The sequence below is a fragment of the Streptomyces griseus subsp. griseus genome (assembly GCF_000720255.1).
Lineage (GTDB): Bacteria > Actinomycetota > Actinomycetes > Streptomycetales > Streptomycetaceae > Streptomyces > Streptomyces griseus_I.
Map to the genome: position 1 here is coordinate 511,860 of NZ_JOJE01000001.1, position 223,890 is coordinate 735,749.

A 223,890-nucleotide genomic window follows, 5' to 3' on the forward strand; every position below is an offset into this window, starting at 1 on the left:
ACGTACTCGCCGGCCAGGAGGAACTCCCCCGGCAGGACGCCCTCCACCACGAAGCCCTCGGCCGCGTAGAGCCTGCGGGCCGGGGTGTTGTGGCCGAGGACGCGCAGCGTGAGGCGGCGGGCGCCGCGCCGACGGGACTCCTCGACGGCCGCGCGGATGAGCGCCCGTCCGACGCCGCGGCCGCGGGCCTCCTCGGCGACGACGAGGCCCTGGATCTGGCGGACGTGCGCGTTGACGGCGAGCCCCGTGGGGAACGCCAGCCGTACGTAGCCGACGAGACGGTCGTCGACCTCGGCGACCAGGTAGTCGTCGGGGGCGTGGCGGTCGTCGAAGAAGGGCGGGTACGGCGGCTGGGGCTCGGGCATGACCGCGTGCAGCGGGGACCAGGCGGCGCGGTCCAGCGAGGCGAGCGGTTCTTCGTCGGCGGGGCGCGCGACGCGTATGCGAGGTTCGGCGGGCTCGGGCATGGGGGTCACTGTAGGCCGCGCGGCCGGAGCGACCCACGGAGTTTCGGGCGGGCCGCGGGGGGTGGGGTGTGCGGGCAGGATAGGGGCATGGAACTCAGGCGAATCGCGGTGGCCGGCGCGTCCGGTCTCATCGGCAGCGCACTGGTGCGGTCCCTGACCGCGGACGGGCACGAGGTGGTGCGGCTGGTCCGCGGTGCGCCCCGGGGGCCCGACGAGGTGCGGTGGGACCCGGAGGGCGGGTCGGTGGACTCGGCCGGGCTCGTCGGGTGCGACGCCGTCGTCAATCTGGCGGGCGCCGGGGTGGGCGACCGGCGCTGGACGGAGGCGTACAAGAAACGGGTCCGGGACAGCCGGGTGCTGGGCACGGCGGCGCTCGCCGGTGCGGTCGCCTCGCTGGACGAGCCGCCGCGGGTGTTCATCAACGGCAGTGCGATGGGCTTCTACGGGGAGACCGGGCAGCGGGAGGTCGACGAGAGCGCGCCCCCCGGGGACGGCTTCCTGCCCTCGCTGTGCGTGGAGTGGGAGGGTGCCGCGGCGCCCGCGCGTGAGGCGGGCGTCCGTACGGTGTTCACGCGGACCGGTCTGGTGGTGTCGCGTGACGGCGGGGCGTGGGGGAAGCTGTTCCCGCTCTTCCAGGCGGGGCTCGGCGGGCGGCTGGGCGACGGGCGGCAGTACTGGTCGTACATCTCGTTGCACGACGAGGTCGCGGCGATCCGTCATCTCCTGGACCGGGACGACCTGTCGGGGCCGTTCAACCTGACCGCTCCGCGGCCGCTGACCAACCGTGAGATCACGGAGGCGATGGGGCGGGTACTGCGCCGGCCGACGCTGTTCACGGTGCCGGCGCCGGTGCTGCGGGGTGTGCTCGGGGAGATGGCCGGGGATGTGCTGGGCAGTCAGCGGGTGCTGCCCACGCGGCTGCTGGGGTCCGGGTTCACTTTCGCGTTCCCGGGGATCGAGGACGCGATCCGGGCGGCGTGACAACGTCTGCGACCGAATGCGACCGCCGTGCGACCGTGCCCTGTCGATGCGCGACTGTACTTGACCGATCGCGGCCCTAACCTCGATCCGAACTCGGGTATCCCGGACGGCTGTGGGGGCATCACGTCCCCACCTGCCGCGCAACCTCGAGGAGGGGCACGTGCTTGAGCCCGCGTACCAGGCAGACGTCGTCATTGTGGGAGCCGGGGTGGCCGGACTCTCGGCGGCGCATCGGCTGAACAGCGCAGGTGTGACAACCGCCGTCCTGGAGGCCGCCCCTTACGTGGGCGGCCGGATGGCGACCGAGAAGGTGGACGGTTTCCGCCTCGACCGCGTGGGCCAGTTGCTGTCCACGGCGTATCCCGAACTACGCCTGGCCGCGGGGCTCGACGCGCTGGTGCTGCGTCCCTTCGCGCCGGGGGTTCTCCTGCACAGTGACGGTCGCCGGCACCGGGTGGCCGCCCAGGTGCCCGGCCGGGGCGCCCGGGGCGCACTGCATGCGGTGCGCGCCCTGGCAAGCGCCCCCCGCGCGCCGCAGCGGCCCGGTCCCGCCGCCCCGGCGCGTCCGGGCACCGCTCCATGGGGCACGGCCGTCGACCAGGCCCGGCTCGGTGCCGCGCTCGGCCGGATCGCGACGGTGCCCGTGGAACGGCTGCTGACCCGCCCCGAGTCCCCCGCGAGCCAGGCGCTGGCCGCCCGCGGGCTGCCCGCCCGTACGGTCGACGGCTTCCTGCGCCCGCTGCTGGCCAGCCTGTTGTGCGACCCGGAGCTGACGACGTCGAGCCGGTGCGCCGACCTCGCCCTGCGCGCTTTCGCGTCCGGGCGGCTGTGTGTGCCGGAGGGCGGGGCGGAGGTGCTGCCGGAGCTGCTCGCGCGGGCGCTGCCGACGGGCACCGTGCATACCGGGGTGCGGGTCACCTCGGTCGCCACGACCCGGGTGGCGACCGCGGAGCACGGTGAGTTCCGGTGCCGTGCGGTGCTGGTGGCGACGGACGCGCGGACCGCCGCGACGCTGCTGCCCGGGCTGCGGGTGCCGGACTTCCACCCCGTGACGGTCGTCCACCACACGACGGACGAGCCGCCGGGGACGGGCGCGTCGCTGCTCCTGGACGCGGACCGGGGCGGACCGGTCGCGCACACGGCGGTGGTCAGCCAGGTCGACCCGAGCCGGGCGCCCGCGGGCCGGGCCCTGGTGTCCACGACCGTCCTGGGTGCGCCGCCGGCCGAGGTCGACATCGCCGTGCGACGGCACCTGTCGCGGCTGTACGGCACCTCCACCGCCCGCTGGGAGACCCTCGCCGTGCACCACACCCCCGAGGCGGTCCCGGCGATGCGCCCACCGCACGACCTGCGCCGGTCGGTACGGCTGCTGGCGGGCCTCTACGTCTGCGGCGACCACCGGGACACCAGCACCGTGCAGGGCGCCCTCCACTCCGCCCACCGGGCCGCGGCGGCACTGCTGGCGGACCTGGGCGCGGCGGGCTCGATGCATGCGGCCGAGCCGCCGCGCAGTGTCCCCAGGGCGGCCTGAGCGACCCGCTCACGGCCTGCTCGGCACCGCCGGTCTCTCCCGCCGTGGCCGGACGCCGCGGCGGCGGAGGGGGGCGAGCAGCACGGGGCGGGGGTCGCGGTGAGCGCCGGGGTCGGCCCAGCGTCGAGCCGCCCGCACCGCGGACCGGGAGCCCGGCCGGCACCGGGGACCGCCCAAGTCACGCACCACGAACCGAGAGCCCGACCGGCACCGAGGACCGCCCAAGTCACGCACCGCGAACCGAGAGCCCGACCGGCACCGAGGACCGCCCAAGTCACGCACCGCGAACCGGGAGCCCGGCCGGCGCCGGGGACCGCCCAAGTCACGCACCGCGGGCCGGGGGCCCGGTCTGCGCCGGGGTCAGCTCAGCGCCGCCACCTTGTCGCGGTACCCCCTCACCGGTGCCGCGTCCTTGTAGGGCTCCAGCCTGCGTTCGAAGTCGCGGACGTATTCGAGTGCGCGCACCGACCGCATCTCGGCGGCCTGGCCCGCGGCCTCCGCGCCGAGCTGGCAGGCCTGGTCGAGCTCGCCGAGGCCCAGACGGGCGGAGGCGAGGACGACACGGCAGAAGAGGCGACTGCGGGCATAGCCGGGCGCGCGCAGTTGGAGGGAGCGTTCGGCGTGCTGGGCGGCCGCCCGGAACTGCTGGAGGTCGCGGTGACAGTGCCCGAACTCGTCGGCGAGCTGCGCCTCGTCGAAGAAGCGCCCCCAGTGCGGCACCTCGTCCCCGGGCCGGGCCGCTTCCAGGGCGCGTTCGGCCCGTACGAGGGAGGCGGTGCAGGCCCGCACCTCGCCGAGCACCCCGTGCCCGCGCGCCTCGGCGGCGTGCAGCAGGGCCTGGACGACGGGCGGGGCGTTGTTGCCGACGCCCTGCTGGGCCACTCGGGCGAGCTGGACGGCCTCGCGCCCGTGGCCGAGGTAGACGGCCTGGCGGCTCATGGTGACCAGGACGTAGGAGCCGTACGCCCGGTCCCCGGCGGCCTGGGCGAGCCGCAGGGCCTGCACGAAATAGCGCTGGGCGAGTCCGTGCGCGGTGATGTCGAAGGACGTCCAGCCGGCCAGCCGGGTGAGGTCGGCGGCGGCACCGAAGAGGCGGCGGCCGGTCTGTTCGCCGTAGGTGCCGCGCAGCATCGGCTCGCACTCGTGTTCCAGGTAGCGCACGAGGGCCTGGCGGGCGTGACCGCCGCCGTAGGAGTTGTCGAGGGTGCGGAACAGCTCGCCGACCGAGCGCAGCGCCGCGATGTCGCCGCCGGTGACCTTCTGGCCGGGGCCGCGCTCGGCCTGGCCGCGCTGCCGGGGCAGGGCGGGCATCCCTTGCTCGGGCACCGCGGGCAGCCTGGGCGTCGGCCGGGCCTGGGCGGGCACCCTGAGGGCGCCCGCCTGGTCGGGCCGCGGGGCGGGCGCCTCGCCGCGGGCCACCCTCTCGTCGGCCCGCCCGATCAGCCAGTCACGGCTGGGGACGACCAGCCCGGCCGGGGTGAACGCGATCTTGCGGAGCTCGGCGTGGCTGCCGGAGTCCTTGCGCCACAGGCCGCTGACGATGTCCACGGCCTCCTCGGGGGTGGCGGCGAACTCCAGGCCCGCGTAGACGGGGGCGCAGGCGTCCAGGCCGAGGTCCTGGGCGGTGAGGCGGCGGCCGAGGCGGCGGGTGAAGACCTCGGCGATGAGGGCCGGGGTGGTGCCCCGGGGCTGCTGCCCGCGCAGCCAGCGGGTCACGGAGGTCTTGTCGTATCTGAGGTCGAGGCCGTGTTCGAGGCCGAGCTGGTCCACTCGACGGGCCAGACCCGCGTTGGAGAACCCCGCTTCTGCGATGAGCGCGGCGAGCTGGCGGTTGGGGGTGCGCTGCGCGGGTCGTTCCGTCATGGTGCGGTGCGGTCTCCTGCCTTCCGGGCCCTGAAGTGCCCGGATTGCCTGTGAGCAGCCCTTATGGCCTCGTGAACGGCGCGAATGTAGCTGAGCGTAAGCAGTCGATCGCACACTTCGACCTTCATTCATCCGATCGTGTGAGGATTGACCCCGACGCTGACGCGCGAGGGCCGGACGTACAGTGGCTTGGGCGCGCTACGCGCCTGTCATGCCCGTCACCGAGGGAGGCGCTTGCCGTGAGTGAGGTGCGGTTCGTCCGTATGGGGTTCGGAGCGGACGCCGTCGAGTACCAGGAGGCGTGGGACGAGCAGCGCCGGGTGCACGCGGCACGGTTCGCCGACGAGATCCCCGACACCGTTCTGCTCCTGGAGCACCCCCCGGTCTACACGGCCGGCCGGCGCACCGCCGACGACGAGCGCCCCCTGGACGGCACGCCGGTCGTCGACGTGGACCGCGGCGGCAAGATCACCTGGCACGGCCCGGGCCAGCTGGTGGGCTACCCCATCCAGAAGCTCCCGCGCCCGGTGGACGTCGTGGCCCACCTGCGCCGTCTCGAGGACGCGATGATCCGGGTCTGCGCGGAGTTCGGCGTGGAGACCAGCCGCGTGGAGGGCCGGGCCGGCGTCTGGGTCCTCGGCGACCCGGTGGAGCAGCGCCCCGCGCTGGGCGGACTCTCCCTCGACTTCGACCCCCGGCTGACCGACGACGAGTTCGACCCCCGCCTCAACGGCCCCGAGTACGCCCCCTCCAACGCCGGCCAGCGCCGCGAGGACCGCAAGATCTGCGCCATGGGCATCCGGGTCGCCAAGGGCGTCACCATGCACGGCTTCGCCCTGAACGTGAACCCGGACACGTCCAACTTCGACAAGATCATCCCTTGTGGCATCCGCGACGCGGGCGTCACCTCCCTCTCCCACGAGCTGGGCCGCGAGGTCACCATCGACGAGGTGCTGCCGGTCGTGGAGCGCCACCTGGCCGAGGTCCTGGGCCACGCGGATCTGAAGCCGAGGGTGATCGAGACGACCCCGGCGGCATAGATCCAGCTCGTCCTCATACGCCGGACGGGACCTGGGGGCGGCTGCCCCCAGCAAGGCCAGCTCCGACGCCGACCAACAAATCAACGGGCGTACCCTGAAGAACGCCGAAGAATCAATCGCTAGGGAGCCGGTCGTGTCCGCAGTCGCACCCGACGGACGCAAGATGCTGCGCCTGGAGGTCCGCAACAGCCAGACCCCCATCGAGCGCAAGCCCGAGTGGATCAAGACCCGGGCGAAAATGGGCCCCGAGTACACCGCGATGCAGAAGCTCGTGAAGAGCGAGGGCCTGCACACGGTCTGCCAGGAAGCCGGCTGCCCGAACATCTACGAATGCTGGGAGGACCGCGAAGCGACCTTCCTCATCGGTGGCGACCAGTGCACCCGGCGCTGTGACTTCTGCCAGATCGACACCGGCAAGCCCGAGGCCCTCGACCGGGACGAGCCGCGGCGCGTGGGCGAGTCCGTGGTCACCATGGACCTGAACTACGCCACGATCACCGGCGTCGCCCGCGACGACCTGGAGGACGGCGGTGCCTGGCTCTACGCCGAGACGGTCCGCCAGATCCACCAGCAGACCGCGGACCGCGAGGCCGGCCGCACCAAGGTCGAGCTGCTGGCCCCCGACTTCAACGCCGTCCCCGAGCAGCTGGCCGAGGTCTTCTCCTCCCGGCCCGAGGTCTTCGCGCACAACGTCGAGACGGTCCCCCGGATCTTCAAGCGGATCCGCCCCGGCTTCCGCTACGAGCGCTCCCTGAAGGTCATCACCGAGGCCCGCGACTACGGCCTGGTCACCAAGTCGAACCTGATCCTCGGCATGGGCGAGACCCGCGAGGAGGTCAGCGAGGCACTGAAGCAGCTGCACGACGCCGGCTGCGAGCTGGTCACCATCACGCAGTATCTGCGCCCCTCCGTGCGCCACCACCCCGTGGAGCGCTGGGTCAAGCCGCACGAGTTCGTGGAGCTGAAGGAGGAGGCCGAGCAGATCGGCTTCTCCGGTGTCATGTCCGGCCCACTGGTGCGCTCCTCGTACCGCGCCGGCCGCCTGTACCAGATGGCCGTGGAGAAGCGGGACACCTACGTCGCCGCCCAGGCCGTGTGACCTGCCCGACAAGTCATCACCCGCCCTGCCCAATCGGGCATGTGGCATGCGTGTGAATTCGCGCACAAGGTCCTACTGGCCAGTAGTGTCCGATACGACGCGGTCCCGGCCGTCCTCGCAGATGAGGACGTACGCCGGGGCCGCGTCCGGGGTTTCTCCTGGGTTTCTCCTGTCAAATCAAGGCTTCATTGGCGTTTGACCGGCCGGTCATGCCCTGGTAACACCAATCAGTGACGCTGAACTCACAGCACGTACACCCGTCCCAGGGCTGACCGAGGGGGACCACCACCATGCAGGCCGCGCCCGTCACCGCCACCGCGATCCCGTCCTTCACCACCGCACTGCGCGCCGTCGAGTCGCTGCTCATGGGCAGCGGCCAGCGCACCGCCCGCCGCAACGCGTGGACCTCCGTCCTGGAGGACCGCCGGCGCGCCAAGGACCGGGTGGAGGCGCAGCGCGTCCTCGAGCAGGTCCAGCTGCTCGACGTCCGCCCCTGAGAGCCGCCTTCCGGCCGCCCCACCCGACGGGACCGACACTGCCGTCGTCCGCACTTGTGGGGCCACGTAGACTTCGTGGCATGGCGAGGAAGGAAACCGCAGCGGACGCTGCGAACCCCGGGCGACTCAAGCAGATTGCCCTGACCTACAAGATGACCCGCAAGGTCGACACGAAGATCGGTCTTGTACTCGCGGCTATCGGAATCGTCACCTTCGGTGTCTTCCTCGCGATCGGCTTCTTGATCGGTCACCCCATCTATCTCGGCATCCTGGGCCTCCTGCTCGCCTTCCTCGCGATGGCGATCGTGTTCGGGCGACGGGCTGAGCGGGCCGCCTTCGGGCAGATGGAGGGACAGCCCGGCGCGGCCGCGGCCGTCCTGGACAACGTCGGCCGGGGCTGGACGACGACGCCCGCGGTGGCGATGAACCGCAGCCAGGACGTGGTGCACCGGGCGGTCGGCAAGGCCGGCATCGTCCTGGTCGCCGAGGGCAACCCGAACCGGGTGAAGTCCCTGCTGGCCGCCGAGAAGAAGAAGATGGCCCGCATCGTCGCGGACGTACCGGTGCACGACGTGATCGTCGGTACGGGCGACGGCCAGGTCCCGCTGAAGAAGCTGCGCACGACCCTGCTGAAGTTCCCGCGCGTGCTGAGCGGCCCGCAGGTGACGGTCACCAACGACCGCCTGCGTGCCATGGGCGACCTGATGAGCAACATGCCGCTGCCGAAGGGGCCGATGCCGAAGGGCATGCGCCTGCCGAGGGGCGGACCGAAGGCTCGCTGACCCTTCCTCGTGACAGCGTCGCGACAGAGGCCTCATGACGGAAAGAGGGCGCCCGGAGTGATCCGGGCGCCCTCTTCTTCGTACCGCGTACTAGACGCGTACCTCGACCGTCCGCGCCAGCCGGTCGTGCAGGCCCCGGCCGTCGCGGTCCCAGATCAGGGGCGGGATGGCCAGGAAGAGCAGAACCGTGCGCAGCAGGGCGCGCAGCGGGTTGACCGTGCCGGTGTCCAGGGCGACCACCCGCAGGCCGAAGAAACGCTTGCCCGGGGTGAAGCCGACCGTACCGACGGTCAGGACCATCAGGACGAAGAGGATGACCGGCCCCCAGACCTGAGCGGCGTCGTGATAGCTCTGGGTGATCAGGCCGTATGCGATCAAGAGGCACAGGCCCCAGTCCACGGCCAGGGCGCCGAGCCGCCTGCCGGGACGGGCGATCGATCCCGGTCCCTCCTCCGGCAGGCCGAGCTGCTCGCCCCGGTATCCGAAGTCGGCACCGGCTTCCTCCGCGGCCGCGCGGGGCCCGGAGAGCCACGATCCGATTGCTTGCCTGTTGTCCACCCGTCCAAGGTACTGCGCCCGTATATGCCCCTGGGACGGCGGGGTGCCCAGGGGCTACGGTGGAACGGAGCCGGTTAACTTGTGCGAAACAAATGGGTCACGCCCGAGAAATCACCCGTCCCTAGGGTCGGGGTCAGCGTGTGCCACCGCACTGGCCGCACGAACGAACTACCACCCCGGCGGACGGTCCGGGGGTAGGAGGAGCTGGATGTTCCAGAACGCCGACGAGGCCAAGAAGTTCATCGCGGACGAGGACGTCAAGTTCGTCGACGTCCGCTTCTGCGACCTGCCGGGCGTCATGCAGCACTTCACGGTGCCCGTTGAGGCGTTCGACCCGGACGACGAGCTCGCCTTCGACGGATCCTCGATCCGTGGTTTCCAGGCCATTCACGAGTCCGACATGGCGCTCCGCGCGGACCTGTCGACCGCCCGTGTCGACCCGTTCCGCCGGGACAAGACCCTCAACATCAACTTCTTCATCCACGACCCGATCACGGGCGAGCAGTACTCCCGTGACCCGCGCAACGTGGCCAAGAAGGCCGAGGCCTACCTCGCCTCCACCGGGATCGCGGACACCGCGTACTTCGGTCCCGAGGCCGAGTTCTACGTCTTCGACTCGGTCCGCTTCGCCACCACCGCGAACGAGTCCTTCTACCACATCGACTCCGAGGCGGGTGCCTGGAACACCGGCGCCCTCGAGGACAACCGTGGTTACAAGGTCCGCTACAAGGGCGGTTACTTCCCGGTCCCGCCGGTCGACCACTTCGCCGACCTGCGTGCCGAGATCTCCCTGGAGCTGGAGAAGAACGGCCTGAAGGTCGAGCGCCAGCACCACGAGGTCGGCACCGCCGGCCAGGCCGAGATCAACTACAAGTTCAACACGCTGCTCGCCGCCGCCGACGACCTGCAGCTCTTCAAGTACATCGTGAAGAACGTGGCCTGGCGCAACGGCAAGACCGCGACCTTCATGCCGAAGCCGATCTTCGGTGACAACGGCTCGGGCATGCACGTCCACCAGTCCCTGTGGAGCAACGGCGACCCGCTGTTCTACGACGAGGCCGGTTACGCGGGCCTGTCGGACACCGCCCGCTACTACATCGGCGGCATCCTCAAGCACGCCCCCTCGCTGCTGGCCTTCACCAACCCGACGGTGAACTCCTACCACCGTCTGGTCCCGGGCTTCGAGGCTCCGGTGAACCTGGTGTACTCGCAGCGCAACCGCTCCGCGGCCATGCGTATCCCGATCACCGGTTCGAACCCGAAGGCCAAGCGCGTCGAGTTCCGCGCGCCCGACTCCTCCGGCAACCCGTACCTGGCGTTCTCCGCGCTGCTGCTCGCGGGCCTGGACGGCATCAAGAACAAGATCGAGCCGGCCGAGCCGATCGACAAGGACCTCTACGAGCTCGCCCCCGAGGAGCACGCGGGCGTCCCGCAGGTCCCGACCTCCCTCCCGGCGGTCCTCGACTCGCTCGAGCGCGACCACGAGTTCCTCCTCGCGGGCGACGTCTTCACGTCCGACCTGATCGAGACCTGGATCGACTTCAAGCGCACGAACGAGATCGCCCCGCTCCAGCTGCGTCCGCACCCGCACGAGTTCGAGCTGTACTTCGACGTGTGACCGGATCACGTGTGATCGGACCACGCGTACCTCACACGTAAGCCGACCGGCGCCCCCGATTCCTGTTTTTCAGGACGGGGGCGTCGTCGTATTGTGCGTGCCACAACTGTTCGAGAGAGGTACGGGGATGTCCGAACGGGACGACGACAAGCGTGAGTTCGACCTCAGATGGGCGGACGACGCCGCGCACAAGGAGCCCTCGGCGCGGGCGCGGATGCTGGCCGCGCGGTGGAAGGAGAACCCGCCGCAGCCGCAGCCCTTCCGGGCCGACCCCGATCCGGTCAGGTCGCGCAGGTCGTCGTGGGTCTCGACCGCCGTGGTGCTCGGCTGTGTCGTCGCGGTGACCCTGCTGCTGGGGTACGCCCAGTTCCGAGCACCGTACTGACCGGCATGCGTCTCGACATCGCGTACGGGGACGCGGCGGCCGTACGGCTCGCCGAGGGCGCGCCCCTGGTTCAGGCGATCGACACCTCGGATCCGGCGGCCTGGACCGCCCTGGACGCCGGTGTGCGCATGATCGGCTGGTACATGTCCGTGGACCGCCGGCCGAACTGGGCCAGGACCGAGGGCGGGCGGCTGCTGACCGCGGCCCTGCGCCGGCCGGAGCGGCTCACCGAGGCGCGGCTGGCGATCGCCCTGTGTCACCGGGACGGGCGTATCCGGCAGGGCGCCCTGGAGCAGATCACCCGGTACCCCGCGCTGCTGCCACTCGTCGTCATCCGGTGCGCCGACTGGGCCCCGCCGGTGCGCGAGCGGGCCCGGGAGCGGCTGGCCGAGGTGCTGGACACCGGGAGCGCGATCCGGCTCGCCCCGCTGATCCTGCGCCTCGGGCAGCGGGACCGGGGTGACTTCGCCACCGGCCTGACCGCCGAGGTGCTGCGCCGGGAGCCCACCGAGCGGCTCGCACCCCTCTTCGCCCACCCCGACCGCGTCGTTCGCCGGTTCGTGTACCGGCTCGCTGTCGAGGACGGGACCCTGTCCCCCGCCGAGCTGGCCGAGGCCGCCGCCGGGGACCCGGACAGCGTCGTCCAGCGTCTGTGTGCCGAGGCGGCCTTGGTCGCCGTACGGGACAGTGGCGCGTACGGCGACGTCCTGCAGACGTTGCTCGGCGCGCGCAACCCCCAGGTGCGGTCGGCCGGGGTCACCGCGCTGCGGGCGGCCGGCCGGCCGGAGGAGGCCGTGGGGTTCCTCGCGGACCGGTCGGCGCTGGTGCGGGCCTGTGCGCGGTATGTCGTACGGCAGGGCGGAGGTGATCCGGTGTCGTGGTACCGGCACCGGTGCGCCGACCCGGGTGACCCGGGGCTGCCACCCGGTGCGGTGGCGGGGCTGGCGGAGTGCGGGGAACGGGCGGACGCCGAACTGCTGTGGCCGTTGCTCGGGCATCCCAGGGCGGGGGTGCGGGCGCGGGCGGTGGCCGGGCTGCGCATCCTGGACGTGACGGACGTGGCGCGGCTGCGGCCGCTGCTGGACGATCCGGCGCCCGGGGTGGTGCGCGAAGTGACGGTGACACTGTTGCCCTCTGCCCGCTCGCTCGACGCCGACTGGCTGACCGCGCGGTTGGGGGCCGGGCGGCCCCGGCACACGCGGGTGGCCGTGTTCCGGCTGCTGGACTCGCACGAGGGGCTGGTGCGGCTGCGGTCCGCGGTCGCCCTCGTCGACGACGAGGACGCCAGGCTGCGGCACTGGGCCCGGCAGTCCGTACAGGGCTGGCACATCACTCCGGACGTACCGAGCGGAACGCCCGAGGTGGGCGAGCTGCTGGACCGGGGGCGGGATCTGTTCAGCGAGTACGTGCTGCGACGGCGAAGGGGGTCCCCCCGGTTCGAACGAAGTTGAGAACTGGGGGAGGGAGGCGGGCCTGCGGGCCTGAGGACTGGCGTCAGCCTTTGCTGCACCTAGGGCTGATCGCGACCGCTCCATGGGCGGGACGGGTGCACACTGGCAGTGGGACGGGTGCCTTACCACGGGGTGGTGGTGCAGATGCGGAGCCGCTTCCAGACCGATCGGCGACTGACCGTGCGGATGACGGTCACGATGTTCCTGCTAGGTCTGCTGTACGTGGCCTTCGTCGCCGCGTTGATCTTCTTGTTGAAGTCGTGGTTGCTGGTCGTCGTGATCATCGCGGCGATGTTCGTCGCGCAGTTCTGGTTCTCCGACCGGATCGCGATGTTCGCCATGCGCGGGCGGGTCGTGGAGCGCGAGGAGTATCCCGAGCTGCACGCGGTCGTCGACCGGCTCTGCGCGATCGCCGACATGCCGAAGCCGGTGGTCGCCGTGTCCGAGATGGACATGCCCAACGCGTTCGCGACCGGACGCAATCCCGATCATGCCGTGATCTGTGTGACCACGGGGTTGCTGCGTCGACTGGAGCCCGCGGAGCTGGAGGGTGTGCTCGCGCACGAGCTGTCGCACGTGGCGCACAAGGACGTCGCCGTGATCACCATCGCGTCCTTCCTCGGCGTGATCGCGGGCCTGATCGTGCGGTTCGCCTTCTACTCGCAGCTCTTCGGCGGTGGACGCAGGGATCAGAACACCGCGATCGTCTTCGCCGCCATCATGGGCGTGTCGGCGGCCGTGTACGCGATCAGCTTCCTGCTGATCAGAGCGCTGTCCCGGTACCGGGAGCTGGCGGCGGACCGGGCGGCGGCGCTGCTCACCGGCCGGCCCTCGGCGCTGGCGTCCGCGCTCACCAAGGTCTCCGGCGAGATCGCCCGGATCCCGACGAAGGACCTGCGCACGGCCCAGGCCTTCAACGCCTTCTACTTCACCCCGGCGACCGGTAAGGAGCCCGGTCTCGAACAGTACTTCTCCACCCACCCGAGCCTGGAGCAGCGGCTCGACCAGCTGGGCCGCATCTCGGCCGAGCTGGGTGAGGCGGCGGCTCCGGGGAAGGCGGGCTGAGCATGGGGTTGCTCGACATCCTGCTCGGGCGTACGAAGCCGGTGGTGCCCGACCTCGACCAGCTGTTCGCGCTGCCTTCGGCGGCGGTGACGCTGGAGGCGGCGGCCGGGTTCACCCCGACCGGGCAGGGCGCGGTGTGCTTCGCCACGGTCGAGGGCGCCGCGTTCGAGCAGACGCACCGCGAGGTCCAGGCCCTCCTCGACGCGGACGCCGACCGCACGGGCCCTCCGGTGGAGCTGACACAGGACGAGTACGGCTACTCCTGGCTGGTCTCGCGCCGGGCGCCCGACGAGCTGTCGCTGCTGGTCAACGACCTGCACGCGGTGAACAGCTCCATGGAGGTCAACGGCTTCGGCCCGCAGCTGCTGTGCTCGCTGGCCGGCTTCCGGGCCGACAGGGGTCGCGCACTGGCGCTGGTGTACCTCTACAAGAGAGGCACCTTCTACCCGTTCGCGCCGCTGCCCGGCGCGGGGCAGCGGCGCGACAACGCGCTGGAACTCCAGGTGAAGGCCGCCCTCGCGAACGACCTGCGGATCGAGCAGGACCTCGGCCGGTGGTTCCCCGTATGGGGCGCCCCCGGTCTTTGAGAGTCTCAGCTGCTCTTCTCGCGCTCCTGACGGCGGGCCTCGAAGGGGCGCTCACGACGGTAGCGGCGCTCCCACTTGGCCTGTGTGTCCCGGCGCCGCCGGTACGCCTCGTACGTCGTCGGGGCGGCGCTCGGCGTGGACGTCGGGGACGTCGGCGACGAGCTGCGCCCGTAACGCACGTACAGGAAGAGCACGGCGACGGCGGCGAGCCAATAGACGGGGTTTCCGAAGCCCAGGACGACGAGGACGACGGTCCCGGACAGGATGACTGTGCCCATGACGGACCTCCCTCCGCGGGCGTGGGGTGGGTGGGTGAGTAGTGGCGGACGGTGCCGCCGGGCGGGGAGTGGCCTGCTCCGCATCGCCTCTCCAGCGTAGGGAGGCGGTCACGCGGTGTGCATCTCCTTTTCCGGTGAACTGCCGTGAACTGCTGTGAACTGCCATGGGTTAATCGGGAGATGACCACTGGCTCCGGCTTCACTCCCACCCCCTTCCGCCACGACCACGACGGTGAGCGGCTCAGCGGCGTGTACGGCGACAGGGGCGGGCCCGGGACGGCCACCGCGGTGCTGCTGCACGGCGCGGGCAACGGCAACAAGGAGCGACTGCTGCCGGTGCTGAACGAGTTCGCGGCACAAGGCTGCCGCACCCTCGCCTTCGACTTCTCCGGGCACGGCGAAAGCACCGGTCAGCTCAGGGAGTTGAGCCTGCGGCGGCGCTTCGAGCAGGCCGTGTCCGTGATCGACGCGTACGTTCCGGCGGCCGGGCCGCTGATCCCGGTCGGGTTCAGCATGAGCGGCCAGACGGTGGCGGACCTCGCCGCGCACTACGGGGAGCGAGTGGCGGCGCTCGGGCTCTGCTCCCCGGCGGTGTACGCGGCCGAGGCGTGGGACGTGCCGTTCGGCGACGGCGACGGCCGCTTCAGCGAGATCATCCGCAGGCCCGACAGCTGGCGGACGGCTCCGGCACTGGACGCGTTGCGGGCGTACCGGGGCCGGGCGGTGCTCGCCGTACCGGGCGCGGACGCGGTGATCCCGCGGGCCGTGACGGAGGCGGTGGGGTCCGCGCTGGCCGCCCGGTCACGGTTCACACGGCTCGTCCTGCCGGACGCGGAGCACAGGCTGGGACTGTGGTTCCGGGAACACGTCGAGGATCGTCGGGAGTTCGTGACGGCTCTGCTGAACTGATCTTGGCCCGTGGGGCGGTCGGAACTCCTACCGAGCGTCAAGCTGGTCGGCTGTCCCGGCTGCAGGCGAGCGTAGGCGCGCAGGTCGGCCGAGTTCACGGGGCGGCGGCCCGGCATCGCCCTCCGGTTGTCAGTGGTGTCGGGGAGGATGACCTCAGGCGGGTCGTGAGGAGCGGAGGCCGGTATGGGCGATGGGCAGCAGCGGTACGTCGGCGTGGCGGAGCGGCGGGCACGGCTCGCGCTGCGACACCGGCTGGCGGGCACGGCACGGGCGGCGGCACCGGAGGAGGTCGCCGGCTCCCTGGTCGCGCTGCACGGCACGGACCCGGCGACGGTGTACCTGGCGGTGGGCGCGCGACTGGCGGATCCGACGAGAACGGTGGCGGAGACGGAGCGGGCACTGTACGAGGACCGCTCCCTGGTCCGTATGCACGGCATGCGGCACACGGTGTTCGTGTTCCCCACCGACCTGACCGCTGTCGTGCACGCCTCCACCGGGTTGGTGGTCGCGGCGCGGGAGCGGGCCTCGCTGCTGAAGGACATGGCGAAGGCCGGGGCGCCGGACGCGGCCTGGCTGAAGGAGGTCGAGGAGTCGGCCCTGGCCGCGCTGGCCCGGCGCGGGCAGGCGACGGCCGCCGAGCTCGCCCGGGACGAGCCGCGGCTGCGCGAGCAGTTCGTGTACGCGGCCGGGAAACGCTACGAAGGCATCCACACCGTCTCCACGCGGCTGCTGAGGGTGCTGGGCGTCGAGGGCAGGGTGGTGCGGGGGCGGCCGCTCGGTTCCTGGACCTCGACGCAGTTCCGCTGGGCGGTGGCGCCCGAGCATCCCGAACTGGACGTGGCGCAGGCGCAGGCGGAGCTGCTGCGGCGCTGGCTCGCGGTGTGCGGGCCGGCGACGGAGGGCGACCTGAAGTGGTGGACGGGGTGGAAGGTCACCGACGTCCGCAGGGCGCTGGCCGCGGTGGATGCGCGGGCGGTGCGGCTGGACGAGGGCACGGGGTACGTCGTCGAGGGCGACGTCGATCCCGTGGCGGCGCCCGCCGAGCCGTGGGCAGCGCTGCTGCCCGGGCTGGATCCGACGGCGATGGGATGGCAGGAGCGGGACTGGTATCTGCCGCCGGAGTGGCGCCCGCTGCTGTTCGACGGGAGCGGCAACGTGGGGCCGACGGTGTGGCTCGACGGGCGCGTGGTGGGGGCGTGGGCGCAGCGGGCGGACGGGGAGATCGCGTGGCGTGTGCTGGAGCCGCGCGGGGTGGGCCGGGAGGCCGAGACGCTGATCGAGGCGGAGGCGGAGCGGGTGCGGGGGTGGGTGGGGGCGACGCGGGTGACACCGCGGTTCCGGACGCCGTCGGAGAAGGAGCTGGCGGCGGGCTGACGGTGCTGCGCCAGAACTCGCCGGACACTTTGAGCTACTGAGTCCCGACCAACAACTCCAGTCCCTGAATGGCCAGTTGGGGGACTTACCCTCAGAACATGGACAGGGACACGGGGGCCACCGGCCCGAGTGACACGGGGGACGAGCCGGAGATCTCCCGGCCCGAGTTGCGGCGGCGCGCCCGCGCCCTCCGCGATGCGGCCAGGGAGGCCGAGCGGTACCAGGAAGGCGATCCGGCCGTGTTCGCGGCCACGATGGACGCCGCCATGAGCGCTTTGCGAGGGCTGGTCGAACTCGTGACGGGGAAGGCCCCCGAGGAGCCCACGGTCATGCCCGCCCGCTCCGGGGCGGGACGTCGGGACCCGGCCGAGACGCTACGGCGAGTCATCGAGCTGGCCGAGGACCTGCTCGCGCGGGACTTCACCGACGAGGATCTCAAGAAGGCGTTCGCTGTGACCCGTCCGGCGCGTCCAGCCGTTGACGGCACCCCCCTGCCCGGTGAGCGGGCGGTGTCGGTCGTCATCGACGTCTCCTCGTACGTCGTACTGGACTTCACGGACCCGGAGGCCGTCGCACGCAAGACGCTGTCGGAGGCGACCCGCAACAGCGCGTCCGGGACGAAGATGGCGGTGTCCGCGCTGCAGTACGCCCTCGGCGCGTCCCCGCTGAAACTGTTCGCCGACACCACCAAGCTGCTCGGCGAAGCGGTCCGTGCGCGTAACGCCGAGGCGTTGAAGGCCAACATGGCCTGGCTGGCGGACGTGGAAGAACGAGAACAGCGACTGGCCGAGCTGTGGGACGACCTGTCCGGACCGGAGCCGGACACCGCACCCGATCGGCCCCACGACCGACTGGCCGGCGCATCCGAGGAACCGGGCGTCTCGGCGGAGCCTCCCGACGCACTTCCCACGCGGCCGAGGTCACGCCGCCGCCGGACGGTGTGCCGGCCCCGCGCCGCCGAACCCGACGTCGTGCCGGACGACGACGGCCCGACGGTCGAGCACCCCCGCGCGGAGGAACCGCCGACACCTGACATCGACCTCTCCGACGCGCCGGAGTCCCCCGCCGACCGGGGGCTGCCCGGCCTATGAGGCGACACCCCGCCCCGGCAACACGCGCCGCCCGCCCCCACCACGGGGACGGGCGGCGCCCGGTGCAACCCGGCTCAACGGCTGTAGCGCAGCAGTGCCCGCACCATGTGGCACGTCGTGTCCGACGGCGGGTGGATGCCGATCAGTTCCGCCGTGCTGCGGATCTTCTCGTTGCGGGCCTGGTTCGGGACGTAGACGCCCGAGTCGAGGAGGGCGATGGCGAGGCGCATGGCCTTGAGGCGGCGGTTGTGGGTGATGTACCACTCGCGGGGGCGCCCCGGCGGCAGCGGCCGCTTCGCCGTGGGGGCGTACGGCAGGTCGAGCTGCACGGAGCGCTTCGCGGTGGACTGGGTCGGCAACGGCTTCTGCTTCAGGGCGGCAGCGGGCACGGGATCCTCCTGTCGCGGTCAGGACCCCGCCGGAAACCCCGGCGACGCCCTCGAACACTGCTCTTATTCTACTTCCCCCCACTGACATCCAGGGAGGCTGGAAAGTCGCCAAAAGCCCAGGTGGGCATGGAAATTGGCGCCGCGTCACACCAGTTCCACGCGAGGCTCGCGAGACGGCATGAAATCGAACAGACCCTACGGTCGCCGGGCGCGCCGACGGTCCGCGTACCGTGACCTCCATGGAAATCTGGATCAACCCCGCCTGCTCCAAGTGCCGCAGCGCTCTCTCCCTGCTCGACGCCGAGGGCGCCGATTACACCGTCCGCCGCTACCTGGAGGACGTGCCGAGCGAGGACGAGATCAGGGCCGCACTCGACCGCCTGAACCTCGAACCCTGGGACATCACCCGCACCCAGGAGGCAGCGGCCAAGGAGCTCGGGCTCAAGGAGTGGGGACGGGACGCGGACTCCCGGGACCGCTGGATCAAGGCGCTCGCCGAGCACCCGAAGCTCATCCAGCGGCCCATCATCACCGCGGACGACGGCAGCGCCGTGGTGGCCCGCACGGACGAGGCGGTACGGGACGCTCTGTCCCGGTGAGCAACGGTATGACGCTCGACGGGAGTTCGGGCAGCCACGGTGTTACCCTCCGCCGCCATGACCTTCGGTGATCAAGGAATGCCGTACGGCCCGCCCGGGCCCCATGCGCCCTACGGCCCGCCCGACCCCCACGCACAGTGGGCGGCCGAGCAGGAGCGCATACGCATGGACAGACGCAGACGGACCCGGCGGGCGGTGGCCGGCGGGACGGGCGTGGTCCTCGCCGCCGCCGTCGCCGCAGGAGTGGCGCTGTACACGGGCGGGCCCGACAACGAGGACAGCGCGTCGGCCCCGGCCGTGAGCGCCTCGCCCGGGTCGGAAGCGACCACCGCCCCCGTCCCCTCCGTCGACGTCAACGTGTCCAGCACCCCGACCGCCCTGCCCTCGCTGCTGGCGCGGCCGGTGATCCGTCCGGAGCTGGCGTTCCCCGCGAAGAGCGTGCGCCTGAAGGACGGCTCCCGGTACACACGGGTCGACCTGGCCACCACCACCGACTGCGCCCGGGGCATGTCGCAGCAGCTGGCGCAGCTGATCGAACAGGGCGAGGAGTGCTCCCGGATGACGGCGGCCCTGTTCACGGACCACGACCGGCGCTCCCAGGTGACGGTCTCCGTGCTGAGCTTCCGCCGCGTCGAGGACGCCTCGCGCGTGTTCATGATGGCCTCGATGGACCCGGTGACCTACCAGGTGGTCTCGCTCGATCCGCCGCCGGAGGCCGGGCTGCCGACCGTGCCGCCCGGTTCGGCCGGGGTGTTCCGCCGGGTGATGACCGTGCGGTCCGTGGTCTTCGCCAACGGCCAGTGGGGCGACGGTTCGGAGACCGGCGAGGCCGAGCTCACCCGGCAGACGGAGGGCCTGATCCGGTATGTCGACGACACGGTCGTGGCGTACGAGGAGGGGAAGGCGTGACTCGCGTGTGGCTCAGGTCACTTCACTGACTCCTGTAAACCGCTGAGTAACCTCGTTCGATATCTCGTACATAGCGGCGTACGCTCCCCTACCTCTCAGGAGGCGCGCATGTCGCGCAGGAGAACACTCAGTACGAAGAAGAAGGTCGCGCTCTTCGCCACCGCCGCGGCGGTGGCGGGAGGAGGCGCCTTCGCCATGGCGGCCACGTCGAACGCCGCCCAGCCCCCGCAGACCGCCGCCGAGTCGTCGGTCTGCCAGGGGCTCGCCACGGCCCTCGGGAACAACCAGAAGTTCATCGAGGGCCAGCAGGCGAATCCGGACGCGCAGTCGCAGGCCCGGATCGCCAACCGCGAGGCCGTCATCGCGCAGATCAAGGTCCAGCAGGAGGCGTCGGGGTGCGTCGTTGGGGAGTCGGCTCAGGGCTCCCAGGCGACGCAGCCGACGCAGGGCGGACAACAGGGCGGACAGCAAGGCGGACAGCAGGGCGGACAGCAAGGCGGAGAACAGGCCGGAGAGCAGGCCGGTGACCCCCCGGCCTCCGCTCCCGCCGCCTCCGCGTCGGCCCCCGCGACCGGTGGTGGCGGCGCTGCCTCCGGCCGGCAGGTCTGCAACGGCTCGACCGTCACGCTCTCCGGCGAGGGCGGTGCCCCGGCGGCGTCCAGCAATCAGTTCCCGGCGGGTACGAAGCTGAAGGTCACCAACCTGGACAACGACAAGTCCACGACGGTGGAGGTCACTTCGGTCTCCGGCAGCTGTGTCCTGCTGAACAACGCGGCCTTCGAGCAGGTCCGTGAGCCCGGCAAGTTCCTGATCCGCCGGGCCGTCATCGAGAAGGTGGGGTGAGAACCGGCCGGAGCCTCAACCCGCGAGAAACTCGCTGAGGCGGCGTCCCAGTTCGGGGGGCGCGGCATGCGGCAGCGCGTGATGGGACACGTCGGGAAGGACGTGTGTCCCCACGCGCGGCAGCAGGCCGGCCGCCCGGGTCGCCACTTCGTTCGTGTCATGTGTCCTGCTGTTCCGGGCCAGGAGCAGCAGGACCGGCATGTCGAGACCCCGTAGCGCCTCCGGCGCCGGACGCGGGCCGGTCACCGGCTTCGACGACGGGAATCCCGCGGCCGCCTCCTGGAGGCGTAGCCAGTCGGGGTCCAGGTCCCCTCCCCCGGTCTCCCACTCCAGGAACGCGCGGACGCGGCGCGGCGTGGGCCGAAGCAGCATCGGCAGGGCGTGCAGCAGGTACGCCGGCCTGTATCCGGCGAACACCTGGGTCGGGTCCAGGAGGAACAGACTCCGCACCCGGGTCGGGGCGCGCAGGGCGTGGTGCAGGGCGATCCAGGCGCCGTAGGAGTGCCCGCCGAGGTCGGCGGCCGCGACGCCCAGGCCGTCGAGGACCGCGTCCAGCCAGGCGGTCAGGTCGGCGACCGTACGGGGGTGACGGCCGGCCGCGGGGACGCTCAGCCCCGGGGCGCCGAGCAGGTCGACGGCGTGGATCCGGCGCTCACGGGCGAGGTCGGCCGCCTGGGCGTACCAGGACGCGGAGGTCGCGCCCCCGCCGCCGGGCAGGAGGATCAGCGGGGGCGCGTCGCGCGGACCGCACACGTTGACATACGTCGTGCCGAACGGCGTCGGTACACGCAGCGCCTCCCGGTCGGCGGGCCACTTGGCCATGACCTTGTCGTACGCCATCCGGAATCCGTCGAGGTCGTATGCGTCGCGCATGCTCACCACCATCCCCTATTATCTCGCTGAGCGAGATACTCGCTGAACGTGACGATAGCCGAAGGAGCGCCATGCCGTCCCCGGAACCCGAGATGGAGATCGTCCACCTGCTCCGTGCGGTGACCGTCGAACTCGGTCTGCACAGCGCGCGGTTCGCGAGCCGGCACGGCATGCACCCCACCGACGTGCGCGCTCTGATCGCCCTGATGGACGCCAGGAGGGCGGACGAGGAGATGACCGCCGGGCGGCTCGGCGCGGCGCTCGGGCTGAACTCGGCCGGGACGACGGCGCTGGTCGACCGTCTGGAGCGGGCCGGTCACGTACGGCGAGTGCGCGCCGAGGAGGACCGCCGCAAGGTGCTGATCGAGGTGGACGAGCGGGCCGTGGAGCTCGGCCAGGCCTTCTTCGGACCGTTGATCGGCCGGGTCGTCGAGCTGGTGCGGGGGTACGACGAGCGGGAGGTCGCCGCGATCCGGGGGTTCCTGGGCGAGGTGCGGGAGGCGGCGGGCGAGGCGGACCGGCCGGCGCGGTAGTCCCGGACCCCGCCGGGGCGGCAGTGAGCCGCACCACAGCAACACCAGGTAACACGGGGTTCACACTCGGGCAACGACCGGGAAATCGCCTGTTGACAGGCTCGCGGACGACACCAGCGCGGCGCCCCAGTGCCGCAGCGCCGCAGCACCCGCAATCGCGCCCAGACGCACCCCCGAAGGAAGTGGCCCGTGAGCTTCAAGGCTGAGTACATCTGGATCGACGGCACCGAGCCGACGGCCAAGCTCCGTTCCAAGACGAAGATACTGAGCGACGACGCCAAGGGTGCCGAGCTTCCGATCTGGGGCTTCGACGGGTCCTCCACCAACCAGGCCGAGGGCCACGCCTCGGACTGCGTGCTCAAGCCGGTCTTCTCGTGTCCCGACCCGATCCGCGGCGGCGACGACATCCTCGTCCTGTGCGAGGTCCTGAACATCGACTTCACCCCGCACGCCACGAACACCCGTGCCGCGCTGGCCGAGGTCGCCGAGAGGTTCGCCGCGCAGGAGCCGATCTTCGGCATCGAGCAGGAGTACACGTTCTTCCAGGACGGCTACCCGCTCGGCTTCCCCAAGGGCGGCTTCCCGGCCCCGCAGGGCGGCTACTACTGCGGTGTCGGCGCCGACGAGATCTTCGGCCGTGACGTCGTCGAGGCGCACCTGGACAACTGCCTGAAGGCGGGCCTCGCCATCTCCGGCATCAACGCCGAGGTCATGCCCGGCCAGTGGGAGTTCCAGGTCGGTCCGGTCTCCCCGCTGGAGGTCTCCGACCACCTGTGGGTGGCCCGCTGGCTGCTCTACCGCACCGCCGAGGACTTCGGCGTGGCCGCCACCCTCGACCCCAAGCCGGTCAAGGGCGACTGGAACGGCGCCGGCGCGCACACCAACTTCTCCACCAAGGCGATGCGCGAGACCTACGACGCGATCATCACCGCGGCCGAGTCCCTCGGCGAGGGCTCCAAGCCGCTCGACCACGTCAAGAACTACGGCGCCGGCATCGACGACCGCCTGACCGGTCTGCACGAGACCGCCCCGTGGAACGAGTACTCCTACGGCGTCTCCAACCGCGGTGCCTCGGTCCGTATCCCGTGGCAGGTCGAGAAGGACGGCAAGGGCTACATCGAGGACCGCCGTCCGAACGCCAACGTCGACCCGTACGTGGTGACCCGCCTCCTCGTCGACACCTGCTGCTCCGCCCTGGAGAAGGCCGGCCAGGTCTGATCCACGCCCGCCGTTCCGGAAGGGGCGCCCGCCAGTACGGCGGGGGGCCCCTTTGCGTATCGTGCGCTGTCATGGGGAGCGACGGGGTGGACGGGACCGAGCTGGTGCACGCGTACGGCGAGGCGGAGGACATACCGGGGCTGCTGAGGGCGATGGAGTCCGAGGACCCGGACGTGCGCGAGGCGGCCGTGGAGTGGCTGTGCTCCGCGAGCTGGCGCGAGGACAGCTTCTTCACGGCGACCGCCCGCACGGTGCCCGAGCTGGCCCGGCTCGCCCTGGAGCTGCCCGGCCACCGGGCCGACCTGCTGGATCTGCTCGGCGACCTCGCACACCGGGCCCAGTGGTCCGAGGAGGACGCGCCCGCGCGGCAGGCCGTGGCCGAGGAGCTGCCGTCCCTGCTGCACTTCGCACACGATGCCGACACGGACGTGCGCAGCGCCGTGGTGGTGCTGATCGCCGCATGCGGTCAGGAGTACGCCCTGCCTCACGTGCCCCTGCTGTGGGCCCGGTTCGCCGAGGAGACCGACCCGCTGGTGCGCGGCCGGGTGGTGACGGCGCTGGCGCTGCTGGAGACGGGCGACGGAGGCTGGCGGCGCGACCTGCTGACCGACGCCGAGCCCCGGGTCGCGCTCGCCGCGGCCGAGGACCTGCTGCGCACCGCCGAACTTCCGCTGCCCGACGCGCTGGTGGACCACGGTGTGCGGGCGTATGCGGCGGACCCGCACGAGCCGGAGAGGGCCCTGTGGCCCGCACCCCACAAGGTGTTCACCGACCGGCTGCTGGAGGATCCCGAGGCCGCGCTGCGCGCCACCGCCGGGGGTGTGCCACTCGCCTTCGAGATCGTCGACACATGGCGGGACCGTGAGGCCGACGTGCTCCCCTGGGCCCTGCGCACCATGACGGGCGAGGACTGGGAACTGTCCCGGCTGGCGCAGCTGACCTGCTCGCTGCCGGCTGAGCGGCACGAGCCCGTGCGCGCCCACGTACGGCCGTACCTGACCGCGGACGACCCGGCGGTGCGGGCGGCGGCGATCAGCGCGCTCGCCCGCGCGCATGCGCCGGAGGCGGTCGAGGAGGCCGTACGGCTGGTCGAGGAGCTGCCCGGTCCGTACGTCACCTTCCGTGCCGCCACCGCGGTGGCCGAGGAGTTCGGGGCGGAGGCACTGCCCGTGGCGCGGGCGGTGGCCCGGCGGCTCGACCAGGGTTCGTACTACCTGCTCGAGGTGCTGAAGCTGTACCCGGAGGTGGCGTTGGAGGTCATCGAGGAGCTCACCGAGCTGCTGGCGCGCACGGGCACCGGATACCCGCCGGTCGCCGTGGCCGTGCTGCACGAGCTGGGCCCGGCCGCCGGTGACCTGGCCGAGCGGGCGCTGCTGGCCTGTGTGACCGAACGCGCCCACTCCTCGGTCTCGGCGGTCGCCGCGGTAGCTCTCCACCGGATCAGCGGCGACCCCGGCCCGGCTCTGTCCTTCTTCCGGGAGGAGCTGAGCGCCGGGTTCTCGGGGGTGACGGACTGGGCGAGCCAACTGGGCCCCGCCGCGGAGCCGTTGCTGCCGTTCATCGAGCCGCTCCTCGCCGGCGGCTCGGAGGTCGCCGCCACGGCCGTCTGGCGCATCACCGGCAGGACGGAGGACACCCTGGAACCCCTGGCCCGGGGAGCGCTCAGGTGCGAGAGGTTGTACGGGAGCCTGCCCCACCCGCTCACGACCCTCACGGAGATGGGACTCGTCCCCCGCTTCGCCGTCGACCCGCTGCGACAGGCGGCCGAGTCACCGACGCGGGTCCTGAAGGACCTCATGTGCGGCGAGGCCCTGCACCCCGACTACGTCCTGCGGAACGCCGTCCGGAAGCTGCTGGAGACGGCCCGCGTCGTGGAGTGACGCCGGATTCCGGTCAAGGAAGCGTCCACGCTGTGAGAGGAGGGTCCTCTCCCCGGCCCGGGTCTGCTTCAATGGCTTCATGGCCAGCTACCAGAAGTGCAACGCGACGGGTCGCCGTGACCTCGAGCCCTTCTGGCCGTCCCGTCAGCAGCACGACTTCGACCGGGTGTGTTGTCGCGCGATGAACGCGCCGGCCCTCTAAAGCCGCTCACCCCGGCCTTCGGCCCGCGCGCAACGACGTACGTCCCCCCGACGACCTCTCGCGCGAAAGAGCTGACCTCTCATGGCGACCACTCGTTCTCTGTCCTCCGCCACCGCTCCCTCCGTCCTCGGCGCACGCCACCGGCTGCGCGCCGTCGACCGGGACGAGGTGGTCGACGTCACGGACTTCCTGCCGCCCGGCGCCACCTGGCTGCCGGCGCCCCAGCACACCCTGCCCACGCTGCCGGGCCGGCCGCCGATGATCGGCTACCTGGTGCTCGTCCCGGCCGACCAGCAGCCGCCGTTCCTGCCGGTGGCGGTGCCGGACCAGCCGCGCTCGGACGACACCGCCGGTGGTGACCCCCTCGTGCGGATCGACTCCGTGCAGCGCACCGCCGAGGTGGCCGGGCGCCGACTCGACCTCACCTACCTGGAGTTCGAGCTGCTCGCCCACCTCGTCGCGCACCCCCACCGGGTGCACACCCGCGACCAGCTGGTCGGCACGGTGTGGGGCTACGGCCACGTGGGCGACGGCCGCACCGTCGACGTCCACGTCGCGCGGCTGCGCCGCAAGCTGGGCGCCGAGCACCGCCAGGCGATCCAGACGGTGCGCCGGGTCGGGTACAAGTACACCCCGCCCGTCGGGCGCTGACCCGCGCTCTGCCCTCAGCAGACAGTCGTTCCCTCCCGCCGCCACGCCGGGCAGAGTCACCCGCATGAGACTTCTTGTGCTGGGGGGAACGGAGTTCGCGGGACGGGCCGTCGTGGAGGCGGCGCTGGGGCGCGGTTGGGACGTGACGGTCTTCAACAGAGGCCGGCACGATCCCGTCCCGGGCGCTCGGGTGCTGACCGGCGACCGCACGGCGTCCGACGGACTCGCCGCGCTGGCCGGGCACGAGGGTGAGTGGGACGCCGTCGTCGACACCTGGTCGTCGGAGCCGGTGGCGGTCGACCGCACCGCGCGGCTGCTGCGGGGCCGCGCGCGGCGGTACGTGTACGTGTCGAGCTGCTCGGTGTACGCCTGGGCGCCGCCCGCCGGGTACACCGAGGACGCGCCCCTCGTCGAGGGCGCCGAGCCCGGCGCCGGCCATACCGACTACCTCCGGGACAAGCGGGGCGGCGAGCTGGCCGCCGTGGCGGCGTTCGGGGCGGACCGCTCCGTGCTCGTGCGGGCCGGGCTGATCCTCGGCCCGCACGAGAACGTCGGACGGCTGCCGTGGTGGCTGACCCGGACCGCCCGGGGCGGGCCGGTCCTGGCCCCCGGCCCGCGCGATCTGCCCCTGCAGTACGTCGACGTCCGCGACCTCGCCGAGTGGATCCTCGGGGCGGTCGAGCAGGAGCTGAGCGGCCCCTTCAACCTGATGAGCCCCCAAGGACACAGCACCATGGGCGAGTTGCTGGACGCGGTCGTGCGGGTCACCGGGGCCGATGCCGAGCTGCGCTGGGTGGAGCCGCAGGTGATCCTCGACGCGGGCATCGAACCGTGGACACAGCTGCCCGTGTGGGTGCCGCCGGGCACCGACATGCACGACGCGCTGCACGCGGCCGACGTCTCCCGGGCGGTGGCGACGGGGCTGGAGTGCCGTCCCGTCGCCGATACCGTGGCCGACACCTGGGCGTGGCTGCGGGAGATCGGCGGAACGGCGCCCCAGCGGCCGGACCGGACGAGAAAGGGCCTCGATGCGGAGGTGGAGGCGAAGGTCCTCGCGGTGGTGGAAGGTGCGGCCGGGGGTGTACTTGGCACCACCCCCTGACCGGGGTTCTCGGCCCCGTGACCGCCGGTGCCCGCTCGGCCAGACTGACGCCATGACCATCGAGACGAAGAACGGCAGCAGTCGGGCGAGGGTGCGGGCCATGGTGCTCGCGGCGGCGCGGGGACTCGGACTGGCCGTGGTGTCACTGCCGTTGGCCGTCCTGTGCTTCACCCTCACCGCCGTGTCCATCGCGCTGATACCGATCGGCGTCGGGATCGTCACCACGCCGTACGTGCTCACGGGGGTGCGCGCGTTCGCCGACTGGCGGCGGAGCCTGGCGGCCCGGTGGTGCGGGGTGCGGATCCCGTCGGCGTACCGGCCGGTCCCGAAGGGTGCCAACCCCTGGGCGCGCACCTTCGGGATGCTGCGGGACCCCGCGACCTGGCGGGATCTGCGCTGGCTGCCGGTGGACATGACGGCGGGTTTCCTCACCGCGCTGGTGCCCGCGGTGCTGCTGGTCTACGCGGTGGAGGGGTTCGTGCTGGCGGCGGGCCTGTGGCGGGTGTACGCGGACGCCGACGACGGGTACTGGTACGCGTTCGTGCCGGTGAGCGATCAGGCGTCGGCCTTCGGCGCGGCCGCCCTGGGCGCCGTGTTCCTGGTGCTCGGCCACTTCTACACCCCGAGCCTGCTGCACGCCCACTTCGGGCTCACCCGGGCGGTCCTCACCGCGGGCCAGGACGAACTCGCCGAGCGGGTGCGGGTGCTCACCGAGACCCGGCGGGACGCGGTCGACACCTCCGCCGCCGAACTGCGCCGCATCGAGCGGGACCTGCACGACGGGGCGCAGGCCCGGCTGGTCGCCATGGGCATGGACCTCGGGACCATCGAGACGCTCCTCGAGAAGGACCCGCAGCAGGCCAAGCAGCTGCTCGCGCACGCCCGCCAGTCCTCAGCCGACGCCCTCGCCGAACTGCGCGACCTGGTGCGCGGTATCCATCCGCCGGTGCTCGCCGAGCGCGGACTCGGGGATGCCGTACGGGCGTTGGCGCTGCGCCTGCCGGTCGCCACGGAGGTGGAGGTGGACCTCGGCGGCGGACGCGCGGACGCGCCGGTGGAGTCGGCGGCCTATTTCGCGGTGAGTGAGGTGCTCACCAATGCCGCCAAGCACTCCGGCGGTGACCGGATCTGGGTGGATCTGCACCACGACGACGGCCGACTGCGGTTGTCGGTCACCGATAACGGCCGGGGTGGCGCGGTGATCGGGGCCGGTTCGGGCCTGGCCGGGGTCGAGCGGCGGCTCGGTACATTCGACGGCGTCCTGGCCGTCAGCTCGCCCGCCGGCGGTCCCACCATGGTGACCATGGAGATCCCTTGCGCGTTGTCCTAGCCGAAGACCTGTTCCTGCTGCGCGACGGACTGGTCCGGCTGCTGCAGGCCCACGACTTCGAGATCGCGGCCGCCGTCGAGAGCGGCCCCGAGCTCGACCGGGCCCTGGCCGAGCACCGGCCCGACGTGGCGGTGGTGGACGTACGCCTTCCGCCCACGCACACCGACGAGGGCCTGCAGTGCGCGCTGCGGGCCCGTCGGGAGAGACCCGGCCTTCCGGTGCTGGTGCTGTCCCAGCACGTGGAGCAGCTGTACGCGCGTGAGCTGCTCGCCGACGGCAGCGGCGGGGTGGGGTATCTGCTGAAGGACCGGGTGTTCGACGCCGAGCAGTTCGTGGACGCCGTCCGGCGGGTGGCGGCGGGCGGCACGGCGATGGACCCGCAGGTGATCCAGCAGCTGCTGGCCCGGCGGTCGGGCCGGGCTCAGCCGCTGGACCGGCTGACGCCCCGGGAGCTGGAGGTGCTGGAGCTGATGGCGCAGGGCCGGTCCAACGCGGCGATCGCGGGCCGGCTCGTCGTCACGGAACGGGCCATCGCCAAACACACCGCCAACATCTTCAACAAACTGGGACTCGAGATCTCGGACGATGACAATCGGCGCGTGCTGGCCGTGCTCGCACACCTGAACCGCGACCGTTGACCCGAAAATCTTCACACCCCAACCACCAGCGCCGACGCAGCAGTTGGGGAGGAAATGTCGCGCCCCTCGAGTCACCGTTCTCTCATCAATTTGTGAGACGGCTGAACACCCCTGGGGCGGAGTGCGTATGAAAGAGCGCCGCTTCACTCCTGTCGGGCGCCTCGATGCTGCCCCGCAAGGAAGTCAGAGGAGTTCCATGGGACGCAACATACGTAAACGCCGTTCGTCGATGGCCACGAAGGCCGTGGCAGCATCGGCGGCCCTAGCGCTCGGTGGGGGCGGGCTGATCTGGGCGAACTTCTACGCTTCGGCTCACGAGCCCAACAACTCGGCGCAGAATCAGACCAAGGCCGCCGCCGCCCAGGTGGCGACCATCGCCTGCCCGGACGTGGGCCAGAAGCTCACGAACGTGCCGGGCGCGGCGCGCAATGGCGTGGCCAAGGAGCTGGCGCTCCTCGACAAGCAGATCACCGAGGCCTACGCCCGGCTCGCCTCGACGCGCCAGGCCCAGGCGGGCGACGCCGGCTTCGTCCAGAACGCGATCGTCGGCCCCCTCAAGGACAAGCGGGCCGCGACGATCGACCGTATCCGGATCGACATCCAGCGCGTCGGGGGCAGCTTCAACAACCAGCTGAGCCAGCTCGCCGCCTGCACCACGCAGACCGCGGCCCCGCAGACCAACGCCGGTCAGCAGAACGGCGGGCAGCAGAACGGCGGGCAGCAGCAGAACGGCGGGCAGCAGCAGGGCGGCCAGCAGCAGAACGGCGGGCAGCAGCAGAACGGTGGCCAGCAGCAGGGCGGCCAGAACAACGGCGGCCAGCAGCAGGGCGGGCAGCAGGGCAACGGCGGTCAGGGCGGCAACGGCCCGGTCGCGGCGGACTTCGTGGACATCACGAAGGTCCAGGGCAACGCCCAGCTCGGCGTCGGCCAGAACGGCCTCGCCGCGAACGGCAACAGCGGTTCGCGCGGCACGTTCACCTCGAACTGCGGCACCAACGGCAACGACAACCACAACACGGACAACGTGATCGTCGCCCCCGGTGTCACCAACGGCGCGCACCACCTGCACGACTACGTCGGTAACCAGAACAACAACGCCTTCGCGAGCGACCAGCAGCTCGCGGGTGCCGGCACCAGCTGCCAGAACCAGGGCGACAAGTCGTCGTACTTCTGGCCGGTGCTTCGCCTCCAGAACGGTCAGCAGGACTTCGACCAGAACAAGGACGGCGGCGGCAAGGAAGGCAATGTCGGCCAGATCCTCCAGCCGGCCCAGGCCCAGCTGAAGTTCGTCGGCAACAAGAAGGGCAACGTCGTCGCGATGCCGCAGGCCCTGCGCATCATCACCGGTGACGCGAAGGCCTTCGTCAACGGCAACGCCAACGCCAACGTGAACTGGAGCTGCACCGGCTTCGAGAACAAGGTGCAGCTGAAGGACAAGTACCCGATCTGCCCGCAGGGCAGCCAGGTCGTCCGCACGTCCAACTTCCAGAGCTGCTGGGACGGCAAGAACATCGACAGCGCCAACCACCGTACGCACGTGGCGTTCGTCCAGGGCGACGGCAGCTGCGCCAACGGTTTCAAGGCGATCCCCCAGCTCCAGGTCCGGCTCACCTACAACGTTCCGGCCCCGAAGCTCCAGAACGGCCAGGTCGTGAACCCGTACGCGGTGGACACCTTCCCGGAGAACCTGCACAAGCCGATCACCGACCACAACGACTTCATCAACTTCTTCAGCGCGAACACGATGAACCAGATGGTCAACTGCATCAACACCGGCAAGCAGTGCAAGTGAGCCACCCCCGGGTGAGCCACGGCAGCTGAGCCACTGAGAAAGCCGGCGGTGAGGATTCCTCACCGCCGGCTTTCTCGTGTGTCGCGCTGTGTCAGTGACTGGAGTGCGACCCCCCGTGCGCGGTGTGGTCGGCGCCCTCCTCGATGTCACCGCCGAGCGTCTTGCGCAGCGCCACCACCGTCTTGGTCTCGCCCACGGCCACCCACTTGCGGCCCACCAGGTAGTGGCCGCCGTAGTCCTTGGCACCGTTGATCCACTCGCGCTGGCCGCGGTCGGTGGCGAAGGTGGCCAGGATGAACTGGCCGTCGCCGTTCTTGCAGATGGCCTGGCGGATCTCGTCCGCGTCGGTCTGCATGTTCGGCGTGCACTTCACCTCGGCGGCCAGGTGCTCCAGGCTGCCGGTGGCCGCCGACGGGACGGCCTTCGTTTCTCCGTCGGAGCCGGAGCCGGAGCCGCAGCCCGCCAGCGCCAGCACCAGCACGGCGCCGCCCAGCGCGAGCATCGGTCGGGTCACCTTCATCTGTCCTCCCTGCGAGAGCCTCGTCCTGGATACGGCTCCCGGGTGCGGACCGCTCAAAATACCGGTCGCCACGGGCACACCCGTGCGAAAGTGACCTGGTGAACCAAGACTGGGAAGACCGAGTGACGGCCGCCTGGGCCACCTTCGACGACTACGCCGAGGAGGACGCGGCGGCCTTCCGGGCCGTGATCGACGCCCTCGTCGCCGAACTGCCCGAGGACAGCCCCCTCGGCCCGTTCGAGCAGGCGTGCGCATGGGACTCGACGGGCCACTCGGACAAGGCGGCCCCGCTCTACCGGGAGGCGCTGGCGCGCGGCCTGAGCGGATACAAGGGCCGGCGCGCCAAGATCCAGCTGTCGAGCTCGCTGCGGAACATCGGACAGGCCGAGGAGGGCGTCAAGCTGCTGACGCCCGAACTGGACGCCCCGTCCGACGAGTTGGACGACGCGGTACGCGCCACCCTCGCCCTGTGCCTGTCGAGCCTGGGCCGTGACCGCGAGGGTCTGTCCCTGGTGCTGGGCGCCCTGGCACCGCATCTGCCGCGCTACCAGCGGTCCATGGCGAACTACGCGCGGGCGCTGGTTGAACCGGACGGGTGAGTCGTCCGGAGAGCGGTGACCATCCCCCGATGCGCTCGTTCTGCTGAACGTGCAGTCACAGGATGTCGCCCAGCACCCCTCCCCCACGCTCTCCGCCTCGCTCGAACAGGCCGAGGCCGCGCTCGTCGAGCACTATCCACGGCTGGTCCGGATCGCGTACCTCGTGCTGCCGCCGAGGCTCGGCCGGAGCCGGCGCGTTCTGACCGCCCACGCCCTCGTCCAGCGTGCGCTGCCCCGCGGCAGGGCCTCCGCGCCCGTGATCCCCGCGCAGACCAAGGGCGCCGACGCCGGCTACTCCTACGTCCGCCTCCAGGTGCTGCGCACGGCACTGGAGGCCGGCCTGCCGCTGAGGTTCGGGGTCCGGCCCAGGCGCTCCCAGCTGCCGCCGCTGCTGCCCCAGGTGTGGGGCCTGCGCCTCTTCCCCCGCTCGGGCGGCGCCGACGAACTCGCCCTGGACCAGCGGCTGTCCACGCTCAGCCACCCGGCCAGGGCCGCGTACGTGCTGCGCGGGCTGGAGAAGCTGCCGGACGGCGACGTCCGCAAGGTGCTGGCCGCCGCCGGCGTCGACGATCCGGAAGCCGCACTGCGGGAGGCGGACGAGGTCGACACCCTCTACGCGCTGCTCGACTCCCCCGAGTTCGACCCCTGCTCGCTGCAGGCCCGGCCCACCGATCTGATGCGGCGCAGGCGGCACACGAAGGCAGCGCTCGCCGCCGCCGCGGCCCTCGCCGTGTGCGGCGCGCTGTTCGTCCTGCCCGGTGAGGGCTCGGGCCCCGACGGCGCCGCCGCGCCGCCGTACGCGCGGAACCCCGCGGCCGAAGCCGCCCTGGACCCGGGCAGGTTGACCCGGGTCGCCCCCACCGCCTGGCGCACCGCCACCCGCAGGGACTTCTCCGTGTGGCCGGCGCGCGGCGCCCTCGCCGGCGACACGGCGCTCCTGCGCCGCGCGCTCGCCGTCTGGGCGCGCCCCGGCAAGACCGTCAGCGTCGCGGCGACCCCGGGCACCCGGTCCGGCGGCCCCGCCGGACCGCCCCAGCTGCTGTACGCGGGCGACGTGGACAACGTGCGCGTGGTGATCCTCCACGACGGTCTGCGCATCGTCCGGTACGCCGAGGCGAAGGACGGCACGGCCAGGGCCGCCCTCGACTTCGCGCGGGCCGACGGCGCGACCGGCGCCGAGGCGAGCGCGGTGGTCCTGGGGCGGGCCGACGGCAACGTCCGCTACCTGGTGGCGCCGTGGGTGAGGAAGGCGGCCGAGCGGGACCTGGCCAAGCCGGGCGCCGGTGCGATGGCCCTGACGGTGACCAAGGGGACGACCTCGCCGCTGGCCAGCCCGGCGACCCGGACGAGCGCGTGTACGTCGTGGAACGTGCTCCAGGTGACCGACGCCTCCGGCACGCGGCTGCTGAGCGACCTGGGCGAGCTGCTGCCCGCCCGCCTTTCCACGGGGCGGCCGGGGAAGGCGCGGGAGGTGAGCGGGGCGCAGGCGCTGCGTGCCTGGGCCCCGTTCGCCTGCTCGCTGGCGGAAGCACGTGGCCTGGGCGTGCGGTCGGTGAACGCCTGGCAGTACGCGAAGCAGCCACTGCCCGACGGGACCGGCTCCGGTACGTGGGTGTGCACGCGGGCCGAGACGTGGCGGGGTGACGGGCCACGGGCGCTGGCGCAGTTCCGGACGCCCGGCGCCACGTACGGGGCGGTGGTGGCGAAGGCCGGGGACGTCCCGGCGTGCGGGCCACGTGATCCGCATGTGCTGGCCGGGGTGTTGTGGAAGTCGGCGGACGCCCACTGGTACCTGCTCGCCGCGGGCAGCAAGGGCACGGCGTCCATCAGGGCGACGGGCGGCGTGACCGCGTCCTCGCCGGGCCGCTTGCTGGTGGCGAAGGCGCGGCGGGGGGCCCAGGCCGAGCTGCAGGGCAGGTTGACGGACGGCGCGTCGGTCGACGGGCTGGGCTAGAAGTGACCGGTGGGCGCCGGGCATGTGAATACCCCTGGCCGATCCGGTCCGTTCGCGGCCGGATCCGATCGGTAGAGTGTTCGCATGACTACCGGTGTTCGCCGTCGCATGGGAGTCGAGGAGCGGCGGCAGCAGTTGATCGGCGTCGCCCTCGAACTCTTCAGCCGGCGTTCGCCCGACGAGGTCTCCATCGACGAGATAGCGTCGGCCGCGGGCATCTCGCGCCCGCTCGTCTACCACTACTTTCCCGGCAAACTCAGCCTGTACGAGGCCGCGTTGCAGCGTGCCTCGGAGGATCTGGCCGGGCGGTTCGCGGAGCCGAAGGTGGGCCCGCTGGGCGTGCGACTGCTGCGGGTGATGCACCGGTACTTCGACTTCGTCGACGAGCACGGCCCCGGTTTCGCGGCACTGATGCGCGGCGGACCGGCGGTCGGCTCCTCCACCACCAACGCCCTCGTGGACTCCGTGCGCCAGGCCGCGTATGTCCAGATCCTTTCGCATCTGGACATCGCCGATCCGCCCCCGCGGCTGGAACTGGTCGTCCGTTCCTGGATCTCGCTCGCCGAGGCGACCGCGCTGATCTGGCTCGACGGCCGACGCATCCCGCGCGCCGAACTGGAGGCGCAGCTCGTGCACGACTTCGCCGCGCTCGCCGCGGTCAGCGCCGCCTATGACGAGGAGATGAGCGCGATCCTGCGCGGCATGCTCAAGGACGAGCCGGCCGACGGTCCGTTCCGCGAACTCGTCGGCCGGCTGGTCGCCCTGGCGTCCTAGTACTCCAGTCGCCACAGCGCTTAGTTCGTGATCTTGTGAGTGGGGGCGCCGCTGATATGGCGCGGCCACCATTGACCATCTCGACGAGACCGGCCGCGCCATCGGCGGCGTCCCTCCCTCTCTGCCTACTTGAGTCCACCGCGACGAAGGGCATCCTCGATCTCGCTGAGCTTCGCGGACGGCAGGACGCCCACCTGCCCGATCAGGTCTTCCCTGGCCAGGGTGACCAGCCAAGTGCAAGGGATGAGGTCGGGACGTGGAAGTGCGACTCTCAGGACGCCTTCGAGAGGCAGTCCTTCGGGGGCACCTACTGCCACCTCAACGGCCACGCCGCTGAGATCGGTGCCCGCGGGAGCGACGACCTGCATCGCCAAGAAACCGGACGCCTCTTCTCCCGACAGCAGTACGACTGCCCGCTGCTCGTTGAAATCTGCCCACCAGACTTCGCCACGTCGCATTTGTCCTCCTGATACGGGACGGCGCGCCTGCGTCACCCCTTCGACCGCCGCCTACTCCAGGCACAGATCGTAATGTTGACTGGTCAGGGCCTGTCAGAAGACGGCTGCGGCCGCCGATGATCATCGTGAGCTGTGTGGACAAGCTCATGACCAGGCGAATCACCCGCCGAAACTCCCGCAGAAGCGGACAGCCGACCTCCCGCGAAGCCCACCGGGATTGATCGTTCTCAAGGGCACGGTCAGCCCCTCGGCCCGGAGCGCTCCAAAGCCCGTCAACTTGGACGAAATCACTAGGTGCACAGCTTTGACATCGCGGCATCGGCGGTGATCGCATCGGCTACCTGTTCGACGGTATGTCCGTCGGTGTCGATACGCATATCACCGATCCCGGCATCTTCCAGGCTGGCGGCCGATGCCACCGCCTGGTCGGCGACGTGGAGCAGGCGGGTGACGGACTGCCCCCGTAACGGGTCGCCTGGTTGGGCCCAACTACCGCCTTGTCCACGGGACATGATGCGTTCCGTCAGGTGCTGCCGTCCGGCGTGCAGTCGGCACAGCGTGAGCTCGGCCGCAGGCATCGCGTCGGAGTACGCCTTGACCGTGGCCTCGTCCTCGACCGGGCCGGACATGATCAAGCACTGGGCCCCGGCCGCACGGTAAGTCCGCCACACGGCGGCCAGGTTGCGGGCCTTGACCCGGTGGTTGGCGGGATCATCCGGAACCGGGCGGCAGAAGCCGAGCTGGTCGAGGTCGAGATACGCGGCGGTGGCACCAGCGCCCAGGACTCTTTTGTAGACCTCGAAGCCGACCGTCGACTTGCCGACGCCGGTCGCGCCGCACAGCCACAGAACCGGAAGATCAGCGGAAGGCTCCGCCTGTGCCAAGGCCGAGTTCCTGCCCGCAGCGGTGACCGCCGACGGCTCAGGCACGTCAGCTGACCGGCCAAGAGCCGAGGCCGGCCATCCACCGGTTCGCTCCCCGACACGCCGCGCCACCTCGTTCACCAGCAATCCGCTGGTGTCGACACAGGCATCCGCGAAGGTGCTCGCGTCCAGGGCGTCGGCTACCCGCAGCACCTCATCGACCAACTCAGCAGGACCTCCGCGACCGGTGAACCGCTGCCGAAGCACCTCCCGATCGGCACGCAGGCGGCAGACCGTCACCGCAGCCTGCGGAATCTGGTCGACGTGCACTCCGCAGGCGGGATCGACGACACCCGAAACGATGAGACACCGGGCGCCGGCCGCCCGGAAACCCGCCACCACCGCATCAACGTTGCGTGCCTTTGTACGGTGCCGCCCAGGATCCCCCGCAGGCTCGGGGTAGCAGATCCCCAACTGGTCAATGTCAACGAAACCGCTCTCGATCCCGGCCCGTATGAGGTGGGAGTACATCTCCCAGGCGACCGTGGTCTTACCGACTCCTGGCGGACCGCAGAGCCACAGCACGGGGAACACAGCGCCCCTCACCAGCTTGCCGCCAGATCCGGGCGACGCGCCGTGGGCTCCGCAAGCGCGGGTTCGATGACAGAGACCATGGCCCCGGATTCTCTCCATCGCGCACGTGCTTGTCGACAGATTTTGGCGCGCTCGCGGAACGCCCCACGAGGATCAACAACAGGCACTGACGGACTTCCCGTTCCGCCCCGGCCCTTCCCAGCCGGGGCGGTGCGGTGGCCAATCAGCCCACCCCTTGATCCCCACCGAGAGGACCCCATCGACCATGGCCGGGACCAAGAACGGCCCTTACTCCCACGTCGTTGGGTCGTCGAACATCTACAGCTGGAGTACCAGGGGCTACTCCGGCGGATCATGCCGCAGACGCGGGGTCTGGCCCGCCCACCTGCGTCGATGAGTCACCGCTGCCTTCCTGCGACCTGATCCGCCGGACAGCCCTTAGCCGGTACGCCCTAGATTTCGAACTTCCGGTACGACGGGTCGAGGTCGCGCACCTCGGCGGAGGCGTGCAGCGCCAGCCCCTCCGCCGGCTTCAGATGCTGCCGCAACAGCTCCAGCGCGGTCTCGGTGAGCCGGGCCTTGGTCTCCTCCGTGCGGCCGGCCAGCAGACCGATGTGGATGTGCACGACACCGTGGCCGTCGGTGTCGGGGCCGACCACGGTGTCCTCGGTCGGGCGGAACTGCGTCTTGCAGGCGGGCGGCTTGGCGGCCGCGATCTCGACCGTCGCGGCGTGCAGCGCCTGAGCGAAGCCCGGCCGGTCGAAGTCGTCCGCGAGCCGTGCCGAGTAGTCGACGGTGATCTGCGGCATGGGCACTCCTGTTCTAAGGCAATACGCCTCACCCTAGCTTCGAGGAGTCCGCGTGAACACGGCGACCGTGCGTCCCGGCACCGTGAACGTGCCGGACCCCGCCGCGTACCTCGCGGTCCTGACCACGGTGTCCGCGCCGCCCGCCTGCACCGGGTGCAGCCGGTAGCCGGTGCCGGCGAGCGAGGCGACCCGCTGCTCCTGGGCCGTCGGGGTCGCGTTGAAGACGACGACCAGGTCACCGAGGCGCATGGTGATGACGCCGGGCGTCTCGTCCTTCCCCGACAGCGGGAAGGAGAGCCGGGACTGGACCTGCGGGGCCGTGCCGAGGGAGAAGTCCTTCTCCGTCGTACGGATCCTCAGCAGGTCCCGGTAGGCCGCCGAGGCCCCCTCGATCTGTGCGCAGCCCACCGAGACCGTGCCGAGCAGGGGCCCCGCGTACGGCCACTTGGACGCGTTGTCGGCGGCCATCGGCAGCCCTCGCCCGAAGCCGTTGCCGTCCCGGCAGTCCCAGTGGATCGCGTTGAACCAGTCGCCGCTGTCGAAGGAGTTGCGGTCGAGGGACTTGGAGCGCAGCAGGTCGGTGCCCGCCTGGGAGAGGGACGGCCCCTGCGAGAGGGTCGCCGTGGCCATCGCGAGGACCTGCATCCGGGCCCGGTCGGACGCGCTCACCGAGGCGGGCAGCTTGTAGGCCAGCGCGTCGAACAGCGACTCGTTGTCGTGCGCGTCCGCGTAGGCGAGGGCGTCGCCGGGGGCCTCCGCGTACCCGGCGGGGGCGCCGTTGTAGTCGACCTCGGCGCCGGTGACCTCCTTGCCGTGGGTGTCGGTGAAGCGGTACCGGGCGAGGTTGCCGGAGAGACCGACCTTGATCAGGTCCTGGTAGTGCAGCAGGCGGGCCTTTTGCTCAGCCGAAGTCCCGTTGCCCGTGGAGGAGTTGGACTCGGTGTACAGCCCGGACGCGAAGCCCTGGACGCCGGGGTCCTCGTCGAAGGGGCCACCGCCGCGCACCGCGTCCCGGGCGCGGTCGGAGAAGGTGGCGATGCCGGTGCCGGCCATGTTCTTCTGCGTGGCCTGGACGAACCGGGCGTCGTCGGCGACCTCGCCGAAGTTCCAGCCCTCGCCGTAGAGGATGATCTTCTTGCCGTCGACGCCGTCCTTCTCGGGGGTCAGCGCGTCGAGGGCCTTGCGGACCGCGAGGATGTCGGCCTTCGGGTGGTGGCCCATGAGGTCGAAGCGGAAACCGTCGACCTTGTACTCCCTGGCCCAGGTGACGATGGAGTCGACGACGAGCTTGCCCATCATGGCGTTCTCGGTGGCGGTGTTGGCGCAGCAGGTGCTGTTCGCCACCGAGCCGTCGGGGAGGAGCCGCTGGTAGTAGCCCGGCACGATCCGGTCCAGGACACTGGTGTCCGCCTGGCCGCTCGCCGCGGTGTGGTTGTAGACGACGTCCATGACGACCCTGAGGCCGTCCTCGTTCAGCGCCTTCACCATCTTCCGGAACTCCACGGTGCGCTCCGTGCCGTCGGGGTCGGTGGCGTAGGAGCCCTCGGGGACCGTGTAGTGGTACGGGTCGTACCCCCAGTTGTAGGCGTCCTTCGCGGCGGTCTTCCCGACGCATGCCTGCTGCCGGTCGGATTCGGCCGGGTAGGAGGCCAGGTCGCAGTCCGGGGTCGCCTGGTCGGCCTTCTTCTCGGGGATCGTGACGATGTCGAACGCGGGCAGCAGGTGGACGTAGGAGGTGCCCGACTTCGCCAGCTCCCGCAGGTGCTTCGAGCCGTCGCTGTCCTTGTCGGTGAAGGCGAGGTAGGTGCCGGGGTGCCGGGCGGTCCGGTCCGCGACGGAGAAGTCCCGGATGTGCACCTCCTGGATCTGGGCGTCCCGCAGCGGTACCGCCCGGGGCTTGCGCAGGGCCGCCCAGCCGCTGGGGGCGAGGGACCTGTCGTCGAGGTCGACGACGAGGCTGCGCTCGGAGTTCGCGGTGAGCGCGAGCGAGTACGGGTCGGTGACCTTGTTGGTGACAACCTCGCGGACGCTCGGCGCCCACACCCGGACGATGTAGCGGTAGGGCTTGTTCTTCCAGGACGCGGGGCCGGTGACGGACCAGACGCCGGTGGAGTCGTCGCGCCGCATCGGCACCGTGGAGCCGTCCAGCTCCAGAGACACGCTCCGTGCCGTCGGCGCCCAGACGGCCAACGTGGGACGGCCGTGGCGGAACGTCGGCCCGAGCTCCGCCTTCGTCGCCCCCGGGTACAGATCGTCGAGTACGCCGGCCAACTGCACGCCGGTCGCCGCGAGCACCGCGCCGTTCACTCCCCGCTGGGAGGCGACGACCTGACCGCGCAGCGCCTCGCGCACCCGGTCCCGGTCACGCGGGTCGACGGACCAGGCGGTGTAGTCCCTCAGGTGCGGGAACTTCGTCTTCTGGGCGTCCGTGAGGGTGGTCCTGGACAGTCGCAGCCAGCGCTCGTCGTCGCTGGTCAGGGCACCGTCCTTCACCTCGATCGAGCCGTCGCCGGAGTACAGCAGCTGGGTGGAGACGGCCGCGTCGGAGCCGTTCCAGGCGACGGTGTTCCGGTCGATCCAGACCGCCTTGGAGGTGGCCAGGTCGAGGGCGGCCGCGCTGCCCGAGGGCTGCGGCAGCAGGTACTTCTCCTGGCCGTTCAACAGCCACACCTCGTGGCTGTTCGCCGTGAGGTCCAGCGACTGGTCGGCGGGCAGGTCCTTCTCGTCGCCCTTGTGGATGATGTAGCTGAGACTGGTGGCCCCCTCGGTGAGCGGCACCTCGAAGACCGCGCCATAGCCGTCGGTCCTCACCGGCTTCAGCGGGTTCGACCACTCGGTGGGACTGGCGGCGCCCGTCCAGACGTGCAGTCCCCAGCCGTCGTAGCCGCCGTCGGTGCGGTGGTAGTGCAGGACGGCCTTGCTCCTGTCCTGCTCGGGGTACTCGGGACGCTCGGTCCGTACGGCCTCCTTGCCCTGCTCGATCCACACCTCACCCGTCTCAGTGACGTCGATCGTGCGGTCGGCGGAGACGTCCTTGTCGCCCTGCTTGTCGATGACGAGGAAACCGACGTTCGAGGCGCCCGGCTTCAGCTTGACGTAGGCGAAGGCGCCATAGGCGTCCCGGCCGGCGAAGGGGTGGCTGTCGGGCCAGTTCGTCGACTCACCGTCGGCGAGGTCGCCCCAGGCGTACAGGCCCCAGTCGGCGTAGTCGCCGTCGGTGCGCTTGTAGTGGACGATCGCGTAGTCGCGGGAGGACGCGGTGGGCGTCTCGGGCTCGGGCGGGGTTCCGGTGACGCTCCGCGCGGTCGCGCTCGACGTGCGCCCGGCCGAATCGATCACGACCGCCTTGTAGCGCAGGGCGGTGCCGGCCGGTACGTCCTTGCCGAGGGTCTGCGTGACCTTGTAGGGGGCATGGTCGGCGGAACCCAGGGTGCGCCATGTGCCGTCGCCGACCTGGGCCGCGAAGACGACCCGGTTGAGCTGCCCGCCCTCGACGTCGGCGCTCAGCTCGACGGTGCCGGTGGCGCCGGTGGCGGGCGCCTTGAGGGCGATGGCCGGCTCGGTGGCCGGCTCGGCGAGCCCGCTCGCCGCCTTGAGGACGATCGCGGAACCAGCGGGGACCGTGACGGTGAGCTTCCTGTCGGCGTCGGACGTCAGGGTGTCCTCGCTGCCGTAGATGCCATGGAACGCCATGTCCGCCGAACCGGTCGCGAAGGTCGCCGACTTCCCGTCGTCGGCGTTGTTGAAGGCGACGACGTACTCGCGGCCGGTCTTCGCGTCGGTGCGGGAGAAGGCGTAGACGCCCGCACCGTCCGTCGCGTACCGCTCGGTCTGCACCCCGTCCGCCAGGGCCCGGTTGGCCTTGCGGAGCTTGGCCAGGGCCGCGATCTGCCGGTACAGCGGCGCGCGCGTGTCGTAGGCGTCGCTCGCGTGGGTGCGGTCGGTGCCGATCTCGTCGTCGTCGAGGTAGTCGGCGGTGCGGGAGGCGAACATGGTCTGGCGGGCGTCCTTGTCGCCGCCGGCGCCGGTGAAGCCCTGCTCGTCGCCGTAGTAGACCACCGGGTTGCCGCGGCTGAGGAACATCAGCTCGTTGGCGAGCCGGTCCTTCTTCAGCAATTCGGCGTCGGTCGCCTTCGGGTTGTCCTGGTTCAGGAAGTACCCGATGCGGCCCATGTCGTGGTTGCCGAGGAAGGTGACCTGCTCGTAGGCATTGGCCTTGTCGGTCGTGTACTTGTAGTCGTCGCCGAAGACACTGGCCAGGTTGCGCGCGCCGCCGCCCTGGGAGGCGTACTGCCGGGCCGCCTCCTGGAAGGGGAAGTCGAGGGTGGCGTCGAGGCGGCCCTGGGTGACGTACGGGGAGGTGATGTCCGTGTCGGCGGAGTAGACCTCGCCGAACATGAAGAAGTCGTCGCGCCCGTGCCGGGCCGCGTAGGCGTCCAGAGCGGTCGCCCACTGGGTCCAGAACTCCATGTTCACGTGCTTCGCGGTGTCGATCCGGAAGCCGTCGATGTCGAAGTCCCTGACCCAGCGCTGGTAGATCTTCTCCATCCCGCTGACGACCTCGGGGCGCTCGGTCCACAGGTCGTCGAGGCCGGAGAAGTCTCCGTACGTGGTCGACTCGCCCGCGTAGGTCGAGTCGCCGCGGTTGTGGTACATCGTCGGGTCGTTGAGCCAGGAGGGGACCTTGGCCTTCGACGTGACCTGCGGGGTGCGCGGGAAGGAGCCGGCGTCGACAGCGGGGAACTTCGCTCCGCCGCCCGCGTAGTCGGCGTCGTCGAAGGGCTTCCCGTCCTTCGTCAGATACGGGAAGGCACCCTTGGAGAGGTAGTCGTAGGACTTCTCCTCGTAGTCGACGACGTCCGCGGTGTGGTTGGTGATGACGTCGAAGAAGACCTTCATGCCCTTGGCGTGGGCCTTGGAGATGAGGGTCTCCAGGTCCTTGTCGGTGCCGAAGTGCGAGTCGACCTGGGTGAAGTCGGTGATCCAGTAACCGTGGTAGCCGGCGGAGACGTTGCTGCCCGTCCCCTGCACCGGCCGGTTCTTGAAGATCGGGGCCATCCAGATGGCGGTGGTGCCGAGGCCCTTGATGTAGTCGAGCCGCTTGGTGAGGCCCTTGAGGTCGCCGCCCTGGTAGAAGCCCTTGTCGGTGGGGTCGTAGCCGGTGGACAGGCGCGAACCCGTCAGGCCGCCCTCGTCGTTGGAGGTGTCACCGTTGGCGAAACGGTCCGGCAGGACGAAGTAGAACTGCTCGCGTGTGTCGTCGTGCCGGGCGGGCTCGGCGGCGAGCCGCGCGTCGGACGGCGGGGCGGGCGGGGTGTCGGCCCGGGCGGCGAGGGGCTGGACGAGCGCTGCGGCCAGCGCGGTCACGGTGACCGCGGCGACCCGTCCGGCGTGTGCGGTACGGCGCCTGGACGGCACCGGCCATCTGGGTATCACTGACGTGGACTCCTTGCATGACGGCTCTTGTGGGTCCGACCCCGCGTGACCGTATCGCCGCTGAAACAGTTACAGCAAGAGTCCTGAAAGCAAGAGAAAGAATTTTCAGCAGGCGGAGTTGACGCGGCCTCAGAAGCTGCTCTTGCTGTCCCGGGTGAAGTTGTTCAGTTCGCTGTTCGTCCGGGGCAGATTGTCCCCTCGCCGCGTACGCACCGGGGCAGGTGTCCCAAGGTGTCTTGTCGCTCGCTGTTGTCGGCGTCACCGCCCGACCTGTGACCCACTGCCGCCACCCCCGCCGGGCCCAGAGTGCGCCGCCCTTCTCTACGGCCGGTGCGGCGCAGGAACATCGCTGCGCGGTTCGCGGCGTTGGGGGAGGAGGTGCCGATGAAGCGGTAGCCGGACCGGCTGCGGGTGGAGACACGCGAGGAGTTCGAGGCGCGTCTGAAGCGGGAGACCGCGAAGGCGGCGAAGGAACTGCACAGGCGTGCCGTGGCCGCATAATTCCCCGGCAGAAAACACGAGAGCCCCCGTCATCCTGGTAGCGGAGGCGGGGGCGCTGGGGTGTGCGAGGTCTGGCAGCGTCAGGTCTGGCACTGCGAGGTCGCCGCGCTGGACCAGTTCGACCAGGTGCCCCCCGCCGGCCTCACGTGGACGCGGATCGTGATTTTGACCGGGCCACAGAGGCGAGTGTTCGTGGCGATGGCGATCGGGCCGACCGTGGAACGCCGCTCCACGATGGTCCGGCCGCTGCCCATTTTCATCCAGTCGTCGCCGTCCCCCTGCACGTGGAGGTACGCCTCGTACTCGACCCATGAGGCGTGGGAGCGGGAGTTGGTGAGGAGGGCGTGGGCGGTGATGTCGCGCCACCAGACCTGCCCGTCCTTCCAGCGTTCGGCGGAAATGCAGCCCCGGGCGCCGATGTTCTGCGTCGAGACCCCGCCGCCGCAGGCGACGGCAGCGGCGTGGGCCTGGGCGGGGAAGGCGAGCGCGGTCACGGCGGCTGCCGAGACGAGGGATCCCGTACATTTCATGATCCGGGCAGTTTTCGTCATGGGGGAACCGTATCCGCTCGTTCAGTCGCCCGCCGCGATATCCGGCACCAGGACTGCCACGGTCGCGACCGCCGAGGCGACCGCCGTGCGCGGCACGGCCTCCTCGACCGCCGCCCACAGAGCGCCGACATCCGGGTCCGTCCCTGCCTCTTCGACCAGGTCCAGCTCCTCGGTGAGGATTTTCGACGCCTTCGCCAGGGTGCGGACCCGGCCACTCGTACGCCGGCCGAGCGCGGGGCGTCCAAGGCCGCCGAGTTGTCGGCCGAGCCGGGGCGGCCGGTCAGTGCGCACACGGTGCGCCGGCGGCGGCGCCGTCATCAGGAGCGGGGCATCGCGGGCATGGTCGACGGGCGGCACGCGCCGCGCCGGCCGGTGCACGGCGGGCTCCGGCCGGAAGTCGTGGACGAGTTGCAGCAGTTGATGAGCCAGGCCACGGACGGCTCGACTCGGACGGTCAGCTGCTGCTTCGAGCGTGTCAGCAAGACCGTCAAGGACAAGTACCGTAGATCGCGAGCGCGGTGTCGGCCCCCAGGGTGGCGGTGAACCGGCCGCTGGAGTTCACGCTCACCGCGGTGTTGTTCTGCACGTTGCAGTACGTGCCCGCCGGCAGGGAGGTCTGGTAGGTGCGGGTCAGGCTGCCCGACTCGTGGTTGATGGCCACATAGCCCTTGGCGCCGCGCCCGAAGGCGATCGCGTCGCCGCCGTTGTCCCACCAGTCGGTGACGGACTCGCCGCGGGTGGCGTTGCGGAAGCCGACCATGCGGATGATCTCCGGCCAGGCGTGCTGGCACTTCCAGCCGTCCTGCCAGCAGGCGTTGACCGTTCCGCCGTTGGGCGGGCCCGCGTCCGCGTCGGACCACTCGTAGCCGGAGTTGATGTCCGGGGCGCCGTAGGGCCAGGCCAGCATGAAGACGTTGGCGAGGGTGTAGTTCGCCCCGTCCTTGTAGTCGAGGGTCGACCCGTTGCGCTCGGTGTCGTGGTTGTCGACGAAGACACCGGCGACCGAGCTGTTCAGGTAGCCCCAGCCCGCACCGTAGTTCTTCAGGTAGGCGAGCTTCTCGTTGTTGAACACGCGCTTGAGGTCGTAGGCGTAGCGGAACTCCTGGACGTCCCCGTTGCCCGTGTACTCGGTGGGCTGGACGGCCTCTCCGCTGCCTTGGATGACCTCCTGCTTCCAGTACGCGTTCGGGTTGGTCAGCCGTGACTTGATGGTGGCGAGGTCGGCGCTGTCGATGTGCTTGGCCGCGTCGATGCGGAAGCCGTCGACACCCAGGGTGAGCAGGTCGTTCATGTACCCGGCGATGGTTTCGCGGACGTACTCCTCGCCGGTGTCGAGGTCGGCGAGGCCGACGAGTTCGCAGTGCTGGACGTTCCAACGGTCCTGGTAGTCGCTGACCCGGGAGGTGCAGTCGTCGAAGTCGTAGGAGGAGTACAGGCCCGGGTAGTCGTACTTGGTGTACGACGAGCCTCCGGTGCCGGTGCCACTGCCCGCGGACATGTGGTTGATCACGGTGTCGACCACGACCTTCACACCGGCCGCGTGGCAGGTGTTCACCATGTTCCGGAAGGCCGTACGGTCACCGAGGCGGCCGGCGATCCGGTAGCTCACCGGCTGGTACGACGTCCACCACTGCGGGCCCTGGATGTGCTCGGCGGGCGGGGAGACCTGGACGTAGCCGTAGCCGGCCGGGCCGAGGGTGGTGGTGCACTCCTTGGCGACCGAGGCGAACTTCCACTCGAAGAGGACCGCGGTGACGTCCTCGGTGCCGGGCGGGGAGGCGTGCGCGGCGGTGGCGGGTGCCATGAGGGCCGCCGCGGTGGCGGCGAGCGCGGTCGCGGTGACGGACCATCTCGATATCACAGGCGCTCCTTGCGAGACGGCCAGGCGTCTTTGCCTGGCGCCGCGCGAACGTACCGCCACGAAAGGTTTGCAGCAAGAGAGTTGAAAGACTGAGCAAGTAGTTTCACCACAACTTTCACAAAGGCATGGCCCGGCCCCCTGGAGAACCAGGGGGCCGGGCCGCTCAGCGCTGTCTGCTCGTACTCGTCAGGCCGTCGTCCACCAGACCGTGGTGTCCGCCGGGATCTTCGTCTCGCCGTCCGTCTCGGCGATCTCGCCGCTGGCCAGGAGGAGGCGGCCGTGGGCGGGAGTCGTCACCGACTCGGCGCTCGTGTTGGCGACACACACGAACTCACCGCGCCGGAAGGCCAGAACACCCTCGGGAGCCTTCAGCCACTCCAGCGCGTCGCCCGCGCCGAGGTCGGGCTGCTCATGGCGGACGGTGAGGGCGGTGCGGTAGAGCTCGAGGGTGGAGCCGGCGGCACCGGTCTGGGCCTCCACGCTCAGCTCACCCCAGTTCTCCGGCTGGGGCAGCCAACTGCCGCCGCTGCCGAAGCCGTACGACGATCCGGCGCGGCTCCACGGAATCGGCACCCGGCAGCCGTCGCGGAAGCCGTCCTGGCCGGCGCCGCGGAAGTAGGCGGGGTCCTGGCGCACCTCGTCGGACAGGTCGACGACGTCGGGGAGGCCCAGCTCCTCACCCTGGTAGATGTACGCCGAGCCGGGCAGCGCCAGCATGAGCAGGGTGGCCGCCCGGGCGCGCCGAAGGCCCAGCTCGCGGTCGCCGGCGAGGCGGATCTGGGTGCCGAGCCCGGGCGGGTTGGCGAAGCGGGTGGCGTGCCGGGTGACGTCGTGGTTGGACAGCACCCAGGTGGCGGGGGCGCCGACCGGGCGCATGGCCTCCAGGGTGAGGTCGACGACCTTGCGCAGCTCCTTCGCGTCCCAGTCGGTGCTCAGGTACTGGAAGTTGAAGGCCTGGTGCAGCTCGTCGGGGCGGACGTAGTTCGCGGTGCGCTCGACGGTCGGGGTCCACGCCTCCGCGACGAAGATGCGCTCTCCCGAGTACTCGTCGAGGACGTGACGCCACTGCCGGTAGATCTCGTGGACGCCCTCCTGGTCGAAGAACGGCATGACATCGTTGCCCAGCAGCTTGAGCTGCTCGTGGGATCCAAGGTCTGGCAGGCCTTCCGCCTTCACCAGTCCGTGTGCCACGTCGATGCGGAAGCCGTCCACGCCCATGTCCAGCCAGAAGCGGAGGATCGAGCGGAACTCGTCGCCGACGGCCGGGTGTTCCCAGTTGAAGTCGGGCTGCTCGGGGGCGAAGAGGTGCAGGTACCACTCGCCGTCCTCAAGGCGTGTCCAGGCGGGCCCGCCGAAGATGGACTCCCAGTCGTTGGGCGGGAGTTCGCCGTTCTTCCCCTTGCCGGGGCGGAAGTGGTAGCGCTCCCGCAGCGGTGAGCCCGGGCCCTCGGCGACGGCACGCTTGAACCATTCGTGCTGGTCGGAGGAGTGGTTGGGCACCAGGTCGACGATGACCCTGAGGCCCAGTGCGTGGGCGTCGAGGATCAGCGCGTCGGCGTCGAGGAGGTTGCCGAACATGGGGTCGACGGCCCGGTAGTCGGCCACGTCGTAGCCGGCGTCGGCCTGCGGGGAGGCGTAGAAGGGGCTGAGCCACACGGCGTCCACGCCGAGGTCGCGCAGGTACGGGAGGCGGGATCGTACGCCTTCCAGGTCCCCCATGCCGTCGCCGTTGCTGTCGGCGAAGCTGCGCGGATAGACCTGGTAGATCACCGCGTCCCGCCACCAGTCGCGGCGCTTGGCGACGGTGGCGACGGCGGAGTTCGGTGCCGGGTCGGCGGAGTGCTGGCTCATGGTGTCCTTGGTACGTAACGGAGTCGCGGTCATGGGCAGGGGTTTCGCGGGCTCGGAGGTTCGGCGGCAGGCGGCCGCGGTGACAGCGGGGTCTGGGGGTCCCCCCGCTCGAGCGAAGCCGAGAGTGGGGGAGGGCACCGCGCCGCCACCCGCGCGGTGAGGCGCGCGGGAGTTCTCACGGGATGGGCGTCAGCCCTTCGTGCCGCCCGCGGTGAGGCCGGTCACCAGGTTCTTCTGCACGAGGTAGAAGAAGACGGAGACGGGTATCGCGATCAGCACCGCGGTGGCGGCCATGAGGTTGCGCTGGGCGTCGTGCTCGCTGACGAAGCTCTGCAGGCCGACGGCGAAGGTGTAATTCGAGTCGGACAGCATGAACGTCGAGGCGAAGGCGACCTCGCCGAAGGCGGTGAGGAAGTTGTAGAAGGCGGCGACCGCGAGGCCGGGTTTGGCCAGCGGCAGGATCAGCCGCAGGAAGGTGCCGAAGGGGCTGAGCCCGTCGACGCGTCCGGCCTCGTCGATCTCGAACGGGATGGTGTCGAAGTAGCCCTTGAGCAGCCAGGCGCTGTAGGGCACGACGGTGCTGCAGTTGACGAGGATCAGGCCGAGGTAGGTGTCGATGAGGCCGAGGTCCGACATGATCTGGTACATCGGCACGATCAGGACGGCGATCGGGAACATCTGAGTGACGAGCAGGACCCACATGAACTTCTTGTAGCCCGGAAAGCGCATGCGGGACACGGCGTAGCCGCTGGTGGCGGCGATGATCACGCCGATGGCGGTGGTTCCGAGGACGACGACGAGCGTGCTCTTGAGCCAGTCGAAGAAGCCGGTGTGCTGGAGGACGAACGTGTAGTTGTCCCACGTCATCTTGTGCCAGATCCGCCCGGGGTGCAGGTAGTCGTCCTTGTCCGGGCCGAGGGACAGGAAGATCAGCCAGCCGACCGGGAAGAAGGCGACGAGGCTCGCCACGATCAGGACGCCGTGGGTGGAGAGGGTGGCGAGGGGCCCGCGCCGGCCGCGACGGCGGGCGGTCTTGCGCGGTGCGGCCTCGGGGGGCCGGCCGGCCTTCGCGACGGAGGTCGGGGCGGTGCTGGTGCTCATGGGGACTCCTGCCTCAGATCGCGAGCTGCTGGTCGTTGCGGCTCAGCCAGCGGCGGTAGAAGGAGGTGAAGACGATCAGGACGGCCAGCAGCAGGATGCCGTAGGCGGCCGACTGGGCGAAGTCGCGCGGCTGCTGTCCGAAGCCGAGGTAGTACGCCCAGGTGACGAGGATCTGCGCGTCCGGAGCGGTGTTGCCGAACAGCAGGAAGATGATGGCGAACTGGTTGAAGGTCCAGATGATGCCGAGGAGGACGACGGTGGAGCTGACGGACCTCAGCCCGGGAAGGGTGATGTAACGGAACCGCTGCCAGGCGCCGGCGCCGTCCATCTCGGCCGCCTCGTAGAGCGAGTGGTCGATGGCCTGGAGGCCGCCGAGCAGCGAGAGCATCATGAAGGGCACACCGCACCAGGTGTTGACCATGATCGCGGCGAACCGCTGCCAGAAGGTGTCCTCCAGCCACAGCGGCGAGGGCAGGTGCAGGGCGTCCAGCGCGGTGTTGATGATGCCGCCGTCGGCGAGCATGAACCGCCAGCCGAAGACGGTGACGAAGGTGGGGACGGCCCAGGGCAGCACCAGGATCATGCGGTAGAGGGTGCGCCCGCGGAACTTCTGGTTGAGCAGCAGCGCGAGGCCGAGCCCGATGAAGTAGTGCAGGGTGACGCAGAGCGCGGTCCAGGCGATGGTCCAGACGAAATGCGACCAGAAGCGGTCGTACGCCGTGGGGCCCCACAGGATGTCGGCGTAGTTGTCGAGGCCGATGAACTTGTAGGTGGCGTCGATGTGGTTGACGCCGATGGTGCGGGCCGTGTTGAGGCTGTTGGCGTCGGTGAGGGTGAGGTAGAGGCCGTAGACCAGGGGGTACAGCACGAGGACGCCGAGGACGATCACCACCGGGGCGATCATCGCGTAGGCGTACCAGTGCTTCTGGTAGCCGTGCCTCAGGCGCCGGCCCAGCCCGGGCCGCGGGTCTCGCTCACCGCGGCGCTTGCCGGTCGCTCGGTCGATGGCGACTGTCATGGTTCGACAACCTTCTCGGGATTCCGCGGTGCAGGGATCCTGCGGTGCAGGGATCCTGCGGTGCAGGGATCCTGCGGTGCGGGGGGTGGGCTGGGCGGGCACAGGCCGGTGGCCGTCGAATCCCTCCCCCGGTCTCCCGGGGATCCGACGGCCACGCGGGGCTCACTTGCTGAAGTCGGGGACCAGCTTGGCGATCGCGACCTCGGCGTTGCTCAGGCCCTTGTCGAGTGACTCCTTGCCGCCGGCGATCTTGGGCAGCTCGGTGTCGAGCGGGCCCCACAGGGAGCTGTACTCGGGCAGTGCCGGGCGCGGCTGGGCGGCGGCGAGGACGCCCTGGTAGCCGGCGATGCCCGGGTCGGCCTTGACCTGCGCGGTGTAGGCGTCCTCGCGGGTGGGCAGCGTGTTGTTCTTCAGCGCGATGGTCTCCTGGGCCTTCGCCGAGGTCATGAAGTTGACGAACTTCAGCGCGGCGTCCTGGTGGGCCTTGTCCGAGCCGGCGTAGACGGAGAGGTTGTGGCCGCCGGTCGGGGCGCCCGCCTTGCCGGTGGAGCCGGCCGGGACGGTGGCGATGCCGAGGTTGGCCTTGTCCTTGAAGGCGGAGCCCTTGTAGAAGTTCGTGATCTCCCAGGGGCCCTGGACGATCGCGGCGACCTTGCCGTTGACGAACGCGTCCTGGATGTGGGCGTAGGCGTCGGCGGTGGTGTCGGCCTTGTGCAGGCCCTTGCCGTCGAAGAGGCCGAGCCAGGTGCCGTAGGCCTTCTTCGCGGCCGGGGAGTTCACGGTGATCTTCTTGGCGGTGACGTCGACGGTGTCGGTGCCCTCGCCGTAGAGGAAGGACTGCGCGTAGTAGGCCTGGGTGGAGCCCCAGTAGCCGTCGACGCCGGTCTTGTCCTTGACGGTGGCGGCGGCCTTCTTCAGGTCGTCCCAGGTCTTGGGGGCTTCCTTGATGCCGGCCTTCGCGAAGAGCTGCTTGTTGTAGACGAGGGCGAGGGTGTCCGTGGTGAAGGGCACGCCGTAGGTCTTGCCCTCGTACTTGGCCTGCTCGATCAGGCTGGGCTGGAACTTCGCCTGGTCCTTGAGGGCCTCGGTGCCCTCCAGCGGCACGAAGTAGCCCTTCTTGGCGAAGGCGGGGGTCCAGCCGACCTCGGAGCGCAGCACATCGGGGGCGCCCTTGGAACCGGCGGCGGTGTCGAACTTGTTCTGCGCCTGGTCGAAGGGGACGTTGACGTACTTGACCTTGACGTCCTTGTTGGCGGCCTCGAACTCCTTGACCAGGGCCTGGTACGTCGGCGCCTCATTGGTGGCGTTGGAGGTGTCCCACCAGGTGATGGTGACCGGACCGTCGGCCTTGTCGCCGCTGTCGCTGTCGCCGCCGCAGGCCGTCGCCGCGAGGGCGAGGGACGCCACCAGTGCGCTGGCCGCTATGCCACGCCGCATGAGTTCTCCTTGAGGGTGAAAGCCCGTCTGACGCACAGGGCGGCCCCGTCCGCCGCCTGTGTCGACTTGCCGACTGCGCCGTTGGCCGCCGGGCGACGTGAACGTAACAGCGTTGCAAGCACGACGAAAGACCTTGCAGAAAAAAAGTGCAAGACATCTCCGAAGTTATCCGTGCGTGACCCGGAGGCGACCGCCGTGAGACCGTTGTTGGCGCGGTTGAACTGGCGTGGAGCGGGTCAGGGGCCTGCTGTGCAAGACTCTGCAAGCTCTTGCCACCACTTTCATGAGGGAGCCCGATGACGCAGCAGCCCCGACCGGGCCGTGCAACAGCTCGCCCGCGGCGTCCCCTTGGTGCGCAAGGGGAGACCTGGCCGGTACAGTCCCACCCTGTGACCACACGGCTTGCCGACATCGCCGCTCAGGCGGGGGTGAGCGAAGCGACCGTCAGCCGCGTCCTCAACGGCAAGCCGGGCGTCGCCGCCACCACCCGCCAGTCCGTGCTGGCCGCCCTGGACGTGCTGGGCTACGAGCGCCCGGTCCGCCTTCGGCAGCGCAGCGCGGGTCTCGTCGGCCTGATAACGCCGGAGCTGGAGAACCCGATATTCCCGGCGCTCGCTCAGGTCATCGGCCAGGCGCTGACGCGCCAGGGCTACACGCCGGTCCTCGCCACCCAGACACCGGGCGGCTCCACGGAGGACGAGCTGACCGAGATGCTGGTCGACCGCGGGGTCGCCGGCATCATCTACGTCTCCGGCCTGCACGCCGACACCACGGCCGACATGCAGCGCTACGAGCAGCTCCGCGCGCAGGGAGTGCCGTACGTCCTGGTCGACGGTTTCTCCCCCAAGGTGCAGGCGCCGTTCATCTCCCCCGACGACCGTGCGGCGATGACGCTCGCCGTCACCCACCTCGTCTCCCTGGGGCACACCCGTATCGGTCTCGCGCTGGGCCCGAAGCGTTTCGTGCCCGTGCAGCGCAAGATCGAGGGCTTCATCCGCGCGGTGCAGGAGCAGCTGGGGCTGAGCGCGGAGACGATCGAGACGGAGCTGGTCCAGCACTCCCTCTACACCCTGGAGGGCGGCCAGGCCGCCGCCACGGCCCTGATCGACCGGAGTTGCACGGCGGTGGTCTGCGCCAGCGACATGATGGCCCTCGGCGCCATACGGGCGGCCCGGCAGCGGGGCCTCGGCGTCCCCCAGGACGTCTCGGTCGTGGGTTTCGACGACTCCCCGCTGATCGCCTTCACCGACCCGCCCCTGACGACGATCCGCAAGCCGGTCCCGGCCATGGGCCAGGCAGCCGTCCGCACACTCCTGGAGGAGATCGGCGGGACGCCGGCACCCCACAGCGAGTTCGTGTTCATGCCGGAACTGGTGGTCCGGGGTTCGACCGCTTCGGCCCCCGGTGACCGGAATCGCCCATAGGATGGAGGTACGGCGTGCTTCGTACAGTGCGCCGGTAGGAGTGGATACGGTCCTCCGGCAGTAGAACATGCACCGGGAACCCAACCGGGGGATGATCGGTGACGGAACTGTTTTCTGGCAAACTCTGTGCCTATGGGTGAAACGACCGTGACGTCGGTGGATGGCCCCGAAGAGGCCGTTCCGCACCCCGTCACGGCCGCGGGCCGCCCGGCTCTCCTGCGCCGTCTGCGCAGCCCGCGCCAACCCCGGCTGTGGTTCGAGATCCTGCTGATCGCGGTGAGTTACTGGACCTACTCACTGATCCGCAACGCGGTCCCGGAACAGCGGTCCGAGGCCCTGCGCAACGCCGACTGGATCTGGCGGATGGAGCACCACCTCGGCATCGCCGTGGAGGAGTCCGTCAATCACGCCGTCAACTCGGCGACTTGGCTCATCGTCGGCATGAACTACTACTACGCCACGCTGCACTTCATCATCACCCTCGGTGTCCTGGTGTGGCTCTACCGCCGCCACCCCGGCCGTTACGGCGCGACCCGCCTGGCCCTCTTCGCCACCACCGGCGTGGCCCTGGTCGGCTACTACCTGTATCCGCTGGCGCCCCCGCGTCTGATGACCGGCGGGAACTTCGTCGACACCGTGACGGTCCACCAGACGTGGGGCTCGATGGCCTCCGGCGACCTCAAGCACATGTCGAACCAGTACGCCGCGATGCCGTCGATGCACATCGGCTGGTCCCTGTGGTGCGGCCTGACGATCTTCGCGCTGGCCAGACTGCCCTGGGCGCGCGTCCTGGGCCTGCTCTACCCGGTGGTGACCCTGGTGGTCATCGTCGCCACCGCCAACCACTTCTGGCTGGACGCGGTGGGCGGCCTCCTCTGCCTGGCCTTCGGCTTCGCGGTGGCCCGCGTCTGGTACGGCGCCCTGCCGTACGCGCTGCCGAGGAGGGTGCGGGACCGGCTACCCGCGGACCGCCCGGACCGCCCCCTCCCGCGGCGCGACCTCCCCCGGCGCGATCTTGCCGAGCGCGACCTCCCCGAGCGCGACCTCTCTCAGCGCGTCGACGAACGCCTCTAGGGCGGGCTGGGGCGGGGCCGTCTCCCGTACGGCCGCGTAGATCGCCCGCGAGGGCTCGGGCTCCCGGACCTCACGCACGACCACCCCGGGGTGTCGGCTGCCGAGCCCCAGCCTCGGGATGAGCGCGACCCCGAGCCCCGCCGCCACGAACCCCTGGGCGGTCACGTAGTCCTCGCTCTCCACGACGAATCCCGGCCGGAACCCGGCGGCCTCGCACGCCGCCGTCTGGGCGTCCAGACACGGCCCCGGCCACTCGCTGCCGACCCACGGCTCCCCCGCCAGCGCGGCCAGCGGCACGCTCTCCTCCGCCGCGAGCCGGTGCCCCTCGGGCAGCACGGCGAGGTAGGGGTCATCCAGCAGCCGCACCAGCCGTACGCCGTCGTACGCGCCCTCCGCGGCCCCCACCAGCAGGGCCAGGTCGGCCCGCCCCTCGCGCACGTCGGGCAGCGGATCGGGGTCGGCCAGCCTGAGGTCGACCCGCACCCCCGGATGCGCGGCCCGCATCCGTGCCACGGCCGGGGCGACCAGCCCGGCGCCCGCCGTCGCGAAGTACCGCACCGCCAGCCGTCCCGTACGCCCCGCCAGCAGATCGGCGAGCGCGGTCTCCGCCTCCGCGACCTGCCGCCCGATGACCTCCGCGTACTCGGTCAGCAACAGCCCCGCCGCGGTGGGCCGCACCCCGCGGCCGACCCGCTCCAGCAGCGCGGCCCCCGCCTCCTTCTCCAGTACCGCGATCTGCTGACTGACCGCGGACGGTGTGTACCCGAGCCGCGCCGCGGCCCCCGAAACCGAGCCACACACCACCACGGTCCGCAGGACCTGCATCCGCCGCACATCAATCATGCAGCTCACCTTAATGGTGCCATCGAAACTTTTCACTTGTCCTCACAGATTTGAGGGGCGACCGTAGGAGCCATGCCGCTCACCTCGTCCCTTCGCATGGCCGCCCTCGCCCTCCTGTGGGGCTCCGGGTTCCTCTGGATCAAGCTGGCCCTCAACCACGGCCTGACGCCCACGCAGATCACCATCACCCGCTGCGTCCTGGGCACGGCCGTCCTGCTGTTCCTGGCCCGCTCGGCCGGCCAGCGCCTCCCCCGCTCCCGCACCACCTGGCGTCACCTGGCCGTCGCCGCGCTCTTCTGCAACGCGATCCCGTTCGCGCTGTTCAGCGTGGGCGAGCAGACGGTGGACTCCGGCATCGCGGGCGTCCTCAATGCCACGACCCCCCTCTGGTCCCTCCTGATCGGCATCGCCCTGGGCACCGACCGCGCCCTCGGCCGGGTCCGCCTGACCGGCCTTCTCCTCGGCTTCACCGGAACCCTGCTGATCTTCGCCCCGTGGCACCGTTCCGGCCTGCTGTCCTGGGGCGCCCTGGCCCTCCTGGGCGCCGCCGCGAGCTACGCCGTGGCCTTCGCCTACATGGCCCGCCACCTCACCGCCAACGACGCCCCGCTCGCCGTGTCGGCGGCCCAACTGCTGACGGCCACGGCCTGGACGACCCTCGCGCTCCCCACGGCCGGCCCCCTGCACCCCGACGTCACCGCGCTCCTCGCCGTCACCGCCCTCGGCGTCCTCGGCACGGGCGTCACCTTCTACCTCAACTACCGGCTGATCGCCGACGAGGGCGCGACCAGCGCGGCGACCGTGGGCTACCTCCTCCCGGTGGTCTCGGTGGCCCTGGGCGCGCTGTTCCTGGACGAGCAGGTGGGCATGCGGGTCGTCCTCGGCATGCTGGTGGTCCTGATCGGTGTGGGACTGACCCGCAGGAAAAACGGGGTTCGCACGGGACGGGCCGTGCTGCATCATGGCTCCATGAAGATCACGCCTGCCCGAAAGGCCGATGCCGCGTAACCGGCCCGGCACGCTGCGCGCGACGCAGCCGCTCCTGAACCGTCCGTACGGGCGGGACACGCCCGTCCCGGCCCGCATCCACGGCCTCTCGGCCCGTACGAGCCTCGCCGTCCACCGCTACGAGGCCCTCTCGGACGACTACTACGTCTTCCCCGGCGTCACCGACCGCGCGCTGCGCCGCTATCGCGCGTTCCTGAGCCCGCCGGGGAACCGGCCCCGCTATCCCTACCTGGAGGAGTGCGGGTGCCGGGGCTGCTCTTTCGAGGACGTCCGGCACGCCCGGGACGTCCTCGACGAGGTCCTGTGCCATCTGCCCGACCGCGCCCGCGCCGAGCTGGGCCGCCTGATCGCGTCGCTGGACGCCGTCTACCTCAGCCGTACGCTCCCCGACCCCTTCGTGGACGCCCGCCGGGTTTGGCGGCCCGACGTGTGGTGGTACCGGCGCCTGGAGGGCTGCCGGTACGCCCGCTCCGGGGTCACGTGATGCTCACTGCCCCCGGGCGGCCAGCTCGGCCAGTACCTGATGCAGCGGCTCGGTAGCCCTCTTGCGGTACTCCTGGACCGCCCAGCCATTGCCGTCCGGGTCCGTGAAGTACATGAACGTCGCGCCGTCCTGCGGCGCGAACTGCTGCGGTTCGCTGATCTCCAGCCCGCGCCCCGTCAGCTCCTCGTACGCCGCCTTGGCGTCCGTCACGCACAGCTGCAGCCCGTGGTACGTCCCGGGCTGCGGCGTGCCCGTCGGCACCCGCAGCCCGTCGACCAGCGCGATCGAACACCCCGAGCCCGGCGGCGTCAGCTGCACGATCCGCACGCCCGCCATCACCTCGCCGTCGAGGTCGACGTGGAAGCCGACCTTGTCACGGTAGAACTCCTTGGCCCGGTCCACGTCGGACACCGGCAGCAGGACCACTTCGAGACTCATGTCCATGCGTGACTCCTTCGGCAAGGGCGTACGGGTGCCTGTCCACAGAACTGCGTGTCCACAGAACTGCCTGTCCACAGAACTGTCTGTCCACAGAACCCGAAACCGGCACGGCGCGCCAGCGCGGGGACGCGGGTTACGCTCAAGCGCGTACGACCTTGATCCGACGGGAGGCCGGGGATGATGGCGCCGGGGCGCAGGAGCAGCACCTTCTCCAGGCTGCTGCGGCACGGTTTCACCGACCCGTCGGCCGCCGAGCGGCTCCTGGACAGCACGGAACTCGCACCGGTGCGCGACGACCCGTTCCTGCTGGAGGCCCTGGGCGGCACCGCCGATCCCGACCTCGCGCTGCACGGTCTCGTACGGCTGCTGGAGGCGCAGCCCGACCTCACCGGGCACCGCGAGCTGCTGGACACGCTGATAGCGGCGAAGCCGCTGCGCGACCGGCTGCTCGGCGTACTGGGCGCTTCCGCCGCCCTCGCCGACCACCTCGCCCGGCACCCGCGCGACTGGCACGCCCTGGTCACCTACGAGCCGCGCGACCTGCACCCGGGGGTGGAGGAGTTCGAGCGGGGCCTCGCCGAGGCCGCCGACCCGGTCGCCCTGCGTGTCGCCTACCGGCGCTGCCTGCTGTCGATCGCCGCGCGTGACGTGTGCGGCACCACCGATCTCGCCCAGACCGCCGCCGAGCTCGCCGACCTCGCGACCGCGACCTTGCGGGCCGCGCTGGGCCTGGCGCGGGCCGCCGCGCCCGAGGACGCGGCGCTGTGCCGGCTCGCGGTGATCGCGATGGGCAAGTGCGGCGGCCATGAGCTGAACTACGTGTCGGACGTCGACGTGATCTTCGTGGGCGAGGCGGTCGACGACGCCGACGAGGGCAAGGCCCTGCGCGCCGCCACCAAGCTCGCCTCGCACATGATGCGGATCTGCTCGGAGACGACGGTCGAGGGTTCCATCTGGCCCGTCGACGCCAATCTGCGCCCCGAGGGCCGCAACGGCCCCCTCGTCCGCACCCTCAGCAGCCACCTCGCCTACTACCAGCGCTGGGCCAAGACCTGGGAGTTCCAGGCGCTGCTGAAGGCCCGGCCGGTGGCCGGCGACATCGAGCTGGGCGAGGAGTACGTCGCCGCGGTGGAGCCGCTGGTGTGGCAGGCCGCCGAGCGGGAGAACTTCGTCGCCGACGTGCAGAAGATGCGGCGCCGGGTCGTGGAGAACATCCCCGCCGCGGAGGTGGAGCGCGAGCTGAAGCTCGGGCCGGGCGGGCTGCGGGACGTCGAGTTCGCGGTGCAGCTGCTGCAACTGGTGCACGGCCGCACCGACACGTCCCTGCGCAGCGGTACGACGCTGCACGCGCTCCAGGCGCTGGCGGCGGGCGGGTACGTCGGACGGGAGGACGCCGGCCGGCTCGACGAGGCGTACCGCTTCCTGCGCTCCATGGAGCACCGCATCCAGCTCTACCGGCTGCGCCGCACGCACCTCGTCCCCGAGGACGAGGCCGACCTGCGGCGCATCGGCCGTTCGCTGAACCTGCGCACGGATCCGGTCACCGAGCTGACCCGGGAGTGGAAGCGGCACGCCGGTGTCGTACGGCGGCTGCACGAGAAGCTGTTCTACCGGCCGCTGCTCGACGCGGTCGCCCAGCTCGGCCCCGGCGAGGCCCGGCTGAGTCCGGAGGCGGCGCGGGAGCGGATGGTCGCGCTCGGGTACGCGGACCCGGCGTCGGCGCTGCGGCACCTGGAGGCGCTGGCGTCCGGGGTGACGCGCAAGGCGGCGATCCAGCGGACGCTGCTGCCGGTGCTGCTCGGGTGGTTCGCGGACTCCGCCGATCCGGACGCGGGGCTGCTCAACTTCCGCAAGGTGTCGGACGCGTTGGGCAAGACGCCGTGGTACCTGCGGCTGCTCAGGGACGAGGGCGCGGCCGCGGAGAACCTGGCCCGGGTGCTGTCGGCGGGCCGGCTGGCGCCCGACCTGCTGATGCGGGCGCCGGAGGCCGTGGCCCTGCTGGGGGACGGTGACGGCGGCGGGCTCGAACCCCGGGGGCGTGCTCACCTGGAGCAGGAGATCCTCGCGGCGGTGGGCCGCGCGGACGGGGCCGTCCAGGCCGTCACGGCCGCGCGCGGTGTCCGTAGGCGTGAGCTGTTCCGTACGGCCGCCGCGGACATCGTCGGCTCCTACGGCACGGAGGCCCAGCCGGCCGAGGCCGACCAGGGCGCCCTGGTGGACCTCGTGGGGGGCGCGGTGTCGGACCTGACGTCGGCGACGCTCGCGGGGACGTTGCGGGCCGTGGTGCGCGAGGGGTGGGGCGAGGAGCTGCCCACCCGGTTCGCGATCATCGGGATGGGACGCTTCGGGGGGCACGAGCTCGGCTACGGCTCGGACGCGGACGTGATCTTCGTGCACGAGCCGTGCGGGGGCGTCGAGGACCGCGTGGCGTCCGACGCCGCGAACAAGGTCGTCTCCGAGATGCGGCGGCTGCTCCAGATCCCGAGCGCGGACCCGCCGCTGCTGATCGACGCGGACCTGCGTCCGGAGGGCAAGTCGGGCCCGCTGGTGCGGACGCTGAAGTCGTACGAGGCGTACTACCGCCGCTGGTCGCTGGTGTGGGAGTCGCAGGCACTGCTGCGGGCCGAGTTCGTGGCGGGCGACGAGGAGTTGGGCCGCCGCTTCCTCGATCTGATCGACCCGTTGCGGTATCCGGCACGGGGCCTGGAGGACGAGGCCGTACGGGAGATCCGGCGGCTGAAGGCCCGTATGGAGTCCGAGCGGCTGCCTCGCGGGACGGACCCGAAGCTGCACACGAAGCTGGGTCCGGGCGGGCTGTCGGACGTCGAGTGGACCGTTCAGCTGCTCCAGCTCCAGCACGGCTGGGAGCTTCCCGGCCTGCGCACCACCCGCACCCGTGAGGCCCTGTCGGCGGCCCGCGCGGCCGGCCTCCTCGGCGACGAGGACGCCGAGATCCTGGACGAGGCGTGGGTCCTGGCCACCCGAGTACGCAACGCGGTCATGCTGGTCCGCGGCCGGGCCGGCGACACCTTCCCCTCGGAGAGCCGGGAGCTGGCAGCGGTCGGCCGCTACCTGGGCTACGGCCCCGGCCACGTGGGAGAGCTCCTGGACGCGTACCGCCGCACGGGGCGACGGGCACGCGGGGTGGTGGAATCCTTGTTCTACGGGGCGTAGGAGTGCGGCGGTGCTCGCTCACCGATCGTGATCACCTTCGGCGGAACACATACATATCACGACCGATTTCGAACAGAAATTCAGCCATATTTTCCACTTGGCAAGAACTGACGGCACATGACTAAAATCACCGCATGGTCACCTTGGGGGACGCGGGCCGTTCAGCGACCAGCACTTATCGCGGAGTACGCGCCATCCAGCGCATGCTCCATCTGCGAGCAATCCTGACGGACATTCGCTACAAAGCCGTCGTCGAGGCAATTCATCCCCGCCAGAGAAGGGATGAACCGACACCGCCGGAAATCGCGCAATCCGCCAGAATAATCTGCGACGAACTCGATCACACGCCAGTACCCGGAGAAAGAACCCGAGGCGTCCTACGAGCCACCGCGCGTGCGACCCGCGAACACGTGGTGCAGGGCGTTCGCTTTCCGGAGTGGCGTCACGGCATGAACGCCACGTTCCTGAACCGGTGCACGCTGTGGGCGTCGAAGGCGGCAGCCGGCGAGAAGGGCGCTGAGGCCCTCGACTTGATCGGCCTGGAACGCACTCCCCAACGGGAGGCACTTTTCGGGGCCAGGTTCGCCGCCGCCGTCCAGGGACTACTACTGGAACCCCGAGGGACGTCGGAGGGCCAGGAAGCGGTACGTGTCGACCTGGCCAACGAGATCCTGCACGGCATCTCGGACGAGGCTCGCCTGGCCCGGTACCGACTCATGCAGGACGGCGTCAACGCCTTCGCTGCGGGCCTCGGCACCTTCGTGACCAGCTATCTGGGATTCCACCAACCACTTCAGGACGCTCTGGAACTGAGTGGCGCGAGCTTCGGAGTGGGCGCCAGTGTCGCTCTGGCTCGCCAACTGGGCATCCGATTCCTCGGCGAAAAACAGCTGGAGGCGCGCAGGCAGGCCAAGTACTGGCTTTTCTCGCTACAAGCGTGGATGGTCGGCTACGTCGTATGGGGGCGGGACGCGGTAGGAGCCGGTGAATACCAAGGACTCGACCAGCTCGTCTACATCGCGCGGGCGCTCAAAGAAAAACAGGCAGAAATCCCGGAGCTGCCTCGAGATCAGGATATCCAGGAAGACCTGGCACTGTTGATCGAGAACTCCGAGAGAGCGGCTGACGGGGAGTTGACCTCAGCCCTGATGCGTCTCCAAGGAGTGCTCCGCTGGCGCAGCGAGCAGCTGGGGCCCGCCATCGGCAATCTGGTGGCCCTGGTGCAGAGCATCCCCGACTCCGATGAAGACCCTCATGCGCCCGCGCTGCCGAACGGCGGTGCGGGGCCTCCCGTGCTACCTGGAGCCCGGACCGATCCGGATGCGGTCGCGGAACCCGGACCAGGCAGAGGGGGCTCCGGCTCCTGACCTCTCGGAGTCGGTCTCCCACGTCACTGCGCCCTCACGCCATGGGGCCGACGGTCCACGACCGTCGGCCCCCCGCGTCGTCTCAGCGAGAAAACTACCTCTGACCAGCGCTTACAGCACCGGCAGACTCTTCCGCAGCTCGAACGCGGTGACCTCGCTGCGGTACTCCTCCCACTCCTGCCGCTTGTTGCGCAGGAAGAAGTCGAAGACGTGCTCGCCCAGGGTCTCGGCGACCAGGTCGCTGCGTTCCATGAGGGTGAGGGCCTCGCCCAGGTTCTGGGGGAGGGGTTCGATGCCCATCGCGCGGCGTTCGGCGTCGGAGAGGGCCCAGACGTCGTCCTCGGCGCCGGGCGGGAGCTCGTAGCCCTCCTCGATGCCCTTGAGGCCGGCGGCCAGGAGGACGGCGTAGGCGAGGTAGGGGTTGGCGCCGGAGTCGAGGGAGCGGACCTCGACGCGGGCGGAGCCGGTCTTGCCCGGCTTGTACATCGGGACGCGGACCAGGGCGGAGCGGTTGTTGTGGCCCCAGCAGATGTACGAGGGGGCCTCGCCGCCGGCGCCCGCGGTGCGCTCGGCACCGCCCCAGATGCGCTTGTAGGAGTTCACCCACTGGTTGGTGACCGCGGCGATCTCGGCCGCGTGCTTCAGCAGGCCCGCGATGAAGGAGCGGCCGACCTTGGAGAGCTGGTACTCCGCACCGGACTCGTAGAACGCGTTGCGGTCGCCCTCGAAGAGCGAGAGGTGGGTGTGCATACCGCTGCCCGGGTGCTCCGAGAACGGCTTCGGCATGAAGGTCGCCTGGACCCCCTGCTCCAGCGCCACCTGCTTCATCACCAGGCGGAAGGTCATGATGTTGTCGGCCGTGGAGAGCGCGTCGGCGTAGCGCAGGTCGATCTCCTGCTGGCCCGGGGCGCCCTCGTGGTGGGAGAACTCGACCGAGATGCCCATCGACTCCAGCATGGTGATCGCCTGACGGCGGAAGTCCATGCCGATGTTCTGCGGGGTGTGGTCGAAGTAACCCGAGTTGTCGGCCGGGGTCGGGCGCGAGCCGTCGAGGGGGCGGTCCTTCAGCAGGAAGAACTCGATCTCGGGGTGGGTGTAGAAGGTGAAGCCCAGGTCGGAGGTGCGGGCCAGGGCGCGCTTGAGCACGTAGCGCGGGTCGGCGAAGGACGGGGAGCCGTCCGGCATGAGGATGTCGCAGAACATGCGGGCGGTGCCGGGGGCCTCGGCGCGCCAGGGCAGGACCTGGAACGTCGACGGGTCCGGCTTGGCGATCATGTCCGACTCGTAGACCCGGGCGAAGCCCTCGATCGCGGAGCCGTCGAACCCGATGCCCTCGTCGAAGGCCTGTTCCAGCTCGGCCGGGGCCACGGCGACGGACTTGAGGAAGCCCAGCACGTCCGTGAACCACAGCCGGACGAACCGGATGTCGCGCTCCTCCAACGTCCGGAGTACGAACTCCTGCTGCTTGTCCATCTTCCGCTTCCCCATCCTTGCTGGTCAGGCCGCCTGTCTCCGGTACCGCGGGAGGCGGTCGGGCACCCGAGCATCCCACCACAACAGCATTTCATGGACGTTGCCGACCTTGATCGTCGCGGCGACCGGGGGCCGAACGCCTCCTGTACGGCAGGTGTACAGCTCTGAGGCCCATAGTGCCTGCTGAGACCGACATCCGGTATGGCCGCCCACCCCCCGGCATTTAATTTGCATCTCAGATGCAAGAATTAGCGGGTCGCAGGACACGAGCCGCACCCGCGGCTCCCGATCCCGAGGAGACCCCATGCTGTCCGAGCAGTCCGCCGCGACCGTGCGCGCCACGCTCCCCGCCGTAGCGGCGGCCATCGGTGAGATCACCGAACGCTTCTACGCCGGACTGTTCGCCGCGCACCGCGCACTGCTCCGCGACCTGTTCAACCGGGGCAACCAGGCCGCCGGCACCCAGCGCCAGGCGCTGGCCGGCTCCATCGCCGCCTTCGCCACCCATCTGGTCGAACACCCCGACCAGCGGCCCGACGCGATGCTGGGCCGCATCGCCCACAAGCACGCCTCCCTCGGCGTCACGCCCGAGCAGTACGAGGTCGTCCACGAGCACCTCTTCGCCGCCATCGCCGACGTCCTGGGCGAGGCCGTCACGCCGGAGGTCGCGGCCGCCTGGGGCGAGGTCTACTGGCTGATGGCGAACGCGCTGATCGCCATCGAGAAGCGGCTGTACGAGGAGTCGGGCGAGCCCGGCCGGCGGGACTGGGAGGTCGTCGAGCGGATCCCGGAGACCGCCGACGTCACCACCTTCCGGCTGCGCCCGGTCGACGGCGGACCGGTGACCGGCTTCCGCGCGGGCCAGTACGTCTCCGTGGGCGTCGAGCTCCCGGACGGCGCCCATCAGATCCGCCAGTACAGCCTCACCGGGGCCCCGGAGACGACGGTGCGGCAGATCAGCGTCAAGCGGGTGCACGGCGGTACGACACCGGAGGGCGAGGTCTCGAACCACCTCCACGCACGCGTGCACGAGGGCAGCGTCCTGCGGCTGTCGGCCCCCTACGGCGACCTCGTCCTCGACGAGGCCCCCGACGGCACCACCACCCCGCTGCTGCTGGCCTCCGCCGGCATCGGCGTGACCCCCATGGTCGCGATGCTCGCCCACCTCGCGGAGAGCGGCCACCGCGCCCCGGTCACCGTCGTGCACGGCGACCGCTCCCCCGCCGACCACGCCCTGCGCACCGACCACGAGGCCTACGCGGCGAAGCTGCCGGACGCGGCCGTGCACTTCTGGTACGAGCAGGAGGCGCCCCAGGGCACCCGCACCGGCCTCGTCGATCTCGCGGACGTACCGGTCGCACCGGGCACGCGCGCGTACCTGTGCGGTCCGCTGCCGTTCATGCGCGCGGTGCGGGCCCAGCTGGTGGAGCGAGGCGTGTCCCCGGCAGACATCCACTACGAGGTGTTCGGGCCGGACCTCTGGCTGGCGCGATAACCCGACGGATCTACCGCGCCCTGGAGATCTCCAGCAGCAGCGGCCCCGTCGGCTCCGCCACGACGTCGGTCACCGTCAGTGGGTCCAGCGAGGCGAAGAACGCCTCCTGGGCCCGGCGCAGGGCGGCGCGCAGGCGGCAGGCGGAGTTCAGGGGGCAAGGCGCGGGGCCCTCGCAGTCGACGACGTCGCCGGTGCCCTCGAACGAGCGCACCACCGCCCCCACCGACGCCGTGCGGCCCTGCTCGGTGAGGGTGAGACCGCCGCCGCGCCCGCGCCGGGCGTCGACCAGGCCGAGGTGCTGGAGCTCGGCGACGACCTTGGCGAGGTGGGTGTAGGGGACCTGCATGCCGGCCGCCACCTCCCGGGTGGTGGGCGTCGTCCCGCCCGCCACGGCGAGCCGCATCAGCACGCGCAGCGCCAGGTCGGTGGATCGCAACAGCCGCATACCGGCAGCCTAGGTAATACGCATCTGAGCTTCAATATGCGCCTTTCTGCCGCCCGCCCTACTGGCAGGCCGCTCTGCCCCATTACGATCAGCGAACCCGGTCGTCCCGTCCGTCACGTCACTTTCCCCCAGAAGGACACACCCCATGGGTTCCGCGAAGAAGAGCAACAGCGCCGCGCGCAAGGCACGGATAGAGGAGATGCGGCGCGCCGAGCAGGCTCGTGAGCGCCGCAACCGGATCCTCACGATCGGCGCCAGCACGGTGGTCGTGGCCGCCCTGGTCGTCGGCGGGGTCGTGCTCGTGCGGTCGCAGTCCGACGACAGCAGCGCGGCGAGCGACGGGAAGGCGACCGCGGGCAAGTTCACCAGCGGCGCGGACGGTGTGAAGACGTGGAAGGGCACGCTGGGGCGCAACCACGTCACCAGGACCGTCAAGTACCCGACGGAGCCCCCGGTCGGCGGTGACCACAACCAGGTCTGGATGAACTGCAACGGCGACGTCTACGGCAAGGCCGTGAACAACATGAACGCCGTGCACTCGCTGGAGCACGGCGCGGTCTGGGTGACGTACAACAGCAAGGCCTCGAAGGCGGACGTCGACGCGCTGGCGGCGAAGGTGAAGAAGACGCCGTACACGCTGATGAGCCCGGACGACAAGCAGGCGGACCCGATCATGCTGACGGCGTGGGGGAACCAGCGCACGGTGACCGGCGCGAAGGACCCGAACGTGGACAAGTTCTTCGAGAAGTTCGTGCAGGGCAAGCAGACCCCGGAGCCGGGCGCCGCCTGCACGAACGGTCTGTCGCAGTGAGGTTCGCCGGGGTCGCCGTCGCCGTGGCGGGCGTGCTCGTCGCGGCCGGCGCCATCACGTACTCCGTCGCCGAGGACGGCGGCTCGGACGCGACGACGCCGTCCGCCGACTCGGCGGACGCCGGGTTCGCTCGGGACATGGCGGTGCACCACCAGCAGGCCGTCGAGATGTCGTACATCGTGCGCGACCGCACCACCGACGAGGAGGTGCGGCGGCTCGCCTACGACATCGCGCAGACGCAGGCCAACCAGCGCGGCATGCTGCTGGGCTGGCTGGATCTGTGGGGGCTGCCGAAGGTGTCGTCGAAGGCTCCGATGACCTGGATGGGCATGGGCGACATGGCCTCCGGCAAGGACGGCGCGCTGATGCCGGGCATGGCGACCAACTCCGAGCTGAAGAAGCTGGGCACCCTCAAGGGCAAGCAGGCGGAGGTGCTTTACCTGCAGCTCATGACGGACCACCACAAGGGCGGCATCCACATGGCCGAGGGCTGTGTCGCCAAGTGCACGGTCGGGGTGGAGAAGCGGCTCGCGCAGGGCATGGTCGAGGCACAGCAGTCGGAGATCGACCTGATGGCGGGCATGCTCAAGGAGCGGGGGGCGAAGCCGCGCGCATAGGTCCCGCGCCGGGGCCCCGCCCAGGATCCCCACCTGGTCCCGCCCCTACACCCGGCGTAAGCCTCAAATCGCCCTGGCTTGAGGTTACTTGGGCTCTTCTTGGTTCTTCTTGGTCTGCGCATTCCCCTGGCATGAACAGTTCATCGCAAGAGTGGCGACCGTCGAGTGATCCACTCGCGAACTGAACCGCACAGGGGGTTCCATGAGATCCAACCGCGCCAAGGTGCGCGCCGGAGTGAGCCTGGCAGCGACACTGCCGATGCTCGCGGGCGCGCTGGCGCTAGGCATACCCGCGGCGCACGCCGCGGACAGCCCGGCCCGTGACACGCTGGCCGGGACCAAGCCCGCGTGGGCCACGGCCAAGGCGGACAAGGGCGCGACGTCCGACAGCGCCCAGGTCTCCGCGCGTGTGTACCTCGCCGGACGGGACGCGGCCGGGCTCGCCGCCTACGCCGAGGCGGTCGCCGACCCGTCCTCGCCCCGGTACGGCAAGTACCTGAGCGCCAAGCAGGCGCAGGCCCGCTTCGGCGCGACCAAGGCCCAGGTGGCCGCGGTCAAGGCGTGGCTGACGGCGGCCGGACTGAAGGTCACGGGCACCACGCTGCACTACATCACCGTCAGCGGTGACGTGGCCGCCGCCGAGAAGGCGTTCGGCACCCAGCTGCACAACTTCGCCAAGGGCTCGAAGACCTACCGCGCCCCGTCGAAGGCGGCATCCGCGCCGGAGAGCCTGAACGGCGCCGTCCTGACCGTGACCGGCCTGGACAACGCCCCGCACAAGGCGAGCCACGACGACCAACTGCCCGGTCCGACCGCCGCGTTCAGGAACGCCGGGCCGTTCTCGTCGTACTACGGCTCGAACGTCGCGACCACGCTGCCGGACGCGTACGGCACAAAGATCCCGTACGCGGTCAAGGGCTACACGGGCAAGCAGCTGCGGTCCGCGTACGGCGCCGGCACGTACACGGGCAAGGGGGTGCGGGTCGCCATCACCGACGCGTTCGCCTCGCCGACCATCGCCTTCGACGCGGCCACCTACGCGAAGAAGCACGGCGACGCGGCCTACACCACCGGCCAGCTGCGCCAGGTCCTGCCCAAGAACTACACGCACACGAAGGCCGACGAGTGCGACGCCTCCGGCTGGTACGGCGAGGAGACCCTCGACGTCGAGGCCGTGCACGCGGTCGCGCCCGCCGCGCAGATCACCTACGTCGGCGCCGCGTCCTGCATGGACGACGACCTGCTCGACTCGCTCGGCAAGATCGTCGACGGGCACCTGGCGGACATCGTCTCCAACTCCTGGGGCGACATCGAGGCCAACCAGACACCTGACCTCGCGGCCGCCTACGACCAGGTCTTCCAGTTCGGCGCGGTCGAGGGCATCGGCTTCTACTTCTCCTCCGGCGACAACGGTGACGAGGTCGCCAACACCGGTACGAAGCAGGTCGACACCCCGGCCAACTCGGCGTGGGTGACGGCGGTCGGCGGCACCTCGCTGGCGGTCGGCAAGGGCGACAAGTACCTCTGGGAGACCGGCTGGGGCACCGAGAAGGCCTCGCTGTCGGCCGACGGCAAGAGCTGGACGGGCTTCCCCGGCGCGTTCACCTCGGGCGCGGGCGGCGGCACCAGCAAGACGGTGGCCGAGCCGGCGTACCAGAAGGGCGTCGTGCCGAAGTCGCTCGCCCAGGCCAACAACGCGGCCGGCAACCGTGTCGTCCCGGACATCGCGGCGATCGCCGACCCGAACACCGGCTTCCTGGTCGGCCAGACGCAGACCTTCCCCGACGGCTCGGAGAAGTACAGCGAGTACCGCATCGGCGGCACCTCGCTGGCCTCCCCGGTCATCGCGGCCGTGCAGGCCCTCGCCCAGCAGGCGCGCGGCGGCAAGGCGATCGGTTTCGCCAACCCGTCGATCTACGCCAAGTACGGCACGAAGGTCTACCACGACGTCACGGACGCCCCGACCGGCTCGGGCCTCGCGGTGGCCCGTGTCGACTACGCCAACAGCGTCGACGCCTCCGACGGCCTGCTCACCTCGGTGCGCAGCCTCGGCAAGGACAGCTCGCTGAAGGCGGTCAAGGGCTACGACGACGTCACCGGCGTGGGCACGCCCACGAACGGCTACGTGGAGTCGTACCGGAACCGCTGACACCTGCTCGGCGGTCCGGCCCCAGGTGCCCGCTCCTCCCCCGAGGGGCGGGCACCACCCCGTGCCGCCGCGCGCCGTGCCGACGGGGTGGTCAGGACGCCGGCGGGCTGTCCGGCTCTCCGTCCTCCACGCGATAGGTCCTGGTCCAGGCGAACCCGCAGTGACAGCGGGAGCGCTCGACCAGCTCCCCGCTCTCCGATACGCCCAGAAACTCGCTGAATCGGACGTGCACGTGCTCACCCATGGCGCGTCGCTTTCCTTGTCCGGATGTGCGCCCCATAGTCACCGCCGACCGCCCTTCCTGGCAGTGCCCCAGGTCACATCTCTCGGCGGTGACCTCCCCCGACCGCCCAGCGCGGTCACGTGGGCTGGACCACACCCACATCGCGTCGCTTTGACGATTACTGGTGTCTAGACTGGGGCCCGTGCCTCAACTTCGCCTCGCTCTGAACCAGATCGACTCGCGGGTCGGCGACCTCGCCGGGAACACCGAGTCGGTCCTCCGCTGGACCCGGCACTCCGCCGAGCAGGGAGCGCATCTCGTGGCGTTCCCCGAGATGGTGCTGACCGGTTATCCCGTCGAGGACCTGGCCCTGCGCTCCTCCTTCGTCGAGGCCTCCCGCGCGGCCCTGCGCGCCCTCGCCACCCGGCTCGCCGAGGAGGGCTTCGGCGAGCTCCCGGTGGTCGTCGGCTACCTCGACCGCTCCGACACCGCCCAGCCGAGGTTCGGCCAGCCGGCCGGCGCGCCGCGGAACGCGGGCGCGGTGCTGCACCGCGGCGCGGTGGTCCTCTCCTACGCCAAGCACCACCTGCCGAACTACGGCGTCTTCGACGAGTTCCGCTACTTCGTGCCCGGTGACACCATGCCGGTGCTGCGCGTGCACGGCGTCGACGTGGCCCTCGCCATCTGCGAGGACCTCTGGCAGGACGGCGGCCGCGTCCCGGCCGCGCGCTCCGCCGGGGCCGGTCTGCTGCTGTCGATCAACGCCTCCCCCTACGAGCGCGACAAGGACGACACCCGCCTGGAGCTGGTGCGCAAGCGCGCCCAGGAGGCGGGCTGCACCACCGCCTACCTCGCCATGATGGGCGGCCAGGACGAGCTGGTCTTCGACGGCGACTCCATCGTGGTCGACCGGCACGGCGAAGTCGTCTCGCGGGCGCCCCAGTTCAGCGAGGGCTGCGTGGTCCTGGACCTGGACCTGCCGGCGGCTTCCGCCGACCCGCGCGAGGGCGTGGTGGACGACGGCCTGCGCATCGACCGCGTGGTCCTGTCCGAGGAGCCGCTGCCCGCGTACGAGCCGGAGCACACCGGTGGCTACGCGGACCGGCTGGAGGACGACGAGGAGGTGTACTCGGCGCTGGTCGTGGGCCTGCGGGCGTACGTCGCCAAGAACGGCTTCTCGTCGGTCCTGATCGGTCTGTCGGGCGGCATCGACTCGGCGCTCGTCGCGGCGATCGCGTGCGACGCGGTGGGCTCGCAGAACGTGTACGGCGTGTCCATGCCGTCGAAGTACTCGTCGGAGCACTCGAAGGGCGACGCGGCGGAGCTGGCGCGCAGGACCGGCCTGAACTTCCGTACGGTCGCGATCGAGCCGATGTTCGACGCGTACATGGGCTCGCTGGGTCTGACGGGCCTGGCGGAGGAGAACCTCCAGTCCCGTCTGCGCGGCACGATGCTGATGGCGATCTCCAACCAGGAGGGCCACATCGTGCTGGCCCCCGGCAACAAGTCGGAGCTCGCGGTGGGCTACTCGACGCTGTACGGCGACTCGGTGGGCGCGTACGGGCCCATCAAGGACGTGTACAAGTCGTCGGTCTTCCGGCTGGCCCAGTGGCGCAATCGCGCGGCGGCCGAGCGGGGCCAGACCCCGCCCATCCCCGAGAACTCGATCACCAAGCCGCCGAGCGCGGAGCTGCGTCCCGGCCAGGTCGACACGGACTCCCTGCCGGACTACCCGGTCCTCGACGCGATCCTCGAGCTGTACGTCGACCGCGACCAGGGCGCCGACGCGATCGTCGCGGCCGGCTTCGACCCCGCCCTGGTCGCCAAGACGCTCCGCATGGTCGACACCGCGGAGTACAAGCGCCGCCAGTACCCGCCGGGCACGAAGATCTCCCCCAAGGGCTTCGGCAAGGACCGCAGGCTGCCGATCACCAACGGGTGGCGGGAGTCGGTGTAGCCGACGGGAGCCGGCCGAAAGTCGTTGCCGGCGCCCACCCTGGTCACGGTCGTGGAGCGAGGGGGCATCGAAGCTCCAGTTCTCCGGGCTGAAGCCGCGTACGGCAGTTCCTCATGACCGACCCGGGCGGCAACTGTGTCGAGTTGCGTGGCCAGGTTGCCACGCGGGGTGCGCGGGGTGGAAACACCCCGCGCACCCCGCCCGTTGCCTCAGCGGAGGAGAGCCGCGCCCGGAGCGGTTCCGGGGAGCTGCCCCATCCTCAGTGGTGGAGGACCTCCGCCTCCTGCGGTACGTGCGTCGCGACGACACGCTCGCGGCTGCCACCGGCAGGCACCCTGCGGCGGTCCACCGCGGACGCCGCGCCGGCGACCGCCAGGCCCAGGACCGCGAGGACAGCGCCCGCGAGTGCCGGGGACGTCACGCCGAAGCCGGCGGAGAGGGCCAGGCCGCCGATCCAGGCGCCGCCGGCGTTGGCCAGGTTGAAGGCGGCCTGGTTGGCGGAGGACGCCAGGGACGGGGCCGCCGACGCCTTCTCCATGACCATCAGCTGGAGCGGGGAGCCGGTGGCGAAGGCGGCCGTGCCGAGCAGGACCACCGCGACGGCCGCGCTCCACGTCGTGGCCATGAGCAGCGGGAACAGCGCCAGGACCGCGACCAGCGACACCAGGCCGCCGAACAGCGTGCCCCGCAGGGAGTGGTCCGCGAGCCGCCCGCCCAGCAGGTTGCCGGCGGTCGCGCCGACGCCGAACAGCGCGAGGAGCAGCGTCACGCTGGAGCCGGCGAACCCGGCGGATTCCGTCAGCATCGGCGTGATGTAGCTGTAGGCGGCGAAGAGCGCGCCGAAACCGGCGACCGTGGTGCCGAGCGCCAGCCACACCGGCAGGGACCGCAGCGCGGCCAGTTCGCCGCGCAGCCCGGCGGCGGACGCGGCGTGGGTGTGGTCGTGCGGGATCAGCATCGCGAGCGCGGCGATGGCGGCCAGGCCGATCGCGCTGACGCCGAGGAACGTCGCCCTCCAGCCGAGGTGCTGCCCCATGAGGGTGGCGACGGGGACGCCCGCGACATTGGCGACGGTGAGTCCCAGGAACATCAGCGAGACGGAGCGGGCCTTGCGCTCGGGCGCCACCATCGTCGTCGCGACGACCGCGCCGACGCCGAAGAAGGCGCCGTGCGGCAGACCGCTCAGGAAACGGGCCGCCAGCAGCCAGCCGTTGTCGGGGGCGAACGCGGACAGCGCGTTGCCGGCCACGAAGAGGCCCATCAGCCCCATCAGGACCGTGCGTCGGGGCATCCGCGCGGTCACCGCCGCCAGCAGCGGAGCACCGACGACGACACCGAGCGCGTACGCCGAGACCAGGTGACCGGCGGTGGGGATCGAGATGTTCAGGTCGTTCGCGACTTCGGGCAGCAGCCCCATCATCACGAACTCGGTGGTGCCTATTCCGAAAGCACCCACGGCCAGAGCGAGCAGGGCCAGGGGCATGGAGAAGCCTGTGCCTTTCAAACGAGAGCGGGTTCCGTACAGCGTATGTTCAATTACGGAACAAACTCACTCCGGCCCGCTATTCCGGCAGGCGGCGTCAGGACGATGTGTCGACCTTCACACGCGCCGCGATCGGAAGATGGTCGCTCCCCGTCTCCGGCAGCGTCCACGACGTCTCCGGCTCCATGTCCCTGACGAGGATCTGGTCGATCCGCGCCATCGGGAACGACGCCGGCCAGCTGAAGCCGAACCCGCTGCCCGCCGCGCCCTGCGTGGAGCGCATCTGGGACGTGACGGCGTTGAGCGCGCGGTCGTTCATCGTGCCGTTGAGGTCGCCGAGCAGGACGGCCTTCTTCAGCGGCTCGTCGGCGATGGCCTCACCCAGCGCGTCGGCACTCTTGTCGCGCTGGCGGGCGGTGAACCCGGCCTCCATCTTCACGCGGACCGACGGCAGATGGGCGACGTACACCGCGACCTGCCCGGCCGGCGCGGTCACCGTGGCCCGCATGGCGCGCGTCCAGCCCAGCTTGATGTCGACCGGCCTGATGTCGGTCAGCGGGTACTTGCTCCACAGGCCGACGGTGCCCTGCACCGAGTGGTACTTGTACGTCGACGCCAGCGCCTTCTCGTACACCGGGACCGCCGACGTCGTCAGCTCCTCCAGGGCCAGTACGTCGGCGCCGGACGCGGCGACGTCCCGGGCGGTGCCGGACGGGTCGGCGTTGTCGGCGTTGACGTTGTGCGTGGCCACCGTGAGGTCTCCGCCGCCGGCCGTCTTGTCGGTGAGCAGCCCGCCGAAGAGGTTCAGCCACACGGCCACCGGCAGCACCGTCGCGAGCAGCGCGGTCGCGGACCTGCGGACCAGCGCGAGCAGCAGCAGCACCGGGACGAACAGCCCGAGCCAGGGCAGGAACGTCTCGATGAGACTGCCGAGGTTGCCGAAGCGGTTGGGGATGCGCGAGTGCAGCAGCATCACCAGGGCGAGCAGCACCGCGAGCGCGGCGACGACCATCCCCCGGCGCCAGACGCGCCGGTCACCCCGCCAGCCGGCGAACAGACGGTGAGTCAGGCGCCGGAGCCGGGGTCCGTGGCGCTCGTCACCCGAGCCACCGCTGTCCGTCTCCGTCACGTACGCCTGCTGCGCCATACCGTCGCCTCACTGCCTGCCTGCACACCGTCTCCCCCCGTGCCTCTACGACCCTAGGGGATGATCGGCTCCGTCCCCGCCGTCCCATGACGGCCGTACGGAAGTCCAAGACGAACGAGCCGGTGTTCGGGGTTCCGAACATGCCGGGCGAGGCGCCGTCTGTGACGAAACACGCACACTGCGAGGGGCGGCCGCGGCCGTGGTCAGCGGGAACTGACGGGACGTAGCCCTTCGAGGAGCGTGTCGACGATCTGCTCCGGCAGTCCCTCCAGCAGGTCGGCCTCGGGGCGCAGGACGGTCCGCAGGAGCATCGGCCCGACAAAGATGTCGTTCAGCAGTTCGACGTCGACATCCGCGCGGAGTTCGCCGTTGCGCTGCCCTCGGCGCAGGACCTCGATCTGCATCCTGCGCCGCCGCTCGACGACGGTCGCGTGGTAGGCCGCCCAGATCTTCGGGCTGCTCTTCATCTGGGCGTACACACTGTGCAGCAGCGCCGAGGAGCGGGTCATCAGTCCACGCCGGCGCAGCTGCTCCAGGATCGCGACGAGGTCGTCGCGCAGGGAGGTGCCGGGCAGTTCGGGGTCGGGGGGCTCGGCCATGCGCACGACGTCGACGAAGAGTTCCTCCTTGCCGCTCCAACGGCGGTAGATGGTGGCCTTGCCGACCCCGGCGGTGCGGGCGATGCGCTCGATGGAGAGATCGGCGAGTGGAACGCCTTCCTCCAGCAGCTTCATGACGCCCTCGACTATGGACCGTTCGACGGCCTCACTGCGGGGTCGGCCGCGCCCCGCGGTGGCAGGAGAGGCTTGGCTGCCGGCAAGGCTCACTTCGGTCCGTCCCTTCGGTCGACAGGCCACATTGTCCTATGCGGCCGGCCCGGCTATTCCGGTGTGGCCACCAAGCGGGGCTCGTCCCTGCCCTGCTGAGGCTCCGTCGGCCTGCCCGGCAGGAACAGCGCGACCACCACCGCTCCGACGACCGCCACCGCGACCCCGCCCAGCGCGGTGACGTGCATCGCGTGCAGGAAGGCGTCGTTGGCGGGGTCGACCAGGGCTTGGCCCCGCGGTCCCAGCTTCTCGGCGACACCGAGCGTGGCCTCGATGGACTCGCCGGCCGTCTCCCTGAGGCCCGGCGGCAGCGCCCCGAGCTTGTCCTCGATGCCCGAGCGGTACGCCGTGGACAGCACCGAGCCGAGGACGGCGATGCCGAGGGCGCCGCCGACCTGGCGGAAGGTGTTGCTGAGCGCGGAGGCGGAGCCGGCCTTCTCACGGGGCAGCGCCTGCATGATGACGACGCTGGTCGGGGTCATGATGTGGGCCATCCCGGCGCCCATGAGGAAGAAGACGACCTCCAGGATCCAGATGGGGGTGTCCGCCTCGAACGTGGCGAACGCGCCGAGCGTCGCGGCGATCAGGAGCAGCCCGCCGGTGGTGGTGGCCTTGTTGCCGAAGCGGTCCACGACGAGCCGGGCGCGCGGCGCGAAGATCATCTGGGCTGCGGCCAGGGGCAGCATCAGCAGACCGGACTGGAGCGCCGAGTAGCCGCGCACGCTCTGGGTGTAGAAGACGGAGAAGAAGGTCACGCCCATCAGCGCGAAGAAGACCAGGGCGATGGCGGCCATCGCGGCGGAGAAGACCTTGTTCTTGAAGTACGTGACGTCGAGGGACGGATGGTCGCTGCGCTTCTCGAACACGATGAAGGCGGCGAGGACGACCAGACCGGCGACGATCGTCGACAGCACGGTGGCGTCCGTGAAGTCGGCCAGCTCACCGCCCTTGATGATGCCGTAGACCAGCAGGACCAGGCCGACCACGGACAGGACGACGCCCACGGGGTCGACGCGGCCGGGCCTGGGGTCGCGGGAATCGGGCACCAGCCACACCATCAGCGCGATGGCGAGGATCACGATCGGCACGTTGATGAGGAAGACGGAGCCCCACCAGAAGTGGTCGAGGAGGAGGCCGCCGGTGATCGGTCCGATCGCGATGGCGAGGCCGACACCGCCCGCCCAGATGCCGATGGCCTTGGGCTGCTCCTCGCGCTCGAAGACGTTCATCAGCACGGCGAGGGTCGCGGGCATGACGAACGCGGCGCCGAGGGCCATCAGCGCGCGGAAGGCGATGAGCTGCGCGGGTGAGCCGGACTCGGCCGCCAGCGCGGAGCCGACGCCGAACACGGCGAGGCCGCCGAGCAGCACCTTCTTGCGGCCGACGCGGTCACCGAGGAGGCCGGCGGTGAACAGCAGTCCGGCGAAGACCAGGGTGTAGGAATTGATCGCCCACTCCAGCTCGCTCTGGGTCGCGCCCAGACCGGTCGGGGCGGGGGTGGAGATCGTCTTGATGGCGACGTTCAGGATCGAGTTGTCCAGCACCACGATCAGCAGGCTCAGCATCAGCACGCCGAGAATCGCCCAGCGGCGCCGGTGCACGGCCTCCGGTATCCGAGGAGCGGGGGCGGCAGGAGTAGTCATGCGGTTCACCCTAGGCGATTTCCGATACGAGACCGTCTCGTATCGGAATCCTTTACCGAGGCCTTACGTGAGCCACCTCGAAGGGCGGAACTCACAAGGGGTGCCCTAGCCGTCCGTGGCACGAGGTGCCACCATGGAGGTGGTCCGGGGACGCCGTCAGGGCGCCTCGAGATGACGAAGGAGCCGTTGCCATGACGCAGCTTTCGGCTGCCCAGCACAAGCCCTCCGACGGCAGCAAGGCGCTGTACGGGGGCAAGGGCACCCGTCGCATCACCGTCCGCGACATCACCGCCGCCAAGGAGCGCGGCGAGAAGTGGCCCATGCTCACCGCCTACGACGCGATGACCGCGTCCGTCTTCGACGAGGCCGGCATCCCGGTCATGCTCGTCGGCGACTCGGCGGGCAACTGTCACCTGGGGTACGAGTCCACCGTGCCCGTCACGCTCGACGAGATGACCATGCTGTCCGCCGCGGTCGTACGGGGCACCAGCCGTGCCCTGATCGTCGGCGACCTGCCCTTCGGCTCGTACCAGGAGGGCCCGGTGCAGGCGCTGCGCTCGGCGACGCGCCTGGTGAAGGAGGCGGGCGTCGGCGCGGTCAAGCTGGAGGGCGGCGAGCGCTCGCACCGGCAGATCGAGCTCCTGGTGGAGTCCGGCATCCCGGTCATGGCGCACATCGGCCTCACCCCGCAGTCCGTCAACGCGATGGGCTACCGCGTCCAGGGCCGCGGCGAGGAGGCGGCCCAGCAGCTGCTGCGCGACGCCAAGGCCGTGCAGGACGCCGGCGCGTTCGCGGTGGTCCTGGAGCTGGTCCCGGCCGAGCTCGCGGCCGAGGTGACCCGCGTACTGCACATCCCGACCGTCGGCATCGGCGCGGGCGCCGAGACCGACGCGCAGGTCCTGGTGTGGACCGACATGCTCGGTCTGACCGGGGGCCGGGTGCCGAAGTTCGTCAAGAAGTACGCCGACCTGCGCGAGGTCATGGGCAACGCGGCCAAGGCCTTCGCGGAGGACGTCGTCGGCGGAACGTTCCCGCTGGAGGAGCACTCCGTCCACTGAGCCACCGCCCGCACCGAGGCAGCCCCGCCGATTTCCCCCGTCGGCGGGGCTGTCGTCTTGTGTGCCGGGCGCCCTCCGACCGGACCCGGGCGGCCGGCCGGAGGGCGGTACAGGTCAGTTGCCGCCGGCGGCCTTGAACATGTACTGCTCGGCCTTGGTCTTGCTGGCGTTCCAGTACGAGACCACCGGGTTGTCGTCGATGTTCACGAACCCGCCGGGCATCGGAACCTCGATGGGCAGGCTGTCCGGGTCCTCGTTGGGCACGCGGCCCTGGAGGCTGACGGACATCGACTTCACCGCGTCGGTCGGTGCGTCGACCCGGAAGAGGAGCATGCCGGCGTACGCCTTCTTCCCCGGGGCGATCGTCACGTCCTTCATCGCGGACTCCAGCGGGCCGGCCCAGCCGTCGCGGTCGGGGAAGATGATGAGCGGATAGCGGAAGAGCGTGCACGCCCTGTTGCCGGTGTTGGTGGCCGTCAGGAGCATGTGCTGGGCCGAGTCGTGCGGGTAGAGCGTCGTGGTGAGCTTGGTGTTCGCCTCAGTGCAGGCGACGGTGGGCGTTTTGACGGTGTGCGTACCGCCGTTCGGGCTGAAGGCCGTGGTCGACAGGACGGCGGCGACGACGGCGGCCCCGGATGTGTACGTCTTCCATTTGTTGCGGGCAGTGCCCATGGTGATCCCCCAAAGTGCGTCCATCTGAGTCAGCTGGTCGGGCCGACAACCCAAGTGATGTGCGGGAAGGGAGACTTGGCTCCCTCCCCGGGAGACCGTTACAAAGCGCGGACAGAGCTGGGATCAGCGGTTCGCTCGGTTGTCGGTGGGCTGTCGGTCGGAGTGGGCGCCTGTAGGTGATCTGTAGGCCGTCTGTCGGTGGCGGCTGACACCGTCCTTCTCATGACGCGAATCGACAACGAACTCCGCGGAGTGGCCGTCACCGTGCGGGGGCTGGTCAAGCACTACGGCGAGACCAAGGCACTGGACGGCGTGGATCTGGACGTACGGGAGGGCACCGTGATGGGGGTGCTCGGCCCCAACGGGGCCGGCAAGACCACCCTCGTCCGCATCCTCTCCACCCTCCTCTCCCCAAACGCCGGACAGGCGACCGTCGCCGGCTACGACGTCGTACGGCAGCCCCGGCAGCTGCGCAGGGTGATCGGGCTGACCGGGCAGTACGCCTCGGTGGACGAGAAGCTCCCGGGCTGGGAAAACCTCTACATGATCGGCCGGCTGCTCGACCTGTCCCGCAGGGACGCCCGGGCCCGCGCCGACGAGCTGCTGGAGCGGTTCTCGCTGACGGAGGCCGCGAAGCGGCCGGCGGCGACCTACTCCGGCGGTATGCGGCGGCGGCTGGACCTCGCGGCCTCCATGATCGGCCGGCCGGCCGTGCTCTTCCTGGACGAGCCCACCACCGGCCTCGACCCGCGCACCCGCAACGAGGTGTGGGACGAGGTGAAGGCCATGGTCGGGGACGGTGTGACCGTCCTGCTGACCACCCAGTACATGGAGGAGGCCGAGCAGCTCGCCTCCGAGCTGACCGTCGTCGACCGCGGCCGGGTCGTGGCGACCGGCGCCATCCACGAGCTGAAGGCGAAGGTCGGCGGACGCAGCCTGCGCATCCGCCCGTCCGACCCGCTGCGGCTGCGCCCGCTGGCCCGCGCGCTGGACGACCTCGGCATCACCGGGCTCGCCACGACCACGGTGGACACCGCCTCCGGGACCCTCCTGGTCCCCGTCCTCAGTGACGACCAGCTCACCGCCGTGGTCGGCGCGGTCACCGCGCACGGCACCACCATCGCCTCCATCACCACCGAACTGCCCAGCCTGGACGAGGTGTTCCTGTCCCTCACCGGCCACCGCGCCAGTGCCCCGCAGGACACCGCCCCCGCCGAGACCCGCGAGGAGGTCGCCGTATGAGCGCCGCCACTCTCACCGCCCCCGATCTCAAGATGGACGACGCCCGGATCCCGCTCCGCTCCCACCTGCGGCACACCGGCGCACTCGTTCGCCGCAACCTGCTGTGGATCCGGCAGGACCCGGAGTCGATGTTCGACGCGGTCTTCATGCCGATCATCTTCACGCTGCTGTTCGTGTACGTCTTCGGCGGCTCGATCGGGCAGTCCCTCGGCGGCGGTCAGGACGCGTACGTGCAGTACATGGTGCCCGGCATGCTGGCCATGATGGGCATGAACATCTCCCAGGGCGTCGGCACCGGCTTCAACGAGGACTTCCAGAAGGGGGTCATGGACCGCTTCCGGTCGCTGCCGATCGGCCGCGGCTCCGTGCTGGTCGCCAAGATCGTGGTGGAGCTGATGCGGATGCTCGTCGCGACGACGATCGTGGTGATCGTCGGCGTCCTGGTCGGCTTCGACATCACGAACTGGGGCGGTCTGCTCGGCGCCGTGGGACTGTCCGTGGTGTTCGGCTCGGCGCTGATGTGGGTGTTCCTCACGCTCGGCGTGACGATGAAGAACGCGCAGTCCGTGCAGGCGATGGGCTTCCTGGTGCTGATGCCGCTCCAGTTCGGCTCGTCCATCTTCGCGCCGACCGGCTCGATGCCCGGCTGGCTGCAGCACTTCACCGACTACAACCCGCTGTCCTCGCTGGCCGACGCGGCCCGCGGCCTGATGGTGGGCGGCCCGGTCGCGCACGACCTGTGGGTGACGCTGGGCTGGTCGGCGCTGCTCACGCTGGTGATGGCGCCGATCTCGATCCACAAATTCCGGACGAAGAACTGACCGGCGGGCGCGGATGCTCCCCGCCCGCCGGTCACACCAGGGCGGCGGCCTCCTGGAAGGAGAGGCCGCCGCCCTCGGCGTACGCGGCCTCGTACGCCGCGTCGCCGAGCATCGTCCGGGCCCGCCGCACGGCCCGCTCGTGCGTCTCGCGTTCCAGGCGTGAGCGGACGTGCCCGGGCGGCAGCAGCGCCTCGGCGGCGCCGAGGCAGCGGGCGGCGTCGGCGGCACGGCTGCCGCCGTCGGCGTCGGCCAGGGCGATCGCCGCGATGATCAGGTACGCGGCGGGCATGTGCGGGGCGACGGCCTGGGCGAGCGCGTCGTCGGCCTTCTCCAGAGCCCGCCGGGTGAAGCGCAGGCACTCCTCGTACCGCCCGTCGACCGCCTCCAGCCAGGCCTCCGCGCCCAGGATGAGGGCGTCGAAGATGATGAACTGGGCGATGCCGAACTCCTCGCGCAGCAGCCGCAGATGCTCACGCGCTTCGACCGTGCGGCCGGTCATGCAGAGCCACCCGACCAGGAAGAGCCGGGCGGCGGGCATGGCCTCGTTGACGGTGTGCCGTTTCTCGGCGATCACCTCGCGCAGGAGGCGCTCGCCGCGCTCGGTCCGGCCGGCCTCCAGCAGCGCGCCGCCGAGACGGGCCCTGAGCACCGCCACCTGGGCGCGGGCGCCGAGCCGTTCGGCCTGTTCCACGGCCGCCTCGTAATCGGCGGCGGCCGCCAGGTACGCGCCCCGGCGCTCTTGCGCCTCGCCGCGCGCGGAGAGGGACTCGGCCACACCCCAGGCGTCTCCCAGACGGCGGAAGATCTCCAGCGACTCGTCGGCGTCACGGGCCGCGTCGCCGGCCCAGTCGGTGCGGTTGGCCATGATGTTGGCACGCATCTGCAGGGCCCCGCCGAGTTCCCACTCGAACCCGGGCGTCTCACGGCAGGTGCGGATGTTGGCGTCGATGATCGCGCGCAGCCGCTCGATGTCGCCGGTGAGCAGCGCGGCGAAGAACCACAGCATGCCCGGGGTGCGGCAGGTCTGCGGGAACCCGGGTTCGTAGACCTCGCGGATGGCCTGCAACTTGGCCTGCGCCTCAGGGGTCTGCCAGGCGTCCAGCTCGGTGTCCATGCAGGCGAGATGGGCGAGGTGGACCCCGCGTCGGGCCTCCTGGAGCAGCTCGCCCCGCAACGGGGGCGGCACGTCGGTGCAGCGCTCCCAGACGGGTGCGGCACGGCGCACCGGGACCCCGAACGGATCGGGGCCGAGCGCCATCACCTCACAGCACCAGGTGCGGGCCTCGATGCGCAGATCGCGCATCTGCCAGTACCAGACCAGGGAGAGGACGAGGCAGAGGCCCTCCTGCTCGTCGCGCGCGGCGACGGCGTGGCGCAGGGCCGTGCGCACGTTCTCGTACTCGAGCTCCAGACGGGCGATGGCAGTCCGCTGGCGCGGTCCGCGCAGCAACGGGTCGGTCGTGCGGGCGAGTTCGCGGTAGTACGTCAGATGCGCGCGCTCGGCCGGGGTCCGCTGCCCGGCCTCGTCGAGCCGCTCGCCGGCGTACTCGGCGACGGTTTCGAGGAGCCGGTAGCGCATGGTGCCGTCGGCCGCCGGCGCGGCCACGACGAGGGACTTGTCGACGAGCGAGCCCAGCGCGTCGAGCGCGACCGGCCCGCACACCGCCTCCGCGGCGGCGAGGTCGCAGCCGCCCGCGAACACCGACAGGCGCCGCAGTACGTCCCGTTCGTCCTCGTCGAGCAGGTCCCACGACCAGTCGACGACCGCGCGCAGGGTCTGCTGGCGGGGCAGTACCGTGCGGCTGCCGGAGGTGAGGAGCCGGAAGCGGTCGTCGAGCCGGTCCGCTATCTGACGTGGCGTGAGCATCCGGAGCCGGGCGGCCGCGAGCTCGATGCCGAGGGGCAGCCCGTCGAGGCGCCGGCAGATCTCCGCACACGCCTCGGGGTCGTCCGCGACACGGAAGCCGGGCTGTGCGGAGGCCCCGCGCTCGGCGAGCAGCCGCAGGGCGATCGGCTCGGGCAGCGGCTCCACGGGTCTGAGCAACTCCCCTGGTACGCCCAGGGGTTCACGGCTGGTGGCCAGCACCGTCAGTTCCGGGCACCGGGCCAGCAGCTCCTCCACGAGGCGTGCGGCCGCGTCGACGACATGCTCGCAGTTGTCGAGGACGAGGATCATGCGGCGCCTGGCGCAGTGCTCGACGAGGCGTTCCACGGGGTCGTCGTAGCGGTCGGGTGCGGCGGCCCGCATGCCCTCGGCGCCCGCGCCGTGCAGCACCGTCTCGCGGGCGCCGATCGCGGTGAGTACGGCCTCCGGCACGGCGGCCGGGTCCTCGACGGGCGCGAGCTCGGCCAGCCACACCCCGTCCCGTGCCGCGTCCCGCACGGTCTCGGCCGCCTCCTGCGACAACCGCGTCTTCCCGGCCCCACCGGGCCCGAGCAGCGTGACGAGCCGGGTGGCGGTGATGTCACCCCGGATCGCCTCGATGTCGGCCTCCCGCCCGACGAAGGAGGTGAGACGGGCACGGAGGTTGCCCGGGGGCGCGGGTGGGGGCTGGGTGAGATGGAGGTCGGGGGCGGTGGCCCGGGCTGCGGGAGACGCGCCGGGAGACTCCGGGACGTGCTCCGCAGGGCTCAGCAACTCGCCGTGCAGGGCTCGCAGTTCCGGGCCGGGGTCGGAGCCGAGGCGGTCCGCGAGGAGCCGGCGTACGTGCTCGTAGGCGGCCAGGGCCTCCGCCGTGCGGCCCGCGGCGCGCAGGGAGCGCAGGCGGAGGGCCTGGAGGGGCTCGTCGAGGGGGTGGGCGTCGCAGAGGGCCGTGAGTTCGGGGAGGGACTGTTCCGCCTGGCCGAGCGCGAGCGCGGCGGTGTGGCGGGCGCGGAGCGCGTCGAGGCGCCGGGCCTCCCAGCGGGCCGCCTCCGCCGTACGGTCGGGCAGGTCGGCGAGGGCCGGCCCCTGCCACAGGCCGAGCGCGTCGTCGAGGATGACGGCGGCCTTCCCGGGGTCGCCGTCGGCCAGCGCACGGCTGCCGTCGGTGGCCAGCCGGTCGAAACGGTGCAGGTCGACGTCGTCCGGCGGGGCGGCCAGCCGGTACCCGCCGTCCACCGACGCCACCGCGTCCGCGCCGAGCGCCCGCCGCAGCCGTCCCACCAGCGCCTGCAGCGCACTCGGCGCGTCGGCGGGCGGGGCGCCGTCCCAGACCTCCTCCACCAGGAGCCCCGCGGGAACGGTCCGCCCGGCCCGCAGTGCCAGCACGGTCAGCAGGGCACGCAGCCGCGCCCCGCCGACCGCCACGGAGGTGCCGTCGGTACGGAGTGCCTGGGTGGTGCCGAGGATGCGATAGCGCACGGGGTCCATTGTCTCCGGTGAGGTCGGGGCGGGTCACGGGGTTCCGGCGGCGCGGCGCCCTGGCGGTGTGCCGGGGCGACGCGCCGGGCGGCCGGCGACCCGGAACCCTGGCCCACCTTCCCCGGAACCCCTGGCCCACCGCGAGACGTTTTCCCCCTGCGCCCGGTACGGTCGGGCAGTCCCACCGCGTGTCCGAGAGCTCAGGGAGCCCCATGACCACCGCCCTCACCCGCCGCAGCGACCGGCGGATCAGTCCCGTCTTCCTCGGGATCCTGGCCGTCACCGCGGTCACGGGCTGGGCCACCTGGACCGGGTTCGCCGAGCAGCCCGGGGTCGCGGTGTTCCTGTTCGTGACGTCGGCGTGGATCGTCTCGCTCTGCCTCCACGAGTACGCGCACGCCCGCACCGCCCTGCACAGCGGTGACATCTCGGTCGGCGCCAAGGGCTACCTCACGCTGAACCCCCTGAAGTACACCCACGCCCTGCTCAGCATCGTGCTCCCCGTGATCTTCGTCATCATGGGCGGGATCGGCCTGCCCGGCGGTGCCGTCTTCATCGAGCGCGGCCGGATCCGGGGCCGCTGGCGGCACAGCCTCATCTCGGCGGCCGGCCCGCTGACGAACGTGCTGTTCGCCGTCGTGTGCACCGCCCCGTTCTGGCTGGACGCGCTGGACGGCGTCCCGACGGACTTCCGCTACGCCCTCGGCTTCCTGGCGCTGCTGCAGGTCACCGCGGCGCTCCTGAACTTCCTGCCGGTGCCGGGCCTGGACGGCTACGGCGTGATCGAGCCCTGGCTGTCGTACAACATCAGGCGTCAGGTGGAGCCGTTCGCTCCGTTCGGCCTGCTGTTCGTGTTCGCGCTGCTGTGGGTGCCGTCGATCAACGCCGTGTTCTTCGACGTGATCGACTCGATCCTGAAGAGCCTCGGAATCAGCGACTTCGACACGTACTGCGGTCAGGAACTGTTCCGGTTCTGGCAGGGAACGAACGAATACTGCTCGGTCAGCCCGTGACGGGCCCGTCCCGCCGGGCGTCCTTGCCGCGCTTGACGTAGTACCAGCACATGTTGGACGACACCCCCGCCAGCAGCACCCACACGACGCCCAGCCAGTTGCCCTGGACGAAGGACACGACAGCCGCGGCGACGGCGAGGGCGCAGACGACGAAGGCGTAGACGGCGAGTCGCCGGGCCGGGCTGCTGGGTGGGAGCGAGAGGGGCATGGGGCTTGGGCTCCTGTCGGGGACATGGCGGCGGGACACGGGGGGCAGGACGCGGGGGACACTGCTGATGCCACCAGTGTCCCCCACCGACTGACAGGCCCGCTCACAGGCCCGCTCACACGTCGGTGACGCGCAGCCCCGCGTGCGCCTTGTAGCGCCGGTTCACGGAGATCAGGTTCGCGACCAGCGACTCCACCTGGTGGGCGTTGCGCAGCCGCCCCGCGAAGACGCCGCGCATGCCGGGGATACGGCCGGCCAGGGCCTGCACGATCTCCACGTCGGCGCGCTCCTCGCCCAGCACCATCACGTCGGTGTCGATCTCCTCGATCTCCGGGTCCTGGAGCAGCACTGCCGACAGGTGGTGGAAGGCGGCGGCCACCCGGGAGTCGGGCAGCAGGGCGGCGGCCTGCTCGGCGGCGCTGCCCTCCTCCGGCTTCAGCGCGTAGGCGCCCTTCTTGTCGAAGCCGAGCGGGTTGACGCAGTCGACGACGAGCTTGCCCGTGAGCTCCTCGCGCAGGGACTCCAGGGTCTTGCCGTGGCCGTCCCAGGGCACGGCGACGATCACGATGTCGCTGCGGCGGGCGGTCTCGGCGTTGTCGGCGCCCTCGACGCCGTGCCCGAGCTCCTCGGCGGCGGCCCGGGCGCGGTCGGCGGCCCGCGAACCGATGATCACCTTCTGTCCGGCCCTGGCCAGCCGGTAGGCGAGGCCTTTGCCCTGCGGCCCGGTCCCGCCGAGCACGCCGACGACCAGCCCGGAGACGTCGGGGAGGTCCCAGGGGTCCTTCGCGGGGGCCTTCGCCGGGGTGCCGGTGGGCTGCTGTGCACTGTCGGTAGAGGTCATGGCCCGACTTTACGTGCGGACCCGCGCGGCCCTCCGCTCAGGTGAGATCTGGAGCAAGGGCCGCCCCCTCCCCACTGTGGGCGAATTCACGGTGAACGCGAGGTGGACGCGGGCCGGCTGCGGCAGTATGCGGGCACATGGACGCCGTACGAGTCGCTTTGCTGCGTGAGGTGCTCGCCGGGACGGAGTGGCTGGGGGCCACCCGGAGGTTCGCGGGGGTGCTGCGGGGGTCCGTGGTGTCCCACGGGGGCGGCCTGCTGCTCGTGGGCACGCCCGCGTACGAGCCTTGGCATCTGGCGGCGCATCTGACGGACGAGGCCGCGTGGTCGGGTACGCCGGAGCTGGCGCCCACCCTCGTACGCCATGACGCCCGCCCCTCCGACCCGGCGCACCTCGCCGTCGGGCCCGGGCGGATCGAGGCGGCCCGCCGAGGGGAGACCCTGCTGGTGGTGGCCCCGAACGGTCCCGCCGCTCCCCTGCTGGAACGAGTCCACGACGCCCGCCGCGCCGGCGTGACGGTACTGGCACTGGGCCCCCACGAGCAGGATTTGGCCGGCATGGCCCACGAGACCCTCTCGGTACCGGAGGGGGCGGAGCTGGACCTCGACACCGTCCAGCACCTGGTCAGCGCGGCAGCCGGCGAGAACGCCCGGCCCCCCGCCCGGGGCTTCCGCGACCGTCTGTCCCGCCTGGCCGACCTTCTGACGGCTCCACCACCGGCCCGCTGGTGAAAAAGCGGTTGCCCCACATCCACCCTCCGCCGAGCATGACCCCTCGTGACCGACGAGCCCCCCACACCCCCGGCCTCTCCGGCGGCCCCCTCAGGACTGCGCGCCCTGCTCCCCGACCTCGCCCCCTGGCGCGCCTCCGCCGACTTCCGGCGGCTCTGGGTGGCCGGCGTGATCACGAACTTCGGCAGTTTCCTTACGTTCGTCGCCCTGCCCGTCCAGATCAAGGAGCTCACCGGCTCCGCCGCCGCGGTGGGCGCGATCGGCGCGGTGGAGCTCATCCCGCTGATCGTGTTCGGGCTCTACGGCGGCGCGCTCGCGGACGCCTGGGACAAGCGGAAGCTGATCCTGTGGACGGAGGCCGGGCAGGGCCTGCTCGCCCTGGCCCTGCTGGTCAACGCGCTCGCCCCGCACCCCGCCGTCTGGCTGCTGTACGTCGTCGCCGCCGTCTCCTCCGCGCTGGCCTCGGTGCAGCGCCCCGCGCTCGACTCGCTGATGCCGAGGATCGTGGCCCACGAGCACCTGCCCGCGGCGGCCTCGCTGAACGCGCTGCGCTGGCAGGTCGGCGGCGTCGCGGGCCCCGCGCTCGCGGGTGTGGTCGTCGCCTACGCGGGACTGGGCTGGGCGTACGCCGCGGATCTCCTCACCTTCGTCGTCTCCGTCGCGATCGGCGTCGGCCTCGCCGCCTCCCCCGCCTCCCACGAGGCCGCGAAGCCGTCCCTGAAGTCCATCGTGGAGGGCGCCCGGTACGCCTGGAGCCGCAAGGAGCTCCTCGGGACGTACGTCATCGACATCGCGGCGATGCTCTTCGCCATGCCGCTCGCCGTGCTGCCGTTCCTCGCGGACGAGTTGGACGCCGAGTGGTCGCTCGGCCTGATGTACGCGTCGGTCCCGGCCGGCGCGCTGCTGGTGAGCCTGACCAGCGGCTGGACCTCGCGGGTGCACCGGCACGGGCGGATCGTGGTCGTCTCGGCGGCACTGTGGGGGCTGGCCATCACCGCCGCCGGTGTCTCGGGGAACGTCTGGCTGGTGCTGCTGTTCCTCGTCCTGGGCGGCGGCTTCGACATGGTCAGCGGCATCTTCCGCGGGGCCATGTGGAACCAGACGATCCCGGACGAGCTGCGCGGCCGGCTCGCCGGGATCGAGCTGCTGTCCTACTCGGTCGGGCCGCAGCTCGGCCAGGTCTGGGTGGGCGGTATGGCGGCTTGGCGGGGCGTGCGGACGTCCGTGTGGTCGGGCGGGCTGCTGTGCGTGGGCGCGGTGGGGCTGCTCGCGCTGTGCCTGCCGAAGCTGATGACGTACGACGTCCGCACGAACGAGCACGCGGTCCGGTTGCGGGCACAGCGCGAGGCGGCCACGTCGGCCACCCCGGCCACTCCCGCTTCCCCCGCTTCTCCCGCGTGATCAGTCCCCGCGCTGCTCTCCCGCCGGGGCGTCGTGCCACTTGGGGTCGTTCTCCCACTGCAGGTTGCGCTCGCGGGCGCTCTCCATCGCGTGCTCGGCCTCCTGGCGGGACGCGTAGGGGCCGAAGCGGTCCTTGGCGGGGCACTCCGGCCCCTCCTCCACCTTCTTGTGCTCCAGGCAGTAGTACCACTCGCCCGGCTTTCCGACCGTCCGCTTCTTGAACAGGGGCATGACCGGCTCCTCTCGCCTCCGACATGTTCCCTCATACCCGCTGGATAGACTCGCTGGCATGTCTGGCCAGTCGCTGCTCGTTCCAGGGGAGCTGTCCCCCATCCGTTCCGTGCCCGGAAACATCCGCCGGCCCGAGTACGTCGGCAAGCCCGCGCCGACGCCGTACACCGGTCCGGAGGTGCAGACCCCCGAGACGGTCGAGGCGATGCGGGTCGCCGGCCGGATCGCCGCACAGGCGATGGCCGAGGCCGCGAAGCTCATCGCGCCGGGCGTCACCACCGACGAACTGGACGAGGTGGCGCACGAGTTCATGTGCGACCACGGCGCCTATCCGTCGACGCTGGGCTACCGCGGCTTCCCGAAGTCGCTGTGCACCTCGCTCAACGAGGTCATCTGCCACGGCATCCCGGACTCCACGGTGCTGCGCGACGGCGACATCATCAACCTGGACGTGACGGCGTACATCGGCGGGGTGCACGGCGACAACAACGCCACGTACCTCGTGGGTGACGTCGACGAGGAGTCGCGGCTGCTGGTGGAGCGGACCCGGGAGTCGCTCGACCGGGCGATCAAGGCGGTCAAGCCGGGTCGGCAGATCAACATCATCGGCCGGGTCATCGAGTCGTACGCCAAGCGCTTCGGCTACGGCGTGGTGCGGGACTTCACCGGCCACGGCATCAACTCGTCGTTCCACTCCGGCCTGATCATCCCGCACTACGACAGCCCGCACGCGACGACGGTCATCCAGCCGGGGATGACGTTCACGATCGAGCCGATGCTGACGCTGGGGACGCACGAGTACGACATGTGGGACGACGGCTGGACGGTCGTCACCAAGGACCGCAAGCGCACGGCCCAGTTCGAACACACGCTGGTGGTAACGGAGACGGGCGCGGAGATCCTCACACTGCCGTAGGTCTCTTGCCAACCGGCCTACCGTTCGAGGAAGACGCGCCCGCCGATCTCCACCCAGCCGTAGGGCTGCGGCGCGGTGAGGATCTGCGATCCGGCCCCCTGCGTGATGTTGAGGGCCCGCCCGAGCTGCTCCGTCAGCAGCATGGCGGCCGCCCCCGTCGCCTCGTCCTCGTCGATGCCGTCGCCACGGCCGGGGAAGGCGCGGGCGCGGATCCGGCCGGCGGGTTCGTCCTCCCAGGCCCAGGCGTAGACCCACTCGCCGGGCGGGGGGACGGCCAGGTCGTCGACCTCGGCGGCGGTGGCGTACTGGCGCAGGGTGCGCGGTGGGGCCCACTCCGCGCGGGCCTCGATCCAGCTGAACTCACCGTCCTGCCGGGCGCCCACGACACCGGCCGGGGTGACCAGTTCGGGCACGTCGAGCAGCCAGGCCGCACCGACGCAGGGGTATCCGGCGAAGGGCAGGCGCAGGCCGGGGGTGTAGATGTCGACGATCCCGCGCTCGGGGTCGTCGACGAACACCGTCTCGCTGAAGCCGAGTTTGGCCGCCAGCGCCTGCCGCTCGCCCCGCTCCGGCACCGTCGACCCCTCACGGACAACGCCCAGTTCGTTGCCGTAGCCGCCGTTCGGCGCGCAGAAGACGCGGAGCACGTCGTAGTCAGTCACCCGCGCATTGAAACACTACCCGCGATCTTTGAACTTCCTTTGACCTTCCCATGGGATTCGATTTACCCCTGCGTGATCATCTCGCGCTCTTACAGCGTCTATGAGAGGTGAATCACGGCACGCGGGGGTATCGGGCAGGTAAGCCTCAGATAAGTTAGGCGAGCCTCACCAACCTTCGTGAGCTCTGTCACGACCTTTTTGAGCCAGCCGCTGGGAGCCACATGCGTGCCGTCAGACTGTCCGTCGTCACCGCCGCCGCCACCGCGGCGGCCCTGACCGCCGTCACGGGCTGCGCCGATAAGAGCAGCGCGAAGGACGGCGACCACGTGATCAACGTGACCGCCACCGACGACAAGTGCGAGACGTCGAAGAAGGAAGTGCCCGCCGGGCACATAGAGCTCAGCATCGAGAACAAGGGCTCCAAGGTCACCGAGGTCTACGTCCTCTTCCCGGACGACCGTGTCGTCACCGAGCGCGAGAACATCGGCGCCGGCACCAAGCAGCGCGTCACCGCCGAGGTGAAGGCCGGCGAGTACCGGATCGCCTGCAAGCCGGGCATGAAGGGCGACGGCATCCGCCGGACCCTCACGGTCACCGGCGGCAAGGCGGCCAAGCGCGATCCCCGACTGGACAAGGCCGTCGCCGCCTACCGCACCTACGTGCAGGCCCAGGCCGACGAGACGCTGCCGCTGGCCGAAACCTTCGCCAAGGCGGTCAAGGACGGCGACATCGAGGCCGCCAAGAAGGCCTACGCCCCCTCCCGCATCGGCTGGGAGCGCACCGAGCCCGTCGCGGAGTCCTTCGGCGACATCGACCCCAAGGTCGACGTCCGCGAGGACGGCCTGGAGGACGGCCAGGACCCGGCGAAGGACTGGACCGGCTGGCACCGCCTGGAAAAGGCCCTCTGGCAGGACAAGAAGATCGGCGACCGTGAGAAGCAGCTCGCCGGCCGGCTGATCACCGACCTCAAGGACTGGCAGGAGAGGGTCGGCAAGGCCGACATCACCCCCACCTCCATGGCCAACGGCGCAAAGGAACTGCTCGACGAAGTCGCCACCGGCAAGGTCACCGGCGAGGAGGAGCGCTACTCGCACACCGACCTGGTCGACTTCAAGGCCAACGTCGAGGGCGCGCAGAAGTCGTACGAGCTACTCAAGCCGGTCGCGCAGGAGAACGACAAGACGCTGACCACCGAGCTGGACAAGCAGTTCGGCGCGCTGAACACGCTGCTCGACAAGTACCGCGCGGACAAGGGGTCGTACGACTTCGTCTCGTACGACAAGGTCGGCGACGCCGACCAGAAGGAGCTGTCGGACGCGGTCAACGCCCTCGCGGAGCCGCTGTCCAAGCTCGCCGCCGCCGTTGCGAAGTGAAAGTGAGGTAGGGACTCGACCATGACGGACACCGACACCACCTCCACCGCGCCCTCCACCACACCCTCCCGGCGCGCCCTGATCGGCTGGGGCGGGGCCGGGCTCGCGCTCGGCGCCGCCGCGGCCGGGGGCGCGGTCGCGATGACCCGCACCGGCAACGACGTCGACCCGGCCGGCGCCGAGGCGGGCGCCGGCGTCGCCTTCCACGGCGCGCACCAGGCGGGCATCTCCACGCCCGTGCAGGACCGGCTGCACTTCGCCGCGTTCGACGTGACCACCGACGACCGCGCCGAGTTCGTCCAGCTGCTGAAGGACTGGACCGAGGCGGCCCGTCGGATGACCACCGGGCACGCCGTCGGCGAGGGCCCGTACGGCGGCCTCGCGGAGGCACCGCCGGACGACACCGGCGAGGCGCTGGGCCTCAAGCCGTCGCGGCTGACCCTCACCCTCGGCTTCGGCCCGTCGCTGTTCGGGAAGTTCGACCTGGCCGACCAGCGGCCCGAGGCTCTCGTCGACCTGCCGAAGTTCGCCGGCGACAACCTCGACAAGAACCGCAGCGGCGGCGACCTGTGCGTGCAGGCCTGCGCGGACGACCCCCAGGTCGCGGTGCACGCCATCCGCAACCTCGCCCGCATCGGCTTCGGCAAGGTCGTCATCCGCTGGTCGCAGCTCGGCTTCGGCAAGACGTCGTCCACGACCCCCGACGCGCAGACCCCGCGCAACCTGATGGGCTTCAAGGACGGCACCCGCAACATCGCGGGCACCGAGACGGACCGCCTGCGCAAGCACGTCTGGGTGGACGAGAAGGACGGCCCGGAGTGGATGACCGGCGGCTCCTACCTCGTCGCCCGGCGCATCCGCATGCACATCGAGACCTGGGACCGCACCTCGCTGCAGGAGCAGGAGGACATCTTCGGCCGCGACAAGGGCGAGGGCGCGCCGGTCGGCAAGGCCAAGGAGCGCGACGAGCCGTTCCTGAAGGCGATGAAGCCCGACGCGCACGTCCGCCTCGCGCACCCCGACTCCAACCACGGGGCGACGCTGCTGCGCCGCGGCTACTCCTTCACCGACGGCACGGACGGTCTGGGCCGGCTGGAGGCGGGCCTGTTCTTCCTGGCGTACCAGCGGGATGTGCGCAAGGGGTTCATCCAGGTGCAGCGCAACCTGGCCACCGACGCGCTCAACGAGTACATCCAGCACGTGGGTTCGGCGGTCTTCGCGGTTCCGCCCGGCGTCCGCGACAAGGACGACTGGTGGGGCAGCACGCTGTTCTCGAAGGAGGCGTAGCCCGTGTTCTCCAACTATCTGATCGGTCTGCGCGAGGGACTCGAGGCCAGCCTCGTCGTCTGCATCCTCATCGCCTACCTGGTCAAGACGGACCGCCGGGACGCCCTCAAGCCGATCTGGATCGGCATCGGCGTCGCCGTCGCGGTCGCCCTGGGCTTCGGCTGCGCCCTCGAATTCGGCTCCCAGGAGCTGACGTTCGAGGCGCAGGAGGCGCTCGGCGGCTCGCTGTCGATCCTCGCGGTGGGCCTGGTGACGTGGATGGTGTTCTGGATGCGGCGCACCGCCCGACACCTGAAGTCCGAGCTGCACGGCAAGCTGGACGCGGCCCTGAGCATGGGCACGGTCGCGCTGGTGGCGACCGCGTTCCTCGCGGTGGGACGCGAGGGCCTGGAGACCTCCCTGTTCGTGTGGGTGTCGGTGCACACGGCGAGCGACGGCACCCCGCGACCGCTGGTCGGCGCCGCCCTGGGCCTGGCCACGGCGGTACTCCTCGGCTGGCTGTTCTACCGGGGCGCCCTGCGCATCAACCTGGCCAAGTTCTTCACCTGGACCGGCGGCATGCTGGTGGTCATCGCGGCCGGTGTGCTCGCGTACGGCGTCCACGACCTGCAGGAGGCGGGCTGGCTGCCGGGCCTGACCGAAAAGGCCTTCGACATCAGCGACACGATCCCGCCGGACAGTTGGTACGGCACCCTGCTGAAGGGCGTCTTCAACTTCCAGCCCAACCCGACGGTGGTCCAGCTCGCGGTGTGGCTGCTCTACCTGGTCCCGACGCTCGCGCTGTTCCTCTCCCCGGTAGGGTTCGCCTCCGGGAAGGGGAAGGTGAAGTCACCTCATGACCAGGGATCGCAGCCGTCGAAGGCTCCGCAGGCGTGACCGGAACGGACTCATAGCGGTCTCACTGACCGCTTTGTCACTGACGGCGAGTGGCTGCGTGGTGGTGCACGGGGAACGCGAGGCCGTCCCGGCCACCACGCCGGCCGAGGCCGCCAAGGCGCTGGGACAGTTCACGAGTGCGTACAACGCGGCCGACAAGGCCTACGACCCCTCCCTGGACGCCGACCACACCACCGGCGCGCTCGGGGACATCGACGCGGCGCGCCTGAAGGCGGGCAACGCCACCAGCCCGGGCGGCAACGCGCGGCACACCCCGCTGAAGCTGTCGGACGCCCGGTACACGATCCCCAAGAAGGCGGGCTGGCCGCGTTGGTTCGTCGCCGACACCAAGGCCAACAAGGGCGGCGACGCCCGCTGGCTGCTGGTGTTCAGGCGCGACGACCTGTCCGAGCCGTGGCAGGTGTCGTATCTGACGCTGCTGGCGCCCGACGCCGTACCGGAGTTCAAGAAGGACACGGACGGTTTCGCCGAGGCCGTCCCGGCGGACTCCACGCAGCTCTCCGTCCCGCCGAAGGATGTGAGCGACGACTACGCGACGTACCTCAAGAGCGGCGGGAGCAGGTTCACCGACGGCACGCACACCAGCGTGTGGCGGGCGCAGCGGCAGAAGAGCGCCGCAAAGCCGGGGCTCGCGACGCAGTACGTCGACGAGCCGCTGACAAGCGGCGACTACGCGCCGCTGGCGCTGCGCACGGCGGACGGCGGGGCGCTGGTGTTCTTCACCACGCGCCACTACGTCAAGCAGACGGCCGCGGCGGGCACCTCGGTCCCCACGCCGAACAAGAGCGTGCGGGCGCTGACGAAGGGCGAGATCAAGCAATCCCTCACGATGGAGTTCGTCTCCAACGAGGTGGCTCTTGACCCCGGCGCCGCCTCCGGTGACGGAAGGGTGTCGGTACTGGGCCGAATCCAGGGGCTGACGGCCGCTCAGGGCGAGTAGCCGGGCCCTCGGCGACTCTCAGTGGCGCAGTGGCCAGGCGGCGCTCGCCTGGTCGGAGTCCTGCCCCGCGTGACGGGCGCCGGCGTCGGTGAGCACTTCGAGCAGGGTCAGCGGGTCCGGCAGCGGGTGTTCGAGCCCGCGTACCCAGTGGACGGCCTGGCCGTCGTCCCCCGGCAGCCGGGCGGGCGGTACGAGGACGTAGGAGCCCCGGCAGTGCCAGCGCAGGCCGGGATGCTCGTCCATCGTCTCGGGGTGGCAGTCCAGTTCGCAGGGCCACCACTCGTCCTCGTCCTCGGGGGTACCGCGGGTGAGGGTGAAGAACAGCAGGCGTCCGTCGTCGCTCTCGGCGACCGGGCCGACCTCGATGCCCGCCTCCAGCAGCCGCTCCAGTGCCTCCCGCCCCGCTGCGAGGGGGACGTCGAGCACGTCGTGCACCATTCCGGTGGCGGTGATGAAGTTGGCCTGGGGCTGGTGACGGGCCCAACGCTCGATCTGGGCGTGGTCGGTGGTGGACTGCGTCTGCCACGCGAACGACACCGGGTGCCGGGCGGGGGTGGGACAGCCGACGCGGTCACAGGAACACCGGTAGCCGGGTGCCGGATACGCGGCGGGCGCGAGGGGCAGTCCCGCATCGGCGGCGGCGAGCAGCAGGGCCTCACGACCGCCTTCGTCGGCGGTATCCTTGGGGCGGCGTCCCCGCAGCCACTGGGAGAGTTTGCCCTGCCGGCCGGCCCGGCCGCCGAACTCCGCGCTCATCTATCCCCTCGCCTCGCCGTGTGCGGACAGCATGCCCTATCTTCCCACCATCCTGCGCATCGGGGGGCCGTAGCCGTGAATCGGGCAGGTGGGACGAGGGGTACGGATGCACCACGAGGGGACGGTCGGCGGAATCAGCGCGGGGCGAGGCCGTGCAGTGCGTAGTCGACGAGGGTGTCGGTGTACTCGTAGGAGATCGGGCCCGTGTACTGGAGCCAGCGCTGGGCGAGCGGGGAGATGAAGAACTCGAGGGCGATGCGGGGGTCGATCTCGGGGCGGACCTGGCCGGCTTCCTGGGCGGAGTGCAGGCGGTCGACGTACAGCTGGAGGGACGGTTCCATGAGCTTGGCCATGAACTCGCGGCCGACCTGTTCATTGACCACGCCCTCGGCGGCCAGGGCCCGGGAGGGCGCCTCGAACCGGGGATCCGTCAACTGGTCGACGGTGGCCCGCAACACTGCCTTGATGTCGGCGGCGATGTCACCGGTGTCCGGGATGACGTACGGCTCCTGGTCCGACGCCCCCGCGTCCCGCGCCGCCTGTTCACTGAGGTCCAGGAAGGCCTCCAGCAACACGTCGGCCTTCGAGGACCACCACCGGTAGATGGTCTGCTTGCCGACGCCGGCGCGGGCGGCGATTCCCTCGATCGTGATCCTCGGATAGCCGACCTCCACGACGAGTTCGAGGGCGGCGGCGTAGATGGCGCGGCGGGATTTCTCGCTGCGGCGGGCGGTGTCGGGAGCGGACTTCTGAGCGGCCATGGTTCGAACTTATCAGGTTGACAAGACGGAGCGTCTCGCCGGATGGTGGGGACTGTTACACGAGACGATACGTATCGTCACTCCACTTGAGTGAAGGGAGACCCCGATGACACGAGGCGGAGACATGCTGGGCGTCGGCGGCACCCGGAGGAACCTCGGCCGCAAGGCCCTCCGGGGCGGTCGGCAGAACGGCCGCGTGGGCGGCGGCCTCGACCCCCAGGCCCAGAAACGGGAGCTGCTGCGCAAGCTGCAGGAAGGACGCGAGAACCGGCGGTGACCGGTCTCGCGGAATCACTGCTCGGCCGGTGGCCAGGGATCGCCCCAGTCGGCGTCCCTGGCCGCCTTGTACAGATCGCCGTGCCGCTTGGTGACCGTCGACTTCGCCAGCCGTTCGTCGGCCTCGCACAGGTCGAGCAGGACCTGCCCCTTGCGGATCTGCGGACGCCGGACGACACGGGAGGCGGCCGGAGTCACCGGCAGCCGGGTGGCGGCGACGTAGCTGAACTTCTCGTCCTCGTAGGCGAGCGAGCCGCCCTTGACCTGCCGGTGCAGGGAGGAGCGGCTGACCCGGGCCGAGAAGTGACACCAGTCGCTGCCCGGGACGATGGGACAGGCGGCGCTGTGCGGGCACGGCGCGGCGACCCGGAACCCGGCGTCGACCAGCCGGTCACGGGCCTCGATCACCCGGGCGTACCCGGCCGGCGTGCCGGCCTCGACGATCACGACGGACCGCGCGGCGGCCGCGGCGGAGTCGACCAGAGCGGCACGGTCGGCCTCGGTGAGCTCGTTCAGGACGTACGAGACGGTGACGAGGTCGGCCTCGTCGAGCGTGCGGCCCGCCCCGATCCGCGCACGCTCCCAGCGAGCCTCCCGCAGCGCCGGGTTGGCGTCGGCGATCTCCCGCCCGAGGGCCAGCGCGGGCTCGGCCCAGTCGAGTACGGTCACGGACCGCTCCCCGCCCCAGACGGCACTGACCGCCCAGGTGGCCGCACCCGTCCCGCCCCCGACGTCCAGGTGACTGCCCGGCGCCCACTCGGGCACGGCGTCGGCGAACGCCTCCAGCGCCGACCGCACCGCCTCGAAGGTCGCCGGCATCCGGTAGGCGGCGTAGGCGGCCACATCGGCCCGGTCCCGCAGAATCGGCGCGTCGGTCGGCGTGGCCCCGCGGTAGTTGGCGATCAGCCGCTCCACCGCCCCCGCGGCCTGCCTGGGCGGAAGCCCGTCGAGCAGACCGGCAAGGGCACCACGCAGAGACTCGGCGACAGACACGGAAACGTTCACGCGTCGATTCTCGCAGGTGGGCGGAGGCGGCTTGTCGTGAACGGCGGGCGCAGGTCCTCGCACGGACTCAGGCCCCCCGGACCGCCCGCGCCAGCCGGGTCGCCGCCGCTGCCCTGGGCCGGCTGTCCGGTTCCCCCCGATGCGGGTGGACCCGGTTGGTCAGCAGCACGAGGAACGTGTCCGTCGCCGGGTCCAGGACGAGGGACGTGCCCGTGAACCCGGTGTGGCCGGCCGCGCCGCGTCCCGCGAGCCCGCCCATGAACCAGGCCTGGTCGACGGCGAAGCCCAGCCCGGGCGGGGTCAGCAGCAGTTCCACGAAGTCGGGGCCCAGGACGCGGGCGGGACCGTAGGAACCGCCCGCCAGCAACGTGCGGCAGAAGACCGCCAGGTCGCGGCCCGTCGAGAAGAGGCCCGCGTGTCCGGCCACCCCGCCCAGCGCCCAGGCGTTCTCGTCGTGGACGACACCGCGCAGCATCCCCCGGTCCACCTTGCCCCACGGCCGCCGCTGGTCCTCGGTCGCCGCCGCCGTCGGACAGGGATCGAAGCGCGTCGACGTCATCCCGAGCGGCCGGGTGATGCCGTCGTGGAAGAGGACGTCGAGGCTGCGCCCGGTGAGGCGTTCCAGGAGGTGCTGGAGCAGCAGCATGTTCAGGTCGGAGTAGAGGTACGACGTGCCCGGCTCCCGCACCGGCACCTCCCGCCGCAGCATCTCCAGCCGCGCCGCGCCGTCCGCGGCGTCGTACAGCGGCAGCTCGGGGCGCAGTCCGGAGGTGTGGGTCAGCAACTGCCGTACCGTGATGCCGTGCTCGACGACCGCGCGGAAGTCCGGCAGGTAGGCCCCCACCCGCGCGTCGATTCCCAGGGTGCCGCGCTCGATCTGCTGCACCGCGGCGACCGAGGTGAACAGCTTGGTGAGGGAGGCCAGGTCGAACGGGGTGTCGACGGTCATCGGCACCCGGTCCCGGCGTGGCAGTTCCACACCGCGGTCGTGCTCGAGGTCGTAGCGCGCGTACCGCACGGCCCAGCCCGCCGCCTCCTCCACCGCGATCACCGGACCGCGTCCGGCGACCACGACGGCACCCGCCGCCCAGGGCCGCTCCCCGGTGGTGAGGTCGTGGACCTCACCGACCAGGAGTCCCAGCTCCTCGGGGTCGAGTCCGGCCCGCTCCGGTGTGCCGCTGCGCAGTCTCGGTGCGCTCAGTTCTCTGCTCCCTCGTCACCCGCGCCCGTCCTCCAGGGACGGCACATTCCCACGAAGCAGCCGAGCGCCACCAGCGCTGCGGCCAGTTGGACGACGGCCATCGGGACGGCGGTGTGCTCCCCGGCGATCCCGACCAGCGGGGAGGCCAGGGCCCCTATGAGGAAGGACGACGTACCGAGAAGGGCGGACGCCGATCCGGCGGAGTGCCGGGTACGCAGCAGGGCGAGCGTCTGGGCGTTGGGCAGGGTGATGCCCATCGCCGACATCAGTACGAACAGCACCGCGGCGACGGGAGCGAGTCCGACCTCGCCGAAGACGCCGGACGCCATCAGCAGCAGGGCCGTCGCGGCCAGGACGACGACCGCGAGGCCGACGGTCAGGACCTTGTCCAGGCGCACCCGGCCGACCAGCACCTTGCCGTTGAGCTGGCCGAGGACGACCAGTCCGACCGAGTTCAGTCCGAACAGCAGGCTGAAGGTCTGCGGGGAGGCGCCGTAGATCTCCTGGATGACGAAGGGGGAGGCGGAGATGTAGGCGAACAGCGCGGCGAAGGCGAAGCCACCGGTGAGGAGGTAGCCGGTGAAGGGCGCGTCGGCGAGCAGCCGCCGCATCGAACGCAGGGCCTCCCCGACACCGCCGGAGTGCCGGTCGCCCGGGGCGAGGGTCTCCGGGAGCCGCGCCCACACCAGCCCGGCCAGCGCCACGCCCACCACGGCCAGGACGACGAACACACCCCGCCAGTCCGTCACCCGCAGGACCTGCCCGCCGATGAGGGGCGCCACGATCGGGGCGACGCCGGAGATCAGCATGAGATTGGAGAAGAAGCGGGCCATCGCCACACCGTCGTACAGATCGCGTACGACGGCCCGCGCGATGACGATCCCGGCCGCGCCCCCGAGGCCCTGCGCCAGCCGGAAGGCGACCAGGGACTCGACGCTCGGGGCGAGCGCGCACAGCACGGTCGCGAGGACGTACACGGCGAGACCGGCCAGCAAGGGGCGCCGACGGCCCCACTTGTCGCTCATCGGCCCCACCACCAGCTGCCCCAGGGCCATACCGGCCAGGCAGGCGGTGAGCGTCAGCTGCACGGTGGCCGCGGGCGCGTGCAGGGCCCGGGTGACCTCGGGCAGCGCCGGGAGGTACATGTCCATCGCCAGCGGGGGCGTGGCGGTCAGTCCGCCGAGGACGAAGGTGACCAGCAGGCCGGTACCGCGAGCGGCACGGGCCGAGGGTCCGGCCTTCGTGTCTGCGGTGCCCGGCTCAAGCCCCCCGCAGGCGTTCGTCGTCGACGCCTCGGCCGCGGGCAGGCGCCCGTCCCGGTGTCCCTCCCTGGCCTCGGGCATGTGCCCCTCCCTCTCCGAGTGATCCGCCCCCTATGCTCTCAGCTCGTACGGAAGTCTCGTACGAAGTGCCGATGGTCACATGAGCGAGGGCGGGAGAGGCCGGGATGACGGCGGAGAGCGTGCGGTGGGGAATCCTGGCGACCGGCGGCATCGCGGCCGCGTTCACGGCGGACCTGGTCGACCTGCCGGACGCCGAGGTCGTGGCGGTGGCCTCACGGCGCGAGGACACGGCGAACGCGTTCGCGGAACGGTTCGGGATCCCGCGGGCGTACGGCGACTGGGAGTCGCTCGCGCGGGACGAGAACGTCGACGTGGTGTACGTCGCCGGCCCGCACTCGACGCACCGGGCGGCCGCCGGACTCTGCCTGGCGAACGGGCGGAACGTGCTGTGCGAGAAGCCGTTCACGCTCAACGTGCGCGAGGCCGGGGAACTGGTCGCGCTGTCGCGGGAGCACGACCGCTTCCTGATGGAAGCGATGTGGATGTACTGCAACCCCGTCATCCGGCGCCTGAAGGCACTGGTCGAGGACGGTGCCGTCGGTGAGCTGCGCACGGTCCAGGCCGACTTCGGCCTCGCCGGCCCCTTCCCGCCCTCGCACCGGCTGCGCGACCCGGCCCAGGGCGGTGGCGCCCTGCTCGACCTCGGCGTCTACCCGGTCTCCTTCGCCCAGCTCCTGCTCGGCGAGCCCACCGACGTCACCGCGCGGGCGGTCCTGTCCGACGAGGGCGTCGACCTCCAGACGGGCGCGCTGCTCTCCTGGGACGGCGGCGCGCTCGCGTCGGTGCACTGCTCCATCATCGGCGGCACCTCCACCACGGCCTACGTCACCGGCTCGCACGGCCGCATCGACATCCCGAACGGCTTCTTCCACCCCGACCGCTTCGTCCTGCACCGCGACGGCAAGGAGCCGGAGGAGTTCCTGGCGGACCCGGCCGACGGCCCCCGCAACAGCTTCCGGCACGAGGCCCGTGAGGTCATGCGCGCACTGCGGGCCGGGGAGACCGAGTCCCCGCTGGTCCCACTGGACGGCACCCTCGCGGTGATGCGCACGCTCGACGCGATACGGGACCGCATCGGCGTCCGCTACCCCGGCGAGGACACCACGGCGGAGCTGACACCGGCTTGAGCCCTGGGGGGCGCCCTTGGGGTCGCCCGTGGGTCGCCTTTTCGCAATCGGCGGTCCCGTACGCTGCGGCTCCATGAACGCCAACGGAACCGTGGAACAGTCGGGCAGGCAGTCGAGGATCGCGGTGGTGACCGGCGCCGGCTCCGGCATCGGACGTGCGGTGGCCGTGGAGTTGCTGCGCACGGGCTGGTCGGTGGCGCTCGCCGGGCGGCGCCTCGCACTCCTGGAGGAGACGGCGGCACTGGCACCCGAGGCCGCCTCGCTCCCCGTACGCGCCGACGTGTCACAACCGGACGACGTGGCCGCGCTGTTCACCGCCGTGCGGGAACGCTTCGGGCGGCTGGACCTGCTGTTCAACAACGCGGGGACGTTCGGACCGGGCGGGGTGCCGGTCGAGGAACTGCCCTACGACGCCTGGCGGCACGTGGTGGACACCAACCTCAACGGGGCGTTCCTGTGCGCGCAGGCGGCGTACCGGCAGATGAAGGAGCAGGCTCCGCAGGGCGGCCGGATCATCAACAACGGCTCGATCTCGGCCCACACGCCCCGCCCGCACTCGGTCGCCTACACCGCCACCAAGCACGCCCTGACCGGCCTGACCAAGTCACTGTCCCTGGACGGGAGGCCGTACCGCATCGCCGTCGGGCAGATCGACATCGGCAACGCGGCCACCGAGATGACCGCGCGGATGGAGACGGGCGCGTTGCAGGCCAACGGCGAGATCGCGCCGGAGCCCGTGATGGACGTCGCCGATGTGGCCCGCACGGTCCGGCACATGGCGGAGCTGCCGTTGGAGGCGAACGTGCAGTTCGCGACGGTACTGGCGACGGCCATGCCGTTCGTGGGTCGCGGCTGAGGAAACCGACCTCTCGATTTACACAAACGGAATGCCATCTTCCGTAGCAGTCCCGCCGGTCGCGGGCATATGCTCATCACTCCTCCATCAGAACTTCACACTTGGAACACGGCGGTTCCGAGTACCGAACCGGGGGGGGAGGAGGCAGTCGTTCCACGGTCCGGAAGGGGGTGGACCTCGCGTGGGACCGCGGGGTGCGCACCGGGCCGCGGAACGGCTGCCACCAATGGGCGCTACCGGCCGATTATGCGCTCGACGTCGGCCAGCTGATCCGCCGTGAGCGGCCCCTTCTCGATCGCCCTCGCGTTCTCCTCGGCCTGCGCGACCGACCGGAAGCCCGGGATCGGCACGGTCCGCGGACTGCGCGCCCACAGCCAGGCGAGCGCGCCCTGGGCGAGCGTACGGCCGCCGCTGGTCAGGACGTCCCGGAGCGCGTCGACACGGGCGAGCCATTCCGGATCGGCCCCCGACCCGGCACCGAACCCCTGGAGCCAGGCCGGCGGCCGGCTGCGGATGTCCCCCTCCTGAAGGGTGGCGCGCCCCGCGTGCTGCTTGCCGGTGAGCAACCCCATGGCCAGCGGACTCCGGTTGATACTGGCGAGCCCGCGCTCCTCGCACAACGCCAGCATGCCCGGCGCGTCCTGCAGCACGTTGAGGGCGTGCTGTACGGCCGCACAATGCTCCCCCTCCGCGAACACGGCGGCCCGCTCCGGATCGTCGGTGCTCCAGGCGTACGCCCGTATCAGCCCCTCGCGTACCAACTCCTCGCAGGTGTCGCGCAGCCGGGCCGCCTGCTCGGGGTGAGCGTCGGAGAGGTGCAGCTGATAGAGGTCGACGTAGTCGGTGCCGAGACGGTCGAGGGACGCGATGAGGGCGCTGCGGGCATGCTCCGGGGAGGCGTCCTGGCCGGTCAGGGTACGGGTGCCCTCGTCGAAGAGGTTGCCCCACTTGGTGGCGACGACGACATCGGCCCGCCGCTTGCCCAGCGCCCGGCCCAGCACGCGCTCGCTGCGTCCGGTGCCGTAGACGTCCGCGGTGTCGAAGAAGGTGACACCGAGGTCGAGGGCGCGGTGTACGGCCCGTACGGACTCCTCGTCGTCGACCTTCCCCCACCCGAGGGGCTGCCCGTCGAGGTCCTGCCACTCTCCGCCGATGGCCCAGCAGCCGAAGCCGAGGGGGCTGACGGGGATGGCGGTGCGGCCGAGTGTCCGGGTGGGCTGTGCGGTCTGTGCGGTCTGTGCGGTCTCACTGTGTTCCATGTGGGAGGACGCTAGGAGTTGAAGCGCACTTCAAGACAAGGAGTCGTGCGAGTTCTTTTCCCGCGCCCCGCCACCCGAACGGCGGTCAGGGCGCGCCCGGTGGGTGTGGACGGTGCGACGGTGGAAAGGCGGGAGGGGACCTGTTCCCGCTGACGCCACAGGAGTGACCGTGACCGCATACGACCGACGTGATCTGGGCCTGCTGCTGCTCCGACTGGCTACGGGCGGGGTGCTGGCCGCGCACGGCGCGCAGAAGCTGCTGGGCTGGTTCGGCGGACACGGCATCGAGGGGACGGGCCATTTCATGGAGTCCGTCGGCTACAAGCCCGGCAAGGCGAGCGCGACGGCCGCCGGCCTGGCCGAGGCAGGCGGCGGCACCCTCCTGGCGCTGGGCCTGGCCACCCCGGCGGCGGGCGCGGCGGCGGCCGGTGCGATGGCGGGCGCGGCCACCGTGCACGTACCGAACGGCTTCTTCGCCCAGGAGGGCGGCTACGAGTACGCGGCATCGCTCGGCATCGCCGCGACCGGCCTGGCCATCACCGGCCCCGGCCGCCTCTCCCTCGACCACGCGTTCAAGCACGTCTTCGACCGGGGCTGGATGGTCCCGGCGGCGCTCGGGGTGACGGCGGCGGCGACGGCGCTGGTGGTGGGGGCGCGGACGAAGAGGATGCGGCAGGAGAAGGAAGGCGAGCAGGAGGCGCTGTTCGAGTAACGGCCGCGGCACTGTTCGAGTAGCGGCCGCGGCGTTGCCCGGGGACCGCCCCGAGGTGGCAGGGTGCGTCCATGACTGCTGCTGAGGACACCTGCCAGGCCCTGGACCTCTGGCCCACCGTCGACGCCCTCTGGACCTGGCTGGAGTCGACCCAACCGCACGACGGCCGCGAGGGCCTGCTCCTGCGCATCCTGAAACTGTCCGAGGAGGCCGGCGAGGTCGCCGAGGCGGTGATCGGCGCGACGGGCCAGAACCCGCGCAAGGGCACGTCCCACACCTGGGAGGACGTCCAGTCCGAACTCTGCGACGTCGTGATCACCGCGCTGGTCGCCCTGCGCACGCTGACACCGGAGGCGAGGGAGGTGTTCCACCGCCACCTGGCCGGGGTGGCGCGACGCTCACTGGGAGAGACGGTGCCCGGCCAAGGGCGGGGTTGATTTTCCTGTGACTCCGGGGGGGGGAGGTCAGTCCTGCTTGGGCGCGGCCTGCTGCACGACCTCGAAGGACCACAGGGTGGCGTCGGTGGCGGCAGGCTTGGGCCGCTCACCCTCACCGCCCTGGCCACCGCCGTGCGCGGCCTGCGCCCGCCCGGACATCCACGCCTGGAAGTCCTCCTCGCTCCGCCAGCGCGTGTACACGAGGTACTGGTCGGTCCCCTCCACCGGCCGCAACAACTCGAACCACTCGAACCCGTCCGACCCCTCCACGGCGCCGGCCCGCGCGGCGAACCGCTTCTCGAGGGTCTCGCGCTGCTCTTCAGGGACGGTGAGGACGTTGATCTTCACGATGCTCATGGGTTCATTGTTCCGCGTGCGGGGCCATGGGGCCCCAGCAGGGCATACGAGTGCGTCCGGCGCGCTGACGGGGCCCCATCGCGGCGGTAAGCAACCCACAACCGGCCACCGCTCGGCGTGCTTGTGCTCGGTCTCCCGGCGCTCGGCTTCGGCCTGCGCCAGCTCCTCCGCCCAGAGGGAGTTCGGCGTGGGCGAACATGCCCTCTTGAAGCAGCGTAAGCGTGGCCCGGTAGGGCGGTTCACGCGCGGTTGAAGACGTCGAGTGGGCCGTAAGCAGTCGGATTGCTGTTGGCCAGTTCAGGGTGGGTGCCCACGCGGTCCCGGAGGATGCCGACGGTGTCGGGCCACACGGTAAAGGGCCCTCCGTCGCCGACGAGGATGCGGTCCCAGTCCTGTGAGGCCGAAACGCCGGCTCGGTCGATGACGAATCCGCGGCAGTCGGCAGCATCCTGATCGAGCGTGCGCACCAGTGCCGCGACCGCCTCCTCACGGTCGGGCGCTGGGACGTCGGTGAGGCGCAGCGTGATGCTCTGCGTCGTCTCGTCCGTGCGTCGCACGATGCCCGTCAGGGACTGGTCGTAGCCCTTCCAGCAGGTGAACTCGGCCTTCGAGTATCGATCGTCGGCCAAGACAGCGGCCAGGGCTGCGCCATCACCCATCAGCGGCTCACGGTCTCCGACCGGCGTCTCGCGGAACCCGAAGAGGGCATGGGTCAGCGGGTGCACGGCGTTGAGCCCGGCCTCCGCCAGATGCGTGAGGAGCTGATGCGCACGCGCGCTGTCCAGCTTCTGCACGTACCAAGTGAAGAAGCCCGCAGCCTTGGACGGGGCCGCAGTGGGGGCACTGTCCGGGAACTCCTCCTGGAAAATGTGCCTGGCCTGTTCCTCGGGCACGACAGGGACCGTGTAGTTGTTGGTCCGGATGTGGTCCAGGAACTCGGGCGGCAGGGCAACGTGGTGACGACGCACGTAGTGCTCAAGATCGACGGGCCAGAGCCAGGTGCCGTCCGTCACCAGGGATCCGGAGCCGGCGATCCACTCTTCGCCGGTGAGGACGTCGCGCTCGGCGCCCATCGTGGTGTAGATCTCCAGGGCCGATCCCAGGTAGGCGAGGATGCGGTCCTCGTCCCAGGGCCCACTGTCCTGTACGGCATCTCGCAGCGACGGCGCATCGTCTGCCGTGGTGACCTGGCCGCCGATCTCCCGATAGAAGCCCGCTCGCTTGATCATTTCCACTCCTGTGAGCCTGCCGCTAATGGGCCATGGGCAGGTAGGTGCGCCAGTAGCCATTGTTGCCGATGGTGGGGGTCTGGTTGAGGCCGAGTTGGGGGGACGTTCCCACCTTGCTCGTGGGCGCCGTCACCGGCACGCCGAGCTCGTTGGCGACGGACTGCGCGAGGGGCAGCTCGGGCGGTCTCGCGTCGGCGCCGGAGTAGCAGGAGATGAGGCGCACCGGTTCACCGTGGTAGTTGGGATTGCTGCGGATGGCGTCCGCGATGTGGTTGGGGTGCACTTCGAAGTCCGTGAGGGTCTTCCCCGCGGCATTGATGCGGCCGGGGACGAAGACTCCCTCGTCCGTGCCGTGAACGACCACGTCGTGTACGCCGGGGACCCGGGCGACCCGTTGCAGGTTGTTCAGGGTGCGTTCGTCGTACCCCACGGTGGTCGTGTTCTTGCCGAAGTAGACCGGGTCGCCCGAGACCAACTCATAATCGCCGGCCCGCGCCGGTGCGGCGGGAATCTTCGAGTCGGGAGACTGGATCAGCTTCCACGTACGGGACTTGCCCATCTCGTCGAGGGCCGCGCTGTTCAGCCGGAAGCCGTTGAACAGGCTCTCCATTCCGCCGTTCTCGGCGACGATCCGGGCTGTACTCCCCCCTGCTCCAAAGGCGCCGCCGAACTCCATACCGTAGAGGGCGGAGTCGCTCACCTCGTCGAGGCTGAGGCCCTGGCTCTCGCCGGTGGCCATGGCCACGGGCTGGGTGACGGCGAGGTCGACGGTGATCGACTCGAGTCCACCGATGGCGGCCGTGGCGAGGGTGGTGCCGGCGATGGTGGCGATCTCGGTGGACACGGTCACGCCGAGCGTCGCGGACAGCTCCAGAATCGAGGCGGTGGCGGCTGCCGCGGCGCCCTCGGAGATGCCGAGCGTGAAGACCGCAAGGGCGGTGCCGGCGACGATGGTGGCGCCGACGATCTCCAGCTCGTGTTCCAGATGCTTGACGGCCTTGTGGACGACGTCGGCGTACTGGTCGAGGGCCTTGGCCATGTCGCGGGCGCCATCGATCATGTCCTTGAGCCAGCCGTGGCCGTCGTAGTAGTAGCGGCGCCAGAACGGGTCGTCGAAGGCCGATATCGCCTCGCCCTGGTTGTGCTCGATGATGCCGCGCGCCGACTTGTTCGCGGCGGCCGCCACCTCTTCCAGGTCGTCGGCGAAGTCCCGCCAGGCCTTGGCCGCGTCGCGCAGACCGCCTTCGTCGGCATCCGGCCACCACATGCCGGTCAGGTCCTGGACGATCTCTTTGGCCTTGTCGGCCGCGCTCACCGCGTGCTCCCGTCGCCGTCGTGCGGGGCGGGCCGGACCTTGCTGAACATCGAGCGGACGAGCAGTTCATTGTCGATGTGGCCGTCGGCCATGTCGGTCATGGCCGCTTCGATGCTGGCCAGGCCGAGCGCGAGAATCCCGGCGGCGGCCTCCATCTTCTTGACGTGCGGGCCGTAGCACGCGTGGAACTTCTGCCCCTGTTCGTCGTCACCCCACGGCGAACCGGCCGCCGCCAGACCGGACTTGAGCTTGGTCAGCGCCTTGGCCAGGTCGGAGCTGTGCGTATGGAAATGCGGGGCCGTCGCCTTCAGGTCGGCGATCTTGATGTCGAGTATCCTGCCGTCGCTGTGGTCGCCCATGGCGTCTTCCGCTCCCCCTGAGTCGCTGATCGGCCCGAAGACGGTAGTTCACCGAGCCGGTTTGCTGTCGCGATCCCGATCAAGGGGCGGCAAAGTTCCGATCAAGGCAGGCAAAGGATGAGGGCTGGGCTGCCTGTATGCGCCGGCCTGGTTCCGTCGACGTGACGGCGCAGCTGCGTACTGGGAGACCGACGACGCCCAGGCCTACGAGCGCGGCTTCACGAACAATCTGGACGAGGCAAGGAACGCACTGCGCTGATGACCAGCCCTTCCGACGTAGACGACGACCGCGGTTGCCTCCGTCTGGCCCTCGCTGTACCGCTCGCCCTGCTCACGCTCATCGCCGCGTACTTCTGCTGGACGGCACTGACGATCACTCCGTCCGGTACCTGGGACGACGACGCGTACGCCGGGATCGTCCTGTCATGCGTCCTCACCATCGCGTCCGCCGGGGCCGCGGCGGCATTGTGGGTGGTGCCTTCGGTGCGGAGAGCGATGCTGTGGTGGTGGATACTTCCGGCTCTGTTGTTGGGCGTAGTTGCGGGAGCGCGATGGGTTGTGGGTGGTTGAGCCCACCGCCACCGTCGCGTGCAGCGACGCGCGGCACATGGATGACTGACTTGGCCTGGCATGGCGTGCGTTGCGTATTCCGGCACCGTACTCGGGCTGTACGCCGGGTTTTGCCCCACTCAGGGAGTGATCACGGCCTGAGCTGCATGTCTACGGGTACCCGGTGACGTCGGTTCGACCGGCGAGGCGATCACCGATGGCATCGGGCGCCTGGTCGCACCTCAAGAGCTGGTACAAGACCCACACCCCGCTCACGCCCTACCAGGGGTGAGGGAAACACGGCAGGAACAGATGATCTTCGAACTGTCTCGCGACGACCTCGCGCAGACCTTCGGCGCCGATGTCAGGCAGGTCCCCCACGCAGCAGCGCAGGCTGCCGGATTCAGCGGCGAAGCTGCCCCTGCCGTCCGCGAACTGATGGCGCTGGCCCCGCTCATGGCTCCGAGCGGCCCCGTAGCCTTGAGCGTGTGCATTCCGCATCTCGCATATATCGGCGGTTCTGCCGCCTCCCAGCACTAATCCAGGGACTCGTCTGGGGCGTCTTCTTCCTGGCCCTGCTCAGTACGGGGTGGGCAATGTGGAACGGAGGCACCAGCGGTCAGTCAGGGTCACCGGGCGGGAAGAGTTCGCCCAGCGTCTACGACCAGGCGCGTTCGACCACAAAGACCGTGCTGGCCCGCAACCAGATCTGGCTAGAGATCCCGGGCGCCGGACAGGGGACCGTACAGGACACACTGCTCAAGAACTGCAAGGTCATCGTTCACCGGATCATGGCGGGCGGAAAGGCGCCCACGGGTTTCTACTCGGCTCCCGAGGAGTGGTATCACGGCTGCACCGACGCCTTGGCCGAGTGGTTCGCCAAGCGGGACCAGTAGCCGCCACGCCTGGGCGGCGAAGCGGCCAACTTCCACGCAGGGAAGGCGAGCGGGTGCGGCAGCTCCTGTGCGTAGCCGCTGGCCTTCCGCCCCGAGCCGCGAACCCCTGCCCAACCCAGTAGCCTTTCCCGAACCCTTTAGTTTCTCGACGGCCTCCTCACGCAGCCAGTGACGGGGGTTCGGTGGCGCCGCTGACGCGCTGGGCGCGCTGCTCCCGGCGGTACTCGGCCTCGGCCTGGGCGGTCCTCGGCGGTGGCCTCCGCCTCCTCCCGCTTCAACTCCAGCGACTCCACGGCCTCGCTGTAGGCGTAGTTCGGCGCCTGGCAGCGGTTCCTCCCGCTGCCAGGCGCCGACGCATTCCACGGCGTGGGAGAGGATGCCGCGCAGCACCCAGGCCCTGGAGCGGGCGCCGCCCCGGTAGGCGTACTCCAAGCCGGACTGCCAGCCGTCCAGCAGGTCCAGGGTCTGGTACAGGCGGGCGACCCTCTCGCCGCGCATGCGGCATAGGCTTCCAGGCGGGGGCCTGGCAGTTCGGGCACTTGTGCCGCTCGACCAGGGCGGCCGGATCATCAACTGTCATGTCTCAGAGGCGAAATAAGTGGGGTAGACACCGACGAACGCACCTATGACTGCCGAAGGTCCTTGATCCATGCCAGGGCCCTAGGCACGGCCCTCCAGGAGCCCATGGGTTCATGCTTCCGCTATCGGCGGTGCCGGGCATCCCGGGCGGCACGGCCCTGACGTATCCCCGCCGTAACTGCCCTGTCTGTGCCGGGCTGGCCGGCTGGTCTCCTGTACCGGCTCCATGCTGCTGGCCCCGCTGGGCGGGGAACAGCCAGTGCTGTTCGACCCCGAGGACCAGGCGGCGCCGGCCGCCGCGCAGCTCGGCTTGTTTCAGCGGCGACTGACCGGCTCGGCAACTCCGCTCCTACAACCGTCCCGCCCTACTCCCTGCGGCTGGAGCCGCCCCGAAGGAGTATCACTCCATGAGCACGCGCGAACTCAACGTCATTTGCGACGCCTGCAAAGTACCCGTTGGCGACGAGGAGGGGTACGTCTGGATCGACTACGGAGAGATCAATCGATTCGAGACCGCATTCCGTATCTGTGAAGAGGAGACCGGAACCGAGGTCGTCCCTGGCAGGCAGGTTCGCAGCCTCTTGGACGTATGCAACGGCCCGAAGAAGGTTCGCTGGCAGGCCCACCACAAGACGTGTGACCCGGATGTTGAGGCCAGTTCCTACACGATCGAGGCGTCTACGTGAGCTCGGCGAACCACCGCTCCACCGTTCAGCCAGGACGAACTCGTGCCTGTGAAGCAGGTGGAAACGGGGGTACACCAGCGGCCACTGCTTGATAGCGGGCGTCTTGTGGGTGACGTACGTAGCCCCGAAAGGGGTACGGCCCGGGGGCATGTCCACGGCATAAGCCCTGGACATGCCCCCGACGAGAGACGAGTCGGGCTGTACGCCGGGTTCTGTCACCCGACCGCCTCGCGGCGGCCGGGGAGACGGCCATCCATCTAGGGCCGGTGTTGCCACCGGCCTCGTGCGGTCTACCCGCGGACTCGGGCGGGCAGCCCTCGAACGTCCGCGCAGGGCCGCGTTTTACGGCGGCCCCTCTTGACCTTGCTCCGGGTGGGGTTTACCTAGCTGCCCAGGTCGCCCTGGGCACTGGTGGTCTCTTACACCACCGTTTCACCCTTACCCAGCACCTGAGTGCTGGGCGGTTTGCTTTCTGTGGCACTGTCCCGCGGGTCACCCCGGGTGGCCGTTAGCCACCACCCTGCCCTGTGGAGCCCGGACGTTCCTCGGGAAGCCCCCTAGGGGGACTCCACGCGGCCGTCCGCCCGGCTCGTCTGCCGTGTCGACCATGTTACCGGGCCGCTGGAGGGCTTTCGGACGGGTCCCGCCGTCGCCAGGACCGAGCCCGCCAGGATCAGGGTGAAGGCGACCGCGATGCCGACGGTCAGCGGTTCGTCCAGGAACAGTGCGCCCGCCGCCACCGCCACCGCCGGATTGACGTACGTGAAGACCGTCGCCCGCGTCGGACCGACCTCCTTGATCAGCTCCAGGAAGGCGACGAAGGCGAGCGCCGTGCAGATCACGCCCAGGCCGATGAGGGCGGTCAGGACCGAGGGGGAAGGGAGGGTGGGCGGCCAGGTCGCCACCGCGGAAGGCGTGTAGACCAGCGCCGCCAGCGCCAGGCACGGTGCCGTCAGCTGGAGTGTGGGGACGTCCTTCAGGTAGCGGGCCGCGATCAAGGGTGCTGTCGCGTAGCCCAGCACCGTCAGCAGCACCTCGCCCAGGGAACGGGCATCTCCGCCCGTCAGGTGCGGGACGGTCAGGACAGCCACGCCCGCCAGGCCCAGCGCCAGTCCCGTCCCCCGCCGTACGCCCAGCCGTTCCGTGTCGCCAAAGAAGCGGGCCAGGACTATGCCGACGATCGGGACGCCCGCGATCAGGAGGCCGGCCGTGGAGCTGGAGAGGTGGCGTTCGGCGTCGGTGAGGGTGAACCAGGGGCCGACGATCTCGATGCACGCGAAGGCCAGCATGGGCAGCCAGTGCGAGCGGACCGTTCGGATCAGGCCGCCCTGGCGTATCGCGAACGGGAGCAGGAGCGCGGCGCCGAGGGCACAGCGCGTGAACACCACCATGGACGGGGAGAGCGGGGCGTCCACCGCCACCTTGATCAGCAGGTAGGGGATGCCCCAGATCACGCCCATGAGGGAGAAGAGGAACCAGCCGCGTGCAGTCATGCGGCGATTTTCCGGCGGGTCACACGATCGCGTCTTGAACGCTGTTGCGGTACGCCGCCGGTGTCACGCCGAGGACCCGGCGGAACCAGCGGGTGAGGTGTGCCTGGTCCGCGAAGCCGACGAGGGTCGCCGCCTCCGCCGGGCGCAGGCCGGCTTCCAGCAGGCCTCGGGCGCGGTTGACGCGGTACTGGGCCAGCCAGGCGTACGGCGGTACGCCCATCGTCGTGCGGAAGGCCCGTAGGAGTTGGTAGCGGGACAGGCCCAGGTCGGCGGCGAGGGTCGCGAGGGACGGCGGGGCGAGGAGTTCGCCGGCGAGGCGGTCGCGGACGGTGTGGGCGATGAGCGGGGCGCCGGGGATCTTGTCGTCGGCCGCGCGGGCCGTGGAGTGTCGGCGGGCCAGGGCCGTGAGCAGCCAGGGGAGGCGGGACTCGGCCTCCAGCGGGTCGGGGCAGACTCTGAGCTCGATGTGGGCCAGGCGCAACGCCGCAGCCAGCTGGGGGTCGTCGAGGAGGGGGTCGCGGAAGTGTGGGGGGCTGTCACCGTGCAGGGTGCCGTCGGTGAGGAGGGTGGGCTCGGCGTAGAGGGCGCGGTAGGCGTAGCCGTCGGTGGGGGTGGCGGGGCCGCCCGTGTGCATCTCGCCCGGCTCCAGTACGACGATCGCGCCCGGGCCCGACTGGATGCGGCCGCCCCGGTAGTCGATGAACTCCGTGCCGGCCACGCAGACGCCGATGGAGAACTCGTCGTGGGTGTGCGGGGCGTAGACGTGCTTGTCGAAGCAGGCGGTGAGCATGTCGAGCGGGGGGCCGCAACGACCGAGCCTCGCCCTGGTCCACAGCGCCTGCTCCCGTGCACTCACTTCGCCCACCTCCTTCCGGCTCACAGGGGATCAGAGGAAGTCGGACGTGTCCAGGTCGAAGGCGAAGGGCTCGGGGAGGGGGAGCGGCTTACCGAAGGGCAGGGTGCAGTGCGCGCGGTAGTCAGTTCCCTCCGGGCTGCTGAACAGCGTGACCGAGGCGGCTTCACGGTCGACGAGCAGATAGAGGGGGATACCGCCGCCGGCGTAGCAGCGGCGCTTGGCCTCGCGGTCTGCCCGGGGCTTGGTGGAGGTCACCTCCAGTACCATGGCGACACCGTCGCAGGGCATCCAAGATCCGGCGCTCCCGAAAAGGTCGAGCTCCAGGGGACCGAAGGTGACATCCGGGATCACGCGGTTCGTCGGGCAGGCATCCCGTCTCTGGAGCTTCAGCCCCTTGTTCCCGGACACGTCCATGTCGATCCGGGACAGCTTGATCACTTGCCGGACGATGCGGCTGATGTACTTCTCGTGCTCCCCGTCCGGCGGCGGCGTCACGACGATCTCCCCCTCGACAAGCTCCGCCCGGAAACCTTCCGGGGTGTCCAGGGCGAGGAACCCCTCAAGCAGGACCTCTGCCTGCGTGAGTGGTTCATGGGCCATGGCAGTCATGTCACGCCCCTCCTTCGGTCGCTCGCCAGACTGGGACATCGGTTGATCACCTGTCCGTGACATCGGGAACCGTTCCCTCGATCGTGGCACAGGATCACAGCCGTCGTCAGGAAGCTCCGAGCGGTCCGCTTGACCCTGCCGCGACGTCAACCTCTCTACTGGTCCCATGCGGATCGGAGAACTCGCCGCGGCTGTCGGGGTGACCACGCGGGCTGTGCGGCATTACCACCATGTGGGGCTGTTGCCGGAGCCGGAGAGGCGGGCGAACGGGTATCGGGAATACACGTTGCGGCATGCCGTCGTGCTGGCGCGGATCAGGCGGCTGGCCGAGTTGGGGCTGGGACTGGCGGAGATCAGGGACGTGCTCGCGGACGACGCGGGGAAGGACCTCGTCGAGGTGCTGACCGAGCTGGACGCGGATCTCGCGCGGCAGGAGGCGGGGATACGGGAGCGACGGGAGCGGCTGCGGGTGCTGCTGGAGGCGGAGGAGCTGCCCGCCGAGGGGCCCGTCTCGGCGGAGTTGGCCGCGGTGTTCGCGGGGGTGGCCCATGTGTCCGACTCGCCCATGGCCGCCAAGGACCGCGAGATCCTCGCCCTGATCGACACCGCCGCGCCTCCGGAGGAGAGGGAGCGCATGACGAGCATGCTGAGCGGCGCCTTCGGGACGCCGGAGGCGGTGGCTCGGGCGCTGGAGGCGTACGCGCTGCTCGACGCGCTCGCGGACGCCGAGCCCGATGATCCCCGGGTGACGGAAGCCGCCTCGGTCCTGGCCTCGATCATTCCCCGGGACATGCTCCCGGCGCATGGCATCGACCACGACCATTCCTTCCTGCGGGCCCTGTACGCCGACTTCGCTCCGGCTCAGGCGGAGGCGCTCCGCCGGACGATACGGATACTCACGGAGGGGACGCCATGAGGGTCGCGAACGTACTCCTCCGGCATGAGCTCCGGCTGTTCGGCAGCCTGGCGCTGTGGGTGGGCCGGCGGCGGCACGGGGTCGGTGCGGGACGGGGGTTCGGGTATGCGCGGGGGCAGGGGGCGGTGATGTTCGGGTTCGCGTTCGTGTGCGTGGTCGAGACGTTCACCATGTCCGTGTTGCTGCGGGAGTGGCCGGCCGCGCACATGGCCATGCTGCTCCTCGACCTGTACACCGTGCTGTTCGTGGTCGGTCTGTACGCGGCCTGGGTGGTCCGTCCGCACGTTCTCGACGACGGTGTGCTGAGGATTCGGCATGGCGTGCACGTCGACGTGCGCGTACCCCTCGGGCACGTGGTCTCCGTACGGCGTGAGCTGCGCCTGAGTCACGAGCGCACCGACGGTGAGCTCGATGTCGCCATCGGCTCGCAGACCTCCCTCGCTCTCGAACTCGCCGAGCCGGTCACCCACGTCACCTTCCTCGGGCGGCGGCGGGAGGTGAGCCTCGTACGGTTCCACGCCGACGACCCGGACGACCTCGTGCGGGCTCTGGACCAGGCCCTCACGCGGGTGCGAAGCGGACCGTCGCCGTGGTCGGGTCTGTCGGGTCGGCGCGGGTGAGGCGGACCGGGAGGCGCTCGCCGAGGGGGAGGTGGTCACCGTCGATGCGGCCGATGACCGCGGGGGACTCCAGTTGGACGGTTCCGACGGTGGGGCGGCGCTCCTCCACGTCCACCACGCAGCCGTCGAAGACCTCACCGACCCGGTCCCTGAGCAGCGCGGCCTCCACGATGTCGACGCAGGCCCGCTCGACGGCCGCCGCGCGCCGGCCGCCCTCGGCCATCTCGCCGGGGAGCGCGTCGAGGGCGGCGAGCACCCACTCGGGCGGCTCCCGACGGCTTCCGGCGGCGGCGAGGCAGATCTCGGTGGCGTAGCGGTCGGCGAGGCGGCTCAGGGGGGCCGTGCAATGGGTGTAGGGGGCGGCGACGGCCGCGTGCGTGGTGATGGGAGGGAGGCTGCCGTCGCGGAAGGCGGTGTAGCCGGCGCCGCGCAGCAGGGTGGTGCATTCCTGGAGGAAGGCGGCGTGGTCCGGACGGTGCGGGTCGAGGGAGCGGACCAGTCGGGCGTAAGAGACGTGGTGCGGCCAGTCGATGTGCAGGGCGCGCGCGGTGCGGCGCAGGCGGCCCACGGCCCCGTCGGGTGCGGCGGGCAGCGTGCGCAGGACGCCGGTGCCGTAGGCCAGCATCAGGTCGGCTGCCGCCATGCCGGTGAGCAGGGAGATCTGGGCGTTCCAGGTCTCGGCGGGGAGCGGCGCGCGGTAGGTGAGCTCGTACGCGCCGTCCCGCTCGACGATCTCCTGCTCGGGCACGTTCAGCGAGATGCCGCCCCGCTCCACCTCCAGCCGCTCCCGCGCCTGCCCGACCTCCTTGAGCAGTGACAGCGGCTCCTCGGCGGTCCCGTCGTCGATCTGGCGCTGTACGGCTTCGTGGTCGAGCCTGGCCCGGCTGCGGACGAGGGCCCGGCGGACGTCGACGGCGAGGGTACGGCCGTCGTCGTCGAGGTCGATCGTCCACAGCGCGGCGGGGCGGGCCAGGCCCGGCAGCAGGCTCGCGGCGCGGTCGCCGAGGACGGGCGGGTGCAGGGGCACCTTCTCGTCCGGGAAGTACAGGGTGGTCACCCGCCGGTGGGCCTCCGCGTCGAGGGCGCAGCCGGGTACGACGAAGGTGGCGACGTCGGCGATGGCGTACCGGACGCGGTAGCCGGTGCCCTGCCGGGCGAGGTACAGCGCCTGGTCTAGGTCTGTGGCGGTGGGCGGGTCGAGGGTGAAGAAGGGGATGTCGGTGGCGTCGTACGGCGGCGGGTCGGCGAGCCGTGCCGCGCGGTCCGCCTCGGCCAGGACCTCCGCCGGGAAGTCCTGCGGCACACCCAGTCGGACGCGCAGCGCGGTGAGGGCGGCCCGGAGGGGGGCTTCTGGGGCGCCGGTCACGCGGATGTGGCGGCGGGGCATGCAACGAGCGTAGGGCCGGGGGCGCGGAGCGGCACGCCGTACGCTGTCGCAGAGCTCGACCGGCCGGCCCGACCGCCGCAAACCGCGAGACCTGCTCCACCTGCTCCACCTGCTCAACCGAAGGAGATCCCCCGTGCTTGTCCTGCTGCCGCCGTCCGAAGGCAAGGCCTCGTCCGGTCGTGGCGCCCCGCTGAAGCTGGAGTCGCTGGTGCTGCCGGAGCTCACCGAGGCCCGCGAGGCCGTCCTGAGTGAGCTGGTCGAGCTGTGTGCGAGCGACGAGGAGAAGGCGCGCGAGGTTCTCGGCCTCAGCGAGGGGCTGCGCGGCGAGGTCGCGAAGAACACCGGGCTGCGCACGGCCGGCGCCCGGCCCGCCGGGGAGATCTACACCGGTGTGCTCTACGACGCCCTGGACCTGGCCTCCTTGGACGCCGCCGCGAAGAGGCGCGCGGCGCGGTCCCTGCTGGTGTTCTCGGGGCTGTGGGGTGCGGTCCGGGTGACGGACCGGATCCCGTCGTACCGCTGCTCGATGGGGGTGAGGCTGCCGGGGCTGGGGGCGCTGGGCGCGTACTGGCGGACGCCGATGGCGACCGCGCTCCCCGAGGCGGCGGGCGACGGGCTCGTGCTGGACCTGCGGTCGGCGGCGTACGCGGCGGCCTGGAAGCCGAAGGGTGAGGTCGCCGGGCGTACGGCCACCGTGCGGGTGCTGCACGCGCCGACCCGGAAGGTCGTCAGCCACTTCAACAAGGCGACCAAGGGGAAGATCGTCCGCAGTCTGCTGTCGGCCGGGATCGCGCCCAAGGGGCCGGTGGAGCTCGTCGAGGCCTTGCGCGGTCTGGGGTACGTGGTGGAGGTGGAGCCGCCCGTGAAGGCGGGGACGGCGTGGACGTTGGACGTGCTGGTGGACGAGGTGCACTGAGCACAGGGAGGGGTCGTGTTGCAGCATGCGCAATGACCTTTGCGTATGCTGTCCGCCCCGGGCACGATGAGGCCATGCCCGCCTCGCCGCTGCCCGCGTCCGCGTCTTCCTCGGCGCCCTCGTCCTCGTCCGTGCTGGACCTCGCCCCCGTCGTCCCCGTGGTGGTCGTGCGGGACGTCGCCGACGCCGTACCTCTGGCCAGGGCGCTCGTCGCCGGCGGGTTGCCGGCGATCGAGGTGACGCTGCGGACGCCTGTCGCGCTGGACGCGATCCGGGCGATCGCCGGGGAGGTGCCGGAGGCGGTGGTCGGGGCCGGGACGGTGATCACGCCGGCGCAGGTGGACGCGTCGGTTGCGGCCGGGGCCCGCTTCCTGGTCAGCCCGGGCTGGACGGACGTACTCCTGGAGGCGATGCGGGGGTCCGGGGTGCCGTACCTGCCGGGGGTGTCGACCACGTCGGAGGTGGTGGCGCTGCTGGAGCGCGGGGTGCGGGAGATGAAGTTCTTCCCGGCGCAGGCCGCGGGCGGCACCGCCTATCTGAAGTGCCTGTCCGGTCCGCTGCCGCAGGCCCGCTTCTGCCCCACCGGCGGGATCACCCCGGCATTGGCACCGGATTACCTGGCGCTGCCCAACGTCGGTTGTGTCGGCGGGAGTTGGATGCTGCCCGCGGACGCGGTGGCGGCAAAGGACTGGGGCCGTGTCGAGGCACTGGCCCGCGACGCGGCAGCGCTCAGCGCAGGTGTGACGTGTCGTTGAACAGGCGGACGCTGGCGTTGCCGTCCGCGTAGTACGCCACCGCCGAGAGCGCTGCCGCCGACAGCTCCATGCGGAACAGGGCCTCGGGCGGGGCGCCCAGGGCCAGCCGGACGAAGGTCTTGATCGGGGTCACGTGGCTGACGAGCAGGACCGTGCGGCCCGCGTACGCGGCGATCAGCTTGTCGCGGGTGGCGGTGATCCGGGTGGCGGTCGCCGCGAAGCTCTCGCCGCCGCCGGTCGGTTCGGCCTCCGGGTCTGCGAGCCAGGCGTTCAGGTCGTCCGGGTAGCGCTCACGGACCTCGCCGAAGGTGAGGCCCTCCCAGGCGCCGAAGTCGGTCTCCCGCAGCCCGTCGTCGACGGTCACCTCCAGGCCGAGGCGGGCGGCGACGATACCGGCGGTCTCGCGGGTGCGGGCGAGCGGGGAGGCCACGACGGCCTGGATCGTGCCGCGCCGGGCGAGCGCCGCGCCGGCCCGCTCCGCCTGCTCCCGTCCGGCGTCGGAGAGGGACGGATCGGTCCCGCCGCTCCCGGAGAACCGCTTCTGCGGGGTCAGCGGCGTCTCACCGTGCCGCAGCAGTACGAAGGTGGCGGGGGCGCCCATGTCGGCGGGGGCCCATCCCGGACTCACGACAGCACGGGCGGCCCGCACGTCGGCGTCGGCCCTGGAGTCCGCCCTGGCGTCGGCCCTGGCGTCGGCCCTGGCGTCCGCCTCGGCAACGGTCGCCGTACCGTGGGGTTCAGCCGCGGGAGGCGACGAAGCCGCCGCGTCCAGCTCGGCCGTCGACGTCGACGGCTCCCAGCGTTCGCCCCGCCGGCCCGCGTCCATCGCCTCGTTCGCCAGGCGGTCGGCGTGCTTGTTCTGTTCGCGGGGGATCCACTCGTAGGTGACCTGCTCCGGCGGGTAGACGCGGGCCGCCTCCATCGCCAGGGGCTTCATGTCGGGGTGCTTGATCTTCCAGCGCCCCGACATCTGCTCGACGACGAGCTTGGAGTCCATGCGGACGTGGACTCGGGCGGTCGGGTCGAGTTCGAGGGCGGCGTGCAGACCGGCCAGGAGGCCGCGGTACTCGGCCACGTTGTTCGTGGCGACGCCGATGTACTCGGCCCGCTCGACGAGGGTCTGCCCCGTCGCCGCGTCGATCACCACGGATCCGTAGCCCGCCGGCCCCGGGTTGCCCCGTGATCCGCCGTCTGCCTCGACGATGAACTCCCGCACGACTCAAAGCCCCTTACCGCCCTTGAGGCGTCTGTCTCCTACAGCCCGGACTCGGCCGTACGCACCAGGATGCGGCTGCAGTTCTCGCAGCGGACGACCGTGTCGGGCGTGGCCTTGCGAATGTCGTTGATGTCCGTGATCGACAGCTCCTGGCGGCAGCCCTGGCAGGTGCGCTGGTACAGCCGGGCCGCGCCGACGCCGCCCTGCTGCGCACGCAGCTTGTCGTAGAGCTTCAGCAGGTCGGCGGGGATCGCGCCGGCGATGACCTCGCGCTCCTTGGTCGCGGTGGCCGTCTCGCCGTCGAGCTCCTCGAAGGCGGCGTCCCGGCGCCCGGTCGCGTCGTCGATCTTCGCCTGTACGGAGCCGACCCGCTCGGTCAGCTCGGCGACCCGCTCCTGGGCGGACTCCCGGCGCTCCATGACCTCCAGGACGACGTCCTCCAGGTCGCCCTGGCGCTTGGCGAGGGAGGTGATCTCGCGCTGGAGGTTCTCGAGGTCCTTGGGGGAGGTGACCGCTCCGGAGTCGAGGCGCTGCTGGTCACGGGTGGCGCGCTGGCGGACCTGGTCGACGTCCTGCTCGGCCTTGGTCTGCTCGCGGGCGGTGTCGCTCTCCTCGGTCTGCGCGGCCACGAGCAGGTCGCGCAGCTGGGTCAGGTCCTTGGTCAGCGACTCGATCTCGGCGTGCTCGGGCAGCGACTTCCGCTTGTGGGCGAGCTGCTGGAGGCGGACGTCGAGGGCCTGGACGTCGAGGAGACGGATCTGGTCGGCGGGCGCGGCGTTCAGTTGGGGGCTCCCAGAGATTCGGTGGTGGTGGACGCCGCGTGGGCCGTCCAGGGGTCGGTGACCGTTTTCGAGACGTGGACGCGAAGGCCCCATCCGTGGCGGTCGGAGATCTCGTCGAGCTGGGTCGCGGCCAGCTCGCACCAGGGCCACTCGGTGGCCCAGTGCGCCGCGTCGAGCAGCGCGAGGGGGCTGTGGGCCCGCGCCTCGGATGCCGGGTGGTGGCGCAGGTCCGCGGTGAGGAAGGCGTCGACTCCGGCGGCGCGGACGTGGTCGAAGAGGCTGTCGCCGGATCCGCCGCTGACGGCAACCGTGCGGACGACCGCCTCGGGGTCGCCGGCGACCCGGATGCCCTGCGCGGTGGCGGGCAGCCGCTCCGCGGCCCGGGCCGCGAACTCGCGCACGCTCACCGGGTGGTCCAGCTCGCAGACGCGGCCCAGCCCGCGGCGGCCGCCGGGGTCGGTCGGGTCCGGCACCAGCGGGCGTACGACACGCAGGTCCAGTGCGCCCGCCAGGGCGTCGGAGACTCCCGGGTCGGCCGTGTCCGCGTTGGTGTGCGCCACGTGCAGCGCGATGTCGTTCTTGATGAGGGTGTGCACCACCCGGCCCTTGAAGGTGGAGGCCGCGACGGTCGTCGTCCCGCGCAGATAGAGGGGGTGGTGGGTGACCAGCAGGTCGGCGTCGAGCTTCACCGCCTCGTCCACGATCTCCTGGACGGGGTCGACGGCGAACAGGACCCGCGAGACCTCCTGGCCGGGGTCGCCCACGACGGTGCCGACCGCGTCCCAGGACTCGGCCCGCTCGGCGGGCCACAGGTTCTCCAGCGCGGCGATGACTTCAGACAGACGGGGCACGGGGAAAGGCTACCTGCCCGTTCTGGGCGACCGCACCGCTCCCGGTCGGCGAACGCCCCGGTCAGCACATCCACCCGGCCCGCTCAGGCGAATCGCTTCTTCACCACCCTTATGTGTGAAGCCTCCGGTTCCCGGTCCCCGCCTGCGCGTACGAAAACTAGCTTGCTCACTGCGAGTGACCGGAGGTGACGAAACGATGACAGCCTGTGCCATCGAACCCGCCGCGGAGGATGAGGACGACGCCCGGAGACCGCGGCCGGGATGCGTGATCACGGCGGACGGCGGCTACGCGGCCCGGCTGGCGCGAGGCGTCGGCCCCGACGCCTGGTTCCCGGAGCGCTGGACGCTCGGCGGCCCCGAGCCGTACGCCGTGCCGCTGCCCGGCAACCAGCCCGAGGAGCCCGACACCGAGGTGCACCCGATGAGCGACGGCCGCGTCCTCGTCCGCCGCTTACTCGACGGACGGCACGCGTTCTCGCTCCTCTACCCCGCCGGCCCCGGCACCGGCGAGCTCCCGCTGGGCGCCGTCGAGTGCCCGGACGACGTCACCCGGCTGCGGCTGCTGCCTCCGGCGCCGGGCGGCGAACGGGCGTACGCCGTCGCCGCGGGACGGCACTCCACGGCGGTGTGGCTGGTCGCGGGCGGCGCGTTCGGGCCCGAGCACCTCGCGGAGATCCCCGGGCACTGCTCGGGCGGGGTGTGGCTGGACCGCACGGGACGGATGCTGGCGCTGGACCGTGAGGTCGGCGGCCGCACCAAGACGGTGGTGGTGGACCTGGAACGCGGTGGGGAGGTGTCGCCGCTGCTCCAGATCGCCGCCGACAGTGACGACCGGCTGCTGCTCGCCGACCCCGACAGCGGGCTCCTTCTCATCACCTCGGACGCGCCCTCCCCCGGACACCGGCGCCTGGGCTGGGGCGTGCTGGGCAGCTCCTTGCCGGTGCGCTTCCCCGAGTGCCTGCGGGTGCCCGACTGCTTGGTCACGCCGTTCGCGATCCAGCCGGGGCAGGTGCTGACGCCGGAGAGCTGCGCGGTGGCACTGCGCGTCGACGGACCGTTCGGCAGCTCGCTCGCGGTGTGGCGGCCGGTCCAACGGCAGATGCACCATCTCCGGCCACCGCAGGGGTGGTTGACGGGGGCCGGGCTGTGGACACCGGAGGGGGTGCTGCGACTGCCGTACTCGACGGCGGACGTGCCGTGCGGGGTGGTGGGGTTGACGGTGGCGGCCGCGCCGGAACCGGCACCGGAGTGGACGTCGGCACCGACGCCCGTCTCGCCGTGTCCGACGGACACGGCGGGCTCCGCGAACACTGCGGGCTCTGCGGGCCCTGCGGGATTCGCAGCCCCTGCGGACACGATGAATCCGGCGTATGTGGCGAACCCCGCGAACCCGGAGTCACCCCAGGAGTCCCACTCGGTGTCACCCCCGGCGTCGCTCCCGGCGTCGCCCCCGGAGCCGGGTATCGCACGGCCCGTGCCCCTGCAACAGGCGCCCTTGGGAGGCCTTGTAACGAAGTAGTGCCGGTTGGCGTGTGCGGCTGGATCCGGGCCGAGGTGTGCCGGTTAGACTCGCCCGGCTGTAAGAAAGATCATGTTGACGGGGTGAATTCTTCCGATGAACGACGCCAGCACGACCCAGCCGCTGCCGACCGAGGTCAAGGAGGGCCAGGAGGCCACCGGGCCCGGCAGGCACCGGGGGCCGGTCTCGGCCCAGGACAGCGGGGCGGCCCCCCGTGGCCGCCACCGCAAGCCGGCGGAGCAGCACGCCGAATCAGCTGCCTGACGGTACGTCGGCCGAGGCCCGGCCCCGCCGTGCACGGCACGTAGCACACGGCCCCGCTCGTCTCCCGACGGGCGGGGCCGTCGCCGTCTCACCCCCGTTTCAACGCCAGCACCTCCGCCGCCGCGAACGTCTCCCCCGGCGGCCGGTCCGCATAGTGCGCGGTGAGCAGGGTGTCCAGCTCCTCATGGGTGAAGGCGTCCTGCTTGCTGTCGAACTTCGCCTGGACGCGCGGCCGTTCCACGACGGCGACCATGCCGCCGTGCACGACGAGCAGCTGGCCGTTGATCCGCTCGGCGGCGGGTGAGGCGAGGTAGCCGACGAGGGGGGCGACATGCTCGGGGGCGAGCGGGTCCAGGCCCTCGGCGGGCTGCTCGACGCGGGCGAAGACGTCCTCGGTCATCCGGGTGCGGGCGCGCGGGCAGATGACGTTGGCCGTCACGCCGTACTTGGCGAGGGCGAGGGCCGTGGAGGTGGTCAGGCCGACGATTCCGCCCTTGGCGGCGGCGTAGTTGGGCTGTCCGGCCGAGCCGGCCAGGAACGCCTCGGACGAGGTGTTCACGATCCGCCCGTACACCGGCCCGCCCGCCGCCTTGGACCGCTCCCGCCAGTGCGCGGCCGCGAACCGGGTCGTGTTGAAGTGACCCTTGAGGTGGACCCGTATCACCGCGTCCCACTCCTCCTCGGAGAGGGAGAAGACCATACGGTCGCGCAGGATGCCCGCGTTGTTGACCAGGATGTCCAGCTTGCCGTACTCGGTGATCGCCAACCCGACCAGTTCGCGGGCCTGTTGGAAGTCACCGACGTCCCCGGTGTGGGCGAGCGCGGTGCCGCCCGCGGCGCGGATCTCGGCGGCGACCTCCTCGGCGGGGCCCGCGGAGGCGTCCCCGGAGCCGTCCCGGCCGCGCTGCCCGTAGTCGTTGACGACGACGGCCGCGCCGAGCCGGGCGAGCTCCAGCGCCTCCGCCCGGCCGAGGCCGCGCCCGGCGCCCGTGACGATCGCGGAGAGTCCTTCGAGTGGCAGTGACATCGACGCCCCCGTGGCTCAGATCTCGACGCAGGTGCGCAGCGAGGTGCCGGTGCGCATCTGATCGAGGGCCTCGTTGACCTCGGCGAGCGGGACGCGGTGCGTGATGAGCCCGTCGAGGTCGACGCGGCCGGCCCGCCACAGGGCGATGGTCCGCTCGTAGGAGCGCAGGACGTCGCCGCCGCCGTACATCGAGGGCAGGATCCGCTTCTCGTCGAAGAACAGCTCGAACATGCTGAGCTGGAGGAAGTCGTCCATCGCGCCCGCGCCGACGACGACGAGCGTGCCGCCGCGCCGGGTCGTCTCGTACGCCGTCCGCGCGGTGGCCGACCTTCCGACGACCTCGAAGACGTAGTCGAAGCCCTCGCCGCCGGTGACGCGCTGCTTCGCGTCGGCCAGCTCGTCCGGCGCGACGGCCTGAGTGGCGCCGAACCTGAGGGCCTCCTCGCGGCGCGCGGGAACGGGGTCGACGGCGACGATCTCGGCGGCGCCCCGCAGCCGCGCACCCTGGATCGCGGAGATGCCGACGCCTCCGCAGCCGATGACGGCGACCGATGAACCGGCCTCCACCTCAGCGGTGTTGAGGGCCGCACCCAGTCCGGTGGTGACGCCGCAGCCGATGAGTGCGGCGATGTCGAACGGCACGTCGCCGGGGATCGGCACCGCGCAGCCCGCGTCGACGACGACCTCCTCGGCGAAGGTGCCGGTGCCGGCGAAGCCGAAGACGTCCCCGCCGGGGCGACGGAAGTTGGGCGTGCCCGCGTTCATGAACCCGGCCAGGCACAGCTGGGTCTGCCCGCGCTTGCAGGCGGGACACGCGCCGCAGGCCGGCAGCCAGCAGACCACGACCCGGTCCCCGGGCTTCAGATGCGTGACGCCTTCGCCGACTTCGACTATCTCCCCGGCACCCTCGTGGCCCGGCACGAACGGTGCCGGCTGTGGCAGCACCCCGCTCATCGCCGACAGGTCCGAGTGGCACAGACCCGTGGCCCGCACCCGGATCCTCACCCTGCCGGGACCGAAACCCACCGCCTCGACGTCGTCCAAGACCTCCAGCTTCTCCTGGCCGATCTCCTGCAGTACGGCTGCGCGCATGGTGCGGCTCCCCTCGACGGTGGGCTGGCTCAGGAGTGTTCGACGATGGTGTCGGCGAGAACGGGTGCGTCGTCCCGCTCCACCGCGGTCACGGCGACCCGGACCTCCCCGGTCTGCCGCCACATGCGCACGCGCAGGGTCTCGCCCGGATACACGACCCCGGCGAAGCGTGTGGCGTAGGAGCGGACCCGGGTGACGTCGCCGCCGAGGAGGGTGTCGACGACGGCCTTGAGGGTCATGCCGTAGGTGCACAGGCCGTGCAGGATGGGCCGGTCGAAGCCCGCGCGCTTGGCGAACTCGGGGTCGGCGTGCAGTGGGTTGAAGTCGCCGGAGAGGCGGTAGAGGAGGGCCTGGTCGTCGCGGACGGGCCGCTCGACGGTCCTGTCGGGCTCACCGGCCGGTGCTTCCAGGCGTGCCGACGGTCCGCGGTCACCGCCCCAGCCGCCTTCCCCCCGTACGAAGATCTGCGCGTCGCTGGTCCACAACGGGCCGTCGGTGTCGGCGACTTCGGTGCGCATGACCAGGACGGCCGCCTTGCCCTTGTCGTAGACGGCGGCGATCCTGCCGGTCGCGGTGGCCGTACCCCGGACCGGGAGGGGCCGGTGGACCGTGAGGGACTGGCCGCCGTGCAGGACGTGCGCGAGGTCGACGTCGACGCCGGGCATGGCCAGTCCGCTGATCACACCGGGCGAGCCGGAACCGGCGACCGTGGCGAAACTGGGCAGCACGTGCAGCCGGGACTCCAGGGTGTAGCGCAGCTCGTCGGGGTCGGTGGCGGGGCTGCCCGCGCCGATGCCGAGGTGGTAGAGCTGGACGTCCTTGTGGTCCCAGAAGAGCTCGCCGGATCGGGGCTCGGCGGCGAGCGCCTTGGCTGCGTCGATGGGCATGGGGCTCCTGAGGTCGGCGGTCGGTGCGGATGGTGGGTGATCAGTGACGGTCACGGGCGGAGGAGACCCCGGTACAGCCGTCCGCACCGTCGGCCGTACCGAGGTCGTTCACGGGCCGCGGAAGGCGCGGATCTAGAACGCGTTCCAGTACGGCGGACCCTCTGTATAGCCGAGCCCCCTGCACTTGTGAAGCCTCCTGACGGTATGTCAGATTCGGTGCCACCCTGACATTTGTCACACCGAACTCCGGACAGGCGCATCTGCCGGGCGTCCGTGCCGGATCCGTAGCGTGGGTGCCATGACAGAGACAGAGCGGGCCGTGTACTTCAGGGGTGCGATCAAGGCGTACGGCGACGTTCGTGCCGTCGACGGGGTCGACCTGGAGATCGCGCACGGTGAGACGGTCGCGTTGCTGGGCCGCAACGGCGCGGGAAAGTCGACGGCGATCTCGCTGCTGCTCGGCCTCGCCGAGCCGGACGCGGGCACGGTGGAGCTGTTCGGCGGACCCCCGCAGGTGTCCGTGCGGGCGGGTCTGGTCGGGGCCATGCTCCAGGAGGCGCGGGCGGTCCCCCGGGTCACCGTCGGCGAGCTGGTCGCCTTCGTCGCCGGCCGCTACCCGGATCCGCTGCCGGTCGCGCGGGCCCTGGAGCTGGCCGGGATCGAGGAGCTCGCGGGGCGGCGCGTGGACCGGTTGTCCGGCGGTCAGGTCCAGCGGGTCCGGTTCGCCGTCGCGCTCGCCGGGAACCCCGCGCTGCTCGTCCTGGACGAGCCCACGGCCGCCCTGGACGTCGAGGCACGACACGCCTTCTGGGAGTCGATGCGGGCCTACGCCCGGCGGGGCCACACCGTCCTCTTCTCGACCCACTACCTGGAGGAGGCAGACCTGTACGCCGACCGGGTCCTCGTCCTCGACCACGGGCGGATCGTCGCCGACGGCACGGGCGAGGAGTTGCGGCGCTCCGCGGGCGGGAACCTGGTCACCTTCGACCGGGCGGGCCGTGACCCGGCCGATCTGGCCCTGCTGCCCGGCGTACGGTCGGTCGAGGTGGCCGGGGGCCGGGCGCGCCTGCGCACCGACGACTCCGACGCCACCGTCGTCGCCCTCGCCCGCCTGAACGCGATCCGCGGCCTAGAGGTCACCCCGGCGTCGCTGGACGACGCGTTCCTGAACCTGACGTCGCGGGAGCGGGAGCCTGTGCGGGAGCCGGTGCGGTCGTCGGTGCGGGAGCCGGTGGGTGCTGAGGCCCCGGAGCCGGTGTGCGAACCGGCGGAGTCGGTGCAGCGGCCGGGCACGGAGACTGCTCGGAAGGCGGCCCGGTGAAGGACTACGTGCGCCTCGAAGTGCGCCGGACGCTGCGCGACCCCGGCTTTGTGATCGGCGGGATCGGGATGCCGGTGCTGATGTACCTGCTGTTCACGAACCTGGGCGCCGACGACGGCGGTTGGCGAACCGGTGCGATGGTCGGCATGGCCGCGTACGGCGCGGTCGGCTCGGCGCTCAACACGGGTGGCGGGGTCGCCGAGGACCGGGCGATCGGCTGGCTTCGGCAGCTCAGGGTCACGCCGATGAGCTCGCGCGAGGTCGTCGTCGGCCGTGCGCTGACCGGTTCGGTGACCGTGGTTCCGGCGATCGTGGCGGTGCTCGCGGCGGGCGGCCTGTTCAACGGCGTCCGGCTGGCGGCCTGGCAGTGGGCGGCGGTCGCGCTGCTGCTGTGGCTGGGCTCGTTCCCCTTCACGCTGCTCGGCCTCGGCAACGGCTACCGGCTGACCGGGCCGGCCACGGGCGTGGCGAACATGCTGTGCAACCTGGGTCTGTCCGTGGTCGGCGGCCTGTGGTTCCCCGTCGTCCTCTTCCCCGGCTGGCTGCGCGCGGTGTCGTCGTACACGCCCACCAACCGCTTCGCGGAGCTCGGCCGTTCGGTGGCGCAGGGGCACGCCCCGGCGGCGGGAGCCGTGGTCGTGCTCACGGCCTGGCTGCTGGTGTTCGGTTCGTACGCTGTGCTGTCGTACCGCCGCGTCGGTACGGCCGTCTGATCGAGGGGGAGAGGACATGTCCTGGAGGAGCACGGCGAGACGGCGTCTGCGTGAGTGGCGGGAGGTGGCCGCCCAGGGACGGGCCGGGCGGCAGCGGTTCCGGGCTCAGCAGCGGGAGTGGCGCAGGACGGGACGGACGCCGGAGGATGTCGGCCCGCCGCCGTCGGGGTTCACCCTGGTGCCCTGGCTGCTCATGGGCATGGGTTCCTTCTCGAACCTCTTCCAGGGTGAGACGCCGAACCCGGTGATCGCCGGCCTGGGCCTGTTCACCTTCAACTCCCTCTACATCTACGTGGTGTTCCGGGCCTTCGTGAAGGAGAAGCGCGAAGCGGCCTCCACCCGGCTGGCGCTGGTCCTGATGGGCCTGGTCACCTGCGGGCTGGCCATCGCGTACGGGGGCAGCTGGCTGTACTTCTTCCCGTTGCTCGGCCTGGCCGTCGGCGCTGTCATGCGGGGGCCGATGCTGGGCCGCGTCGGCATCCCGCTGACCGTGGTCGCGGGCGTCGTCTCCGCGTACCGCTCCGGCTGGGACGCGATCAACGTCGCCTACGGCACCCTGCTGTCGACGATGGTGACGGCGGCGATCCTCTCCCTCACCGACGCGGTACGGGAACTGCGCGCCGCCCGCGAGGAACTGGCCCGGCGTGCCGTCGAGGAGGAGCGGCTGCGCTTCTCCCGGGACCTGCACGACCTGCTCGGCCACACCCTGTCGGTGATCGTGGTGAAGTCGGAGGCGGCCCGGCGGATCGCGGAGCGGGACCTCGACGCGGCGCTCGGGCAGATCGCCGACATCGAGTCGGTGGGCCGCCAGGCGCTGACCGAGATCCGCGAAGCGGTCACCGGCTACCGCGAGGGCAGCATGGCCACGGAACTGGAGCGGGCCCACTCCGCGTTGGGCGCGGCGGGCGTCGAGCCCGTGCTGCACCGGTCGGGCCCGCCCCTCGGCCCACAGGCGGAGACTTTGCTGGCCTGGGTGGTCCGCGAGGCGGTCACCAACGTCGTCCGTCACAGCACTGCGACCCGATGCGAGATCACGGTGTCGGGCGCCCCGGAACGCGTGCGTCTCACGGTCGCGGACAACGGAACCGGCGCCCAGGACCTGGACAGCCGCGTGAGCGGCGGCACCGGGCTCACGGGCCTCAGGGAACGCCTCGCCGCCGCAGGCGGCTCCCTGACGGCCGGCCCGGGCCCCCGCCACGGCTTCACGGTGACGGCGGAACTGCCGGTGGAGGCCCCGAAGTCGCCCGACGGGCCGACGCCCGCGCCCACCGAAAGATGCGCATGACCGGTCACCGTCCGCCACCCCGAGCTCTACTCTGAGCCCGTGAGCGAGATGCCCCGCGACCACAGGCCGGCCAAGTCCATCAGAGTCCTGCTCGCCGAGGACCAGGGGATGATGCGTGGCGCGTTGGCTTTACTGCTCGGGATGGAGCCCGACATCGAGGTGGTGGCGCAGGTGGGGACCGGGGACGTGATCGTGGACGCGGCGCTGACCCACCGTCCGGACGTAGCGCTGCTCGACATCGAACTGCCCGGCATGAGCGGTCTGGACGCCGCCGCCGAGCTGCGCGACCAGGCGCCGGACTGCCGGGTGCTCATCCTCACCACCTTCGGCCGGCCCGGGTATCTGCGGCGGGCCATGGAGGCCGGCGCGGCGGGCTTCCTCGTCAAGGACGGTCCCGTGGAGGAGCTGGCCGTCGCGATCCGCCGGGTGCTGACCGGGGAGACGGTCGTCGACCCCGCCCTCGCGACCGCCGCGCTCAGCGCCGGCCCCAGCCCGCTCACCGCCCGTGAGTGCGACGTCCTCAAGGCCTCCGCCGACGGCGCGACCGTCGCCGACGTCGCCGCCCGCCTCCACCTCTCCGAGTCCACCGTCCGCAACTACCTCTCCGCGGCCATCGGCAAGACGGGCACCCGCAACCGTATGGAGGCACTACGTGAGGCTCGGCAACAGGGCTGGCTGTAGCGGCCGGTCCGTCGCTCTGCCCGTAGCGGGCCGCCCACCCCGCTACCCGGTCACCTTCACGTCCTTGTACTCCGTCCCCGCCGGCGCCAGGCACACGAACCAGTCGAAGGGCAGTCCCTCGACCCTCCGGATCGTGAACTCGTCGCTGTTGATCACGTTCTCCTCGGCCGCCCTGCGAACCACGCTCTTCGTGCCGTCCTTCCACTCGCAGGTCACCTGCTGTGCGGTCCGCGCCACGCTGCCGATCACGAGGCGTTCGAGGCCGTCGTGGCCCGGCCCCAACGGGCTCGTGCCCGCCTGGATGTCCCGGCCCGACATGGCGCTGTCCTTGGTGACCACGCCCTCCGTCGTCAGGACGCGGCCCGAGTCCTCACCGACGGCACGATGGACGAAATAGGCACCCTTGCCGACCAGGTCGGCGGCCTCACGGACGTCTCCCGGCATGTCGTCGTACTGCACCATCGCGTCCAGTTCGGCCTGCGCCTCCAACTGGTCGCGCGGGGCGGTCCACACATCGATGGAGACGCTCCACGGTGTGCTCCCGTCGGTTCCGGTGGCCAGCATCGTGGTCTGCGGCTCGTAGAGGTTCGGTGTTCCGGTCGACGACGGCTGGGGCGCGGCGGGTGTCACGGCTCGCTCCTGCCCGTTCGGCAGCCCGCTCAGGGCCAGCGCCCCCGTGGAACCGGCCACCACCACGGCCGTGGCCGCGGCCACCGCCCAGCGCCGGGCCCTGCGGCGGCGGCCGCCCCTCAGCACGGCCTGGGTGGGGGCTATACCGATCTCGACCTCGTCCGCGGCGTCGGCCAGCAGGAGAGCGATGTCGTGGTGCGTCATGTGGTTGTCCGTCTCCCGGTCCGCGCTCATCACTTCCGCCCTCCGTACGTCACCGTCTCCGCCAGTTCCGGTATGGCGCGGAGTTTCGCGATCCCCTTGGCCGCGTTGCTCTTCACCGCGCCCACCGAGCAGCCCATGGCCTCCGCGGCCTGGCTCTCGGTCAGGTCCTCCCAGTACCGCAGGACCACCGCCTGCCGCTGGCGGGGCGGCAGTTGCGCCAGTGCCCTCAGCAAGGCGTTGCGGTCGTCGGCCTGGGAGATGCGGTCACCGGTGTCGGGCAGCTCGTGCGAGATGCCCGAGTCGTCCTTCGGTGCCAGGAACTCCTTCAGCCTTCTGCGGTGTTTGCGCGCGTGTGCGTTGATCATCACGCGCCTGACGTACGCCTCCTGATCGTCGGCCGATCCGACCTTGCGCCAGGCCACGTAGACCTGTTCGAGCGTCGACTGGACCAGGTCCTCCGCGGCGTGCTGCTCCCCCGTGAGGAGAAATGCCGTCCGCATCAGCCGCGGCCAGCGGCCGATGACGAAGGCCTGGAACTCCTCGTCCCGGGCCTGCTTGCGATCCCCCATGGGCACCTCCTAGATGTTCAAAGGAGTCCATGAGCCCCCCGGATCGTTGCCTCACCTCGCGAGAACTTTCACCTCACCCCGCGGGCACCCACCTCGCGGCCCCCCACCTCGCGGCCCCCACCTCACCTGGCAGCCCCCCTCCGCGGCAGCCACACCAGCATCAGCGCCGCCCCCGCCACCAGCACCACCGTGCCCGTGCGGAACACCGAGGCGTACCCGGCGGTGAGAGCCTCCGGTGTCTCGCCGCCCCCCGTGCGGGCCGCCGCGAGGGTGGACATGATCGCGAGGCCCAGCGAACCGCCCATCACGCGGGAGGTGTTGACCAGGCCGGACACCAGCCCGGCCTCCCCCGGCGCCGCCCCGGACGTGGCCAGCGCGGCCAGCGGGGTCGCCCCCAGGCCCGCGCCCAGCATCATCAGGATCCCGGGGATCATGATGGCCGTGACGAACGCCCCGTGCGCGCTCATCGTCGACTGCCAGGCGAAGCCGGTGGCGGCCACGAGCGTGCCCAGTACGGCCACGGTGCGCGCCCCGGCCTTCCTCATCAGCCAGGGCGCGAGCTTCGAGCCGAGGACGACGGCGAGGGAGCTCGGCACGAGTGCGAGCCCGGCCGCCAGCGGGCCGTAGCCGAGCACGTTCTGCGCGTACAGCGTCATGAAGTACCACATGCAGAACATGGCGGAGCCGCTGATGAACATCGCCGCGTTCGCCGACGACACCGAGCGCAGCCGGAACAGTCCGAGCGGCATGAGCGGGGCCGTCGTACGGGCCTCGACGGCGACGAAGAGACCGACGAGCGTGAGGCCGGCGGCCAGCGGCACCAGTGTGGCCGACGCCGTCCAGCCCTCGGCCTCGGTCTGCGAAATGCCGTAGGCGAGGGTGGCGAGGCCGGCGGTGACCAGCACCGCGCCCGGCAGGTCGAGTCGCCGTCCGTCCCCGGCGCGGCTCTCCGCGAGCCACCTGGCGGCACCGGCGAGGACGACGGCGCCGACCGGCACGTTGATCAGCAGTACCCACCGCCAGGACAGTGCCTCCACCAGGGCCCCGCCGACCAGGCCGCCCACCGCGCCCCCGCCGGCGCCGACCGCCGTCCAGGTCGCGATGGCCCGGGCCCGGGCGGCGCCCTCCGGTACGGCGGAGGTGACGATCGTCAGCGTCGAGGGCGCCAGCACCGCGGCCCCGAGTCCCTGCACGGCCCGCGCGAGCAGCAGTTGCCGGCTCTCCTCCGCGAGCCCGCCGGCCAGCGAGGCGAGCGTGAACAGACCGAGCCCGACGAGGAACATCCGCTTGCGACCGTACAGGTCACCGGCGCGGCCGCCGAGCAGCATGAACCCGGCGAAGGCGATCGAGTACGCGTTGGCCACCCACTGGAGCCCCGAGGCGCCGAGTCCCAGCTCGGTCCGGATCGAGGGCAGTGCCGTGTTGACGACGGACACGTCGAGGACGACGAGGAACTGCCCCGCGCAGGCGAGGGCCACCACCAGCCAGGCGGGGGGCGCGGTACGGGGGGCGGTGCGGGTGGCGTCGGCGGCTCGCAGCATGCCTGTCATGGTCTCAACCACACCCGGGTCCCACCACGGAGATTCAGGGCTCGCACGCGTCCCGCCCCGCCCCCACACCCCCTGATCGCCAAGAAAAGGTCAAGGATTCGTTAGCATGCCAAAGCAACGGAATAGTTGCCCCAGCACACGGGGTTCGAACTGCACGTACCCCGGTCCCCCACCCGGTTCACCCTTACTTCGGCCTGGAGGCCCTGCTCAATGACGTTCACGACGACCGGCCGGTCCACCCGGAGAGCAAGCGGAGCCGTGGTCCCGGTGCTCGCCTTCGCGGGCATCGTGGTCGCGGTGATGCAGACGCTGCTCGTCCCGGTCATCAAGGACCTGCCGCAACTGCTGGACTCCGCGCCCAGCGACGCCACCTGGGTCCTGACCTCGACGCTGCTCTCGGGCGCCGTCGCCACGCCGATCATGGGCCGCCTGGGCGACCTCTACGGCAAGCGGCGCATGCTGATCACCAGCCTCGCGGTGATGGTCGTCGGCGCACTCGTCAGCGCGCTCACCAGTGACCTGCTCACGATGATCGCGGGCCGCGCCCTCCAGGGCTTCGCCATGGGCGCCATCCCGCTGGGCATCGGACTGATGCGCGACATGCTGCCGCCCGAGAAGCTCGGCTCCGCCATGGCCCTGATGAGCTCCTCCATAGGCGTCGGCGGCGGCCTGGCACTGCCCGCCGCCGCCCTGGTCGCCCAGCACGCCGACTGGCACGCCCTGTTCTACGGCGCCGCCGTCCTCGGCGCGCTCGCCATCGTCCTCACCCTCGCCGTGGTCCCCGAGTCGCCGATGCGCGCGGAGGGCTCCTTCGACCTCCTCGGCGCCCTGGGCCTGTCCACCGGCCTCGTCCTCTTCCTGCTGCCGATCACCAAGGGCAGCGACTGGGGCTGGACCTCCGGCACCACGCTCGGCCTGTTCGGCGCGGCGGCCGTCGTCCTCGTGCTGTGGGGTGTGATGGAGCTGCGCATGAAGGCTCCGCTGGTGGATCTGCGCACCACGGCCCGCCCCGCGGTGCTCTTCACCAACCTCGCCTCGATCATGGTCGGCGTCTCCTTCTACGTCGTCTCCCTCGTCCTCCCCCAGCTGCTCCAGCTGCCGAAGTCCACCGGTTACGGCCTCGGCCAGTCGATGGTGGTCGCGGGCCTGCTCGTGGCCCCGCTGGGCCTGACGATGATGTTCACGGCTCCCGTCTACGCCCGTCTGTCGGCCAAGTACGGCCCCAAGTTCACCCTGATCCTCGGCCTGCTGATCATCGCGATCGGCTACGGCGCCGGCCTCGGCCTGATGAGCGCCCCCTGGCAGAGCCTGGTCATCGCGGTGGTCCTGGGCGCGGGCATCGGCCTGGCCTACTCCTCCCTGCCCGCGCTGATCGTGGGCGCGGTGCCGGCGTCGGAGACGGGTGCGGCGAACGGCCTCAACACGCTGATGCGGTCCATCGGCACGTCGGTGTCGAGCGCCGTGATCGGCATGGTCCTCGCCAACACCGCGAACAACGTCGGTGGCGTCGAGATCCCGACCATGCACGGCTTCCGCGTCTCCTTCCTGATCGCGACGGCCGCCGTCGCCCTCGGCCTGCTGCTGGCCCTCTTCCTTCCCGGCCGCCGGCCCGCCGAGAAGCCGCAACTGCGGGCGAGCAGCGAGGAGGACGCCAACCTGGCGCGCGCCGAGGAGGCCCTGCGAGGCTTCCGCGGCCGGGTCCTGGACGCGGACGGCGCCCCGGTCGCCCGCGCCAAGGTCACCCTGATCGACCCCCGCGGGCGTCAGGCGGGCGCGACGCTCTCCGCGGAGGACGGCACCTACGCGCTCACCGTGCCGGTCCAGGGTGCGTACGTCCTCGCCGCGACGGCCACCGGCCACGCCCCGCTCGCCTCCTCGGCGACCCACACGGGCGACGAACTTCCGGTGGACCTGGACCTGTCGCTGCCGGGCGAGGAGCTCACCACGGCGTAGGCACCGCTTCCCCCGCTTCCCGCACCCCCTGTCGCCCAGCCGACGGGGGGTGCGGCAGCATGGGGCGCCCACGAGCACGTACACCCCTGTGCCCATACACATGTACGACTGAAAGGACCCCGATGACGACCGCGGCACCCAAGCCCGAGATCCTGGCCGCGTTCGAGGCGGCGAAGGGGTTCATGCCCGTCGACGAGGGACTCGCGCTGTACGCGGCCGCCGTCGAGGCGGGCCGGCTCGGGCTGCCCCTGCTGGAGGTCGGCACCTACTGCGGCCGCTCCACGATCCTCCTCGCCGACGCGGCCCGCGGGGCCGGAGTCACCGCGCTCACCGTCGACCACCACCGGGGCAGCGAGGAGCAGCAGCCCGGCTGGGACTACCACGACCCGGAGACCGTCGACCCCGAACTCGGCGTGATGGACACGCTGCCCACGTTCCGCCGCACCCTGCACAGGGCGGGCCTGGAGGACCATGTGGTCGCACTGGTGGGCCGTTCCCCCCAGGTGGCGCGGGTCTGGAGCACCCCGCTCGCCCTGGTCTTCATCGACGGCGGTCACACCGACGAACACGCCACCGCCGACTACGAGGGCTGGGCCCCGCATGTCGCCGAGGGCGGCCTGCTGGTGATCCACGACGTCTTCCCGGACCCGGAGGACGAGTTCACCGGGCAGGCCCCGTACCGCGTCTACCTGCGTGCCCTTGAGTCCGGTGCCTTCACGGAGGTGTCGGACACGGGCTCCCTCCGGGTCCTGCGGCGCACCGGCGCCGGCATCTGACGACGCCCGCTAGGGTGGCTGCCGTGTCGTACGCAGGTCCGGAATTCGAACCCTCTTCGTCCCGTCGGCCCCCCATGCGGCGGGCCCTGCTCGTGGCGCTCGGCGTGCTCGTGCCGGGTGCGCTGCTCGGGTGGGTCGTATGGCAGGGAGTGGCTTCACCCGGCGGGTCGGACCAGCCGGACCGCGCGGAGCGGACGGCGGGCGGCACCGCCCCGGGTGCCGGGGACGGCAAGGAGCCGAGGGGCTCGGCCACCCCGTACAGCGCCGCACCGCTCAAGGGCAAGGTCGTCGTCATCGACCCGGGGCACAACCCCGACAACTTCCAGCACACCGCGGAGATCAACCGCAAGGTGGACATCGGGACCAACCGCAAGGAGTGCGACACCACGGGGACATCCACCAACTCGGGTTACACCGAGGCCCGGTTCACGCTCGACGTCGCGCACCGGCTGCGGACCCTGCTCCAGCAGCAGGGCGCCACCGTGAAGTTGACGCAGGACGGCGACCGGCCGTACGGGCCGTGCGTGGACGAGCGGGCGCGGATCGGGAACGCGGCGCACGCGGACGCCGTGGTGTCCGTGCACGCCGACGGATCGGGGGCCGGGAACCGCGGCTTCCACGTCATCCTCCCGGCGGCGGTCCACGAGGGCGGTGCCGACACCCGGCCCATCGTCGGCCCCTCCGGCGAGCTCGGCGAGCTCATCGCGACCGACTTCGCGCACAGCACCGGTACCAAGCCGTCCAACTACGTCGGTGACGGCAGCGGACTCGTCACGCGAAAGGACCTCGGCGGTCTCAATCTGTCAACGGTTCCCAAGGTGTTCATCGAGTGCGGCAACATGCGCGATAGCAAGGACGCGGCACTGCTGACGAGTGGCGCCTGGCGGCAGAAGGCGGCGCAAGGGATCTCTGAGGGAATCGTGCGTTTCCTGCGCGGGTAGTGATCAGCGTGCTGATCCCGGCGGACAGGCCGATCGTGCGGACGATAGGGTCGTTCCTGCGATAAGGGGCCACCCCCGCGCTTCCCACCGGGGCCGGAAGGCGACATGGTGACAGCGAGCCTCTACCGACGATGAGACGACCTACGAAGGACCAGAAGTGAACATCCGCTCCCTCACTAGAGGCGACGGCGTGGTGATCGGAGCAGCGGTGTTGCTGTTCATCGCGTCGTTCCTGGACTCCTACTCGGCCGATACGGCCCCGGACAGCTTCGACTTCCCCAGCGCCTGGGCGAGCGGTCCCATCCTCATGGGCGTGGTACTGGCGGGCCTCATCGGTGCCGCGCTCGTCGTCCTCTCGCGTGGCCTCCCGCAGGTACCGAAGGTGGCCGGACTCGACCTCGGTCAGTTCGGCGTCGCCTTCACGGTCTTCGCCGCGTGGAGCGCGCTCGGCAACCTCATCGACCCGGCCAGCGGTACGAACAACTTCCAGGGCGATGCCAGCGACACCCTGGACGCCGGTGTCGGTCTGATCCTCGCCTTCATCGCCACCCTGGTCATGGCCGGCGCCGCCGTGGCCACCCCCCTCGTCCCCGCCCTCCAGGCCGCCCTCGTTCCCGCCCCCAAGCCCCCGGCGCCCCAGCCCTACGGCGCCCAGCCCCCCGGTGGCTACGGCTACCCGGGCCAGCAGCAGCCGCAGTTCGGCGGGCAGCAGCCGCAGCCGCAGGGCCAGCCGCAGCCGCAGGGCCAGCAGCCGTTCGCGGGGCACCAGCCGCCGCAGGCCCAGGCCCAGCCGCCGGCCGCGGACTTCTCGCCGTTCTGGTTCGCCGTGCCGGTCGCGCGGCCGCTGTTCCCGGAGGACGGCTCCCCGACGCCGATCGCTGAACTCGCGCCGGGCACCTGGTATTTGGCCGTCGAGCAGAGCGGTCCGGGCCTGATCGCCCAGACCCAGGACGGCCGACGCGGCGTACTGCGCGACACCTCGGGCATCCAGCGCGGCTGAGATCCCTGGACCCGTACTTCACCGACGGCCCCTCGCCCTTCCGGGCGGGGGGCCGTTGCCGTACAGTCGCCCTACTTGTCTGACGGATCGTCAGGAGGCGGCGATGCGGCTCGGTCTCGCACTCGGCTACTGGGGGCGCGGCCCCTCCGCGGAGCACGTCGCGCTGGCACGGCAGGCGGAGGAGCTGGGCTACGACTCGGTGTGGACGGCCGAGTCCTGGGGCTCGGACGCCTTCACCCCCCTGACCTGGATCGCCGCGCGGACGTCGAGGATCAAGCTGGGTACGGCCGTCGCACAGATGGCGGCCCGCTCCCCCACCACGACCGCGATGCACGCGCTCACCCTGGACCACCTCTCCGGCGGACGGATGATGCTCGGGCTCGGTCTGTCCGGCCCGCAGGTCGTCGAGGGCTGGTACGGCCGCCCGTTCCCGGAGTCGCCGCTGACCGCGACCCGGGAGTACGTCGACGTCGTACGGCAGGTCCTCAGGCGGGAGGCCCCCGTCGAGCTGGCCGGGCGGTTCCACTCCCACCCCTACCGTGGCGCGGACGGCACCGGCCTCGGCAAGCCCCTCAAGCCGATCACCCATCCGCTCCGCGCCGACCTGCCCGTCCTGCTCGGCGCCGAGGGCCCGAGGAACGTCGCGCAGACCATCGGGATCGCCGACGGCTGGCTGCCGTTGTACTGGGCGCCGACCAGGCCCGAGGTGTACGGGGAGGCCGTGGGCGCGCTCCCCGACGGCTTCCTCGTCGCGCCCATGGCCCGGGTGAAGGTCTGCGACGACATCGGCGAGGGGCTGCTTCCCGTCAAGGCCATGCTCGGCTTCTACATCGGCGGGATGGGGCACGCGGCCCGCAACTTCCACGCCGATCTCATGGCGCGCATGGGGTACGAGGAGGAGGCGCGGCGGATCCAGGAGCTGTTCCTGTCGGGGCGCCGTGAGGAGGCGGTGCTGGCGGTGCCGGACGCCTTCGCGGACGAGATCTCCCTCGTCGGACCGCGCGAACGCGTCGCCGAGCGACTGGAGTCGTGGCGCAAGGGCCCGGTGACCGACCTGCTGGCCCTCTCACCCGACCCGCACACGCTACGGGTGCTGGCCGAGCTCAACTCGTGACGGGTCACCGGAAGATGGCGACCGGGTCCAGCGTCAGCTCCCCCCTGCGCGGGTCCCAGGTCCGCACCTTGCCCAGGCAGCGGGCCTGGAACTCGCCGGTGTAGTAGTCCTCGTCGCGGAACTCGCCCCGGCCCTCGGTCTCGGCGCAGGTGATCTTCACATGGGCGGCCGGTTCGCCGGTGCCGTAGCGGGCGCGCAGTACCACGTCGCCACTCTCCGTACGGCGGGCGGTGAAGCGGCCGGTGACGGAGACGAAGTCCGACATCACGGCGCTCAGCGGCACTCGCCCGTCCTGCGGCGCGTCGCGCAGGGTGTCGGCGAGCGACCGGTTGAGGACCAGACGGCCGGTGGTCAGGTCGGCGTCCACGACGACGTCCTCGCGGCGCACGGTGTCCATGAGCACGCCGATCACGTTCATGGGCGTGCTCTCCCGGAGGTAAGTGGTGACGCGTTCCTTGGTGACGCCCCGGTCGGCCTTGCCGCCGGCCCAGGAGAACAGCTTGCCCCACAGGCCGTAGTTGCTGGTGACATTGGTCCGGTAGGCGACCTCCTGGGCCAGGGACTCGCTGAAGCGGCCGGCCTCGTAGATGTCCATGACGCGCTGCTTGTGCAGGTAGAAGCACATGCCGAGGACGGTCGGCCCGCCCCGCCGGCCCCATCTGCGCCGACGGCCCGGGCGCGCCAGGGCGAACCGCAGCAGCACGACCAGACAGGCCGCTGTCAGGGCCCAGACCACCAGCCACGGCCACCACAGGCCCCACCACTGACTGTCAATGACACCCACGGATCTCCTTGAACGCGTCGGCGAGGGAGGAGAGTCCGGCGTCGACCACGCGGCCGCCGGTCGCGTCGGCGGCACGTTCGAGGGCGGCCGCGTCGGCCTCTCCGAAGTGGACGGGGAAGGTGGGCACCGCGTTCGCCTCGGCGCCGAGCGCGCGGTGCCGTCGCAGGAACTCCTCGTACCCGATGCCCGCGTTGTTCTCGCCGTCCGTCATCAGCACGACGGAGACGGGCCGTTCGGGCTCCTCGCGGACGGCGGCGGTGGCGATGCGGTAGCCGCGGTCGAGGGCGGACCAGACGGCGGTGGCGTCGTCGAAGCCGCCCCCGGCGACGATCCGGTCGAGGGCGCGCAGGTCGGCGTCGCCGCGGACCGTCAGGGTGCGTTCCTGGAGCACGCGGCCGCCGAACCGTACGACGGTGAGGCGCTCCCCGCGGTAGAAGCGGGCGAACTTGCCGGTGGACGTCCGGTCCGCGCCGCTGAGCCCTGCGAAGGCGGCCCGCAGTCCTGCCATCCGCTTGCCGCGCATCGAGGTGGAGAAGTCCAGCAGGAACACCACCTGGTCGGCGGACTTGCCGAGTGGCTCGCCGTAGTCGGCGACGAGTTGTTCGACGATGGACAGCCGGTCGGGGAAGGACAGGGCGTTGCCGACGGGCGCGCGCAGCTGGGTCGAGGGCTCGACGTCCTGGTTGACCGGGCGCCGGAACGTCCGCCGCATCAGCTTCTTCTGAGTGTCGGCGCTCAGCAGCCAGTCCACCACCTTTCCGTACGCCGTCCGTTGCCGTTCGTCGAGCAGGAGGAGCGGGAAGTCGGACAGGACCATGCCGTCGTCGGGGTGGACGATCTCCAACGGCCGGCGCAGCTTGCCGGTGGCGTTCAGGGAGAGCAGTTCAGCCTCGTGGGCGATGAGCGCGTCGGCGTCGTCCTGGTGCCGGAGGTAGCCGTCGATCAGGTCGCGTGAGCCGGCACCGGTGAGGGTCTGGCCGGAGCGGAAACCACGCAACCGGTCGCAGGAGACGTCCTGTTCGCGCAGTGCGCCGCCGGTCGCGGCCGCCGCGGTGGCGACCCCGACGAGCGCGGCGCGCCCGGTGTCGCTGCGCCGCGGGTCGGCCATCCCGAACCGCAGGGTGCCGTCGGCGGCCGCGTCGGCGACGTCCGCCCACGAGATCCGCCCGCCCGCGGCCCGCTCCCGCAGCTTCCGCGCCACCGCGGGCTCCAGGCCGACGACGACCGGGGAACGCATGATCGCGGTGGACTCGGGGCGCGTCAGGCGTCCACCGGAGTCCTGCACCCGCAGCAGGAACGAGCGGTCGGAGGCGAGCCAGGCCAGGTCGTACGGGGAGCGCCCGGAGGCAGGAGGTTGGCCCGCGAGATCGGCGGTGGCCTTGTACTCCATGTCCAGCTCGACGCCCGTGTCGTCCTCCAACTCGCCCAGCAGGGGCGCGACATCGGCGAGCTCGGGGCTGGCGAGGACGCGCAGGGTGACACGGTCGTCGTCGCGGGTGCAGGAGGTGGTGAGGGTGCCGAGGAGGGCGAGGGCCAGGGCGGCCGTCAGAGCCCGTACCGGCCGCCTCACGAGGTGTCCCGCACGGTCGGCGGGCAGTTGCCCACGTAGTCGATGATCTTCTCCAGGACGCTCAGGTCGGGCTCGTACACCTTGGTCTGGTCGGGGTTGGGGGCCGGGGCCTGGATGCCGTGGTCGCGGAGGAAGGCGTTGAGCTGTTCGCTGGTGCCGTCCTCGCCGGAGAAACGGACGCGGAAGCCGAGTTCGATGGCCCGCTGGCGCAGCTCCGCGTCCTCCTCGATGACGCTGACCAGGCGGTCACCCCGGTCGGTGAGGGAGACGAGCTGGGGTTCGGTGAGGGCGTACGGGGTGGGGTAGAGCAGAACGCGGTCGGTGTCCTGGCGGCCGTGCTTGTCGTGGTAGGCGATCTGGTGGGCCAGGTACTGGTGTTCGTAGATCACGGAGATCGGCGCGATGCTCTCGCCGAGGTCGGAGAAGTAGCTCTCGGCCTGTTCGTCGGCCCACATGCCCTGGAGGTTGATGAGGGGTTTGACGCGGGCGGCGAGCTCGTCGCCGCTCGTGTCCTGGGTGCCCGGCGTGCGGTTGGCGTTGGCGACGAAGGCGAGGATGCTCAGGTAGGTGCCGGCGGAGTTGGACTCGCAGACGTTGGAGGTACGGACGAGGACGCGGCCACTGTTGCGCTCGCCGCCGCTGACCTTGTCGAAGCCGATGCCGTTCCAGGTGTCGGCCTGCGGGCCGCTGCCGTCCCGGGGGTTCTTCGGGTCGTCGACGCCGTCGAGCAGCCGGGTGAACTCCGCCATCCGCAGGTCGTAGTAGAGCGTTTCGCCGCCGCCCGGGGCCTGCTGCCGGGTGGCGACCCCGGCCTTCACCAGGGTCTCGGCGTAGTCGCGGAACGTGGACAGGACCAGCGGGGAGACGAAGGGGCGCGCCGATCTCACCGAGCGGTCCTGCCGGTCGAGGATCAGCTTCGCGGCGGGCTGGCCGGACGGGAAGACGACGTCCATGCCCTTCAGGGACTGGGTGGCGATACCGCGGGAGCCGAGGCGGTGGATGTCGACGCGTATCCCGTGCCGCAGTAACAGCCGCTGCACCTCGGGGTCTCTGAAGAAGTCCGACTTGGAGGCCATCTTGGCCTCCAGCGTGGTGATGTGTTCGAACGGGCGCAGGAGATTGCCCGAGACGGAGAGCGAGATCAGTCCGGCCAGGGCGAGCGGCAGCGCGACGACGACATGACGCGGGACACGGCGGCGACGCACGCGGCGGGTGGCGAGCCGCGGTTCCTCGATCGTGGGTGCTCCGGCGTCGGACAACGGCCCTCCTGCCACTCAAGGGGGCAGGATCATCGTGCACCCCCTCGAACACGATCCCCCGGAGGCGCCAATTCCACTCGAATACCGGGAAAATGGCCGACGCGTTTCATGCCGCCCATCGCGGCAACCCGTTGGACATGTCTCCTAGATATCGGAACGGTGCGAACCAGGCCGGCACGGTCATCGCCGTCGTGGCCGACGTCATGGCCGTGATCCTGGGCCTGTGGATCCTGATGTACCTGCTGGACGCCAACCGGGCGAACGACTTCGTGCAGTTCATCCAGCACGCCGCCCGCTGGCTCGCCGGCTGGTCCTACGACCTGTTCACGTTCGACGAAGCCTGGGCGAGGGTGGTCGCGGGCTACGGCCTGGCGGCGGTGGTGTACCTCTTCGTGGGGCACGCCATAGCCAACCGGGTCCACCGCCACTGACTTTCAGCCCCTACTCGCAGCAGTCCACCTCGAGCCCCCAGGGCAACTGCTCCCCGCTGAACACCGCGCAGGTGGCCTCATGCCCGCCCAACGCGGCCACCGCGAGCAGCAGTGACCCGGCGGTCCACGTGGTCAGCTCCCGGGGCCAGATCGCCTCGTCCTCGAAGACGAACCCCGTCCAGTACAGCCCGGACTCCGCGTCCCGCAGGTGCTGGATGGACTGAAGGATCTCGAGTGCCCGGTCGGACTCGCCCATCGCCCACAGCGCCAGGGCGAGTTCGGCCGACTCCCCGCCCGTCACCCACGGGTTGGGCACGACACACCGCACGCCGAGACCGGGCACCACGAAGCGCTCCCAGTCCTCCTCGATACGGGACTTGGCCTCCGCACCGGTCAACGCCCCGCCCAGCACCGGGTAGTACCAGTCCATCGAGTAACGGTCCTTGTCCAGGAACCGCTCGGGATGCCGCCGCACGGCGTGCCGCAGCGCACCCGCCGCCAACTCCCAATCGGGCTGGGGCTCTTCCCGCTGCTCGGCGATCGCCAGCGCGCACCGCAGCGCCTGGTGGATCGAGGAGGAGCCGGTGAGCAGCGCGTCCGTGGTCGGCGTGCCGTCGTCGTCGCGCCGCCAGCCGATCTGCCCGCCCGGCTGCTGGAGCCGCAGCACCCATTGGACCGCCGCGTAGACGGTCGGCCACATGCGGTCCAGGAACGTGTCGTCGCCGGTGGAGAGGTAGTGGTGCCACACTCCTACGGCTATGTAGGCGACGAAGTTCGTCTCGCGCCCCCGGTCGGTGACGTCGTCGAAGTCGCCGTCCTGGTAGGCCGCGTACCAGGAGCCGTCCTCGTTCTGGTGCCGGGCGAGCCAGGTGTAGGCCCGGTCGGCGGCCTCGTGCTCGCCGGCCGCGTCGAGGGCCATCGCGGCCTCGGTGTGGTCCCACGGGTCGAGGTGGTGGCCCCGGAACCACGGGATGGCGCCGTCCTCCCGCTGCGCGGCGAGGATGCCCCGTACGGTCGCGACGGCCTGCTCGGCGGTGAGGACCCCGGTCAGGACGAGGTGTTCTGTCCGGGAAGAGGTCACCGGGCGTCCACCGAGGGCAGGTGCGGCTTGGTCGCGTACGCCACGAAGCTCTTGCCGATCACCGGGTTCAGCGCCTGCTCGGCGACCCGCGTGGCCAGCGGCTTCTTCATGATGTCCCAGACCAGCAGCTTGTGGTACGCCCGCACGGGCAGCGCCTTGTCGTTGTCGACGCCGAACGCGCACTTCAGCCACCAGTACGGCGAGTGCAGCGCGTGCGCGTGGTGGGTGCCGTACGGCTTCAGCCCGGCCTCGCGGATCTTCTCCAGCAGTTCGTCCGCCTTGTAGATGCGGATGTGGCCGCCCTCGACCTCGTGGTATGCGTCGGACAGCGCCCAGCAGACCTTCTCGGGGCCGTAGCGCGGGACGGTGATGGCGATCCGGCCGCCGGGCTTCAAAACCCGCACCATCTCGGCGAGTACGCCCTTGTCGTCGGGGATGTGTTCCATCACCTCGGAGATGATGACGACGTCGAAGGACTCGTCGGGGAACGGCAGTGCGAGCGCGTCGCCCTCCATGGCCGTCGCGGTGGCGCCCGCCGGTGCCTCGCCCGCCTCCTCCATCGCCGCGAACCACTTGGCGACCTCGCGGATCTCCTCGGCGTTCTGGTCGAGGGCCACGACCTGCGCGCCCCGCCGGTAGCACTCGAACGCGTGCCGGCCGGCACCACAGCCGAGGTCCAGGACGCGGTCGCCCGGCGCGAGCGGGAACCGGGAGAAGTCGACGGTCAGCACGTGGCCCTGCTTTCGGGATAGACGCCGGTGTCACTGGTCGGGGCTGCAAAGCTGGTGGGGGCCGCGCGGCCGGGCGTCGTACCGGCGGAGGAGGCGATCGCCTCGCGGTAGCGGGCGACCGTGCCCTCGGCGGCACGGGCCCAGGTGAAGTGGCGCAGCACCCGCTCGCGGCCGGCCCGCCCGAGGCGGGTGCGCAGTTCCGGGTCGCCCAGCAGCCGGCTCAGGTTGGTGGCGAGCGCCCCGGCGTCGCCGGGCGGTACCGCGAGGCAGGTCTCGCCGTCTCGGCCCGCGACCTCGGGGATCGCCCCGCCGGTCGTGGCGAGGAGCGGCGTTCCGGTCGCCATGGCCTCGGCCGCGGGGAGGGAGAACCCCTCGTACAGCGAGGGCACGCAGGCGACTTCGGCCGAGCGGACCAGGTCGACGAGTTCCGCGTCGGAGATGCCCTTGACGAACTCGATGGCGCCTTCGAGGCCGTAGCGCTCGATGGCCTGGGCCACGGGGCCGTCCTCGGCGCGCTTGCCGACGACGACGAGGTGGGCGTCGGCGTACTCGGTGCGGACCTTCGCGAGCGCCTCGATGAGGAAGATCAGGCCCTTGAGCGGGACGTCCGCGCTGGAGGTCGTCACGATCCGGCCCGGGATCCGGGGCACGGACGGGTCGGGCGAGAACAGGTCGGTGTCGGCGCCGATGTGCACGACGTGGATGCGGTCCTGCCGCACGCCGAGGTGGTCGACGATCTCCTGGCGGGAGGTGCCGGAGACGGTGAGCACGGAGGGCACCCGGCGCGCGACCCGCTTCTGCATGCGGGTGAAGGCGTACCAACGGCGCACGGAGCAGCGGCGCTTCCAGCCGTCGGCGGCGTCCAGCTCCAACTGGCGGTCGACGGTGATGGGGTGGTGGATCGTGGTGACCAGCGGGGCGCCGACGTCTCCCAACAGGCCGTAGCCGAGGGTCTGGTTGTCGTGCACGACGTCGAACTGCCCGCGCCGGGCGCGCAGGTGGCGGCGGGCGCGCAGGGAGAAGGTGAGGGGTTCCGGGAAGCCGCCGGTCCACATCGTGGCGACTTCGAGCGCGTCGATCCAGTCGCGGTACTCGTCGCGGCCCGGGGTGCGGAAGGGGTCGGGCTGGCGGTAGAGGTCGAGGCTGGGCAGCTCGGTGAGGCTCAGACCGTCGTACCCCTGGTCGAGCACGGGGTAGGGCTGGGAGCCGATGACCTCGACGCGGTGGCCGAGGCGGGCCAGCTCGCGAGAGAGGTGGCGTACGTAAACACCCTGGCCGCCGCAGAACGGGTTTCCCTTGTAGGTGAGGAGCGCGATGTCGAGCGGTCGCTCGCCGTCTGCTGCGAGGTCCTCCCCGGACCCCGCCTGACTGGCCTCAGCGGTCACTCCTGGGCCCCCTTCTGCCTGCTCCGTCCCGCGAGATTACGCGGGACGCTAATCTAGAACAAGTTTCAGACTTGATCGTTCGGGAGGCTCCGAATTTACCGGCAGGTAAGGGTGCTGGGAGAAGTGGATCAGGTGATTCGCGCCACGACGGACACCCCTGCCATGCTGTGTGATCACCTGTCCTCACCGACTGTCACGGAACGGGACCCATGCCTGCGGAAGCCAAGGTGACCAAGGTGGAAGCCAGTACCTCGCGACCATCCCCGCCCCTCACCGAGCGTCAGGAGGCGCGCCGGCGCCGGATCCTGCACGCGAGCGCGCAGCTGGCCAGCCGGGGCGGGTTCGACGCCGTGCAGATGCGGGAGGTCGCCGAGTCCTCGCAGGTGGCTCTCGGCACCCTCTACCGCTACTTCCCGTCCAAGGTGCATCTGCTGGTGGCCACCATGCAGGACCAGTTGGAGCACATGCACGGCACGCTGCGGAAGAAGCCGCCGGCGGGCGACCGCGCGGCCGAACGGGTGGCGGAGACCCTGATGCGCGCCTTCCGCGCCCTCCAGCGCGAGCCGCACCTCGCCGACGCCATGGTCCGCGCCCTGACCTTCGCGGACCGCAGCGTGAGCCCCGAGGTCGACCAGGTGTCCCGTCAGACGACCGCGATCATCCTGGACGCGATGGGCCAGGAACACCCCACCCCCGAACAGCTCTCCGCCGTCCGCGTCATCGAGCACACCTGGCACTCCGCCCTGATCACCTGGCTCTCCGGCCGCGCCTCCATCGCCCAGGTCAAGATCGACATCGAGACGGTGTGCCGCCTGATCGACCTGACGGCGCCGCCGGAGCGCGAATAGAACAGACGTGCGCCCGCGTACAACCTCCTGACACCTTAGCGAGTCTGACGGGTGTTCACTTCTTCATCCTGCAGGGGGATACGTGCGTCGTCGTTTGATGTCAGCCATGGTGGTGGCCGCAGCAGCGGTCGGGGGACTGGCTGTGCCGGGTACGGCACATGCCGCCCCCGGCTGCTGGCAGGGGATCGAGACCACCCGGGCCGGAGAGCTGATGGTGAAGGGCAGCCTGGGCAGCCCCAGTCCCTCCACGCTGCTCATCCATCTGCGGGACAAGCAAACGGGGGCGCGTGTCGCCACCGTGGACAAGTTCCCGCGCGTGGACTACCACGAGCACGCTTTCGAGTTCGACGTGTACTCGGATCCCATCAAGCTCGACAAGCTCGGGCTCTACGCGATCGAGGTGGAATCGGCGGACGGCATCGCCCAGTGCGGGGACTTCGACTACCGGCTGCGGTCGGAGTTCTCCCACGTCTCCACCACGGGCAAGGTGTCGCTGGACAACCTGACGACCACGTTCTCCGCCGACGTCACCACCTTCGACCCGCGCACCTGGCAGACCTCGCCGCTGCGGAACGCCGACGTCCGCCTCGAGGGCGACAGCGCCTCCATGGTCGCCACCACGGACGACGAGGGCCACCTGTCCGTACCGTTCACCTTCAGCGGCGTGGAGACCATTCCCCATATCGCCGCCACCATGGCGGCGACTGCGGAGATGGACGCGGAGTACAAATTCGTGCAGCCGTCCGTGGCCCGGCAGCAGGCGAGCATCGAGCTGGACGCCAACTCCAGGAACCTGAAGGCGCGCTACGGCCAGGTCGTGAAGATCACCGGCCGGGCCACTCGCACGGCGGCGGACGGCACGGTGAAGCCGGTACCGGCGGGCACACCGCTGCTGGCCGACGTCAACGGAGTGCCCGTGGTGGGGGCGGACGGCCGCTTCGAGCGCAACGTACGGGCGCTGGCCGACGGACCGATCTACACCACGTGGGCGCGGACGTCGCGCTACCCCTGGCTGGAACACGTGGGTGGCGCCACGCAGATCGACCTCCAGGACATCTCGCTCTTCGAGTCCTTCAAGGCGAGCGTCGACGCCGCCAAGCGGGTGACCGTCACCGGCGCGCTGCAGCGCAAGCCCGGCTACGGGGGTGGCAGCCTCAAGGTGGAGATCCAGTACTCGGCCGACGGCCGTACCGGCTGGACCACGCGCAAGACGTTCACGACGGAGTTCTTCAGCGGGATCGAGGAGACACTGCCGGGCCCCGCCGACGGCTACTGGCGCCTGCGCTTCGCCGGCACCGCGGAAGTCCTCGGCAGCGTCACCAAGCCGCTCCGGGTGACGAGGACCGACACGGCCTTCTCCGCCTTCAACGTGAACCCGGAGCCGGTGCGCCGCGGCAAGCCGCTCACGGTCACGGGCACGCTGAAGCACAAGAGCCCGACGTGGAAGACGTACGGCGGGCAGACCGTGTACGTGTACTTCCGCCCCGCGGGCAGCCAGACCCTGACCTACATGGGCCGGGGCACGACCGCCGCCGACGGCACCTTCAAGCGTGTCTTCACGGCGGAGGGGACGGGCACCTGGCTGGCCCGCTACAGGGACTCCGACGGAAAGCACGTCAACGCCCAGAGCCGCCTCGACGAGGTGACGGTGAACCGGTAGCGGCACATGACGGACCGCACATGAGGGACCTACGAGGCGGGTTCCCTTCGCCGGTATTGCCCGGATCAGGTTGCTGGGGGTCGCCCTCCGTTCGCCGGACGCTTTCCTGTCCCGCGATCTTCGGGCCTCTCAGCCCGACCGTCGACGTCGGCACCAGCGGAAGCCGAGACTTCACGCCCATGTCGGCTACTCCGGTCGAACTCCCTCACTCGTCTCGTAGGCCTACTTCGAGGATAGGAAGTTTCACACGGGGATAAAAGCCCCCCAATCATGATTTTTCTTACGATTTCATCGGCTACTGCTCCTCCGGGGGAAACACCGCCTCCCCACTCCCCACCAGCGTGATCACGATCGCCTCGACCGGACAGCTCTCCGCCGCCGCCAGGATCCGCTCGTTGGCGTCGGGGTCCGGATCGAGGGGGTGGGACTGGCGCCCGGTGTCGAGACGGAAGCCGCCCGGGGCGTGGTGGACGCACTGGGCGGAGCCGATGCACAGGGAGCGGTCGACCTCGACGTGCCAGCGGTCGCCCATCCCCTACCCCTCCCAGCCGGCCGGCAGGTGGATCATCTTGTGCTCGAGGTACTCGCCGTACCCCTCGGGCCCGAACTCGCGCCCCAGACCGGAGTTCTTGTAGCCGCCGAACGGTCCGAGCATGTCGAGGCTGAAGGTGTTGACCGAGTACGTGCCGGTACGGACCTGCCGTGCGACCTCGATGCCGTGCTCCACGTCGGCCGTCCACACGCTGCCGCTGAGCCCGTAGTCGGAGTCGTTGGCGATCTTCACGGCCTCGGCCTCGTCGCCGTAGGGCAGCAGGCAGATCACCGGCCCGAAGATCTCCTCCCGGGCGATGCGCATGGAGTTGTCGACGTCGCCGAAGAGCGTCGGCCCCACGTACCACCCGCGGTCCAGCCCCGCAGGCCGCCCGCCGCCGGTGAGAATCTTCGCGCCCTCCTCCTGCCCGATGCGGATGTAGTCGAGGTTGCGCCGCTGCTGCCGCTCGGCGACCAGCGGGCCGACCTGGGTCGCCGGGTCCAGCGGATCGCCGACCACGAGGGCGCCGGCCGCGGCCGCGAAGGCCTCCGCGAACTCGTCGTAGCGCGAACGCGGCAGCAGGATGCGGGTCTGGGCCACGCACGCCTGCCCGTTGTTCATCCAGGCCGCCGGGACGATGCCCGCGACGGCCGTCTCCACGTCCACGTCCGGCAGCACGACCGCCGCCGACTTCCCGCCCAGCTCAAGGGTCACCCGGGTCAGGTTCCGGGCGGCCACCTCCATCACCCGCTTGCCGGCGGCGACCGAGCCGGTGAAGGAGACCTTGTCGACGCCGGGGTGCCCGACCAGGTACTCGCTGACCTCGCGGTCCGCCGGCAGGATGGATAGCACGCCCTCCGGCAGCCCCGCCTCCGTCGCGATCTCCGCCAGCAGGTAGGCGTCCAGCGGCGACTCCGGCGACGGCTTCAGCACCACCGTGCAGCCGGTGAGCAGCGCGGGCGCGAGTTTGGCGGCGGCCACGAACTGCGGGACGTTCCAGGGCACGACCGCCGCGACCACCCCCACCGGCTCCCGCCGCACGAGGATCCTCCCGAGCACGCCGTCGCGCGTCTCCTCGTAGGTGAAGCCACGGGCGACCGTGATCGCCGCGTCCCACACCATCATCGCGCCCAGCGCCTGCGCGAGGACGCTCCAGGAGTACGGCGACCCGTTCTCCGAGGAGATCACGCGGGCGATCTCCTCGTGCCGCACGGCGATCGCGTCCTTGATGCGGGTGACCACGGCGATCCGCTCCTCCAGGGAGAGCCGCGGCCAGGGCCCCTCGTCGAAAGCCCGCCGCGCGGCAGCGACCGCCCGGTCCACGTCCGCGGCCGAGGCGTGCGGCACCCGACCGATGACCTCCTCGGTGTGCGGCGAGACCACCTCGATGACGTCCCGGCCGAGGGGGTCGGTCAACTCCCCGCCGATGAACAGCTGTCCGTGTTCCACGAGCTCGGTCATGGCGACCCTCCTGAGGAGCCGGCGATCCCGTTTCTGACGGGGCATCAGGAACTGATACCAGTTCTGGTCAAAGGAGTCCACGGACAGGACGAGAATGCCCCTGAGCAGGGGTTTCCCGGGGATCAGGGGCGGGCGCGGAAGCCGTGGGCCGTGGACCCGAGACAGTAAGGGGCCCCGGCAGGGGGGCCCGCCTCGGAGCACCCCCTAGCCGGCAGCCACGACAGCTTGGACCAGGCCCGGGAATCTGCGCTCCAGGTCCTCCGCGCGAAGGCGCATGTACAGCCCGTTTCCCACGTTGCGCTGGTAGACCAAGCCCGCCTCACGCAGCACTCGCCAGTGCCGGGTGCGACTGGACTTGCCCACCGGCAGGTCGAAGGACGCACAGAGCCGTTCCTCGTCCGGCCGCGCGGACAGTTCGGCAATGACTCGACGCCGGTTCTCGTCCGCCAGCGCCAGAAGGATGGGACCCACCTCCAGATCCTCGACACGAGGGTGCGCCAACTCGCCTGCGTCCATCACTCCACCCCTCGACAAGGTACGCATGCAAGCGTACCTTCCATGAGGTACGCGACCGTGCGTACCTTACCTCTGGGGGAGCCATGCCCGCGTCCACATCACCAAGCCGCCGCATCCTGTCCCGCATCCGCTCGTCACTGCGCAAGCTCCTCCTCGTCGACCACTCACCCTTCATGACCCTTTGACTCGATCTGCACCGGGAAGGAACGGGGACAAGCCGACCTCTCGATCAGGAGCACCGCCGCAAGAGCTGGGCCGCCATGGTCAACCCAACGCCCCACAGCAGCAGTCGACTTGAGCACCCGTTGAAACCAGTTCTAGTTAAAGTAGTCCACGGACAGGACGAGAATGCCCCTGACCAGCGGTTTCCCGATGATCAGGGGCGGGGCCGAAACCCGTGGGCCGTCAGGGGGCCGTCGGGGGCCTACGGGCCGCCCGGTACATCTCGTCGACGGCGTTCCGCGTACGCGTCTCGCTGCTCGGCATGAGGTGGGTGTAGGTGCGGAGCGTGAACCCGGCGTCGGCGTGACCGAGGTAGGCGCTCAGGGCCTTGATGCTCTCCCCGGAGTCGAGAAGTACCGAGGCGTAGAAGTGCCGTAGCGCATGCATGCCGTCTTCACGGGCTTCCTTGTACCGCTCCCCCGGCCCGGGCTTGGGGATCACTCCGGTCGCGGCGAGCGCAGGCTTCCAGGCGTGCACGTTGAAGGCGTTGCGCCAGACCGCCCCGCCCTCAGCACCCGTGAAGTACAGGAGCCTGGTCACCGGCTCTCCGTCGGGGCGCATCCAGGGCAGCGTGACGTCGGCCGGCGGGAAGGCCGTCATGTGCTCGGCGAGCGCGAAGGCGACCGAGTCCGGCAGCGGCACGTCACGGAGCTTGCCGTTCTTCGGCGGGGCGAAGACCAGCTTCCGGTCCACGACCTTGACCTGTTGGGTGACGTGCAGAACGCCGGAGAGCGGGTCCACCTCGTCGACGGGCAGTCCGAAGATTTCCCCTTGCCGAAGTCCGCAACCGGCTCCGACGTCGACCATGGCCCGAAAGCGGTCAGGCAACCCCTGCCGCACGGCGAACACACGGTCGGCAGACCACGGAGCGACCCGACCGGGGGCGGGCTTCGGGCGCCGGACGGAGCGCGCCCCGCAGGGATTGCGCGCGAGGCGACCGTCATCGACAGCGGCAGCAAGCACCGCCGACACGTTCCCGAAGATCACACGGCGGGACGATCCAGCGCTTCCCGCGTCCTCCAGCTTGCGTATCCAGGCTCGGATGTCGGACGGCTGCAGCGAGGAGAGCGGACGGCTTCCGAGGTACGGAAAGGCATGGAGCCGAAGGCGACGCTCCGTGTTCTCACGAGTCGTCGGGTCGGTCGTCTGCCCGGCCAGCCACTCGGTGGCGTACTGCTGGAAGGTGACCTTCCCGGCCTCGGGGTCGAGGTACTGGCCCCGCGACATGTCCGCCTCGATACCCGCGAGCCACTGGTCGGCGAGCCGCTTCTTGCCGTCAGGGAAGCTCTTGGACTTCTCGGTGCCGTCCGGTCCCACGTACCGGGCCCGGTAGCGCAGACCGAGGCCATGACGGTCGGTCTTGACCTTGCGCGGCTTGCCGTCCGGACCGACTTCCGCCCGGAACCAGCGATCCTGAACATGCCCGGCCATCAGGCAGCCTCCCCAAGCTGGGTATCCACCCAGGCCCGCACGTCGTTCGGGTCAAAGCGCAGGTGCCGGCCAACGCGGAAGCCGCGGGGACCGGTGCGCTTGCGACGCCACTGGTAGACCGTCTCGACGCTGGGCAACTCGAACATCTCCACGAGGTCGTCGGGCGTCAGGAAGCGGTTCGGCAGCTCTGAGGGCATGTCACCACTCCCTTTCGTCTATGGGCAGGTCGCGTAGTGCTTCGCGGGCGGTCTCGCGGTTGAGTTGGAGGTTGCGGGCGATGGTGGCGGCGAGGGCGGATTCGCCGGGGGTGTGGCCGTGTCCGGCGTACTGCCAGTCGGCCAGGACCAGGACGGTGTCCGGCTCGACGTCGTCCAGGCCGAGCGCGGCATGTTCCTGGGTGGCGCGGTAGTCGGCGCGGGCCTGGCGGAGTTCGCCGAGGGTGGTGGAGTAGCGGCGCGACTTGGAGGAGAAGTGGCCCCGGAAGCCGAGCATGTGAGCCCAGGCCCACAGACGGCGGTCGGGGTAGAGGGGATCGAGTTCCTTGCAGGCCCGGATGAGGCGGCGGGCGTGGTCGGGTACGCCGTGGCGGTCGAGTTCGGAGAGTTCACCGATGCGGCGGTCGAGGGTGCCGGTGGTCTCGGCGGCTTTGGTGGCGTACTTGGCGACGTAGGCGGCGACGGCCTGTTCGGTGATGTCGGAGCCGTCGCCGAATGCCTTGACCGGGCGGACGTCGAGCTGGGTGCCCCAGCGGAACGTCCGGGCGGGCTGGTCTCCGGAGGCGGGCACCGAGACCGACGTGTAGGAGTGGGCGGCGGCGGCCTGGATGGCGTCGGCGAGGAGGTCGACCGTTGCCCAGGCCGGGGGCGGGGTGTCCGGTCCGTCGGGTCCGTCGAGGCGGATCACCGCGTGGAAGTGCAGCGCGCCGCGCTTCTGGAACTCGGCGACCTTGCCGTACGACAGCCGGGCGCACTCTTTCAGCTCCCGTTGAGACAGGCCCGCGCGGGCTGCGATCTCGCGGCGGAGGCGGTTGGTGAAGCGCTGCCAGAGCTGTCCGGCGTGGTTGTTGAACAGCACCGCGCCCGCGTAGTCGTACGTCGCAGGGTCGAGGGCGGTGCCCAGGGCGGGGTCCTCGGCCGGGTGGTGGTTGCCGCAGCGGCAGACGCCATGGTCGGGACGGTTGTGGACGCGGCCGAAGGAGGGGGCAGTGAGAGTGGCGAAGACGCGGGGGTGGTCGCGGACGGTGGCGGGGATGTCGCGGCGGTCGTCTCCAGCCAGGCCTGCGCGGATGAGGTGGTAGGTGTCGCCCGCGTAGGTCCAGGCGCAGGACGGGCAGCGGGATGCACGGCGGTTGCCGCAGGCGACGCGGAGGCGTCCGCCCGGCTCGTTCTCGGTGGAGTAGTGGTGCAGGGTCTCGCCGGTGGTCTTGTCCTTGGTGAGGGTCCAGCCGGTCAGGTGGATGGGGTCGGAGCAGCCGCCGGTGCGGCGGATCTGGTCTTCCCAACGGTCGTAGTCGGACGCCGAAGCCACCCTCAGCAGGTCGCCGAGGGTGGTCGGGTCGAGCAGGTCAGGCACGGGCGCCCTCCCGGTTGCGGTGGCTGCGGGTGACGCCGAGGCCGTTGCAGGCCGGGCAGTTGGCGGTGATGGTGCGGAGGTGGCCACGGGGGTCACGGCCGCCGAGGGTGATGGCGACGGAGGCGAAGCCGTCGCAGTTGCCGCAGATGCGGGGCGCGGGTGTGGTGCGGTGGGTCATGCTGGGGGTTCCTTCCGGTTCCACGGGATCGGACAGGGACGGTGCCCGGGCGGCGGATGCTTGGCGGTGTCAGGCCGCCCGGGCGCCGGTCAGCGTCGCTTGCTCTCGGCGGTGATCAGGGAGCGGATCACCAGGGCGCAGATGGCGACCGAGGCGCCGGTGATGGCGACGGCGAGGAGCATGGAGACGAGGACGGCGCCGACGACCAGGACCACGGCCGTGCCACCGCCGACGAGGGCGAGAGCGGTGCCCGGGGTGAGCTGGACGGTCGGCCGCGACGGAACCTGTGTGGCCGCAGCCGGGGCGGGCGTAGTGGTGGTGTGCTGGACCACGGCGGTCGGCTCGACTACGGCGGGCGGGGAGACGAGTCCGGTGGGGGTGGGCATAGTGGGGAGCTTCGGGCGGAACATGGCGGTTCTCCCTTCGCGGGTGGTTACTTGGTGAGGGCGGTGTCGATGGCGGGGGCGAGGACGCTGTCGGCCAGGAGGTAGCCGCCGAGGAGGAGGACGGCGACGAGCCACCAGGGCGGGCGGAGGAACTTGACGCCGAGGTAGCCGACGACGGCGAGGGCGAACCAGAGCGGGACTTCCATGGCGGGGTCTCCTAGCGGACGCGGCAGCGGTGGGTCCGGGCGGCGAGCTGAGCAGCGGCGGAGCTGGAGTAGTCGGCGGACCAGCCGCAGCGGTCGGCGGTGCACACGGCGGCGTGCTTGGTCTGGCCGTTGCGGTCGCGGTGGGTGCCGATCTGCACGGGGCCGATGCGCATCACGGAGTGGAAGTGGTCGCGGGCGGGCATCAGTCGTTCTCCTTCCGGGCGGTGGTGGGGTCGGGGAAGCTGGCGCGGATACCGGCGGCGGTGCCCGGGTCGGTGGTGCGCTGGGCGGCTTCCTCGGCGAGCAGGTGGGCGAGGTAGGGCCGGTCGGCGGCGGTCATCTCGCGGGCGCCGTCGAGGTAGTCCGAGGCGGTCAGGTCGGCGGGGTCGGGGGTCATCTGTTGTCCTGCCTTCCGGATCAGGCGAGCTGGGCGGCGATGGCGTCGGCGAGGTGGGGCGGAACGCCGAGGCGGGTGCGCAGGGTGTCGGTGTCGATCGGGGCGCCGGTTCGGTCGCGGTACTCGGCGGCGACCTTGCGGGCGTGGTCGACGAGGACGGCGGGAACCGCGGGCGCCGGGTCGGCGGGCGGCAGTGCCGGGGCTTCCTCCACCGGGGCGGGCGTGGGCTCCGGGGCAGACACGGGCTCGGGGGCGGGGTCGGGGTCGGTGGCCATGAGGGGTTCCGGGTTCGGGGCGGGTGCCGGCGGGGCGGGCGTCGGGTGCTTGGCGGAGTGCGCGAGGAGGGTGCCGCCGAGGAAGGCGAGCGCGGGCCACCCGGCGATGCCGAGGCGGAGCAGGGCGGGCGGGTCGGCCAGGTCGAGGAACCCGGCGGTCGCGACGTTCGCGCCGAGCGAGGCGAACAGGGCGATGAGGAACCAGCACCAGGCCAGCCGCGACGGACCCTCGGAACGGAGTCGTCGCCAGGCGGCGACCAGGAGCAGGTCCACGCTGATCGGGTAGGCCCAGGCCTTCCAGCCGTCCTGTCCGGCAGCGGCGGCCAGGTCGTGCAGGTGGGCGAAGGACAGAGCTCCGGCGATGACGGCCTGGACCAGAACGGCGTCCACCCGCAGGCGGGCGGCCATCAGGATCCCTCCGCGAGCGGCGGCTCGGGGAGCGAGGCAGCCAGGGAGGGACTGACGGCTTCGACGAAGTCGAGGTCGGCGCCGGTGGTGTCGGCGTAGAGGGCGAGCTGGCCGAGCAGCAGGACGGTGCGGGCGAAGTCCTCGCAGTCGGGGCACATGACGGGGGTTCTCCCTTCATCAGGCATGGCAGGGGTAGGGACCTGGCGCGAAGGCGGTCGCGCCGACCGGGGAGCGGGAGGTGTCAGGCCGTAGCGGGAGCTGTCTTGGACAGCGGCACCGGAGTCTCAGGGGGGCCGGTCAGCTCGGGCCGGTAGGCGGCCAGTTCGGGCAGGTCCGGGGTGCGGTCGGCGTGCCGGTTGCAGGTGTTGACGGCCTGGCGCAGGGAGGTGTGCGGGGCGCGGATGCGGTGCCAGCCTCCGGTGGAGTCCCCGGCGATGGCGATCCCGCGCAGTTCGGCGGGGATCTGGATGGCGGCCAGGACGGCGTCCGGGGAGATGTCCCCGAAGGCCATGTTCGCGGAGGTCTCGTCGTTGACGCGGTGGGCGGTACGTGCGGTGAGCTGGGCACGGAGCATGGTGATGCCCTTGCCGAGTTCGGAGCCGAAGCGCTGCCCGCAGATCTCCAGGTAGATACCGGCCGCGCGGCCGAGCTGGGCGAGACGGACCAAGGAAGTGATGATGCGGTCGCGGCGCTTCTCCTCGTCCTTGCTGGCGAACAGGGCGAGTTCGGCGACCTCGTCGACCAGGACCACGACCGGCACGGGCCGCAGGTGTGCGGGCAGGTCCCAGATGTCGGCGGCTATCTCCGCATCCGGCACGGCGGCGGTGATGCGCTGCTCGGCGCGGATGAGCCGATAGACGCCCTCCATGCGGGACACGAGCGCATCCAGCAGCTCGGCGGCGGTGTCCGGGTTGTCGGCGAGGGCGGAGAACCGGCGGGCCAGGGGGAACAGCTCCACTCCCTGCTTGCAGTCGATCCCGACCAGGGCGACATCCATCGGGGCGAGCCCGGCGACCAGGTTGCGCTGATAGACGGACTTGCCCGACTCGGTGGCGCCCAGGGTGAGGGCGTGCGGGACGGCACGGTAGTCCCGGTAATGCACCGAGCCGTCCTCACGCAGGGCCACCGGCACGCACATGGGACGGGTGTCGAGCTTGGCGGGCATCTGCACCCGCTTGAGGACGTCATAGCCGGTCATCCGCACTTCCACCACACCCGAGCGCACCTCACGCGAGGTGACCCCGTACATCGAGAACGAGTGCCGAAGCCGGTCCGAGGCGGCGGCGACGTCGAAGGCGTCCTGTCCCGGGCGCAGACCCAGCCGCAGGACCAGGCCGGTCCGGGTCGGCCGGAAGCGCAGAATGCGCGGCGGACGGGACTCCGGCACAGGCCGGTTGGCCACCCGGGCCAGGGCCAGGCGCCAGCGCGAGGGCGGGACGGTCAGACCGCAGGCGTCCATGACGGAGGCGTAGCGGACCAGGACCCGCAGACTCGCGAAGGTGACGCCGAAGGTCATCCAGTACCAGGCGGGGCGCCGCCACCGCAGGAGACCCGCAGCAGCGACGACCAGCACCAGCGCGACCGTCAAGGCGGTCATGATCAGGCCGCCTTGGGCTTCGCGGCAGCCTCCACGAGCGAGGTGACGGCGACCGCGCGGAAGGCGATGCCGTGCCGCTTCTGGCCGTTGAAGTCGTTCTCCCACGGCCGCGCGATCAGGCCCGTGAGCGCGACCGGCGTGCCCATGGCCAGCTCACCCGTGATGCCCGGCTCCGGCACGGTGATGGACAGGATCTCCACCTCGTCGTTCGCCGCGAACATCACGTCCACGGTCATCAGCTTCGCACCGGTCTCCATGTCGGTGGCGATCTCGCCCGTACGGCGGTCCTTGACCTTCGGCTGCGGCGTCTTAGCGACCATCACGGTCGCAGAGGCGGTGTCCACGGGAATCTGACGCATGATGGAACTCCCTTGAAGAGGGGTGAGAGCGGCGTACTTGCTTGGCGGTGGGTCGCCGCTCTCGTACGTTGGCTGTAACCGGCAGCAAAGCCACAGGCGTTTGCGCTTCCAACTGGTGCGCACCAATAGATTGCATCTGGTGCGCACCAGATGTCAAGCAGTGTCGCTGTGTTGGCGTCTCAACTCGCCTTACTGCGACGGTTCCAGGGAACCGCTTCTGCCAACGCCCCGGTAGCCAACAGGGGTTAACACCTGACGCGTTAACCCCTTCGGACCTGCGCTGATGTGAGGCATGCTGCTATGAGGTCTCTTAACCCAGTCAGGGCGGCGTGACGTGACGAACGGACTCAAGGCAGCAAGGAGCGCACGGGAGTGGTCGCAAGAGCGGCTGGTTCGGGAGATCGAGCGGCACGCGCGACAGCACATGCTCGACGTCGCGTCGACAGCCAGCCTCCGCGTGTACGTCTCCGAGTGGGAGAACGGCCGACGCACCATCTCGGCGCGCTACGCCAAGATACTGCGCACACTGCTCGGCATCACCGACGACGAACTATTCGGTAGGGCTGAGCTGTTGGCCCCATCGACCATGACGGACGGATACGACGACCTCATGGGCCGGATAGACGCTGCTCGCAGCATCAGCCTGACCATGGTGAACACCTTCATGGACCAGACAGAGCTACTCAGGACCATGGATCGGCAGCTGGGTGCCGCGAGTCTCGTCGACCAAATGACAGCCCACCTGGCGACTCTCGAGGACGCCCTCACCTTCGCCGTGCTCCCGGAGACCCGACGCCCTGTTGCTCGGGCATTGGCCGGCGCAGCGACATTGGCGGCCTGGCAAGCGCTCGACGTGGGCGCCGTAGAACGAGCCTGGCGGCACTACGAATTGGGCAAACGAGCCGCGCAAGAGGCCGAAGAGCCGATGTACTTGGCGCACGCCACCGCCGAGCAGGCATACGTGCTCTGTGACGCAGGGCGGGCGCCCATGGCAGTGGAACTGATACGCGACGCGCAGCGACTCGGTGGCAAGACCATGTCCCCGCGCCTCACAGCCTGGCTGTACGCGGCCGAGGCCGAGATCTGCGCCCGGGCGGGCCTGCCCGACGACTGCCAGCGCTCGCTAGAGAACGCCATGCGATCCCTGCCCCCGGGCGAGGAAGCCCGTGATCCGGACATGCTGAGCATCTTCCTGAACGAAGGGCATCTCACCAGGTGGCGCGGCAACGCGCTCGCCCTGATCGGTGACGACGAGGCGGTGGGCAGTCTCTACACAGCGCTCGACAATGCCGACCCCACATTCATACGGGCGTCCGCCGGACTACGTTGCGATCTCGCCCAGGCCCACATAGCCCGCGGCGAATACGACCAGGCGCACGAGCACCTTCGCCAGGCCCGCTTGACGGCGAACCGCACGGGGTCCGTCCGTCAGCGGCGGAGGATCGAGCAGCTCACGCAGCGGTTGTAGGCGAAGCGCCGGAGGACAGAACATGCAGCAGGGCCACCAGCGTTCCCGAGCCCATGAGTTCACCGCGCGCCATCAGCCCGGGGATGTCCGAGAGCGGCACCCAAGCGATGTGTCCTGCCTCTTCCAGGTCCGTCGGTTCCCCGACGAGCTTGGCGCCCTGACCCACGAAGATCTCATGCGGTGAGTCGACCATGCCCACCATGGGCTGGTAGGTGACCACGTGCTCAAGAGCTTCAGGCCGCCAGCCGGTCTCTTCTTCGACTTCCCGAAGCGCAGTCTGCAGAGGGTCTTCCCCCTCTTCGACGATGCCGCCTGGGAGCTCCCATCCGAAGGAGTCGGGCACGAAGCGATAGCGCCACATCATGAGGACGCGGTCCTGGTCATCGATGACGGCGGCGATGGCCACGTGATGCAGCTTCACCACGTGATGCTCGAAGCGCTCGACTCCTGGCGGCTCGACATCGACCAGGCTGAGCTTGACCCAGCGGTTGTCGTACAGGGTGCGCTCACCATGGATCTGCCAAGGCTCCAGATCTGCCGGCGCTTCGGTGGTCACGGACCGATCGGGCACACGGTAGGAGCTGCGGCCATGCACCTCGATGACGCCCTCAGTGATGAGCTTCGCGAGCACCTGGCGCAACGCCGTGCGGCCGATGCCCAGCTCCTCGGACAGCGTCCGCTCAGAAGGGATCTTGGAACCAGGCAGGTACTTCCCCGTCGAGATCCACTCACGGATCGTGCGGTAGACCCGCTCTGACTTCGGTCCCATCCGGTGAGCACACTCCTTGTTGGTTGAGTTGCGGTGACGGGACCAAGCGTAGCTACAAGCTACTCACGTGAGTAGGCACGAGCCGAACCAGACGATCACCGACGAGCGCGGTACAACTTTCCCTACTTCATCAAGTGCCCGCGCACGGCGCGGGCGCGCGCCGCCTCTGCGGCGCGGCCTGCCTCCTGTCTGCGCCCCGGCTGGCCGCGCCCGGCGGCGCGCTCGGCGGCTGCGGGCATGAAGAGGGATACACCCTCTGTGGCTGGGGCGGTCGGCTCCACGGCTTTAGGCAGCCACTTTGGGGCGAGCCTCTAAGATCATGGCCCCAACGTCGTGCTTTACGGGCAGGTCCACTGACTGCCCGACTCGCCATCAGCTTACGGGGCCATGATCACTCGCCCCAAAGCAGCTCCAGCCCAAAGCCGCTACGCCGACCTCCGTTTCTTAGCCTGACTTGAGGGGGTCGTACCCGAGAGCATCGGAAGCGGCATAGAGGAATTTCAGATAGCTTCTGTGTGCTGCCGACACCTTGAGCTCAATCTTCTCAATACGGCTCACCACCTCGCTATCCGGCACTTCATCGACTCCCTGCAACGCTTCGAGCAGGGCACTCCTATACTCGCCAAGGGCACCCCCTGCCTTCACTACCGCAGAGGTAACCTCTAACGGTCCCTCAACGTAAACGACAGACTCTTCATGTTCTAGCCTTTTCTGCCGCTCGAAGGCCTGACCGTATAGACGCCTAGTCCCCTCCAAACATTCCGAGCGAGAATCGGGAAATTCAAGCGCCAATTCCAATTGGCGCTTTGCATCTTGATACAGCTCAAAGGAATTACGGAAACCCTCGGCATAAGCCACGTATGCGGCACGGCGAGGCTCTCGGAGGGATTTTTGCAGATCCGCTCGAAGTTGCATGCGAGTTTGTGATCGGCCGAGAAGTGCAGCTATCGCCGCAGCTCCGCCGGTTCCAACCGCCCCCACAGTCGCGCCAAGCACGGCCGCCAGTCCTGAATCCATGCCATGAGTCTTACCGGCGGATACTCCCGCGTACACAAGCTGCGGGTCAGGGGGACACACCCCTACCGATCCCACCCCTGCCGGACTGGGCCGTCTCCGGGCCGTCCGGCAGTGGCCAACGTCGACAAGCGACGACAGACAGCGCACACATCAGCGCAGGTCAGCCCAACACCCCACAGCATCAGTCGACTTGAGCACCCGTTGAAACCAGTTCTAGTTATAGTGGGCAACGGCCGTGGGACGGAGGGCACATGAAGCGCAGCCAGGACCGCGAACACGGGGCAGCGGTGTACGACCACGGAGGCGGGGTCCGCTCCGTCGAAGTGCCCATCCCGGACAACCCGCTCGGCCACACCCTCGTGTACGTCGTCGACACCGATCGCGGGCCGGTGCTGATCGACACCGGCTGGGACGACCCGACGTCCTGGGACACCCTCGCCGAGGGGCTGACGGCGTGCGGCACCTCGGTCGGCGAGATCCACGGGGTCGTCATCACCCACCACCACCCCGACCACCACGGCCTGTCAGGCCGGGTGCGTGAGGTGTCCGGCGCGTGGATCGCGATGCACGCGGCGGACCTGGCGATCGTCCGCAGGACGCGCGAGACCCGGCCCGAGCGCTGGTTCACCTACATGACGGCGAAACTCACGGCTGCCGGGGCGCCGGAGGAGCATGTGGCGCCGCTGCGTACGGCACCCCGCCGCGCCCTGCCCGGCCTCTCCCCCGCCCTGCCGGACCGCGAGATCGTCCCCGGCGAACTCCTCGACCTCCCCGGCCGTCGCCTGCGCGCGATCTGGACGCCGGGCCACACCCCGGGTCACGTGTGCCTCCATCTGGAGGAGGCACACCCCGGCCAACTACCGGGCCACGGGCGCCTGTTCTCCGGCGATCACGTGCTCCCGGAGATCACGCCCCACATCGGCCTCTACGAGGATCCGGACGACGCCACCGTCACCGACCCCCTCGGCGACTACCTCGACTCCCTCGAACGCGTCGGCCGTCTCGCCCCCGCGGAGATCCTCCCCGCCCACCAGCACGCGTTCACGGACGCGGCCGCTCGCGTACGGCAACTCCTCACCCACCACGAGGACCGCCTCACCGACCTCCTCTCCCTCCTGGCCACCCCCCTCACCCCCTGGCAACTCGCCGAACGCATGGAGTGGAACCGGCCCTGGGCCGACATCCCGCACGCCTCCCGCAACATCGCCGTCTCCGAGGCGGAGGCCCACCTGCGCCGCCTGGTGAAACTGGGGCGCGCGGAGGCGGTGGCGGGGAGCGAGCCGGTGACGTACGTGGCGGTGTAATGCGCTCGCCCGGCGGGACGGTCACGCCATGGCCCCCCGCGGGCCCCCGTCCAGATCGGCCACTCCGAGGACGACGCCTCCCACCGCGGCCCGGACGGCACCTGGCCGCTTTCGTCCCGCGCCCTGTTCCTGCCCTTCGGCGGAGAGACGCCCCGCGCCTCCCAGCCGGCTAGGCCATGAACGAGCGGATCAACTCCTCTGCCGCACCCAGCAGTTCCACCTCCGCCCGGCTCATCGTCGGGTTGAGCGCGCGGCGGCGCCGGGCCTCGGTCAGGCCCTCCTCCGTGAGGTCCGACGGGTCGGTGAGGAGGGCCGCCAGCATGGCGCGGGCGGGGTCGGCGTAAGGCTCGTCGGAGAGGGCGACCTGGGCGAGGATGATCGCGGACATGCCCCAGTCGAGCCCTGGTTCACCCCTCTCGGCGGTGCCCCAGTCGATCACGCGGGGGCCGGTGTCGGTGACGATCACGTTCTCGGGGTGCAGGTCCAGGTGGATGACGCGGCCGGGGACGGCGTGCAGCCGGCGCAGAAGTCCGGCGAGGACGGTCCCCGCGTCCTCGGCACTCAGGGCGCCCTCCGCGTACGCCCCCACCATGGTCGGCCCGTCAAGCCGCTCCATCACCAGGTCCGTACGGGAGTCGGACGGCCGTACCCGGGGCACCGGGTAACCGTGTCCACGTACGTACTCCATCAGCGCCCCCTCGGCCGCCGCGTCCCCCCACCCCTCCCGGTCGCGGCGCAGCACCCACGCCTCGTCGATCTCGTACACGTCGGCCGTACGGCCCGAGCCGAGCAGTCTCCCCGTGGTTGGCATGATCCGAACCTACCGGCGAGCACGGGCGGCCCTCAGCCGTCTTCCTACCTGCCGGTAGAGTGGCCCGGTCGTCATCACACCCGTACAGGGGGAAGCCGGTGCAAATCCGGCGCTGACCCGCAACCGTGAGCCGTCCGTCCAGGCCGGCGAGCCGGATCGCCCCGCACGGGACACATGACCGGCTCACACGTGCGTCGGCACCCGCCGCCGCACGGCACCGTCGAGGTCTACGGAGCCGAGCCGCCGGGGTGTCCCGTGCTGCCCGGCCCGCTGGGCACAAGGGAGAGAGGCACCCGCCGCTCATGAACGTCCGCCGCAGCGCCGCGGTCCTGGCCGCCACCACCGTGATCGGCGCCGCCGCACCCGCCGTCGCCGCACCCCCGTCCCCGTCCCCGTCCGTGGCGATACCCTCCGGCCTCTACGGCAGCGCCGACCCGACGTACGACGGTGTCTGGCGCCAGTCCCTCGCTCTGCTCGCCCAGCACACCGTGGAGGTGAAGCCCGCCGCCAAGGCGGTGGACTGGCTGGCCGGACAGCAGTGCGCGAGCGGCGCGTTCGCCGCCTTCCGCGCCGACGCCGCGAAGCCGTGCGACCCCAAGGTCGTGGTCGACACCAACAGCACGGCCGCCGCCGCTCAGGCCCTCGCCGCCCTCGGCGGACACGCCACCGCCGTCGACAAGGCCGTGACCTGGCTGAAGTCCGCCCAGAACACGGACGGCGGCTGGGGCTTCACCCCCGGCGGCCCCAGCGACACCAACTCGACGTCCGTCGCCGTCGGCGCCCTCGTGGCCGCCGGTGAGAAGCCCGCGGAGGTCACCAAGGGCGGCAAGTCGCCGTACGACCTGCTGGCGAAGTGGTCCATCCCCTGCGGCGCGGGCGACGGCGGCGCGCTCGCCTACCAGCCCGACAAGAAGGGCAAGCTGGCGGCCAACGCGGACGCTACGGCCGCCGGTGTCCTCGCCGGCGTCGGCAAGGGTTTCGTGACGACCGCCGGCCAGGCCCCGAAGGACAGCCGCGCCTGCGCCGACTCCGACCGGCAGCTCACCCCCTCGCAGGTCGCGGCCAACGGCGCCTCCTACCTCGCCGAAGCCACCCAGGGCGGCTTCCTGAAGTCCGTGCTCCCCGGCGCCGAGGACCAGCCCGACTACGGCAACACGGCCGACGCGGTCGTCTCCCTCGCCGCGCAGGGGTCGACCGCCGCCGCGCGCAAGCCGTACGCCTGGCTGGAGAAGCACGCCACCGCCTGGGCGAAGCAGAGCGGCCCCGCGGCCTACGCCCAGCTCGTCCTCGCGGCGCACACGCTGGGCACCGACCCACGCGACTTCGGCGGCACGGACCTGGTGAAGCAGCTCAACACGACGGGGCCGGCGCCGGCGAAGTCCGACGACGCCGCTGAGCAGGCTGCCGAGAAGGACGGCGAGAAGGGCTTCGGCGTCTGGTGGACCGTCGGCGTCCTGTTCGTCGCCGGCATCGGCATCGGTTTCCTCCTGAGCGGCCGGAACCGGGGGCGGCAGCCGTGATCCGCCGCGTTGTGCTGCTGATGGCCACGCTGTCGCTGGCCCTGGCGGCCGGCACGGTCCAGGCCCAGGCCGCCGGTTACCGCTACTGGTCCTTCTGGGAACGCGACGGCGACCACTGGACCTACGCCACCCAGGGCCCCTCCACCGCCCGCCCCTCAGACGGCGACGTCCAGGGATTCCGCTTCGCCGTCAGCGCGGACTCCGGCGACGCGACCCGGCCGCGCGGCGAGGCACCCTTCACGGAGATCTGCGCGAAGACGCCGGCGCGGGACGACCGCAAGCGCGTGGCTCTGGTCATCGACTTCGGCACGACCGCGGACGCCCCTTCGGGCGAGACACCGCCCGCCCCGCGGACGGCCTGCGCGGTGGTCCGCACGGACGCGACCACGGCGGAGGCCCTCGCCTCGGTGGCCAAGCCCCTGCGCTACGACACGAACGCCCTGTTGTGCGCGATCGGGGGGTATCCGCGGAAGGGGTGCGGTGAGCAGGTGAGCGGGGCGGTGAAGCCGACGGCGGACGCGAAGAAGTCGCAGGAGGGCGGCGGCCCGTCCGTCGGCCTCCTCGGCGGCGCGGTGGTGGTCGCGGCACTGGCGGGCGCAGCGGTCTGGCAGGCACGCCGCCGTGCGTAGCTTCGGCCGGACCGGCATCTCGACGGAGAGCGGCACCCCGCAAGCGCCGGCCATCGCACCCACCCCCCGACACCAGCGCGCCGCGCAACTCCACCCCGGCGCCTGGTGGCTCTGGTCCCTGTCCCTCGGCACCGCGGCCACCCGCACCACCAACCCCCTCCTCCTCGCTCTCCTCCTCACCACCTCCGCCTACGTCGTCGCCACCCACCGCGCCCCCACCCCCACCGCCCGCTCCTACACCGCCTTCCTCAAGCTCGCCCTCGCCGTTCTCCTCATCCGCCTCCTCTTCGCCGTCGTCCTCGGCTCCCCCGTCCCCGGCACGCAGGTGATCGTCACCCTCCCCGAAGTCCCCCTCCCCCACTGGGCCCAGGGCATCCGCCTCGGCGGCAGGGTCACCGCCGAAGGCCTCCTCTTCGCGCTGTACGACGGACTGAAGCTGGCCACCCTCCTCGTCTGCGTGGGCGCGGCGAACGCCCTCGCCAGTCCCACCCGTCTGCTGAAGTCCCTCCCCGGCGCCCTGTACGAGATGGGCGTGGCCGTCGTCGTCGCCCTCGCCTTCGCCCCGAACCTCATCGCCGACGTGCAACGCCTGCGCGCCGCCCGCCGCTTGCGCGGCCGCCCGGACAGGGGCCTGCGCGGACTGCTCCAAGTGGGCCTCCCCGTCCTGGAGGGCGCCCTGGAGCGCTCGGTCGCGCTCGCCGCCGCGATGGACGCGCGCGGTTACGGCCGCACCGCCGACGTCCCCGCATCCGTCCGCCGTACGACCACCGCCCTGACCCTGGGCGGCCTGCTCGGCGTCTGCGCGGGAACGTACGGTCTGCTCACCGCCGCGGGCGGCACCTACGGCCTGCCCTTCCTGCTCACCGGGCTCGCCGCCGCCCTCGCGGGCCTGCGCCTCGGAGGTCGGCGTTCCCCGCGCACCCGCTACCGTCCGGACGTCTGGAACGTTCGCGCCTGCCTGGTCGCCGCGTCCGGCGTGGCCGTCGCCGCCCTCCTCACCGTCGCCGCCTCCACCGACCCGACGGCCCTGCACCCGAGCACCATCCCCCTGGTCGCGCCCTCCCTTCCCCTGTGGCCCGCCGCGGCGGTCCTCCTCGGCCTCCTCCCCGCCTTCCTCGCCCCCACCCCCACGCCGAAGGAGCCGTCGTGATCCGCTTCCAGGACGTCTCCGTGACGTACGACGGAGCCACCGAACCCACCGTCCGCGGCGTCGACTTCGAAGTGCCGGAGGGTGAACTCGTCCTCCTCGCGGGCCCGTCGGGTGTCGGCAAGTCGACGGTCCTCGGAGCCGTCAGCGGACTCGTCCCGCACTTCACCGGCGGCACCCTGCGCGGTCGCGTCACGGTCGCCGGCCGGGACACCAGCACCCACAAGCCGCGTGAACTGGCCGACGTGGTGGGGACGGTGGGCCAGGACCCGCTGTCGCACTTCGTCACCGACACCGTCGAGGACGAACTCGCCTACGGCATGGAGTCGTTGGGGCTGCCGCCCGCGGTCATGCGGCGCCGCGTCGAGGAAACCCTCGACCTTCTCGGCCTGGCCGATCTCCGGGACCGTCCGATCGCCACCCTCTCCGGTGGCCAGCAGCAGCGCGTCGCGATCGGCTCGGTCCTCACCCCGCACCCCAGGGTCCTCGTCCTCGACGAGCCGACGTCGGCCCTGGACCCGGCGGCCGCGGAGGAGGTCCTTGCGGTCGTCCAGCGCCTGGTGCACGACCTCGGCACGACCGTCCTCATGGCCGAACACCGCCTGGAACGCGTCATCCAGTACGCCGACCAGGTCGCCCTCCTGCCCGGCCCCGGCGAGGCGCCGGTCCTGGGCAGCCCGGCGGAGGTGATGGCCGTGTCACCGGTGTACCCACCCGTCGTGGGCCTCGGCCGCCTCGCGGGCTGGTCCCCGCTGCCGCTGACGGTCCGCGACGCCCGGCGGCGGGCGGGTGGCCTGCGGGAGCGACTCGAGGAACGGCAGGGCGACATCGCCTTCGAGGGGCGCGCGGCTGCGACATCGGCCGGACTCTCCGAGCCGGTGGGCGCCCCGCCCCGTCGCTGGTTCCGACGCGCCCCGAAGGCACAGGACACCCCCCGCTCCCCTGACCCGGCAGAAGTGCGCGCCCTCGCCGTCCGCCGCGCCCGCGTCCAGGCGCTGCGCCACGTCGACCTCACCGTCACCCCCGGCGAGACGGTCGCCCTCATGGGCCGCAACGGCGCCGGGAAGTCCACTCTCCTCAACACACTCGTCGGACTCGTCGAGCCGTCCTCCGGGTCCGTGCGCGTGGGCGGCGCCGTCCCCCACCGCACCGCGCCCCGCGACCTCGTCCGCCGCGTCGGCCTCGCCCCGCAGGAACCACGCGACCTGCTGTACGCCGACACGGTCGCCGCCGAGTGCACGGCGGCCGACCGGGACGCGGGCGCCGACCCCGGCACGTGCCGGGCGCTCGTCTCGGACCTGCTCCCCGGCATCACCGACGGCACCCACCCGCGCGACCTCTCCGAGGGCCAGCGCCTCGCGCTCGCGCTGGCCGTGGTCCTCACCGCGCGCCCGCCCCTCCTCCTCCTGGACGAGCCGACCCGGGGCCTGGACTACGCGGCCAAGTCCCGCCTGGTGACCGTCCTGCGCGAGCTCGCCGCCGCAGGTCACGCCATCGTCCTGGCCACGCACGACGTCGAACTCGCCGCCGAGCTCGCCCACCGGGTCGTCCTCCTGGCCGACGGCGAGGTGATCGCCGACGGCCCGACAGCGGAGGTCGTCGTCTCCTCCCCCTCCTTCGCGCCCCAGGTGACGAAGATCCTGGCCCCGCAGCAGTGGCTCACGGTCGCGCAGGTACGGAGGGCTCTCGCATGAGCCCTGAACCTGTACGTCGTCCTGACCCTGTACGTCCTGACCCTGTACGTCCTGACCCTGCGCGGCCTGACCCTGTGAACTCTCCCCCCGCACTTCCGACCCGCGCCACCGACCCCCAGGCCCGTGCCGTCCGTCTCGGACCCCGGTCGCTCGCCGCCCTCGTCCTGGTCAGCACGGTCGGGGTCGTCGCGTTCGGCTGGCCCTTTCTCGCGCCGCCCGCCTCGCAGCTCACCGCGCACGCGCAGGACGCGCCATGGCTTTTCGCGGGTCTGCTGGTCCTGCTGGTCGCGGTCGTCGGGGCGACGATCTCCGAGTCGGGGCTGGGAGCGAAGGCGGTGGCCATGCTCGGTGTGCTGGCGGCGACGGGGGCGGCCCTGCGTCCGATCGGCGCGGGCACGGCCGGCATCGAGCCGATGTTCTTCCTGATGGTGCTCAGCGGCCGGGTCCTCGGCCCCGGCTTCGGCTTCGTGCTCGGCTCGGTCACGATGTTCGCGTCCGCCCTGCTCACGGGCGGGGTGGGCCCGTGGATGCCGTTCCAGATGCTGTCGATGGGCTGGTTCACCATGGGCGCGGGCCTGCTGCCGGGCGTGGACCGCCTGCGCGGCCGGGCCGAGCTGCTGCTGCTCGCCGGGTACGGCTTCCTGGCCGCCTTCGCCTACGGCACGGCCATGAACATGCAGGGCTGGCCCTTCATGGACCGCAACGCCTCGTCCATCGCGTTCGACCCGGACGCCACGGTCGCCGCGAACGTGGCCCGTTTCGTCGCGTACTGCCTGGCCACGTCCCTCGGCTGGGACCTGGGCCGGGCGGTCGTGACCGTCGTGCTGACCCTCACCCTCGGCCCGGCGGTTCTGAGGGCGCTGCGCCGCGCCACCCGTCGGGCGGCCTTCGAGACCCAGGTCACTTTCGAGGCCCCCAGGCCGTGAACCGGCCCACATGACGCAGCTCACCTACGAGCCGGGGCCGTACCCGCGACAGCCTGTCATGCACGCGGACCAAGCCCCTCCGACCTGCGTATTGAGAGCCAGGTCACAAAACTGGGCGTCCGCCCGGATGCGGCCACGACTAGTAAAAGCGGTCATTGCGGACATCTTTCGAGCCTGCTTCTGTGGATGACGTCGCACGGCGCCGACAAGCCCACGGGCCTCGGCGCCGACGCATGTCCGTGACACCCCCGGTGTCCGCGACGCCCCCCGTCCCCGAAGAAACAGGTTCTCCGTGTCCGTCGCTTTCATCCGCCGCGTCGCTTCCCCCAAGAAGGCCCTCACCACCGCCGCCGTGGCCGCCGCCACCGCCGGTATGGCCCTGACCGCGGCGCCCGCTCACGCGGCCACCACGGCCTCGGCCTCCGAGGCCCGGGCGGTCGCGCACCAGATGATCCCCGACGCCGCGCAGTACAACGCCTTCTCCAGGATCGTCCAGCACGAGAGCGGCTGGAACGTCAACGCCACCAACGCCTCCTCCGGCGCCTACGGCCTGGTCCAGGCCCTGCCGGGCTCCAAGATGGCCTCGGCCGGTTCCGACTGGAAGACCAACGCCAAGACGCAGATCAAGTGGGGCCTGGACTACATGAAGTCCCGCTACGGCAGCCCGGTCGGCGCCTGGAACTTCTGGCAGGCCAACGGCTGGTACTGAGCCGGCCGAGCCTCCCCCGCACGTGAAGGCGGCGGCCCTCAATCCCCCGGGGCCGCCGCCTTCACTCATGTCACGGGTCATGTCGTGACCCGCAGCTCCTTCACCCCGTTGATCCACGCGGACCGCAGCCTGCGCGGATCACTCACCAGCCGCAGCCCGGGCATCGCGTCCGCGATCGCGTTGAAGATGAGGTCGATCTCGAGGACGGCGAGGGACTTGCCGAGGCAGTAGTGGGGCCCGCCGCCACCGAACCCCAGGTGGGGATTGGGGTCTCGGGTGATGTCGAAGGCGTCCGGGTTCTCGAAGACGTCGGGATCGTGGTTGGCCGAGGCGTAGAAGATCCCGACCCGGTCCCCCTTCCTGATCCGCTTTCCCCCGAGCTCGGTGTCCTGGGTCGCCGTCCGCTGGAAGGAGACCACGGGCGTCGCCCACCGCACGATCTCCTCGGCGGCGGTCGAGGGCCGCTCCCGCTTGTAGAGCTCCCACTGCTCGGGGTGGGTGAGGAAGGCGTGCATCCCGTGGGTGATGGCGTTACGGGTGGTCTCGTTGCCCGCCACGGCCAGCATCAGCACGAAGAACCCGAACTCGTCGGAACGGAGGCTGCCCTCGTCCTCGGCGGTCACCAGCGTGCTGACGATGTCCTTGGCCGGGCACTGCTTGCGGTCGGCGGCCATGTTCATGGCGTAGGCGATGAGCTCGGTGGCCGACTCCCGGCCGACCTCCTCGGTGATCGCGTACTCCGGGTCGTCGTACGCGATCATCTTGTTGGACCAGTCGAAGATCTTGGCCCGGTCGTCCTGAGGGATCCCGATCAGCTCGGCGATGGCCTGGAGGGGCAGCTCACAGGCGACGGACGTGACGAAGTCGAAGTCGCCGGACTGCGCCCGGGCCCCCGCGACGATGTCGTGCGCCCTCTGCCGCAGCCGCTCCCCCAGCGCCCGGATGGCCCTCGGCGTGAACACGCGCTGCACGATCTGCCGTACCCGGGTGTGCTCGGGCGGGTCCATGTTCAGCAGGATCAGCCGCTGGGCGTCGATCGCGTCGCGTTCGATGTGCTCGTTGAAGCGGATGATCGCGGTGTTGAGGGACGACGAGAAGATCTCCGGGTGCGTGGAGACGTACTTGACGTCCGCGTGCCGGGTCACGGCCCAGTAGCCCTCGTCCTCGAAGCCGGCCACGTTCCCCGACTGCGGGATCCAGCGGACCGGCTCGGCCCGGCGCAGTTCGGCGAATTCCGGGAGAGGCACACGGTGGTGCAGCAGGTCGGGGTCGGTGAAGTCGAACCCGTCGGGCAGCGCTGGACAGGGCATGGGCAGCTCCAGCCATCTGACGGTCCATCAGAAACAGGGGTGCGGTGAAGGTAGTTCAGGAGCCTGAAGCCTGCAAGACCCTTGCGGTGACGCACATCACGTCCGCAGACTGCTCCACAGAGAACTAGAACACGTACTAGTTCCACCCTCATGCTCGGGTACGTTCGGAGGAGAGGACCCGCACCCATGGCCGCCGAACCCGTCATCGTAGAAGCCGTCCGCACCCCCATCGGCAAGCGCGGCGGCGCGCTCGCCAACCTGCACCCCGCCTACCTGCTGGGCGAGACCTACCGCGAACTCCTCGGCCGTACCGGCATCCCCGCCGACTGCGTCGAGCAGATCGTCGGCGGCACGGTGACCCACGCCGGCGAACAGTCCATGAACCCCGCCCGAACGGCCTGGCTGACCATGGGCCTGCCCTACGAGACGGCCGCGACGACGGTCGACGCCCAGTGCGGCTCCTCCCAGCAGGCGTCCCACATGACGGCCAACATGATCGCGGCGGGCGTCATCGACGTCGGCATCAGCTGCGGCGTCGAGTCGATGTCACGCGTCCCGCTGGGCTCCGGCTCCAAGCACGGCCCGGGAAAGCCGTTCCCGGAGGAGTGGAACGTGGACCTCCCGAACCAGTTCGAGGCGGCGGAACGCATCGCACGCCACCGGCGCCTGACGCGGGAGAACGTCGACACGCTCGGGCTGCTCTCCCAGGAGCGTGCCGCCAACGCCTGGTCCGAGGAACGCTTCAAGCGGGAGACCTTCGCGGTCCAGGTCCCGACAACGGAGGAGGAACAGGCCTCCGGCCAGGGCATGTGGCGCCTGGTGGACCGCGACGAGGGGCTCCGCGACACGACGATGGAGGCGCTGTCCGGCCTCAAGGCGATCATGCCGTCGGCGGTGCATACGGCGGGCAACTCGTCCCAGATCTCCGACGGCGCGGCGGCGATCATGTGGGCGTCCAAGCGGATGGCACGCGCCCTGAAACTCAAGCCGAGGGCACGGATCGTCGCGCAGGCCCTGGTCGGCGCCGACCCCCACTTCCACCTCGACGGCCCGATCGACGCGACGCGCGCTGTGCTGGGCAAGGCGGGGATGTCCCTCAAGGACATCGACCTGGTCGAGATCAACGAGGCTTTCGCGTCGGTGGTGCTGAGCTGGGCTCAGGTCTTCGAGCAGGACCTGACGAAGGTCAACGTCAACGGGGGCGCGATCGCGCTCGGGCACCCGGTGGGGGCAACGGGCGCCCGCCTCATCACGACGGCCCTCCATGAACTGGAGCGGACGGACAAGGAGTTCGCGCTGGTGACGATGTGTGCGGGGGGTGGGTTGGCTACAGGGACGATTATTCAGCGGATGTAGTCCAGAGTCGCGTACGGCTACGGCGGCGCAGGAGGTGTCGGCGATCTCGACGCAGTTGCCGCCCTGGTCGCTGCTGTAGCCGGACTTACGCCCGGTTCGAGTGCCTTGACCTCAACCACGGTTGACGTCTCAGACTGATCGGCATGAACACCGAGACCGAAGACATCAAGGCGATCGAAGAGGTCGTGGCCACGGTCGAGCGCACGCAGCGCGCCCGGGACGCGGAAGGGTTCCTCGCCCTGTTCCATCCCGAGGCCCTCTGGACGACCGCGCACGGCAAGGTCCTCATCGGCTTCGAGGCGATCGCCGAGTTCACCCGTGCCGTGCTGCCCGGAGCGGTCATGGACGGTGAGGTCACCTACGAGGTGGTGCACACGCGGTTCCTGAGACCTGACGTGGCGGCCGTGAAGGTCAGGCAGGTGTACCACTCGCCGGAGGGCGACACCGAGGGCGCTCCCCTCTACGTCATGACCAAGGACACCGACGGGAGATGGCTGCTGCACGCCTGCCAGAACACGCAGGTGCGGTCGGCCGAGAAGTGACAATGGGGCTACCCGCTCCGTGAGTTGAGTACGACTGCTCATGCCTGTCACCACCGGCTGCGGCACCCTCTCACCATGGCCGACACCCTTCCCGCTCCAGCACGCCGGCGTCCCTGGTCGCACCCAACACGCCCGGGCGTGGACCTCGCCCTCGCGATCTCGCTGTTCGTGCTGGAGGTCGGGTGGCTCGCGCTGGACTGGGTGTACGGCTACGGCCTGGAGGTCTGGGCAGCGCAGAGCGACCAAGCACGGATCGACGCGGCCGACCTCGCGCACATGGGGCGGGTACGGGGGCTGTTGATCGCCGTCGTCGTCCTGGCGGTTCTCGCGGCGATCTTCCGTGCCCCCCGGACGGTGATCGCACATGTGCTGGTGGCCCTCCTGGTAGGCGGATCGCTGACGGCCGCCCAGCACGAGTGGGACCACAGCCACACCCCGCCCGGATGCGTCCACTACAGCGCGGGCTGCTGAGACCGCCGCCCGCGCCTCCCCCGCGTCAGTACGGCATCAGCAGAACTCCTCCACGTACAGCAGGACACGACCATCCTCGGAGCGGAAGTCGTACGCCTGGTACCTCCCCGACTCGGGTGTGACCAGCCCGTCCTTCTTGATCAGAGCCCATGCCTCGTCGCGCCCGTCGGTCGGCACGGGCCGCGGCACCTCCCCGGCACTCTCACCGCTGATCATCTCGTCCGCGCCGCTCACCAGCCGCCTGGCCAGTCGAACGTCCAGCGGCCCCCTGCTCTTCGTCCACAGACAGCCCTGTGGGTCGACGAGTTCTCCCGCGCTCGCAGGTGAGAGCCGACCGGTGGCCGGATCGGACGCCTCCCCAGGCTCCAGGGAGGCCATCACCTCGGCGAAACTCTTGTCGGGCGCTCGCTTCCTCGGCATGCGCCCAGCCCGGCAGCTGCCACCGCCCGCCCGCGACGGAGCCGTCCTGTCGGGCGTGCCGGGCCGGGTCCGGGTGGCGTACGGGATTACCGTCGGCCGCATGGACAGTGATCGTCGCGGATGGCTGCCGTGTCTGCTCGGCGGGGCCGTGTTCGTCGTGTGCATGGCCGGTACCACGCTGCCCACTCCCCTCTATCCCCTCTACCAGGAGAAGTTCGGCTTCTCCGAGCTGACCGTCACCGTCGTGTACGCCGTGTACGCCTTCGGGGTCATCGGCGTACTGCTCCTCGCGGGCAGCGCCTCGGACTCCGTCGGCAGGCGCCCGGTGCTGATGTGGGGTCTGGGGTTCGCGGCCGTGAGTGCCGTGTGCTTCCTGTGTGCCACGTCGCTGGGCTGGCTGTACGCGGGCCGTCTGCTGTCGGGGCTGTCCGCCGGTCTGTTCACCGGGGCCGCCACGGCGTACGTGATGGAGCTGGCGCCGCCCGGCGGCACCTCCCGGGCCACGTTGGTCGCCACCGCCGCCAACATGGGCGGGCTGGGCTGCGGTCCCCTGCTCGCCGGACTGCTCGCCCAGTACGCTCCCTGGCCCCTGTACCTGCCGTTCGTCGTGCACCTCGCCCTGGTGGCCTGCTCGGCCGCGGTCCTGCTGCGGCTTCCGGAGACCGTACGGGAGCGGCGGCCGCTGAACACCGTACGACCGCAACGTCCCGGCCTGCCCACAGAGGTGCGGGCGGTGTTCACAGCGGCGGCTACCGCCTCCTTCGTGGGCTTCGCCCTGTTCGGGGTCTTCACGTCGGTCAGCCCGGCGTTCCTCGCGGAGTCCCTGGACGTGCACAACCACGCCGTGAGCGGACTCGTCGTCGCGCTGGCCTTCTTCGCGTCGACCGCCGGTCAACTGGCCGTCGGCCGGGTCGGCGTCGGCCGCTCACTGCCCCTGGGCTGCGCCGCCCTCCTCGCCGGGCTGGCCCTGCTCGCAGGCGCCCTGCGCTGGGACTTGCTCCCGCTGGTGGTACTGAGCGCGATCGTCGGCGGGGCAGGGCAGGGGCTGTCCTTCCGCGCGGCGCTCTCCGCCGTGGCCGGGGCGTCCCCGGCGGACCGGCGCGCGGCCGTCATCTCGACGCTGTTCGTGGTGGCGTACACCGGCATCTCGGTCCCGGTGATCGGCGTGGGCGTCCTGTCCGACCTGATCGGCCTGGAGGACGCGGGCCTCGTCTTCATCGCCTGCATGGCCGTCCTGGTCTCCACCGCGGCCGTCTACCTGCTCCGCCGCCCGGTACCCGCGAGGACGTGACCCCCCGCGCGCCTGCCGCCTCCAGGAGGGCGTCCGGTTCGAATGCGGGACCCGCCTCCGCGCATCTAGAGTGAAGCGAGTGGACCTTGCTGGGGCTCGGGGGGACTGGGTAGTGGCGCGGATCGTCGGTGTGCACGGGGTGGGCAAGCAACGGCTGGGCAGCCAGACGCTGCTGAAGGACTGGCAGCCGGCGCTCGCTGATGGGCTCGGTCTGGCGGACGGCCCGCAACTCGGTCCCGAGGACCTGCACATCGCCTTCTACGGCGACCTGTTCCGACCCCCCGGCCACACCCTGGCCGTCGGCGATCCCATGTTCACGGCGGACGATGTCGACGAGTTCGAGGGGGAACTGCTGCTGGAGTGGTGGGAGGCGGCAGCCCGCACGGACCCGGCGGTGCCGCCCCCGGGCGGGGACACGCTGGCCCGGTCGCCGCGGGCCGTACAGACGGCCCTCCGGGTCCTCCAGCACTCCCGCTTCTTCGCCGACGTGTCGTTGCGCGCCCTCGTCTTCGACCTGAAACAGGTCCGCCGCTACCTGACGGACGGGGACCTGCGGAAGGCGGCCCGCAGCCGTGTGGAGGAGGCGATCGGCCCGGACACCCGCGTGGTCGTCGCCCACTCGCTGGGCTCGGTCGTCGCCTACGAGGCACTGTGCGCACGGCCCGGCCACCAGGTCCGCGCCCTGGTGACCCTGGGCTCACCGCTGGGCATGCGGATGGTCTTCGACCGGCTGCGGCCCGAGCCCGGAGCGTGGCCGGGGCGCGACGGTGGCGCTCCGCGCTGGACGAACATCGTCGACGAGGGCGACGTGGTGGCCGCGGTGAAGGACCTCTCCCTCTTCTTCGGCACGCGGTTGACCGGAAAGGTCGTCCACAACGGCTCCCACGCGCACGACGCCACCCTCTACCTCACGGCGAAGGAGACGGGCGAGGCGGTGGCGGAGGGGCTGACGTGAGTACCGACACCGGCCCGCGCCGCTTCCTCATCGCGACCGCCGTCAGTCACTACCCGAACGCCCCGGAGTGGGACCGTCCGGGCCTGGTCGAGGCGCGCCGCAGGATGGTGGAGCTGTTCACCGCCAAACTCGGCTACGAGCACGTCTCCGACCTCGGCGCGAACCCGACGCAGCACCAACTGCTGTGGGAACTGCGAGAGTTCTGTCGCTCGCCCGAGCGGCGTCCGGACGACATCGTCGCCGTGTACATCGCCGGTCACGGTGAGCGGCTGGGCAACGAGGACTACGTCCTCCTCACCTCGGACACCGATCCGGAGGACCTGTACGACGCACTGCAGCCGAGCGTCCTGGCCCGCAAGATCCTCGCCGGGACGAAGGTACGACGGCTGCTGTTGATGCTGGACACCTGCTTCTCCGGACAGGGGGGCAACGAACTCCTCTCGTCCATGGTGAAGTTGAAGAACGACTGGCGTGAGAAGGACGCGGGCCTGGCGGTGATCACGTCGGCGCAGCCGAACGAACTCGCCCAGACCGGCGCCTTCCCCGAGCTGCTGTCGGAGGCCGTGACCAGCCTCGCCACGGCCGGATACACGCCCGAGCTGCTTGCGTTGGACGCGGTCGTCAACGCCACCCGCACGAACCCCAAACGCCCCGACTTCCAGCACATCGGCCTGGAGATCATCGGCCTCACCGGCGAGATACCCCCCTTCCTGCCCAACGCCAAACACAGCCCGCAGCTCTCCCACACCGACATGGCGCTGCAACGGGCCGCCGAATGGGACAAGGAGGACGAGCGGCGGGACGTGGAGTTCCGGACACGGTTGCTGCGGCGGGCGATGGGGCACAGCGACCAGAACCGTGTGGGCTGGTGGTTCTCAGGGCGGCACCGGGCCCTGAAATACATCACTGCCTGGCTGGGCTCCCTGCCCGAGGACCGGCCCGCGTTGGTCGTCACCGGCGATCCGGGCTCCGGCAAGACCGCCGTGCTGGGCCTGCTGACGGCGGTGAGCGACGCGGAGTACCGGCGCACCGTTCCGCTGGCGGGCCTGGGGCTGCGCGACAGCCAACTGCCGCCGCTGGGCGCGATCGGTACCGCGGTCTACGCCCAGAACCTCACCGACCAGCAAATCGTGCGGGCGGTCGCCGCAGCGCTGCGGCTGCCGCCGACGGAGGCGCCGGCCGATCTGCTCAACCATCTCAACGCCCGTCCCCGGCCGGATCGGCCGTATGTCGTCCTGATCGACGGCCTGGACGAGGCCGTCACCCCTTCCACCCTGTGCAGCCAGGTGCTGCGCCCTCTGATGGAACTGGCCGGAGCACACCTCCGGCTCCTCCTCGGCACCCGCCCCCACCTGTTCGGCCCGCTGGGCCTGGACCGCCGCGACCACATCGACCTCGACGCGCCGCACTACGCGGACCCACTGGCGGTCCTGACGTACACCGTCCGCAACCTCCTCGACGCCCACCCCGACTCGCCGTACATGGACTGCGATGACGACCGGCGGTTGGACATCGCTCGGGCCGTGGCCGCGGCGGCCGGACGCTCGTTCCTGGTCGCCCGCATCACGGCCGGCACGCTGGCCGCGACGCCGGAGCTGCCCGATCCCAGGGACCCGGTCTGGCGGGCGTCGCTGCCGCAGGCGGCGGCGGACGCCATGCACCGCGACCTGCACCAGCGTTTCGGCAACGACGCGCAACGCATCTTCGACCTGCTCCGCCCGCTGGCGTACGCCGAGGGGCAGGGCCTGCCCTGGGAGGACGTCTGGGCACCGCTCGCCTCCGAATTGTCGGGACGCCAGTACTCCAACGAGCACATCCGCGACCTGCGCCGGGACGCCGGTGCGTACGTGGTCGAGGCCATCGAGGACGGCCGGTCGGTGTACCGGCTGTATCACGAGGCGATGGCGGAGTACCTCCGCGACGGGCAGGAGGCGGCGAGGGCGCACCGCGCGTTCACAACCACCTTGCGCAAGGCGGTCCCGTACGCCCTCGACGGCTCCCCCGACTGGGCGCGCGCCCACCCGTACGCCCTGCGCAACCTGGCGACCCACGCCTCGGCCGCCGGCCTGTTGGACATCCTGCTGGCGGACGTCGAGTACCTGGTCCACGCGGACTACGACACGCTCGCACCCCATCTGCTGGAGGCGGAGGCCGACGAGGCCCGCCGCAACGCCGCCGTGTTCCGCTCCTGCCTGCATGTACTCCGGCACCTGGACCCGGCCGCACGCCGACAGGTCCTCGCGGTGGGGGCCGCGCGGTTCAACATTCCGTCGCTGGTCGAGGCGCTGAACGGCAGGGCGTCGAAGCGGGCGTGGAAACCGGTGGCGGCGACCGGCGTTCAGCTGTCGAGCAACCTGCGCAACGCGCTCACCGGGCATACGGCGCTGGTACAGGGGCTCGCTTGTACCGAGCTGGACGGCCGCCTGGTCGCCGTCACCGGTTCGGCGGACACCACGGTCCAGGTGTGGGACCTGGCCACCGGGCAGCCCGTCGGCGGACCCATGACCGGCCACACCTCCTCGGTGGAGGGACTGGCGTGTACGGAACTGGACGGCCGGCCGATCGCCGTCACGTGCTCGCGGGACACCACGGTGCGCGTCTGGGACCTGACCACGGGGCGGGCGGTCGGCGAGGCGCTGCGTGGCCACTCCGCCGCGGTCCATGCGGTGGCGTGCACCGAGCTGGACGGCCGCCCGGTCGCCGTCAGCGGCTCCTGGGACGAAACCCTGCGGATCTGGGACCTGACGACCGGGCAGGCCGTGGGCCACCCGATCGAAGGCGCGGGATCGGTGAACACGCTGGCGTGCACCACGGTGGACGGCCGACCCGTCGCGGTCACCGGCTCGACGAGAGAGCTGTGCCTGTGGGACCTGACGACCGGCCAACGGCTGAGCCGACTGAATGACGATGACCACACCTGGTACTTCACCGTGACATGCGCCGAGTTGGACGGTCGGCCCGTCGCCCTCAGCGGTGAGCGGGACGGAACGCTGGCTGTCTGGGATCTCAGGGGCCTCCGGCTCCTGGCCGAGACGGAGGCTCACGACGGCTGGGTGTCGTCGGTGACCTGTGCGGTGCTGAACGGCCGCCAGGTCGCCGTCACGGGCTCTCAGGACGAGACGGCGAAGATCTGGGACCTCGGAACCCTCGGCCAAGTGGGGTCCTCCCTCACAGGTCACGCTTTCCCCCTGCTCTCCGTGGCGTGTGCCGAGCTGGCCGGACAGCCGGTCGTCATCACCAGTGCCTATGACACCGTGCGGGTCTGGGACCTGGCGCCCCGTCAGCTGTTCGGCCACCCGGTCATCGGACACACCCAGCGGATCCTCGCCCTGGACCGTGCCGTGGTGAACGGCCGACCGATCCTCGTCAGCGCCTCCGCGGACGACACGGTGCGGATGTGGGACCTGACGACGGGCCTGCACACGGACGAGCCCCTGACCGGACGGGGCGACGGCTTGGTGAAGTGCACAGTGAAGGACGGCCGTCCGGTCGCCGTCTCCCAGTCCAGAAACGGCACCGTCCGGACGTGGGACCTCACAACGGGCCAGACCCTGGCGGTGCACCTGTACGAGGAGGACGACTACAGGACGCTGACCGCCTGCGTCGAACTGGACGGCCGCCAAGTGGTGGTGATGGGCGCGGGAGACGGCTCGGTTCAGGTGTGGGACCTGGAGACAGACCAGTGCGTCCACCGGTTCGCGTGGGATCCCTCGCACTCGAGCAATTTCTGTGTCCTGGACGATCGCCTGGTCGTCGTGTCCAGCACTCCGACACAGACTCTGCGCGTCCAGGACCTGGCCACCGGACGCATCATGGGCTCGACCACGCGCGGTCCCACCACCAGCGAGATGACCTTCGGTCGGACGGGTGACCGTCCCATCGCGGTGACCTGCTCCGACGACGCGACGATTCAGCTCTGGGACCTGCGCGAATGCCACCCCCTGGGCGACCCTCTGACCGGGCACACCAGAGCCGTCTGGACCGTTCAGTGGGCCGAACTCGATGGCCGTCAGGTCGCCCTCACCGGCTCGGCGGACAACACGGTGCGGATCTGGGACCTGGAGAGCCGCACCCCCCTCGACGTGATCCACCTGCCGGGTCCTTGCAGGGCCGTGGCGCTCGGTGCAGACGGTCTCCTCGCCTGCTCCTTCGGCAGTGACATCGCCGTCTTCCGAAGGCAGTCGACTTGACCCGGTCCTGAAGGGCCGGGCCTGGTCGACCCGGTTCTTCTTGTCGACGTGCCCGCACTCGCAGCACGTCTGCGAGGTGTGGGCGGGGTCGACGTGAACCACGGGCGCGCCTGCGCGGCGTGCCTTGTACGCGATGAACCCGCCGAGCTGGGCGAAGGCCCAGGAGTGGAACGCGACCCGTTGGGGCTTGCGGAGCCGTACCCTCTGCCGGATGCCGCCCAGGTCCCCCAGGGCGATTCCGGCCGGGGTGCGTGCAGCCTCGGTGCGGGTCGCGTATTCACCCTGGCTGCGGGTCGACAACGGTTGCCTCGGCGAGGAGGGCGAGTTCACGAGGCTCACGGTCACCGAACCCGGCGAGTACCGGATCAGTTCGGAGTACGGTCCTTCTTCGGCCCGGAAGGCTCACTGCTGACCTCGGCCGCCGTCGCCGTCGCCGTGGCGAGCTGGGCGCGGGGGCCCTGGAGGGCGTACGTGAGGCCGAAGCCGGCGACGACGACGGCCGCGCCGCCGGCCGCGTCGAGGACCCAGTGGTTGCCGGTGGCGACGATCGCGCAGGCGGTGAGGAAGGGGTGCAGGAGGCCGAGCGCCTTCATCCACCACTTCGGCGCGACGACCGCGATGACGAGCCCGCACCACAGGGACCAGCCGAAGTGCAGCGACGGCATCGCCGCGTACTGGTTGGTGAGGGCGGTCAGGGTGCCGTAGTCCGGCTTGGCGAAGTCCTGGACGCCGTGGACCGTGTCGATGATCCCGAGCGTCGGCATCAGGCGCGGCGGGGCCAGCGGGTAGAGCCAGAAGCCGACGAGGGCGAGGAGGGTGGCGAAGCCGAGGGCGGAGCGGGCCCAGCGGTAGTGGACCGGGCGGCGCCAGTAGAGGAGGCCGAGGACGGTCAGGGGGACGGCGAAGTGGAACGACCCGTAGTAGAAGTCGAAGAAGTCGCGGAGCCGGCCGACCTGGACCACGGCGTGGTTGATCGCGTGCTCGACGTCGATGTGCAGGAAGCGTTCGGTGTCGAGGATCTGGTGGCCGTTCGTCTCCGCCCGGCCCCGGCCGCTCGAGTTGCTGTCCCCGGTCGCCGCGAGCCGCACCTGGGAGTAGGCGGCGTAGGTGACGCGGATGAGGAGGAGTTCCAGGAGGAGATTGGGGCGGGTGAGGACCCTGCGCAGGAAGGGCAGCAGGGGGATGTGTTTGAAGCGGGTCGGAACCGCGGGCGCGTAGCGCGGGGGGATCGGGGCGCGGAAGTAGGGCGAGGTGCGGGACAGGAACGGGACGACGGTGGCGGCGGCCAGGGCGGCGAGCAGGACGGCGTTGTCGCGCACGGGATACAGGGGCGTCATGTTCGGCAGCATCATCTTCGCCGGGATCGTCATCACCAGGACGACGGCGACCGGCCACACGTACCGGTCGGACGCCCGTTTGCCGACCCGGCCCACGACGGCGAGCAGTACCCACAGCAGCTGGTGCTGCCAGGTCGTCGGCGATACGGCGATCGCGGCGCAGCCGGTGATCGCCACGGCGAGCAGCAGCTGACCGCCGCGGGCGTAGCGGACGGCGCGGCGCAGGCCGAGGCAGGCGACGGCGGCGCCGAGGGTGAGGAAGAGGCCGATCTCCAGGGGGCCGGTGACGCCGAGCCGGAGCAGGGCGCCGTGCAGGGACTGGTTGGCGAGGTCGTCGGCCTCTCCACCGAGGCCGGCGCCGACCATGTGGTGCACCCAGTACGTGTACGAGTCGTGCGGCATCGCCGCCCAGGCGAGTGCCGTGGACGCGGCGAAGGTGGCGCCCGTGGCGGTGGCGGCGCGGTGACGGCCGGTGAACCACAGCAGCGGGGTGAACAGCAGCACGGTGGGCTGCAGGGCGGCGGCCAGGCCGATGAGCACCCCGCTGGTGCGTTCCCCGCGTACGACGAAGCAGCCGAGGAGGACGAGGAGCACCGGGATGATGCTGGTCTGGCCGAGCCAGAGGGTGTTGCGCACCGGCAGCGACAGCATGAGCAGGCTGATCGCGACGGGCGCGGCGAGCAGCGCGGTGCGGCGGCTGACGGGTTGCGGCAGGGCACGGGCGACGACCATGCCGAGGGCGACGACCAGGAGGAGGGTGCCGAAGGTCCAGCCCCAGCCGAGGGCTTGTTCAGCCGAACGAGTGAGGGGTTTGAGGACAAGTCCCCCGAAGGGGGTACCGGTGAAGCGGGTGGAGTCGTAGAGCGACCCCTTCACGTGCAGGACGCCTTCCGGTCCGACCCAGGTCTCCAGGTCGGTGAGTCGGTCTCCGCGGGGGGTGCTGAGGACGACGGCCACCTGTCGTGCGGCGAGGAGGGCAGCGATCAGCCACAGTCCGAGGCGGGCCATGCGCAGGCGCGCCCTGGCCTCGCCGACCGCCGTCGCTCCCAGGGCTTTCGTCGGTCGCCCGCTGCGCTCCGCGTTCGCCACGCCTCGTCGGCCTCCACCTGACGCCCTTGTCCCTTTTGTCGGCTAGACGATAGTCCGGGGGCTTCTTGGTCGCCTCTGGGGAGCGTGAAGGGTCACGGGAACCGGTTCCGGAGGGAGCACAGGAGGCGCCGGTCGTCCCCCTGGGCCGATCGGCTGAAATCGCCGTGCGGGGTACCCGGGAGGCACCTTCGTGGGGGAACCTGCGCCGGAGCATCTTCGTTGGCGGAACTAGTTAGCATTTCTAACTAGATATTAGGAGAGGCAGAGCGCATGAGCGACTCGCAGATCTGGGACGCCGTCGACGCGTACTTCACCGCCCACCTCACCCCGGACGACGAGGTCACCCGTGCCGCACTGCGGGACAGCGAGGCGGCCGGCCTGCCGCAGATCAACGTCACGGCGAACCAGGGCAAGCTGCTCCAGCTGCTCGCCCAGATCCAGGGCGCCCGCACCATCCTGGAGATCGGCACGCTCGGGGGGTACAGCACCATCTGGCTGGGCCGGGCGCTGCCCGCCGACGGCCGCCTGATCTCCCTGGAGTACGACCCGAAGAACGCCGAGGTCGCCATCCGCAACATCGCCCGGGCGGGCCTCGACAAGGTCGTCGAAGTACGCGTCGGCGCGGCCCTGGACTCGCTGCCCCAGCTCGCCGACGAGAACCCGCCCCCCTTCGACCTGGTCTTCATCGACGCCGACAAGGCCAACAACGCGCGCTACGTGGAGTGGGCGCTGAGGCTCACCAGCGCCGGCAGCCTGATCGTCGTCGACAACGTCGTCCGCGGCGGCCGCGTCGCCGATGTGGACAGCTCCACCCCCGACATCCAGGGCACCCGCGCCGCGATCGAGCTCATCGGCACGCATCCCCGGCTCAGCGGCACCGCCGTCCAGACGGTCGGCGGCAAGGGCTACGACGGTTTCGCGTTGGCGCGGGTGCTGGCGTAGCCGTACCGGGCCTGCCCGGGCCTACTGCGCCTCGTGGTAGAAGCCGACGTTGACGCTGCGCGGCCCGGTGCGGTCCACGATCACGATCTCACCGGCGCCGCCCTTCGGCAGCTGCACGGTCCCGCCGTACGCGATGGTCTGCGCGTACTCCCCGACCACCAGCCGCACCTCGGAGGAGGGGTCGGGCTGCGAGCCGCGCAGCCAGGTGACCTGCCAGCCGCCCTCGGGTCCGCACAGGAACTCCAGGTGGACCCGGGAGACGAACAGCCAGTCGTCGGGCGTCGCGAGACGGCACACGGATCTGTCCCGGCCCACCCGAAGCACGGCGCCGGGATCGCTGGGCGCGTCGGCCATGAGCATGCCGGCCGTGGCGCCCGCGTCCGTCCCGGACACGGTGGCCATGGTGAGTTCGAGCACGTGCGCTCCTTCTGAAGTGTGCCTGCCGCAGTGGCCTGCTGAACTGTGCGTGCGAGCGGCCGGGTTGAGGACCGCCGCCGCATGATAAATCGCCCGGTGCCGCCGCGTCCGGCACAATGGAGTCATGACCGAGCGAAAGCCACCGGGCGTACCGTTCGAGTCCTGGGTCGACAAGCAGATCCGAGACGCGCAGGTGCGTGGCGAGTTCGACCGACTGGTCGGAGCGGGCAAGCCGTTGCCGCCCGGCACGGACACGTCGTACGACGACCTGTGGTGGATCAAGCGCAAGATGGCCCGCGAGGGTCTTTCCGTCCTGCCGCCCGCGCTCGCGCTGCGCAAGGAGGCCGAGGACACGCTGGCCGCGGCGCTCGTGGCGCCCTCGGAGCGGATCGTGCGGAAGCTGATCACCGACGTCAACGTCAAGATCCGCGAGATGATGTTCAAACCGCCGCCCGGCCCCCCGCTGGGCAAGAAGCCGTACGACGTCGAGGACGTCGTACGGCAGTGGCGGGAGCTCCGGACGGCGGCGGACGCGTCGGATGCGGTGGACGCGTCGGACACGCAGACTGATGCGTGATGCCAGATGCGTGATGCGTGATGCGTGATGCGTCAGACGCGTAGGAGGCGTTCCGCCAGCTCGCGGTAGTCCCGCAAGGCCAGGCGCAGTTGCTCGGTGTCGGTGGAGGTGACGGGCTTGTCCTCGCCGGCCTCCGCGGACTGCCAGGCCCCGCGCAGGGTGCGGCGGCGGCGCGTCACGGCCTCCGTGAAGCGTGCGGCGACCTCCTCGAGGACGTGGTCGGCCTCCTCCACGGCGGCCCGGGGCCCGTCGACGAACCCGGCCACGGCGTGATGCAGCTGGAGGGCGAGCTTGTCGGCCTCGTCGTGCGAGAGCAGCCGGGCCTCTTCGTCGGCGTGCGGCGCGACGGAGGGGGTCCCGGTCGAGGTGGTCGTCTTCCGGCCGACCGCACCGCCGCTCACCGGCCTACCGCCGAGGGGCGTGCCGTGCTCGTGCTCCTCGGGGATTCCTGCGGTTCCGGTGTCGGGCACGGTGCCCTGTGACGCGGTGCCGCGTGTGCCTCGGGCGGGGATGTCCTCCGCCCCGGCGCCGAGGCCGCCGGGCGTGCTCGCGCCCTTGGTCCGGTGCGGCTCCGTGCCGGTGCCCGGGATCCTCCGCTCGTCGAGGCCCTCGCCCGTGCGCTCGCCCCGGATGCCCTTCGGGCCCGGCTCCGGGTCGCGGCGCCTGTTCTCGTCGGGTGTCACATCGGCCATGTCGTTCACCCCTCCCTCGTCTGGTGACTGTGGAACGACGGCAGGTGACCGCGGCTGCCGACACGGGCCTTGCCGCGGTGGTCGTCGGTCGCGCGGTGGCGGCCGGCGTCGCGGCGCACCGGGCCCATCAGGTCCTCGAACAGGTCACGCGCCTCGACCAGCGCCTCGCGCAGTTCCTCCGTGCCCGGCGTCCGGCCGTCCTGCTCACTGCCCGCGCGGCCGCGTACGACGCTGTGCACGCGCCGGTAGCCGTGCACGTGGTGCCCGTGGTGGACGGAGAGCGCGGCGACCTGCTCCTCGTACCGCCCGCCGTCGGGGAAGCCCCGGGCTCCGGCCAGCTCGGAGAGCAGCTGCTCCGCCTCGGCCACCGCCTCCCGCGGCGAGTCGACGAAGCGCTCCTGAACGGCCGTCCAGCGGGCCTCGAAGCGTTCCCGCTCCGCCGGCTCCAGCGGCCGCTCGCGCAGTCCGCCGTGCCGCTCCACGAGTGCGCCGAGCTCCCGCTCGGCGGCCTTGGTGTCTCCGTCGTGCCTGGCCACGGCACGGTCGTACTCGGGCCCGAAGCGCCGCTTCAGGCTTCCTCCGCCCCGCGCTCCTCGGCCCCGCAGAGCCAGGGCGGCCGCCACTGCGACGACGGCCGCCACGATCACGATCAGAGCGATGATCACGCCTGTGGACATGGTTGCCTTCCGGTGTATGGCCCAGTGGGCCGACTTGTCGTTCGGGTTGCCCGGAAGGCACCGCCCAAACGGCGGAGCCAAGCCACCTACGGCGGCCGGAGTTTCCTGTGACGGGCGTGTCGATCCGCCGTCCGCCGGACCGAGTCAGGGCATCGCCGGGCCGCAGCCGGGCCGCGAGCACCCACTGGGCATCGGATGCAGGGGATGGAGGGCGGGGAGGGCGGCCCCGACGACGAGCTGCTCGCCGACCGGTCCCGGCCTGCGGTGGTCGGCGGCTCTTCGACGAACTCGGCGACCAGCACACCGAGTGGACGAAGACTCAGGTGGCGGACTTGCCCGAGGTCACGCATAACCGGTTGCGCAAGGTGCCCGCCGGCTCCTGAGAATGACCGGCATGAGCTCCTGGACCGTAACCCCGGAACCCTTCGACTCCCCTGTCGCCGCCGCGCTCTGGCGGGCGTACTACACCGAGGTCAGCGACCGCTGGTACCTGCTGCACGAGGGACGCAGGACCGACCCGGACGAGCTGCGGCGCGAGATCGCCGCGCAGACCGGCGAGGACCTGGCCCCGCCGGGCGGACGGCTGCTGGTCGCGCGGCACGACGGTGAGCCGGCCGGCAGCGCGGGCGTACGGCTGTTGAAGGCGGACGCGACGACCGCCGAACTCAAGCGGGTGTTCCTGCTGCCCGGGATGCGCGGAAAGGGCGGGGCGGCACTGCTGGTCGCTGCCGCCGAGGAAGCGGCCCGTGAACTGGGCGCCGGGCGCATGGTCCTGGACACCCGCGGCGATCTGGTGGAGGCCCGCACCCTCTACACCCGGCTCGGCTACACGGAAACCGCGCCGCACAACGACGAGCCGTACGCGGAGCACTGGTTCAGCAAGAGGCTGGGGTCGTCGGGGGCGAGCGGGAGGATCTCGGTCCAGCCGGACTGAGCGGGCCGGCATCGGCCGGGTGTCGGGGGCGGGGCCAGGGTCGGGGGTCGGCCCGGGCGGCTCGGGCATCGGCCGGGCAGCCGGCGTCGGGTGGGCGGCTCGGGCGGCTCCGGCCCAACAGGCATCGGCCAGGCGGCCAGGGTCGGCGGGTCGGTTCGGGCCGGCCGCCAAGGGGGGGCGGTTCAGGTGCGCCGCTGGGCGGTCGACTTGGGACGGTCAATGCAGGCAGGGCGCTGGGCGGGTCGAGCATCGGCCGGGCAGCCGGGGCCGGGTGGGCGGCTCGGGCGGCTCGGGCATCGGCCAGGCGGCCAGGGTCGGCGGGTCGGTTCGGGCGGGCCGCCGAGGGAGGGCGGTTCAGGTGCGCCGCTGGGCGGTCGACTTGGGACGGTCAGTGCAGGCAGGGCGCTGGGCATCCGCTTCAGGCCGGACGCCGGACCGTCGCTTCAGGCCGGACGCCGGACCGTCGCTTCAGGCCAGACGCCGGACCGTCCCTTCAGGCCGGACGCCGGGCCGTCGGTTCGGGTGGTTGGTTCAGGTGGGCCGTCCTGCGGTCGTCGTGGGGCTGTTCGCTGTCCGAGCCGCACAGTTCCTCGTTCAGCTCCCTGACCAGTTGGACGAGGTCGGTGGGGCGGTCCGGGCCCCACCAGTCGCCGAGCAGTTCGGCCAGGGACTCCTCCCGGGCCGTCGCCAGCCGGGCGGCGACCTCGCGTCCCTGCTCGGTCAGTACGAGGTCGGGGCCCGCGCGTACGGCGAGTCGCCGCTCCTCGATCTGCCGGACACCCTCGATGATCACACCCAGCGGCACGGGGCTGCGGTCGGCGAGCTCGGCCGGCTCCACCCTGCCGTGCCGCTTGATCCGCAGCAGCAGCCAGCTGGACGCCGGGAGCAGGTCGTACCCGGCCCGTGCGGTGGTCTTCCGGTACACCTCACGGCGGCCCTCCCGGGTGCCGAGCGCGGACAGCGCGCGGCAGACCTCGTCGTACGACGACCGCTCGACGGGATTGCTGGCCAGCGTCTCACTCACGTCCGGAGCGGTGACCGACCCCCGCAGCGGTTCCTCCTTCAGGAACCAGGCGAGGACGAAGGCGACGAGGGCGACCGGAGCCGCGTACAGGAAGACGTCAGTGATGGCCGAGGCGTACGCGTGCAGCGCCTCCGGGCGCAGGGAGGGCGGCAGGGCGGAGATGCCGCGCGGGTCGGCCTCCAGGGCGTCCGAGGAGACTCCGGGTGGGAGTTCTGCGCCCCGGAAGGCGTCGCTGAGCTTGTCACTCAAGCGGCTCGCGAAGACCGTACCGAAGATGGCCACGCCGAAGGACGCGCCGATGGAGCGGAAGAAGGTCGCGCCGGAGGTGGCGACGCCCAGATCCTGGTAGGAGACGGCGTTCTGGACGATGAGGACGAGGACCTGCATGACGAGGCCGAGACCGAGGCCGAAGACGAAGAAGAAGGCGCTCATCTCGGCGGTGGAGCTGCCCTCGTCGAGCCGGTGGAGCAGCAGCAGGCCGACCGCGGTCACGCCGGTGCCCACGACCGGGAACACCTTCCAGCGGCCGGTGCGGCTGACGACCTGTCCGGAGCCGGTGGACGACAGCAGCATGCCGAGCACCATCGGCAGCATGTGGACGCCGGACATGGTCGGGGAGACGCCCTGGACGACCTGGAGGAACGTCGGCAGGTAGGTCATCGCGCCGAACATGGCGAAGCCCACGATGAAGCTGATGACGGCGGACAGCGTGAAGGTGCGGATGCGGAACAGCTTCAGGGGCAGGACGGGTTCGGCGGCCCGCCGCTCGACCGACACGAACAGGACGGCCAGCACGATGCCGAGGACCGCGAGTCCGACGATCTGCACGGATCCCCAGTCCCAGGTGGTGCCGCCGAGGGAGGCGACGAGGACCAGGCAGGTGGCCACGGACGCGATGAGCAACGTGCCGAGGTAGTCGATGACGTGCGGGGTCGCCCGGCGCGGGATGTGCAGCGCGGCCGCGATGACGGCGAGGGCGACCACACCGATCGGCAGGTTGACGTAGAACACCCAGCGCCAGCTCAGATGCTGGGTGAACAGCCCGCCCAGCAGGGGGCCGAGCACGCTCGTCGCGCCGAACACGGCTCCGAACAGCCCCTGGTAGCGGCCGCGTTCACGGGGCGCGACGATGTCCCCGACGATCGCCATCGACAGCACCATCAACCCGCCGCCGCCAAGTCCCTGCAGCGCCCGGAAGCCGATGAGCTGGGCCATGTCCTGGGCCGCGCCGCACAGCGCGGAGCCGATGAGGAAGATGACGATCGCGATCTGGAAGAGCCGCTTCCGGCCGTACTGGTCACCGAGCTTGCCCCACAGCGGGGTCGCCGCCGTCGAGGCCAGCATGTACGCCGTGACCACCCAGGACAGGTGCTCCATACCGCCGAGTTCGCTGACGATCGTGGGCAGCGCGGTCGACACGATGGTCTGGTCGAGGGCGGCGAGCAGCATCCCGAGGAGCAGGGCGCCGATCGACACGAGCACGTTGCCGGGCACGTGCCGCTCCGCCTCTCCCGTCCGGGCGTCCGCGTCCAGGGCCATGGAGACCTCCTGAGGCTCTCGTGACACCTCCATCCTGAACAGTGTGACCATTTATGGCCCGTTGAGTCCTGTTGGAAGGCGACATTCCGGGGGGCGAGGGAGTTCGCGTGTGTGGAGGGTCTGCATAATTTCTGGAGCTTGCATGGGGAGGGACCGAACACGTGGACGAACCGAACGGCCATCAGTGCCCGGAATGCGGTGCGCTCCGGACACGGGCCAACACCCCGTCCTGCGCCTGTACCCAACGGGCAGCGGACGCTCTGCGCGAGGCACGGACGGCGGAGGCGGCCGCGGCGGAGGACTTCGATCCATTGCGGATTCGGCCGTACGTGGAAATCGAGGGCGGTGCCGGGGAGGGGGTCGGCGCGGGCCGGGAGGAAAGGGCCGGCGCCGACGCGACGATGCCGTTGCGCGCGGTCGCTCCGGAAGGGGGCGGCCCGGTGGACGCCACCGCGGTGCTCCCCATCCCCCTGGCCGCTCCGTCCGGCGCGCCGAGAGGGACGGACGTGAGCCCGTTCGAGGGCGCGGCTGTCGAGGGCGCGCACGACTCGGGCGCCGAGCCGGGCGAACCCCGGCGGCGACGTGCGGTCCTGCTCGGGGTCGCGGCGGGGGTCGTGGCGGTCGTGGCTGCGGCCGGGTACGCGAGCGGGTTGTTCTCCTACGAGACGCCCTCGCGGGACGGCTCGGCATCGAAGGACGTACGAGCGGCGGTGCCGGCCCCGTCCACCAGCGCCGCGCCGCCCCCCGCTCCGACGACACCCGGCCCCGCGTCCCCCACCCCGACGCCCACAGCCTCGCCCTCGACCGCCTCACCGAGCCCGACCCCGTCCGAGTCGGCGTCGAGCGCGCCTCCCTCCCCGTCGCCCTCGACCGAACCGAGCCCCTCCCCCACACCGACGGCCACGCCGACTTCCCTCCAGCCCGACGACGACGCGGCCCGCCGGAGCAAAACCGAACCGGTCGTACTGCGCCAGGGCGACCGGGGTCCCGAGGTGAGCGAACTCCAGCAGCGTCTGCGCCAGTTGCACCTCTACAACGACGACATCGACGGCACGTACAACACCCAGGTCGAGAACGCCGTGCGCAACTACCAGTGGTCCCGCGACGTCCAGGACGACGAGCTGGGCGTGTACGGCACGGCTACCCGGGCCGCGCTGGAAGGGGAGACCGAGGAGCCGTGAGGGCTCGGCAACGCCGGCCGCCAGGCCCCCGCGGCGGTGGGGGCCTGCCCGATGTCGCCCCTGGGCGCCGGTGGGCGCCCTGCGCTCACGCCGTCGTCCGACCGTTCACCCACAGACGCACCCCGCCCTCGTCCGCCGGCACCTCGACGCGCACGTCCCTCAGATCGCGTACCCACGCGTCGGGGTCGTAGCTCGCGGCCCGGTCGCCTACGCCGACCACCCGCATCCCCGCGGCGCGGCCCGCCGCGATGCCGGCCTGTGAGTCCTCGAAGACCACGCAGTCCTCGGGGGCGACACCCAGTTCCGCCGCGGCCTTGAGGAAGCCCTCGGGGTCGGGCTTGCTGGCGCCCACGGATTCGGCGGTGACGCGGACCTCGGGGAGCGGGAGTCCCACCGCGGCCATGCGGGCCGTGGAGAGGGCGGCGTCCGCCGAGGTGACCAGGGCGTGGGCCACTCCTTGGAGGCAGGAGAGGAAGTGCTGTGCGCCGGGTACGGCGACCACGCCGTCCATGTCCGCCGTCTCCTCGGCGAGCATGCGCGCGTTGTCCGCGTGGTTCTGTTCCGCCGGGCGGTCGGGCAGCAGGAGGGCCATGGACGCGTGGCCCTGCCTGCCGTGGACGACCCGCATGATCTCGTCGCCGTTCAGCCCGTGCCGGTCGGCCCAGCGCCGCCAGATGCGTTCGACCACTGCGTCGGAGTTGACGAGGGTGCCGTCCATGTCGAGCAGGAGGGCGCGGGCGGTGAGGGCGGCGGTGGCCGTCATGGGCAGCAGCTCCAAGGACGGGCTCGGCGCGAAAGAGCCCGGGAGAGGGCGGGGAAGGAGACAAAGCGCCCCGCCCGCCGGTCAGGGAAAACGGGCGGGAGCCACTTTGTTCCTCTACGGTACAAAAGTGTGGGCGCATGCGCCAGGGCCCGGGGCCAACCTCTCGCAACCGTTCATCCGTCGTTCAACCGCGGGTGCCCTCAGGACACCGCCTCCCACAGGCTCCAGACCCCGAGGGCCACCATCAGTCCTGCCGCCACCCGCGTGATCAGGTGCAGCGGCACCCGCCTCATCAGGGCCTTGCCGCCGACGATCCCCAGGCCGGCCACCGCCCAGAGCGCGAGGACCGCGCCGAGGCCGACGGAGAGCGGGTCGTCGTAGCGGGCCGCGAGGTTCGCCGTCATGATCTGGGTGAGGTCACCGAACTCGGCGACCAGGATGAGCATGAAACCGGCGCCCGCGACCTTCCAGAAGGACTGGTTCTCGGGGCTGCGGACGTCCTCCTCGCCCTCGTCCTTCTTCAGCAGCAGTACGGCCGCGCCTCCGAGGAAGAGGACGCCGGTCAGCGCCTGGACGATCTGCTGGGGCAGCAGTGTCAGCACGCTGCCCGCCGCCACGGCGAGGGCCACGTGCAGGGCGAAGGCCGCGGCTACGCCGGCGAACACGTACGAGGCGCGGTAGCGGGTGCCCAGGACGAGGCCGGCGAGGGCGGTCTTGTCGGGCAGTTCGGCGAGGAAGACGACGCCGAAGACGAGCGCCGTCACGGTCAGGCTGATCAAGGGTCCTCAATCGGTCGGGGCTGCCCCACCGAGAGTGCTGAACCTTCGCGAAACGACACCTCGGCACGGCAGCACACACGGCACCCGCGCCGTACGGCACGGGTGTGCACTGCTTGCCGAAGGTCTCGCTGGCCGACCCCGTGACCGAGGTCCGCCTCCGGGCGCCGGCTCAGGCGAGCTGAGCAGTATGTCGACGGTCCGGCGAAGAGCTACTCCCCTTCAACTTCGTCCATCGTACGCGACGCCCGCGAGAACTCCCCGGGCCGCACCCCTTGTCGTGTCATGCACACGTCACTAACTTCTCACCAGCACCACACCCCACCGCAACACGGCGCCGCGAGCATTCCCTCACTCGCACCCCAACGCCGCCCCATCCCCAGGGAGTTCGCCATGCCGAAGTTCTACGCGCGTCGACGCCTCAGCATACTCTCCGCCCTCACCGGCCTCATAGCCTCCGCCGCCCTGTTCAACTCCCCGACCGCCTCCGCCGCCCTGCCCACCCCGGTCAGCGGCGCCACCGCCCGCGGCTACCTCTCCCAGCTCACCGTGGCGACCGAGAACCGCACCGGGTACGACCGTGACCTCTTCCCGCTGTGGATCACCATCAGCGGCAGCTGCAACACCCGCGAGACCGTCCTCAAGCGCGACGGCTCGGGCGTCGTCACCGACTCCTCCTGCGCCGCCACCAGCGGCAGCTGGTACTCGCCGTACGACGGCGCCACCTGGACCGCCGCCTCCGACCTCGACATCGACCACCTCGTCCCGCTCGCCGAGGCCTGGGACTCCGGCGCGAGCGGCTGGACCACCGCGCAGCGGCAGGCCTTCGCCAACGACCTGACCCGCCCGCAACTCCTCGCCGTCACCGACAACGTCAACCAGGCCAAGGGCGACCAGGACCCGGCCACCTGGATGCCGTCGCGCACGGCCTACCGCTGCACCTACGTCCGCGCCTGGGTCCAGGTGAAGTACTACTACGACCTCTCCGTGGACTCCGCCGAGAAGAGCGCCCTCACCAGCTACCTCGCGAACTGCTGATCGCCGAGAACTGCTGAGCGCAGGGATCTCCCCGTTCCCCTCCGTCGTTCCGTACCGTACGGGGCGACGGAGGAGGGATCACCTTGGCCGAACTGCGCCTGGGACCACTGCTGAGGTACGTCGACGGCTCGTCCGCGACCGTCTGGGTCGAGACGAGCCGTCCGTGCACCGCCGAGGTGCACTGTGCCGACGGCGCCCACGGCGCCGCCCACACCTTCCAGATCGCGGGCCATCACTACGCCCTGATCCCGGTGACCGGACTCACACCGGGGACGTCGGCACCGTACGAGGTGCTGCTCGACGGCGCGCGGGTGTGGCCGCTGCCCGGCTCCCCCTTCCCGCCCTCCGTGATCAGCGCCCCGGCCGACGGTGACTCCGAGGCCGTCCGGGTGACGTTCGGGTCGTGTCGCTGGGCCGCGCCGCCCGCCGACGGGCACGACCCGGTCGGCCCCGACGCCCTGGACACGCTGGCGACCCGGATCGCCGCCGATCCGGAGGGCGAGCGGCCCGACGTGCTGCTCCTGCTGGGCGACCAGGTGTACGCCGACGAGACCTCCGACGCCACGCAGCGGTGGCTGGCCGCCCGGCGCGACCTCGACGAGCCCCCGGGCACGGGAATGGCGGACTACGAGGAGTACACCCGGCTCTACTACGAGTCCTGGCTCGACCCCGAGGTCCGCTGGCTGCTGTCCACCGTGCCGACCTGCATGATCTTCGACGACCACGACGTGATCGACGACTGGAACACCTCCGCCTCCTGGCTCACCGACATGCGGGCCACCTCCTGGTGGCGCGAGCGGCTGCTGAGCGGGCTGATGTCGTACTGGGTGCACCAGCACATCGGCAACCTCGCGCCGGCCCAGCTCGCCGCCGACCCGCTGTACTCCGCCGTACGCGCGAGCCCCGACGGCACCGACGCGCTGCGCGCCTTCGCCGCCGAGGCCGATGCGGACGCCACGAGCGCGCGCTGGAGTTACCGGCGCGACTTCGGGCGGGTGCGGCTGGTGATGGTGGACTCGCGCGCGGCGCGGGTCCTGGAGGAGGACAGCCGGTCGATGCTGGACCCGGGCGAGGCGGACTGGGTGCGCGCGCAGGCCCTGGAGGATCCGGGCAGTTACGACCACCTCCTCATCGGCACCTCCCTGCCCTGGCTGCTCCCGCAGCTCGTGCACGACACGGAGGCGTGGAGCGCGGCGCTGGCCCGGGGGGTGCGGGGCCCGCGCTGGGCGCGCCGGGGTGAGTGGCTGCGCCGGGCGGCGGACCTGGAGCACTGGGCGGCGTTCCCGGCATCCTTCGCCTCACTGGCGCGGATGATCGCGGAGGCCGGGTCGGGTTCCGAGGCGCCGGCGACGGTGCTCGTGCTGTCCGGGGACGTGCACCACGCGTACGTGGCCGAGCCCAACTGGTCGGCGCGGGGGCTGGAGGCGCGGGTGCTCCAGCTGACCTGTTCCCCCGTCCACAACTCCATCCCGCTGTCGATACGGCTCAGCTTCCGCTTCGGCTGGAGCGCGCCGGCCCGTGCCCTCGGGCGTCTCTTCGCGCGCCACGGGCGTTGTGAGCGGCCGCCGGTGGGGTGGCGGAAGACGGGCGGGCCCTGGTTCGGCAACCAGCTCATGACGCTGACGCTGCGCGGGCGTTCGGCGCGGCTGCGGCTGGAACAGGCGCGGGCGGACGGGACTCTCGAGACCGTGGAGGAGTCCACGCTCACCTCCGAATGAGGCACATGTGGTGACATGAGCGGCAACTGGGGCGCAAGGGGCGTGCGTTGGCTTCGGTGACACCCAGGGGCATGATGAGGCGGACCGTCCGCTTCCTCATGGGCGGTGATCCCCTCCGATGCGCCCCACCCGCCCGGGAGATTCCCCTTTGTCTGCAGCGAACGCGGAAACGGTGGCGGTCTCCGTCGCCCTGGTCGGGGCCGGTCCGCGCGGCACCAGTGTCCTGGAGCGCCTGTGCGCCTCTGTGCCTGAGCTCCTGCCGCCAGGTACGCGGCTGACGGTCCATGTGGTCGATCCGTCGCCGCCGGGCCCGGGCCGGGTGTGGCGCACCACGCAGTCGCGGGAGTTGCTGATGAACACGGTGGCCTGTCAGGTGACCCTGTTCACCGACGACAGCGTGGACTGTTCGGGCCCGATCCGTCCGGGGCCGAGCCTGCATGAGTGGGCGGCGGGCGAGCTGGGCCCGGACGACTATCCGACCCGCGCCGACTACGGCCGGTACCTGGAGTGGGTGTTCGCGCGGGTGGTGCGCGAGGCGCCGTCCGCGGTGCGGGTGCGGACGCACGCGGCGCGGGCGGTGCGGCTCGAGGACGCCCCGGACGGCCGGCAGGTCCTGACGCTCGACGACGGGCGCACGCTCACTGATCTGTCGGCCGTGGTGCTCACCCAGGGGCACCTGCCGGTGGTCGCGGACGCGGCCGAACTGCGGCCGGCCGCCTTCGCCGAGCGGCAGGGCCTGCGGCACGTACCGCCCGCCAACCCGGCCGACCTCGACCTCTCCGCGCTCGCTTCGGGCGAACCGGTGCTGTTGCGCGGCCTGGGGCTCAACTTCTTCGACCACGTCGCCCTGTTGACGGCCGGCCGCGGCGGCCGTTTCGTCCGTGACGGTGCGGGACGTGCGCGCTATCTGCCGTCCGGCCGCGAGCCGCGTCTGTACGCCGGTTCGCGGCGCGGCATCCCGTACCAGGCGCGCGGCGACAACGCGAAGGGGCCGTACGGCCGGCACGCTCCGCTGGTCCTCACCCCGGAGGTGATCGCGGGCTTCCGCAAGCGCGCGGACTCCGGGGAGGCGCCGGACTTCCTCGCGGAGATATGGCCGTTGGTGGCGAAGGAGGTGGAGACGGTGTACTACGCGGCCCTGACCGGACGGCCGGAGTTCTCGGAGCGTTTCATCGCCGTCCCGCACGGCGGCACCGAGGAGGCCCGCGTCCTGGCCGAGTTCGGGGTCGGGGACGCCGATCGCTGGTGCTGGGAGCGGGTGTCGCGGCCGTACGGGGAGCTGGAGTTCGCGGATTTCGCGCGGTGGCGGGAGTGGCTGCTGGCTCACTTGCGTGCGGACGCGGCGCAGGCGGCGCTCGGGAATGTGCGCGGCCCGTTGAAGGCGGCCCTGGACGTCCTGCGCGATCTGCGCAACGAGTTGCGGCTGGTCGTCGATCACGGTGGCCTCACCGGTGCGTCGCGGCGCGAGCACCTGGACCGTTGGTACACCCCGCTGAACGCCTTCCTGTCGATCGGCCCGCCCCGGCGGCGGATCGAGGAGTTGGTCGCGCTGGTGGAGGCGGGTGTGGTGGAGGTGCTCGGGCCCGGCCTGGAGGTGCGGGAGGCGGAGGGGGCCTGGGTGGCGCGCTCGCCCGTGGTGCGGGGCTCCGAGGTACGTGTGAAGACCCTCATAGAGGCCCGGCTGCCGGAGCCGGACCTGCGCCGCACCGCCGACGAGCTTCTCGCCCGGCTGCTGCGGAGCGGGCAGTGCCGCCCGCACACGGTCGACGGTTACGAGACGGGAGGAGTCGACGTGACAGAACGCCCGTATCATCTGATAGACCGTCAGAATCGGCCCCACGCAGGGAGGTTCGCCTTCGGGGTGCCCACGGAGGGCGTGCACTGGGTGACCGCGGCGGGCGCTCGGCCAGGGGTGGATTCGGTCACACTTTCGGACGCCGATGCGGTGGCGAGAGCCGCTCTACGTGCGGGCCTAACACAAACGGAACACCAGAAGGAAGCCAAATCATGGCCAGAAGTTGAACTTGCAACCACCAATTAGGCCCACCTAACCTGGGTTCCTCGTTCGGTACCGCAACCCCCACCGACCGGTCCAGTCCCCGACCGGTCAGAAACCGAAACCGAAGGAGTGTCCCCACATGTCCGCTCGCCTCAACAGGGTCCAGCCGTACGCCATCGGCCTCTTCCGCATCGTCGTCGGCCTGCTCTTCGCCTGCCACGGAGCCGCCTCGCTCTTCGGAGTCCTGGGCGGAGTCTCCGGCTCCAACGGCGGCACGATCGAGGCCGGCACCTGGCCCGGCTGGTACGCGGCCGTGATCCAGCTCGTCTGCGGCAGCCTCGCCCTGCTCGGACTCGGCACCCGCGCCGCCGCGTTACTCGCCTCGGGCTCGATGGCGTACGCGTACTTCAAGGTCCACCAGCCGGGCGCTCTGTGGCCGATGGAGAACGGCGGCGAGGCCTCGGCGATGTTCTGCTGGGCCTTCCTGCTGCTGGTCTTCACCGGCTCCGGCGCCCTCGGCCTGGACCAGTTCTTCTCCGGGCGTACGTCCGAGGAGCACAAGCCGGCAGCCGAACGCTCGCCGGTGACGGCCTGATCCGTCCGCGCGTACACGAAGGCGCCCTCCCCGCACCGCCGGGGCGGGCGCCTTCGCATGGCGCTGGTGAACGAGCTGTGCCGAACGCACGAGCCCCCGGTGAATACGCTGTCACGCCCCCCGCGTACGCTGTATGGCTGTCATTGGCCGCTCCTGCCGCTCCCCCGCGACATCGCGGCACGGTCTGGCCGCACGGGGGAGACACACGGGGAGAGAGCAGTGCTGGAGAGCATCGGGTCGCTGACCGGCAGCCCATGGATCTACGCGATGGTGGCCCTCTCGGTGCTGCTCGACGTCTTCCTGCCGGTCCTGCCGAGCGGTGTCCTGGTGATCGCGGCGGCGACCGCGGTGGCCGCGGGTTCGGCGACGGGGCAGGTGGCCCACGCATCCTCCGACATCCTGCTGCTCACGCTCTGCGCGGCCACCGCCTCCGTCGTCGGCGACCTGGTCGCCTACCGGCTCGCCCGGCGCGGCGGCGCCCGTCTGGACCGGGCGATCGCCCGGTCCAGACGGCTGACGACGGCGCAGGAACGTCTCGGCACCGCCCTCGCCCAGGGCGGTGGCGCCCTGGTCGTGCTGGCCCGCTTCGCGCCGGCCGGCCGCTCGGTCGTCTCCCTCGTCGCCGGCGCCGGCCGACGCCGCGCCAGTGAGTTCCTGCCCTGGTCCGCCCTGGCCGGCCTGTCCTGGGCCACGTACAGCGTCGCCCTCGGCTACTTCGGCGCCCAGTGGCTCGGTACGACGTGGCTGGCGACGGGCGTGTCCCTGCTGGCGCTGTTCGGGGCGGGCGCGGGGGCGACGTACGTGGTGCGCAGGCAGCCCGCGTAGGCCCGCACAGGCGGCGGACCCACGAGCCTCGGGCCGTTCAGCCCGCCTGTCGCGCGGCCTGGCCCCGGATCTCCAGTCCGTCGAGCAGTTCCGCCGTCGCCTCGGCGATGACGTCGACGGCGCGTTCGAACACCTCCTGGTTGTGCGCGGCGGGCGCCCGGAACCCGGAGACCTTGCGCACGTACTGCAGGGCGGCGGCCCGGATCTCGTCCTGGGTCGCCTCCTCGGGCAGGGCGGGCGGACGGAGTGTCTTGATGCTGCGGCACATGCCCCCAGTGTCGCCGAACCCGGCCCCACCCTCACACAGGAGTGCGATGATCGTCTCGAGGCGGCCACCGTTCGGGGCCGACCGGCGAGAGGATCACCCCATCATGGCGAACGACGTATCGACCGTGGCCGTCCTGGGACCGGGCGGCGTGGGCGGGCTGCTCGCCGCCCTCCTGGCCCGCACCGGCCGCCGGGTGATCTGCCTGGCCGGCGAGGAGACGGCGCACACCCTGAGCGCCGACGGCATCCGCGTCCGCAGTGCCGTCTTCGGCGACTTCACCGCCCGGGTCGAGGCGGACACCGAACTGCGCGAGCCGGCTGACGCCTGCCTGGTCGCCGTCAAGCACACCGCCCTCGACGCGGCCCTGACCCGCGTCGCGCCCGAGACCCTCGGCGACGGCCTGCTCGTACCGTTCCTGAACGGTGTGGAGCACCCGGCGACCCTGCGCGACCGCTACCGCCCCAACCGCGTGGCGCCCGCTGTCATCCGGGTGGAGTCGACGCGGGTCGGGCCCGGCATGATCGACCACGCCAGCCCCTTCGTCGAGATCGACCTGGCCGGCGACCCGGTACCACGCCCCCGCCTCGACGCCCTCGCGCAGGCGCTGACCGCGGCGGGACCCGCCACCCGCGTCCTCGACGACGAGGCGGCGGCGCTGTGGGCGAAGATGTCGTTCCTCGCCCCGTTCGCCCTGCTCACCACGCGCCACGCGCTGCCGATGGGTGACGTACGCACCGGTCACCGCGAGGAGTTGACCGCCCTGGTCGAGGAGACGGCCGCGGTCAGCCGCGCCTGCGGCGGCCCGGCGGACCCCGCCCAGGCACTCACGCGCTACGACGCCTTCCCGCCCGGCATGAAGTCGTCCATGCAGCGTGACGCCGAGGCGGGACGCCCGCTCGAACTGGACGCGATCGGCGGGGCGTTGCTGCGGGCCGCCGAGCGGCACGGCATCGAGGCGCCCGTGACGGCCCGGCTGGTGCGGGAGTTGCGGGAGGCCGGTCACTGACCGGGCCGCGCCGAGACCTCAGCGCAGGTCGAGCCGCATCAGGATCCTGGGGTGTCCGGCCAGCACCGAGGTGGTGTCGGCGGCGTGGACGAAGCCGGCGCGTTCGAAGTTCCCGCGGATCCCGGCGTAGGCCATGGTGAGGTCCACCCGGGCGTCACCGTTGTCGAGGGGATAGGCCTCGATCGCGGGTGCGCCGTGGTCGCGGGCGAACTCGACCGCGCCCGCGATGAGGGCGTGCGAGATCCCCTTCTTCCGGTGGCCGGGGCGTACGCGGACGCACCACAGTGACCAGACCGGCAGGTCGTCGACGTGCGGGATCTTGCGGTTGCGCGCGAAGGAGGTGGCCGAGCGCGGCGCCACCGCGGCCCAGCCGACCGGTTCGTCGCCGTCGTAGGCGAGCACACCCGGCGGGGGCTGGGAGCGGCACAGCTCGGCGACGTACTCGCCCCGCTCCGGCCCGCGCAGCTCCTTGTTGAGCCTGGACGGGACGCGGTGGCTCAGGCACCAGCAGACGGTGGCCTGCGGCGACTTCGGGCCGACCAGGGTGCGGACGTCCGCGAAGACCGACGCCGGGCGGACTTCGATGGTCATGCCACCACGATGTCACGACAGAACACCCGTTCGCATGAACCCCTGGAAGCAACTCGCCACCCAAAATCGAACAGGCGTACCATTGTGCCGTGGCTAAGACCTATGAGTTTCCGAGCGACCTGCGCGCCGGCCAGGAGGAGCTGCATCAGGTCCGGGCCGAGCTGTCGGCCCTGCTGAAGCGGCTCCCCTGGTCGGTCGAGCCGCTGGACGGCTTCAGCGACGACAACGGCTGGCGCAAGGTGGAGCGGCCCGCCTCCCCCGGCTGGACGGCAGACGAGCAGGCCGAGGTGGAGAAGCTCCGACAGCGGGAACACGAGCTCGCGGTGTTCGTGAGCTGCCACCGCTTCTGGTCCGAGGTCGCGACGGAGGACCGGGTGGAGGCCCGGATGCGGCTCAAGCACGCACACGAGGCCCCGCCCGGGGAGTAGGGCCGGGACTGGGTTCTGTCTCTCCGGTCAGCGTCGTGATCACAACAGATCCGCCGTTCGGCCGCGGTCGGCTCGCGTGCCTCGCCCGACGGCGGTGGTGTGGACACGGATGCGTGCCGTCGTCCGCGCGGGAGCGGCATCGGGCGCTCACACGTGAAGGACGAGGCATGCACATACCTGGACTTGTGGCGGGCCGTCGGAGCCGCGCAGCGGCCGTCGCCGCGGTGGTGGCCTGCTCGACGGTGTTCATCGTGCCGAACCCCGCCGTCGCCGGCGGTACACCGACACCTTCGGGGCCCGCCCAGAAGCTGGACTGGAGACCCTGCGTTCAGGGCAGCCCGTTCGACTGCGCGACCGCGAAGGTGCCACTGGACTACCGCGACCCTCGCGGCCGCACCGTCGAACTGGCCGTCGTCAAACGAAAGGCCACCGGTCCCGGACGGCGCGTCGGCACCCTGTTCTTCAACCCGGGCGGACCCGGCGGGCCCGGATCCGTGCAGATGCCGCAGAACTACGAGTTCTTCCCACGCGAGGTACGGGAGCGGTTCGACATCGTCAGCTGGGACCCCCGCGGGATCGGCAACAGCACCGCGGTGAACTGCTTCACGAGTCCGGAGGAAGCCGCCACCTGGGCCGCGAGCAAAGCGGCGGGCTTCCCGGTGGGGGAAAGGGAGCGGACGGCCTACTTCGCCGCGTACAAGGAACTGGCCCGGCGCTGTCAGCAACGGGACCCCGAGCTCCTGCGCCATGTGTCGACCGCCGACACCGCTCGCGACCTGGACCAGCTCCGGCAGGCGGTGGGCGACCCGCAGCTCACGTACTACGGGATCTCCTACGGCACGTTCCTGGGGGCCACCTACGCCAACCTCTTCCCCGGCAAAGTCCGCGCGATGGTCCTCGACAGCGACTGGGACCCGCAGGCCTGGACGAACCATGGGTCCAACGAGACCCCCCGGTCCACGGCCTTCCTGCGTCTGGGCTCGGACCTCGCCGCGGCGGAAACCCTGGACCAGTTCCTCACCCTGTGCGGGTCCACCACCACCGCCCGCTGCGCCTTCTCCGCCGGCAGCCCGAAAGCGACCCGCGACAAGTACGACCAGCTGATGAAGCGCCTCCGGGCGCATCCCGTGGGCGAGTGGACCTACGCCCGTACGGTCTCTGACATGGTGAGCGGCTTCTACGTCGTCCACCCCGGATGGACGAACGTCGCCGGCAGGCTGCAGGACCTGTGGCAGGGCCGCGCACCGGAGCCGTCCCCGCTCCCGCCCCCACCACCGGTCCCGGATCCGAATCCGTACCTGGGCGAAGAACAGGCCGCCGCGGTGTTCTGCGGCGACAGTCCCCATCCACGCGACCCCGGCGCCTACCACATCCTGGAGGAGGCCAGCGCCGCCCGTGCGGGCGACACCGGACGCCACTGGACCTGGGCCTCCGCGGTGTGTGCCGACTGGCCGGGAGTCGCCGCCGACCCCTATCGCGGACCGTGGAACACGCCGACAGCGCATCCCATCCTGGTGGTCGGCACCACCTACGACCCCTCCACTCCCTACTCGGCCGCGCAGGCCATGACCCGGGAACTGGCCGACGCCCGCCTGCTCACCAACAGCGGGCACGGGCACACGGCACTGCTCAACCCCAGCAGCTGCGTCAGCGAGTACGAGAGCCGCTACCTCATCGACGGAAGCCTCCCGCCGGTCGGAACGACGTGCCGACAGGACACGCCGCCCTTCTCCGAGCCCAAACCGCGCGGCGGTGTCGCCACCGGCGGGGGCGGGATGGCGGGAACGCCGGCACGGATCCCTTCCTCGACACCGTCGGCTCCCGGGCCGCATCCTCGTCGGGGACGACATGCTGCCGTCCATGGACCGGATCGGCCGGCTTCAGCGGCGCGATCCGGCCCCACCTCACATCACTCGGCCCTGCGTCAGAGGCCTACGACTCCTTGCCGAGGAGCTTGTTCATCCCCTCGATCTCCGCGTTCTGGGCGGTGACGATGTCGTCGGCCATCGACGTCGCGGGCGTGTAGCGGCCCTTGGCCTTCTCGGTCGTGGCCATCTCGACGGCGCCTTCGTGGTGTTCGACCATCATCGTCAGGAACATGGTGTCGAACTCCTTGCCGGAGGCCTTCTCCAGCTTCGCCATGTCCCCCTCGTCCATCATTCCGGCCATGCCGGAGTGGGCCGGGTGGTCCATGCCGGGCGACGACTCGGGCATCTCCTCGCCCCAGGTCCTGAGCCAGCCGGTCATCTTCTCGATCTCCGGGTCCTGCGCCTTCTCGATCCGCGCCGCGAGGTCCTTGACCCGCGCGGACGCGGCGCGGTCGGCGGCCAGCGAGGCCATCTCCAGCGCCTGCTGGTGGTGCGGGATCATGCCCTGCGCGAAGGAGACGTCCTGGGCGTTGTGCGCGCCCGCCTCGGCCTTGGCGCCGGCGCCCGAGGAGGAGGGCGAGGACGACGAGCCGTGGCCGGCGCCGTCGCCGCTGTCACCGCCACAGGCGGCGAGGGTGAACGCGGCGGTCGCCGTCACCGCCACGTGGGCGGCACGACGGGTCAGGGTACGGATGCTGCTCATACGTGAACTCCAGTGGTGCGTAATGGATCTGGACGTGCCGGAGCGCCGCGTCGGTCGGTGACGCGGTGCGCGGGGTCGTCTAGATCCGCAGGAGCTGGAGTTCGGACAGGGAGGGTGGCGCGCGGGCGCCGTCCTGGTCCGCGAGGGCGTAGGAGCACACGGTCTCGGCCACCGGCGCCACCGGGGCCGGGTCGGGCACCGGCCCGGGGACCACCGGCCCGCCGCTCACCGCGCCCGACGCGCAGGTGGCGTCGGCGTGTTGGGTGTGCCCGCCGCCGCAGTGGCCGTCCCCGGCGCAGCCGTCGTGCGCGGTCTCGGCGCCGGCCATGACGCGTGCGGAGGGGTGCGCGTGGGGTGCGCCACCGGGCGCCAGCCCGTGCATGGACAGCAGCCCCACCAGCAGCCCGAGCACGCACCAGGCCCGCCAACGCCGCAGGGGCGGTCGGGGGACGTACTGCTCGGGGCCGTTCACCCGGCACATCCTATGGGCGGCCGGGCCGCGACACGTGAGAGGGCCCCCGTGTCTCCACGGGGGCCCTCTCGCATCTCCTGGTGGGCGCGGACGGTTTCGAACCGCCGACATCCTGCTTGTAAGGCAGGCGCTCTACCCCTGAGCTACGCACCCAGGACGAGTCGACAGCCTACCTTGCCGCAGGCACTGCCCCGCAAACCCGTTTCAGGGGGTTAACCCCACCCCGGATCCGGGAGTGCGCCGGATCCCCCGTCGGGTGCCGGGTCCATACGGTCGTAGAGCAGGCGCAGCCCGCGCCGTCCGCACCAGGGGGAGATCGCCATGGCCCGTATCACCGCCGTCCGCACCGCGCTCGCCGCCGGAGCCGTCGTGGCCCTCGTCGCCGGCCTCGGCGCCTGCGCCTCCCCCGCGGACGACAAGGACCCCGAGCACCGGTCCTTCGCGCTGGCGGGGCACACGCTCACCGTGGACTCCGACGACTCGGCTCTGGAGATCGTCTCGGCGGACTCGAACAAGGAGGGCCGTATCGAGGTCACCCGCTGGTTCAAGGGGTCGGTCGTCGTGGGCAAGGAGCCGAAGGTCACCTGGTCCTTCGAGGACGACCGGCTCACCCTGCGTGTGAAGTGCTCCGGAGTGGTCGCGGACTGTGCGGCCAGGCACCGGATCGAGGTGCCGAGGGGTGTCGCCGTACGCGTCGAGGACAAGGACGGCAGTGTGCGGGCGAGCGGCTTCCGGGACGCGCTGAACATCCGCACCGGTGACGGCTCCGTGCGCGTCAGCGACACCTCGGGGCCGCTGGAGCTGCGGACCGACGACGGCTCGGTACGGGTCACCGACTCCTCCGGCGCCCTGAAGGTGCGTACCGGCGACGGCTCGGTGCGCGCCGACGTCTCCTCGCGCCGGGTCAGCACGCACACCGGTGACGGCTCGGCCCACATCGAACTGAGCGCCGTACCGGAGCTCGTGGAATCCCGCAGCGGCGACGGCTCCGTGACGATCGAGGTGCCCTCGGCGACGTACCGGGTGACGACCGAGACCGGGGACGGCGGGGTGGATGTGTCCGTGCCGCGGGACGAGTCCAGCTCGCACGTGGTGTCCGCCCGGACCGGCGACGGCAAAGTCACCGTGCGGACCGCGAACTAACCGGCCCGTGTGTTCGTCTCTACACGGTGGGAGAATGACACCGGGCAGGGCGAATCACAGCACGGGAGAGGGATGTGACGGCGACACCTCCGCAGCCGTACTCGCCGTCGGTGGCGCCTGCGCCCGGATCCGTGCTGCGGGACACCCTCACCCTGGTCGGTCTGCCGTTGCTCGCGGCGCTCGCGCTGCCCGCCGCGTTCGCCGGTGGTGGCACCAGGCGCTGGTTCGGCGGGCGGGCGGAGAGCCAGCGGGCCGAGGCGCAGGCCGCGAAGGACGCGGCGGCGGCCGCGTTCTACGAGCTGGACACCGCCCAGCGGGACCTCAGGATCTCGATCGAGACGATCACGGCGGTCGACGACTCCCCGGCCGCCCGGCGCGCCATCGCCGACTTCCGGGCGATCAGCGGCCGGATCGACGAGGCCAGTCACCAGTACATCAGCGCCGTCGACGCCCATGATCTCGACCGGGACGATCTGGAGGCCTCGGCGGCGGCGCAGGCACGTACCGCGCTCACGAAGGCGAAGGACGAGCTGGGCCGGGTCAAGCAGGAGCTCGACCGGTTCACCGACGGGCTGGGGCCACTGCTGGGCAAGGCGGAGACCCAGCTGGCGCGGCTCGCGCCGGCCGTGGAGCGGGCCCGGCAGGCTCTCCTGGCCGCCTCGAACGGACTGGACGCGGTCCGGGGCTCGGGGCTCACCGCGGACGACCTCGCGGCCCGGCTGGCGGCGCTCTCGCCGGAGCTGACCAAGCTCAACCAGGGCGCCGGGCAGCACGGCGTGCCGCAGACGCTGGAACGTGCCGAGCGGGTCGCGCGGGACGCCGAGGCGATCCGGGTGGAGGCGGAGCGGCTGCCGGAGAAGGCCGCCGAGATCGACCACCGGCTGGTGTCGCTGCGTACCCGCGCCGAGGCGCTGACGACGCGTGCCGGGCAGGTGGATCCGGTGCTGAGCGAGCTGCGGCGGCGGTTCACTGCGGCGTGCTGGCAGGACCTCCAGCATGTGCCGGAGCAGGCCTCCGAGCACGTACGGCAGGCGGAGGCGAAGCTGGCGCAGGCGCGGAGCGCGCGGGACGCCCAGCGCTGGCCGGACGCGACGGCGCTGCTGTCGACGGCGCGGGCGCTGCTGAACACCACCGACGAGGCCGTGTCGGCGGCCGGGGACCGGCTGACGCGGCTGAACGCCGTGCAGAAGGATCCGCAGCAGGAGATCGAGCGGACACGGTTCGCGATCCGGGACGCGCAGCGGCTGGCCATGGCGGGCCGCAACACGCCTGATCCCCGGGACGCGCGGCCGCTGGACGAGGCGGTGGGCCGCCTTGAGCGGGCGGTCGCCGGTCTGGAGGGCCGACACCCCGACTACTGGCACTTCCTGACCGAGACGGAAGCGGTCCGGCACGCGGTGGCGGACGTGGTGACCCGGATCCGGGAGGAGCGCGGGGGCGGCAACTGAGCCGCCGTGCCGACCGTCATGTGGCCCCTCATGCCACCCGTCCTGTTGCCCGGGCGGGTGTGGCGGGCGGATATTTGAGGGGACGGACGTACGGCCTCCGCTCGCACCCAAGGGAGGCGGACATGGCCACGCACGTACAGCGCTCGGGGTCGCGCAGGCGGATCGACTTCGACGAGCACCTGCCCGTCGACCACCGACTGAACAGGGTCTACCGGATCGGCGCGGGCCTGATGGGTCTGGCGCTGGTCGTCTTCGGCGTCTTCGGCATCGTCGACAACATCGGCTTCTTCGACACCGGCGGGGACACCATCTGGAGCCTGAACACCAACGGGGCGCTCAGCTGGCTGTCGATCGGCGTCGGACTGCTGCTCTTCGTCGGCATGGTGATCGGCGGGAACTTCGCGTCGACGCTCAACATGGTGCTCGGCGTCCTGTTCATCCTCAACGGATTCCTGTTCCTCGGCCTGCTGGACACCGACTACAACTTCCTGGCCTTCGAGATCCAGAACGTCCTGTTCACCTTCGTCGCCGGCATCCTGCTCATGGTCTTCGGGATGTACGGCAGGGTGGGTTCGGCCCTGCCGCACGACAACCCGTACTGGCGGGCCCGCAACCCCGACCTGGCCGAGGAGCGGGACCACCAGCGTGAGCTGCGGGAGCACTGGCCCCCGCGCGATGAGGATCAGGTGCGGTAGGCGTAGTAGTACGCGTTCGGGTACGACGCCACGAGGCTCGCCACCGACCTGCGGAGCGTGTTGTTCGAGTGGTACGTCACGTAGGGCACGCCGCCGCTCTTGTACGTGACGATCATCGTGTGGTCCTTGGACCCGTCGCGGTCGAAGTCCATCTGGAGGACGTCGCCGACCTCGAGCTGGTAGACGTTGGCGAGCGGCTTGGTCCGCTTGGAGTTCTGGGCGAACCAGGACCACTCGTTGACGCCGACGAACGAGTCCGACTGGATGTCGGCGTTGCCGAACCACTTGGTGTAGTCGTACACGTAGCCCGGCACGTGCTTCCAGCCGCCGGCCTTCAGGGACTGGCTGACGAAGTTGGTGCAGTCGCCGCCGGCGCCGTGGCCGTTGAAGTCCGGGTAGTCCTTGTTGTAGTTGTTCCAGTACTTCTCCGCGTAGGCCGCCATCGCCTTGTAGTCGTAGGTGGTGGCGGTCTTCGGGACGGCGACCGGGTTGCGGGTGGTCGCCGCGCGCGGGGCGCTCGGCATGGTGTCGCCGGGCTCGGGGGCGGGAGCCTTGACGGACTTCGGCTGCGAGAGCGTGTTCACCGCGAGGCCACCCTGGTCGGTGTCCTGGATGGCGGTGAGCTGCCAGTTGCCCTGGTCGTCGGCCTTGAAGGTCAGCTCGTGCCCGGCCTGGAAACCGGTGGTCCTCGGCGCGTTGCCGCGGGCCTTGGCGTAGGTCAGCGTCGTGGTCTCGGTGACCGCGGCCTTGGCCGTACGGCCCGTCACGCGCGTCGCGTTCAGGGTGACCGTGGTGCTGGCCTTGCTGTACTTCTCGCCGGCCTTGGCGAGCTTGCCCTTGCGCTGCTCGAGGGAGGACAGGGTGGCGTCCTCGGTGCGCGCGGTGCCCTTGGACAGCTTGACGTCGCCGGAGAAGCCGTCGGTCAGCGGCTTCGCGCGGTCACCCTGCCCACCGGCCACCAGGGCGTCCGTACGGTCGGTGAAGACCGCGTCGGCCAGCCGCTGGAAGGTGGCCTTGGTCTTCGCGTCGACCGTGGGGTCGTCGACGACCGCGGCGCCGGCGCTCCAGTTGGGGAGCAGCGCCACCCCGGCGACCACGGAGGTGGCCGCCGCGCCGAGTATGGCGGAGCGGCGACGCGTACGGCTCAATTTCCTTGACTTCACTGATGTTTCCCCTCTTGCCCCGGCGGGAGGGATGGCCGGGGAAGGGCATCTTGCCATGGCGTGTGTGGGGGTTGTGAAGAGGGATGCCCTTGTGGGCTCAGGACGTTACTGGACCGTCACTTCACCACGGTCGACCAGTCGGTGGACTGCGCGGGGTCCAGAGTGCGCAGCGTCTGAAGGGTCTCGGGCTTCTGCACGTCGAGCCAGTCGGACAGCTCCCTGAACGACACGCACTTGACGTCCTTCTTGGTGCAGACGTTCTTGATGACCTCGTCGACGGACTTCATGTAGATGCCGCCGTTCCAGTTCTCGAAGTGGTTGCCGATGAACAGGGGTGCCCTGCTGCCGTAGTAGACGCGGTTGAAGCCGGCCATGTAGGCGTCGGTGGTCTCCTTCTCCCACTCGGGGTACCGGGCCGGGTCGCCGTCGACCTGGCCGTCGGACTGGTTGGCGAGGAAGTTGAAGTCCATGGAGAGGCCCTGGTAGTCGCCGCCGTCGTACGGGAGCGCCTGGAGCGGGAAGTCCCACATGCCGTTCTTCTTGGTGGGCCATATCTGGAAGTCGCCCGCGGAGCTGGCGTCGTAGCGCCAGCCGTAGCCCTTGGCGGCCTTCAGCAGGTTCGCCTGGCCCTCCAGGCAGGGTGCGCGGCCGCCCGTGACCTCCTTCTTGAAGTCGAAGGGCAGCGGGGCGATGTCCTTGAAGCCGGTGTTGGTCTTCCAGTTCTCGACCATCGCGTAGAACTGGTCGATCTCGCTCTTCCACTCCTCGACGCTCCAGTCCCCGCCGCCCTTGGCGCCGCAGAAGTGGCCGTTGAAGTGGGTGCCGATCTCGTTGCCCTCCTGCCACGCCTTGCCGAGCTGCTCCAGCGTGGTGCGGATGTGTTCGTCGGTGGGGAAGCTGATCGCCGCCGCGCCCTTCTTGTGCTGCGGCGGGGCGTAGAGGTCCCTCTTGCTCTTGGGCAGCAGGTAGATGCCGGTGAGGAAGAAGGTCATGTGGGCGTCGTACTCCTTCGCCATCTTCCGGTAGTGCTGGAAGAGCTCGTCGTCGCCCGCGAGCGCGCCGTCCCAGGAGAAGACGACGAACTGGGGCGGCTTCTCCCCCGGCTTGAGCGGCACGGCCTTCAACTCGCCTGTCTGCGGGCCGGTGTAGGAGGTGGAGCCGTCGCCGAGGATCTTCGTCTTGCCGTCCCAGGGCTCCTCCTGGCTCTGCCCGGCGGAGCCCTTCGGAGTGTTGCCCCGCGTCCCGGAGGAGGCGGTCGGCTCGGTGTTGTCCGCGCGGGTCAGTGCGAGGTAGCCCGCGACCAGGGACGCGGCGACGAGGAGGACCGCCAGGCCCAGGATCCTCGGAGGGGCGGTCCGGCGGGGTGCCCTGGCCTTGCGGCGGCGGCCCGACGGTGACTTCATGTGCGGCTCATTCTGCGAGGGGAGTGGGGGTTGCGGTGCCCGGCCACCGGATCAGCCGACCGGACTGGTGGCACCGGACCAGATGCCGTACGGGACGTTGTCGGCGGAGGTGCCGGCGACGCCTTCGAGCGGCAGTGGTTCGAGGCTCTTGGCGAGGTCGATGCGGTAGACGACGACGGCCGTCGACACGGACTCGGCGGTGCCGACGAACCAGGAGGAGGTGTCCTTGTCGCTGGTGCCGGCCTTCCCGGCGACCGTCGCCGAGGCGGCCGCGGCCGGGTGGGCGACGCGGAAGGAGTCCTGGAGCGCCGAGGTGACCTCCTCGGCCACGTCGGCGCCGACCGCGCGCTTGGCGGAGGGCGTGGCCAGCGCCACCGGGGAGCCGTTGTGGGTGATCCGGCGCACCGAGTACGGCTCGGTGTGCCGGCCCTTGGCGGCGAACGTGGCGTAGCCGCTGGCCATGCGGATCGCGCTCGGTGTGGAGTTGCCCGCGGACAGCGCGGGGATCTGCGGGCCCATGCTGGAGGGGAGCAGGCCGGCCGCCTGGGCGGTCTCCCTCACCTTGTCCAGGCCGGTGTCCATGCCGAGCTGCATGAACGGCGAGTTCACGGAGAGGGCGAGCGCCCGGTGCAGGCTGATCTGCCCGTAGGACTGCTTGCCGTCGTTGTGCGCGGCGACCTTCTTGCCGCTGCGGTCCCAGTAGGGCCCCTCGGGTGTGGTGACCAGCACACCGTCGTTGCCGTCGTACACGCTCTGCCCGGAGATCTCCTGGCGGGGCGCGTCACGCTCCTTGACGACGCCGTGTTCGAGTCCGGCGGCGTACACGAACGGCTGGAAGGCACTTCCGGCGGGGACCGTGGTCGCGTTGGACTCGTTGTAGCCCTGCGTACGGTGGTCGGGGCCGCCGTAGACGGCGAGGATCCGTCCGTCGGTGTCCACCGAGGCGGCGCCGAAGTGGGCGGTCCTGGCCCTCTTCGGGTCGTCGTGCAGCGCCTTCTTGCGGGCCTTGGTCACGGCGTCGGTGAGCGCGGTCTCCCGCTTGCGGTCGAACGTCGTGTAGATCTGGTAGCCGCCCAGGTCCCAGTCCTTGTCGGAGATCTTCGCGGCCTTCTTGGCGTACTGCGTCGCGAGTTCCACCAGGTAGTCGGTCTGTTGGCCGGTGTCGTAGAGCGGGTTGGCCTTCAGCGGCTCGGGGAACTTCCTGTACGTGGCCCGCTCGGCCTTGGACAGCTTGCCGATCTCGACCATCCGGTCCAGGGTCCAGGACCAGCGTTCGACGGCCCGGGCGCGGTTGGCGCTGTTCAGGGTCGGGTCGTAGAGGCCGGCCCCCTTGAGCAGGGAGGCGAGGAAGGCGGCCTCGCTGGCGTTGAGTTCGCTGACGTCCTTGCCGTAGTACGCCTGGGCGGCGCGCTGGATGCCGTAGGTGCCGCGGCCGAACCAGCTGGTGTTGAGGTAGCCCTCGAGGATGTCGTCCTTGCTCATCTGGTTGTCCAGCTTGAGGGAGATCATCGCCTCGGTGAACTTGCGGCTGACGGTCTGGTTCTGGTTGAGGTAGACGTTCTTGACGTACTGCTGGGTGATGGTGGAGCCGCCCTGGGTGTCGCCCTGGCCGATGGTGCGGAACAGAGCGCGGGATATGCCTTTGAAGGAGATGCCGGGGTCGCTGTAGAAGCTGGCGTTCTCCGCCGCGAGCACCGCCCAGCGGACGTCCTCGGGGATGTCCTTCAGCGGCATCGCCTGCCGCTGGACCCAGCCGGTGCGGGCCATGGGGGTGCCGTCGGCCCAGAAGTACACGTTGTCCTGCTGGGTGGCGTACGTGTTGAGGTTGTCCGGTATGTCGGTCGCCGCGTAGGCGACGACGAGGAAGAGGGTGCTCATGCCCATGGAGGTCAGCGCACCGCCCAGCGACTGCCGCCAGGACGGCATCCAGCGCCGCCAGCCGACGCGGCCGGGCCGCGGGTACTGCGGGCGCAGGCGGCGCACGTAGGGCAGGGCGCGGGCGAGGTGGGGGGCGAGGAAGGCCGCGAGGGGGGCCAGCCGGAGGCGGGCGGCGGTGACGAACCGGGAGACAACGGGAGGCCGGGGTGCCTTACGGGGGTTTCGCCGCTCACTGGTTACAGGAGGTTTCCTTGGGGTCTCGGGTATGCCGAGACCCTCCGGGGGTACCCGCAGTTGCATGGTCTCGTCCGCCGGAGGGATGGCAGGAACCTTCAACTGCATGGTGAGTTCGGGCTCCTGGGGCTCCCCCCTCTGCCCCTCCTGGGTCACGACGCGTCTCCCTCCGCACTTCGGTGTTGCTCGCGCAGGTAAGACGTACTGGTACGTAGGTGGGTTGTAGACACAGCCGTCACGCACTGGTCTGTGCGGACTCGGCTGCGGACCCCCACTTCCCCCGACCCTCCGGTTGCGGTTCCTCGCGGCACTAACAAATTACCAGCGATCTTTTCAATTTCTCCTCACTACTATCGGACAGAAGCGAACACAGCTGAACCGCGAGTTCCGGTCGTCGCCGGGATCGCCGGTTAACCTGTGCTCATGCCACGCTACGAGTACCGCTGCCGTACGTGCGGCGACACCTTCGAACTGAGCCGTCCGATGGCGGAGTCCGCCGCCCCCGCCGCCTGCCCCGCGGGGCACGACGACACCGTGAAGCTCCTGTCGACCGTCGCCGTCGGCGGCACCGCGTCGTCCCGGTCGGCCGCCCCCGCGCCCAGCCCGGGCGGCGGAGGCGGAGGCGGCTGCTGCGGCGGAGGTTGCTGCGGCTGACGCCCACGCCCACCGGGCGCTCTCGCGAACCGGCGGGCGCCCTCCAATGCGGCGGGCACCCGCGCGGCAACCCGAGGCGCCCCGCGACCTGCGAGATGTCTCACAGCCGGCTGGCGGCCTCGCGCCCTGCCGAGGCGACCTGGCAGGGCACCCGCATTGTCCGCTGGCCGCCCTCGCGCCCTGACGAGGCGCCCCCGACGCAGCGGCCGCCCACGCGGCAGACCGAGGCGCCCCGTCGCCGTCGGCGGCACCGCGTCGTCCCGGCCGACCCCCGCACCCCGGCACCAGGTGGCCGAGGCGGAAGCGGCTGCCACGGCGGTGGCCGCTACGGCTGACACCCCACCTCAGACGACGCGGCTGACGCCCACCGGGCCGCTCCGGCGACCTCGCCGGGCACCCCCACGGCCCGCCGGACCGCCCCCGCACCCAGGCGGGGCGGTCCGTTGCAGTGGGCGTCCGCTTGGCGAATCACGGCGCGCCCCGTCGCCGTGCCGTCGGCTACCGCGGTGTTCTGGAGGCCTTCAGGAACTCCCGCAGGATGCGCTCCCCCGCCAGGACACCCCGCTCGGGCAGTGCGCTGATCGCGGGGGCCGCCCAGCCGCTGTCGGCCAGCTCGCCGTGGCCGGGGCGCCAGCCCCGGTCCGCCGCGAGCAGCAGGTCGGCGTCGAGCAGCGAGTCACCGGCCGCGAGGGTGAGGTCGGCACCGGTGCGGCGGGCGACCTCCCTGACGGCCGCGCTCTTGGTCAGCGGCTTCGGCACGGCGTAGAGCTTGCGGCCCTGGAGCGACACCGTCCAGCCGCGGTTCTCCGCCCACACCGCGAGCTCCTTCACCCAGTCCTCCGGGAGCAGCTCGCGCTCCACCACGAGGTAGGCGAAGAGGTCCTCCGCGATGCGGTGCTTGCGCACCCACAGCGGGTCGGCGGAGACCGCCAGGTGCGCCTGCACCTCGGACAGCGGCGCGCACTCGCCCGCCAGCCGCTCCGTCACCCGCGCGTGCCACTCGGCGTCGGTGACCCCGTCCACCAGCAGATGCCCGCCGTTGGCACAGATCGCGTACTTCGACGGCGGCCCGGGCAGGTTGATGCGCTGGTACTGCTTACGGGTCCGGGTCGTCGTCGGCACGAACACCGCCGCGTCCCCGACCTCCGTCAGCAGTTGCGCCGCGGTCTCGGTCATGTAGGACAGGGGTCTGCTCTCGTGCACCTCGACACAGAGCAGCCGGGGCGCCCGCGCGTCCGGCATGGTCAGCGCGAGGGCCGCGGCGGAGTAGATCAGCGTACGGTCGAGGTCGCTCGCCACCAGCACCGGCATCAGACCGTCACCGCCCGGCCGTCGGCGCCCGTCGCACCCCGCGTGTACTTGGGGTGGATCAACCCCACACAGGTGTACGGCAGTTCGGCGACCTCCTCGACGGGTACCCCTCGCTGCTCGGCGAGCAGGCGTACGTGGTCGAGGTCGGCGCCCGCTCCGGCCCGCGCCAGGATCTTCCACGGCACCCGGCGCAGCAGCACCCGGGTGGTCTCGCCGACGCCGGGCTTGACCAGGTTCACGTCGTGGATGCCGTACTCCTCGCTGATGCGCTCCACGGCCGCCCAGCCCTCCCAGGTCGGAGCGCGGTCGCCGGCCAGCAGCTCCTTCACCGCCGCGTCCACCGTCTCCGTGACCTCCTCGAACCGCGCCGTGACCGCGTCCAGGAAGGCCACCGAGACGTCCGTACCGGCGAGCTCGCGGTAGAACTTCGCGCCGTGGAAGTCGTGCGGGCCCACCAGGTCGGAGCGCAGCACCGTGCGCGAGATCAGCCCGGAGACCGTGGAGTTGAGGCAGGCGGAGGGGATGAGGAAGTCCTCCCGGGTGCCGTACGTCCGGACGCACGAGCCCGGGTCGGCGAGCACCGCGATCTCCGGGTCGAAGCCGGTGACGCCGTCGCCGGCCTCGAACTCGCGGATCGCGTCGGCCAGTTCGCGGGTGATGGCGCCCTTGCCGGTCCAGCCGTCGACGAACACCACGTCGGACGGCTCGTGGTGGGCGGCGAGCCAGCGCAGCGCGTTGGCGTCGATGCCCCGGCCGCGCACGATCGACACGGCGTAGTGCGGCAGCTCCAGCCCGTGCCGGTACTGGGCCCAGCGGCGCATCAGGACGCCGACGGGGGTGCCCGCGCGGGCGAGGGAGACGAGTACGGGCCTCGGTGACCGCTCGGCCAGCACGATCTCGGTGACCGCGCCGATCGCCTGCGCCAGCCGCGCCGCCGACTCGCGCAGCGCCGCGTGGAACAGCTCCTGGTACTGCTCGCTGGGCTGGTACTCCACCGGCAGGGACTCCGCGTAGTGCGCCCCGCCGCTCTGGATGGCCTCCTCGCGCTCCTCGGTCGGCGCCTCCAGCGTCACGTCCGAGAGGTCCTGGAGCAGCCAGCCGACCTCCTCGGGCGCATACGAGGAGAAGGCGGGGCCGCGCAGGGGCTCGGGCAGCATGTCGTGCCTTTCGGGAACGTACAGGGGCTCGGGGACGTACGACGGCACGACCGCGAGCAGGACGTGCGGGGTGTGCGCGGCGAGCTGCGCGAGCAGGCCGTCCGGCGCGTGCAGGGCGGGGGTGTCGGCGATCGAGTCGACGACGGCGACGACGGCGTCGAAACCGGCGTCGGCGACGTTGTAGGCGTAGCGCTCACCGGCGCCGTCGGCCGGGTCGTCGTGGGCGGGGAAGACGAGGCGGCTGCGTATCGCGTAGCCGGGGTCGTCGACGGCGAGGACGGGTGAGCGGGTGGTGGTGGAGTAGCGCACCTCGGCGTCCACGGCTCGCTCCAGCTCGTGGGCCAGCCTCAGCGGGGCGTACATCAGCTCCTCGAAGCCGAGGACGTGAACGCGGCGGGCGTCGGCGGGCAGCGCCTCCGCGAGGCGGGCCGTCATGGCGGGGAGGGCGTTCTCCAGGCGTATTCGGTGCGCGGGGGTGAAGCCGTGCCGGCCCCCGTCGGGGAGGCCGTCGGGCCAGTGCAGGTCGACGCGGGTGACGTGGCCGAGGGGTCGCGTCTGCCGGGTGCCCTCGTCTTCCGGGTGCGGGTCGTGGAGGGCTGGTCGCGCCCACGCGGCGGTAGCCGCAGATTCATCACAGCCCCGCGCCCCTGAGGCGTCGGTGCGTGCGTCGGCTCCATCGCTCCGTGCGGCCACATCGTCGGACACGGCCCCGGCCACGCCCTCAAGGGGCGCGGGGCTGTGTCGATCTGCGGCTCCGCCGCGGGGCGCGACCAGCCCCCTCGAAGCCGCGGACGACCGACCACCCCCCGCGGCACTCTCCGCCTCGTACCGCGCCACCAGCTCCCGCCCCTTCTCCAACACCCCCTCCGGCAGCCGCACCGTCCCCGAAGCCGCGGCCACCAGATCCACCCGCGCGCCGATCTCCCGCGCGAACTCCTCCAGTCGCCCGGCATCCGCCGCGGACCGCATGTCCACCAGCGCGACCACGACATACCGCCCCCGTGGATACCGCGCATGAAGATCGCGCACGGTGTTCAGCACCGTGTTCCCCGTGGAGAACTCGTCGTCGACGAGGACGAGCGGGCCGTCCCCGGCCAGCAGGGCCTGGTCCTCCGGCAGCAGCAGGTGCGAGGTGGCGTGCGAGTGGGACTCCTCGAAGCCACCGGACTGCGCGACCCCGGGCACCGGTCGGCGCGTGGAGTGCAGGTAGGGCGCGTGGCCCAGACCGTCGGCGACCGAGTGCCCGAGCCCGGTCGCCGTCTCGGCGTACCCGACGACGACCGCGGACCGCGCACCGGTCTCGCCCAGCAGCTCCCGCACCTTTCGGCCCAGGGCGAATCCGGCGCCGTAGACGACGGACGGCGACTGCGGTACGTGCTTGCCGAGCACGTTGGACACCAGGAGGTGGGCCCGCTTCGGGTTGCGCCGCAGCGCCAGCCCCAGCATCTCCGTGAGGGTGTCGTCGCCCACGAGTTCGACCCCCAGCCGCTCGGCGACCCAGGTGCCGGACCATTCCCCGTTGTTCACTGCTTTGTTCATGCGTCCCTTGTGTCGGGGCCCGGGGTGTCCGAGCCCTTCCGATCCCGGATCCCTAGGCGGGGATCCCGGCGGCGAGCAGCTCCACGAAGCCGATGTCCTCGTTGGCGACGCCGAACACCTCGGCGCGCAGCAGGGTCCGCTCGGCCCAGGCGCGGTGCGGCTTCACTTCATTCATTTTGTTCGTGTACGCCGACCTGAGCACACCCCCACCGCCGCGTTCCGGCCGCAGGATGTCCTGGGCGTCACTGAACTCTTCGCGACTGACCACGGACAGTGCGTGCACGGGCAGCACGTGGGAGGGGTGGATGCAGGTCTTGCCGAGCAGGCCGTTGGCCCGGTCGAGGGCGATCTCGCGCAGCAGCCCGTCCATGGCGTGCTCGATGAGCGCCTCGCGCAACTCCTCGGCCTGCCCCTCCAGGAAGGGGCTGCGGCGCAGCTGCGGCTTGAACATGCGCTCCTGGACGCGGAAGTACTCCCAGACCGGCCCGGTCACCGTGAACCCCGTGCCGTCGGCCCGGCCGAGCATGTTCACCACGTCGGCGATCACGGAGGCGACGACCTGAACGTCGTACGCCGTCATGTCGGGGGCTCTGCGCAGGCCGTAGGAGGAGCAGAAATCGGTCACGCCGAGGCGCAGTGCCAGGACCCGGTCGCGGTACTTGTCGACCGCGCGGAAGATGCCCTCCAGGGTCTCCACGCGCGACTCCCGGTACAGCAGTTCGGGCGACTCCAGGACCGGCATGGCGAACAGCCGGCGGCCGCTCGCGGCCTCGGCCGCGGCGACGGCCTCCAGGAACGGGATACCGCGTTCCTCGGTGAACTTCGGCAGCACGAATCCCGACAGCAGCCGGACGGCGGGGCCCAGGCGCGCCGCCAGGTCGGGGATCTGCTGCGGGGTGCGGACCCGGACGAAGAGCAGCGGCAGCGCGGTCACCGGGCGGGCGGCGAGGTCGGTGAACTGCCGGACGAGGTTCTCCTCGCCGGCCGGGACGTCCTCGTCGCCGATGGAGTCCTCCAGGCACAGCACCATCGAGACGACGCCGCGGCCGGCCTGCTTGACGATGTCGTCCGCGAGCCGGGGGCGGGTGGCCGGGCTGTACAGCGTGGCGCCCAGGGCGGCGGAGAGCAGCCGGGCCGGGGAGTCCGTGTCGAAGGCGCACGGCTCCTGGAAGAAGAGACGCTTCCGCACCTCAGGGGCGATGTGCCCGAAATGACGCATTGAACTCCCCCGTGGAGATGGTACGGCGTGTGGAACGGCCCGCGACATGGCTGATGACATGTCTACTGAGTGGCCGGTAATAGTACGTAGCAATCCATGTCAGGGGTTCCCGCAGGGCATGAATTTCTGGTAACTGGGCTGTGTCGACTCTTGTACCCCCCGCGTTGTCGTGACCAGGACCGAGAGGGCAGGATGACCGCATGACGCACGCGATGCTGAAGGGGTCGAACGTCCCGCTCGAAGCCACGACGGTACGCGCCGTGCTGCGCTGGACGCCCGGGCAGGGGGTTCCGGACGTCGACGCCTCCGCGCTGCTCCTCGGTCCCGACGGCCGTGTGCGCTCCGACGAGGACTTCGTCTTCTACAACCAGCCCCGGCACCCGTCCGGGAAGGTCTGGCGGCTCGGCAAGAAGCGGATCGCCGAAGGCCTCACCGACACCATCCAGACAGAGCTGCCCGGTGTCGAGCCCAGCGTCGGCCAGATTCTGCTGGTCGCTTCGGCGGACGGGGTCACCTTCGACCGCGTACGCGACCTGCGCATCCTGCTGTACGACGCCGCGGTCGCCGACGCCGAGCCACTGGCCTACTTCGACATCAAGCCGGAGACCGGCGAGGAGACCGCACTGATCTGCGGCGAGCTGTACCGCCGCGGCGACCAGTGGAAGTTCCGCGCCCTCGGCGAGGGCTACTCCAACGGCCTCAAGGGCCTCGCCACCGACTTCGGCATCTCGGTCGACGAGTCGGAGGCGGCGGCAGCGGCAGCGGCAGCGGCGACCACGGCAGCCCAGCCCCTTCCCCCGGAACAGCCCACGGGAGTCCCGACCCAGCCGGCCTACGGCTATCCTCCGGCCGCCCAGCCGTCCTATGGCTACCCGCAACAGACCCCGGCGACGACAGCGGCCCCGTCGGGCTACGGCTACCCACCTCCGGTGACAACGGCACCGAACCCGGACTTCCGGTTGCCTCCTCAGGGACCTCAGTTCATCGGCCGGTAGCCGGGCTATCGCTCAGCCTGGGCCTTGTATCCCCGCCCCCACTGCAACCCCCACCCGTACAGCCGGTCGATCTCCCCCTGGAACCCGTAGACGAACTTCACCTCCCGCCGCACCAGCACCTCCCCCTTCACGTTCTCGATCATCACCACGGCACACGACCGGGCCTGCGGATGCCTCTCGTCGAGCCCTATCTCGATCCGCGGCCCATTGCTCGGGTACAACGTGACACTCGCGTGCGTACGGTCGAACGCCGGCGTCTGGTCGTAGATGTAGACGAACACCAGCAGCCGCTTGATCTCGTCGCGGTGGTCGAGGTTGACGTACATCGTCTCCCCCGACGCCGATCCGAACCGGTCGTCCCCGCTGAGCTTGACGTACGGCGCAGCGTTCGCGTCCCCGAGATAGCCCCCAAGCGGCTGTACGACCCCCTTGGTGCCGTCCTGGAGCTCGTACAGGCACCCCAGGTCGAGGTCGACGTTGACCATGCTCTGGCTGTGTCCGACGACCTCCGGCGGCTTCAGTGCCTTGAAGGGGTGCCGCAGGATGCTCTCGCGGTGGACGCCGCCGATGTCGGACGTCCGCATCCGCCAGTTCAGGTTGACCCGCAGATGCCCGGTGGCCGCACCCTGCTTGGTGAGGGAGACCTGGCTGTGCCGCTTGGTCAGCTCGATGGCGTTGGTCGCCGCGCTGCCCGAGTCGAAGTGGGCCGCACGGCTGCCCAGGAGCCCGTCGAAGAAGCCCATTCCCGCCCCCACGTCCCTCATGTCACTCGTAAAAGACCGGCGGGGCGGCCGGAGGACCACGTCCTCGTCGGCCGCCCCGCACAGAGCGTTCCTCGCTCGGGTGCGTGTTATACCCCGGACGAGACCTCAGTCTTGTCCGGGCTCTCCGCTTTTCCCTCGGCGGCCGCCAGCGCGCGGTTGCGGCGGACGGAGGACCAGAAGGACGCGGCGATCAGGAGGACGCCGACGAGACCGGTGATGACCTCGTGGATCTGGTACTGGATGGTGACCATGAGGAGCACGGCCAGCGCGCCGATCGCGTAGTGGGCGCCGTGCTCCAGGTAGACGTAGTCGTCGAGGGTGCCCTGGCGGACCAGGTAGACGGTGAGCGACCGGACGTACATCGCGCCGATGCCGAGGCCCAGCGCCATCAGGACGATGTCGTTGGTGATGGCGAACGCGCCGATGACACCGTCGAAGGAGAAGGAGGCGTCGAGCACTTCCAGGTAGAGGAACATGAAGAACGCGGCCTGGCCGGCCAGCTTGACCGCCGAGCGTGGCTTGCCGGTGCGTTCGGCTTCTTCCTCGGCCTCCTGTTCCCGTTCCTCCTCTTCCTCCAGCTTGTCCTCGAAGTAGCCGGAGAGGCCGCCGACCACCATGTAGGTGATCAGACCCGCGATGCCGGAGATCAGGACCGTCTGTGCCTTGTCGACGTGGGCGCCGCCGTGCTGGTGGGCGTGGGTGGCGAAGGTGAAGGCGGTGATCAGCAGAACGACCAGGGCGATGCAGACCGACAGCATGTCGACCTTGCCGAGCTTGGCCAGCGGGCGCTCGAGCCAGCGCAGCCACTGGATGTCCCGGTCCTCGAAGATGAAGTCGAGGAAGATCATCAGCAGGAACATGCCACCGAAGGCGGCGATCGCCGGGTGGGCGTCGGTGACGAGTTCCTGGTAGTGGTCCTTGTTGTTGAGCGCGAGGTCGACGGCCTCGATCGGGCCCATCTTGGCGCTGATCGCCACGATGACGACGGGGAAGACCAGTCGCATGCCGAAGACGGCGATGAGCACACCGATGGTGAGGAAGATCTTCTGCCAGAAGGCATTCATCTTCTTCAGGATTCCGGCGTTGACCACCGCGTTGTCGAAGGACAGCGAGATCTCGAGGATGGAGAGGATCGCGACGATGCCGAAGGCCTCCCACCCCCCGTAGAAGACCGCCGCGACCAGGCCGAGCGCGGTGACCGCGAACGACCAGCCGAAGGTTTTCAGAAGCACTGGCTACCCAATCCCTGTGTCGGGGGTACCCCCAGACGGAGTCTGGGGGAGGGTCTCCCCCGCGCCGTACTCGGCTTTACGAAACTTTGAAGCCGAAGTCTAGTCCCGCCCCCTTCGCAGCCCACAGGGGAGGGCTTTTTGCTCATAAAGCGCTACGAGACGTTCACACCGAAGTCGAGGGCGATCCCCCGCAGTCCGGACGCGTACCCCTGCCCGACCGCCCTGAACTTCCACTCGCCCTGGTACCGGTACAGCTCCCCGAAGATCATGGCTGTCTCCGTGGAGGCGTCCTCGCTGAGGTCGTAGCGGGCGAGTTCCTGGCCGTCGGCCTGGTTGACGACCCGGATGAAGGCGTTGCTGACCTGGCCGAAGGCCTGGCCGCGCTCATCGGCCATGTGGATGGAGACCGGGAAGACGATCTTGTCGCAGTGGGCGGGAACCTTGGACAGGTCGACCAGCAGCGACTCGTCGTCGCCCTCACCCTCGCCGGTGAGGTTGTCGCCGGTGTGCTCGACCGAGCCGTCGGGGCTCTTGAGCTGGTTGTAGAAGACGAACCACTCGTCGCCCAGCACCCGCCCGCCGTTGCACAGCAGTGCGCTCGCGTCGAGGTCGAAGGGGGCTCCGGTGGTGGAGCGAGCGTCCCAGCCGAGCCCGACCATCACCTGCGTGAGGTTCGGTGCGGCCTTGGACAGGGAGACATTGCCTCCCTTGGCGAGCGTGACGCCCATGATGCTGGTCCTCCCCTAGGCGGTGCTTCTTCGGTTGTCCTGCGCATCCGGCGCCGCACCCAAACAGTGCGACGCCGGATGATGAGACCGTCGGACGTCTCAGACGTTCACGCCGAAGTCCTGCGCGATACCGCGCAGGCCCGAGGCGTATCCCTGGCCGATGGCGCGGAACTTCCACTCCGCGCCGTGGCGGTACAGCTCGCCGAAGACCATGGCGGTCTCGGTCGAGGCGTCCTCGGACAGGTCGTAGCGGGCGATCTCCGCCTCCCCGGCCTGGTTCACCACGCGGATGAACGCGTTGCGGACCTGGCCGAAGGACTGCTGGCGGTTCTCGGCGTCATAGATCGAGACCGGGAAGACGATCTTCTCGATGTCGGCCGGGACGCCGGCCAGGTTGATCTTGATCTGCTCGTCGTCGCCCTCGCCCTCACCGGTGAGGTTGTCACCGGTGTGCTCGACCGAGCCGTCGGGGCTCTTGAGGTTGTTGAAGAAGATGAAGTGCTGGTCGCTGGCGACCTTGCCGGAGTTGTTCAGCAGCAGCGCGCTGGCGTCCAGGTCGAAGTCCGTGCCGGTCGTGGTGCGGATGTCCCACCCCAGACCGACGATGACCGCGGTCAGGCCCGGGGCCTCCTTGGTCAGCGAAACGTTGCCGCCCTTGCTGAGGCTGACTCCCACGAGTCCTCCATTGGTGTCCTGGGGCGGGGAGCCCCTTCGTGCGTCGGATATCGGATCAACGAGTCGATCCTAGTAACGGGTTCCCGCACCACGCAGGCCCTGACGCCGAAGAATCACAGGTGTCGGCGGACCGGAGCGGTTCGAGCGACTCGCACGGGACCGCGGGGGCTCAGAGGGCGTCGAGTGCCTTGACGTACTCGCCGAGGTCCCGGGCGTCCGGGAGCGCGTTGACCACGGTCCAGCGCACCACGCCCTCCTTGTCGATGACGAAGGTGCCGCGCACCGCGCAGCCCTTGTCCTCGGCGAAGACGCCGTAGGCGCGGCTGACCTCGCCGTGCGGCCAGAAGTCGCTGAGCAGCGGGTACTCCAGGCCCTCCTGCTCGGCGAAGACGCGCAGGGTGTGGATGGAGTCGTTGGAGACCGCGAGGACCTGGGTGTCGCGGTCGGCGAACTTCGGCAGGTTGTCCCGCAGCTCGCACAGCTCACCGGTGCACACGCCGGTGAAGGCGAAGGGGTAGAAGAGCAGGACGACGTTCTTCTCGCCACGGAAGTCGGAGAGCTTCACGCTCGCGCCGTGGTTGTCCTTGAGTTCGAAGTCGGGGGCCTTGTCGCCGACCTGGATCGACATCGTCGTGGTTCCCTCTCGGTGGACTGCTCGGGTCAGAACGCTCGGGAACACCCTACGCAGCACGCACCACGCCCCAGCGGACGGGCTGACCGGGTCAGCCCGTCCGGGGGGTGAAATGAGGCCGGGACTACCTCTTGGACTTGGCGGCCTTCGGCGTCAGCAGCCGGCTGCCGATCCAGTCCTTGCCCACGCTGACGCTCTTGGAGGCAGACAGCCCCGCCGTCGTAGCGGCTTCCGAGATGTCGCTCGGCTCCACGTACCCATCACGGCCGGTCTTCGGTGTGAGGAGGAGGATCGCGCCGCCCTCTTCGATGTACGTGGTGGCGTCCACCAGTACATCCGTCAGATCGCCGTCCTCGTCGCGGAACCACAGCACGACGGCGTCGGCCACGTCGTCGTAGTCCTCGTCCACCAGGTCGCTGCCGATTACTTCCTCGATGGACTCGCGGAGCTCCTGGTCGACGTCGTCGTCGAAGCCGATCTCCTGGACCACCTGCTCGGGCTGGAACCCCAGCCTGACGGCAGGGCTCGTCCGCTCCTCCGCGTGGTCCGCGGTCGCGCTCACGGGTTGCCTCCTGATCATGTCTTGGTGAATGTCTCAGCCACGCGCGTGCGCGAAGCATTGGCCGTAGTCCACACGGGCGGGACCGATCGCGCAAGTACCCGGCGTTTCAGACCGCCGAAACGGTGACGATCCGGGCGGTGTCGCCGCAACCTACGGCATGCCGCCTTCCATTCGAGGTGACGCACACCACACCTATCTGCCCTGTTTGCGTGTTTGGGAACCGTACTTGGGTACGAGGTCCTGGTTACCCCACAGTAGAGATGACGTTTGGGGCCCCGAGGTACACGATGGGGAACGGTGCAGGCAAACCGGAAAGTGGCCCTCAGGCAGGTGCCCTCTGACAGGTAAGGAACAGCGTGGCTTCCGGATCCGATCGCAACCCGATCATCATTGGCGGCCTTCCGAGTCAGGTTCCTGACTTTGATCCCGAAGAAACCCAGGAGTGGCTCGACTCGCTCGACGCCGCCATCGACGAGCGCGGCCGGGAACGGGCGCGCTATCTGATGCTCCGGCTGATCGAGCGGGCCCGCGAGAAGCGCGTGGCCGTGCCCGAGATGCGCAGCTCGGACTACGTCAACACCATCCCCACCAAGAGCGAGCCGTTCTTCCCGGGCAACGAGGAGATCGAGCGCAAAATCCTGAACGCCACCCGCTGGAACGCGGCCGTGATGGTCTCGCGGGCCCAGCGGCCCGGCATCGGCGTCGGCGGCCACATCGCCACGTTCGCCTCCTCCGCCTCCCTCTACGACGTGGGCTTCAACCACTTCTTCCGCGGCAAGGACGACGGCCTCGGCGGTGACCAGGTCTTCTTCCAGGGACACGCCTCGCCGGGCATCTACGCCCGCGCGTTCCTGCTCGACCGGCTGGACGAGCAGAACCTCGACGCCTTCCGCCAGGAGAAGTCGAAGGCGCCGTACGGCCTGTCCAGCTACCCGCACCCGCGGCTGATGCCGGACTTCTGGGAGTTCCCGACCGTGTCGATGGGCCTCGGCCCGATCGGCGCCATCTACCAGGCGCGGATGAACCGCTACATGCACGCGCGCGGGATCGCGGACACCTCCAAGTCGCAGGTGTGGGCCTTCCTCGGCGACGGTGAGATGGACGAGCCGGAGTCGCTCGGCCAGCTGTCCATCGCCGCGCGCGAGGGCCTGGACAACCTGACCTTCGTCGTGAACTGCAACCTCCAGCGCCTCGACGGCCCGGTGCGCGGCAACGGCAAGGTCATCCAGGAGCTGGAGTCGGTCTTCCGGGGCGCCGGCTGGAACGTGATCAAGCTGATCTGGGACCGCTCCTGGGACCCGCTGCTCGCGCAGGACCGGGACGGCACCCTCGTCAACAGGATGAACACCACGCCGGACGGCCAGTTCCAGACGTACGCCACCGAGTCCGGCGCGTACATCCGCGACCACTTCTTCGGTGACGACCACCGGCTGCGCGCGATGGTCGAGGGCATGACCGACGACCAGATCCTGCACCTGGGCCGCGGCGGTCACGACCACCGGAAGATCTACGCGGCGTTCAAGGCGGCCGTGGAGCACAAGGGACAGCCGACGGTCATCCTCGCGAAGACCATCAAGGGCTGGACGCTGGGGCCGAACTTCGAGGGCCGCAACGCCACGCACCAGATGAAGAAGCTGACGGTCGCCGACCTCAAGGGCTTCCGCGACCGCCTGCACCTGCCGATCTCCGACAAGGAGCTGGAGTCCGGCGCGCCGCCGTACTACCACCCGGGCCGGGACTCGGAGGAGATCCAGTACATGCACGACCGGCGCAAGGGGCTCGGCGGGTACGTCCCGACGCGCGTCGTGCGCGCGAAGCCGCTGCCGCTGCCGGACGACAAGACGTACGCGACCGTGAAGAAGGGTTCCGGTCAGCAGTCCATCGCCACGACCATGGCGTTTGTACGACTGCTGAAGGACCTCATGCGGGACAAGGAGATCGGCAAGCGGTTCGTGCTGATCGCGCCGGACGAGTACCGCACCTTCGGCATGGACTCGTTCTTCCCGAGCGCGAAGATCTACAACCCGCTCGGCCAGCAGTACGAGTCCGTGGACCGGGACCTGCTGCTCGCCTACAAGGAGTCGCCGACCGGGCAGATGCTGCACGACGGCATCTCCGAGGCGGGCTGCACGGCCTCGCTGATCGCGGCGGGCTCGGCGTACGCCACGCACGGCGAGCCGTTGATCCCGGTGTACGTCTTCTACTCGATGTTCGGTTTCCAGCGCACCGGCGACCAGTTCTGGCAGATGTCGGACCAGCTGGCGCGCGGTTTCGTCCTCGGCGCGACCGCCGGCCGTACGACCCTGACCGGTGAGGGCCTCCAGCACGCGGACGGGCACTCGCAGCTGCTGGCCTCGACCAACCCGGGCTGTGTGGCGTACGACCCGGCGTTCGGCTTCGAGATCGCCCACATCGTCCAGGACGGGCTGCGCAGGATGTACGGCGGGACGCCCGAGCATCCGCACGGCGAGGACGTCTTCTACTACCTCACCGTCTACAACGAGCCGATCCAGCACCCGGCCGAGCCGGAGAACGTGGACGTCGAGGGCATCGTCAAGGGCATCCACCGCTTCAGCGAGGGCACGGCGGGCTCGATCCCGGCACAGATCATGGCCTCCGGCGTGGCCGTCCCGTGGGCCGTGGAGGCGCAGAAGATCCTCGCCGAGGAGTGGGACGTGAAGGCCGACGTGTGGTCGGCGACCTCCTGGAACGAGCTGCGGCGCGAGGCGGTGGAGTGCGAGGAGCACAACCTGCTGCGGCCCGAGGAGGAGCAGCGGGTGCCCTACGTGACGCGGAAGCTGGCCGGCGCGGAGGGTCCGTTCGTGGCCGTCTCCGACTGGATGCGAGCGGTTCCCGACCAGATCGCGCGGTGGGTGCCGGGGACGTACCAGTCGCTGGGCGCGGACGGGTTCGGGTTCGCGGACACCCGGGGCGCGGCGCGGCGGTTCTTCCACATCGACGCGCAGTCG

213 protein-coding genes, 1 tRNA gene, 1 other RNA gene, 3 pseudogenes and 1 riboswitch (2 of these 219 running past the window's edge) are annotated in these 223,890 nt (G+C 71.0%); of the genes and pseudogenes, 109 read left to right on the forward strand and 109 right to left on the reverse strand.

Annotated elements, in window-relative coordinates:
- On the reverse strand, positions 1-467 hold the 5' portion of the coding sequence (locus IG99_RS02330) for a GNAT family N-acetyltransferase (RefSeq protein ID WP_037669063.1). It extends 34 nt beyond the left edge of the window; 467 of the gene's 501 nt are visible here — the first part of the coding sequence; it begins with the start codon at positions 465-467; its stop codon lies beyond the left edge, outside the window.
- Between the two features lie 87 nt (positions 468-554).
- On the opposite strand from IG99_RS02330, the gene IG99_RS02335 reads away from it, so the two are divergent.
- Both IG99_RS02335 and IG99_RS02340 read left to right on the forward strand, forming a co-directional pair.
- The gene (locus tag IG99_RS02335) at positions 555-1,448 is read left to right on the forward strand and encodes a TIGR01777 family oxidoreductase (RefSeq protein WP_037669066.1); all 894 of its coding nucleotides are present in this window, start codon (positions 555-557) and stop codon (positions 1,446-1,448) included.
- A 160-nt stretch (positions 1,449-1,608) separates the two neighbouring features.
- The gene (locus tag IG99_RS02340) at positions 1,609-2,979 is read left to right on the forward strand and encodes an NAD(P)/FAD-dependent oxidoreductase (protein ID WP_037669069.1); all 1,371 of its coding nucleotides are present in this window, start codon (positions 1,609-1,611) and stop codon (positions 2,977-2,979) included.
- Between the two features lie 360 nt (positions 2,980-3,339).
- On the opposite strand, the gene IG99_RS02345 is transcribed toward IG99_RS02340, so the two are convergent.
- Entirely contained in the window at positions 3,340-4,842 is a 1,503-nt protein-coding gene (locus IG99_RS02345) for a hypothetical protein (RefSeq protein WP_037669071.1), read from the reverse strand.
- A gap of 239 nt (positions 4,843-5,081) precedes the next feature.
- On the opposite strand from IG99_RS02345, the gene lipB reads away from it, so the two are divergent.
- The 4 genes from lipB (at position 5,082) to IG99_RS02365 (ending at position 8,260) form a co-directional block, all read left to right on the forward strand.
- Positions 5,082-5,882: a lipoyl(octanoyl) transferase LipB gene (gene lipB, locus IG99_RS02350; protein ID WP_037669074.1), complete on the forward strand. Its 801-nt coding sequence runs from the start codon at positions 5,082-5,084 to the stop codon at positions 5,880-5,882.
- A gap of 133 nt (positions 5,883-6,015) precedes the next feature.
- Complete coding sequence (gene lipA / locus IG99_RS02355) at positions 6,016-6,981, forward strand: lipoyl synthase (RefSeq protein WP_037669076.1); 966 nt, start codon at positions 6,016-6,018, stop codon at positions 6,979-6,981.
- 290 nt (positions 6,982-7,271) lie between these two features.
- The gene (locus IG99_RS02360) at positions 7,272-7,478 is read left to right on the forward strand and encodes an SCO2195 family GlnR-regulated protein (protein WP_037669078.1); all 207 of its coding nucleotides are present in this window, start codon (positions 7,272-7,274) and stop codon (positions 7,476-7,478) included.
- Positions 7,479-7,558: 80 nt separating this feature from the next.
- Positions 7,559-8,260 carry a DUF4191 domain-containing protein gene (locus tag IG99_RS02365; protein WP_037669080.1) on the forward strand — a complete coding sequence of 234 codons (702 nt, stop codon included), beginning with the start codon at positions 7,559-7,561 and terminating at the stop codon, positions 8,258-8,260.
- A gap of 90 nt (positions 8,261-8,350) precedes the next feature.
- On the opposite strand, the gene IG99_RS02370 is transcribed toward IG99_RS02365, so the two are convergent.
- On the reverse strand, positions 8,351-8,818 hold the full coding sequence (locus IG99_RS02370; protein WP_037669082.1) for an RDD family protein: 468 nt from the start codon (positions 8,816-8,818) through the stop codon (positions 8,351-8,353).
- Positions 8,819-9,026: 208 nt separating this feature from the next.
- On the opposite strand from IG99_RS02370, the gene glnA (IG99_RS02375) reads away from it, so the two are divergent.
- From glnA (IG99_RS02375) to pspAB, 5 genes are all read left to right on the forward strand, one after another.
- Positions 9,027-10,436, forward strand: a complete 1,410-nt coding sequence (gene glnA / locus IG99_RS02375; RefSeq protein WP_037669084.1) for a type I glutamate--ammonia ligase — start codon at positions 9,027-9,029, stop codon at positions 10,434-10,436.
- Positions 10,437-10,563: 127 nt separating this feature from the next.
- Positions 10,564-10,821: an SCO2583/SCO2584 N-terminal domain-containing protein gene (locus IG99_RS02380; protein ID WP_037669086.1), complete on the forward strand. Its 258-nt coding sequence runs from the start codon at positions 10,564-10,566 to the stop codon at positions 10,819-10,821.
- A gap of 5 nt (positions 10,822-10,826) precedes the next feature.
- Complete coding sequence (locus IG99_RS02385) at positions 10,827-12,272, forward strand: hypothetical protein (protein WP_037669088.1); 1,446 nt, start codon at positions 10,827-10,829, stop codon at positions 12,270-12,272.
- A gap of 144 nt (positions 12,273-12,416) precedes the next feature.
- Positions 12,417-13,337 carry a zinc metalloprotease HtpX gene (gene htpX, locus IG99_RS02390; RefSeq protein ID WP_037669619.1) on the forward strand — a complete coding sequence of 307 codons (921 nt, stop codon included), beginning with the start codon at positions 12,417-12,419 and terminating at the stop codon, positions 13,335-13,337.
- A gap of 2 nt (positions 13,338-13,339) precedes the next feature.
- Entirely contained in the window at positions 13,340-13,924 is a 585-nt protein-coding gene (pspAB, locus tag IG99_RS02395; RefSeq protein WP_037669091.1) for a PspA-associated protein PspAB, read from the forward strand.
- A gap of 5 nt (positions 13,925-13,929) precedes the next feature.
- Here the strand turns inward: pspAB and IG99_RS02400 are convergent, their stop codons facing one another.
- The gene (locus IG99_RS02400; RefSeq protein WP_037669093.1) at positions 13,930-14,202 is read right to left on the reverse strand and encodes a hypothetical protein; all 273 of its coding nucleotides are present in this window, start codon (positions 14,200-14,202) and stop codon (positions 13,930-13,932) included.
- A 180-nt stretch (positions 14,203-14,382) separates the two neighbouring features.
- Between IG99_RS02400 and IG99_RS02405 the strand changes: the two genes are divergently transcribed.
- The 3 genes from IG99_RS02405 to IG99_RS02415 all read left to right on the forward strand — a co-directional run bounded on the left by IG99_RS02405 (position 14,383) and on the right by IG99_RS02415 (position 17,576).
- Positions 14,383-15,111: an alpha/beta hydrolase gene (locus tag IG99_RS02405; protein ID WP_037669096.1), complete on the forward strand. Its 729-nt coding sequence runs from the start codon at positions 14,383-14,385 to the stop codon at positions 15,109-15,111.
- 183 nt (positions 15,112-15,294) lie between these two features.
- A complete protein-coding gene (locus tag IG99_RS02410) occupies positions 15,295-16,485 on the forward strand; it encodes a winged helix DNA-binding domain-containing protein (protein WP_037669100.1) in 1,191 nt (396 codons plus the stop codon).
- Positions 16,486-16,583: 98 nt separating this feature from the next.
- A complete protein-coding gene (locus tag IG99_RS02415; RefSeq protein ID WP_037669102.1) occupies positions 16,584-17,576 on the forward strand; it encodes a hypothetical protein in 993 nt (330 codons plus the stop codon).
- A gap of 74 nt (positions 17,577-17,650) precedes the next feature.
- Here IG99_RS02415 and IG99_RS02420 read toward each other — a convergent pair whose 3' ends face one another.
- Positions 17,651-17,965, reverse strand: coding sequence for a hypothetical protein (locus tag IG99_RS02420; RefSeq protein WP_037669105.1), 315 nt, complete (start codon positions 17,963-17,965; stop codon positions 17,651-17,653).
- A gap of 239 nt (positions 17,966-18,204) precedes the next feature.
- On the opposite strand from IG99_RS02420, the gene IG99_RS02425 reads away from it, so the two are divergent.
- From IG99_RS02425 to IG99_RS02435, 3 genes are all read left to right on the forward strand, one after another.
- Entirely contained in the window at positions 18,205-18,564 is a 360-nt protein-coding gene (locus IG99_RS02425; protein WP_037669106.1) for an arsenate reductase family protein, read from the forward strand.
- Positions 18,565-18,729: 165 nt separating this feature from the next.
- Complete coding sequence (locus IG99_RS02430; RefSeq protein WP_234311731.1) at positions 18,730-19,473, forward strand: hypothetical protein; 744 nt, start codon at positions 18,730-18,732, stop codon at positions 19,471-19,473.
- Between the two features lie 108 nt (positions 19,474-19,581).
- Positions 19,582-20,316, forward strand: a complete 735-nt coding sequence (locus tag IG99_RS02435) for an RlpA-like double-psi beta-barrel domain-containing protein (protein WP_037669108.1) — start codon at positions 19,582-19,584, stop codon at positions 20,314-20,316.
- Positions 20,317-20,331: 15 nt separating this feature from the next.
- Here IG99_RS02435 and IG99_RS02440 read toward each other — a convergent pair whose 3' ends face one another.
- On the reverse strand, positions 20,332-21,189 hold the full coding sequence (locus IG99_RS02440; RefSeq protein ID WP_078947513.1) for an alpha/beta fold hydrolase: 858 nt from the start codon (positions 21,187-21,189) through the stop codon (positions 20,332-20,334).
- Between the two features lie 71 nt (positions 21,190-21,260).
- Between IG99_RS02440 and IG99_RS02445 the strand changes: the two genes are divergently transcribed.
- The 8 genes from IG99_RS02445 (at position 21,261) to IG99_RS02480 (ending at position 30,535) form a co-directional block, all read left to right on the forward strand.
- Entirely contained in the window at positions 21,261-21,722 is a 462-nt protein-coding gene (locus IG99_RS02445) for a MarR family winged helix-turn-helix transcriptional regulator (protein ID WP_037669111.1), read from the forward strand.
- 189 nt (positions 21,723-21,911) lie between these two features.
- The gene (gene glnII / locus IG99_RS02450; protein WP_037669113.1) at positions 21,912-22,940 is read left to right on the forward strand and encodes a glutamine synthetase; all 1,029 of its coding nucleotides are present in this window, start codon (positions 21,912-21,914) and stop codon (positions 22,938-22,940) included.
- A gap of 71 nt (positions 22,941-23,011) precedes the next feature.
- Entirely contained in the window at positions 23,012-24,820 is a 1,809-nt protein-coding gene (locus tag IG99_RS02455; protein ID WP_158973103.1) for a hypothetical protein, read from the forward strand.
- Between the two features lie 283 nt (positions 24,821-25,103).
- On the forward strand, positions 25,104-25,673 hold the full coding sequence (locus IG99_RS02460; protein ID WP_037669117.1) for a winged helix-turn-helix domain-containing protein: 570 nt from the start codon (positions 25,104-25,106) through the stop codon (positions 25,671-25,673).
- 64 nt (positions 25,674-25,737) lie between these two features.
- A complete protein-coding gene (locus IG99_RS02465) occupies positions 25,738-26,775 on the forward strand; it encodes an NAD-dependent epimerase/dehydratase family protein (RefSeq protein WP_037669120.1) in 1,038 nt (345 codons plus the stop codon).
- A 52-nt stretch (positions 26,776-26,827) separates the two neighbouring features.
- Positions 26,828-28,105 carry a sensor histidine kinase gene (locus IG99_RS02470; RefSeq protein ID WP_037669122.1) on the forward strand — a complete coding sequence of 426 codons (1,278 nt, stop codon included), beginning with the start codon at positions 26,828-26,830 and terminating at the stop codon, positions 28,103-28,105.
- Positions 28,090-28,743 (forward strand): response regulator transcription factor, encoded by a 654-nt coding sequence (locus tag IG99_RS02475; RefSeq protein WP_037669125.1) that lies wholly within the window; start codon positions 28,090-28,092, stop codon positions 28,741-28,743. The genes IG99_RS02470 and IG99_RS02475 overlap by 16 nt, the downstream gene beginning before the upstream one ends.
- Positions 28,744-28,939: 196 nt before the next feature.
- Positions 28,940-30,535: a DUF1996 domain-containing protein gene (locus tag IG99_RS02480; RefSeq protein WP_037669128.1), complete on the forward strand. Its 1,596-nt coding sequence runs from the start codon at positions 28,940-28,942 to the stop codon at positions 30,533-30,535.
- Between the two features lie 91 nt (positions 30,536-30,626).
- Here the strand turns inward: IG99_RS02480 and IG99_RS02485 are convergent, their stop codons facing one another.
- Positions 30,627-31,055: a hypothetical protein gene (locus IG99_RS02485; RefSeq protein WP_037669131.1), complete on the reverse strand. Its 429-nt coding sequence runs from the start codon at positions 31,053-31,055 to the stop codon at positions 30,627-30,629.
- Positions 31,056-31,153: 98 nt separating this feature from the next.
- Between IG99_RS02485 and IG99_RS02490 the strand changes: the two genes are divergently transcribed.
- From IG99_RS02490 to IG99_RS02500, 3 genes are all read left to right on the forward strand, one after another.
- Entirely contained in the window at positions 31,154-31,654 is a 501-nt protein-coding gene (locus IG99_RS02490) for a tetratricopeptide repeat protein (protein ID WP_037669133.1), read from the forward strand.
- Positions 31,655-31,703: 49 nt separating this feature from the next.
- Positions 31,704-33,608, forward strand: coding sequence for a hypothetical protein (locus tag IG99_RS02495; RefSeq protein WP_037669135.1), 1,905 nt, complete (start codon positions 31,704-31,706; stop codon positions 33,606-33,608).
- A gap of 84 nt (positions 33,609-33,692) precedes the next feature.
- Positions 33,693-34,382: a TetR/AcrR family transcriptional regulator gene (locus IG99_RS02500; RefSeq protein ID WP_107055799.1), complete on the forward strand. Its 690-nt coding sequence runs from the start codon at positions 33,693-33,695 to the stop codon at positions 34,380-34,382.
- Between the two features lie 125 nt (positions 34,383-34,507).
- Here IG99_RS02500 and IG99_RS44965 read toward each other — a convergent pair whose 3' ends face one another.
- The 11 genes from IG99_RS44965 to IG99_RS02555 form a co-directional block, all read right to left on the reverse strand.
- Positions 34,508-34,840 (reverse strand): type II toxin-antitoxin system PemK/MazF family toxin, encoded by a 333-nt coding sequence (locus IG99_RS44965; RefSeq protein WP_078947492.1) that lies wholly within the window; start codon positions 34,838-34,840, stop codon positions 34,508-34,510.
- A 290-nt stretch (positions 34,841-35,130) separates the two neighbouring features.
- Complete coding sequence (locus IG99_RS02510; protein WP_234311732.1) at positions 35,131-36,234, reverse strand: nucleoside/nucleotide kinase family protein; 1,104 nt, start codon at positions 36,232-36,234, stop codon at positions 35,131-35,133.
- A gap of 515 nt (positions 36,235-36,749) precedes the next feature.
- Entirely contained in the window at positions 36,750-37,106 is a 357-nt protein-coding gene (locus IG99_RS02515) for a 5-carboxymethyl-2-hydroxymuconate Delta-isomerase (RefSeq protein WP_037669144.1), read from the reverse strand.
- Between the two features lie 33 nt (positions 37,107-37,139).
- Positions 37,140-42,542, reverse strand: coding sequence for a pullulanase-type alpha-1,6-glucosidase (pulA, locus tag IG99_RS02520; RefSeq protein ID WP_037669147.1), 5,403 nt, complete (start codon positions 42,540-42,542; stop codon positions 37,140-37,142).
- A gap of 581 nt (positions 42,543-43,123) precedes the next feature.
- Positions 43,124-43,594, reverse strand: a complete 471-nt coding sequence (locus IG99_RS02525) for a hypothetical protein (protein ID WP_234311733.1) — start codon at positions 43,592-43,594, stop codon at positions 43,124-43,126.
- Positions 43,595-43,615: 21 nt separating this feature from the next.
- On the reverse strand, positions 43,616-43,885 hold the full coding sequence (locus tag IG99_RS02530; RefSeq protein ID WP_158973105.1) for a hypothetical protein: 270 nt from the start codon (positions 43,883-43,885) through the stop codon (positions 43,616-43,618).
- 196 nt (positions 43,886-44,081) lie between these two features.
- Positions 44,082-45,398 (reverse strand): alpha-amylase, encoded by a 1,317-nt coding sequence (locus IG99_RS02535; protein WP_037669626.1) that lies wholly within the window; start codon positions 45,396-45,398, stop codon positions 44,082-44,084.
- 243 nt (positions 45,399-45,641) lie between these two features.
- The gene (locus IG99_RS02540) at positions 45,642-47,306 is read right to left on the reverse strand and encodes a glycoside hydrolase family 13 protein (protein WP_037669152.1); all 1,665 of its coding nucleotides are present in this window, start codon (positions 47,304-47,306) and stop codon (positions 45,642-45,644) included.
- Positions 47,307-47,495: 189 nt separating this feature from the next.
- Positions 47,496-48,407 carry a sugar ABC transporter permease gene (locus tag IG99_RS02545; protein WP_037669153.1) on the reverse strand — a complete coding sequence of 304 codons (912 nt, stop codon included), beginning with the start codon at positions 48,405-48,407 and terminating at the stop codon, positions 47,496-47,498.
- A 13-nt stretch (positions 48,408-48,420) separates the two neighbouring features.
- Positions 48,421-49,425: a carbohydrate ABC transporter permease gene (locus IG99_RS02550; RefSeq protein ID WP_037669154.1), complete on the reverse strand. Its 1,005-nt coding sequence runs from the start codon at positions 49,423-49,425 to the stop codon at positions 48,421-48,423.
- 162 nt (positions 49,426-49,587) lie between these two features.
- Positions 49,588-50,862 (reverse strand): extracellular solute-binding protein, encoded by a 1,275-nt coding sequence (locus IG99_RS02555; RefSeq protein WP_037669158.1) that lies wholly within the window; start codon positions 50,860-50,862, stop codon positions 49,588-49,590.
- Between the two features lie 389 nt (positions 50,863-51,251).
- Between IG99_RS02555 and IG99_RS02560 the strand changes: the two genes are divergently transcribed.
- Together IG99_RS02560 and IG99_RS02565 are read left to right on the forward strand one after the other, a co-directional pair.
- The gene (locus IG99_RS02560; protein WP_037669159.1) at positions 51,252-52,286 is read left to right on the forward strand and encodes a LacI family DNA-binding transcriptional regulator; all 1,035 of its coding nucleotides are present in this window, start codon (positions 51,252-51,254) and stop codon (positions 52,284-52,286) included.
- A 132-nt stretch (positions 52,287-52,418) separates the two neighbouring features.
- The gene (locus IG99_RS02565; RefSeq protein ID WP_078947493.1) at positions 52,419-53,360 is read left to right on the forward strand and encodes a phosphatase PAP2 family protein; all 942 of its coding nucleotides are present in this window, start codon (positions 52,419-52,421) and stop codon (positions 53,358-53,360) included.
- On the opposite strand, the gene IG99_RS02570 is transcribed toward IG99_RS02565, so the two are convergent.
- The gene (locus IG99_RS02570; RefSeq protein ID WP_051864841.1) at positions 53,244-54,203 is read right to left on the reverse strand and encodes a LysR family transcriptional regulator; all 960 of its coding nucleotides are present in this window, start codon (positions 54,201-54,203) and stop codon (positions 53,244-53,246) included. The genes IG99_RS02565 and IG99_RS02570 overlap by 117 nt on opposite strands.
- Before the next feature lie 72 nt (positions 54,204-54,275).
- Between IG99_RS02570 and IG99_RS02575 the strand changes: the two genes are divergently transcribed.
- Both IG99_RS02575 and IG99_RS02580 read left to right on the forward strand, forming a co-directional pair.
- Complete coding sequence (locus IG99_RS02575; protein ID WP_037669161.1) at positions 54,276-55,211, forward strand: DMT family transporter; 936 nt, start codon at positions 54,276-54,278, stop codon at positions 55,209-55,211.
- On the forward strand, positions 55,201-55,695 hold the full coding sequence (locus tag IG99_RS02580) for a hypothetical protein (protein WP_037669163.1): 495 nt from the start codon (positions 55,201-55,203) through the stop codon (positions 55,693-55,695). The genes IG99_RS02575 and IG99_RS02580 overlap by 11 nt, the downstream gene beginning before the upstream one ends.
- Positions 55,696-55,698: 3 nt before the next feature.
- Here IG99_RS02580 and IG99_RS02585 read toward each other — a convergent pair whose 3' ends face one another.
- Positions 55,699-56,139 (reverse strand): VOC family protein, encoded by a 441-nt coding sequence (locus IG99_RS02585; RefSeq protein WP_037669165.1) that lies wholly within the window; start codon positions 56,137-56,139, stop codon positions 55,699-55,701.
- 174 nt (positions 56,140-56,313) lie between these two features.
- Here IG99_RS02585 and IG99_RS02590 point away from each other — a divergent pair, with 174 nt between their 5' ends.
- Together IG99_RS02590 and IG99_RS02595 are read left to right on the forward strand one after the other, a co-directional pair.
- A complete protein-coding gene (locus IG99_RS02590; RefSeq protein WP_037669167.1) occupies positions 56,314-59,310 on the forward strand; it encodes a bifunctional [glutamine synthetase] adenylyltransferase/[glutamine synthetase]-adenylyl-L-tyrosine phosphorylase in 2,997 nt (998 codons plus the stop codon).
- 134 nt (positions 59,311-59,444) lie between these two features.
- Positions 59,445-60,677, forward strand: a complete 1,233-nt coding sequence (locus IG99_RS02595) for a hypothetical protein (RefSeq protein ID WP_158973107.1) — start codon at positions 59,445-59,447, stop codon at positions 60,675-60,677.
- A 111-nt stretch (positions 60,678-60,788) separates the two neighbouring features.
- On the opposite strand, the gene glnA (IG99_RS02600) is transcribed toward IG99_RS02595, so the two are convergent.
- On the reverse strand, positions 60,789-62,150 hold the full coding sequence (glnA, locus tag IG99_RS02600; protein ID WP_037669169.1) for a type I glutamate--ammonia ligase: 1,362 nt from the start codon (positions 62,148-62,150) through the stop codon (positions 60,789-60,791).
- Between the two features lie 304 nt (positions 62,151-62,454).
- Between glnA (IG99_RS02600) and IG99_RS02605 the strand changes: the two genes are divergently transcribed.
- Complete coding sequence (locus tag IG99_RS02605; RefSeq protein ID WP_037669170.1) at positions 62,455-63,645, forward strand: globin domain-containing protein; 1,191 nt, start codon at positions 62,455-62,457, stop codon at positions 63,643-63,645.
- A gap of 10 nt (positions 63,646-63,655) precedes the next feature.
- Here IG99_RS02605 and IG99_RS02610 read toward each other — a convergent pair whose 3' ends face one another.
- The gene (locus IG99_RS02610) at positions 63,656-64,090 is read right to left on the reverse strand and encodes an RrF2 family transcriptional regulator (RefSeq protein ID WP_037669172.1); all 435 of its coding nucleotides are present in this window, start codon (positions 64,088-64,090) and stop codon (positions 63,656-63,658) included.
- Positions 64,091-64,235: 145 nt separating this feature from the next.
- Here IG99_RS02610 and IG99_RS02615 point away from each other — a divergent pair, with 145 nt between their 5' ends.
- The 3 genes from IG99_RS02615 to IG99_RS02625 all read left to right on the forward strand — a co-directional run bounded on the left by IG99_RS02615 (position 64,236) and on the right by IG99_RS02625 (position 67,667).
- Positions 64,236-64,901: a DUF3105 domain-containing protein gene (locus IG99_RS02615; RefSeq protein ID WP_037669173.1), complete on the forward strand. Its 666-nt coding sequence runs from the start codon at positions 64,236-64,238 to the stop codon at positions 64,899-64,901.
- Positions 64,898-65,518, forward strand: a complete 621-nt coding sequence (locus IG99_RS02620) for a DUF305 domain-containing protein (RefSeq protein ID WP_037669175.1) — start codon at positions 64,898-64,900, stop codon at positions 65,516-65,518. The genes IG99_RS02615 and IG99_RS02620 overlap by 4 nt, the downstream gene beginning before the upstream one ends.
- A 202-nt stretch (positions 65,519-65,720) precedes the next feature.
- Complete coding sequence (locus tag IG99_RS02625; RefSeq protein ID WP_037669177.1) at positions 65,721-67,667, forward strand: S53 family peptidase; 1,947 nt, start codon at positions 65,721-65,723, stop codon at positions 67,665-67,667.
- 91 nt (positions 67,668-67,758) lie between these two features.
- On the opposite strand, the gene IG99_RS49475 is transcribed toward IG99_RS02625, so the two are convergent.
- Entirely contained in the window at positions 67,759-67,911 is a 153-nt protein-coding gene (locus tag IG99_RS49475) for a hypothetical protein (protein WP_199815437.1), read from the reverse strand.
- A 181-nt stretch (positions 67,912-68,092) separates the two neighbouring features.
- On the opposite strand from IG99_RS49475, the gene IG99_RS02630 reads away from it, so the two are divergent.
- The gene (locus IG99_RS02630; RefSeq protein WP_037669180.1) at positions 68,093-69,847 is read left to right on the forward strand and encodes an NAD+ synthase; all 1,755 of its coding nucleotides are present in this window, start codon (positions 68,093-68,095) and stop codon (positions 69,845-69,847) included.
- A 259-nt stretch (positions 69,848-70,106) separates the two neighbouring features.
- On the opposite strand, the gene IG99_RS02635 is transcribed toward IG99_RS02630, so the two are convergent.
- The 4 genes from IG99_RS02635 to IG99_RS02650 all read right to left on the reverse strand — a co-directional run bounded on the left by IG99_RS02635 (position 70,107) and on the right by IG99_RS02650 (position 74,947).
- On the reverse strand, positions 70,107-71,330 hold the full coding sequence (locus IG99_RS02635) for an MFS transporter (RefSeq protein ID WP_037669182.1): 1,224 nt from the start codon (positions 71,328-71,330) through the stop codon (positions 70,107-70,109).
- A 97-nt stretch (positions 71,331-71,427) separates the two neighbouring features.
- Positions 71,428-72,342, reverse strand: a complete 915-nt coding sequence (locus IG99_RS02640) for an endonuclease/exonuclease/phosphatase family protein (protein ID WP_063768284.1) — start codon at positions 72,340-72,342, stop codon at positions 71,428-71,430.
- 338 nt (positions 72,343-72,680) lie between these two features.
- On the reverse strand, positions 72,681-73,304 hold the full coding sequence (locus IG99_RS02645) for a TetR/AcrR family transcriptional regulator (RefSeq protein ID WP_063768279.1): 624 nt from the start codon (positions 73,302-73,304) through the stop codon (positions 72,681-72,683).
- 53 nt (positions 73,305-73,357) lie between these two features.
- Positions 73,358-74,947, reverse strand: a complete 1,590-nt coding sequence (locus IG99_RS02650; protein ID WP_199815438.1) for an MFS transporter — start codon at positions 74,945-74,947, stop codon at positions 73,358-73,360.
- Positions 74,948-75,138: 191 nt separating this feature from the next.
- Between IG99_RS02650 and panB the strand changes: the two genes are divergently transcribed.
- Positions 75,139-76,005: a 3-methyl-2-oxobutanoate hydroxymethyltransferase gene (gene panB, locus IG99_RS02655; RefSeq protein ID WP_037669190.1), complete on the forward strand. Its 867-nt coding sequence runs from the start codon at positions 75,139-75,141 to the stop codon at positions 76,003-76,005.
- A 114-nt stretch (positions 76,006-76,119) separates the two neighbouring features.
- Here panB and IG99_RS02660 read toward each other — a convergent pair whose 3' ends face one another.
- The gene (locus tag IG99_RS02660) at positions 76,120-76,701 is read right to left on the reverse strand and encodes a DUF4232 domain-containing protein (protein ID WP_078947495.1); all 582 of its coding nucleotides are present in this window, start codon (positions 76,699-76,701) and stop codon (positions 76,120-76,122) included.
- 198 nt (positions 76,702-76,899) lie between these two features.
- On the opposite strand from IG99_RS02660, the gene IG99_RS02665 reads away from it, so the two are divergent.
- Both IG99_RS02665 and IG99_RS02670 read left to right on the forward strand, forming a co-directional pair.
- Positions 76,900-77,919 (forward strand): ATP-binding cassette domain-containing protein, encoded by a 1,020-nt coding sequence (locus IG99_RS02665; protein ID WP_037669194.1) that lies wholly within the window; start codon positions 76,900-76,902, stop codon positions 77,917-77,919.
- Positions 77,916-78,740 carry an ABC transporter permease gene (locus tag IG99_RS02670; protein WP_037669197.1) on the forward strand — a complete coding sequence of 275 codons (825 nt, stop codon included), beginning with the start codon at positions 77,916-77,918 and terminating at the stop codon, positions 78,738-78,740. The genes IG99_RS02665 and IG99_RS02670 overlap by 4 nt, the downstream gene beginning before the upstream one ends.
- A 31-nt stretch (positions 78,741-78,771) precedes the next feature.
- Here the strand turns inward: IG99_RS02670 and IG99_RS02675 are convergent, their stop codons facing one another.
- A complete protein-coding gene (locus IG99_RS02675) occupies positions 78,772-82,092 on the reverse strand; it encodes an AfsR/SARP family transcriptional regulator (protein ID WP_037669198.1) in 3,321 nt (1,106 codons plus the stop codon).
- Positions 82,093-82,295: 203 nt separating this feature from the next.
- On the opposite strand from IG99_RS02675, the gene IG99_RS02680 reads away from it, so the two are divergent.
- On the forward strand, positions 82,296-83,096 hold the full coding sequence (locus IG99_RS02680) for a site-2 protease family protein (RefSeq protein ID WP_037669201.1): 801 nt from the start codon (positions 82,296-82,298) through the stop codon (positions 83,094-83,096).
- Here the strand turns inward: IG99_RS02680 and IG99_RS02685 are convergent.
- Positions 83,086-83,304 (reverse strand): hypothetical protein, encoded by a 219-nt coding sequence (locus IG99_RS02685; RefSeq protein WP_037669204.1) that lies wholly within the window; start codon positions 83,302-83,304, stop codon positions 83,086-83,088. The two genes, IG99_RS02680 and IG99_RS02685, sit on opposite strands and share 11 nt — an antisense overlap.
- A gap of 115 nt (positions 83,305-83,419) precedes the next feature.
- Positions 83,420-84,145: an NADPH-dependent F420 reductase gene (npdG, locus tag IG99_RS02690; RefSeq protein ID WP_037669205.1), complete on the reverse strand. Its 726-nt coding sequence runs from the start codon at positions 84,143-84,145 to the stop codon at positions 83,420-83,422.
- A gap of 137 nt (positions 84,146-84,282) precedes the next feature.
- Between npdG and IG99_RS02695 the strand changes: the two genes are divergently transcribed.
- On the forward strand, positions 84,283-84,876 hold the full coding sequence (locus tag IG99_RS02695; RefSeq protein ID WP_037669207.1) for a hypothetical protein: 594 nt from the start codon (positions 84,283-84,285) through the stop codon (positions 84,874-84,876).
- A gap of 45 nt (positions 84,877-84,921) precedes the next feature.
- A complete protein-coding gene (locus tag IG99_RS02700; protein ID WP_051864843.1) occupies positions 84,922-86,277 on the forward strand; it encodes an MFS transporter in 1,356 nt (451 codons plus the stop codon).
- Here IG99_RS02700 and IG99_RS02705 read toward each other — a convergent pair whose 3' ends face one another.
- Entirely contained in the window at positions 86,278-86,508 is a 231-nt protein-coding gene (locus IG99_RS02705; RefSeq protein WP_037669209.1) for a hypothetical protein, read from the reverse strand.
- 58 nt (positions 86,509-86,566) lie between these two features.
- On the opposite strand from IG99_RS02705, the gene map reads away from it, so the two are divergent.
- On the forward strand, positions 86,567-87,424 hold the full coding sequence (gene map / locus IG99_RS02710; RefSeq protein WP_037669210.1) for a type I methionyl aminopeptidase: 858 nt from the start codon (positions 86,567-86,569) through the stop codon (positions 87,422-87,424).
- Between the two features lie 17 nt (positions 87,425-87,441).
- On the opposite strand, the gene IG99_RS02715 is transcribed toward map, so the two are convergent.
- Positions 87,442-88,086: a PhzF family phenazine biosynthesis protein gene (locus tag IG99_RS02715; RefSeq protein WP_037669211.1), complete on the reverse strand. Its 645-nt coding sequence runs from the start codon at positions 88,084-88,086 to the stop codon at positions 87,442-87,444.
- Positions 88,087-88,307: 221 nt separating this feature from the next.
- Between IG99_RS02715 and efeO the strand changes: the two genes are divergently transcribed.
- Genes efeO through IG99_RS02735 form a run of 4 tightly spaced genes read left to right on the forward strand, consistent with a single transcriptional unit; the run spans position 88,308 to position 92,583 of the window.
- Positions 88,308-89,459, forward strand: a complete 1,152-nt coding sequence (efeO, locus tag IG99_RS02720; protein ID WP_037669212.1) for an iron uptake system protein EfeO — start codon at positions 88,308-88,310, stop codon at positions 89,457-89,459.
- Positions 89,460-89,480: 21 nt separating this feature from the next.
- The gene (efeB, locus tag IG99_RS02725; protein WP_037669213.1) at positions 89,481-90,746 is read left to right on the forward strand and encodes an iron uptake transporter deferrochelatase/peroxidase subunit; all 1,266 of its coding nucleotides are present in this window, start codon (positions 89,481-89,483) and stop codon (positions 90,744-90,746) included.
- A gap of 3 nt (positions 90,747-90,749) precedes the next feature.
- Positions 90,750-91,622 carry an iron uptake transporter permease EfeU gene (gene efeU / locus IG99_RS02730; protein WP_037669215.1) on the forward strand — a complete coding sequence of 291 codons (873 nt, stop codon included), beginning with the start codon at positions 90,750-90,752 and terminating at the stop codon, positions 91,620-91,622.
- On the forward strand, positions 91,582-92,583 hold the full coding sequence (locus IG99_RS02735; protein WP_063768280.1) for an SCO2278 family lipoprotein: 1,002 nt from the start codon (positions 91,582-91,584) through the stop codon (positions 92,581-92,583). Before efeU ends, IG99_RS02735 begins: the two co-directional genes overlap by 41 nt.
- 18 nt (positions 92,584-92,601) lie before the next feature.
- On the opposite strand, the gene IG99_RS02740 is transcribed toward IG99_RS02735, so the two are convergent.
- Positions 92,602-93,339: a bifunctional DNA primase/polymerase gene (locus tag IG99_RS02740; protein WP_037669219.1), complete on the reverse strand. Its 738-nt coding sequence runs from the start codon at positions 93,337-93,339 to the stop codon at positions 92,602-92,604.
- A gap of 134 nt (positions 93,340-93,473) precedes the next feature.
- Positions 93,474-94,100: a TetR/AcrR family transcriptional regulator gene (locus IG99_RS02745; protein WP_037669221.1), complete on the reverse strand. Its 627-nt coding sequence runs from the start codon at positions 94,098-94,100 to the stop codon at positions 93,474-93,476.
- Positions 94,101-94,224: 124 nt separating this feature from the next.
- Here IG99_RS02745 and IG99_RS48585 point away from each other — a divergent pair, with 124 nt between their 5' ends.
- Positions 94,225-94,377: a DUF6243 family protein gene (locus tag IG99_RS48585; RefSeq protein ID WP_234311741.1), complete on the forward strand. Its 153-nt coding sequence runs from the start codon at positions 94,225-94,227 to the stop codon at positions 94,375-94,377.
- Between the two features lie 14 nt (positions 94,378-94,391).
- On the opposite strand, the gene IG99_RS02750 is transcribed toward IG99_RS48585, so the two are convergent.
- The 3 genes from IG99_RS02750 to IG99_RS02760 form a co-directional block, all read right to left on the reverse strand.
- On the reverse strand, positions 94,392-95,381 hold the full coding sequence (locus IG99_RS02750; protein WP_037669223.1) for a small ribosomal subunit Rsm22 family protein: 990 nt from the start codon (positions 95,379-95,381) through the stop codon (positions 94,392-94,394).
- Between the two features lie 67 nt (positions 95,382-95,448).
- The gene (locus IG99_RS02755; protein ID WP_051864845.1) at positions 95,449-96,567 is read right to left on the reverse strand and encodes a serine hydrolase domain-containing protein; all 1,119 of its coding nucleotides are present in this window, start codon (positions 96,565-96,567) and stop codon (positions 95,449-95,451) included.
- Positions 96,568-96,578: 11 nt separating this feature from the next.
- Positions 96,579-97,925: a multidrug effflux MFS transporter gene (locus IG99_RS02760; protein ID WP_078947497.1), complete on the reverse strand. Its 1,347-nt coding sequence runs from the start codon at positions 97,923-97,925 to the stop codon at positions 96,579-96,581.
- A 104-nt stretch (positions 97,926-98,029) separates the two neighbouring features.
- On the opposite strand from IG99_RS02760, the gene IG99_RS02765 reads away from it, so the two are divergent.
- Both IG99_RS02765 and IG99_RS02770 read left to right on the forward strand, forming a co-directional pair.
- On the forward strand, positions 98,030-99,052 hold the full coding sequence (locus IG99_RS02765) for a Gfo/Idh/MocA family protein (protein ID WP_037669227.1): 1,023 nt from the start codon (positions 98,030-98,032) through the stop codon (positions 99,050-99,052).
- 73 nt (positions 99,053-99,125) lie between these two features.
- Positions 99,126-99,908 carry an SDR family oxidoreductase gene (locus IG99_RS02770; RefSeq protein WP_051864847.1) on the forward strand — a complete coding sequence of 261 codons (783 nt, stop codon included), beginning with the start codon at positions 99,126-99,128 and terminating at the stop codon, positions 99,906-99,908.
- Positions 99,909-100,141: 233 nt separating this feature from the next.
- Here IG99_RS02770 and IG99_RS02775 read toward each other — a convergent pair whose 3' ends face one another.
- Positions 100,142-101,167, reverse strand: a complete 1,026-nt coding sequence (locus IG99_RS02775; RefSeq protein WP_051864849.1) for an aldo/keto reductase — start codon at positions 101,165-101,167, stop codon at positions 100,142-100,144.
- A gap of 169 nt (positions 101,168-101,336) precedes the next feature.
- Between IG99_RS02775 and IG99_RS02780 the strand changes: the two genes are divergently transcribed.
- The gene (locus IG99_RS02780) at positions 101,337-101,879 is read left to right on the forward strand and encodes a DoxX family protein (RefSeq protein ID WP_037669231.1); all 543 of its coding nucleotides are present in this window, start codon (positions 101,337-101,339) and stop codon (positions 101,877-101,879) included.
- 71 nt (positions 101,880-101,950) lie between these two features.
- Complete coding sequence (locus tag IG99_RS02785) at positions 101,951-102,316, forward strand: MazG-like family protein (protein ID WP_037669234.1); 366 nt, start codon at positions 101,951-101,953, stop codon at positions 102,314-102,316.
- 27 nt (positions 102,317-102,343) lie between these two features.
- Here the strand turns inward: IG99_RS02785 and IG99_RS02790 are convergent, their stop codons facing one another.
- The 4 genes from IG99_RS02790 to IG99_RS02805 all read right to left on the reverse strand — a co-directional run bounded on the left by IG99_RS02790 (position 102,344) and on the right by IG99_RS02805 (position 105,576).
- Complete coding sequence (locus IG99_RS02790) at positions 102,344-102,673, reverse strand: antibiotic biosynthesis monooxygenase family protein (RefSeq protein ID WP_037669236.1); 330 nt, start codon at positions 102,671-102,673, stop codon at positions 102,344-102,346.
- Positions 102,674-102,912: 239 nt separating this feature from the next.
- On the reverse strand, positions 102,913-103,902 hold the full coding sequence (locus IG99_RS02795) for a hypothetical protein (RefSeq protein ID WP_037669238.1): 990 nt from the start codon (positions 103,900-103,902) through the stop codon (positions 102,913-102,915).
- 22 nt (positions 103,903-103,924) lie between these two features.
- A complete protein-coding gene (locus IG99_RS50035; RefSeq protein WP_234311734.1) occupies positions 103,925-105,217 on the reverse strand; it encodes a WXG100-like domain-containing protein in 1,293 nt (430 codons plus the stop codon).
- Positions 105,214-105,576 carry a WXG100 family type VII secretion target gene (locus IG99_RS02805; protein WP_037669240.1) on the reverse strand — a complete coding sequence of 121 codons (363 nt, stop codon included), beginning with the start codon at positions 105,574-105,576 and terminating at the stop codon, positions 105,214-105,216. Before IG99_RS02805 ends, IG99_RS50035 begins: the two co-directional genes overlap by 4 nt.
- 258 nt (positions 105,577-105,834) lie before the next feature.
- Here IG99_RS02805 and IG99_RS02810 point away from each other — a divergent pair, with 258 nt between their 5' ends.
- From IG99_RS02810 to IG99_RS02825, 4 genes are all read left to right on the forward strand, one after another.
- On the forward strand, positions 105,835-106,146 hold the full coding sequence (locus IG99_RS02810) for a hypothetical protein (protein WP_037669242.1): 312 nt from the start codon (positions 105,835-105,837) through the stop codon (positions 106,144-106,146).
- A gap of 291 nt (positions 106,147-106,437) precedes the next feature.
- Positions 106,438-106,665 (forward strand): hypothetical protein, encoded by a 228-nt coding sequence (locus IG99_RS02815; protein ID WP_037669244.1) that lies wholly within the window; start codon positions 106,438-106,440, stop codon positions 106,663-106,665.
- 149 nt (positions 106,666-106,814) lie between these two features.
- A complete protein-coding gene (locus IG99_RS02820; RefSeq protein ID WP_037669246.1) occupies positions 106,815-107,021 on the forward strand; it encodes a hypothetical protein in 207 nt (68 codons plus the stop codon).
- Positions 107,022-108,007: 986 nt separating this feature from the next.
- Positions 108,008-108,286, forward strand: coding sequence for a hypothetical protein (locus IG99_RS02825; protein ID WP_037669249.1), 279 nt, complete (start codon positions 108,008-108,010; stop codon positions 108,284-108,286).
- Positions 108,287-108,471: 185 nt separating this feature from the next.
- Here the strand turns inward: IG99_RS02825 and rnpB are convergent.
- From rnpB to IG99_RS02840, 4 genes and pseudogenes are all read right to left on the reverse strand, one after another.
- Positions 108,472-108,878: RNase P RNA component class A (gene rnpB, locus IG99_RS44065), an RNA gene on the reverse strand.
- Between the two features lie 118 nt (positions 108,879-108,996).
- Positions 108,997-109,779 (reverse strand): annotated as a pseudogene (locus IG99_RS51900) (DMT family transporter); the annotation flags it as partial.
- 19 nt (positions 109,780-109,798) lie between these two features.
- Entirely contained in the window at positions 109,799-110,569 is a 771-nt protein-coding gene (locus IG99_RS02835) for an AraC family transcriptional regulator (protein ID WP_051864851.1), read from the reverse strand.
- Positions 110,570-110,665: 96 nt separating this feature from the next.
- A complete protein-coding gene (locus IG99_RS02840) occupies positions 110,666-111,244 on the reverse strand; it encodes a Uma2 family endonuclease (protein WP_199815439.1) in 579 nt (192 codons plus the stop codon).
- Positions 111,245-111,410: 166 nt separating this feature from the next.
- Between IG99_RS02840 and IG99_RS02845 the strand changes: the two genes are divergently transcribed.
- Together IG99_RS02845 and IG99_RS02850 are read left to right on the forward strand one after the other, a co-directional pair.
- Positions 111,411-112,160: a MerR family transcriptional regulator gene (locus tag IG99_RS02845; protein WP_037669260.1), complete on the forward strand. Its 750-nt coding sequence runs from the start codon at positions 111,411-111,413 to the stop codon at positions 112,158-112,160.
- Positions 112,157-112,780, forward strand: a complete 624-nt coding sequence (locus IG99_RS02850) for a hypothetical protein (RefSeq protein ID WP_037669261.1) — start codon at positions 112,157-112,159, stop codon at positions 112,778-112,780. Before IG99_RS02845 ends, IG99_RS02850 begins: the two co-directional genes overlap by 4 nt.
- Here IG99_RS02850 and IG99_RS02855 read toward each other — a convergent pair.
- Positions 112,722-114,167 (reverse strand): RNB domain-containing ribonuclease, encoded by a 1,446-nt coding sequence (locus IG99_RS02855; RefSeq protein ID WP_037669264.1) that lies wholly within the window; start codon positions 114,165-114,167, stop codon positions 112,722-112,724. The two genes, IG99_RS02850 and IG99_RS02855, sit on opposite strands and share 59 nt — an antisense overlap.
- Before the next feature lie 133 nt (positions 114,168-114,300).
- Here IG99_RS02855 and yaaA point away from each other — a divergent pair, with 133 nt between their 5' ends.
- Positions 114,301-115,083 carry a peroxide stress protein YaaA gene (gene yaaA, locus IG99_RS02860; RefSeq protein WP_037669267.1) on the forward strand — a complete coding sequence of 261 codons (783 nt, stop codon included), beginning with the start codon at positions 114,301-114,303 and terminating at the stop codon, positions 115,081-115,083.
- Positions 115,084-115,157: 74 nt separating this feature from the next.
- The gene (gene eda / locus IG99_RS02865) at positions 115,158-115,838 is read left to right on the forward strand and encodes a bifunctional 4-hydroxy-2-oxoglutarate aldolase/2-dehydro-3-deoxy-phosphogluconate aldolase (RefSeq protein WP_037669269.1); all 681 of its coding nucleotides are present in this window, start codon (positions 115,158-115,160) and stop codon (positions 115,836-115,838) included.
- Here eda and IG99_RS02870 read toward each other — a convergent pair.
- From IG99_RS02870 to IG99_RS02880, 3 genes are read right to left on the reverse strand one after another with little or no spacing between them, the layout of a single operon-like run.
- Complete coding sequence (locus tag IG99_RS02870) at positions 115,813-117,054, reverse strand: bifunctional RNase H/acid phosphatase (protein ID WP_037669271.1); 1,242 nt, start codon at positions 117,052-117,054, stop codon at positions 115,813-115,815. The two genes, eda and IG99_RS02870, sit on opposite strands and share 26 nt — an antisense overlap.
- A 38-nt stretch (positions 117,055-117,092) precedes the next feature.
- A complete protein-coding gene (locus IG99_RS02875; RefSeq protein WP_199815447.1) occupies positions 117,093-117,836 on the reverse strand; it encodes a zinc ribbon domain-containing protein in 744 nt (247 codons plus the stop codon).
- The gene (locus IG99_RS02880) at positions 117,833-118,687 is read right to left on the reverse strand and encodes a Nif3-like dinuclear metal center hexameric protein (RefSeq protein WP_037669276.1); all 855 of its coding nucleotides are present in this window, start codon (positions 118,685-118,687) and stop codon (positions 117,833-117,835) included. The genes IG99_RS02875 and IG99_RS02880 overlap by 4 nt, the downstream gene beginning before the upstream one ends.
- Positions 118,688-118,883: 196 nt before the next feature.
- Between IG99_RS02880 and IG99_RS02885 the strand changes: the two genes are divergently transcribed.
- Both IG99_RS02885 and IG99_RS49480 read left to right on the forward strand, forming a co-directional pair.
- Positions 118,884-120,206, forward strand: a complete 1,323-nt coding sequence (locus IG99_RS02885; protein ID WP_037669279.1) for a hypothetical protein — start codon at positions 118,884-118,886, stop codon at positions 120,204-120,206.
- A 96-nt stretch (positions 120,207-120,302) separates the two neighbouring features.
- Positions 120,303-120,470 carry a hypothetical protein gene (locus tag IG99_RS49480; RefSeq protein ID WP_199815441.1) on the forward strand — a complete coding sequence of 56 codons (168 nt, stop codon included), beginning with the start codon at positions 120,303-120,305 and terminating at the stop codon, positions 120,468-120,470.
- Positions 120,471-120,558: 88 nt separating this feature from the next.
- Here the strand turns inward: IG99_RS49480 and IG99_RS02890 are convergent, their stop codons facing one another.
- From IG99_RS02890 to IG99_RS02900, 3 genes are read right to left on the reverse strand one after another with little or no spacing between them, the layout of a single operon-like run.
- Positions 120,559-121,497, reverse strand: coding sequence for a 3-oxoacyl-ACP reductase (locus IG99_RS02890; RefSeq protein ID WP_037669281.1), 939 nt, complete (start codon positions 121,495-121,497; stop codon positions 120,559-120,561).
- Between the two features lie 15 nt (positions 121,498-121,512).
- Entirely contained in the window at positions 121,513-122,589 is a 1,077-nt protein-coding gene (locus IG99_RS02895; protein ID WP_037669284.1) for a Zn-dependent alcohol dehydrogenase, read from the reverse strand.
- 29 nt (positions 122,590-122,618) lie between these two features.
- Entirely contained in the window at positions 122,619-123,476 is an 858-nt protein-coding gene (locus IG99_RS02900) for a MaoC/PaaZ C-terminal domain-containing protein (protein ID WP_037669289.1), read from the reverse strand.
- A gap of 298 nt (positions 123,477-123,774) precedes the next feature.
- On the opposite strand from IG99_RS02900, the gene IG99_RS02905 reads away from it, so the two are divergent.
- Genes IG99_RS02905 through IG99_RS02920 form a run of 4 tightly spaced genes read left to right on the forward strand, consistent with a single transcriptional unit; the run spans position 123,775 to position 127,476 of the window.
- Positions 123,775-124,797, forward strand: coding sequence for an ABC transporter ATP-binding protein (locus IG99_RS02905; protein ID WP_078947498.1), 1,023 nt, complete (start codon positions 123,775-123,777; stop codon positions 124,795-124,797).
- Entirely contained in the window at positions 124,794-125,510 is a 717-nt protein-coding gene (locus tag IG99_RS02910; RefSeq protein ID WP_037669293.1) for an ABC transporter permease, read from the forward strand. The genes IG99_RS02905 and IG99_RS02910 overlap by 4 nt, the downstream gene beginning before the upstream one ends.
- A 16-nt stretch (positions 125,511-125,526) precedes the next feature.
- Positions 125,527-126,795, forward strand: a complete 1,269-nt coding sequence (locus tag IG99_RS02915) for a sensor histidine kinase (protein WP_051864853.1) — start codon at positions 125,527-125,529, stop codon at positions 126,793-126,795.
- Between the two features lie 48 nt (positions 126,796-126,843).
- Positions 126,844-127,476 (forward strand): response regulator transcription factor, encoded by a 633-nt coding sequence (locus IG99_RS02920; protein ID WP_037669296.1) that lies wholly within the window; start codon positions 126,844-126,846, stop codon positions 127,474-127,476.
- Positions 127,477-127,518: 42 nt separating this feature from the next.
- Here the strand turns inward: IG99_RS02920 and IG99_RS02925 are convergent, their stop codons facing one another.
- The 3 genes from IG99_RS02925 to IG99_RS02935 all read right to left on the reverse strand — a co-directional run bounded on the left by IG99_RS02925 (position 127,519) and on the right by IG99_RS02935 (position 130,420).
- The gene (locus IG99_RS02925; RefSeq protein WP_199815442.1) at positions 127,519-128,340 is read right to left on the reverse strand and encodes a hypothetical protein; all 822 of its coding nucleotides are present in this window, start codon (positions 128,338-128,340) and stop codon (positions 127,519-127,521) included.
- Positions 128,340-128,879, reverse strand: coding sequence for a SigE family RNA polymerase sigma factor (locus IG99_RS02930; RefSeq protein ID WP_037669301.1), 540 nt, complete (start codon positions 128,877-128,879; stop codon positions 128,340-128,342). The genes IG99_RS02925 and IG99_RS02930 overlap by 1 nt, the downstream gene beginning before the upstream one ends.
- A 122-nt stretch (positions 128,880-129,001) precedes the next feature.
- Entirely contained in the window at positions 129,002-130,420 is a 1,419-nt protein-coding gene (locus tag IG99_RS02935) for a DHA2 family efflux MFS transporter permease subunit (protein WP_037669303.1), read from the reverse strand.
- Between the two features lie 219 nt (positions 130,421-130,639).
- On the opposite strand from IG99_RS02935, the gene IG99_RS02940 reads away from it, so the two are divergent.
- From IG99_RS02940 to IG99_RS02960, 5 genes are all read left to right on the forward strand, one after another.
- A complete protein-coding gene (locus IG99_RS02940) occupies positions 130,640-132,382 on the forward strand; it encodes an MFS transporter (RefSeq protein ID WP_037669305.1) in 1,743 nt (580 codons plus the stop codon).
- Positions 132,383-132,504: 122 nt separating this feature from the next.
- The gene (locus IG99_RS02945) at positions 132,505-133,158 is read left to right on the forward strand and encodes a class I SAM-dependent methyltransferase (protein WP_037669308.1); all 654 of its coding nucleotides are present in this window, start codon (positions 132,505-132,507) and stop codon (positions 133,156-133,158) included.
- 23 nt (positions 133,159-133,181) lie between these two features.
- Positions 133,182-134,099: an N-acetylmuramoyl-L-alanine amidase gene (locus IG99_RS02950; protein WP_078947499.1), complete on the forward strand. Its 918-nt coding sequence runs from the start codon at positions 133,182-133,184 to the stop codon at positions 134,097-134,099.
- A gap of 157 nt (positions 134,100-134,256) precedes the next feature.
- Complete coding sequence (locus tag IG99_RS02955; RefSeq protein ID WP_051864855.1) at positions 134,257-135,099, forward strand: DUF5336 domain-containing protein; 843 nt, start codon at positions 134,257-134,259, stop codon at positions 135,097-135,099.
- Positions 135,100-135,202: 103 nt separating this feature from the next.
- Positions 135,203-136,213 (forward strand): LLM class F420-dependent oxidoreductase, encoded by a 1,011-nt coding sequence (locus tag IG99_RS02960; RefSeq protein WP_037669312.1) that lies wholly within the window; start codon positions 135,203-135,205, stop codon positions 136,211-136,213.
- 4 nt (positions 136,214-136,217) lie between these two features.
- On the opposite strand, the gene IG99_RS02965 is transcribed toward IG99_RS02960, so the two are convergent.
- From IG99_RS02965 to IG99_RS02975, 3 genes are read right to left on the reverse strand one after another with little or no spacing between them, the layout of a single operon-like run.
- A complete protein-coding gene (locus tag IG99_RS02965; RefSeq protein WP_037669315.1) occupies positions 136,218-136,997 on the reverse strand; it encodes a hypothetical protein in 780 nt (259 codons plus the stop codon).
- Complete coding sequence (locus tag IG99_RS02970; RefSeq protein ID WP_051864857.1) at positions 136,984-138,567, reverse strand: vWA domain-containing protein; 1,584 nt, start codon at positions 138,565-138,567, stop codon at positions 136,984-136,986. The genes IG99_RS02965 and IG99_RS02970 overlap by 14 nt, the downstream gene beginning before the upstream one ends.
- Positions 138,564-139,826, reverse strand: a complete 1,263-nt coding sequence (locus tag IG99_RS02975) for a hypothetical protein (protein ID WP_037669318.1) — start codon at positions 139,824-139,826, stop codon at positions 138,564-138,566. The genes IG99_RS02970 and IG99_RS02975 overlap by 4 nt, the downstream gene beginning before the upstream one ends.
- A 137-nt stretch (positions 139,827-139,963) precedes the next feature.
- Between IG99_RS02975 and IG99_RS02980 the strand changes: the two genes are divergently transcribed.
- Positions 139,964-140,257: a hypothetical protein gene (locus IG99_RS02980; RefSeq protein ID WP_037669649.1), complete on the forward strand. Its 294-nt coding sequence runs from the start codon at positions 139,964-139,966 to the stop codon at positions 140,255-140,257.
- 10 nt (positions 140,258-140,267) lie between these two features.
- Here the strand turns inward: IG99_RS02980 and IG99_RS02985 are convergent, their stop codons facing one another.
- From IG99_RS02985 to IG99_RS02995, 3 genes are read right to left on the reverse strand one after another with little or no spacing between them, the layout of a single operon-like run.
- On the reverse strand, positions 140,268-141,338 hold the full coding sequence (locus IG99_RS02985) for a prenyltransferase/squalene oxidase repeat-containing protein (protein WP_037669322.1): 1,071 nt from the start codon (positions 141,336-141,338) through the stop codon (positions 140,268-140,270).
- Positions 141,335-142,069: a class I SAM-dependent methyltransferase gene (locus tag IG99_RS02990; RefSeq protein WP_037669324.1), complete on the reverse strand. Its 735-nt coding sequence runs from the start codon at positions 142,067-142,069 to the stop codon at positions 141,335-141,337. Before IG99_RS02990 ends, IG99_RS02985 begins: the two co-directional genes overlap by 4 nt.
- Positions 142,063-143,454 (reverse strand): glycosyltransferase family 4 protein, encoded by a 1,392-nt coding sequence (locus IG99_RS02995; protein WP_037669326.1) that lies wholly within the window; start codon positions 143,452-143,454, stop codon positions 142,063-142,065. The genes IG99_RS02990 and IG99_RS02995 overlap by 7 nt, the downstream gene beginning before the upstream one ends.
- 209 nt (positions 143,455-143,663) lie before the next feature.
- On the opposite strand from IG99_RS02995, the gene IG99_RS03000 reads away from it, so the two are divergent.
- Together IG99_RS03000 and IG99_RS03005 are read left to right on the forward strand one after the other, a co-directional pair.
- The gene (locus IG99_RS03000; protein ID WP_037669328.1) at positions 143,664-144,302 is read left to right on the forward strand and encodes a TetR family transcriptional regulator; all 639 of its coding nucleotides are present in this window, start codon (positions 143,664-143,666) and stop codon (positions 144,300-144,302) included.
- A gap of 106 nt (positions 144,303-144,408) precedes the next feature.
- On the forward strand, positions 144,409-145,962 hold the full coding sequence (locus tag IG99_RS03005; protein ID WP_158973112.1) for a hypothetical protein: 1,554 nt from the start codon (positions 144,409-144,411) through the stop codon (positions 145,960-145,962).
- A gap of 295 nt (positions 145,963-146,257) precedes the next feature.
- Here IG99_RS03005 and IG99_RS03010 read toward each other — a convergent pair whose 3' ends face one another.
- The 15 genes from IG99_RS03010 to IG99_RS03070 all read right to left on the reverse strand — a co-directional run bounded on the left by IG99_RS03010 (position 146,258) and on the right by IG99_RS03070 (position 155,502).
- Complete coding sequence (locus IG99_RS03010; RefSeq protein ID WP_037669332.1) at positions 146,258-146,494, reverse strand: ferredoxin; 237 nt, start codon at positions 146,492-146,494, stop codon at positions 146,258-146,260.
- A 3-nt stretch (positions 146,495-146,497) separates the two neighbouring features.
- Positions 146,498-147,955: an aldehyde dehydrogenase gene (locus IG99_RS03015; RefSeq protein WP_037669335.1), complete on the reverse strand. Its 1,458-nt coding sequence runs from the start codon at positions 147,953-147,955 to the stop codon at positions 146,498-146,500.
- Positions 147,956-148,159: 204 nt separating this feature from the next.
- Positions 148,160-148,426 (reverse strand): ArsR/SmtB family transcription factor, encoded by a 267-nt coding sequence (locus IG99_RS03020; protein WP_394297959.1) that lies wholly within the window; start codon positions 148,424-148,426, stop codon positions 148,160-148,162.
- 450 nt (positions 148,427-148,876) lie between these two features.
- Positions 148,877-150,124, reverse strand: coding sequence for a tyrosine-type recombinase/integrase (locus IG99_RS03025; RefSeq protein ID WP_037669339.1), 1,248 nt, complete (start codon positions 150,122-150,124; stop codon positions 148,877-148,879).
- Positions 150,124-150,321, reverse strand: a complete 198-nt coding sequence (locus IG99_RS03030) for a helix-turn-helix transcriptional regulator (RefSeq protein WP_037669341.1) — start codon at positions 150,319-150,321, stop codon at positions 150,124-150,126. The genes IG99_RS03025 and IG99_RS03030 overlap by 1 nt, the downstream gene beginning before the upstream one ends.
- A gap of 1 nt (position 150,322) precedes the next feature.
- On the reverse strand, positions 150,323-151,696 hold the full coding sequence (repSA, locus tag IG99_RS03035) for a replication initiator protein RepSA (protein ID WP_037669343.1): 1,374 nt from the start codon (positions 151,694-151,696) through the stop codon (positions 150,323-150,325).
- The gene (locus IG99_RS03040; RefSeq protein ID WP_037669345.1) at positions 151,689-151,874 is read right to left on the reverse strand and encodes a hypothetical protein; all 186 of its coding nucleotides are present in this window, start codon (positions 151,872-151,874) and stop codon (positions 151,689-151,691) included. Before IG99_RS03040 ends, repSA begins: the two co-directional genes overlap by 8 nt.
- A gap of 89 nt (positions 151,875-151,963) precedes the next feature.
- Positions 151,964-152,284 carry a hypothetical protein gene (locus IG99_RS03045; protein WP_037669347.1) on the reverse strand — a complete coding sequence of 107 codons (321 nt, stop codon included), beginning with the start codon at positions 152,282-152,284 and terminating at the stop codon, positions 151,964-151,966.
- A 23-nt stretch (positions 152,285-152,307) separates the two neighbouring features.
- Positions 152,308-152,466, reverse strand: coding sequence for a hypothetical protein (locus IG99_RS47345; RefSeq protein WP_107055801.1), 159 nt, complete (start codon positions 152,464-152,466; stop codon positions 152,308-152,310).
- 11 nt (positions 152,467-152,477) lie between these two features.
- Positions 152,478-152,669, reverse strand: coding sequence for a mobile element transfer protein (locus IG99_RS03050; RefSeq protein ID WP_037669350.1), 192 nt, complete (start codon positions 152,667-152,669; stop codon positions 152,478-152,480).
- Positions 152,669-152,863: a hypothetical protein gene (locus IG99_RS03055; RefSeq protein WP_037669352.1), complete on the reverse strand. Its 195-nt coding sequence runs from the start codon at positions 152,861-152,863 to the stop codon at positions 152,669-152,671. The genes IG99_RS03050 and IG99_RS03055 overlap by 1 nt, the downstream gene beginning before the upstream one ends.
- 20 nt (positions 152,864-152,883) lie before the next feature.
- The gene (locus tag IG99_RS03060; protein ID WP_037669354.1) at positions 152,884-153,546 is read right to left on the reverse strand and encodes a DUF2637 domain-containing protein; all 663 of its coding nucleotides are present in this window, start codon (positions 153,544-153,546) and stop codon (positions 152,884-152,886) included.
- Complete coding sequence (locus IG99_RS49485; protein ID WP_199815443.1) at positions 153,546-153,704, reverse strand: hypothetical protein; 159 nt, start codon at positions 153,702-153,704, stop codon at positions 153,546-153,548. The genes IG99_RS03060 and IG99_RS49485 overlap by 1 nt, the downstream gene beginning before the upstream one ends.
- 83 nt (positions 153,705-153,787) lie before the next feature.
- Positions 153,788-155,143, reverse strand: coding sequence for an FtsK/SpoIIIE domain-containing protein (locus IG99_RS03065; protein WP_037669357.1), 1,356 nt, complete (start codon positions 155,141-155,143; stop codon positions 153,788-153,790).
- A gap of 2 nt (positions 155,144-155,145) precedes the next feature.
- Positions 155,146-155,502: an SCO3933 family regulatory protein gene (locus IG99_RS03070; protein ID WP_037669360.1), complete on the reverse strand. Its 357-nt coding sequence runs from the start codon at positions 155,500-155,502 to the stop codon at positions 155,146-155,148.
- A gap of 424 nt (positions 155,503-155,926) precedes the next feature.
- Here IG99_RS03070 and IG99_RS03075 point away from each other — a divergent pair, with 424 nt between their 5' ends.
- Complete coding sequence (locus IG99_RS03075; protein WP_199815448.1) at positions 155,927-156,970, forward strand: XRE family transcriptional regulator; 1,044 nt, start codon at positions 155,927-155,929, stop codon at positions 156,968-156,970.
- Here the strand turns inward: IG99_RS03075 and IG99_RS03080 are convergent.
- Both IG99_RS03080 and IG99_RS48590 read right to left on the reverse strand, forming a co-directional pair.
- Positions 156,954-157,739, reverse strand: coding sequence for an NUDIX domain-containing protein (locus IG99_RS03080; RefSeq protein ID WP_078947501.1), 786 nt, complete (start codon positions 157,737-157,739; stop codon positions 156,954-156,956). The genes IG99_RS03075 and IG99_RS03080 overlap by 17 nt on opposite strands.
- A gap of 444 nt (positions 157,740-158,183) precedes the next feature.
- Positions 158,184-158,756: a hypothetical protein gene (locus tag IG99_RS48590; RefSeq protein ID WP_158973114.1), complete on the reverse strand. Its 573-nt coding sequence runs from the start codon at positions 158,754-158,756 to the stop codon at positions 158,184-158,186.
- A gap of 251 nt (positions 158,757-159,007) precedes the next feature.
- On the opposite strand from IG99_RS48590, the gene IG99_RS03090 reads away from it, so the two are divergent.
- Entirely contained in the window at positions 159,008-160,060 is a 1,053-nt protein-coding gene (locus IG99_RS03090; protein ID WP_037669363.1) for an MBL fold metallo-hydrolase, read from the forward strand.
- A 169-nt stretch (positions 160,061-160,229) separates the two neighbouring features.
- Here IG99_RS03090 and IG99_RS03095 read toward each other — a convergent pair whose 3' ends face one another.
- Positions 160,230-160,871: a phosphotransferase gene (locus IG99_RS03095; protein ID WP_037669365.1), complete on the reverse strand. Its 642-nt coding sequence runs from the start codon at positions 160,869-160,871 to the stop codon at positions 160,230-160,232.
- Between the two features lie 49 nt (positions 160,872-160,920).
- Positions 160,921-161,054, forward strand: a riboswitch (cobalamin riboswitch).
- 119 nt (positions 161,055-161,173) lie between these two features.
- Here IG99_RS03095 and IG99_RS03100 point away from each other — a divergent pair.
- From IG99_RS03100 to IG99_RS03125, 6 genes are all read left to right on the forward strand, one after another.
- Complete coding sequence (locus IG99_RS03100) at positions 161,174-162,391, forward strand: prenyltransferase/squalene oxidase repeat-containing protein (RefSeq protein ID WP_037669366.1); 1,218 nt, start codon at positions 161,174-161,176, stop codon at positions 162,389-162,391.
- Entirely contained in the window at positions 162,388-163,020 is a 633-nt protein-coding gene (locus IG99_RS03105; protein ID WP_037669368.1) for an SCO2322 family protein, read from the forward strand. The genes IG99_RS03100 and IG99_RS03105 overlap by 4 nt, the downstream gene beginning before the upstream one ends.
- A 52-nt stretch (positions 163,021-163,072) precedes the next feature.
- Positions 163,073-164,170, forward strand: coding sequence for a CbiQ family ECF transporter T component (locus IG99_RS03110; protein ID WP_234311743.1), 1,098 nt, complete (start codon positions 163,073-163,075; stop codon positions 164,168-164,170).
- Entirely contained in the window at positions 164,167-165,861 is a 1,695-nt protein-coding gene (locus IG99_RS03115; protein ID WP_037669370.1) for an ABC transporter ATP-binding protein, read from the forward strand. Before IG99_RS03110 ends, IG99_RS03115 begins: the two co-directional genes overlap by 4 nt.
- Positions 165,862-165,935: 74 nt before the next feature.
- Positions 165,936-166,787 (forward strand): ECF transporter S component, encoded by an 852-nt coding sequence (locus tag IG99_RS03120; protein ID WP_037669372.1) that lies wholly within the window; start codon positions 165,936-165,938, stop codon positions 166,785-166,787.
- A gap of 292 nt (positions 166,788-167,079) precedes the next feature.
- The gene (locus IG99_RS03125) at positions 167,080-167,496 is read left to right on the forward strand and encodes an aggregation-promoting factor C-terminal-like domain-containing protein (protein WP_037669373.1); all 417 of its coding nucleotides are present in this window, start codon (positions 167,080-167,082) and stop codon (positions 167,494-167,496) included.
- A gap of 77 nt (positions 167,497-167,573) precedes the next feature.
- Here the strand turns inward: IG99_RS03125 and IG99_RS03130 are convergent, their stop codons facing one another.
- A complete protein-coding gene (locus IG99_RS03130; protein WP_037669375.1) occupies positions 167,574-168,806 on the reverse strand; it encodes a cytochrome P450 in 1,233 nt (410 codons plus the stop codon).
- 186 nt (positions 168,807-168,992) lie between these two features.
- On the opposite strand from IG99_RS03130, the gene IG99_RS03135 reads away from it, so the two are divergent.
- Positions 168,993-170,162 carry a steroid 3-ketoacyl-CoA thiolase gene (locus tag IG99_RS03135; protein WP_037669377.1) on the forward strand — a complete coding sequence of 390 codons (1,170 nt, stop codon included), beginning with the start codon at positions 168,993-168,995 and terminating at the stop codon, positions 170,160-170,162.
- Between the two features lie 15 nt (positions 170,163-170,177).
- Here the strand turns inward: IG99_RS03135 and IG99_RS51335 are convergent.
- Positions 170,178-170,240 (reverse strand): annotated as a pseudogene (locus IG99_RS51335) (DUF397 domain-containing protein); the annotation flags it as partial.
- 65 nt (positions 170,241-170,305) lie between these two features.
- Between IG99_RS51335 and IG99_RS03140 the strand changes: the two are divergent.
- Both IG99_RS03140 and IG99_RS03145 read left to right on the forward strand, forming a co-directional pair.
- Positions 170,306-170,704, forward strand: coding sequence for an SgcJ/EcaC family oxidoreductase (locus tag IG99_RS03140; RefSeq protein WP_037669379.1), 399 nt, complete (start codon positions 170,306-170,308; stop codon positions 170,702-170,704).
- 75 nt (positions 170,705-170,779) lie between these two features.
- Positions 170,780-171,175 (forward strand): DUF6234 family protein, encoded by a 396-nt coding sequence (locus tag IG99_RS03145; protein WP_234311736.1) that lies wholly within the window; start codon positions 170,780-170,782, stop codon positions 171,173-171,175.
- Between the two features lie 36 nt (positions 171,176-171,211).
- On the opposite strand, the gene IG99_RS03150 is transcribed toward IG99_RS03145, so the two are convergent.
- Positions 171,212-171,595, reverse strand: a complete 384-nt coding sequence (locus tag IG99_RS03150; protein WP_158973116.1) for a hypothetical protein — start codon at positions 171,593-171,595, stop codon at positions 171,212-171,214.
- 100 nt (positions 171,596-171,695) lie between these two features.
- Between IG99_RS03150 and IG99_RS03155 the strand changes: the two genes are divergently transcribed.
- The 3 genes from IG99_RS03155 to IG99_RS03165 all read left to right on the forward strand — a co-directional run bounded on the left by IG99_RS03155 (position 171,696) and on the right by IG99_RS03165 (position 178,031).
- Positions 171,696-172,886, forward strand: a complete 1,191-nt coding sequence (locus tag IG99_RS03155) for an MFS transporter (RefSeq protein ID WP_037669658.1) — start codon at positions 171,696-171,698, stop codon at positions 172,884-172,886.
- Positions 172,887-172,998: 112 nt separating this feature from the next.
- Positions 172,999-173,841, forward strand: a complete 843-nt coding sequence (locus tag IG99_RS03160) for a hypothetical protein (RefSeq protein WP_199815444.1) — start codon at positions 172,999-173,001, stop codon at positions 173,839-173,841.
- Complete coding sequence (locus IG99_RS03165; RefSeq protein WP_051864863.1) at positions 173,838-178,031, forward strand: caspase family protein; 4,194 nt, start codon at positions 173,838-173,840, stop codon at positions 178,029-178,031. Before IG99_RS03160 ends, IG99_RS03165 begins: the two co-directional genes overlap by 4 nt.
- Before the next feature lie 18 nt (positions 178,032-178,049).
- Here IG99_RS03165 and IG99_RS44985 read toward each other — a convergent pair.
- Both IG99_RS44985 and IG99_RS03170 read right to left on the reverse strand, forming a co-directional pair.
- Positions 178,050-178,292, reverse strand: a pseudogene (locus tag IG99_RS44985) (zinc ribbon domain-containing protein); the annotation flags it as partial.
- Positions 178,293-178,396: 104 nt separating this feature from the next.
- Positions 178,397-180,457, reverse strand: coding sequence for a bifunctional glycosyltransferase 87/phosphatase PAP2 family protein (locus tag IG99_RS03170; protein ID WP_037669383.1), 2,061 nt, complete (start codon positions 180,455-180,457; stop codon positions 178,397-178,399).
- A 270-nt stretch (positions 180,458-180,727) separates the two neighbouring features.
- Here IG99_RS03170 and IG99_RS03175 point away from each other — a divergent pair, with 270 nt between their 5' ends.
- On the forward strand, positions 180,728-181,399 hold the full coding sequence (locus IG99_RS03175; protein ID WP_037669386.1) for an O-methyltransferase: 672 nt from the start codon (positions 180,728-180,730) through the stop codon (positions 181,397-181,399).
- A 21-nt stretch (positions 181,400-181,420) separates the two neighbouring features.
- Here IG99_RS03175 and IG99_RS03180 read toward each other — a convergent pair whose 3' ends face one another.
- Complete coding sequence (locus IG99_RS03180) at positions 181,421-181,816, reverse strand: FHA domain-containing protein (protein WP_037669387.1); 396 nt, start codon at positions 181,814-181,816, stop codon at positions 181,421-181,423.
- Between the two features lie 124 nt (positions 181,817-181,940).
- On the opposite strand from IG99_RS03180, the gene IG99_RS03185 reads away from it, so the two are divergent.
- Positions 181,941-182,393, forward strand: coding sequence for a DnaJ family domain-containing protein (locus tag IG99_RS03185; protein ID WP_037669388.1), 453 nt, complete (start codon positions 181,941-181,943; stop codon positions 182,391-182,393).
- Positions 182,394-182,425: 32 nt separating this feature from the next.
- Here IG99_RS03185 and IG99_RS44765 read toward each other — a convergent pair whose 3' ends face one another.
- Positions 182,426-183,085, reverse strand: a complete 660-nt coding sequence (locus IG99_RS44765; protein ID WP_063768286.1) for a hypothetical protein — start codon at positions 183,083-183,085, stop codon at positions 182,426-182,428.
- A 5-nt stretch (positions 183,086-183,090) separates the two neighbouring features.
- Positions 183,091-183,762 (reverse strand): hypothetical protein, encoded by a 672-nt coding sequence (locus tag IG99_RS03195; protein WP_037669389.1) that lies wholly within the window; start codon positions 183,760-183,762, stop codon positions 183,091-183,093.
- Between the two features lie 385 nt (positions 183,763-184,147).
- Between IG99_RS03195 and IG99_RS03200 the strand changes: the two genes are divergently transcribed.
- Entirely contained in the window at positions 184,148-184,696 is a 549-nt protein-coding gene (locus IG99_RS03200; protein WP_037669391.1) for a GNAT family N-acetyltransferase, read from the forward strand.
- A 493-nt stretch (positions 184,697-185,189) separates the two neighbouring features.
- On the opposite strand, the gene IG99_RS03205 is transcribed toward IG99_RS03200, so the two are convergent.
- Positions 185,190-187,259, reverse strand: a complete 2,070-nt coding sequence (locus tag IG99_RS03205) for an MDR family MFS transporter (protein ID WP_051864890.1) — start codon at positions 187,257-187,259, stop codon at positions 185,190-185,192.
- A 161-nt stretch (positions 187,260-187,420) separates the two neighbouring features.
- Here IG99_RS03205 and IG99_RS03210 point away from each other — a divergent pair, with 161 nt between their 5' ends.
- A complete protein-coding gene (locus IG99_RS03210; RefSeq protein WP_037669392.1) occupies positions 187,421-188,440 on the forward strand; it encodes a peptidoglycan-binding domain-containing protein in 1,020 nt (339 codons plus the stop codon).
- An 85-nt stretch (positions 188,441-188,525) separates the two neighbouring features.
- On the opposite strand, the gene IG99_RS03215 is transcribed toward IG99_RS03210, so the two are convergent.
- Together IG99_RS03215 and IG99_RS03220 are read right to left on the reverse strand one after the other, a co-directional pair.
- Positions 188,526-189,203 carry an HAD-IA family hydrolase gene (locus IG99_RS03215; RefSeq protein ID WP_037669670.1) on the reverse strand — a complete coding sequence of 226 codons (678 nt, stop codon included), beginning with the start codon at positions 189,201-189,203 and terminating at the stop codon, positions 188,526-188,528.
- 200 nt (positions 189,204-189,403) lie between these two features.
- Positions 189,404-189,982: a TMEM165/GDT1 family protein gene (locus IG99_RS03220; RefSeq protein ID WP_037669394.1), complete on the reverse strand. Its 579-nt coding sequence runs from the start codon at positions 189,980-189,982 to the stop codon at positions 189,404-189,406.
- A 390-nt stretch (positions 189,983-190,372) separates the two neighbouring features.
- Here IG99_RS03220 and IG99_RS03225 point away from each other — a divergent pair, with 390 nt between their 5' ends.
- From IG99_RS03225 to IG99_RS03245, 5 genes are all read left to right on the forward strand, one after another.
- On the forward strand, positions 190,373-191,017 hold the full coding sequence (locus IG99_RS03225; protein WP_037669396.1) for an HNH endonuclease family protein: 645 nt from the start codon (positions 190,373-190,375) through the stop codon (positions 191,015-191,017).
- An 83-nt stretch (positions 191,018-191,100) separates the two neighbouring features.
- Complete coding sequence (locus IG99_RS03230; RefSeq protein ID WP_037669397.1) at positions 191,101-192,735, forward strand: alkaline phosphatase D family protein; 1,635 nt, start codon at positions 191,101-191,103, stop codon at positions 192,733-192,735.
- Between the two features lie 118 nt (positions 192,736-192,853).
- Positions 192,854-194,776 (forward strand): FAD/NAD(P)-binding protein, encoded by a 1,923-nt coding sequence (locus tag IG99_RS03235; protein WP_051864864.1) that lies wholly within the window; start codon positions 192,854-192,856, stop codon positions 194,774-194,776.
- A gap of 97 nt (positions 194,777-194,873) precedes the next feature.
- A complete protein-coding gene (locus IG99_RS03240) occupies positions 194,874-195,329 on the forward strand; it encodes a DoxX family protein (protein ID WP_037669399.1) in 456 nt (151 codons plus the stop codon).
- Between the two features lie 219 nt (positions 195,330-195,548).
- Entirely contained in the window at positions 195,549-196,154 is a 606-nt protein-coding gene (locus IG99_RS03245) for a DedA family protein (protein ID WP_037669400.1), read from the forward strand.
- 37 nt (positions 196,155-196,191) lie between these two features.
- Here IG99_RS03245 and IG99_RS03250 read toward each other — a convergent pair whose 3' ends face one another.
- A complete protein-coding gene (locus IG99_RS03250) occupies positions 196,192-196,422 on the reverse strand; it encodes a DUF2277 domain-containing protein (RefSeq protein WP_037669402.1) in 231 nt (76 codons plus the stop codon).
- A 103-nt stretch (positions 196,423-196,525) separates the two neighbouring features.
- On the opposite strand from IG99_RS03250, the gene IG99_RS03255 reads away from it, so the two are divergent.
- Positions 196,526-197,428, forward strand: a complete 903-nt coding sequence (locus IG99_RS03255) for a ketopantoate reductase family protein (protein ID WP_037669671.1) — start codon at positions 196,526-196,528, stop codon at positions 197,426-197,428.
- An 18-nt stretch (positions 197,429-197,446) separates the two neighbouring features.
- Here the strand turns inward: IG99_RS03255 and IG99_RS03260 are convergent, their stop codons facing one another.
- Complete coding sequence (locus tag IG99_RS03260) at positions 197,447-198,019, reverse strand: GNAT family N-acetyltransferase (protein WP_037669405.1); 573 nt, start codon at positions 198,017-198,019, stop codon at positions 197,447-197,449.
- Between the two features lie 89 nt (positions 198,020-198,108).
- On the opposite strand from IG99_RS03260, the gene IG99_RS03265 reads away from it, so the two are divergent.
- Positions 198,109-198,447 (forward strand): hypothetical protein, encoded by a 339-nt coding sequence (locus IG99_RS03265; protein WP_037669408.1) that lies wholly within the window; start codon positions 198,109-198,111, stop codon positions 198,445-198,447.
- Positions 198,448-198,614: 167 nt separating this feature from the next.
- Positions 198,615-200,438, forward strand: a complete 1,824-nt coding sequence (locus IG99_RS03270) for an alpha/beta hydrolase (protein WP_078947503.1) — start codon at positions 198,615-198,617, stop codon at positions 200,436-200,438.
- Here the strand turns inward: IG99_RS03270 and IG99_RS03275 are convergent.
- From IG99_RS03275 to IG99_RS03285, 3 genes are all read right to left on the reverse strand, one after another.
- Positions 200,380-201,018 carry a DUF305 domain-containing protein gene (locus IG99_RS03275; protein WP_037669411.1) on the reverse strand — a complete coding sequence of 213 codons (639 nt, stop codon included), beginning with the start codon at positions 201,016-201,018 and terminating at the stop codon, positions 200,380-200,382. The genes IG99_RS03270 and IG99_RS03275 overlap by 59 nt on opposite strands.
- Positions 201,019-201,097: 79 nt before the next feature.
- Complete coding sequence (locus tag IG99_RS03280; RefSeq protein WP_199815445.1) at positions 201,098-201,499, reverse strand: DUF6153 family protein; 402 nt, start codon at positions 201,497-201,499, stop codon at positions 201,098-201,100.
- A gap of 69 nt (positions 201,500-201,568) precedes the next feature.
- Positions 201,569-201,643: transfer RNA gene (locus tag IG99_RS03285), tRNA-Val, on the reverse strand.
- 168 nt (positions 201,644-201,811) lie between these two features.
- Between IG99_RS03285 and IG99_RS03290 the strand changes: the two genes are divergently transcribed.
- The 3 genes from IG99_RS03290 to IG99_RS03300 all read left to right on the forward strand — a co-directional run bounded on the left by IG99_RS03290 (position 201,812) and on the right by IG99_RS03300 (position 204,776).
- The gene (locus IG99_RS03290; RefSeq protein WP_037669413.1) at positions 201,812-202,633 is read left to right on the forward strand and encodes a DUF4097 family beta strand repeat-containing protein; all 822 of its coding nucleotides are present in this window, start codon (positions 201,812-201,814) and stop codon (positions 202,631-202,633) included.
- 74 nt (positions 202,634-202,707) lie between these two features.
- Positions 202,708-204,081, forward strand: coding sequence for a hypothetical protein (locus tag IG99_RS03295; protein WP_037669415.1), 1,374 nt, complete (start codon positions 202,708-202,710; stop codon positions 204,079-204,081).
- 122 nt (positions 204,082-204,203) lie between these two features.
- Positions 204,204-204,776 carry a DUF4383 domain-containing protein gene (locus tag IG99_RS03300; protein WP_051864866.1) on the forward strand — a complete coding sequence of 191 codons (573 nt, stop codon included), beginning with the start codon at positions 204,204-204,206 and terminating at the stop codon, positions 204,774-204,776.
- Here IG99_RS03300 and IG99_RS03305 read toward each other — a convergent pair.
- From IG99_RS03305 to IG99_RS03315, 3 genes are all read right to left on the reverse strand, one after another.
- Complete coding sequence (locus IG99_RS03305; protein ID WP_037669417.1) at positions 204,764-205,939, reverse strand: amidase domain-containing protein; 1,176 nt, start codon at positions 205,937-205,939, stop codon at positions 204,764-204,766. The genes IG99_RS03300 and IG99_RS03305 overlap by 13 nt on opposite strands.
- A gap of 116 nt (positions 205,940-206,055) precedes the next feature.
- Positions 206,056-207,342, reverse strand: coding sequence for a polysaccharide deacetylase family protein (locus IG99_RS03310; protein ID WP_037669418.1), 1,287 nt, complete (start codon positions 207,340-207,342; stop codon positions 206,056-206,058).
- A 51-nt stretch (positions 207,343-207,393) separates the two neighbouring features.
- Positions 207,394-209,610 (reverse strand): transglycosylase domain-containing protein, encoded by a 2,217-nt coding sequence (locus IG99_RS03315; protein ID WP_394297960.1) that lies wholly within the window; start codon positions 209,608-209,610, stop codon positions 207,394-207,396.
- Positions 209,611-209,877: 267 nt separating this feature from the next.
- Here IG99_RS03315 and IG99_RS03320 point away from each other — a divergent pair, with 267 nt between their 5' ends.
- Positions 209,878-210,108 carry an FmdB family zinc ribbon protein gene (locus IG99_RS03320; protein ID WP_037669676.1) on the forward strand — a complete coding sequence of 77 codons (231 nt, stop codon included), beginning with the start codon at positions 209,878-209,880 and terminating at the stop codon, positions 210,106-210,108.
- Between the two features lie 498 nt (positions 210,109-210,606).
- Here IG99_RS03320 and IG99_RS03325 read toward each other — a convergent pair whose 3' ends face one another.
- Genes IG99_RS03325 through IG99_RS03335 form a run of 3 tightly spaced genes read right to left on the reverse strand, consistent with a single transcriptional unit; the run spans position 210,607 to position 215,334 of the window.
- Entirely contained in the window at positions 210,607-211,419 is an 813-nt protein-coding gene (locus IG99_RS03325) for an HAD family hydrolase (protein WP_037669420.1), read from the reverse strand.
- Positions 211,419-214,115: a phosphoribosyltransferase gene (locus tag IG99_RS03330; protein WP_037669422.1), complete on the reverse strand. Its 2,697-nt coding sequence runs from the start codon at positions 214,113-214,115 to the stop codon at positions 211,419-211,421. The genes IG99_RS03325 and IG99_RS03330 overlap by 1 nt, the downstream gene beginning before the upstream one ends.
- Positions 214,116-214,167: 52 nt before the next feature.
- Positions 214,168-215,334 (reverse strand): HpcH/HpaI aldolase/citrate lyase family protein, encoded by a 1,167-nt coding sequence (locus IG99_RS03335; protein ID WP_037669423.1) that lies wholly within the window; start codon positions 215,332-215,334, stop codon positions 214,168-214,170.
- A 200-nt stretch (positions 215,335-215,534) separates the two neighbouring features.
- Here IG99_RS03335 and IG99_RS03340 point away from each other — a divergent pair, with 200 nt between their 5' ends.
- Complete coding sequence (locus tag IG99_RS03340; RefSeq protein WP_037669425.1) at positions 215,535-216,329, forward strand: TerD family protein; 795 nt, start codon at positions 215,535-215,537, stop codon at positions 216,327-216,329.
- A gap of 5 nt (positions 216,330-216,334) precedes the next feature.
- Here IG99_RS03340 and IG99_RS03345 read toward each other — a convergent pair whose 3' ends face one another.
- The 6 genes from IG99_RS03345 to IG99_RS03370 all read right to left on the reverse strand — a co-directional run bounded on the left by IG99_RS03345 (position 216,335) and on the right by IG99_RS03370 (position 220,921).
- Complete coding sequence (locus tag IG99_RS03345) at positions 216,335-217,072, reverse strand: TerD family protein (protein WP_037669427.1); 738 nt, start codon at positions 217,070-217,072, stop codon at positions 216,335-216,337.
- A 107-nt stretch (positions 217,073-217,179) separates the two neighbouring features.
- Complete coding sequence (locus IG99_RS03350) at positions 217,180-218,325, reverse strand: DUF475 domain-containing protein (RefSeq protein ID WP_037669430.1); 1,146 nt, start codon at positions 218,323-218,325, stop codon at positions 217,180-217,182.
- Positions 218,326-218,477: 152 nt separating this feature from the next.
- Positions 218,478-219,053 (reverse strand): TerD family protein, encoded by a 576-nt coding sequence (locus IG99_RS03355; RefSeq protein ID WP_037669432.1) that lies wholly within the window; start codon positions 219,051-219,053, stop codon positions 218,478-218,480.
- A 99-nt stretch (positions 219,054-219,152) separates the two neighbouring features.
- Positions 219,153-219,728 carry a calcium homeostasis/redox stress adaptation protein gene (locus IG99_RS03360; protein WP_037669435.1) on the reverse strand — a complete coding sequence of 192 codons (576 nt, stop codon included), beginning with the start codon at positions 219,726-219,728 and terminating at the stop codon, positions 219,153-219,155.
- 169 nt (positions 219,729-219,897) lie between these two features.
- Positions 219,898-220,356 carry a peroxiredoxin gene (locus tag IG99_RS03365; protein WP_037669437.1) on the reverse strand — a complete coding sequence of 153 codons (459 nt, stop codon included), beginning with the start codon at positions 220,354-220,356 and terminating at the stop codon, positions 219,898-219,900.
- A 127-nt stretch (positions 220,357-220,483) separates the two neighbouring features.
- Positions 220,484-220,921 carry a DUF3052 domain-containing protein gene (locus IG99_RS03370; protein ID WP_037669438.1) on the reverse strand — a complete coding sequence of 146 codons (438 nt, stop codon included), beginning with the start codon at positions 220,919-220,921 and terminating at the stop codon, positions 220,484-220,486.
- A 356-nt stretch (positions 220,922-221,277) separates the two neighbouring features.
- Here IG99_RS03370 and aceE point away from each other — a divergent pair, with 356 nt between their 5' ends.
- On the forward strand, positions 221,278-223,890 hold the 5' portion of the coding sequence (gene aceE, locus IG99_RS03375) for a pyruvate dehydrogenase (acetyl-transferring), homodimeric type (protein ID WP_037669441.1). 135 nt of this gene lie beyond the right edge of the window; 2,613 of the gene's 2,748 nt are visible here — the first part of the coding sequence; its start codon is at positions 221,278-221,280; its stop codon lies off the right edge, out of view.

What these genes read in the sequence shown, in the direction of transcription:
- IG99_RS02795 (WP_037669238.1), bottom strand. Translation starts at nt 103,902, where the DNA reads ATGATCAAGCGAGCGGGCTTCTATCGGGAGATCGGCGGCCAGGTCACC.
- IG99_RS02410 (WP_037669100.1), top strand. Translation starts at nt 15,295, where the DNA reads ATGGGCGATGGGCAGCAGCGGTACGTCGGCGTGGCGGAGCGGCGGGCA.
- IG99_RS02805 (WP_037669240.1), bottom strand. Translation starts at nt 105,576, where the DNA reads ATGGGCGACCACAGCGACGGCAGGATACTCGACATCAAGATCGCCGAC.
- IG99_RS03250 (WP_037669402.1), bottom strand. Translation starts at nt 196,422, where the DNA reads ATGTGCCGCAGCATCAAGACACTCCGTCCGCCCGCCCTGCCCGAGGAG.
- IG99_RS03345 (WP_037669427.1), bottom strand. Translation starts at nt 217,072, where the DNA reads ATGGGCTTCTTCGACGGGCTCCTGGGCAGCCGTGCGGCCCACTTCGAC.
- IG99_RS02695 (WP_037669207.1), top strand. Translation starts at nt 84,283, where the DNA reads ATGGACGCCGTACGAGTCGCTTTGCTGCGTGAGGTGCTCGCCGGGACG.
- IG99_RS49480 (WP_199815441.1), top strand. Translation starts at nt 120,303, where the DNA reads ATGAACGACGCCAGCACGACCCAGCCGCTGCCGACCGAGGTCAAGGAG.
- IG99_RS02455 (WP_158973103.1), top strand. Translation starts at nt 23,012, where the DNA reads ATGGGGAGCGACGGGGTGGACGGGACCGAGCTGGTGCACGCGTACGGC.
- IG99_RS03195 (WP_037669389.1), bottom strand. Translation starts at nt 183,762, where the DNA reads ATGTCCACAGGCGTGATCATCGCTCTGATCGTGATCGTGGCGGCCGTC.
- IG99_RS02835 (WP_051864851.1), bottom strand. Translation starts at nt 110,569, where the DNA reads ATGCTCACCGCCTGCTTCGACAAGCACGTCTACGCCCCGCACACCCAC.
- IG99_RS02900 (WP_037669289.1), bottom strand. Translation starts at nt 123,476, where the DNA reads ATGCCCATCGACGCAGCCAAGGCGCTCGCCGCCGAGCCCCGATCCGGC.
- IG99_RS02380 (WP_037669086.1), top strand. Translation starts at nt 10,564, where the DNA reads ATGTCCGAACGGGACGACGACAAGCGTGAGTTCGACCTCAGATGGGCG.
- IG99_RS02525 (WP_234311733.1), bottom strand. Translation starts at nt 43,594, where the DNA reads ATGACGAAAACTGCCCGGATCATGAAATGTACGGGATCCCTCGTCTCG.
- IG99_RS48590 (WP_158973114.1), bottom strand. Translation starts at nt 158,756, where the DNA reads ATGGATTCAGGACTGGCGGCCGTGCTTGGCGCGACTGTGGGGGCGGTT.
- IG99_RS03175 (WP_037669386.1), top strand. Translation starts at nt 180,728, where the DNA reads ATGAGCGACTCGCAGATCTGGGACGCCGTCGACGCGTACTTCACCGCC.
- IG99_RS03270 (WP_078947503.1), top strand. Translation starts at nt 198,615, where the DNA reads ATGCACATACCTGGACTTGTGGCGGGCCGTCGGAGCCGCGCAGCGGCC.
- IG99_RS02425 (WP_037669106.1), top strand. Translation starts at nt 18,205, where the DNA reads ATGGAAATCTGGATCAACCCCGCCTGCTCCAAGTGCCGCAGCGCTCTC.
- pspAB (WP_037669091.1), top strand. Translation starts at nt 13,340, where the DNA reads ATGGGGTTGCTCGACATCCTGCTCGGGCGTACGAAGCCGGTGGTGCCC.
- IG99_RS03030 (WP_037669341.1), bottom strand. Translation starts at nt 150,321, where the DNA reads ATGCCCTCAGAGCTGCCGAACCGCTTCCTGACGCCCGACGACCTCGTG.
- IG99_RS02575 (WP_037669161.1), top strand. Translation starts at nt 54,276, where the DNA reads ATGCCGCTCACCTCGTCCCTTCGCATGGCCGCCCTCGCCCTCCTGTGG.
- IG99_RS02435 (WP_037669108.1), top strand. Translation starts at nt 19,582, where the DNA reads ATGTCGCGCAGGAGAACACTCAGTACGAAGAAGAAGGTCGCGCTCTTC.
- IG99_RS02735 (WP_063768280.1), top strand. Translation starts at nt 91,582, where the DNA reads ATGACCAGGGATCGCAGCCGTCGAAGGCTCCGCAGGCGTGACCGGAAC.
- IG99_RS02345 (WP_037669071.1), bottom strand. Translation starts at nt 4,842, where the DNA reads ATGACGGAACGACCCGCGCAGCGCACCCCCAACCGCCAGCTCGCCGCG.
- IG99_RS03065 (WP_037669357.1), bottom strand. Translation starts at nt 155,143, where the DNA reads ATGACCGCCTTGACGGTCGCGCTGGTGCTGGTCGTCGCTGCTGCGGGT.
- htpX (WP_037669619.1), top strand. Translation starts at nt 12,417, where the DNA reads ATGCGGAGCCGCTTCCAGACCGATCGGCGACTGACCGTGCGGATGACG.
- IG99_RS02785 (WP_037669234.1), top strand. Translation starts at nt 101,951, where the DNA reads ATGACTGCTGCTGAGGACACCTGCCAGGCCCTGGACCTCTGGCCCACC.
- IG99_RS03150 (WP_158973116.1), bottom strand. Translation starts at nt 171,595, where the DNA reads ATGCCGAGGAAGCGAGCGCCCGACAAGAGTTTCGCCGAGGTGATGGCC.
- IG99_RS02840 (WP_199815439.1), bottom strand. Translation starts at nt 111,244, where the DNA reads ATGACTGCCATGGCCCATGAACCACTCACGCAGGCAGAGGTCCTGCTT.
- IG99_RS49485 (WP_199815443.1), bottom strand. Translation starts at nt 153,704, where the DNA reads ATGTGCCCCGACTGCGAGGACTTCGCCCGCACCGTCCTGCTGCTCGGC.
- IG99_RS02585 (WP_037669165.1), bottom strand. Translation starts at nt 56,139, where the DNA reads ATGGACATGAGTCTCGAAGTGGTCCTGCTGCCGGTGTCCGACGTGGAC.
- IG99_RS03200 (WP_037669391.1), top strand. Translation starts at nt 184,148, where the DNA reads ATGACCGGCATGAGCTCCTGGACCGTAACCCCGGAACCCTTCGACTCC.
- IG99_RS03095 (WP_037669365.1), bottom strand. Translation starts at nt 160,871, where the DNA reads ATGCCAACCACGGGGAGACTGCTCGGCTCGGGCCGTACGGCCGACGTG.
- IG99_RS02925 (WP_199815442.1), bottom strand. Translation starts at nt 128,340, where the DNA reads ATGAGCGCGGACCGGGAGACGGACAACCACATGACGCACCACGACATC.
- IG99_RS03145 (WP_234311736.1), top strand. Translation starts at nt 170,780, where the DNA reads ATGGCCGACACCCTTCCCGCTCCAGCACGCCGGCGTCCCTGGTCGCAC.
- IG99_RS03015 (WP_037669335.1), bottom strand. Translation starts at nt 147,955, where the DNA reads ATGACCGAGCTCGTGGAACACGGACAGCTGTTCATCGGCGGGGAGTTG.
- glnA (WP_037669169.1), bottom strand. Translation starts at nt 62,150, where the DNA reads ATGGACAAGCAGCAGGAGTTCGTACTCCGGACGTTGGAGGAGCGCGAC.
- glnA (WP_037669084.1), top strand. Translation starts at nt 9,027, where the DNA reads ATGTTCCAGAACGCCGACGAGGCCAAGAAGTTCATCGCGGACGAGGAC.
- IG99_RS49475 (WP_199815437.1), bottom strand. Translation starts at nt 67,911, where the DNA reads ATGGGTGAGCACGTGCACGTCCGATTCAGCGAGTTTCTGGGCGTATCG.
- IG99_RS44965 (WP_078947492.1), bottom strand. Translation starts at nt 34,840, where the DNA reads ATGCGACGTGGCGAAGTCTGGTGGGCAGATTTCAACGAGCAGCGGGCA.
- IG99_RS02460 (WP_037669117.1), top strand. Translation starts at nt 25,104, where the DNA reads ATGGCGACCACTCGTTCTCTGTCCTCCGCCACCGCTCCCTCCGTCCTC.
- IG99_RS03155 (WP_037669658.1), top strand. Translation starts at nt 171,696, where the DNA reads ATGGACAGTGATCGTCGCGGATGGCTGCCGTGTCTGCTCGGCGGGGCC.
- IG99_RS03130 (WP_037669375.1), bottom strand. Translation starts at nt 168,806, where the DNA reads ATGCCCTGTCCAGCGCTGCCCGACGGGTTCGACTTCACCGACCCCGAC.
- IG99_RS02550 (WP_037669154.1), bottom strand. Translation starts at nt 49,425, where the DNA reads ATGACAGTCGCCATCGACCGAGCGACCGGCAAGCGCCGCGGTGAGCGA.
- IG99_RS02500 (WP_107055799.1), top strand. Translation starts at nt 33,693, where the DNA reads ATGACTACCGGTGTTCGCCGTCGCATGGGAGTCGAGGAGCGGCGGCAG.
- IG99_RS02440 (WP_078947513.1), bottom strand. Translation starts at nt 21,189, where the DNA reads ATGCGCGACGCATACGACCTCGACGGATTCCGGATGGCGTACGACAAG.
- IG99_RS02665 (WP_037669194.1), top strand. Translation starts at nt 76,900, where the DNA reads ATGACGCGAATCGACAACGAACTCCGCGGAGTGGCCGTCACCGTGCGG.
- IG99_RS03335 (WP_037669423.1), bottom strand. Translation starts at nt 215,334, where the DNA reads ATGCGTCATTTCGGGCACATCGCCCCTGAGGTGCGGAAGCGTCTCTTC.
- IG99_RS02745 (WP_037669221.1), bottom strand. Translation starts at nt 94,100, where the DNA reads ATGGCCGCTCAGAAGTCCGCTCCCGACACCGCCCGCCGCAGCGAGAAA.
- IG99_RS03080 (WP_078947501.1), bottom strand. Translation starts at nt 157,739, where the DNA reads ATGGGACCGAAGTCAGAGCGGGTCTACCGCACGATCCGTGAGTGGATC.
- IG99_RS03075 (WP_199815448.1), top strand. Translation starts at nt 155,927, where the DNA reads ATGCTCGACGTCGCGTCGACAGCCAGCCTCCGCGTGTACGTCTCCGAG.
- IG99_RS02650 (WP_199815438.1), bottom strand. Translation starts at nt 74,947, where the DNA reads ATGACTACTCCTGCCGCCCCCGCTCCTCGGATACCGGAGGCCGTGCAC.
- IG99_RS02945 (WP_037669308.1), top strand. Translation starts at nt 132,505, where the DNA reads ATGACGACCGCGGCACCCAAGCCCGAGATCCTGGCCGCGTTCGAGGCG.
- IG99_RS02605 (WP_037669170.1), top strand. Translation starts at nt 62,455, where the DNA reads ATGCTGTCCGAGCAGTCCGCCGCGACCGTGCGCGCCACGCTCCCCGCC.
- IG99_RS02570 (WP_051864841.1), bottom strand. Translation starts at nt 54,203, where the DNA reads ATGATTGATGTGCGGCGGATGCAGGTCCTGCGGACCGTGGTGGTGTGT.
- IG99_RS03090 (WP_037669363.1), top strand. Translation starts at nt 159,008, where the DNA reads ATGAAGCGCAGCCAGGACCGCGAACACGGGGCAGCGGTGTACGACCAC.
- IG99_RS03365 (WP_037669437.1), bottom strand. Translation starts at nt 220,356, where the DNA reads ATGTCGATCCAGGTCGGCGACAAGGCCCCCGACTTCGAACTCAAGGAC.
- IG99_RS03310 (WP_037669418.1), bottom strand. Translation starts at nt 207,342, where the DNA reads ATGAAGTCACCGTCGGGCCGCCGCCGCAAGGCCAGGGCACCCCGCCGG.
- IG99_RS02815 (WP_037669244.1), top strand. Translation starts at nt 106,438, where the DNA reads ATGATCTTCGAACTGTCTCGCGACGACCTCGCGCAGACCTTCGGCGCC.
- IG99_RS02540 (WP_037669152.1), bottom strand. Translation starts at nt 47,306, where the DNA reads ATGAGCCAGCACTCCGCCGACCCGGCACCGAACTCCGCCGTCGCCACC.
- IG99_RS02415 (WP_037669102.1), top strand. Translation starts at nt 16,584, where the DNA reads ATGGACAGGGACACGGGGGCCACCGGCCCGAGTGACACGGGGGACGAG.
- IG99_RS03290 (WP_037669413.1), top strand. Translation starts at nt 201,812, where the DNA reads ATGGCCCGTATCACCGCCGTCCGCACCGCGCTCGCCGCCGGAGCCGTC.
- IG99_RS02640 (WP_063768284.1), bottom strand. Translation starts at nt 72,342, where the DNA reads ATGGTCGTCGCCGCGCTCGCGGTGCTGCTCGCCCTGGTGATGCTGCTG.
- IG99_RS02675 (WP_037669198.1), bottom strand. Translation starts at nt 82,092, where the DNA reads ATGGACCCCGTGCGCTATCGCATCCTCGGCACCACCCAGGCACTCCGT.
- IG99_RS02770 (WP_051864847.1), top strand. Translation starts at nt 99,126, where the DNA reads ATGAACGCCAACGGAACCGTGGAACAGTCGGGCAGGCAGTCGAGGATC.
- efeB (WP_037669213.1), top strand. Translation starts at nt 89,481, where the DNA reads ATGACGGACACCGACACCACCTCCACCGCGCCCTCCACCACACCCTCC.
- IG99_RS02430 (WP_234311731.1), top strand. Translation starts at nt 18,730, where the DNA reads ATGGACAGACGCAGACGGACCCGGCGGGCGGTGGCCGGCGGGACGGGC.
- IG99_RS03055 (WP_037669352.1), bottom strand. Translation starts at nt 152,863, where the DNA reads ATGACCCCCGACCCCGCCGACCTGACCGCCTCGGACTACCTCGACGGC.
- npdG (WP_037669205.1), bottom strand. Translation starts at nt 84,145, where the DNA reads ATGACCTCTACCGACAGTGCACAGCAGCCCACCGGCACCCCGGCGAAG.
- IG99_RS03185 (WP_037669388.1), top strand. Translation starts at nt 181,941, where the DNA reads ATGACCGAGCGAAAGCCACCGGGCGTACCGTTCGAGTCCTGGGTCGAC.
- IG99_RS03325 (WP_037669420.1), bottom strand. Translation starts at nt 211,419, where the DNA reads ATGCCGGTGCTGGTGGCGAGCGACCTCGACCGTACGCTGATCTACTCC.
- IG99_RS03060 (WP_037669354.1), bottom strand. Translation starts at nt 153,546, where the DNA reads ATGGCCGCCCGCCTGCGGGTGGACGCCGTTCTGGTCCAGGCCGTCATC.
- IG99_RS02445 (WP_037669111.1), top strand. Translation starts at nt 21,261, where the DNA reads ATGCCGTCCCCGGAACCCGAGATGGAGATCGTCCACCTGCTCCGTGCG.
- IG99_RS03235 (WP_051864864.1), top strand. Translation starts at nt 192,854, where the DNA reads ATGCGCCCCACCCGCCCGGGAGATTCCCCTTTGTCTGCAGCGAACGCG.
- IG99_RS02890 (WP_037669281.1), bottom strand. Translation starts at nt 121,497, where the DNA reads ATGTCACTGCCACTCGAAGGACTCTCCGCGATCGTCACGGGCGCCGGG.
- IG99_RS03050 (WP_037669350.1), bottom strand. Translation starts at nt 152,669, where the DNA reads ATGCCCGCCCGCGACCACTTCCACTCCGTGATGCGCATCGGCCCCGTG.
- IG99_RS02765 (WP_037669227.1), top strand. Translation starts at nt 98,030, where the DNA reads ATGACGGCGGAGAGCGTGCGGTGGGGAATCCTGGCGACCGGCGGCATC.
- IG99_RS02810 (WP_037669242.1), top strand. Translation starts at nt 105,835, where the DNA reads ATGACCAGCCCTTCCGACGTAGACGACGACCGCGGTTGCCTCCGTCTG.
- IG99_RS02615 (WP_037669173.1), top strand. Translation starts at nt 64,236, where the DNA reads ATGGGTTCCGCGAAGAAGAGCAACAGCGCCGCGCGCAAGGCACGGATA.
- IG99_RS02400 (WP_037669093.1), bottom strand. Translation starts at nt 14,202, where the DNA reads ATGGGCACAGTCATCCTGTCCGGGACCGTCGTCCTCGTCGTCCTGGGC.
- IG99_RS02855 (WP_037669264.1), bottom strand. Translation starts at nt 114,167, where the DNA reads ATGCCCCGCCGCCACATCCGCGTGACCGGCGCCCCAGAAGCCCCCCTC.
- IG99_RS02465 (WP_037669120.1), top strand. Translation starts at nt 25,738, where the DNA reads ATGAGACTTCTTGTGCTGGGGGGAACGGAGTTCGCGGGACGGGCCGTC.
- IG99_RS02335 (WP_037669066.1), top strand. Translation starts at nt 555, where the DNA reads ATGGAACTCAGGCGAATCGCGGTGGCCGGCGCGTCCGGTCTCATCGGC.
- IG99_RS02930 (WP_037669301.1), bottom strand. Translation starts at nt 128,879, where the DNA reads ATGGGGGATCGCAAGCAGGCCCGGGACGAGGAGTTCCAGGCCTTCGTC.
- IG99_RS03300 (WP_051864866.1), top strand. Translation starts at nt 204,204, where the DNA reads ATGGCCACGCACGTACAGCGCTCGGGGTCGCGCAGGCGGATCGACTTC.
- IG99_RS02610 (WP_037669172.1), bottom strand. Translation starts at nt 64,090, where the DNA reads ATGCGGCTGTTGCGATCCACCGACCTGGCGCTGCGCGTGCTGATGCGG.
- IG99_RS02905 (WP_078947498.1), top strand. Translation starts at nt 123,775, where the DNA reads ATGACAGAGACAGAGCGGGCCGTGTACTTCAGGGGTGCGATCAAGGCG.
- IG99_RS03330 (WP_037669422.1), bottom strand. Translation starts at nt 214,115, where the DNA reads ATGAACAAAGCAGTGAACAACGGGGAATGGTCCGGCACCTGGGTCGCC.
- IG99_RS02775 (WP_051864849.1), bottom strand. Translation starts at nt 101,167, where the DNA reads ATGGAACACAGTGAGACCGCACAGACCGCACAGACCGCACAGCCCACC.
- IG99_RS02680 (WP_037669201.1), top strand. Translation starts at nt 82,296, where the DNA reads ATGACCACCGCCCTCACCCGCCGCAGCGACCGGCGGATCAGTCCCGTC.
- IG99_RS03100 (WP_037669366.1), top strand. Translation starts at nt 161,174, where the DNA reads ATGAACGTCCGCCGCAGCGCCGCGGTCCTGGCCGCCACCACCGTGATC.
- IG99_RS03255 (WP_037669671.1), top strand. Translation starts at nt 196,526, where the DNA reads ATGGCGAACGACGTATCGACCGTGGCCGTCCTGGGACCGGGCGGCGTG.
- IG99_RS02825 (WP_037669249.1), top strand. Translation starts at nt 108,008, where the DNA reads ATGAGCACGCGCGAACTCAACGTCATTTGCGACGCCTGCAAAGTACCC.
- IG99_RS02705 (WP_037669209.1), bottom strand. Translation starts at nt 86,508, where the DNA reads ATGCCCCTGTTCAAGAAGCGGACGGTCGGAAAGCCGGGCGAGTGGTAC.
- IG99_RS02470 (WP_037669122.1), top strand. Translation starts at nt 26,828, where the DNA reads ATGACCATCGAGACGAAGAACGGCAGCAGTCGGGCGAGGGTGCGGGCC.
- IG99_RS48585 (WP_234311741.1), top strand. Translation starts at nt 94,225, where the DNA reads ATGCTGGGCGTCGGCGGCACCCGGAGGAACCTCGGCCGCAAGGCCCTC.
- IG99_RS02850 (WP_037669261.1), top strand. Translation starts at nt 112,157, where the DNA reads ATGAGGGTCGCGAACGTACTCCTCCGGCATGAGCTCCGGCTGTTCGGC.
- IG99_RS02915 (WP_051864853.1), top strand. Translation starts at nt 125,527, where the DNA reads ATGTCCTGGAGGAGCACGGCGAGACGGCGTCTGCGTGAGTGGCGGGAG.
- IG99_RS03205 (WP_051864890.1), bottom strand. Translation starts at nt 187,259, where the DNA reads ATGGCCCTGGACGCGGACGCCCGGACGGGAGAGGCGGAGCGGCACGTG.
- IG99_RS02740 (WP_037669219.1), bottom strand. Translation starts at nt 93,339, where the DNA reads ATGAGCGCGGAGTTCGGCGGCCGGGCCGGCCGGCAGGGCAAACTCTCC.
- IG99_RS02940 (WP_037669305.1), top strand. Translation starts at nt 130,640, where the DNA reads ATGACGTTCACGACGACCGGCCGGTCCACCCGGAGAGCAAGCGGAGCC.
- IG99_RS02885 (WP_037669279.1), top strand. Translation starts at nt 118,884, where the DNA reads ATGACAGCCTGTGCCATCGAACCCGCCGCGGAGGATGAGGACGACGCC.
- IG99_RS02485 (WP_037669131.1), bottom strand. Translation starts at nt 31,055, where the DNA reads ATGAAGGTGACCCGACCGATGCTCGCGCTGGGCGGCGCCGTGCTGGTG.
- IG99_RS02635 (WP_037669182.1), bottom strand. Translation starts at nt 71,330, where the DNA reads ATGCCCCTGGCCCTGCTCGCTCTGGCCGTGGGTGCTTTCGGAATAGGC.
- IG99_RS03025 (WP_037669339.1), bottom strand. Translation starts at nt 150,124, where the DNA reads ATGGCCGGGCATGTTCAGGATCGCTGGTTCCGGGCGGAAGTCGGTCCG.
- IG99_RS02580 (WP_037669163.1), top strand. Translation starts at nt 55,201, where the DNA reads ATGCCGCGTAACCGGCCCGGCACGCTGCGCGCGACGCAGCCGCTCCTG.
- IG99_RS02790 (WP_037669236.1), bottom strand. Translation starts at nt 102,673, where the DNA reads ATGAGCATCGTGAAGATCAACGTCCTCACCGTCCCTGAAGAGCAGCGC.
- IG99_RS02980 (WP_037669649.1), top strand. Translation starts at nt 139,964, where the DNA reads ATGTCTCCTAGATATCGGAACGGTGCGAACCAGGCCGGCACGGTCATC.
- IG99_RS03215 (WP_037669670.1), bottom strand. Translation starts at nt 189,203, where the DNA reads ATGACGGCCACCGCCGCCCTCACCGCCCGCGCCCTCCTGCTCGACATG.
- IG99_RS02670 (WP_037669197.1), top strand. Translation starts at nt 77,916, where the DNA reads ATGAGCGCCGCCACTCTCACCGCCCCCGATCTCAAGATGGACGACGCC.
- efeO (WP_037669212.1), top strand. Translation starts at nt 88,308, where the DNA reads ATGCGTGCCGTCAGACTGTCCGTCGTCACCGCCGCCGCCACCGCGGCG.
- panB (WP_037669190.1), top strand. Translation starts at nt 75,139, where the DNA reads ATGACGCAGCTTTCGGCTGCCCAGCACAAGCCCTCCGACGGCAGCAAG.
- IG99_RS03070 (WP_037669360.1), bottom strand. Translation starts at nt 155,502, where the DNA reads ATGCGTCAGATTCCCGTGGACACCGCCTCTGCGACCGTGATGGTCGCT.
- eda (WP_037669269.1), top strand. Translation starts at nt 115,158, where the DNA reads ATGCCCGCCTCGCCGCTGCCCGCGTCCGCGTCTTCCTCGGCGCCCTCG.
- IG99_RS47345 (WP_107055801.1), bottom strand. Translation starts at nt 152,466, where the DNA reads ATGGAAGTCCCGCTCTGGTTCGCCCTCGCCGTCGTCGGCTACCTCGGC.
- IG99_RS02625 (WP_037669177.1), top strand. Translation starts at nt 65,721, where the DNA reads ATGAGATCCAACCGCGCCAAGGTGCGCGCCGGAGTGAGCCTGGCAGCG.
- IG99_RS02480 (WP_037669128.1), top strand. Translation starts at nt 28,940, where the DNA reads ATGGGACGCAACATACGTAAACGCCGTTCGTCGATGGCCACGAAGGCC.
- IG99_RS02515 (WP_037669144.1), bottom strand. Translation starts at nt 37,106, where the DNA reads ATGCCGCAGATCACCGTCGACTACTCGGCACGGCTCGCGGACGACTTC.
- IG99_RS02545 (WP_037669153.1), bottom strand. Translation starts at nt 48,407, where the DNA reads ATGAGCACCAGCACCGCCCCGACCTCCGTCGCGAAGGCCGGCCGGCCC.
- IG99_RS44765 (WP_063768286.1), bottom strand. Translation starts at nt 183,085, where the DNA reads ATGGCCGATGTGACACCCGACGAGAACAGGCGCCGCGACCCGGAGCCG.
- IG99_RS02595 (WP_158973107.1), top strand. Translation starts at nt 59,445, where the DNA reads ATGGTCACCTTGGGGGACGCGGGCCGTTCAGCGACCAGCACTTATCGC.
- IG99_RS02405 (WP_037669096.1), top strand. Translation starts at nt 14,383, where the DNA reads ATGACCACTGGCTCCGGCTTCACTCCCACCCCCTTCCGCCACGACCAC.
- IG99_RS02660 (WP_078947495.1), bottom strand. Translation starts at nt 76,701, where the DNA reads ATGGACGCACTTTGGGGGATCACCATGGGCACTGCCCGCAACAAATGG.
- IG99_RS02360 (WP_037669078.1), top strand. Translation starts at nt 7,272, where the DNA reads ATGCAGGCCGCGCCCGTCACCGCCACCGCGATCCCGTCCTTCACCACC.
- IG99_RS03260 (WP_037669405.1), bottom strand. Translation starts at nt 198,019, where the DNA reads ATGACCATCGAAGTCCGCCCGGCGTCGGTCTTCGCGGACGTCCGCACC.
- map (WP_037669210.1), top strand. Translation starts at nt 86,567, where the DNA reads ATGTCTGGCCAGTCGCTGCTCGTTCCAGGGGAGCTGTCCCCCATCCGT.
- IG99_RS02845 (WP_037669260.1), top strand. Translation starts at nt 111,411, where the DNA reads ATGCGGATCGGAGAACTCGCCGCGGCTGTCGGGGTGACCACGCGGGCT.
- IG99_RS02960 (WP_037669312.1), top strand. Translation starts at nt 135,203, where the DNA reads ATGCGGCTCGGTCTCGCACTCGGCTACTGGGGGCGCGGCCCCTCCGCG.
- IG99_RS02760 (WP_078947497.1), bottom strand. Translation starts at nt 97,925, where the DNA reads ATGCCCGAGGCCAGGGAGGGACACCGGGACGGGCGCCTGCCCGCGGCC.
- IG99_RS03355 (WP_037669432.1), bottom strand. Translation starts at nt 219,053, where the DNA reads ATGGGCGTCACGCTCGCCAAGGGAGGCAATGTCTCCCTGTCCAAGGCC.
- IG99_RS03340 (WP_037669425.1), top strand. Translation starts at nt 215,535, where the DNA reads ATGACGCACGCGATGCTGAAGGGGTCGAACGTCCCGCTCGAAGCCACG.
- IG99_RS03140 (WP_037669379.1), top strand. Translation starts at nt 170,306, where the DNA reads ATGAACACCGAGACCGAAGACATCAAGGCGATCGAAGAGGTCGTGGCC.
- IG99_RS02555 (WP_037669158.1), bottom strand. Translation starts at nt 50,862, where the DNA reads ATGCGGCGTGGCATAGCGGCCAGCGCACTGGTGGCGTCCCTCGCCCTC.
- IG99_RS03275 (WP_037669411.1), bottom strand. Translation starts at nt 201,018, where the DNA reads ATGAGCAGCATCCGTACCCTGACCCGTCGTGCCGCCCACGTGGCGGTG.
- IG99_RS02920 (WP_037669296.1), top strand. Translation starts at nt 126,844, where the DNA reads ATGCCCCGCGACCACAGGCCGGCCAAGTCCATCAGAGTCCTGCTCGCC.
- IG99_RS03005 (WP_158973112.1), top strand. Translation starts at nt 144,409, where the DNA reads ATGGTGGTGGCCGCAGCAGCGGTCGGGGGACTGGCTGTGCCGGGTACG.
- IG99_RS02365 (WP_037669080.1), top strand. Translation starts at nt 7,559, where the DNA reads ATGGCGAGGAAGGAAACCGCAGCGGACGCTGCGAACCCCGGGCGACTC.
- IG99_RS03000 (WP_037669328.1), top strand. Translation starts at nt 143,664, where the DNA reads ATGCCTGCGGAAGCCAAGGTGACCAAGGTGGAAGCCAGTACCTCGCGA.
- IG99_RS02535 (WP_037669626.1), bottom strand. Translation starts at nt 45,398, where the DNA reads ATGGCACCCGCCACCGCCGCGCACGCCTCCCCGCCCGGCACCGAGGAC.
- IG99_RS03320 (WP_037669676.1), top strand. Translation starts at nt 209,878, where the DNA reads ATGCCACGCTACGAGTACCGCTGCCGTACGTGCGGCGACACCTTCGAA.
- IG99_RS03280 (WP_199815445.1), bottom strand. Translation starts at nt 201,499, where the DNA reads ATGTGCCGGGTGAACGGCCCCGAGCAGTACGTCCCCCGACCGCCCCTG.
- IG99_RS03040 (WP_037669345.1), bottom strand. Translation starts at nt 151,874, where the DNA reads ATGACCCACCGCACCACACCCGCGCCCCGCATCTGCGGCAACTGCGAC.
- IG99_RS03225 (WP_037669396.1), top strand. Translation starts at nt 190,373, where the DNA reads ATGCCGAAGTTCTACGCGCGTCGACGCCTCAGCATACTCTCCGCCCTC.
- IG99_RS02685 (WP_037669204.1), bottom strand. Translation starts at nt 83,304, where the DNA reads ATGCCCCTCTCGCTCCCACCCAGCAGCCCGGCCCGGCGACTCGCCGTC.
- IG99_RS03010 (WP_037669332.1), bottom strand. Translation starts at nt 146,494, where the DNA reads ATGGGCGACCGCTGGCACGTCGAGGTCGACCGCTCCCTGTGCATCGGC.
- IG99_RS02510 (WP_234311732.1), bottom strand. Translation starts at nt 36,234, where the DNA reads ATGTACTCCCACCTCATACGGGCCGGGATCGAGAGCGGTTTCGTTGAC.
- IG99_RS02565 (WP_078947493.1), top strand. Translation starts at nt 52,419, where the DNA reads ATGGGTGAAACGACCGTGACGTCGGTGGATGGCCCCGAAGAGGCCGTT.
- IG99_RS02895 (WP_037669284.1), bottom strand. Translation starts at nt 122,589, where the DNA reads ATGCGCGCAGCCGTACTGCAGGAGATCGGCCAGGAGAAGCTGGAGGTC.
- IG99_RS03135 (WP_037669377.1), top strand. Translation starts at nt 168,993, where the DNA reads ATGGCCGCCGAACCCGTCATCGTAGAAGCCGTCCGCACCCCCATCGGC.
- IG99_RS03240 (WP_037669399.1), top strand. Translation starts at nt 194,874, where the DNA reads ATGTCCGCTCGCCTCAACAGGGTCCAGCCGTACGCCATCGGCCTCTTC.
- IG99_RS03045 (WP_037669347.1), bottom strand. Translation starts at nt 152,284, where the DNA reads ATGTTCCGCCCGAAGCTCCCCACTATGCCCACCCCCACCGGACTCGTC.
- IG99_RS02385 (WP_037669088.1), top strand. Translation starts at nt 10,827, where the DNA reads ATGCGTCTCGACATCGCGTACGGGGACGCGGCGGCCGTACGGCTCGCC.
- IG99_RS02590 (WP_037669167.1), top strand. Translation starts at nt 56,314, where the DNA reads ATGATGGCGCCGGGGCGCAGGAGCAGCACCTTCTCCAGGCTGCTGCGG.
- IG99_RS02935 (WP_037669303.1), bottom strand. Translation starts at nt 130,420, where the DNA reads ATGCTGCGAGCCGCCGACGCCACCCGCACCGCCCCCCGTACCGCGCCC.